Origin of the sequence: Acidipila sp. EB88, from assembly GCF_003858395.1 — a bacterium.
Lineage (GTDB): Bacteria > Acidobacteriota > Terriglobia > Terriglobales > Acidobacteriaceae > EB88.
The window spans coordinates 4,092,281-4,254,206 of the sequence record NZ_QWEV01000005.1 but is presented as its reverse complement, the minus strand read 5'-3'; the positions used below and the strand labels follow the sequence as shown (position 1 = coordinate 4,254,206).

Here is a 161,926-nt window from a genome sequence, read left to right as displayed (position 1 = left end):
TCGAAGAGCGTGATCTTCGCAGTTCCGGAGCGGTCCCGAAGGATGGCGGCCCAGGTCTCTTTCGTACCACTGCCAACGAGACTCATCAGTCCTACACCCGCGACCACCACGCGCCTCTGCTCAGCCAAAACGCACTTGCATCTACAACTCCTTGATTCTGTGGCTGGCTTAGACCTGGGCAACGCCACCATCAACGAAGAGCTCAATGCCGGCGACAAAGCTCGCATCTGTTGACACGAGGAAGACGGCAACTCTCGCCACTTCTTCAGCGCGACCGATACGCCCGAGGGGAACGCCCGATCCCAAATGGTCGTGAAAGCCCTTCAGCTGTTCAGCATCCGTGGCGCCTGCGAGTCCATTGAGGCCAGGCGTTTCGATCGGCCCTGGACTGATGACGTTCACGCGGATACCCCGATCCTTCAGATCGTTTGTCCATCCACGGGCGAAGGACCGCACGGCTGCTTTCGTCGCTGAATAGACGCTGAATGCGGGCTTCCCTTGTTTGGACTCGATGGAGGCGTTGAGAAGGATGGCGCCACCATCCGGCATCAGAGGCAATGCTTTCTGCACGGTAAAGAGCAGGCCTTTCACATTTGTGCCGAAGTGCTGGTCAAAGTGCTCTTCCGTAATCGAGCCCAGCGGCGAGAAGCTTGCTACACCTGCATTCACGAACAGGATATCGATCCGACCCTTTTCCACCTCGATTTGCTTGAAGAGTGCGTCCAGTTCCGACAGTTTGCTGACGTCGGTCCTGATACTCCTGGAGTTGGCTCCGAGCGTCGCGATGGCTTGATCGAGTTCTGCTTGCCTCCGCGCGGTGACATACACGAAGGCGCCTTCCTTTAGGAACTCCTTTGCCGTCGCGAGGCCGATGCCGGAGTTTCCACCGGTGACGAGTGCAATCCTGCCTTGCAGTTTTCCTGACATGGGCATGTACTCCTTTTTTGGCTTGGTGGTACGGGTGAAATCAGTGCGCTGCGTCTGCAAGCAGCCGCGTCTTGTTCTCTCGCAGAAACGACTCAAAGTCTCTCGGCGGCGTTCCGGTAAGCTGCAGGACTGCATTCGATATGCTTTCGAAGTTGCCGGCACGAGTGTTTGCGTCTGTTGTGACAATCATCGGAGCAAGCTGCGGAAGTACGCCGCTCGAGACCAACTCGCGGCCCAGGGTTTCGTCGTCAACCTCTCGCACCTGGATGGGACGCCCGACCGTGCGAGATAAGCTGGCTGCCAACTCGCCGGCTGACATCGCCGCCGGTCCCGTGATTTCGTAGGTTTGGCTCTCTTCTACGCTGCTCGCCAGAGCGGCGGCGGCGGCGCGTGCGACATCGTAGCGCGTCACATAGGCGATCCTTCCATTCGTCGCCGAGCTCAGCCACGTGCCCGTTTGTAGAGCCGCCGGGATGAGTCCAAGTTCAATGGGGTTTTCTGCGTACCACGCAACACGAAGGATCGTGTAGCGAAGGCCGCTTTCCCGGATTGCTCGCTCCGTCGCCACATGCTCTGCGGAGAATGGAATGGCGGTGCTCGCCTCCGGCTCAGGCATTGAGGTATAGAGGATGCGGCGGACGCCAGCGCGCTTCGCGGCCGCGATCGCATTCTTATGCTGCTGAATGCGCTTGCCGGAGGAGAGGTCATTCGTCGAGATCAGCAAAAGATGGTCAGCATCCTGGAATGCGTTGCTCAGTGTTTGCGGATCGTCGAGGTCTGCATGGCGCACGTCAATGCCAAGACTTGCATATGCGTCCAGCTTTTGTGGTGTGCGCGTCGTAGCGATGATGTCCGGCGCTCCCGCATGTAGCAGTTGGTCCAGCACCATCTGGCCAAGGCGTCCACTGCCGCCCGCGACTAACACTCGTGACTGGCTCATAATTATCCTTCTTTCTGCCGTACTACAGCTCGGTCAGACGTGTAACGGCGGGCGGCGCATCAAGCCGCCCTTCAAGTGCCTTGAAGACTTTCCTCGTGTATTCCTGCTGCATGTGGAAGTCGTGGGCAGCTTCCGAACGAAACACTTCAAAGAAGACGAGCCGGTTCGGATCTTCCTGCCGAACGGTTTGGTAGAAGACCTCGACCCCCGGTTCGGCGGCTGTCAGCGGTAGACTCTCGTTCGCAACCGCCACAATCAGGTGGCGATGCTCCGGCTTTACCGTGGCTTCTACCAACAGGATGACTTTGTTGTCAGGCATGACTTCCCCTCCAGTGACGGTTGCTTAAATGGTCTGGTGAATCTGCTCAATCGATTTGCGAACCTTCGGGAGATGCGCGTGCTCGTCGTCATTGGAGTGAACGCCAACAGCGACCAGCACCGTTGAGCGCAGGCGTTTTGTCTGCAGACCGAGGATCGCGTCGACCTTATTCGGCACGAAGCCTTCCATGGGACTGACGTCGATCCCGGCCTCCGCGGCCGCTGACACAAGCACGCCCAATGCGATATAAGCCTGGCGCTGCGCCCAGATGAGGCGCTGCTCCGGAGCCAAGCTCATGATGAAACCTTTGATCTGGCTTTCGCGACCCTCCAGGGTTGATCGAGCAACGCCCCTCACCTCTGCGGCCAAGTCGATGGAATGTGCGATTGTCTGCTCATCGACATCGGTCTCGGCTGCCAACACGAAGAACAGCGAAGCCTCAGTAACCTGTGGCTGGTTAAAGGCAGCTTCCGTACGAATGTGTTCGCGAACAGCAGGTTCGGTGACTTGTAGAAGATGGAAGGGTTGCAGGTTGAACGACGTGGGGGCAAGCCGCAGCGCTTCCAGAAGTATGTCGAGCTGTGCAGACGAAATTTTCGCAGCGGGGTTGTACTTCTTGACTGCGTAGCGCTTCTTCAGCGCAGGAATGAGGGACATAAGTTCTCCAGGAGAAACGTGGTTTAGAAACGGAAGAGGATTTTGCCGCCGCGCTCTGTGGTTTGTGCATGCTCCAGGGCTTGCTGGTATTGGTCGAGCGAGTAGGTCTGCTCAACTTCGGCGAAGAGCTTGCCTTCTGCGACGAGCGCTGCAAGATGCTGGTAGGTCCACTGCACCTCTGCTCGCGGAGCATTCCGGAGCCACTTGATCAACCAGAAGCCATGGAAGCTGAGTCCGCGGAAGTACATGTCCACGGGATTGATCTTTGGGAAGACACCGGTCTGCAACCCATATCCAACACCGATGCCGCCATCCCGAACGAACTGCAGAAGTGTTCCGATGGGTTCGCCTCCGAGAGTGTCGAAGGCGATGCTGAGGCGATTGGAACCGAGGGCGGCCTCGATCTGTTGCTTGAGATCGTTGCCCTGCAGCACAGCTGCGTCGCCCCCAAAGGCGCGTACGGCATCTGCAGCCTCTTGCCGGCGCACCACGTTCAATGTCTTCAGGCCAGCCAGCTTCGCCAACTGCACGATGTACTGCCCCATGGCTGCGTTTGCGGCGGTTTGGCCAATCCAGTCGCTCGGCATCAGGTGTGTGTACTGCTTCAAAAGGAGGTACGCCGTTGCCGGGTTGATGCCGATCATGGCGAGTTGAAGCGGGTCGGCGGAATTGCTCACCTCCACCACATTGCGGCTGGAAACCACGGTTTGTTCCGCCCACGTCCCTTGCTCGTACGTCGGCAGAATCAGTACCCGCTTTCCGTCCAGAGGACTTGCCGCTCTGCCGGTGCCGATCACGCGGCCAACACCTTCAGAACCAACGTTGTACGGGAACTCGGGCCGTACCCCATACTTGCCTTCCACCAGCATGAAGTCGGACCGATTCATCGGCGCCGCTTCCATCTGCACCAGCAGATCGTCCGCTGCAAGCGACGGTGCCGGTGCGCTGTCCAGCCTGACGACCTTTGCAGCGTCTCCAAAGGCTGTAAGTTGTAAACGACGCATTCAAATTCTCCTTGTGTCGATTGTGGCTGTAATGTTCTAATTAAATTGAACCATTACATCAGCAGCAGATTCGAGCTGGCTCCAAAGAGATTCAGAAAAGATCTGAAACCGTATGGAAAGGACAATCAATGGAGTCGACGGAGAAGTGGAACGAGTCGATCGAGCGCGTCCTGGCTTTCCTGAACTCGCGTGGCGTGGGGTTTGAAAAGGGCGTAGACCGATTGCGCAACGCGGAGGAAGCCTCGCGGTTCTTGGCATCGGCCTTCGGTAAGCAGGCTGTCATCTCGTCTCGTGCCCTGGGAGAGCTAAGGCGCTTGAGGCAAGCCTTGCTGGATCTTGTGGCCACAGGATGGCACGACGAAGCCGCCGCGGGCGCGCTGAATGAGGTCGCGTCCCATTCGCCGTATACCATTGCCTTTCGAGGCGACCAAGAGATTGCACTTCAGCCTGTTCACGAAGGTGCAGCCTTGAGTGTTCTTGTCCGCGACGTTGCCGCTTTGATCGATGCTGGCCAATGGAATCGCGTGAAGCATTGCTCCGATCAAGCTTGCTCCGCAAGCTTCTTCGACCGCAGCAGGAACAAAACGCAGCGCTGGCATTCTTTCGAGATCTGCGGAAACAAGAACAACGTGGCGGCTCACCGGGCCCGCCACGCGTGAAAGGACGCAGATGAAGCTGGGAAATGATCAGGTCGAAGCGCAGCGATTGGCGGATGTGCATGCAGCGCTTATTCAGCAGTTCCTGACCGCGGGCTATTTGCCCGCCATGGATCGCATCGCATCATCCTTACAGATCACCTCCCTTGAGTTGATCAGGAGATTGCAGGCGCTGGCCGATCTGCACGGCCTCGTTTTGCATCCGCACGCAACGGAACCGTGGGTCGTGCACCCTTTCTCAACGACGCCAACGCTCCACTATGTTGAAGGCAGCGCACACGGGTGGTGGGCGCCGTGTATCTGGTGCGCTCTGGGCGTGGCTCAACTCGCAGGCGGTTCGGTGCGCATCCATACGCGCGTTGGTGCGGAAACAGACCCGACTGTCGTGAAAGTTAAAGATGGAGTACCGCTAGATGCCGAAGGCGTCTTCGTTCACTTCTCGATCCCGCCTCGTCGCGCATGGGACAACGTCCATCAGCATTGCTCTCTTGTGTTGCCCTTCCGCAGCTGCAGCGACATTGACCAGTGGTGTGCGCGGCACGGCCAGACCTACGGAGAAGCCGTAAGTCTGGAAAGGACGGCAGCTCTCGCAAGGCGTTGGTATGGACCCTATGCGCGAGCATCCTGGCGCAAATGGACCGTGGAACAGGCACAGCAGATATTCCATGAATCCGGTTTGACGTCGCCGTTCTGGGAACTCTCAGGGAAAGGGACCTACTGATGTCTTCCTACAGAGACGACCTCGCTCAGGAAGTTCAGTTGATTCGCAATGCGGATGATCGCGCTGCGGAGTATCTTCGGCAGATCGGTCAGCGCCGCGTCTTTCCAAGCGACGAGAGCCTCGCCGGGCTGGCGGCTTTCGATGAGGCATTGCCAGAGCACGGGAAAGATCCCGCTGAAGGATTGGCGCTGCTCGACGAAAAGGGCTCGCCCGCGACCGTCGCCACAAACGATCCACGTTACTTTGGCTTCGTCATCGGTGCAGCCTTGCCGGCGGCTGCGGCAGCGGAACGCTTGATGCTCTCCTGGGACCAGAGTGCTTCGTTGTTCCTCGGTTCGCCCGTGGCCGCGAAAATCGAGAAGATCGCCGCTAACTGGCTGTTGGAAATTCTTGATCTGCCACGTGAAAGCGCAGTGGGCTTTGGAACAAGCGCTACTGCCTGCACCCTGGCCTGCATTGCTGCCGCCCGGCGATCTATCCTGGCGCGTCAAGGCTGGGATGTTGATGACAATGGTTTAACTGGGGCTCCTGAAGTCGAAATTGTCATATCCGAAACAGCGCACATCACGGTCAAGAAGGCTCTCCGCGTCCTCGGCTTTGGGCTGAAGCGTATCCATGTCGTTCCATGCGATCCGTTCGGCAGACTCGACCCCTCCCAGTTGCCGCCCCTCAGCGATCGAACTATCCTTGTTCTGCAGGCAGGGGAGGTGAATACCGGGGAGTTCGACGCCTTTAAGGATATCGTGCCCCTTGCGAGAGCAGCTGGCGCCTGGGTTCACGTCGATGGCGCGTTTGGGCTCTGGGCAAGGGCTTCCAGTCACGCTCATTTGACCGAGGGCATCGAGCAGGCGGAGAGCTGGACGACAGACGGGCATAAATGGCTGAACACGCCATATGACTGTGCAATGGCAATCTGCCGAGATGCAGATGCACTCGCCGGGGCCATGAACAGCGACGCTGTTTATTCCTCCGCGTCTCCCGATGCCCAGAAGAACTTGACGCTCGAGTTCTCACGCCGGCCGCGTGGCATCCCCGTGTGGGCAGCGCTTCGCAGTTTGGGAAAAGCTGGCGTGGCTGAGATGGTCGAGCGGCACTGCTCGCTGGCTCGCCAAATAGCCGAAGGCCTGGAAGACGCGGGCTTTACCGTCCTCAATCGCGTCGTCCTCAATCAGGTTCTGGCTTGCGCGACCAATGATGAGGAAACGAAGGCTGTGATCAGGGCCGCTCAGGATTCGGGAGAGATGTGGTTTGGCGCATCAGTCTGGCAAGGTAGAGCGGCATTCCGTATCAGTGTCTCGTCGTGGCGGACCAGTGCGCCTCACGTTGAGAAGTTGATCGCTTTGATGAAGGAGATCCGCAGGCAGCAGTCGCAATAAGACCTAGGCCAGAAGATCAGGTGGGATTGTTCCTGGGAACCCTCTTCTGGGAAGTGGTTGCTCTGCCGAACGTTGACCTGTGCCCTCGGAAGATCGCGCAGCAGCGCCAAGATGAGCAGCATGCTTGCTCAGCCACCGACTCCGCATGGCCCCCACTCGCAGGGACGTCCTCGCACTTAACTCATGTAACCCAAGAGCAAGCTACACCGGCAGGTACAGCCTGGGATACCTACAATGTCGTTATGGGTTTGAACGATGGATCAAACAATCCCACCTGCACGGCGTTTGTCACGGTGAGTTACACGTTTAACATCGTGCTCCCATTTCTACCGAAGCGGGCGTCCACTCTGTCGAGCACCGCGGCAGCTTCGATGGTCATGTGACAGGCTGTGAGGAGATACAGGCCCTTGTTGGTGCGCCGCGGTTCGGCAGCCTATGCGGCGCTCCCGCCCGATTGCGCAGGGGAGGGAAGCATTGCCGAGTAGCCGCACCATCCGCGTTGTCATGAAGAAGGCGTACCATCGCGATGTGCTTGTACCCCAGCTGATCCGCGAGTTTGTTCGCTGCAGAATACAGCGTCCGCTGCTGCGCCAGCTGCGCGGTGGTGTGACACCGCGGCGTCTGGCCTGGAGCCTGGCATTGGGGATTGTCATCGGGATCAACCCCTCTGTAGGGATTACCACGGCGCTGGTCCTCATGCTTGCCTGGACTTTCGGTCTTAATCAGGTTGCCTCGCAGATCGGCGCTCATGCAGTATCGCCTCTTCACTTGCTGCTTTTCATTCCTTTCATTGATTTGGGAGTGCATCTCTTCCACACTGGCCGGCTTCCGCTCAGCCGACGGCAGATTGAGCATTTGAGCCATCATCCATGGCGCCTATTTCGAGAAATCTGGCAGTGGGAGTGGCATGCACTGATTGTCTGGGGCCTTGTGGCCGCAGTCGCCATGCCACTACTCGCCCTGTACATCAGGCGTGCGCTGGTGCTCTTTATGCGACGTCATCGAACGCTGCTGCGTTCGAACTCGACGCTACCCCCATCGAAATAGCTAGGTAGACCCAAGCGTGATCGTTTGTCGCGAGGGCCTGCTCGCGGTCGCGTCGAAGAGCCCCAGCCGGCTAGCAAAGAGTCGGTGCGTTGTTTGATGAGGGCTGCTGTGTATTGCGCCCAATGTGCGTGCCGGTGCACGCAGGGGGACTTGAACACCCGCAACGCAGGCGCCTGCAGAGTCCCAATCCATCTTTAACTTAGATACGGTGTCTAGCCAGATGCGGGCGCAGTGATCGCAGTCACCAGGACCGCTGAAGCAAGCGGAGCAACTGCAGGGAAGGATATTCGCTGCTCGCCCCCTTGGCTTCGGATGTTTTTGGGTGCAACACGGCCCTAGGGGTAGCTCGTTACCTTGGGCGTGACACGTGGCTCCATTCCTGTTGGTCCTCCACGATCGTTAATCACGTTCTTGATCACGCCTTGCTTGCCAAGCGCAACCGTGATCATGTCGCGAAAGTGAATGTCCGAAGAAGCAGGCGTCTCGATCGCACGGCTCAAAGCCACATCCGGATGCGTAAAGACGCTATAGACACCGAGGCCCCACGCAGAGTGCTGTCGCACGTTGTCCGCTACCTTGTAGGAGGCCCAGCCGTCCACGCCAGTCGCGCTGCTGTACGCTCCCTGTATTGGCGGATCGTACGGAATCTCGGACTGGTAAAAGTAGGTGCGGCCTCCCTCACCGTTCCATAGAACCTGAAAATGCTGGTGATGCTCAACGAAAAGCCCATACGCAGTCACGTTGCGGCCGTTTACCACCAACCCGTTCTGGCTCGTGTTGATGTCCCAGCCCACTCCGCGTCCGTGGTCCGCGCGCCATATCCACGTGTGGTCGAGCAATGCATCGTTGCTGTTGATCTCGAGGTTGATATCAGCCCTGCCGACGCCCGCGCCGCCCACTCGGAAGAAAACATCGTGGAGCGTAACAGGGTCGTGCTCGTGTCTCGCGTGGCTTCCCCGCGGCCCTATCTGTACGAGTACCGGTGACAGCATCGCGCCTGCATCGACCAGCAGACCTGACAGGTTGATGCCATCCACATCCGCCGTCGTGAGAGCAGCAGTGCCATGCACAGGGTGCAGAGTCGCGAATCCAAGCCCAAGAACAATGGTTCCCGCCCGCGTGATGCGAAGGGGCGCATCCAGGTCGTAAGTGCCCGGCGTCAGCAGCAGGTGCCGCCCTTGAGCAAGCTGTGCGTTCAGGCTCTTGGCCGTGTCTGCCGCAGCATGCGCGATGTAGAACTTAGCGATCGGGATCGTCGCGCCCGGGGTCGACCCAGAGTGCCAGGTGACTCCGACGCTGTTCTGCTGCAGGGCGGGTACACGCACGGCGAAGTGCCCTGCGGCATCCGCTGTCAGGAAAGGCTTCTCGGCCATCGTTGGCACGGTGTCTACTTTGGTGTAGGGCGGTTCAGGCCACGATCCTTCAGGCATGTGCGTGTCACCGACAAAAACCATGTTCCAGTTGGAACCGGTCCAATCGCCCCATTCACTGTTGCGGCTGATCCACTGCTGCTGTGTGCCTGAGTCGACGTTGCGGTCGACCTTGGTGTCGGCCATCCATCCACCGCTGGCCCAGCCATGTTTCTGATGCAGCACCAGGTTGCCCAGCACGTGCATCCGACGCATAGGCACAGCCTGCGAGACCGCCCACTGCATCGTGCCTCCGGTCGGCAACACCGAAAAGCCTTCGGCTGCGCGCCAGAAGGTTGTGGTCGCATTGTTGTTGGGGGCGCTTGCGTCTGCATGTACATTGCCCTCGATGCGCACCGCATCAGGAGAGTCGCCCAGGCCAAGTACCTGAGTGTAGAAGCCGATTGGCAGATCCAGTTTGTACTGGCCAGGAAGAAACAAAAAAGCGTTGCGTTGGGGGCCAAATTCGTTGTGCTGCTGCGTTGCATAGACGGCGTCAATCTGCCGTTGCATCGCATTTGCTGACATCGAGGGCTTGAAGATCAAAACGTTGGGCCCGAAGTCCGGTTCTGCCGCGTGTGTTGCCGCAAGTGAAGACAGAACGTGGCCTGTCATGAAGAGCAGGACCGCGAAGTGGCGCGCGGTGGGGCGTCGACTAAGGATCTGCATGGGTGTACTTCCTTTCATAGGGACACAGGTCGACCGGACGCTGGCGATGGCTGTTTCTGAAACCGCATGCGGCAAAGCAGTGGAAGAATACTGGGCCCAGCAAAGTTGCCTCATCTCTGCACCTCTGCCGTTTCCCTGATCCCGAGCCTTCCAAGAAACAGGGCAAAAAACATCAGCAGCAGGAGGGACAGTGGGAGCAACAAGCCCACCTCCAGCGAGCCGACGCCTTGCGAGATGAGGCCCGTAGTGAGCGGAACAAACGCTGCACCGAGGCCGGCAACGGCGAAAACCGCGCGTCCTCGCATGAGCGCAAGGGCACGCGCAAGCACGAGCGGATACAACGGCCCGACGCCACACCCGCAGAGCAGCGCAACGAAGATGATCGGTACCGGAGCTGTCGAAACGAGTAGCAGGCAGGCCGCGCCAAACGTAAACGCAATGGCACCGAGCAGAACGCTGATGGCAGACGTGCGGCGTGTCATCAGCAGAGCAAGCAGTGCGCGACTCAACAGCAATCCAAACCAGAAACAGGAAGCGGCCATGGTTGAAACAACGGCTGCAAGCCCCGCGCGCGCAATATAGGCTGTCATCCATCCCCCCAGTCCGGTCTCTACGCCAACCGCGCCAAAAGAAAGAAGGATCAGCAGAAGCGCATATGGGAGGGGCAATGCTGCTGGAGGTAAGCGCGATGTAACGCCGTCGATCATGTGCGGCACCGCTGCCTGTTGCACCACCCACAGGACCGAACCGGCCGCAAGCGCGGCAGGGATCATCATGGCCAGAAGAAAAGTGGTAAGGCTACGATGAATCCCAGTGAGCAGGAGCCAGGGAGCGAGACCGGCTCCGGCTGCCCACACAGCGTTGAGCGAAGCCAGAGCGTTGCCACTTGCACCGCTGGCGATCTGTTCGATCCGCACGCTTGTAGAAGTCATAGCCATGCCCAGCCCGCAGCCGCTCAGAAACAGGACCAGCGGTGCGACGATAGGCGGAGCGACCGCCAGCATGCCTGCACATAGGGCAACGAGGGCGAAGCCCAGAGCAATCATGCGTGGCAGCGACCGCCCCTTGAGAAAAGCCCCGCACATGGACCCCAGAAACTGCGCAAAAAACAACGTACCCGCCTGGCTGTCGCGAAGGTGCCAACGGGTCATAAGCAACGGCAGTGCAGTGCCCAGGAATGTTGTGTATGCGCCGGTTAACATAAAGCCGGCATGCAGCACGATCGACTCCGTGTTCGAGCCTGTTCCGCGGGCGAACCGAAGGTACCTGCGATAAGAGGCAGGCGCTCGCGAGCGGGAGATCGTCGTCACAGCGCGTGCCTTTCTTCCCGCTCAGGAGTAGCTTGTCTTCGCTTTCGCGTGCACAACGGCGGTTCTGGCCGCACAACATTTATGCCTTGATCTACAGCACCGCGCGCTCGATCAAATGGCGCGTAGTTCGTCCGGTCGCAGGGTTCGCGCGGGTCCCGTGGATTCTCGTACGATCAATTCCGGCCGCAGTGTCACCACGTCGGAAAGTGACTCCCCTGCAAGTTTGCGCAGCAGTAAGCGTGCTGCCACAGAGCCCATCTCCTGCAGCGGCTGCCGAATGGTCGTGAGACTTGGTACCTGGTATGCGGCAGACTGGATGTCATCGAAGCCTACGATAGATACATCGCGCGGCACATTCAAGCCAGCCTCATGGAGCGCGCGGATGCTGCCCATGGCAGATACATCGTTAAAGCACAGAATCGCGGTAAAGGTGTGTTTGTGGTGGAGAAGACTGTGGATGCCGGGGTAGCTGACTTCGGGGGAGTTGGAGTGTTTGTCCAGGTAGATCGTCAGCTCTTTCCGTACCTCAAGGCCAAGATCGGCTGCAACCTTCATAGTGGCATTCCATCGCAGGTCCGAATCTGCGCTGAACGGCTGCCCATGCATGTACACAATACTCCGGTGTCCTAAGTCATAAAGATGTTGCAGTGCCTGCACCGCTCCTGCTTCATGATCAAGCCCGATGTTTGGTACACCGGCCAAATTGGTGTGCCCGGCTATCAGCACGGTTGGCATCGGCGCTGCTTCCAGGTGCGTGTCGATGGCGAGAATGCCTTCTACGCCACGGGCCTGCAGCATCGGGGGGTATGAATTGATCAACTGCTGATCGTGCCGATGATGCACCGTGAAGTAGAAGTAGTTGTGTTGCAGCAATTCATCGCCGAGACCGGACAGCACCTGTGAGTGGTATCCTTCGCCAAGCTCCGGTAGCAGGATCGCGATGGTCTGCATGCCTTTGCCCCGGAGAGACTGCGCAATCCTGCTGGGCTGGTAATTGAACTTCTCTGCTGCCTCACGAATCCGCTGGCGCGTTGCTTCCGGAATGGAGCGCCCCGGGGCATCATTGAGAACAAACGAGATAGTTGAAGGGCTGAGCTTAAGATACTCCGCCAGCATCTTGAGGCTGGGGCGCGCCGTCGGCTTGATCCCTGCACCCTTCTTCGTCATAAACCTCGATCCATGGTTCTTTTACACCGCGGGGCTCTGGACTGTGAAGTAAACCAAAGCCTCCTTGCGGCTCGACCTGCAGTCGAACCCGGTTAGGGTCTCAGCGGTAACAGATGGCCGCTCGACAAACGATTGTCTTCAATGGCATCATACCTCGCGTCAGAAAGCGTGTCTCTGAGCGTGCGGCGATCCCGATCGATGCTCGCATTGGCAAGGCTCGCAGAATGGCTCGGTCCAAAGCGGAGCATTGCTGCGCTCACGCAGTTCTGAATATGGAGGAGCATCAGCCCCATGGGCCAGACTCTCGCGAAGCTGTGCACTTTCGCGCAATGCGCGTTTTTGCTTGTCCCCATCCTTTCCGCACGTCCCGCCATCGGCGCAGGCCATGCCAAAATCACGACGTGGCTGACCACTCCGGACCGGGCGGCCCTGCTTGCAAAGCAGCCCGGCACGCTGCCATTCACGACTTCCAGCACGCCGCAGGCGATCACCATCACCGTTGATCCGCAGCAGCGGTTTCAGTCCATCGACGGCTTCGGGTTCGCGCTGACCGGGGGAAGCGCGCAGTTGATGGTGCATATGGAACCGAAGCAACGGGCCATGCTAATCCAGGAGATGTTCGGGCATAAGAAAGACGACATCCACGTCAGCTACCTGCGCGTGAGTGTCGGAGCCTCCGACATGAACGATCATGTGTTCAGCTACGATGATCTGCCGGATGGCGAACAGGATCCGCAGCTCGCCTCCTTCAGCATCGCTCCAGATCGTGCTGATGTTATCCCCGTGCTGAAGCAGATCCTCAAGATCAATCCTTCCATCAAGATCCTGGCCTCTCCCTGGTCGGCGCCTGCCTGGATGAAAAACAATGCTCGCCCCAAAGGCGGCGAGCTAAAGCCGGAAAGCTACGATGTGTACGCGCGGTACTTGGTTCGTTACCTGAAAGCAATGCAGGGTGAAGGCATCCGGATCGATGCGCTCACAATGCAGAATGAGCCCTTGAACCCAAAGAACACGCCAAGTCTGAAGATGGAGGCAGCGGAGCAGGCTACGTTTCTGAAGCAGTCGCTTGGCCCTCTGCTGCGCAGGGAAGGTCTGTCGACCAAGGTCATCCTGTATGACCACAACTGCGATGTACCTGAGTACCCGCTGACCATTCTTGACGATCACGACGCAGCGCAATATGCCGACGGCTCTGGTTTTCACTTGTATGAGGGCGAGACTTCTGCCATGAGCAAGGTGCACGCGGCGCATCCTGAGAAGAATGTCTACTTCACAGAGCAGATGGTGATTGACAAGGACGGCGCCAAGGATCTGGCGATCGCACGGCCTGAGGCCAAGGTTGTTGTCGGCGCGGTGACCAACTGGAGTCGGAATGTTCTGCTTTGGAATCTCGCCGCGGACCCCCACAAAGGGCCGCACACCAGCGATGGTGGCTGCCCGGTGTGTGAAGGAGCCATCACGATCGATGGCAGTGCGGTGACCCGCAACCTGGCTTACTACACGATTGCTCAGGTTTCGAAGTTTGTTCCCCCTGATTCTGTGCATGTTGCTTCCGAAACAGCGGGCGCATCCAGACTGGTCGACGTTGCGTTTGAGACTCCGGAGGGCAGGTTTGTGCTTCTGGTAGTCAATCAGGCAGATAGCAGCCAAAGCTTTGGCATTCGTTTTGGCACCAGGACTGCGCAAGCCTCGCTTGCGGCGGGTGCCGTGGCGACGTATGTGTGGTGATTGGAGAGCGAATCAGTCTTCGCTTGACAACCGCTTCACGAAAATGATCAGATGCGCAACGCTGGCCTTGAAAGCGCCGGCTCCCATAAGACTAACGGTTGTCTCACTACGTAGATAGCCATACACATGTTGTTTTGGGCCGAAAGGCCATTTCTGGAGGTTCCATGAAACGCATCCAGGCTCTTCCGCTTGGGTTTCTCTGCCTGTTCCTGTTGCCGGGTGGTCATGCCTTGGCGCAGAACACAAACTCGGGCGACATTCAGGGTACAGTGACGGACAACACCGGGGCAGTGATCCCTGGGGTGACCATCACGGTTTTCGACGTCGACAAGAGCGAGAGCCGTACCCTCACTTCGAACGACGCGGGCGTCTTCGACACGGGATCGATTGTGCCTGACCACTACAAACTCACTTTTACAAAGCCGGGCTTCACTACCCTGGTACGCGGCCCGATCACCCTCGCGGCCGGTACGTCCGACCTTGATGCGCAGCTCACCGTCGGCTCCGAGAACCAGCAGGTCATCGTCAACACCGATCTGCCTCTTCTAAATACCGAGAGCGGCGCGGTGGAAGCAACGCTCAGCGCCAAGACCATGGTGCAGCTGCCGCAGACGGGTGCTGACTGGCAGAACTTCATCATCCTTCTGCCCGGCGCCTCGGGCGCACCGGAAAACTCCAGCAATGCCGCCAACCCTGGCCAGGTAGCTTCGATCAACGGCAACCTGCCGTTTGCCTCCATGCTGCAGGACGGCGCGACCACCACGCTGCCGATGAGCCAGAACTCCGACGTCACCATCTTCGAGACGACATCGGAAGTGAAGGTCAGCAGTGCCTCGTTTTCAGCGCAGTACGGTGTCGGCGACATCATTTACAACCAGATCACCAAGGGCGGCTCCAACAGCTTCCATGGCGTGGGTTATGAATACTTCCAGAACGATGCCCTGAACGCTGCGCCATATGGTTTCGGCCAGAAAGTCACGGTGCCGAACCTTCGCTATAACAATTTCGGCTTCTCGGTCAGCGGCCCGATCATCCCTCACAAGCTGTTCTTCTATTTCGACTTTGACAAACTTCTGGACCACGGCACCAACGCAGCGAGCTTCGCGACAGTGCCGACCGCCGCGTTGATGGCTGGAGACTTCACAGCGCCCGGTCTGCCGACCCTCTACGATCCAACCAAGCAGACGATCCAGGAGACCGGAACCCACACCTACACCACGGATTCGGGTCAGGCGTTCACGCAGCAGTGTCCGTGCGCGATCCGCCCCACCTTTGCCGCTGAATACGGCAATGGCAACCGCATTCCGACGAACATGCTCAACCCCGTGGCGCAAAATATCCAGAAGTACTTCCCAACGGCGAACACCGCAGGGCAGATCAGTTCGGGTCTGGCGCAGAACAATTTCGTTTACCAGTCGTCGAACAACAATCCCTTTACCCGCTACTTCGGTCGAGCTGACTGGGACATCGCCCAGAACCAGCGCCTGACCATTTCTCAGACAGAAAGCGACAATCCACAGTTCGGCTACAGCCCCGTTTGTCCGATCAACTGCGGTAGCGAAGATGTAAGCCGAGAGAACGCACAGATCTCTCACGTGTGGACGATTAGCCCGACGGCAACGAACGAGGCCCGTTTCGGCTATACCAACCAGCTGAACTTCTTTGTTCCTTCGACGTTGAACCAGGGATTTCCAGACCAGCTGGGTCTTGGTTTCGCCAAGGCGGACAACTTCCCCAATGTCGGTATCAACAGTTTCTATGGTCTTGCATCGGCGACCAATGCTGTGTACAAGATGCACGTGTATGACCCGTCCGACGTGTTTACCCTTGTGCGCGGCAAGCACGTGCTGCACTTCGGTGGTGAGTTTCTCATCAACGAGGCGAACTCGACGGCATGGGGCAACATCAACGCAGCGAGCGTGAACTACAACGGAACCTATACGTCCATCAACGGACTCACCTCCAACACGCTGCCAAACGCGGCTGGAAACTATGCCTCAGGCGGCGCGTACGCTGACTTTCTTCTGGGCCAGACCACGAGCTGGAGTGCGGGCGTCACACCGGAGTATGGTGGCCGCATCAAGCTGCCGCAGGTCTTCGTTCAGGACGACATCAAGCTCCGGCCGAACCTGACCGTGAACCTTGGTCTGCGCTACCAGATCACCACGGGATGGTCGGATGTCAAGGGCAATGAAGCAGCGTTTGATCCGGAAGTCATCAACCCTGCGACCAACACTCCCGGGGCAATCTGGTACGCCACAACGCATGCGCATGATCGCACCAGCCTGCAGGCGCCGAACTACAACATCTGGCTCCCGCGCATCGGCTTCAGCTGGCAGCCAGACTCAAAGACCGTCTTCCGCGGTGGCTTCGGCATCTATGCTTCGACGTGGAGCGAGGACACCTACGGTGGCGGGCTTGGCAATGCCTTCGGTAGCTCCGGCAGCCTCAGTGACAACACGAATGGCGTTTGCCCTGTGGTGCAACTGAACGCAGACGGCAGCACGCCCGACACGGCTGACCCAGGGTGTGGCGTCGGCGCACGCAACTTCGGCAGCATCAACTCCAAGTACCTCACTGCTCCGACCACTCCAGATGCCCGCAACGGCCAGGACGTGACGTACAACCAGTACCACACGCCTATCCCAACCAATTACCAGTACACCTTCGACATGCAGGAACAGCTCGGGGTCGACTTTGTCGCGGATATCGCCTATGTCGGCAACCATGGCAAGAACCTGAACTTCCCGGTCGACATCAACCAGGTACCTCAGAACCTGCTGGGTCCCAACGACAAGCAGTCAGAGCCTTACCCGATCTATAACAACATCTCGGGCAGCCCGAACAACGCCATCTCGAATTACAACTCGCTCGAAGCGCAGCTGACGAAGCGCATGTCGAAGGGGCTCGAGTTCAACGTCAACTACACGTGGTCGCACTTCCTTGACGATCAGGACTCGTCTGGATGGGGTAGCCGCGAGGGCTTCCAAAACTACCAGAATGCGTTCGACACCAATGCGAACTACAGCAACTCAAACTTCGACATCCGCAACATGTTCAAGGGACAGGCGATCTACCAGCTGCCCATTGGTCGCGGACGGATGTTCCTGAACAACAACCTTCTGCTGGATGAAGCACTCGGCGGATGGCAGGCTTCCGGAACCTTCGTGGTGCAGGGTGGCAACCCCATCAGCATCACAACCGGTGGTAACAACTCTTCCAACAATCAGTCGGGAAGCGCTACACAGTTCGCGAACCTTGTTGGGAATGTCACCGCTGTTCCCGGTGGCAGGTTGAATCGTCTGAGCGAGTGGTACAACCTCAGCGCTCTGGCTGTGCCGGCTCCGTACACCTATGGCGATTTCCGCCGGAACACGGTGTATGGTCCGGGGCTCTCCGAGTTCAACTTCTCGCTCGGTAAAACCTTCAACGTCTTCCCGGAGCGGAATGTGCAGGTGCAGGTACGTGCCGATGCAGACAACGTCCTGAACCACGCAAGCTTTGGTCAACCCGGCAACAACGCGATCGGCCCGAACCAGTCGGCCCAGATCACAACAACCACAGTAGGCGGAAGAACAATGCAGCTTTACGGCCGCGTCTCGTTCTAGCCACAAGGCCCGCAGGCGAAGAGGCAGCTGCTAAGCTGCCTCTTTTGCTTTGCCGGACACAGCGCAAAACGTTCAGGGTAGGATGTTCAGGTGAAGCGGTTTCAAGAGCGAACAGCACTCAGGGCGGCGCTACTGCTGTCTCTGACCTGCCCCATGTACTGCACTGCGCAGACGGCCAACCCCACTCCAGCGACTTCATCGTCCACACAGCTTGCGCAGCATCAGCGCCTCGCCCAGCAGTACCTTGCGGCAAAACGGCCTGACCTCGCCATTCCGGAATTGCGCGCAGTTGTGCAACTGGACCCCGCCAACGTGGACGCCCGTGGCAACCTGGGTGTTCTGCTCTACTTCCAGGGAAGCTACGCTGACGCGATCCCGGAGTTGCGCGCTGCCGTGACAGCACAATCCGGGCTCGCCAAGCTGCAGGCATTGCTGGGCATGAGCGAGAAGCGCACCGGCGATCTACATGGAGCACAGAAGGACCTGGAAGCATCGTTCGCTGGCGTAACGGATAAGAAGATACGCCTCGACACTGGCCTGCAACTTGTTGAAGTCGACCAGGCACTTGGCATACTCGACGAAGCCGCTGCGACAGTCGCCCAATTGCAGACCCTTGACCCTGGCAACCCCCAGATCCTGGCCGCTGCCTACCAGATCTATGTGCAGGGTATGAGTGAGGCCCTGCTGAGTCTTGCGGTTGCCGCGCCGAACTCCGCGCAGTTTCCTTTCATCATGGGACAGCAACTTCTGCAGCAAGGGCAGGGGGAGAAGGCGATTGTGCAATTTCGCCGCGCGCTTGCCATCGATCCTAATCTTCCGGGTCTGCACTTCGAGTTAGCCCACACCTTGTACGCCTCCTCTGACCCAGCGGAACATGCAGGCGCCGCAGCGGAGTACAAAGCCGCGATTCAAATCAATCCGTTCGACGAAAAAGCATGGCTTGGGCTTGCGGCTCTCCAGTCGGAAAAAGGCGATGCCGAGGAGGCCGAGGCCTCGTACGAGAAAGCGAAGTCGCTGCAGCCCAACGATGCCGAACCCTATGTGGGGTTAGCCAAGCTCCTGCTCGCCAAGCATGACAGCGCAAAGGCTGCGGAATTGCTGGAGCGCGCGGTCGATCTGGACCCTACAAACATCGCCGCGCACTATCGTCTTAGCACCTTGTACAAGCAGCAAGGCCGAGCGGGCGATGCGAAGACGCAGCTGGAACTCTACGAACACTACAAGGCGCTGCAGTCGGAACTTGAGACCACCTTGCAGAGGATGCGAAGCGACTCGCCCGAGACTGCCGGCCAGGTGAGCCATTCACAATGACAGCATCTCGCGCACGGGTCATGCTGTTTCTCGCTTCATGTTTTGCGGCAACGCTTGCTGGTGCCCAATCCGCGGCAACTGCTGCGCTGCAGCCACTCGCCAGTAAGCTGCAACTTGTCGACATCACCGCATCCACTGGTATCCACTTTGACCATTTGTCCTCGCCGCAGAAGAAGTACATCGTGGAGTCCATGAGCGGTGGAGTGGCAATCATCGACTACGACCGGGATGGATGGCCTGATATTTACCTGAGCAATGCGCCCGACGTGGATATGCAGCTTGCGGGCAAGCGGGCGCGTGGTGCGCTTTACCACAACAACCACGACGGCACCTTTACCGATGTCACCGAGCATGCTGGGGTCGGCTTTCCTGGATGGGCCATGGGTGTCTCTGTTGGAGACTACAACGACGATGGATGGCCCGACCTCCTTGTGACCTGCTTCGGCGGCGTAGTGCTTTATCGCAACAACGGCGATAGCACTTTTACCGACGTGACTTGGGCCTCCGGGCTTTCTGTCGATTCAGGGTGGGCCACCGGAGCAGCGTTCGGTGACTACGACGGCGATGGAAAGCCGGACCTGTTCATCGCGCACTACGTTGATCTCGATCTAAAGGACCTTCCGACCTTTGGCTCGAAGATCACCTGTACCTACCACACTGTGCCCGTGCAGTGCGGTCCGCGTGGTTTGAAGGGCTCCCCTGACGCACTCTACCGCAACAACGGCGACGGCACCTTCAGCTCAGCCGGGCAGCAAGCCGGGGTAGCCGATGCGCACGGATTTTTCGGCCTGACGGCTGTATGGAGTGATTTCGACAGCGATGGCCATCTGGATCTCCTGGTCGCGAATGATGGGGAACAGAACTACCTGTACCACAACAATGGCAACGCCACGTTCACCGATCTCGCGTTTCAAGCCGGAGTTGCGGTAAACCAGGACGGCAGTGAGCAGGCCAACATGGGCGTCGCTCTTGGCGACTACCAGCACTCCGGGCGGTTTGGCATCGCCATCACCCATTTCAGCGAAGAGTATGCCGAGCTATACCAGGGCGATAAGGGCATGAGCTACACCGACGTAGCCTACGCCGCAGGCATCGGCCGCCCGACGCAGCCCTACGTGGGATGGGGTGACGCTTTCGCGGATCTGGATAATGACGGCTGGGCCGACCTGCTTATCGTCAACGGACACGTCTATCCGCAGGTCGATGCAGCGAATATCGGCACGCGATACCGCGAACCAAAGCAGCTGTTCCTGAACCAGCACGACGGCACATTCTTCGATGCAAGCAGGCTAACGGGCGCTGCGCTACAGGTTCCGCAAGTCAGCCGCGGACTGGCCATGGCTGACCTTTTTAATGATGGCCACGTTGAGGCCGTTGTCGAAAACCTTGAAGGCGCACCCATGATTCTAAGACCTGTCTATGAAAACCACCCTCACTGGATCGGCTTCGCACTCACCGGGCAACCGGGAAACCGGCTCGCGCTCAATGCCCGGGTCCGCGTCACTGCAGGGGATTTGGTGCAGGTAGACGAAGTGCGAAGCGGGGGAAGCTATCTGTCACAGAACGACCTGCGCCTTCACTTTGGGCTCGGCTCGCACGCTTCGGTAGACAAGGTCGAAATCTTCTGGCAAGGAGGCAAAGTCCAAACTCTGACCCACCTTTCACCCGACCGCATCTATTCTGTTGCTCAGAGCAGTACCAGCACTGGCCCGTGACCAGGCGCATCAGCGAGACGGGCTTCGTAAGCAGATCGACGGGCGCAGCGTGATCTCCGATAAGTAGCTGCTGCCTGGATCATCTTTTGTTGCTGAAGCCAGAGCGCTGCACCCAGGTTACCGGGCCTCAAGTCCCGGGCACTAAAGGAGGAGGCAGTCGGTACTGCTCCGCCCAAGAGCGCGGAGTTTAGCTCGATCCGTCCTGAAAGAGCAGCGGCGCGAATGCGGCGAGGTTCCCACGCCATACCATCCAGGCGTGCATACCTGGGGTTTGAATGGCCGTAGGGTTCAGACCATTACCCTTCAGCCAGGCGATGAACGTTTGATTCGGCGTGAACAGGCCATCTTCTGTGCCGCAGGCGATCCACAAAATCTTCAGTCGGCCTTGCAGTGCTGCGCCGCTCGCAGGAGTGATCATCGGGAACGGTATCTCAAAATGACTGCTACCCAGCCCACCTGCGCTGAATGCCCCTATGTAAGCAAACTGATCCACATGATTGAGCCCGACCATCAGAGTTTCCGCACCTCCCATTGAGAGGCCTGCGATTGCGTGGTCTTCGCGTTTGGCAGAGATCGAGTATTGTTTCTCTACCATCGGCATGACCTCCTGCTCCAGTGCCTCCGCAAACTTCCTGAAGTTGGCACCGACGAGAACCTCGTCTCGCCACGCGGCCCAGCCATTCGTGATCATTCGCATATCGCCGTAACCCCATGGCATGACCACGATCATCGGCTTGGCTTTGCCAGTGGCGATCAGGTTGTCGAGGATCACATTTGCTTTGCCCATGGAGGTCCAAGCGCTGGGCTCGTCGCTATACCCGTGTAGCAGGTAGAGCACCGGGTATTTCTTATTGCTGTGGGAATCAAACCCGGGGGTGTGTACACGTAGTACTGACTGGGAATACCCACGATCTTAGACGCGTAAAAGTGCTGCGACACCACGCCATGCGGCACGTCAGCAGGCTCCCATGGCATGGCAGGCTGCCCGGGCACGAGGAAGACACTGTCGTTGGTGAAGAAGCTGGTCTTGACAGTGGTGTTGCGGGGATCAAGAACCTCGGTGCCATCCACTGCGTAGGTGTAACTGTAGTATTCGGGCGCGAGCGCGGGCACCACGACGCTCCAGGAGCCATCGGCAGCCTGCGCCATCGGTAGTGGATCTTTTCTTCCTTCCAGGTGCAGCTCGACCGCTTTTGCAGAAGGCATCGCCAGCCGGAACGTCGCGGAACCATCGGGCGCAACTACTGGGGAGGCAGAGGGCGGAGCGACTAGTGGAACCGGTGCGGCATTTTCGGGCCTGGATCCAGCCGCCTGTGCCCACCCGCTCGTTGAGGCGCAGACAAAAAGCACCCCACAAAGAATGGCGGCCAAAGACACTGGCGAGGGCAAGGAGAGTATGGAAGTAGCGCGGCGGCGATGTGTGCTTTTCATGGTTGATGCTTCTCCAGTGAATGGTCCAACCTGCCGTCCTACGATACTCCTCGTCGCGCGGGCTGAGAGTTGTGCGGCAGCTGGCTTGACCAGCGAGAAAACCTCCTGGAACGGGTTCTGCGTTGGCGCTCGGCTGTCGGTGCACTTAGCAAGCCCTAATAGTCCCGACATTTCGATTTTACGAAGTGTTGAACACGAAGTCCGGCCAGATGCCTGCGCACCGGCTTGTCTTGACTTCTAAGGTGTGCCCAATCAATGCGATTGCCCATGCTGATCGCTCTTTCACTCTAAAGTCTTCAGGGGGATTGCGAGGCCGGCATGTTTGTTCCGGCGGCTAAAATCGTAGAGGATGTAGCCAGAAAACGGCGGCAACGAATCCTGTAGCACTTGTACGAGGCGTTCTTCGTTTGAGTAGATCTTTCACGGATCACTCCATGGAAGTGCAAGGGCCAATGCCGTCTAGGGCCCCAACACCGTCCAGGGCCATCTTGATGACGAGATAGGGATTGTCGACGAGGCAGGCTCTCGTAGGCTGACGGCTAGCTCCTTGCGTCCCTTCTCGAACTCTCACCGGTAAAGACCCTTGCTGAACCGGAAGCTGATGCAATCGCGCTCTATCGGTTCTTCCGGGTGATGGGTTTGCCATTTCGAAGGGCGATGTCCGGTGGCTTTCTTCTCAAGTTGCGCCCCAGCGACTGGCTTGGACCTTACCTGCTCAGCGAAGAGCTAGCTTCCACCAAACACATGTCTGCTCGTCACAACGTTCCACAGTCAAATACACGCTGCTCGCTCCCCAAGTAGCCGTGAAATACCTTGAGCATTCCATCCATTCGGGTCATCTTGAAAGACGGATCTTCGAGGGACCGATTTGCGCATCAGGGTTGTGTTCTGTTCACTTGTTCTATCGCCGCTCCTGCACGCGCAGGGATCGCAGAGCTTTATTGCACCTCCACCGGCACCCGCTGAAATCGCCCGCATGGTCTCGCCTTCTATCGACAAGCCTTCCGAGCCATTCTCTTACCCCAGTCAATCCGTCGACGAGATTGGCGCCATGTTCGCGCCATCCGCCGCTGAGCTCACTCCAAGCGGCTCACTTTACACTGGCTTTGGAGAGCTTATGCTCTTCAACGGCATCGACCGCACTGAACTGAACAACCGTGTTCGCACCCTTGAGCAGGGTTACCTGCCAGTGGTCTCGTTCACCTCCCGTAAAGATGGCATCGACTACACCGTCAGCTTCTTCGCCAGCACTCTTGCAGATGGCCAAACCGTAAACTTTGTGCGAGTCCGTGCCTCCAACCCCGGTGCCACACGGCGCACTGCCTTCCTCACTGCCTCCTGGAGTTTCACTGGTCGCCAGACCACCACCTTCCCTACCGGTGACAACCGTTTCCGGCGCCCACTCTCCAGCGCTCTCGCCGGTGATTTCCATCAGCCCGGAGAAGAGTTTCGCCCTGACAGCGCCTACACCATCGAGCACAACGCCGATGGCAACGCTGCCCTGCGTGACAGCCGGGTCATCTTCCTCTTTCCGCAACACCCGCAACCCGCCGTCTCCGCCAGCTACCGCGACTACTACAACCGCAGCGGGGGCAGCGACGATCCAGCCCGCCCGCTCCCGAATACCCCAATGGCTACTGTCGAGTACAGCTCTCCGCTCGCTCCCGGCGCGGATCTCACTCTTGACTTCAAAGTTCCGCTGATCCCCATCAGCGCTCACGACGTGGCCGCCCTGGCCGCCGTTCGCGCCGCTGCCTTCGACATGCAGCACACCGTTGTGATCCAACTCTGGCGGCAGCAGCTCAGCAGCGGCATGCAAATCCAGACCGGCGAATCCAAGGTCGACGACCTTTTCCGTGCCTCACTTACCTACTGTCTTCTTGCCCTCAACCACATCGGCGATACCTGGATCCAGACCATCAACCAGTTCCAGTACCACCGCTTCTACCTTCGCGATTCGGCCGATTTCGTCCGCATGTACGACACTACCGGCCACCCGGATTTGGCCGCCAAGGTGCTCGATTTCTACGGCACCCGCCAAACGAACGACGGCAACTTTGTCTCTCAGCCCGGTCAGTATGACGGCTGGGGACTCGCCGTATGGTCCATCGTTGAGCACTACCGCATTACGCATGACCGTACCTATGCCGAGCGGATGCTGCCCCGCATCCGCTCGGCCGTCAACTGGCTTGACACCGCGACCGCCCGCGACCCGCTCCACCTGCTCCCGGCAACCGACGTCCGCGACAACGAATACATTCCCGGCCACCTTACCGGTTATAACTTTCTCGCACTCGACGGCCTCGACTCCGCCATCCTGATGGCGCGCGCCCTGGGCAGCACGGCGGATGAAAAACACTTTCAGTCCAGTCGCGATAACCTTCACGCGGCCTTCCTGCACCAGCTCGATGCCGTGACCAACAGGAGCGGTGGTTACATCCCTCCCGCTTTAGATGGCGATCCAGGCGGCACCGATTGGGGCAACCTCCTCTCACTTGTTCCCGAGCAGCAGCTTTCCCCGTTTGATCCACGGGTCACCGCTACCCTGCGGCGCACGCAGGGCTCTTACGCTGAAGGCCTCATCACTTACCGACAGCCTGGTCAGGGCACATACCTCCACCACTACCTCACCATCAAAAACACTCTCTCTGAACTCATCCGCGGCGAAGATGAACAGGCCATCCGCGAGCTCGACGCTGTGCTCGTCCACACCACCTCCACGAATGCAGGGTGGGAGTACTCCATCCGTCCCTGGGGCAACCGTGATTTTAGCGGTAATCTAAGCCCCCATGGCTGGTTCGCCGCCGAGTACCGTAATCTGTTACGCAACATGATGGTTCGCGAAGAAGGCAACACCCTGCACCTTCTGTCAGCCGTGTCCCCAGCCTGGGTTGGTGGCGGCAAGACTCTGAGAGTAACCAATGCCGACACGTACTTCGGGCGGATCAGCTTCGATCTGGAAATGCCCAGCGAAGGTCACGCCACCCTGCATCTCGTCACGAAGATGCAGCCGGAATATGGGCCGCGTCAGATTCTTCTGCACATCCCGTTCTTCGAGAAGGCCTCACGCGTGGTAGCCGACGGTAAGCCGATCCGGGTCGTTCATGGCACAGCGGAAATCCCGCTCGGCACAAAGCAGGTCGACATCGACTGGACCCGCCAGCCGCTCTCACCCCAGACTCCGGCCAGCTACCTCGACGCTGTGGATCGCTACAAGGCCGAATATCTTCAACGTTTCCAGCAAGCCACTGGCTGGCAGCCCGACGCCACAAACCCGTAGGGCCCAAAGTGAACGAAGAAGGGTAGCGACAAAGGCGCTCAATGCGCGCCGATATGGACAGCAGGGAACAGCAGGGAGGCGCGCTGCTTCCCCCTGCTGTCCGCAGCGTCTTCACCTCAAGCGCAGATCTAAGGCTCCCCGCGAGGTTAGAACCTCTGACCTTGGTATGCTGCCGCCCATGCTGTGCGCCTTGGCGACCACCTCAAACGATGGGATGTTGCCGGATTACTGCTGAATCGATCGCAGGAATCCACCAGATGCCACACCATTCACCAGATCGCGGCAAACTCGACTTGCCATGCAACGTGGCTTCACGTGAACAGCACTGCAACCGCGTCACAAGCCGCACATGTCACCCATTCCTTCCCCCCTACAGCCCTCTTACCCGGAAGCGGCAGCACCAACACTCCACGGTTATAGCTTCACAATCAGGCTGCGTCGACGCATCCACGCCAGCGGAACAAAGCACACCAGCACAAACAAGCAGGACCATAACAACGAACGCATGGGCTCTGGCCCCAGCACAGACGGCAGCAACATATACGTCCAATGCTGCAGCGAAACGCCACCGTGCACGGTCACAGAGCTGATCCCGATCGCGAGCACCTCTGAAAGCACATAAGCAGTCAGCGCGTTCATCCCGAAAGCATGCAGCGGCCATAGCAGTCGCTCGCCGACCACGCGCGCTTCGTCGATTGCCCATACAAACAATGCCAGCAGTGCCATGGAAAGTCCGGCGGTAAATAACACGTACGAACTTGTCCAAAGCCGCTTATTCAAGGGCAGTGTTTGGCTCCAAACCACCGCGCCGGCAATAAGTAGCACCGCAGCGATTGAAAGGCTGCCCAGCTTTCGTCCCGCGCTCACATCCTTTTGGCGTATCCAGCCACCCACCACAATCCCGGTGCAAGTAGTCGCCACGGCGGCAATCGAGCTCAACAATCCCTCGGGATCATAAAAACTCCTGTGATACCTGTGCACCGTCGGGATCACAAGCCGGTCTACATAACTGGCCAGGTTCCCAACAGGATCAACCACCGGCACCTGCTGTCCGGGCATGCCAAAACCCGGTACCGCTACATGCGCCAGCAGGTACCAGTAGCCAATCACGCCCAGCACAGCCATCCCGGCAACACTCCCCATCCCGCCATATACATAGAGGATTCCAGCAATGGCATAACAAATGCCTATGCGCTGCATAACTCCGCAATACCGCAGATCGTATAAGTGGAAAGACGGAAGTGCATTCAGCACGAGGCCAATCAGCACCATTACGGCGGCACGCTGCAGCACCTGCCAGGCAATTGCGCTCTTGGGCACACCACGCTGTCTGCGCGAAGCAAATGCGATCGCTGTTGAAACACCCATCAAAAACAGGAACAGCGGGAACACCAGGTCGGTGAGGGTACATCCATTCCAGGCAGAATGCCGCAACTGTGCAAAGGAAGCTGCTCCATCGCCGGCATTGTTCACCAGGATCATCAACGCTACTGTCGCCCCTCGCAGCGCGTCCAGCGACAACAGTCGCGCCTTTTGTGCGGCCGGCGGCGCGGTCACGGTGTGGATGGTAGCGGGTGCCAGATGGCCTGCAGCGCCCGCGGAGTTTGCAACATGGTTCCTCGGCACATCACGAGTATCGCAACATGCCGCTTGTCCATCACGTATTTCACAGTTCCCGGCCCCCTTGAGCCTCAGCAACGACCACAGGAACTGTGAAAACACTGTGAAAGCTCTGGCTCATAGCCTCGATCATTAACCAGTGGCAGGCCGTTGGCTACCCTCTGTTCACACCCGAAAACTCTGCCTAGCTCGGCTACGTGGCACACAGCGATACACCCCACCAGACGGATGGCCTCGGGGTTAACTTGTCGCACGAGATGGGCAACCACTCCCTCATTGTCGGCTTTCTGGGCGAGATCGAGCGCCTTTACCCCGCGACTATCTCTACCCCCACCTTCAACTTCAACAGCGGCTTCACGTCTGGACCGGTTGGAGAAACCGATTGCAGCACCTCCGGCAACTCCATCGCTTCGTTGCTTCCTGGCACCGGCTCCTCGGGCTCCGTTCCAATTCAGGCCAAGCTCGATTTCCAGCAGCTCAACTACGGGGTCTATGTGCAGGACACCTAGCGTGCCAACAAGCGCCTGACAATCTCCGGCGATTCATCGGCTGGTCTCGTGGTTACTGTCATGTGCCTAAGGCAGGAAAACCTGCCGTCTTCCGCTCGCCTTAGTTACCGCCATTGTGCAGCTGCCATCACAAGCTGCCGCCGTTGCTCGGCGAGTTCGCGCTGCTCTTGTGAGGACCCAGAGCGACACAGCTACTCTGACCGAACTCGTCCGAATGATCGACGCAGGAGAGATTCTGCCTCTCGTCGGCAAGACTTATACTCTGAACGACACGGCTCGGGCCTGGTAGGAATTCAGCGCGAAGCGGCTAGACGGCAAAATCGTCATCCGCGTCACAGACGACCAAGACTCGCTCGATAGTCTTGATTCACAACTTCTCGGATGGCCAATTTGGGAACGGGGAACGATGCAACATCCTAAGATAGCCGTCGTGGGTGCGGGGCCAGCTGGCCTGACGGCCGCGATCATCTTGAGCCGTCATGGTTGGCCAGTTACGGTGTTTGAAGCGGATGCCGGGGCCCGATCCCGCGATCAGGGTGGAACACTGGATCTGCACCCGGACGATGGACAGCTGGCGCTTTCCAAAGCAGGTCTCCTCGAAGAGTTCTGGAAGATTGCCAGACATGAAGATCAAGGGGAACGAGTTCTCGATGCCCTGACGGGAAAGGTCCTGCACGAGGAAACGCCAGAACCGGGTCAGGGCAACAGGCCAGAGATCGATCGGCTTGCATTGCGTGATCTTCTCCTGAGTGCCCTGAAGGCACAAGATGTGAAGTGGAATGCACAGGTGCTTTCTGTCGTCGCTCATCCTGCGGGCGGTCAAGGGCTGCAACTCGATACCGGGATCGTCGGACCGTTCGACCTGGTGATTGGGGCTGACGGGGCATGGTCTCGGGTCCGAGCCGCCCTGACGGAAGTTCTCCCGGTTTATTCCGGAGTTACGTTTGTAGAGCTCTGGCTGAGCAATGTTGACGCCTTACACCCCGACATTGCCGCACTGGTGGGTCGCGGTACGATGTTCGCTCTCCATAACGGACAAGGAATCATTGCTCAGCGCAACGGCGGGGGCGCAATCCGCGTGTACGCCGCCTTTCACACTACGCCTGAAGAAGGAGACAGGCCGGATCGCACACTCGCACGGATCAATAAAGCGGACCTGCTTCGCCGATTTACTGGCTGGGCTCCTTCGCTTTGCAACCTGATCGAGCGCGCCGAGCGCATCGCGGCAGTGCGTCCAATCGTTGCTTTGCCGCCTGGGTTGGGATGGACACACCAGCCTCATCTCACGCTGGTAGGAGACGCCGCGCACGTGATGCCACCATTGGGTACGGGCGTGAACCTCGCCATGCTTGATGCTGCTGAGTTAGCGGAAGCACTTGTCACCTCCGAGCAGTGGCAGTCGGCCTTAGTAGTTTGGGAGAAGGCGATGCTTCGCCGGGCAGAGATCCTTGCTCAGCAAACACGTGAAGGTTTCGCCGAAATGTTTTCAGAAAGTGGTCAGGCCTCTGTTTTGCAGCACGTCAACGAGAACGTGCAGACCGAAATGGATACACCCTAGTTCTACCTGTCCGTGCGTCAAGGCTGGTCTCATCGGTGGGCGACATGAAAACCGGTCATCCTAGACAGAAGCGCAGAGCTCCACAGGATGACCCAGCCTGAAACAAATCAAGCTGCGGAGCTAAGGGCTACAGAAAAGCGCGCGACATGAAGCGTACGGCTGATTTCGTCGGTCGCCGACAACATCGGGATCAGACGCTGTTCTGATTGATACCGAGGAGCTTGTCATCGCGCGCCGTGTCGCGGTATGCACCTGCATGGGATCGGGCATGCCTTGTGGTAAAACCTCATCGAGAATACCGCCGGTCGGCAGCTCCGCCGGATGCACCTGCTCCTCGCCGGGCCCCGCGAATATCGGTTCGTCTGCTCATCCCTCCATCACGCGGCTCACTCTACGCACAAGCAGGCAAGCCTCAAACCGCCAATACTGGGTTGGTCGAGAACTGCCACGTCGTGAACGTTAGGAAGGCATTGCAGCCGGGGCGTCTAGCAGCCGCCTGCGATGGCGGCGAGGATAATCAGCGGCTCGCGACCTTCAACCACCGCATCCGGGAGCAGCGTTGAAGGTGGTTCGTGTGACAGATCTACCTGGCAGGCGAAGAAGCGCAGGAAGGCACGCCGTCGGTGTGTCCCATGCTCGCGAATCGTACCGCGCAGCACGGGGTAATGGGCTTCAAGCGTATCAAGAAGGTTGCTGAGCGTGAACGGTGGGCATACAGCAAGAAGCAACTCGGGCCCGGAGATCGAGGCAAGGGTGCGGAGATGAGTGGGTAACTCAATGCGAATTCTCCTGTTGAGTTGCATGGAGTTAAGCCAGCGTCTGCGCTTCGACGGAAAGCACAGCCGGGAGGTCATGCACGACCGTGTTCCAGGTGTCGCCCCCATCGGGCGAGCAATACACCTGACCGCCGGTGGTTCCGAAGTAAATGCCGCAGCCGTCAAGCGTATCGACGCTCATCGCATCGCGCAGGATGTTGACATAGCAGTTTTGCTGCGGCAGGCCGCGTGTGAGGGGCTCCCATTCGTACCCGCCCGACTTCGATCGGAAGACACAGAGCCTGCCATCGAGCGGGAAATGTTCGGAGTCTGACTTGATGGGCACCACGTACACAGTTTCAGGCTCATGGCTGTGCACGTCGATTGCGAAGCCGAAGTCAGTGGGAAGGTTTCCACTGATCCTTGTCCATTGATCGCCGGCGTCGTCGGATCGCATGACGTCCCAGTGCTTCTGCATAAAGAGGGTATCGGGCGTTTGCGGGTTCATCGCAATGTGATGGACACAATGCCCGATTTCGGCAGTGGGATCGGGAAGGTACTTCGACCACAGACCCTTATTGATGGGCTTCCAGGTAAGACCGGCGTCGTCGCTGCGAAATGCCCCGGCAGCAGAGATCGCGACGATGATCCGGTCGGGGTTTTGCGGGTGAAGAAGGATGGTATGCAGGCACATGCCGCCCGCTCCGGGCTGCCAGCCGGGAGCGGTAGCATTCGTGCGGAGTCCGCTCAACTCGTGCCAGGTCCTGCCCCCGTCAACAGATTTGAAGAGCGCTGCATCTTCGGCACCAACCAGGACCGTGTCCGGATCGGTGAGCGAGGGTTCCAGGTGCCAGACGCGTTTGAACTCCCATGGGTGGGGTGTGCCGTCGTACCACTGGTGCGTTCCGGGCACGCCATCGTAGAGGAACTGGTTGCCGGCCGGGGCCCAAGTCTCGCCACCGTCATTCGAGACCTGCACCACCTGCCCGAACCAGCTTGAGCTCTGGGAGGCGTACAGTCGCCTGGGGTCGACCGGAGAACCTTTCAGGTGATAAGCCTCCCAGCCAGCGAAGTGCGGACCGGAGACCTTCCATTCCCGGCGGGCTCCGTCCGCATTGAGGATGAATGCGCCCTTATGTGTACCGACCAAAATACGGACCCTTGCCATACCGGTGACCCTCCACGGCGGAGACGCGCGCGCGGCGTCAGTATAGAAGCCTCTCGGGTCGTATGTCCGGCAATGCGGAGCGATCCTCGCACCTGCTGCCACGGCTTGATCGAACATAGCCTCGTGGTCGTCTATGACGCGTATCAGCTGCTTTGTTCCGCGGCCATGTGATCACGGGGAGAAGAAAGAGATGGCTCCTGGTCGCTGGAGCAGGTGGGGTGCTTACACAAGTCATCGGGACGATGAACAGGTGAAATCCGATGCCTCATCAATGCTGCCCGTTCCCTTGTAGCGGGCAATCTCAGGGTAGGGACACAGTGGACGGGTGCGATCAACCTTTCCGGCAGTTTTGTGGCTGGCGATGATCAGCTTCGGCGCTTCGCTTTGCTCTACCCATCGTTCCAGAACAGTAAGCGCGTCGAAAGTGTCTGGCCCTTCTCCGCCCGAACAGTGAGCCATGCCGGGAGCCATAAAGAGACGAACCCAGGCCTGACCAGCCACTGCGCTCACGTCCAGCACGGCTTTGTAAAAATCGACAGTAAAGCCCGGCGCCACCTGCTGATCCGCCCACCCGTGATACAGAAGCAGCTTGCCGCCGTGTCTTGCAAAAGTCGTAAGGTCAGGGTTTAGCTCATCAACGTTCCTGTCGATCGCGTGCGCCCTAGCCGAGTCGCGTGCCAGGTTGAATGTGCGCCAGTCCCACTCCGGATCCTTGTAGACCACGTAGCGGAACTCATCCACAAACAAATCTGCGGGTTCGGGCCCACCGGCGAGCCGACCCCAGCGAAGTTCGGTCCCGGGCTCCACGCGCGGAACAAGGATCTGCCCTGTCGCAGTGGTCACAGGACTCGTAAGAGCCTGGGCTGTGTGAACCTGTCGTGCTGTCAGGCAGTTGGGGCCGTCCGCGTTCTCGCACTGCAACTTCTTGAAGTCGACCTGACAACTCTCCGGATCTTCTATGAGCCCGTCCTTTAATCCATCGTCCGCATCACACGCCTCAAGAACGGCGCGGTGAATCATTGGATATTTTTGTGGGGGGATATAGTCTCCGGGCGTTTTAAGCGTCTCCACCGCCCGTTCCAGCGCCCATGCATTCCGGCGGATGTTTGCCGGGTCGCCAGCGATGATGCCGTCAAATTCCTCAGGATAGCGGGACGCCTGCAGCAGTGCTTCGCGACCGCCGCCAGAACATCCGCTCCAGAACGAGTAGCGCGGGGCGCGTCCGTAGAAGGCGAGGATGAGGCTCTTAGCCTCCGTCGTCATCTCGTGCTCGGCGCGGTACGCGAAATCGATGAACTTCTCGGGATGCCCGACCACGAAGGAAGCGCTTGGGCCGGTATGGCCATCGTCAGTCGCGCTGGTTGCATAGCCCCTGCGCAATGCATCAGCCATCGCTGCATAGGCGAGGGAACCACCCCACCCACCACTCCCCACGGCGAGAAACTTGCCGTTCCAATGTGCAGCAGGGAGCCAGACTTCGATCCGAATGTCAGAGTCTGAACTTGGCTTGAGAGTGGCAGCAACGCGACAGAAGGACGGCAGGTCATGGAGTGTATCCGCTGTTCCAGCGGGGGTGAAGTCACCTTCGCTCACAAGCTTTGCAAGCGTGACGACGCTTGTTGGCGCAGTCGCTCCCAAAAGCTGCTCACAGGGTTCTGCACGTAACGCAGTCGGCACAAGCATCGCGGAGACTAGAACAAGCCTGACGAGCCATGGTCTGATTTTCACACCCAAGACTATATACCCTGACTTGCGACCGACAATCGGAAGCCAGGCTCCGCGCGACAACGCGTTCGCTATGATCCGGTGTGGCCATGGACGTGTCGAGCGCACCCGCCTTCAATCGGCGCAAAGGGTATGAACCAGCTGGTGGGAACAGCCGCCGGTCGCTCGCTCCGTGCGCGAGGCCGAAAAGCAGAAGCGACTGCGCAGCCGTGATTGCGCTGCTATGTCCCGCTGGAAGCTGCGGCAGCGGTGCCTCTGACGCCGAAGGTAACCCACTCCACGAATGCTTTTTGCACGCGATTAAAGCTGCGCCCTCGCAGCGTTGCGAGCACGATGGTGCGGCGCGCGCGCGCGTCGGTCAGTCGCACGTAGCTACAGTCGGCGCCTTGATCGACGGCCATCTCTGGAACCATCGAGATACCTACGCCGGCCCCCACCATCGCAAGCACGCTGCTAAACTGGCCGGTCTCGAAGGCGATGTTGGGCGTGATTCTCGCGCTGCTGCAGGCGGCAATGCTCAGGTCCCGGAAACAATGGCCATCGCGCAGCATCACAAAGGGTTCACCGCGCAGATCTTTGAGGGAGAGTGACTCCGATCCGGCGCGCGGATGATTCTTCGGGAGGGCCGCGAAGACCAGCTCTGTACGCAGTGGAAAGACCTCCAGATCCTTGTGGCGCAGCGGGAGCGCGAGGATGGCAAGATCAAGCGACAGGTCCCGCAGTGCTTCCACCAGCACCGACGTTGTGTCCTCGACGATGCGCAGCTTCGCCTCCGGGAACTTGTCCGTAAACCCCGCCGCGTAGGTCGGCATGAGGTAGGGTGCGACTGTAGGAATCACCCCGACAGATACGCTGCCGCGAACGTCCGCGTGCTGCACCGTGACGCTGGCCCGTGCCGCGTCGAGTTCGTCGAGTATCGAGCGCGCATGGGGCAGAAAAGCACGGCCAGCCTCGGTGAGCCGTATGCTACGGCCCAGTCGATCAAAAAGCCTGGCGCCCAGATCCTCTTCAAGCTTCAGAATCTGCTGCGAAAGGGAAGGCTGCGCGATCTGACAGCGTTCCGCTGCACGGCTGAAGCTGCCGGTATCGGCTACGGCACAGGCATAACGAAGTTGATGGACTTCCATAGATTTAGCCTATACCTGGAAAGCTGCCGTAGCGTTTGAACTATAGATTTCAAGGTGCTAATCTCGAATCTGGCGTCCGGCGACCGCGGCGTACCGTGTGCCCGTTGTGCCGAAACCTCGATCAACCGTGACAACGACCAACCGTAGCAACGCAGGGAGAGACCAGATGGCGATTGAAGATACTGAATACACGTCCGAAGCAAAGACCGAAGTGAATGCGATGGTTCCGGATGCACCGGCAGCGGATGCCAAGTGCCCGTTCAACCCCGCCGCTGCCGCCGCCAGCCCGGTAAGCGCGCCCAGCGGGCCGCGCACTGCTCGTGACTGGTGGCCCAATCACCTGAGGTTGGATCTGCTGCATGCGCACTCCGAGCTTTCCAACCCCATGGGCGAGGAGTTCGACTACGCCACGGAGTTCAAGACGCTCGACTATGAGGGGCTGAAAAAGGATCTTGCCGCAGTCATGACCAACTCGCAGGAGTGGTGGCCGGCGGATTTTGGCAACTACGGTCCGCTCTTTATCCGTATGGCCTGGCATGCAGCCGGCACTTATCGTACCTACGACGGTCGCGGTGGTGGCGGTCGTGGTCAGCAGCGCTTTGCACCGCTGAACAGCTGGCCTGACAACGCGAACCTTGATCGTGCGCGCCGGCTGCTTTGGCCGGTGAAGCAGAAATACGGCAAGAAGATCTCCTGGGCTGACCTGTTGATCCTCTCCGGCAACGTAGCCCTGGAAACGATGGGATTCAAGACGTTCGGCTTTGCCGGCGGTCGCCCGGACACATGGGAGCCTGACCACGACGTCGACTTCGGTGCGGAAGCCACATGGATGGGTACCGACAAGCGTTACTCCGGGGAGCGTGAGCTGCAGACCAACCTTGCCGCAACGACGATGGGTCTGATCTATGTGAACCCGGAAGGGCCAGAAGGCGTGCCTGATCCGTTGAAGTCGGCGCACGACATCCGTGTGACGTTTGGCCGCATGGCGATGAACGATGCTGAGACGGTGGCGTTGATTGCGGGTGGACACACCTTTGGCAAGACCCATGGTGCCGGACCTGGCAGCCATCTGGACAAGGAGCCCGAGGGTGCGCCGATCGAGAACCAGGGCCTTGGCTGGAGCAGCGCCTACAAGACCGGCATCGCTGGTGACGCAATCACCAGCGGCCTGGAGGTCACCTGGACCACAAAGCCCACGCAGTGGACCAACGATTACTTTGAGCACCTCTTCAAGTTTGAGTGGGAGCTGACCAAGAGCCCGGGCGGCGCGCACCAGTGGAAGCCCAAGGGTGATGGCGGCGCCGGTACTGTGCCGGACGCTCACGATGCCAATGTGAAGAAGCAGCCGGCCATGTTGACCAGTGACTTGGCCATGATCGCTGATCCCGTATACGAAAAGATCTCCCGCGATTTCTACGAGAATCCTGACAAGTTTGCCGATGCTTTCGCCCGCGCGTGGTTCAAGCTGACCCACCGCGACATGGGTCCACGTTTCCGCTATCTTGGCCCCGAGGTTCCGGCAGAGGTGCTGATCTGGCAGGATCCGGTACCCGCGGTGGATCACCCGTTGGTCGATGACCAGGATGTTGCCGCACTCAAGGCGAAGGTGCTGGAGGCTGGTCTCTCGGTATCCGAACTGGTGTCTACCGCGTGGGCCTCAGCCTCCTCGTTTCGCGGCTCCGACAAGCGCGGCGGCGCGAACGGCGCACGCATCCGGCTTGCTCCTCAGAAAGACTGGGAGGTCAACCAGCCGGTGCAATTGGCCCGGGTGCTGAAAGCGCTGGAGAAAATCCAGGGCGACTTCAATGCTTCCGCGTCCGGTGGGAAGAAGATCTCGCTGGCTGATCTGATCGTCCTCGCGGGTGCTGCCGGCGTTGAGAAGGCAGCAAAAGATGCCGGTATCGAGACCACGGTACCCTTCTTGGCAGGCCGCACCGACGCTTCCCAGGAGCAGACGGACATCGAGTCATTTGGACCGCTGGAGCCGATCGTCGATGGTTTCCGTTCTTACGGCTACAGGAAGGACGAGCCGGCCGAGGTCGCACTCCTGGACAAGGCACAGCTGCTTCGCCTGACCGCGCCGGAGTTGACCGTGCTGATCGGCGGTTTGCGCATGCTCCACACCAACTTTGGAGGCACGAAGTTTGGTGTCTTCACCGACCGTCCGGAGACGCTGACCAACGACTTCTTCATCAACCTTCTTGATATGAAGTACACCTGGAGGCCCACCACGGACTCGAAGGACACGTTCGAGGGTCGGGATCGGACCACGGGTGAGGTGAAGTGGAAGGCTACCCGCGCAGACCTCATCTTCGGCTCGAACGCCCAGCTTCGTGCTACGTCTGAGGTCTATGCCTGCTCCGATGCGCATACGAAGTTCGTTCAGGACTTCGTTGCTGCCTGGAACAAGGTCATGAACCTGGACCGCTACGACTTGACCGCGTCCGTCGTTTAGTTCTAGTTCTCCTACCCCGAAGCCCGGTCAGCCTGTCTAAAGGCTGGCCGGGCTTCGCAACTTGGAAGGGATTCCATGACACTCGCAGAACGCCTTCTGCCTGAGCTTGAACAGCAACTCGAAAACACGCGCAAGGTACTCAGTGAAGTGCCGGACGGGCGGAACGACTTCGCGCCTCACGAGAAGTCGATGCAGCTCACGCGCCTGGCTGGTCATACCGCAGAACTCGTCGGGTTTGCGTGCCTGCACCTCACCCTACCCAGCATCAACATGGGCACGCCAGAGGATCCGCGCAAGATTCTACGCATGCAGCTCAAGGCGGATCTCGTGGCTGAGTTCGAAGCCATGGCTGCGCGTCTGGTCGAGACACTGAAGGCGACGAACGATGCGACTTTCGACGAGTCATTCACGCTGTTGAAGCAAGGGAATGTAGTGCTCCAGACGACGCGCTACAGCGCCTACCGCACATTGTTTCTCGACCACATGATCCATCACCGAGCTCAACTCGGGGTTTACCTTCGGCTGCTCGGCGAAAAAGTCCCAGCAACATTCGGTCCGACCGCCGACAGCAAGTAGTCCGGCGTCTTGTCAGGTTTGCTCAGAACCGATCCGTGTTCGATCGCGATCGTTCGTCCTGTCCCATTCCGTTCCCGGACTTCTCCATGTCCGTCGAGCTGAAGATGACCTGCTCGCATCTGTTTCTGCGTGCGAGCACCGCTTTCTGGACCTAGTCTGGAGGCGCCGAGACAGCGAGAGTTCGCCACGATTCATGTTTTCGGGCAAAAATGGCGCACGCCTGCCGGCACATGTTCAGGCTGCGGTCCGCACCGAAGCCGCGAGGGCAGAAGAAGCTCCGCCAAGGCGCAGCGGGCAAGCGGGCACCGCAACCCTCTACTTCGGCTGCATCCAAGAGCCTATGAGCAAGCGATCGAAGCAGAGCGCGGGACTCCTGATGTTCCGCAAAACCGGGCAAGGTCACGAGGTGTTTCTCGTGCACCCGGGTGGCCCCTATTGGGCTGGGCGCGACCATGGCGCATGGACGCTGCCTAAAGGCGGGAGCGAGAACGGGGAAGAGCCTCTTGCCGCGGCACGGCGGGAGTTTCAGGAGGAGACCGGCTTCGTAGCCCAGGGACCTTATGCGGAGCTGGGCTGGGTGCAACAGAAGAGTGGCAAGGTGGTGCTGGCCTGGGCGTTTGCGGGAGATTGCGATCCCGCGGACCTGGTAAGCAATACCTGCGAGCTGGAGTGGCCGCCGCGCTCCAAGCGAAGAATCGTCATTCCCGAAGTTGATCGGGGCGCATGGTTTCCTCCGGAAGAAGCTGCTCTGTATCTTCGCGAAGAACAAAGGCCTTTCCTGCTGCGGCTTGCGGAGCAGCTTGGTAATGGGCTCCTCTTCAACACGAACGCCGAGCGTGAAACATAGCTGCCGGCGCACCGCCTGAACCGATCTCCAGCGGCCTTGCCTCCATGCTGTTGGCTTGCGAGTCGCACGTAGCGTTATCTTCCATCCAAAGGCTCAACCCTTCGCCAACGAATCCCTTCAAGGCAGAAGGTGAGTGGCGCTAGAGCTCCCGCCGCTTCCCGAAGTCAGAGCGCACACTATTCAGTATGTGCTCTGACACTCGCACGACCGCGGCAGGCATACTTATTGCGTCTATAAGAATTATCGATGGCAAAGAAAATGAATTGCTAATTCCGGTCTCCCGATTACTCTTGTCGCACATGCAACCGTACAAGTGGCGGTAACGCTAAGAGCGCTTCGATTGGAAGGCCACGCTGCCGCGCGGGTCGCTGCAAGTGCCGTCTGCGTGTGTTACGACCATGACAATGGTCTCGGTAGCGACGATTGCCATAGCTTTACCGCTTCTTACATGCGCATGCGCTTGTGCGATTACTGCAGATGTCTACCCTGTAGCTCGTGACAGTCCCACTCCGCCTTGGGTGGGATGGTCGATGCGCAAAGCTTGCTACCAGTCGCTGTAGTAAACGACAGGAGGCAGATACCGCCAGCCTCAAATCAAAGCGGGAGCGCGCTTTCAGGAAAGTCGGAGTGCTTGCAAAGCTTGTTCCAGATTATGTAACCACAGGAGATCGAATTGCTTAGTAAACGTGGATGCATCGGTGTTTTCTTTCTGCTTGGCGCCTCTTCTCTCAATGCGTGGGCGATCGCTCCGCAGGTTCAGTTTCCACTGGACGCGCTGACTCCCCAGGAATATTGGACGATCTACAAAACGATGCGCGCCGATGGCCACGTGCACGAGAAGACTATCTTCGCGAGCATTCTGCTGCATGAGCCTGCCAAGCAGGTGGTCCTTGCCTGGAGACCGGGCGACCCGATCACGCGCCAGGCCGATGTGGTGTTGCTTGACGAGGGCAAGTCCTACGCGGCAGTTGTGGATGTCGCCGGCAAGAAGGTCGAAGGCTTTCACGAATTAAAAGGCGAGCACGCACCCTTTACCACCGAGGAAGAACACGAGGTCAACGAGGCCATCAAGCACGATCCGCGCATTGTGGAGGCGCTCAAGAAGCGCGACATCACCGATCTGCGCCACACGGTATGCTTCGCCACGCCTGCAGGCTTCGTTGATCTTCCCGAGCAAAAGGACCCCGCACGCCGCATAGGCTGGGGCGGGTGCACCGACGGGGAAGGCGCAATCTCTGGTGAGTGGGACCGCGAGGTTGGCGGCCTCTTCTTCGTGGTGGATATGACGACGAAGAAGGTGCTGCGCGTGACCGATTATGGTGCGGTGCCGATGCCGGAGACCACTGGCATCTATGACGGCATGGGCGGCGAGGCTATGCCGAACACAAAACCCATTCTTGTTACGCAGCCGGCGGGACCAAGCTTCTCGATCGACAAGGGCCTCGTCTCGTGGCAGAACTGGCGCTTCCGCTTCCGGCTTGATCCCCGCCAGGGCCTCGTGCTTAGCACGGTTGGCATCATGGATAAAGGCGCAGTGCGCTCAGTGATGTACCAGGGCGCGCTCTCCGAAATGTATGTGCCCTACCAGGACCCGGAAGAAACCTGGAACTCGCACGTCTTCCTCGATGGCGGCGAATACTTTATGAATACGGGTATCGGCATGCTCAAGCCTCTCGTGGCAGGTGTCGATTGTCCTGAGTACGCTACCTTCTTCTCGGCATTTCTCAGTCGGGAAGATGGCGCACCTTTTGAGCGGCCGCAGACTGCCTGCCTGTTTGAACGCACCAAGGGCGACCCCGCGTGGCGCCACAGTGATGACAACGGCACCTTTGGGCGGCCCTCGCGTGAGTTAGTGCTGCGCAGTGTAGCCACGGTCGGCAACTATGACTACATCCTCGATTGGCGCTTTGCAGAGGACGGCACAATAACCGGCGCAGTCGGTGCAACCGGCATCCTTGAAGTGAAGCCAGTTACGGATACGAATGTAAGCAACGGCATGTCCGCCGGGATTGAAGACAAGAATGCGCCGGGCGGCCCTGTCCAGTTCGGCAACCTGGTTGCGCCTGGCACGGATGCCGTGGACCATGATCATTTCTTCTCTTTTCGCCTGGACATGGATGTGGATGGCCAGAAGAACTCGTTCATGAATGACAAGCTGGTGCAGTACAAGGTGCCCAACAAAGAAACGTATGGCCGCCACGTGATCTGGGCGATGCAGCCGACCATGCCGGCAACCGAGAGCGAAGCCATGATGGACGTCAGCATGGAGCGCCCCACCATGTGGCGCTTTGTGAGCTCGGAGAAGAAGGGGCCGCTCGGACAGGCCACAGGCTATGCGCTGATGCCCGGCCTGACGGCCTCCACCCTGCTGCCTCCGGATGAGTGGCCTTCGCGCCGCGCTGGCTTTGCGAACCATCAGCTCTGGGTGACACCGTATGAACCGGGTGAGCGGTTTGCCGCAGGGACTTACGTAAGCGGGAGCCGCGGCACGGACGGTCTCGCCACCTGGACGAAGAAGAATCGCAACATCATGGATACAGATATCGTGGCCTGGTACACGGTCGGCTTCCATCACACACCGCGCGCAGAAGACTGGCCGCAGATGCCAACCATGTGGCACGAGTTTCAACTCATGCCGTTCAACTTCTTCCCCAAAAACCCGGGTATGGACCTGCCCATGAAGCCCTAAGCGTAGCAAGCCTTACGGGGTGCGGCGACACTCCCTGCTGCCGCACCCTGAAGTTCGTGTTCCACGTTGTCGCTCAACCCGCCGCGCTACACCCTCATCAGTCTGGAATCACAGGAGTGTCCCCGTGTCCAACGATCGTTTGACGACTGCGACCCACCGTCTTTGTTTTCCACGCTTCCTGCTCTGCTTTCTCATGTGCGTGCTGTGTGCATCCGCGACGTATGCGCAATCTACGTTCGGAAACTTTGTCGGCGCGGTGACGGATGGAGCAGGAGCCGCGGTCGCCAATGCGCGTGTCACGCTGGTGAACGTCGGCACGGCCGCACAGCGCGTGCAAGTGACAAATGCTACAGGCGAGTATGCCTTCAACATCATCGATGCCGGCACGTACACCGTTACTGTTGAGGCGAAGGGCTTCTCCAAGGCAGAGTTCACCAACATGGTGCTGCTGGCGCGTGAGAGCAAGCGCGTCGATGCAACGCTTGCGATTGGCTCCGATGTGCAGATAGTTGAAGTCCAGGGGGCGAGCGAGGGTGTCATCACGACAGAGACTTCGAGCCTCGCGACCACTGAAACAGGCGAACAGCTGGTAGACCTGCCAGTTGCGATCTTCGCTCATTCCAATGGTTCGACCAGCCCGATCACCACGCTGACGCAGACCAACCCCGGTATGCAGGTGGATGACTCCGGCGGGCTGGTCATCGCAGGCGCAACCTCGGCTATGACCTCGGTGACGCTCGATGGGATCTCGAGCGTGGACGTGGAGTCCAGCAGTCCGCTGGACGAGCTTTTTCCATCGTTCAACTCCATCTCGGAAATTCGAGTCTCGCAAACGAATAACAATGCCGAGTACTCCGGTGTCGCGGATATTACGACGACTTCCCGCTCGGGCACCAACCAGTACCACGGTGGTCTCTTTGAGAATCACGAGAACACCGCGCTCAACGCCCGCGATCCCTTCACCGGCTCCAAGCCGAAGATCATCATGAATAACTTCGGCGGCTTTGTGGGCGGCCCAGTGCAGGTGCCGCGCTTGTACAACGGGCAGGACAAGAGCTTCTTCTTCGCGAGCTTCGAGTCGCTGCATCTTCCGCGACAGACCCCTGTCGTCACCAGTGTGCCGACCCTTGCCATGCGTGCGGGCAATGTCCAAAGCTATCTTCAACAACAAGCGGCGCAGGGGGTAGGTTCAGGAACGATCGAGAACTATGACGGGACGGCGCTCAATCCGCTTGCTGTGCCTATCTCGCCGGTGGCCGCGAACATCATGAGTACGCTGATGCCACTGCCAAATCGCGGCGGTCCTGACAGCTACCAGAATAATTACGCGGTGAACTTCCCGGCTCCAATTGAAAGCAACCAAGGCGATCTTCGTCTCGACCAGACATTCACGCCGAAGCAGTCTGCCTTTCTGCGCTTCAGCTACAAGGTTCGCAACGTGACCACCGCGCCTGATCCTACGTGTACCGGTTTTTGTACGGTAGCCGGCTCACCGCTGCTGGGTGGCTACTCGCAGCCCGAGGACGACCTGGGGCTGACCTTCGCGCACACCTATGTATTCACCCCTAAACTGATTAATGAGTTTCGGACCGGCTTCAACGCGCGGCGCACAACCACAACGATCAATATCAGCACCACGGGCCTGCTTGGTGCAACCGGTCTCCAGGGGATCGATGACCCGGATGTCTCGCCTGAAGCGCCGAATGTGATGATCAATGGCTTCATGGTGACGGGCGGCGGCAACCCTTCCCGACAGGGATCAGGCACCTTCCAGGTAATCGACAACCTAACGTGGAGCAAGGCCAACCACACGGTCAAGGTAGGTTTCGACTTCAAGCGACTCACAGATCATGACGATAATGTGTTCGGCAATTATCGTTCTGGTCAGTACACCTTCAACGGCACCTCGACGGTGGGCGAAACGATCGGCGATCCCTTTACACAGTTCCTGCTGGGCTACCCCGACTACACCATCCTTGCCACCGTCACGAATCCGAACATGGATGGACTCGGCTATTCGTACGCGTGGTTCGCGCAGGACGACTGGAAGGTGACACCGCGTCTCACTCTCAACTTTGGCCTGCGGTATGAGTTGCATCCTCCTTTGAAAGAGATCAACTACGACACCGCTGCGTTCGATCCTGATTACACGGCCAACGGTGCGAACGGCGCAGTGGTTGTGCCCAATGCCAGGGCGCTTACATACACCGATCCCAACTTTGCGGCTTCGGTCGCTCCTACGCCGATTCTCACGGCTGCGCAGGCAAAGCTACCCGAAAAGCTGCGCTACACGGCGCTCGGCGACTGGGGGCCGCGCATCGGCTTTGCGTGGCGACCGATGAACAATGACAAAACGGTCATCCGTGGGGGCTGGGGTAATTTCATCGAGTCGCCGCTGGGCTTCTCGCTGGTTTCCGGCTGGAGCGTACACGCAAGCTTTGTGCCCTACTACCAGAACGACTATGACCCAACGAGTGGCGCGCCGCTGCTTTCTTTCCCGAGCCCGTTCCCGGCAGTGCGCGCAACTCCGGGCGCAGCCAGCTTTGAGTATGCTTTTCCCATTCACTACAAGGACCCTTCTGTACAGCAGTGGAACCTGACTGTGGAACAGGACCTCGGCTTCGGCATCGGCCTACGCTTCTCGTATGTGGGCTCGCACGGAAAGAATCTGGAGGCGTTTGAAGATCTGAACCAGGTGCGCCCGAATACCGAGGGGTATGCCGCAGCCGCTGCGAATCTGCCGTTCCCTGACTGGCAGATTATTCAGAGTGTCTTCAACGGAACGGAGAGTAATTACAATGCCTTTTCAGCCGTAGTCAACAAGCGCCTGGCTCATGGACTTGAGTTCGAAAGTTCGTACGTGTTCACACGTGATCTTTCCGACGCGGGCGGCGCAAACCCAACCGCCTTCGCGACCGCCGGCGGCAACTATGTTTCCGACCGTTTTCACCCGGGCCTCGATTATGGCAACGTGGTCTTCGACCGTCGCCACCGCTTCCTCACCAGCGGGCTGTACACCCTCCCTTTCGGGCGAGGGCAGATGTTTCTTTCGGGCGCAAACCGCACGATCTCGTCTATCCTCGGCGGCTGGCAGTTAGGCGGCGTGCTCATCTGGCAGAACGGTCCTTTTCTGACTCCGTATGAAGAAACTGATGACCCCGCGGGCACCAACATGGTCACGACTGTAGGCTATACGCGGCCCGATCGTGTGCCTGGAGTCTCACTCTACGTGCATGGACCGGGCAACGGGGATGCCCAGTTTCTGAACCCCGCGGCGTTCACCCTGCCCGGCAATAACATCGGCCGCTTTGGCAATGCGTCGGTTGGGTCTGTGGCGGGTCCTGGCACTGTGAATACTTCGCTCTCGCTGATTAAGGCCGTGTCGCTCACGGAGGGCACCAGGCTTGAGCTCGGTATCTCGTCGGCCAACATCTTTAACCATCGCAACTACGAGCCGCCGAACATGGAGATCGACACCAGCTCGTACGGGCAAAGTTCTGAGCTGCAAACAGCTGAAGGCGCTGGTCCGCGCACGGTGCAGGTCTCGGGGCGCATCAGCTTCTGACGGCTTCTCGCAGCTGACGTGTTGCCGCGCCCGGCTCGCTCCGACGCGCGGCAACACTCTCCACGTACTACGCTGCAATCCTCCTTTGCATGTCCGCCCGGCCACACGCGCCGGCAAATATGCGATCGATCCAGGTTCCGTGACTTGACAAACACCTGAGGTGACCGGCGGCCACGCTACGTTAAGGTGGATGTATGCACACTCGCGACTGCACTCTCTTCCGACGACTGCGCCTGCGACCGTGGACTTCTGCGCTCCTGCTTGCACTCGCGTCCAACAGTTTGCATGCCAGCGGTCAGGCTGTGCCGGCGAGCAACGTGTCGAATGACAGTGCAAAGGACACGGCCAGGGACAGTTCAACGCAAACAGCCAGCGGGGCAGCTGTGGGGCAGCCTACTGCACCGCAAGCGGCAACGGCAGTACACCTCTCCGTTCTGCCCGCGCCACTGCCCGCTTCCGTGACCCAGGGCATCAATGTCGATACCAGGTCAAAAGCGATCCTGACCCACCTGAACGAGGTGATCCGCTACTACCGGATGATGGTGGCCCCCATCCAGAAAACCGGCGAGCCAAGCGACATGCTTTACGCCGAGCAGGCGCAGGCTGAAGCAACGCGAGCGGCCCAGTTAGCGTTTCAAGCTTCGCGGGACGAGGCAGCCCTGCTGGCGCGTATCCAGAACAAGGCGCGGGCTGCGGTCACTCAAGCGCCGCAGACAGAGACCCAGAAGCTAGCCGTTGTACAACTCGGCGTGCGGCAGCAGATGCAGGACCTGCAGTCCCAATTGACCGCGACCGACGCGAAGATGAGCGCTCCTACTCGTCATCCTGATCCTCAACTGCCGCTGGAGAAGCAGGCGCTGGAAGGCAGGTTGAAGCTTGCCCAGGCGACCTTTGATGCCCTGACGAAAGTAGCCGGGGTCTCCACAGCGCAGACCAACAGCGGACTGCAGGGTGACATCAACCGTCTGCAACATGCGGCTCCCGAACTCGTCGACAAGACTGTAAAGCCCGTGGTCGGTACGATCGAGCCGCTCGGTTCGCTGCGTGACGCAGGTGTAGCGACACAGGCTGAAGTGCTCTTCCAACTGCTGGGTGCCGACCGCGCGATTGAGCAACGCATCCGCGAGTCTCAGGTTCTGCACGACCAGGCTGTTGATATGCGCACGCCTCTTTTAAAGATCCTGCATGCAACGGTCGAAGCCGGGCAGACTCTGCAATCCACCACAACCGCGCTGCCCGCGGTAAAAAGCAAGGGAGCTGTCGCTTCCGATGCCGCAGCTTTGGCCAGCACCAAGAAAGCCTATGACGAACTGACCGAAGCCTTCACGACGATCTCGGACGTCTCGGTGCCGATCAGCCAGGAGGTTTTGCTCCTTGAACAGGCGCAGGGAAACCTTGTCTCGTGGCGGAGCGCTGTGGAAGCGGAGCGTGCCACGATCCTTCACTCGCTGCTCGCGCGCGTGTTTTCGATTGCCTTGATCCTGTCTCTGCTCTATGGAGTCGGATCGCTGTGGCAAAGGGCCACGATCCGGTATGTGCAGGATCTCCGCCGTCGTCGACAGCTCCTGCTGGTGCGGCGACTGGTTGTCGGTTTTCTGAGCGGTATCGTGCTGATCGGCGGATTCGTCACGCAGTTCAATTCGCTTGCTACCTTCGCCGGCTTTATCACAGCGGGCATCGCAGTCGGCCTGCAAACCATGCTGCTTTCAGTAGCAGCATACTTCTTCATCGTTGGGCGCTATGGAGTAAGTGTAGGTGATCGGATCACGGTTGCGGGGGTCACCGGCGACGTGGTGGAAGTGGGTCTGGTGCGGTTCTACATGATGGAACTGATCGGCAGCGGAACGGAACTGCACCCGACCGGGCGTGTCGCAGTGTTCGCGAACTCCGTTCTGTTTCAGTCAGGAACGCCGCTCTACAAGCAGCTTCCGGGCACCGATTATGTATGGCACGAAATCACCCTGAAGCTCAAACCTGACAGTGACTATGAGCCAGCCACAAAGCTGATTTATGGAGCAGTGGCAAGTGTCTACGGGGAGTACAAGGCTCGCATCGACGAACAGCATCGCCAGGTCGAGAAGTGGATGGACACAGCAATGGAAAGCCCGGGCATGGCTGCTCGATTGCAACTTTCCGATGGGTTGCAGTACGCAATCCTGTACCCCGTGGAAATTGCCGCAGCGTCTGAAACGGATGAGCGGATCGTCACCAAGATCATGGCTGCCATCTCCAGCAACGCCGTCGCAATGCAGGCAGTGGATGGGCTTCCCACGCTTCGGGCTGTTGTGAAAGGGTAGGCTGTTGGTTTTGGCTCTGCATAGCTTTGCACCGTGCTGCTGAGCTTTGGACTTTGCTGAGTTCGGAACCGCTTGCCAAGCCAGTGGAGAAACAGGCTCCTTTGAAAGAAGCAGCGGCGATGTTCGAGCTCGGATCCTGCGGGAGCCGATGAACCAAGCTGAAGGTCGCGACGGTCGCGCTGCCGGCAAGTATTCGTGGTGCCGATTCTCAGAGCCGCAAGGCTGTTCAGAATGGCGATGTTGCCTAGGTCGCACGTGGAAATTATCCGCGTTGCTGCAATGTTTACGCTGCGCAGCGAGTCCCACGAACAAGCAACTACCCGCGCTCATGAGCGTCCGCTAGTATCAGCTCCCCGCGCGAGAGCGATGCGCTTGCTGTGCTCAACCTGGCATCCCTTGAGCGGAGCTCTCCCAAGGGGCGACGATGGCGATTCACAGCAAAGAAGAGGTGCAGTCCGACCTGGGCGACCAGGCGTTTGGAATTGCGTCTCTTCCTCATCCACTGCCGAAGTACTCCTTCTCTCGCGAAGAGACAGACTCTAGAGCCGCCTATCAACTCGTGCACGTCGAGCTGCTGCTCGACGGTATCTCCCAGCAAGACCTGGCTACCTTCTGCCAGACCTGGGTGGAGCCTGAGGTGCGCACGCTCATGGATGAGTGCATTGGCAAGAACATGATCGACAGGCACGAGTATCCGCAAATGGCGGAGCTTGGATCTCGCTGCGTGCACATGCTGGCCGACCTGTGGAACTCGCCCAACGCCGCTAACACGCTCGGCTGCTCCACCACGGGCTCAAGTGAAGCAGCAATGCTTGGCGGCCTGCGCACTGCGGGGATAAGTGGCGCAAGGCTCGTCGCGATGCAGGCAAGCCCGCAAACAAGCCTGCTCGCGCGGACTCACACGCACGCGGTCTCCGCAGCATGCAGGCATGCGCACTAGCAGGTATCGCGAGCCGTTCACCTCCACGTCGAGGAGCACGTCTTCAGGGTCGTTGCCGGAGCCAGGAGGAGCAGCTTCTTCCGCTTCCTGGCTGTTTTCGACCGTCTCTACGAGTGCGCGAACAGCAGCATGCAAGAGCAGAAGCTAGGGGAATTTGGCGAATCTATGGCAGTACGTTTGGGGCCACTGGGCATCGATCTTTCTCCGGGTGTTCTCGGCATAAAGATGGGACACCACGCAATGGAGGAGTATGCAGTTTCGCACGCTCGCGATGCAACGCGTTCTCGCTTCGGCAAGACCTATACTGTGCGCCCAAGGCACCAGGCGTAAGTTGTGCAAGCATAAGTAGGACCATGCATGGCGCCTAGTCGCACTTTCAAGCGACGCACCATGTCGGAGAACGCGAACACCGTGGCTGCCTCTTCGTGCTGCCGTTCAAAAAAGGGATCGCTCGGTTTGTAGTTCCGGCTCATCTACGTGAGCGCTGGCTGACAACTCGTAGAGGGCGGGATATCTCGCCGTCGTGCATGACCTCTGCTCAGAAGGTGACGATGCGATGCTCTGTACTCAGCAGCAGCTTACTCGCTTCCATCGTGCTTGGCCGAGTTATACCCCGCTGACAAATTGAAAATACACGTAGTTAAACAGTAAGAAATGGACCTGCGCCTTCCGGCCCAACCCAGTCATATCGCTTCTTGGTTTCAGGATTGTTGAATAACCAGGCATTAGGTACGAGCGAGCAAGTTGGATCTTCCGGCTGACCACCGCGTGACTTCTGGACCAGCACAAACGCCTCCTGTATCGCGCGACGCGCGTCGTCCGTCATTGCCGCCGGGTCCGGTGCGACAAACAGGGAAGTGCCGCTGCGTGCTACAGCATCCAGCCATTGCCTTGTTTTCTCCCAAGGGACCTGCGGGGTGACCGCAACAATGTCCGGATCGACATGGTAAAACGTTCGATGCTGTGCAATCCGCTGAGCCAGGCCATTCACGCCGAAGCGACGTGTCCTCTCCCATTCGCGACCGCTTGTGTCATCCGTGATGCGCTGTGATTCAAAGATGCCTGCGGCGATGTGGCTGATGGTGTTGCAGCCCAGGATCAATGTTTGGTCGCCGGCTGCGCCGCGGATTGCACGGTAGAGGTCGCCTACGATCTCGGCATTGGTCCTGGAGCGATCGTGAAAGCTCCATCCAGGTGTAGTCACGAGCGCCCCCATCTGCGAGCCCCAGCGGCCGAAGAGTTCCCAGGTGCTGAAGTCGTGCTTGATCAGTTCAAACCCCCACTGCACGGGTGTTCGGACAGTATCCTCGACGATGGTCAAAGCTTCGGGAAGAGTGGGGTCGAAGGCAGGTCCTTCGTCGTGCTTGCCGAAGCGCGCCGCAGGTAGAAGCAGAGACTGCTTCGCGTCGGAACCTGCTCGCAGCGGGCGGATCCAGATGCCGGGCTTGACGCGGCGCTTGCGGATCTGCTGCGCGAGCGCTGCCATGTCGGGGAAGCGCGTGGCGTCCTGGTAGCCATCGTCTATGACGGTGTAAGGCCGGTAGGTGCTGGAGGCACCTGCAAGAAAGGCTACGAGATCCGCGTCACGAAGAATGCCCTCTGCGGTGTTCTGACCATACGCATAGTTCCAATCGTTGCTCCCAAAGATTGGTTCTTTCGGTAGCTTCGGGCTGGTACACATCAAGCGGCAGAACCGCTCCGCGACTATATGGATTGGCTCGTCGGCAGCGCCCTGCATGGACACGACCGTGCAAGCGTGCAACTGGCGTCCCGAAAGCGCAGCGGCGTCGCCGCCATTCCGCAGATCGAGCGTCAGGGAAATACCTTCAGCATCTCTCTGCCATAGGCAAAACGCAGCGGGTCCTGTGAGCACGCCATACCCGCTTGTTGTCGCTCCGTCAGTAGTCAGGAAGTACCAAGGCATCGGTCGCTCGGGCGCGGTGTAGCGCCATTCCAGGTCGCCGTAACTTCTCTCCCAAGCATCGCCCAGGCACAGGAGTTTCTCGCTGGTCTTCCCCTTCCAGCGCAGATGCAGGAAAGTCAGCCCCGGCTCTGCTTCGACCAAAATAGGTATCTCAATACCGGACGCGGCTCCACGCGGATCCGTCGTCACCAGCGTCTTGCCGAGGCTCCACTGCGAGCCGGTACGATGCAACGAGCGGACATCCGTCATGGCATAGCGGGCCGTGACTAGATCTGGAACACGCAGGATAGGCACCCCTGCTGCTTGCGATGCCAATGGGCCGGACGCTTTGGACGGCTGCTGCAGCAGCACTCCAGACGCCGCTGTACTTGTTCTCAGAAAGTCACGACGGTTCAATGTTGGCACTCCTTCTACCTGCGGCAGGACGCACGCCGTATACTCGCCACCCGCAACTATAAACAAAGTCTACGGCGCGTGCTTTTCAGAAGCTCGCGCGAAAACCGTTGCGGTTGGCTGTTTAACACGCGTTCGCCTTGGAGCACTCGCAATGCGAGCGCCCGCTTCTGGTCGCAGAGAAAAGCTGCACAGTTCTACTTCAACGGCTTTAGGTCCAACCTTGTCCATCGGGACGATCTATGTCTTCTAAGAGCGAAAGGGCAAGCAAATGCGGGCGGCCTATCGAATAAAGTTGCCTTCGACGCATGCAAACAGCCACTCAGTTCGCCGCGGGCACAAGGTCTACATGGTCGACAACGAGAGAGAGGACCGGCACCTTGGAGGAAACAAGTCGCAAGCCGTACTGCTCTTCAAGAGCAGTCATAATCGACGGCTGGTTTGAGTCCGGCTGGTCCGGGCTGCTGAAGTGCAGATCGAAATCGTTTTTTCCCTCAACTCCTGTTGCATCCTGCACAGGCTGCTTCACAGCCGCGGCAACAAGGCCGGCAAACACTTCCATCGTTATGCTGTGAGCCTTGATCTCGTTCTTGAAGATGTAGGCGTACTGCTCCCCCTGGTCCTGCGCCGGAGCAAGGGTCGCTCCTTTCTTGCCGGCAACCAACCTGTAGCCGGAGACCTGGCTCGTCGTGGTATGGACTACCAGGTGAAGGCGCTCAGCCAAAAGCTTCTGCAGTGGAGCGTGCACCTGCTCATAGGTCAGGCCTTGGTTCCCCGCGGCCGAGGCCACCACTTCGTAGCTTGCGCTCTCGAGCTTCCCTGGCACGCCGGTGATATAGGCGCTATCAACGCCATATGCGATGGAAAGCAACACACCCAGAGACACGTTGGCTGCCGTGAACTGATGCGTACCCCACGGCGAGATGGAAGCAGCCCCGGCTTGGCCGGCGGGAGCTAGCTTCAGAGACGCGGTCTCAAAGCTCTGAGGAGCAGCGACCGGTGCCGGAGAATGAGATTGTGCGACCGCGGAGTAGCCGCACGGGAAAGCCGAAACTACTGCTGAAACGAGGAGTACGCGTGAACGTGGACAACGATGGCTCGCGCTTCGTTCTGGCTTGGTCACTGCTTGTTCTCCCAGGTCTCGCTGCGATTCCCAGTCCTCTGCGATGCGACCAACTGTAACACCGAATGTCGACACAGATCGCATCCACGACTTATCTGGCGAAATTGCTGACACAACGTGGTTTGCCTGTGAGTGTTCGACGCGTGCGAAAGCGGACACAAAGCGAAAAGCCGAATGCTGTTCGCGCCATGGAGCCTTCCTCACGGGATCAGGCGAATGCGACGACGACCATCACACGCGCGGTACCGCGGATCATCTCGGCTTCAGCCCTGACAGGATGTCCTCTATGCAGTTCTCAGCTTACTTTTCGCCAATCTGGCGGGTGAGCTCGCGTAGTGAGAGCGCTTCACGCCGACGCTCGTCAACATTTCCTCGCCCGCGGTTGGCAGGGCAGAGTGAAGATCTTCGTGATGGTAGGGTTTGGCAAACATTCCATTTAAGATTTCATCGGTATACAGCGCGGCAAAAGCAGGACTGCACGCCTACACCGGTGCCTGCGCGTCCAGCTGAAAGGCACGTCCGTTCGCGTGATAGAACTCCTTCCCCCAGGAACAGAAACACCCTTGTTTCGCGGACAGTTCGAAAGGGAGATGAAGGGGCAAGAGGCAATGAAGGTTGAGGTCCTCGCCAAACAGGCGATAGCTGGGATGGAAGCGGGTCATGATGAGATTCGACCTGGCCTGACCAAGGTACCGGGCTTGATGAGCCGGCTTGCTCCCGACCTCATGATGGCGCAGTTCGCGAGGATGTCGGTTCCGAAACAGTAGGGTGCAGAGAACGCCCTGCAGCGTTGCGATAACCCGTGTTCGATTCTGCGAGATGAAGCAGCCACAGAAGAGTGGATGTCCTCTCCGAAGTTTGAGAACTAGACCAGCGTCACCTTGATGTCAAGCGCGCGCATTGCTTCTGCCATTTCATCCGGCAGGTTGGTATCCGTAATGACGTGGTGGATGGCAGTCGCGTCCACGATCTTGGAGAAGCTGCGCCGGTTGAACTTGGTTGAATCGCACACTGCGATCACCGTCTTTGATGCCTTCACCATGGCGCGGTTCACCCTCGACTCCATCACGTTCGGGGTCGTGAGCCCGACCTCAAGGTCAAACCCATCCACGCCAAGAAACAGAACGTCCGCGTGCATGTCGCGAAGCACATCCTCCGCAAGTGGACCAACGAGCGAGACAGAGTTCTTTCGTAGCGAACCTCCTGTCAGGATGACATCGAAGTCTGTACCACTCAGCTCCGCTGCAATGTTGAGCGCGTTGGTGAGGATCGTGAGGTTGTGAAACTTCTTCAATGCTGTGGCGATCGCCATGGTGGTTGTGCCGGAGTCCAGCAAAACGCATTGTCCTTCGCGTACAAACGTCACGGCCGCCGCAGCGATCCTCTGCTTCTCCTGCGAGTGGCGTGCTGCTTTCTGCTTGAGCGATGGATCGGCAATGGTGCCATTGGAAGGCAGCAGCGCGCCGCCATGCGTGCGCAGCAAAGCCCCTTTTGCCTGCAAGTGTTCAAGGTCTTTTCGAATGGTGATGCGGGAGATGCCGAGGTCCCGCGAGAGGTCGCTGATAAGCACGCGGCCATGCTCATGGGCAAGCGCAAGAATGTGCTGCCTGCGCTCTTCGATCAGCATCTGGTTGCCAGGGGTTGGCATCTCGGGGGGCGGAGTCGGCTGTGCGCGTTTCGACGTGCTCTTTCGTGCGATCAAGCTGTGCGCCGCCCTCTCAAGTCCGAATCGAAGATACCAAGTCAGCACTCAGGATGCAATGATGCGGAGCACTCATTCGTGCAGCAGATTGCCTCACTCACCTTCAGACTGCAGGTGTCGCTGCCGCATAGACTCGCAGCACATCCTTGATGCGATCCACCACCAGGGAAACAGGGTCGCCTGCGATCTGGCGGGCTCGCAGCCGCACATACTGCGCAGGCAGGTAGCGGCTGAGCATGCTTTCAGGAAGGGCGGTGGACTCAAGGTTTGCCACCAGTGTTTGCACCGCATGTGCGATCGCAGGCCGCGGCCAATAGTAACGAACGCGATCGCTGTAGCTGTACTGGCGGAGCAGCCGCTGCTCCGCCAGGGAGCCGTGGTAATGCGCCTGCCAGTCGGCGGGTTCGCGAAGCATCGTCTCCTCAACCGTATCGCTCAGGTGGGATTGCTGCGCCACCGGCAGGAGCTGCTTCTCCATATCCTCAAGCGCATACAGTGCCTCGCGCATGGCAAACGTGAGTGCCGGCCCGACTTTCAAAATAGCGAAGCCATCCTCCACCAGTGCCTTGTACGCAGCTGGCCGCTGATAGTCAGTGGAGTGCGCTTCAAACACAATGGCTTCCTGCTGTCTCGCCAGCCACCGGGTGAGCGGAGTGGCCTTTGCTCGGTCATAGTGAACCACCGAGTCATGGTCAAACTCGACACCCGGCTGCACCACCAGCGCAATGACGCGCGACCAGGCATCCTCCAACCCCGCGGCGGCGAATGCCTCCCGGTACACGCGCAATGTTTCAGCAACCGCATTTTCGCTCGTGACCTGGAGTCCCTCCAGCGAGTGCGTGGCGCCGCCAGGTGTCGGTACTTCAGTCCCGACCACGTATACCGGGCGCGTACCGGGAGCGGCTGCTGCTTCCGCCGCCTTGCAAAGGATCACAGTACGCTCGGCCACAAGTGCATCTGATGGTTGTTGCCGGTCATCGGCGCACGGCATGCTGGCATCGAGGTGGATCTTGGTGAAGCCAGCGCTTACGTACTCGCTCACCATGATGCTTGCCTGCTGCATCGCCTCGGCTGCTGGTTGCGCTCGCCATGGATTTGGTCCGAGGTGATCGCCGCCAAGAATCAGCCGTTCCTTCGGGAGCCCTGCCGCGCGGACCTGCGCGAACACGAAGTCGCAAAACGCCGCGGGCTGCATCCCGGTGTAGCCGCCGAACTGGTTGACCTGGTTGCTGGTCGCCTCGATCAGCAGCAGGCAGCCATCCGACGCCGCCTGCTCGGCTGCCGCGCGAATGACCCATGGGTGCGCCGAACATACGGAGTAAATGCCGGATGCGATGCCCTGCCTGCGCAGGGAGAGGAGCTGCTGCAACGGATGTTCCAGATGCGCCATGCAAACCTGCCTAGTAGATCCTGAATTCCTGCACAACCCGGTTGATTACGCCTCCCGGACTGGGCGCGTCCGGCTTCATCTTGCGCGCGATCGAGGAGTATAGCCCGAGAAGTTGACCAAACATCACGTCGAGGATTGGGCGATAGCCATCCGCGATGCCATCCGGCACGGCAAGGTACCGGTCGCAGGATGCGGCGAATAGCGCCTTGGCAGCATGCGGCCCGACCACGATGCGGCGCCCGGTGATCTGTTTCGCGCTGATCTCGTACATCAGGTCGGCAGCGTAACGCTGTCTGCGTTCGTCGCTCGAAGCAAAGCAGATGAAGAGCGTCTCTGTGTCGAGCGCTGCCATAGGGCCGTGTCGCAAACCCAGCACCGTCTCTGCCATGGTCTTGACGTCGCCGGCTGTCATCTCCAGCACCTTGAGTGCTGCTTCCTTGGCCACACCGGCCAGGGCCCCGGAGCCGACAAAGCATGCGCGCGGCAGGCCCTGCGCGGAAACACTCTCTGCTTCGTCTGCGGCGGTATGGAGGAAGTCGCGGCCTGCAGCTACGAGATGGCCCATAAGCGAGACATACTCTTCTGTCGCCCAGGCATGCGCCAGACACTGGCCCATGACGATCATGTTGGTGAAGGAACTGGTCATGGCCAGGCTGCGATCGTTGACCGCGTCATCAAGTACGACGACGCATGCCCGCGTTGCTTCGCGGGTGATGGACGCCATGCGCGCGTCGGCATTGCAGGTCACCACGAGGTGCGCGACCTCCGGGTAGCGATCGAGTGCCTGCTCAAGCACCGCGACGCCTTCGGGCGAGTCCCCGGAACGTGAAAACGAGATCCAAAGATACTGCCTGCCCGGCACGATGTACTCATCCATGTTCGTCAGCAGCTCCGTGCTCGGGTATGCCGCTACTTCGCAGCCCCACTTTTCACGAAGCAGCGGAGCAAGCGACTGCCCGATATAGTCCGAGGTGCCCGCACCTACCAGCAGGACCACGGGGCGGCTCTCAATCGGCTGAAGCAAACCAACCTCTTCAAGAAACCGGCAGATGCGCGCCTGCTCTTCCTGAAAGATCCGGACAGTAGTCAGCCACGTGTCGGGCTGCTGCGCGATCTCCCGTGGGGTGAACTGCAATCCACGTGCCTGCTGCTCATCCAAGGGCAGATCAACAAAGCTGGAAAGACTTGTCATACGTTCATCCTAGTCGAATAAGGTGAGCCTTGCGAACAAAGAGAAATATAACGAAAGATACCGGAAGCGTCTATGCAGCGAGCCTCATTCCTGGGAAGTTTGCAGGCCGGCTGGAAATGCCTGTCTACGTCAAAGGCTCACCCCGGGCACCCACGTCCGTGGGAGCGCTTCATCCACGAGGCAGATGCAGGCAGCAGACGTCTACGGAGCAAGGAGCGAGCCGCCGAGCGTACCGTCATCCTTCCGCCGTGGTACGTGTTTGCGCCGGCGCAGCCAGTAGAGACAAAGCCCGGCAGCGATCCAGGCGGTGCCGAGCACCTGCGCATTGCGTCCCAGGTGTATCCAAATGAAAAAGCTCACCAGCAGTCCGCAGAGGGGAAGCAGCGCAGGGAAGCGGACGACGTCGGTTGTTCTCCACTTGTAGTGCACTAACGCCGCTGCGTTCACCCCCATAAATGCTATGAACGCTCCAAAGTTCAGCAGCTCCGCGCCACGCTCGTAGGTAAGCAAGAACACGCCTGCGAGTGACGCCGCTCCCACCAGCAGCACATTGTTTCGGGGGATGGCGGTCGAGTTGCTCAGTGCTCCAAAGAAGCGAATGGGCAGAGCATTGTCTCGCCCCATGCCGTAGAGCAGCCGCGCCGCTCCAAACTGGGCAGCAATCCCAGAGCCAACGTTGGCAATCAGCAGCGTGGCATTGAGTACCTGAAAAAGCACATGGCCGCCGATGCGGAGTGCAATCTGCACGTAGGCGGTGTCCACGGCGCTCTCGCTGAAGGGCCCTCGGTACGGCCATGCGAGCTGCGCGACATACACCTCCGCCGCGGAGAGAACGCCGACCAGCAGGCAGGTGAGCACCGTGGCAAGCATGATGTTGCGTCGCGGGTTCTCGACTTCTTCCGACATGGTCGAGATACCATCGAAGCCTATGTAGGTAAGTACAGCGACCGACGTGCCGTGAAAGACGCGCGGAGCGGCAAACGTGGACGGATCGTAGAACGGAACGAGCCACTGGCCGCCTACGGGCCGGGCGACCAGGGCGAGATAGCGGAGGGCGCACGCAAAAAAAGCCACGACCACAAGGCTCATACCGAGTGCGAGCAGGGCATTCAGGTTGCTGGAGCTTTTGGCTCCGCGCAGGTTAAGCAGCGTGAACAGCAGCACAAAGGAGACAGCCCACGCTGCATACGGGATGCTGGGCAGGATATTCGCTGCCGCCGCGCTGCACCAGATCGCGCAGATGATCGGGTTCAGCAGGTAGTCCATGAGCATGGACCAGCCCACCATATAGCCTGCGACTGGATGCAGCTCACCACCCACGTAGGCATAGGCCGAGCCGGCGCTGGGATACACGCGCGCCATGCGTCCGTAACTCACCGCGGTAAACAGCATGGCAACCATCGCGATCAGAATGGTCGTGACCACGTGTCCGCGGGCGATGTTGCTCACTACACCATAGATCCCCATGGGCGCTGTGGGCTGGATGATGATGATCCCGTAAACGAGCAGGTGCCAGAGCTTTAGGGAGCGCTTCAAGTGAGGCATGGAGGCATCCTGCGCCGTCTTTGTGGTCAAACGATTCTCCCTGGGCGATGCTATGTGTTTCGCCACGATGGACTTGCCCGTCCACCGGCAAACTGAGTATTCCTCAGCTCAGCGAGGCGTGGGAACAAATCTCTCCTTGCGTTCCGGCAGAAAGCGCGTCGCGATGGCGCCAGTCACCGTGATCGACTGGTGCATCTCTGCGGCTGCTCCAGAGAGCCCCTTGGCCTTTACCTGCACTGTGTACGTGCCGGCATGCGTATACGCGTGCGTCACGTCGAATCCTTCGGCGACCACACCGTCGCCAAACTGCCACAGGTAGCGCAGAACCGGCTCATGCTCGTCCAGAGCAGCCGCGCGAAAGGTGAGCGTCGCGCCAGCCTTGCCGGTGGAGTCGATGTGGAGGCTCACCCCGGGAGCCGCTGAAGCAGCATCGCTGCGCATGATCTTCACCATGCGGACGGAGTGTGCCGGCTGCGTAATCACGAGCGAGCTTTGCAGGGGTTGCGGTGTGCTGAATGGATCCAGGATGTCGGCAACTGTGTAGGTGGCTCCGGGGGCGAGTCCAAGCTGTTCACGAGACAACGTATGCGCGCGTGCTGCCTCGGTCCAGTCAAAGACACTCACGATGGTTTGCCGAGAGCTTTCCTTGAGCAGAAAGAGGCTTGGCTGCTTATCCTCCTGTGCATAGCTCATGAGGTCGAGCGGGACGGAAGCCTTCCCCAGCCGGGCCATGTCGAGCAGGTCGGGGTTCTTGACGAGTGCAAGCCGCTCCGCTGCCTCCCCGAGTGTGGGCAGGTCGTCTCCAATCTCGAACATTCCGCCGGAGACTGCCGTGAGCGCGATCGACACCTTCGCCTCGTCGAGGGTGAGTGGCTTTTCACCCCCGTGCCAGCTCTGGTCGTCCACGGTTTGCGTCGACACAGAAAACGCGTCGGGGTCGGCGACGAAGTAGTTGCGGTTCATGTAGTAACGCGCGGCGATGCCTGGAGCAGCGTCGCGGCTCGCGGAAAAGGTGTGGCCCGTGTCCTGCGAGATGCGGCCGATGTCGACGATGCCCACCGGGTTGAGCAACTCGCTGCCATCCTTGTCGAGCAGAACGGCTTCACCCACAGCGTCTCGAACGGTTTGCAGCCCGATGCGTTGCGCCTCGAGCGCCGTGGTGTGGGGCACATGGTAGTAGCCCTCAATGGCGCTGTCTTCCATGAAGTCCATCTTGATGTAGCGCACGCCCCAGTCGTTGACCAGCGTTGTGTAGGTCTTGCGCAGATACGCCTGGGCATCCGGGTTTGTTGTGTCCAGTGCAAACAGGTGGTCCTTGCCTTCGGCGACCAGGCCGATGTGGATCGGCGCACCTTTCGCGTTGTGCACCAGCCACTCCGGATGATGCTCGTAGACCCATGACCGCTCCGCAACTTCAAATGGCGCCGTCCAGACCCCGGGCGTAAGTCCCTTGGCGGCTACCGTGCGCTCGAGGGCCTGCATGCCTTCCGGGAAGAGCGCGGCGTCCGCGGTGGCGTACTCGCCGCGTGCATACTGGTAGCCCTCGTCGAGGTGGAAAAAGGTAAAGCCAAGCGGCTCAAGATTCTGCGCGAGCCATGAGGCATTGGTGAGTGCCGTCCCCTCGTTTAGTCCAAAGTAGTAGGCCGTCCAGCTCCACCAGCCAAGCGGCGTGGGCGCAGAGACGCGCGCGTGGTGCATGTCGCGAATGAGCCGGCCGTACACGTCGAGCTGATGGTGATAGTCGGTGCTGACACCGAACAGCAGGCGCTCCGAGGCAAGCTCCGCACCTGCAGCCAGCGGCAGGCTGAGCTCCACCCGGTCCTCCTCGGAGGAGTCGAGCAGCGAGTTCTCCTTGAGCAGTTCTGTTGTGCCGGTCGCATCCACTTCGTAGGAGTTCGTCGCTGCTCCGTGAGCGGCAGCCATGTGCAGCCGCAACACGCTGAGAAACTTGTCGGAGGTGAGCGCGCCGATGAACCAGCTTTGCCTGGTTTGCTGGTTGTAGATGAGCTGGCTCCCCACTGCGCGATGCACCTGTGCCTCCGGGTCGCCGAGGTCGCGGAGCTGCATGCCCGGGCGATCTTCACTGAAGCTATCGGAGAGTACGCGGTCCGCGGCCGCATCGCCTCCCAGGTGAATGACCTCTGGACCCGCAGCATGGATCAGGCGAAATGCCTGCACGTTGAGCAGGGAACCACCCGCGTTGCGCGCCGTGAGCTGCATATCCCCAAACGGCGCATTGGCATACGTGCGGATGCTCAAGGTGAGATCGGGCGCACCTTGCAGACCGGAGTACACAATGCGCTGTTCCGTGCCTGCGCCCAGTTCCGCGTTAAAGGCGGCGCGGCTTACTTCGTGCTTTGGATAGTCTTGTGCGTTGAACCATTTGCCGTCGACGCGCACAGCCGGATTTGCAGCGAGGACCGAACCCGAGATACCGGGTGCATCGATGCTGTAACTCCCGTCCTTTGGGTGAACCGTGACTGCGAGTTGAGCCCGGGCTTGCAACGAGGATGCCAGCAGGCACGCCGTCGCGGAAAGAGCAAGATACAGCACGCGTTGCATGATGCGAACTCCGATCAGTACGACAGCTTGAGCGAAAACTGGATCTGCCGTGGCGGCTGTGCTGCGGTGACGAAACCGAAACCTGGCGTATCGCGTACCGTGGCACCCACAGTTGCGCTGGCGGCGGCCGGAGCAAACAATGGGTTGTAGTGGTTTGCGATGTTGAAGAACTCGGAACGAAACTCAAGGTTGTAACGCTCTGTCAGGCGGAACAGTTTGAAGAGAGAGAAATCCACTTCCTCGGTGCCCGGGCCAACAATGGTGTTGCGATTGACCGTGCCGAAACTACCCTCCGCCGGATCGGCGAAAGCGCAGGTGTTGAAGTACGTACCAGCCACGCAGGGCTTGCTGTTGGGATTCCCGGCATAGTCAGGGCGCTGCGAACTGCCGACGTTGCCTCCGCCATCCGGCACGTTCGAAAAATTATTTGCCTCTGTCGCGGTAAACCAGTTGCCGGTAGAAAAGGTTGCGATGCCGCCTGCCTGCCAGTGGCCGATGACGGTGTCCAGCGCGTGCCCCGCGTTGGGCAGAAACCGCTTGCCGGTGCCGACCGGGAGATTGTAGAGAGCGCTGAACACAAAGCGGTGCCGCATGTCGGTGTCCGAGTTTCCATACTCGGCTTCCGGGTGGCGGAAGTCACGGAAGTCCCCTCCGTTTTGTGAGCCGAGGTTAGCGCCCGATGCATTGTCGAGACCGTGTGCATAGGTGTACGAAGCGAGCAGGGAAAGACCCGCAGTCGAGGTCCGCTCGACGTGCAGCTCAAGCGCGTTGTAGTTGGACTTGCCTTCGGAGCGGAACCACGAGATAGGTGCATCGATGGAGGGCACGGGCCGACGGGGCGCCACCGGCGCGGTGGGATCGGCGGTTGGCGTCGCCTCGTTGCCATTCAGGAAGGTGTATAGCTTCAATCCATGCGAGCCGGCATACGCAGCTGCCAGCAGGAAGCCATGCGGCAGCTGGTACTCGGTTGAAAGCTGGTACTGCTGAATGTAAGGCGTGACCAGGTGCTGATCGAGTGAGTAGAGCAGCGGCGTATTCGGATCACTGAGCGAGTTTGCGGGGAAGCCCTGCGATAGCACGTTGAGGCCGGGGATGGAGCAGTCCTGCACCGCAGCGTTTGCCGTGGCCTGCGAGCAGTTGGCGGAAAAAGAATTGGTCGCGTAGTACGGCGGGTTATATCCAGGGCTCGGGTTGGAGTATGGCCCGCTCTCGCTGCCTCCGTAAAAGAACCCATAGCCGGAGCGCAGTACCATCTTGTCGGTCAGCCGGTAAGCCATGCCGATGCGCGGGGCGAAATTGTTCAGATCAGGATGGATGAGGCCATCGGAGGCAGTTGCGCTCACAGGCAAATACGAGGCTACGGTGGGCGTCAACGTAACTGGCTGGCCCGTGGGCAGCATCAGCGTTTCGGTGGCGAAGTCATACGTGGCCTGGTGATTGTTGCGCTCCTTCACGGTCTGGTACAGCTCGTACCGCAGACCAAGATTTAGGGTCAGCCGCTGGGTGAGCTTCCAGTCATCCTGCAGGTACAGGCTCCAGCTTGGCCTGAAGTAGTCGATGTTGATCGCGTTGCTGATCCCGCCGCTGCTTGGTATGCCGAGCAGGAAGGAGGCGAAGCCCGATCCGCCTGTGCCGGGAGAGTCGGTGCCGGCATTGTCGGTGAACTGGCTGCTGAAGTCGAGGGTGCCGCGCGGCTCCGCAGGCTGGTAGATCGCGAACTCGTTGCGGTCGATCTCGCCGCCGAAGCGCACACTGTGGCTGCCCACTACCCATGAGAGGTTGTCGGAGATGATGTACGTGTTCTGCAACTCGCGGGTCGGCAGGAACAACGAGCTGCCGATCTGCGACACGTCGCTGAATGTAAGCTGCGGCAGACCGCCGTTTGCGGGAGCCGCTGGCACACCGGGGAATCCGATGGTAGACGCGAGGTCGGAGTCGTAACCCGGCTGCAGTCGTTGCGAGTAGATCCGGTTGTAGCCGAAGCGAAACTCATTGACGAAGTGCTGCGTGAAGATGTGCGTTTCACTCAGCGCCAGGCTGTGGTACTCGGTGTGCGCGATGCCGGAGAAGAAATCGCCGCCATCGGCAACAGGACCGAACACTGCCGGTATGTTGACCGGTTCGGTCTCATAGCTGTAGCGCGCAAACGAGCTGTCATGCGGGGAGAACTCTTCATCCAGGCGCATGTCGAAGTTGTTTCGATCCGTCACCCGCTCGGGGCTTGCGATGTAGTTGTATGCCGGGTTGCTGATGTTGGAGGCTGGATAGAGCGCAGCGATCCGCGACGCGAGTGGGTCAACCACGTTAGCGGGGATGACGTTCAGAGGCGTGCCGCCTGCCGCATACCCGAAGGGCGTTCCGCAAAAGCCGCTGCTGTTCAAAACGGATGCCTGCGCGAGGCGCGAGTTGAAGATCTCTCCGTTGTAGGTGGGGTGCCCGGCGCAATCCTGCACCACCGCGCCGGTGACCGAGTCAAGCACAGGTTGCGTCGTGTCGAGGTTTGCAGAGAAGTCGCCCGCGAGTTGGGCCGCGGTAGGCACGATCGCCGGGATTGGCTCGCTGTCACGAAGCCGCAGTCCTTCGTAGTCCGCAAAGAAGAAGGTCTTGTCCCGGCCGTTGTAAAAATGCGGGATAATCACCGGCCCGCCGATGGTGCCGCCGAACTGGTTCTGCTTGTAGGGCTGACGTGTCAGATCGAAGTAGTTGCGTGCATCGAGCGCATCGTTGCGGAAGAACTCGTACAGCGCGCCATGCAGCTCGTTTGTGCCTGACTTGATCACAGCGTTGATGATCGCGCCGTTGCCTCGGCCGAACTCCGCGCTGTACGAACTCGTCTGCACTTTAAACTCCTGCAGCGATTCCACCGGGGGCTCAATCACGTAACTTGATCCGTTCAGCAGGTCGGGCAGGTTGGAATTGTTATCGATGCCGTCGAGCAGGAAGTTGTTCTGCAGGCTGCGCGCGCCATTGGCGCTGAAGCCGTAGCTGCTCTGATCGCGGGAGCCCGGAGCCGAAGGCGCGGTGCCTGGCGTAAGCAGCGCAAGCTGCGCGAAGTTGCGGCCGTTGAGTGGAAGATTCGCGATGCGGCGGCTGTCGACCACCTGCCCCAGCTCCGAGGTTTCCGTCTCAAGCTGCGCCGAGCTATCGGTAACCGAGACGACTTCACTCACCTGCCCGATGGCAAGCGTGATATCAAAGACGGCGCGCTGCTGCACGGAAAGCACGATGGGAGTGGAGACGACCCGGCTGAAGCCCTGTTTTTCGGCGGTGACGGTGTAGCGCCCAACCTTGAGCGGCTGCAGCACGTACTCGCCGCTCGCGTTCGATGTCACGACGACCACGGTGCCATGGTCCACATCCGTGGCGCGGATGGAGACATTGTCGATCACCGCGCCCGAAGCGTCGTGCACAGTGCCGGCGATTGTGCCTGCGTCCTTCTGCGCCTCAACGGGAGTGGCTGCGGCGCAGAGCACCAGGCCGACGGCAGCGGCCGCGAGATACGAATGAGCTTTGCCCGTTGTGGATGCGCGCGCCGCCAACCAGACAGCGCCTGTGCGTAGCAGGCAACAACGCCCGTGGTGTGTCGATGACGATCGATCGAAGAGTCGCAAAGCCATGGGGACGCTCCCTTGCTGCATTCTCAAAGCCTCGGGAAACAGAGGTGTGAGGCAAAATGCAAGCATGATGCTTTCTTTCGGCTTGTTTCGTTTGCTTATCTTGGTTCGTTGATCAAGGCCAGTCAAGGGAATTCTTAACGCGCATTGCAGAAGCAAACTCGCGCCGTCGAAGAAGCCCGGTTAGCGTGGATCGCGGACAGGAGAGCGCCCGCGCGCCACTGATGAAACAGCGGCGCCACGAGGAACATGCCATGAGGGAATTACTCTTCTAACGCGTGCGTGCGGCGTTGCGAGGCATGGAGAGCAGCTTCAGCGCATTGTCCCGGTAAACCTTACGCAGCACGTCGTCCGGCAAATGCATCCCGTAGATGTTCCATCGCCCCTGACGCGAGGCGTGCGTGGGATATTCAAAGTACTCGTCTTCTGTTTCGAGGAATCGGTAGTAGAGCCGGTACATGGATTCTTCTGGCACAAGGTCTGCGCCGAACACGATGCGGTCTGCGAAGCGGAGAAAGAACCGGCGTGCAGCGTAAGGCTGGCGACCCAGCTCGGACGCGCGTGCGCTGATGTCGACAGACACATTCGGATGCTCATCCAGCATCCGCGTAACCCGCTGCAGGTCTTCTCCATTCTCCGCAACATGTGCCGCAACAAAGCAGGTGCGGGGGTGCCGCTTGAACACGCGATCTCGCTGGTCTAGCAGGGCATGCTTTCCGTACTCCGCACCGTGGAAGCTCCAGTCAGGATGCGCTGCCAGCTCCTCAAAGCGTTCGTTGTTGGCATCGATCGGGAGGAAGAAGGCCTCGGGGTCGCCGATGTGCACCATGACCGGGATGCCCAGCTCGCCTGCCCGCTCAAATACCGGGGCGAGGCGCTCATCGTCCACGCGCAGCAGTTTGCCCGAGGCGTCCCGAACCGTCAGCCCGAGATCCTTCCAGAACTTGAAGCCAACGATGCCGTGCTCGACCAGGCGTTCCAGTCGCTCCACGCTGCGCTCCACAAAACCATCCTCGGCCACATCGCGCCAATCCATCCAGCCGATCGTTGAAAAGCGCTCCGCGTCGGCATCCCGGTACCGCTTGATCTGTGCTATCGCCTCGTCGCCGACCTGCATGGTGATGTTCACGACGTGGTCGATGCCGCAGGCATCCATGATCTCCAGCACCCTGGACGGATCCTGCGCGTCGAGATGATTGTGGTAATCGATGACCGGAAAGCGCGGCACCTGGATGTCGTGAACCGGTGTTGTAAGCATGGAGCGTGGATGGAAGTCACTTACCGGCAAGGTAACGTTTGCCTTGGCCGTGACCATCGCGATGAACTTGTCCTGCTCGTATGGGTCGCCCTGCTGGGGCATAGTGCTCTCCTCGCCTGGCACCGGAGTCGTTCGGCTGCGGCAGCAGGCTGTGAAAAGAAATATAAAGCGAAACCTGCGCTGGCTTCCACTCCTTTCCATTTAGGCTGTCTACAGCTTCGCGATACCCGCACATGGGAGTGAACTCCTTGTCGAACCGTGTCCACCTCCGGCAGTCTTCGTCGCTTCCACTGCAACGCTCGTTCGCATCCCTGCTGGCGCTCGCAGCAACCGGTGGATGCTGGTTGTTGCAGCCATCTCGCGCTGACGCGCAGGCCACGTTCGCCGGAAAAAACATTACGCTCAACATCCGGTCGTCCGCGAAGTCGGGCACAAAGCACTTCGGCGGATGGCAGGTGGTGGACGGCAGTGCCCACAGGACGATTGATATACCCGAAGCATTTGTGATCATTCTCAAGGACGGATCCACGCTGCGTTCCACCGCGATGCAGGCGACGGCGATCCCTCACCCGGGCGCAATGGCGAACCATTGCTGGTCGTTTGTGACGCAACAACCCGCAGCCTCGTTCGAGTGGTGCCCCGTCGTCAAGCCAGGCAATGCATATGCGCGCGTGACACTCTCGATCAAGGCCGGCGCGCAGGAGCTACCCATCCGCGAGGTGCACCTGCTGCAGTTTCAGGATGCGTCCGCCCGGGTCGACGGCAGCGTAAAAGGTTCCCCGGTCGTCAGCAAGGATCTCTTCTACGGCTTCGAGCATCCGCTGTCGAGCAACACCGTACAGCAGGGGGTGGTGGACGCGTCGCTGCATCGGCAGCTTCCTTTGCAGTCCGGGCAGTCGATCACCTATGGTGCCGTGATCGGGACTTCGAAGCCCGGACAGCTAAGGCGCGCTTTCCTCACCTACCTTGAAAACGAGCGACCGCGCCGATACAAGCCATTTTTACATTACAACTCGTGGTTCGACCTGGGCTACACCAACCGCTTTGACGAAGCAGGGGCACTCGACCGGGTGCACGCGTTCGGGACTGAGCTTGTGGAGAAGAGAAAGGTCCAGCTCGACTCCTACCTGTTTGATGATGGTTGGGATGACCCCAACACCCTGTGGGGCTTTGACTCGGGCTTCCCCCACGGGTTCACGCGTGTCGGGGCTGCGGCGTCGACGTACCACGCAGGCATTGGTGTATGGCTTTCTCCCTGGGGCGGCTACGACAGGCAGAAGCAAGAACGGGTCGCCTATGGCAAGTCGCATGGCTACGAAATTCTCAACAACGGCTATGCTCTTTCGGGGCCCAGGTACTACAAGCAGTTCGAGCAGACCTGTCTCGATATGGTGGATCGCTACCATGTAAACCAGTTCAAGTTTGATGGCACCGGCAACGCCGATCGCGTGTTTCCCGGTAGTGCGTTCGACAGCGACTTCGATGCCGCGATCCACCTGATTGATCGACTCCGTGGTGCCAAGCCTGGCCTGTTCATCAATCTCACGACCGGCACAACACCGTCACCTTTCTGGCTCTTCTACGCGGACTCAATCTGGCGTGGAGGTGAAGACCACGACTTCACCGGAGTCGGCTCGCCGCGGCAGCGCTGGATGACTTACCGCGACGGGCAGACGTATCGGAACATCGTGCAGAAGGGGCCGCTGTTCCCGTTGAACTCGCTGATGCTGCACGGCATCATCTATGCCAAGTCCGCGCTCGATCTTACAAGCGATCCGAAGAACGAGTTTGCCGACGAGGTGCACTCGTATTTCGGGAGTGGCACGCAGCTGCAGGAGATGTACATCACGCCCAAACTGCTGACGCAGGCGAACTGGGACACGCTGGCGGAAGGTGCGCGATGGAGCCGTGCGCATGCGGAAACACTCAAGGACGCGCACTGGATCGGTGGAGACCCCAGCCTGCTCCAGGTCTACGGCTGGGCGGCATGGAGTGCCAAAGAAGGCATCGTGACGCTGCGCAACCCGTCGGACCACGCGCAAAGCTTTAGCCTGGAGATCGGCCAGGCATTGGAACTACCGGCCGCTGCGCCCGGCTCCTACATCCTGCAGAGTGTATGGGCCTCACGCCCCGGAGGCATCCGCTCGCTGCACGTGAGCAAGGGGCAGGTCGCAAGGATTACGCTGGCACCCTTCGAGGTTGTCACGCTGGCTGGTCACCCGAGCTAAGCCGGTTTCGTGCAAGGCTCGGCTGGTAAACCGCCGCACAGAAGAAAGGAAGATCGTTGACCGAGGCAGGAGTTCCACCGCAGCAACCCGCCGGTACAAAGCGTTTCGACATTACCATTGCTGGCGAGACCAATCTTGACCTGATCCTCTACGGTCTGCCTGTTCAAATGCCGGTCGAGCGTGAACTGCTGGCTTCCGGCTTCCAGACAACGCTGGGTGGGTCTTCGTCCATCCTCGCGCACAACCTTGCGATGCTCGGCACGCGCGTGGGTTTCCTCTCCCAGGTGGGCCACGATGAACTTGGCGAACTCGCGTACCAGCGTCTGCGCGAGAGTGGTGCCGACCTGAGCCGATTCACTCGGAGGGACGACTTGGGCACAGGTGTAACTGTTCTGCTGCATCATGGAGACACCCGTCACATCCTCACCTATCTCGGAGCGATGGCGAAGCTGACGGTCGCGGACCTCGATCAGCAATACCTTGCGAGCGCCCGGCACTTTCACCTGTCCTCCCTTTTTCTGCAGACCGGTTTGCACGCCGGACTGCCTGGTTTGTTTCGCGAACTGCGCGCGACGGGCATGACGATCTCGCTCGATACCAACGATGACCCCGAGGATAGGTGGTCAGGCGTGCTGGACGAGTTGCTGGACGAGATCGATCTGCTACTGCCCAATGAAGATGAACTGCTGCGCATTGCCCGGCAACCCACACTCGAGGCGGCACTCGACGCGCTGTCTCCGCGTGTGCCATTGATCGTTGTGAAATGCGGCAGGCGCGGCGCGGTGATCCAGCAGGGAGCCCATCGCGAAGTGATTGCCCCGCTGCTTGTCACGCCGGTCGACACCATCGGTGCAGGGGACAGCTTCAACGCGGGTTTCCTCCATCGGTATCTGCAGGGAGAATCCCCGGCGCGCTGCGCTGCCATGGCGAATGTTACCGGGGCACTCTCGACGCAGGCCGTGGGTGGGACGGAAGCATTTCGCGACGCGGCAATGCGCGCGCAGTTCCTGTCCAGGCTCGACTGACAAAACGGTGCGCAAAGAAGGCCGCCTGCGGTTGCAGGCGGCCTTTGTTGTGACTGTAATTACAGGCGTCCAGTCACTCTAGAAGCTGATGGTCGCGGTGATGAGCCCGGCGCGCGGCTGCCCGAACGTGTTGGTTGTGACGCTGGTGATCTGCCCCGCACCGGTGTCCGTGATCGTCATGTTGGGGTCGCCGAAGTTGGTGTGGTTCAGGACATTGGTGAAGCTTCCTCGCAGCTCCAGCTGGCTTTCGCGGAACAGTGGAAAGCTTTTGAACAGTGCGAGATTCACGGTGTTCATGTTGGGGCCTTCCACAATGCCGTAGCCTGCATGTCCAAAGTTGCCAGATTGGGGCGTGGTGTACGCTGCCGGGTTATACCAGGTGGTGATGTTGCGGCCATTGACTGGCACGCTTGAAATACCGGTCTTGTCTACGCTGCCGCTGAATTGGTTCACGTTGGCCTGGTCCGTGCCGCTGTACATCGGGGTAAGAAAGTGGCCGCTCTGCGCGAGGTACGCGCCGCTCACTTTCCATCCGCCGGCAAGCCTTGCCGCGATGTTGTCGCCTTTCAGCAGGTAGCCACCGCGGCCGACTGGAAGCTGGTAAATGAGGTTGGACACAAAGGCAATGCGCGGGTCGTATTGTGCATTGCCTTTTTCTCGCGAGAGGTTGTAGCTGTCTTCCGCAGTGACGCCACCTTCGATGCCGTTGCCACCCTGGTCGTCATCGTCCGTCAGGTTCTTGGCCCAGGTAATCGCACCCTCAAACGAGATGCCATGCGCGAATGGATGGTTAATCTCGGCGGTGAAGGCGTTGTAGTTTTCGTAGCCGCCATTGTCGAACTGGTAGACCGAATAGTAGTCCGGGTAGGGAATCGTCGCCGGGTTATACGGCGCGGTGCCGGCGACCGGCTGATCGATGTTGCGCGTGTACGTCAGCTGTGCTGCACGCGTGCTTACGTAGGAGAGGCGCAGGCCGGTTTTGAAGCCCAGGTTCTGTTCGACGGTGAGATTGAACTGCTGAATGTAAGGGTTGCTGAGGTTGACCTTGGGAGCGGAAACACTCACCGCGCCAAGCCCGATGCCGCCTTCATTGGTGTTGATTGGCTGCTGTAGCGAGACGGAAGGCGCACCGTTCGCGATCGTATTGGTGTAACCAACGCTGATACCGAACGGACCACCATACAGGTACGAGGCAAGTCCTGCCGTGAACTCCTCATTGAAGATCCCATAACCGCCGCGTACAACGGTGTTGCCGTTGTTGAAGGGCTGCCATGAGAAGCCGACACGAGGATAGATCGCCAGCTTCGTCGCCTCGCGGAAAGACCGCGACGGGAAGCCGGCCTGTGCTGCCGTTTCAATCGGTATCTGGCTCGGGAAGGCCGGGTTGATGTAGTTCTGTGCGATGGACGCATTCGGCACGACGATGGCGCCACTCGCGGGATCAAACGAGGCAACGACGTTGTTTTTATCCACGGCGGGGCTGTTGTAGTCGTAGCGCAGACCGTAGAACAGCGTCAGGTTCTTGCGGATACGGTAGTCATCCTGCGCATACCCGCTCAGGTACCACAGTCGCGAGTACTGCGGAGGACGAGTGTAGGTGTACCCCGTGGTCTGTGGCAGGCCAAGCAGGAAGTCGGCATAGTCGAAGCCGGAAAGCCCACCGGTGAAGCTCTCCGTGCCGAAGTTGTAGTTGAAGTACTGCTCGGCTTGCATCGGCCGGTACTCTATGCCGATCTTCATGGTATGGGACGCTTTCTGGTACGTCACTTGATCGATGAACTGGACGGTCTGCTCTGTGGGTTCGCTTTGCGGCAGTTGGTAAGGTGACGTGAAGTTGTTGAGGTAGAAGGAGGGGATGCCCGTCGCTTCCGCTGGCGCAGTCGGCAGCCCCGTGATGCCAAGCGTGTCAATTAATGCCTGGCCGTGAATGTCGCCGCCGAAATCGTTCTCTGTATGTGTCAGGCCCACGGTCGCGACGTTGATCAGGGAAGGGCTGAGCACCCAGGTGTCCGAGATCACGCCCTGCCAAGTATGGCGCTTCTGCACGCGCAGACCGGTAAGTGACGGTGGGAGGCCGCTGTCCAGCACCTCGGGCGAAGACCGCACATAACCCATGCGCGCGTACATGGTGTTGGACGGAGAGAAGTTGTAGTCCCCGCGCAGATAGTACCGGTTGGTATAGGTCTTCTGCGGATAGGTGCCACGAAAGTTGGCGACGTAGTTATCGGCAAGACCGAAGTTGGGGAGCGGATAAAAAGCGTTCTGCCAGGCAAGCGCGCCGGCGTTCAACTGCTGCACCGGAATAATGTTGCCGGCGTAGTTCGCGCCAGTAAGCGGATTCTTCAGCTGGATCGGATTTGCGCCGGTCAGCAGCGAACTGAAGTCACCGCTGCGAAAAGCCGCCGTGGGCACGCTTGGGTTGATCACCGCGGGAGAGGTCTGCCGCAGGAACTCACCCGAGGCAAAGAAGAACAGCTTGTCCTTGAGGATCGCGCCGCCGAGGTCTGCGCCAAAGTCATCCTGGATGTTGCGGCCAACTGTGTTCGCGAAGTAGTTGCGTGCGTTCAGGGCGCTGTTCGCGTAGTTGTCGTAGGCATCCCCGTGGAACTTGTTTGCGCCGGACTTTGTGATCACGCTGACGTTCAGCAATTGTCCAAGCTCGGCCTTGTTGTTCACCGACGAGTACTGCACCTCCTGCACCATCCCGAACGGCGGCAGTGAGGGCCCGACCATGTTCCCGTACAGCACAGAGTTGGAACTGATGCCATCCACGCTGTAGTAAGCCTCCGCACCGCGCGATCCATACACGGACCAGTTGAAGGCGTCGCCAGTCTTTTCACCACCAGGGAGCAGCTCGGTATAGAACAGCAGTCCGCTGTCGCCCGTCGCATCCGAAGTGCTCAGCAGGTTGGACGAAGTATTGGCAAGCGTGAGCGCGCTGACCGTACTCGCGATGGACGGCATCTCCGTCTGGATCACGGGCGCACCTTCGGTGACCTGCACACTCGCATCCACCTGCCCAACTTTGAGCGTGACGTCGATACGCACTGTCTGTTGCGAGGCGAGCACGACATCCAGGTTCTTGAACGATGCATACCCCGGTGCCTCCACCAGTACCGTGTACGTTCCTGGGTTCAGCTCCGAGGCGCCATAGTTGCCGTCCGCATTGCTGTGGAGGCTGCGCGTGGCGTGTGTGCCCTCATTGATCACCGTCACCTGTGCGTCCTGCACCAGCGTGCCGTCCTGTGCCACGATCCTGCCCGTGATGTTGCCTACCGTGCTTTGCGCGAGCACACACGACGAAGGCAGAAACGTGAGCGCTCCACAGGCAGCCAGCGCGAGCGACGTGGCGCGGAGCCCGAATGCCCGCGACGGGGCGAGTTGGTTTCGCGACGAGGCGAGGCGGCTTTCGAGAGGCTCGATCATGCTGGAATTCCTTTCAGGCTGACGGATCATGAGGATCTGACACGTGATGAGCTGGCTTCAAAACCCGACGGGGTGTTTCAGAAGCTTTCGCCTGTCACTTTGTCGCGTGAAAGCGAAAGTATAGGCAAGGTAACGAAACGTCAAGAAATTTATGCTGCAAGCCAATCAGGTCGAAGGCAGTCCGTGGTATATCCCGCAAGTGGCGCGTTTCTGCTGTGCATTGAAGGACACTTGCTCCATCGGGCGGGTGGGATCACGAACCTGGACATTTGCTCAAAGCGCTTGTAAATACGGGATTTCACTTCACGCTTTGTTGTGTTTGCTCGAAGGGTCATTGCGATCATCTCTGAAACAGCGCAGCGCGTGAGCTTTGCAGCCAGTTTGCTTTCCGATTCAGCGCAGCGCGCAGGCCCACGTCGGATCGCAGCTTGAGGTTTCGATTGGCATGCCTGCTCGCTGCCTGCGACCGTGCTGGTGCAGCCAACCCAGACGGCCGCGGCGAACTGCGAGTTTGCCGGCTTTGCCGCAGTCGAGTGGAGGTGCGGATCTCTGAAGTATCCCTAGACCTCACATCACCTGGGCTTTGGTACGCTGAGTCGTATGGAAATGATCATCAACGGGCAGGCGCGTGAGCTTGCCGAGCTAGGAGCGGGAAGCACCGTCGCTGACCTTGTGCACGCACTTGCGATGCAGGCGGACCGCGTGGCACTGGAACGCAATGGCGAGATCGTGTCCCGTGCTACATGGGCGGACACCGCCATTGAGGCAGGCGACCGCATCGAGGTCGTCCACTTTGTCGGTGGAGGCCTGTAAGCCATTCAACCTTTATCTATGGGCGGCACGAAGTTACAGAGTGGGAACCTTGTCAGGACCCAGCGTGCCGCGCCCGGATGTGAGTCAGCGCGTTAAAAGCAGGAGGCTCAACAGGAGCAGCCAGAAGCCGGTCATCGCGTGCCAGAACCAGGCGACGCAGTCTGCCAGGATCTGGCGCAGCTCCACTCGCCGGAGCCGGTACAGGCCTACGGCCGCGACCGCCAGCATGCCCAGTGCCGCCACCATATGCAGTGCGTGGCTGGCGGTAAGCACGAAAAAGAATGCCCCATCCGGGCTGCTCATGAAGTGTGCACCACCCTGCGAAACATGACGCCAGGCGATGCCGATGCAACCCAGGTAGCCCACTCCCAGAAGGCTGGTGGCGAGCAGCCACGGCCACGTGCGCCGCGCCATCGGGCGCCCGAGCCCGAGCCACTCCTCGATCACATCGATCTCGTAAAAAAGGTGGCGCCGAGCCCGTTCCATGCACAGGCTCGAGAGACATAGAAACAAGGTTCCAAGCCAAAGGATCACGGGTACAGGGAAGGGGTGCGCGTCGGCGATGTAGTTGTCGTGCGCGTCGAAATGCCCGCCGGTCTGTCGCACAAAAAAGGCGCTCACCAGTGCCAGGAAGAAGACCAGATCGCAGGTCAGCAGGAACGAGAGCCCCACCCGGTAGTGGTGAAGGCGTTCCCGTGGATGACGCCCGCGCGGACCATCATCTCCGTTGTCACCATCGCCGCCGCCGCCAGTCGGACGGTTTTTAAGCGGCGGCCGGCCGCCAAAGCCGGGATCACGGTTATCCCATCGCTCGTTGCGATCGATCTCGTTCGGTGTATGTCGGGGAGAGTAGGTGGCGGGCATGGCAGGCAACTCCCTGCTAAACAGAGTACTCGTCTGCTCGCATCCTGCCACCTATGATTTTAGGGTGCGCATTACCTGTTTCCACCCGCCACACTTACCGGGCTGGCGTTGCAGTATCGAGCAGGCTGGCGCGCACCTTGTCCAGAAAATACTGGTGCACCCGTGTATCCATCGAGAGCTCCGGATGGAAGGTGGCCGCGAGGAGTTGCGCTTGTTCCACCAGGGTAGGGAAGCCATCGCGCTCGGCCAGGACCCGGACCGCCCCACCTACCCGTGAGAGGCGCGGGGCGCGGATAAACACCATCTCAAGCGGCGGGCCGCCCAGACCGGTAGTCGCGTGAAGGATGGTGCTGTCATTCTGGCGGCCATACGCGTTGCGCTCCACCGTCGCGTCCAGAAGCGCCAGGCTCGGCTGCGCCGGGTGCAGCACCTCGGTCGCCAGCAGGATCGCTCCGGCGCACGTGCCGAAGGTTGGGCGGGACGAGGCAAAGCCTTGCAGGACGTCGAGAAAGCCGTCGCGCTCCAGGAATTTCAGAAACGTGGTGGACTCACCACCGGGCAGGACCAGGCCATCGACATTCGCAAGTTCCGACGGCTTGCGGATGAGTACGAGGGTCAAGGGCTGCCCCTGCGCTGCGGCCGCGCGGCGCAAGGCGGTGGCATGGGCCGCATAGTCCCCCTGGATCGCAAGCACCCCGATGCGGAGCGAACGTGGCGAGGCTGCCGCGGACTCTGGCTGCGCCAAAGCCCCGACCGTCCCGGTGAAGCCCGTGCTAGACGCCACGGGTCTGCAACAATTGCGAGGTTTCGAGCGCGGCGATCGCGAGCCCCTTCATCGAACCGGTGCACTCAGCGCTGCACTCTGCAACCACCGCGGGGTCGTCAAAGTGCGTGGTGGCGCGCACGATTGCCCGCGCGCGGCTTTCAGCTTCGGCCGCCGGGGCGAAGGTGTACGAGTCGCTCATAAAGATCCCGGAACCGACAAAGACTGCCTCCGCGCCGAGCTGACGGACCAGCGCCGCGTCCGCGGGGGTTGCGATGCCGCCCGCCGAAAAGTTCGGGACCGGCAGTTTGCCCGTCTGGGCGACCATGCGCACCAGGTCAAAGGGAGCACGCAGATCGCGGGCTGCAACATAGAGTTCGTCTTCGCCAAGAACTGTAAGGGCGCGAATGTCCTTCACGATCTGGCGCATGTGCTTCACGGCATGCACAACATCGCCCGTGCCGGCTTCGCCCTTGGTGCGGATCATGGCAGCGCCCTCGGTGACGCGGCGGAGCGCCTCACCGAGGTCACGCGCCCCGCACACAAACGGCGTCGTGAACTTGTGCTTGTCGACGTGATGTACTTCGTCCGCGGGGGTAAGTACCTCGGATTCGTCGATGAAGTCCACGCCAAGCTCCTGCAGAACCTGGGCTTCGGCGAAATGGCCGATCCGGCACTTGGCCATCACCGGGATCGAGGAGGCCGCCATGATCTCGCGGATCACCGCGATCGAGGCCATACGGGCAACGCCGCCCTCGGCGCGGATCTGGGCGGGTACGCGTTCCAGCGCCATCACCGCGGTGGCTCCGGCCCTCTCCGCAATCTCTGCCTGGTGCGCGTCGGTCACGTCCATAATCACGCCACCCTTGAGCATCTCCGCAAGCCCGATCTTGAGGCGCAATCCAGTTCCGGTGGCCCCGTTGTAGCCGTTTTGTTCCGCCATAGCGTGTTCCTCTTCCTGATCCCGTTCCCGGCGTTCGTTCAAACCCGTCGAACCACCTTTATGTCTAGTCTAAAGCAGCCCGGCGCTGTTCCCGCGGCGCGTTCCGGTTCAGCGCTGATCCCTGTGTGCCCGGCGAATTGCTGGCCCGGAGCGCCGACTGCCACTCGCTGTCCCGCTGCCTGCCAGCGCGCCTCAGTGCTTGTGCTCTGCCTGCCGCTCGATGGCAATGAACAGGGCGGTCCCGCGTGCCAGGGTCTGGCCTTCCTGGTTGCTCAGCGTGGCGGAGCAGAAATGCTTCCGTCCTTCCACGCGGTCCTGCTGTCCGCGGAGTGTAAGCACCGCGCCAAGCGGGGTCGGCCGCAGGTACTCGGTCTCCATCTTGCGGGTCAGCGCCATGACCTTGGCGCCCTCACGGCTGGCGTGGATCGCCTTGCTCATGGCTTCATCCAGCACCGCCGCGATGATGCCGCCGTGAACAAAGCCGTGGGGGCCTTGGAACCGCCTGGGCATGCGCAGGGTAGACATCGCAGCCCCCTGCTCGTCTACAAAGAAGCGCAGGCGCAGGCCGATGCGGTTGTGCGCGCCGCAGCCGAAGCAGTTGTGCTGATCGTCAAAACTGAGCGGGGTGAAGGTGCTGACGGGAGCCTTCTGCATGTGGTCCAGCATAGCGGAGGCAGCGAGCCGGTGCCTGCGGACACCAGGCCGCGCAAGCGCAGCGTGCGCGGGCAGTTGATATAGTAAGCATATGGCTGCAGCCCCCACAAAGACGTTCTATCTCGAAACATTTGGCTGCCAGATGAATGTCCATGACTCGGAAAAAGTCATCGGCACCCTGGAGCAACAGGGATACAGCCAGGTACAGAGCGAAGAAGCAGCCGACCTGATCCTGTACAACACCTGCTCGATCCGCGACAAGGCAGAGCAGAAGGTGTTCAACCGGCTCAACGACACCAAGAAGCTGCTGAAGCAAGGAAAAAAGTTCGGCGTACTGGGCTGCGTGGCGCAACAGGAAGGCGAAAAGATTTTTGAGCGGGCGCCTTATGTTTCGCTCGTTTCCGGCTCGGCAAGTTACCGCAAGCTGCCGGAGATGCTGGTGCAGCTGGAAGCAGGGGACAGGCGCGTCACCGGACTTGACGACAAGGCCACCGACGAAACCTTTGTGACCGAGTTCACCGCGCGCTCCAACAAGCACCGTGGCTACATCACGATCGTGGAAGGCTGCGACAAGTTCTGCGCCTACTGCGTGGTGCCCTACACACGGGGACGCGAGCGTTCGCGCACCTCCACCAGCGTGCTGCACGAGGCAAGGCAGATGGCCGACGCTGGCTTCACCGAGATCCAGTTGCTGGGTCAGAATGTGAACTCCTACCGCGACCCGGAAGCAAAGCTGAGCTTTGCGGAACTGCTGGCCGCAGTAGGCGAGGTCGCAGGCATTCGCAGGGTACGGTTTACCACCTCGCACCCGCGCGACTTTACCCCGGAGATCGTGCAGGCGATCGATGCGGTGCCAACCCTGTGTGATCACGTGCACCTGCCGGTGCAGAGCGGCTCGAGCCATGTGCTGGGGCTGATGGCGCGGGAGTACACCCGCGAGTGGTACCTAGAGCGTATCTCCTGGATCAAGGCGGCAAAGCGCGACATCAGCATGACGACCGATATCATCGTCGGCTTCCCCGGCGAAACGGCCCAGGACTTTGAAGACACCATCACCATGCTCGCCGAAGTGAAGTACGACGCCGTCTTCGCGTTCAAGTACTCGCAGCGCCCGAACACCCCCGCGATCCACATGGCGGACTCCATTGCCGAGGAAGAGAAGTCTGTTCGCCTGCAGGTGCTGCTGGAACGGCAGCGTGCGCTGCAGAAAGAACATTACGGAAGGCATGTAGGGCAGGTGCTCGAAGTGATGGTGGAAGGACAGTTGAATGCACGCGGACAGATCACCGGACGCACCTCGCAGAACAAGACGCTGAACTTCACCACGACCCAGATGATCAGTCCTGCCCTGGGGTCCTATCAGCAGGTGCGCGTGACCGACAGCTTTCCGAACAGCCTGGTAGGCGAGGCATTGCTGCCGTAACGGCACGGGAGATACACATGGATGTCGAAATGAAAATCCGCGGCCTGATGGTCGATCCCTCCACGCAGCAGCCGATTGTTATCCTCAAGGATCTGACCGGGAACACGGTTTTACCCATATGGGTAGGCCTCTTCGAGGCAAGTGCCATTGCGCTGGAAGTGGAGAAGGCAGCGACACCGCGGCCGATGACGCACGACCTCTTGCGCAACCTGATCCATGGATTGAACGCAACGGTCGACCGCATCGTTGTGTCTGAACTCCGAGACGATACTTTCTTCGCGGTGATCTGGCTGCGGCAAAACGGAGAAGTCGTCACCCTTGATGCACGCCCCTCGGACGCACTCGCCCTGGCTCTTCGATCGGATTGCCCTATCTTTGTGAGTGAGGAAGTGCTGCGCACAGCCAAGGTAATCGCGAGTCCGGCGGACCAGGCGAGTGCTGAAGATTTGAAGAATTGGCTGGAAAACCTCAACGACGAGGACCTTGGTCGCTATAAGATGTAGCCAGCGAGCGCTAGGCTCGGGCGAATCCTGCGTTGCCCAGCGCGCCGCTGTGACGCCCCGCCCGGTCAGCCCCGCTCCTGACAGGACAGAATGAGTCTCCGCCGTATTGCCAAGCTGTTTGCCGCACAGAACGCCAACCAGCTCGTTGTCGTACTTCAGCAGGTACTGTTACCCCCTGCATTTTTGCGCATTATGGGAACCAGCCTGTACGGACAGTGGCTCGCCCTGAGCGCCGCCGTATCGTACCTGGCTACGTTTAACTACGGTCTGCAGACGTACACCAACATGCAGATGACCATCCACTACAACCGTGGTGAGGTGCAGGAGTGCCGCGAGGTCCAGTCTGCTGGCCTGCGTATCGTCTGTGGAGCGTATCTCGCGGTCGCGATCGTGTTTCTGGCTGTCTTTCTGGTCCCGCTCACCTCGATGCTGCACCTGACGGTTCCCCCGATCCAGGCGCAGCTCACGCTGTACATCCTGGCTATGCAGGTCATGGCGAGCATGTTGTTCGGGTTCTTCTCGGGCTCGTACATGGTGTTTGGTGAGGCGCATCGCGGTGCGCATTTCGGCAATCTCAACCAGCTGCTCGGCATGCTGATGATTGTGGCTCTGGTGGTTTTGCACGAACCCTTTCCGGTCATCGCGGCAGGGCAGCTATTTGTCACACTTGCACTTACAGCTTTCCTGGCTTTCTATGACCTGCCCCGCCGTTGCCCCGCGATCAAACCGCAGATGTCCTACTGGAAGGAAGGCTCATTCGCGCTGATCCTGAAGCCGAGCGCGCAGTACATGCTTTTGGCTTCCTCGAGCCTCCTGTCCATCCAGCTGCCGATCCTCCTGATGCAGCGTTTCCTCGGCCCGGACGTGGTGGTCGTGTTCTCGCTGACGCGCACTGTGTACTCGATGAGCCGGCGCTTGCTATATGTCGTCACCAATTCGCTGACCGCTGAAATCACGATCATCTACGGCGCACAGGACTGGCCGCGCCTGCATCGGCTGTATGCGCTGTCCGAGCGCATCATCCTGCTGATGACGCCACCCATCACCTTCGGGTCGATGCTCGCTACCTCGTTGCTGCTGCAGCTCTGGGTGCACAAAGGCTATATCTACAATCCAGGCATCTGTATCTCGCTCGGGCTGCTCATCTCGGTCCTTTCGATCAAGGAACACAAGTACCAGTTCCAGTTTTCGTCGAACCGCGTGGAAGCCTTCGCGTGGCAGACACTTGCCGCGTACGGGGCAACAAGCCTGTTGTCGATCCCGCTGATGATGCACTTCGGCATCCAGGGCTACCTGCTGGTCGCGCTGCTCTCCGAGACATTGCAGTTGTTTTACCTGCTGCACCTCAACGACAACCTTTTCGCCGGGCAGGCCGTGCTGGACCACAAGCCGGTCTACCAGTTGCTGGCGATGCTGACCGTATGCACGGCAGTGTTCTACTGGCCGGTGATGCACATCCGGTCCATCCCGTACTTCTGGCAGGGTTCGGCGGCGGTCGGCACAACGCTGGTTCTGGGCGCCTTCTGCTACTGGCTCTTCCAGGTGGATGAGCTGCGCACGATGTTGTGGAGTAAGTTGACTTCGACCATCCCGGCACTGCGGCGCAACGAAGCAAGCTAGACCATCGCTTTATCAATGCAACGAAGAAGCGGGGCTCTATGAGCCCCGCTTCTTCCATTAGCTCAGCAGCGTGTCTCCGGCCGCATTCAGATCACGGGCGATGGAAACAGCCAGGACCTCGGGGCGCAGGTGGTTGTCCCACCAGGCCAGGGCTTTGGAGCGGTATTCCTCGAGTGCGTCGATGTTACGCGCGTAGCGTTCCAGGACCCCGCGCAACTCGCGCCAGTGATCAATGATCACGAGCGGCGCGCCCGGGTAAAGAAACTCCTCTGTGGGCAGGGGATTGGCCACCACGAGGCAGCCGGCGCGCAGGCCTTCAAACGTCCGGTAGGTGTCGGCCATGGTCCCACGAGGCGCCACGCAGATGCGTGAGTTCAGCATCTTTTCGGAGTAGCTGTTGAACACCGCGGCATGACTTTTACCCTGGTCTCCGGCGACTTCCCCGAGGTCGATCCGCCACTTGCCTTCACGCTTCAGCTCTTCCAGGATCTTCCAGGTCTGCGCGCGGGCTTCTACTTTTGAACTGGAGATCCAGCTCTGGTACGACGAACGCGGCATGGCATTGCGCACCTGCCCGACAAAGAACGTGTCGAGCTGGCGGTCGGCCATGTGCACCTGCGGCAGTTCCTGCTGGCTGTGATAGCCAAGCGGCAGGCGAATGGTGACCGGCTCGCGGCGAACCATCGCAGGCCAGTCTGCGGGCGGGTGCGACTCGGCCTGTGCCAGGGCGCGGCGGGACTTCCAGCTTGTGTAGCAGTCGCGTGCGTATTCAAAAGTGAGGATGGCTTCGAGGCTCGTGAAGCCGAGGTGCGGGCGATAGCCGAGATACGGGTAGGAGAGCAGGTTGCGAATCACGGCGCGTACATGGCGACCGTACACGGGCTCTTTGCAGCGCTCTTCCTGCAGCAGAAGCGGCACTACCTTGGGGCCGTACTCCGGCAGCCTGTACGCTTCCTTGGTGATGTAGAAGCGTAGTCCTTCCGCCTTGATCAGTGGAATTGCCTGCTCCAGCACATCGTAGGGGTAGCGAAACTCCGCCTTAAGCGCAGGTGTCCATGGCGGAGGCGGCAGCTCCTGCACGCCATTTCCCCCGGAGAAAGTGTGATCAATAAAGAAGCGGTGCGTGTGGGTTGTCATCGGGGGCATGCGAGCAACGAAGTCCTTTTCTAAAGAGAAGCGGCCTGCGGCAGCAACGGTACGATCGGGCAGCGACCAAGTACTTGGTCCGCGCTCGCTGCGATTTACGCGACGGCCGCAGGCTGCTTCAACGTGAGCAACTGACACAGTGCATCTTCATACAGGTGAGCTTCAGAGATGCGTTCGACCGTGGCCTGGCCAGCGATGGCAATCGCCTGGCGCCGCTCCTCATCTTCGTACAGCGAAAGTATCGCCGAGGCGAGCTGGTCCACACTGCCCGCATCGATCACCAGGCCATCCTCGCCGTCGGTCAGCAGTTCAGAAGCGCCGCAGTTGCGCGTGGCGATGCTTGGTACTCCATTGGCCATCGCCTCAAACAAGGCCATGCCGAATCCGTCATCCATGCTTGGCAGAACGAACAGGTCACACTTCTGGTAGAACTCCGCAATGTTGGGAACGTACTCGATCAGTTCAACGTTGGGAGTGGCCCTGAGGAGCTCGGCCAGAAGAGGGTACCCGGAGAAGTCACCGGAAGACCGGATCAGCAGCTTGCTGTTGGGTAGGTTGAGTGTGGCCCAGGCCTGTAGCAGGTAGAGGTAGCCCTTGCGGAGCGGGTTACCGCCCAGAACGCCCACCGTGAACGGAGTGTTGCGCGCCAGCTTGATGGCGCCCTTGGACTTGGCGCGGCCAAGCAGCGGAGCCAGCAACAGCTTGGATTGCAGGTGCACCGGGAAGGTCTGCGCGGTATAGCGTGAGGGGACCAGGATCACATCGGCCTCTTCGTACTCGGCCAGCTGGCGCTCGCGGAACCAGTCTGCTTCCGGCGTGAAGCTGGCGCCGGTTTTTTCCGCCTCGTCGCGTACGAGCTGCTGCTGAAAGTCCACAAAGGGGCAGGCACGGTCGAGCACGAAAGCAGCGCCGCGCTTGCGGGCTGCCTTGCCCGTAGAGAGGGCCTGCGTCGCAAAGCCGATCACGAGGTCAGACTTGCCCATCATGGCGCCGACAGCCCGATCCCACCAGACGATGTTGCGCTGGTAGACCGAGGGGCTGAACTGCAGCTTAAGAATGCGGGTTGCGATCTCTACAGGGGCCGGGACGATGTGGGTACGAATGGAATCGTCCAGATGTCCGAAGTAGCGCCGCGGAGCCGTAGACCAGATAGAGATGCTGTCCACGTGCTTCCGAAGAGCATTGGCCATCTTGGAAACGTGGAATGGTCGAACGACAGAGATCGCGACGTTCATGGAGTGATCCTACCATGTAGGGATCAGCCGCAAGTGACGGTGGTAACAGGAGATGGCAAGGCTTTACAGGTGAAAAGCGAGCCTGTCACGGAGAACCACAAAAGGACATGCCTGGTTCCGAAAACGGTATCTGCGTATGCTGCAGTACATGTCGCAACGCTCACAGAGATCGCGGTCTCATGCCGCGACGCACTTCCTTGCCGCGGTTGGAGCCGGCGCAATTCTGGTGCAGGGCTCACGCGTCCTGTTGAACTTCTTCGGACCGGCGCTGCCGTACTCCATGCCAGAGCAGAACAAGTTTGCGCTGGACTCGCCGGAGTTCTTGCAGTTTTTAAGCCTGGTCACCGACGGCACCTTGCGCAGGTCACGCATGACGCGCCTCCGCAATGGCGCGGAGTTCTATCCCGCCATTCTTGAAGCGATCGGACGGGCAAAGCACGCGATCAACCTCGAGTTCTACGAGTTCGGACGTGGAGCAATCGGCGACCGTGTGCTTGCCGCGTTGTGTGAGCGGGCACGCGCAGGCGTCCACGTCAGGGTGATTGTGGATGCGCTCGGCAGCTTCGGCACGCCGGGCTCGTACTTCGAGCCTTTGCGTGCAGCCGGTGGGCAGATGCAGTGGTACCACCCCCTGCGCTGGGATACCTGGCAGAACGCGAACAACAGAACGCACCGCAAGCTGCTGGTGATCGATGGGGAAACCGGCTTTATCGGCGGGGCAGGTATTGCCGATCGATGGCTCACGGGCCAACCGGGCCAACCCGCATGGCGCGACACGATGTTCTGCGTGGAGGGCGAAGCGGTTGCGGGGCTGATCTCCACGTTCTGCGAAAACTGGTTGGAGTGCTCCGGCGAGATCCTGTCTGGGGAGGAACAGTTCCGGTTTCGCGCGCTTCCCCAGGGAGAGCAGAGCCTGGTGGTCTCAAGCACGCCGCACGGTGGCGCCACGCAGGCACGCATCCTGTTCCAGGCCCTGATCAAGAGTGCCCGCCGCGTGATCAGAATCACTACTCCGTACTTCCTCCCGGATCGCAGCGCCAGGCTGGCCCTGGCCGAGGCAGTGCAGAAACGAGGCGTGCGCGTCCAGATCCTCACCGCCGGGCCAAAGATCGATCACCCGATCGTGCGGCGGCTCAGCCGGCGGCCCAGCCGTCATTTGCTGCGGGCCGGCGCCGAGATCTACGAGTACCAGCCGGCGATGATCCATGCCAAGCTGATGACGGTCGACGAACAGTGGAACGTGGTGGGTTCAACCAACTTCGATCACCGTTCGTTCGCACTCAACGACGAGGTGAACCTTGCGATTCGCGACCCCGGGCTGGCGCAGGTGCTTGACCGGGACTTCGCCGAAGACTTGGCATCGAGCCGCCGGGTGTGCGAAGACATGCTGCAGGAGCGCTCCATGCTGGCCCCGGAGGAAAAGCTCGTCGACCGGGTACTGGAACTGGAAAGCTGAACAGCCGCCGCGCCCGGCGCTTGCCTGTAGCCTCGCAGTCGCGGAAAGCCTAGCTGTCTTTGCGGTACAGCAGGTCGCGCATCGCGGTGCGTCGGGCTTCATTTGCTTCTGCAAGCGATTTCCGCTCGATGGCGTCCATGGGTTGACTGCCGGCGGCGGCGGCCGAGGCTGCCTCGCTCTCACTGCACTCGGGGCAGCGGTTGGCGAAGCCTGGTTTGTCGGGCCGCAGTTCAAACTCTTCAGAGCAGATGATGCAGGTTTTGATCGGAAAAGACATACGCTATCCAGTGGGTTGAAGTCCGGCCACAGTTGGGCTGTTGCCGCCTCCTATTCTAGTCGGCTTCGGACCCGCGCACGCTCGCGATCCTGCCACTGTGCAACGCTGTTTCCTGCGCATCCACCCGGACGCCACGGCGGCGAACCACCGCTGCCCAGCCAAGTGTCGCAAGGCAGAGCGCGCCCGCGTAGAACTGCGCGCGCACCAGGGAGTAGTCGCCGACATCCATGGCGATGATGTCCGTAGCGATCGGCTGGTAGTTGAGCGCCACTGTGCCGAGCGTGCCCAGCAGCGTCGCCCATTTAAAGCGGCTGCGTAGCTCGCCCATGAGCACCATCACCGGCGCGACCAGCACGATGGAGTAGTGCGTCCAGGCGATGGGGGCAAACAGCGTCACGGCAACCAGGGCCATCATGGCGCCAAGCGGTGCCGCGGCCTTCGCCTCACCAGCTCTGGTCCCGCTGCTCCGCACGTCCAACATGGCACCGCTGGCGATCGTGAGCAGCATCAGTGCGAGTGAGCCGAGCCGTACCGCGCCCGGCAACGGGTATATGTTCAGGTCGAACACTTCGTCCGCCGGGAAGAAGCGGCCCATGCACCAGGCCGCAAACGACTGGTTGTTCTGCGAGACGAGCAGCACGCGCGAGACGCGATGCAGATCGGCAAAGTAGGCGGCTGTCAGGTGCGGGCCGGCCAGCACAACCGTAAGCAGCAACAGCACCGCGGAGCAGATGATCATGCTGGCGGCCGCCTGCCAGCGACGGCGCAGGAGCCAGTAGAGCAGCAGCATGGCCGGCGTAACCTTGACGGCGCTCGCCAGTGCGAGCAGCAGTCCCGCCGACCTGGGGCGCCCCCGCTCGGCCAGGACGAGACTGATCACCATCAACGCGAAAAACAGCGCATGCGTCTGCATCAGGTACATGGCGTATTGGAACGGCTGCGCGAACCAGAGTCCAAGCAGCACCACAGCTATCAGCCAGGAGCGGTCCCGCATCGGCAGCCACGCACGGGCCGTGACCCAGATTGCGGCAATCAAGGCAGCTAGGATCAACACCAGGAAGACACGATTAAACACGGGAAATTGCGTGTGGTCACAAAGCGGCTGGAGCGAGTACGCCCAGAGTGGCGTTTGCACATACGGGTGCAGGTAGCCGGAGTACTGGCCGGCCAGGGCAAGGCGCTTCCATATCGGGGCATCACCAATGTCGGCGAAGTCCTCAGGGTCGTGGCTGTAGAGCACCGCGGTGTTGCCGGTAGCTACGAGGCGGCAGCCCACGTACGACGAGGACAGGTCTGCACCGGGCTGGTTCCAGTAGGTGACGAGGCCGGCGAGCAAGAACGTGAGGCAGCAGGCCGCAGTCACCCACGGGCGGTGCTTGGTTACAAAGCTGAGCATTGCCTTCCCTGTATGGAGTGGTCCATGAGTCATCATCCCGTGCCGCAGGGCCCTGGCATCGGCGGGACTGCTCCGCAGTAGTCTTGCATGTTCACCCGTGGGATAGCGACCGGGTTTCGCAGGCCGCCCCTCGGTCATCCACCGGGAGACCACAGATCGCGTTGATTGATTCAGAATGATGACAAGTCTGTTAGGCTTGCATTCCAATCAGGCTTCTCGCCTTGAACCGCTTCCAAAGCAGCTCTGAGCCGGACGTGTTTGATGTGCGTCTGTTACCGGTCCGAAGTCCCTGCAGAGAAGAGCGGTCAACGGCTGGATAGCAGCGGCACACTCAGGAGTGATCGAATGCGTCTTGTTTTTTCTAGAACGGCACAGGCAGCTGCTGTAACGACGCTGCTTGCGGCATCTTGCTCTCTCGCCCAGACAGTGACCGGGTCCGTTACCGGAACGGTGACGGACCCCAGCGGGGCCGTCATCCCCAACGCCACAGTGGTTGCGGTTAACGTGGGTACCGGCGTGCGGACACCGGCAACGACAGACAGCGCCGGTTCGTACACGATCCGCTTCCTGCCGATCGGGCCCTACCAGATCGAGGTAACCGCCGACGGATTTGGCAAGCTCACGGTGCCGCAATTCACGCTGGAGATCAACCAGACGGCCAAGGTGAACGCCCAAGTCAAGGTGGGCGCGAGCACCACGGTGGAAGTGCAGGGCAATCTTGCACCGATCATCGACACCTCGGACGGCACGGTGGGGCTCACGCTCGACGCCAACCAGATCGCGACAATCCCGCTCAACGGCCGAAACTTTTCTTCCGTAACGCTGTTTGTTCCCGGTGCGGTGAACACAGATCCGACCGGTCTGACAGGCGCCAATGCCACCGAGCGCAATACCTACAACAACGGCATTGTTGCCGTAAACGGTAACCGCGCGCAGGCCAACAACTACACGCTCGATGGCATTGACATGAACGAAGGCCAGAACAATCTGATTGCCTACAATCCCGCGCCGGATGCCATTGCAGAGATGCGTGTGATCACGGCCGACGCACCGGCGACCTACGGCAACGTCAACGGCGGCGACGTAGTGTCAATCCTGAAAAGTGGCACCAATGAGTTTCATGGATCGGCATACGGGTATCTAGAGAACCAGAACATGAACGCGAATAGTTGGTCGAACAAGCACGGTGGCACTGTGATCCCGATCAACCCGTATACGCAGACTCAGTTCGGCGGTACCCTGGGCGGTCCCATCGTGAAGAAGAAGTTGTTCTTCTTCGTTGATTACGAGGGTACGCGCGAGCATACCGGCGGCATTGGAACAGCGAGCGTGCTGACGGCAGCCATGCGCCAGGGCGACTTCTCGGCGGTAACGGGCAGTGACGGAAAGCAGAAGCAGCTCTACAACACGCAGGCAGGCTTCACCCCCTACGTCAATAACCAAGTGCCGGTGGTAAACCCTGTGGCGCAGTACCTGTTCGCGCACCCGGAACTATACCCACTGCCCAACACCGCGCCCACCGACAAGTTAATTCTGAACGATTACCAGGGACAGACAAGAAGCTTCCGCACCAACGATCAGGGTGACGTTAAGATCGAGTGGGACCCGCGCATAGCTGATAAGGTGACTGCTTTTTACGCTCAGTCCAATGCCGGGGATGGATCTGTGGCTGTTTTGCCGATCACCTTCCCGGCCCAGAACGTCTTCCCCACCAAGCTCTTTGGCGCGACCTGGGTACACACCCTCTCTTCCGCAATCGTGAACGAAGCCCGCGTTGGCTTCACGCGCGTACGCTGGGACCAGGGTGTGCCCACTGACCCAACCGGGCTCTTCGGATTGACTGGCGACCAGGTGGTGGGCATACCGTTTGGTACGCAACAGTATGTAGGGTTCTCGGGTCAGTCCATTGGAGACAACGCGAGTTACCTGGGTACACCAGCGGCGCCGCAGATCTTGCGTGATAACACTTTCTACTACGGCGACAACCTGACGGTCCAACGGGGCAATCACTTGTTCAGCCTTGGGGCGCAGGCGATTCGTTACCAGCAGAATTACGCACTGTCGGGCGCGCAAGGCTCTTTGGGGCAGTTCAACTACAACGGAACCTTTACTGGGGACGGTACAGATACCGGCTACTCTGCTGCCGACTTCGTACTCGACCAGTCCAATGGGGAATCGATTGCTATCCCTGGTGGCAGCGGGCTCGTGGGCAACCGTCAGTGGCGCACGGCTGAATTTATCCAGGATGACTGGAAGGTGACACCCAAGCTGACGCTGACACTCGGCCTTCGTTACGAGTACGACCAGCGCTGGAACGAGGTCAACAACAAGACCGCCAATGTGCTGCTAAACACGGGCGTAGTGGAATACGCTGGAGCCGTGCCGGCAGGCGCGCCTGCAGGGTCGATCGTGTGCGATAACAAGTCCTGCTACCAGCCGACCTACGACCAGGTTCAGCCGAGGTTCGGCTTCGCCTACTCGATCTCACCGCGCTGGGTGCTGCGTGGCGGCTATGGTGCGACGAGCTTCTTCGAGGGCGACGCCAATAACCAGCGCCTTACCTACCAGAGCCCGTTCCTGGCTTTCGCCCAGCCGCAGGCCGCACCTCCAACAAAAGCACTAGGTACTACCCCTTACAGCCCCGGCACGCCGTTTGCCGCGGCGAATGGCTTCACCATCAGCTCGATCAGCACGCAGGGAGCGGGTTTCGGAGCGTGGCCACAGAACATCCAGCCCGCGTACATCCACGAGTTCAACCTGACGACTGAAGTGGAACTATCAAACAAGACGTCCATGACGCTCGCCTATGTGGGCGAAACCGGCCAGCACCTAGCCGATTACAGAAACGGCAATCAGTTGACGCTGGCGCAGTCCCAGGCACTCAGCGCAAATGGCAGCGTCGTGACTGCGGCTACTACCGCGCCATATGCCAATCTGGTTGGCCAGAATGGTAACTTGTTGATCACCGAGTCCAATGCGTCGATGAACTTCAACGCGGGCGAAGTGTCGGTCAGGCACCGTCAGGACAAAGGTTTTGAGTGGACCGTGAACTACACCTATGGCCGAGCCATGACCAACAGCGCCGGCAACTACACGGCGTCGGGAATCACTGGGCAGAATGGCGCATTCCAGGATGGCTACAACGGACATGCCGATTACGGCCCAGCAGGGCAGGACATACGGCATAATCTGTCGGCGCTGGGTGTGTACGCTATTCCGTTCGGGCATGGACAGCTCTATGGAGCGCACACCAACAAACTGCTGGATCTGGCGTTGGGCGGCTGGTCGGTCTCGGGTACAGCAATCGCGTACTCGGGCTTTCCGCTGACAATCAATGGACCGGGGGGAGAGAGTGGCACGAACAGCTTCGGCCAGGAGCGGGCCAATCAATACCGTCATATCACGGTTCATAACCGCGGTACTGGCAACTGGTTCGGGACCGATCCCTCTGCTCAGCCCTGCTTAACCGCTGGTGATAACGGGGTTTGTGCATACGGGGCGCCTACAGCACTCACATTCGGCACCGCTTCGGTTGGATCCGAACGGGCACCGGGCTACGAGCAGATCGACTTCTCGGCGTTCAAGGACTTCCACATCACGGAACGCCAGGCACTCGGTTTCCGCGCTGACGGCTTTAACGCGTTAAACATCGCGAGCTACGGCAATCCCGATAGTGGTGTGACCGATCCGTCTTTTGGGCAGATCACAACCACGCGCAGCGGTTCGCGCGTGCTGCAGGTGTCGGCACACTATACGTTCTAGAACAGCTGCATCGTTCCGGGACGTTGCATCAAGACTGGGCTGCCTTCGGGCAGCCCAGTTGCGCGTTGTGAGCAGGTTTCGCGTCGCCGAGGTGGCAACCTGGGTTCCAGCCGCAGAACCACGAATCGCCCTTGCCGCTTAGCCTGATACTCTCCGCGCATCTGCTCAACCCCGGGGTGTGGGTGCTTCCTGAAAAATTGAATCGTCTTCACGGTCTCGACACGCTGCGCGCGCTTGCGATCGTCAGCGTGATGATCTTCCATCTGCAGGCGTCGCTGCCCGGAGCGCTCGACCCTATTGGCCGTGTAGGGTGGATGGGTGTAGACCTGTTCTTTGTGCTGAGCGGGTTTTTGATTGGCACACAGCTCCTGCAGCCACTTGCTGCTGCCCGGCCTCTGCTGCTGCTCGACTTCTATGTGCGACGCGGGTTCCGGGTGCTGCCGGCGTCGTTTGCCGTGCTGCTGTTGTATATGTGCGTACCTGCGTGGCGGGAGCAACCCAACCTGCCGGCAGTGTGGAAGTTCCTGACCTTCACGCAGAACCTCTGTATGCACTTTCCACATGAACGAGCGTTCTCGCATGCCTGGTCGTTGTGCGTGGAAGAGCAGTTCTACCTGCTGCTGCCACCGCTGGTGCTGCTGTGTCGGCGATGGCTGTGCGGCATACGGAAGACGATTCTCTTGCTGGGCGCCGTGCTCTTGCTGGGCGTATTGGTGCGGGGCTGGGAGTTGTTTCACGTGGTGCGCTCGGCGGGACTATCCGACAATCAGGCGGGCGCACTGTTCATGAAACGGATCTACTATCCCACCTACAGCCGCCTGGACGGACTGTGGATGGGCGTTGCGGTCGCGCTGGTTCGCTGCTTTCGCCCTGGCTGGTGGGCCCATGCAGCTAGGTCGCACAGCCTGGCAAACGTCCTGGGCGCTGCGGGGTTGTGCATCGCGGGCGTTGCCACGTGGTCGTTTGGTGCCGAGTATCCATCCGCCGACCAGGCCGCAGGCGTGCTGTTCGGCTTCCCGCTGTTGTCCTTGGGGCTGGCTTTGCTGGTTTCGTCCGCCGCCAGCGGAAAGGGCCTGCTGTGCAAGCGACTGCCAGGAATGCAGATGGTGGCGACGCTCGCGTTCAGCCTGTACCTGACGCACAAGGAAGTGGCGCATCTCGACCAGTGGATGTGGCCATGGCTGCGCACTCAGAATGGCTGGGGCGCAGCCGCTGTCTACGCGGTCACTTGCGCTGGGTGTGCCACGGCGCTTTACTGGTTGGTGGAGCGTCCCTTTCTGCTGCTGCGGGTGCGTCTTACGTCCGGTCCGGCGTCGCCGGCAGGGTTGCGTCAAACGCGCCGGTCGATTGAGACGGAAGCACGCCTCGACCCGGCGCTGTAGCTGGAGCTCCAAGGAGGATTTGGAATTGTTGCGATATCTGCTGGTGGCTGTGGGTGGCGGCTGTGGCTCGATGCTTCGCTACTTTATCGGAGCACGTGCCGCGGAACACTTTGGACCGGCATTTCCGGTAGGCACGCTATCGATAAATCTCATGGCCTGCTTCGTGATCGGGCTGGTGCTGCAGTTTTTGAGCCTGCATGCGGAGATAAACCCGGAGTGGCGTTTCCTGATTGCAACCGGCTTCATCGGGGGGTTCTCCACCTTCTCCACCTTCGAATGGGAAGCATGGTCCGACCTTGCGAGCGGCAGGTACTGGGTGGGTCTCGTGTATATCGCGGTGAGCCTGGTGGGTGGGCTTGTGGCCGTTTCCATTGGCGTGTCCGCGGCAAAAACCTTGTCACGAACCTAGCGTTTGAGACCGCAACAAAGGCAGTGACTTGGCACAGACCACGCCGTAGTCGCAGTGTGGTCTATGCCCGACCCAGTGATTGCGACGCAAGCTCAAGGAACTAAGGCACGTTCGTGCTGGCAAGCGTGAGCGCTGCCTTGAGCGGCAGCGAGGCCACCGAATCGCCCACCGAGATGGTGAAGTTTTTCGACCCGATCACCCAGCGCTTCTGCGCCACGTCGTAGTAAGAGAAGGCACGCGCATCAAGCGGGATCGTGACATGTCGGGTGGCGCCGGGCGCGAGGTCCACGCGCTCGAAACCCTTGAGCTCATGTGCGGGACGCTCCACCTTGGCATGGTCTTCGGTTACGTACAGTTGTGCCACGTCCGCACCCTGGCGGGTGCCGGTGTTGGTGATGTCGAAGCTCGCCGAGGCACCTGCACCCTGCGCCGGCTGCACCGACAGGTTGGCAAAGCGGAACGTGGTGTACGAGAGTCCATAGCCAAACGGAAACAATGGCTCAACATGGTTTTTCTCATACCCGCGATACCCAACGAAGATGCCCTCCTTGTAGTGGACGACCCGGGTGCCTTCCTCGGGGTAGTAGTCACCGAAAGTTGGGTTGTCTTCCGCGCGCCGCTCAAATGTCGCGGGCAGATGCCCGGACGGGTTGACAGCGCCGAAGAGAATGTCGGCCAGCGCGTGGCCGCCTTCCTGCCCGGCGTACCAGGTTTCCAGCACCGCCGGCACTTTCTCGATCCAGTTGCTGGAGTCAACATTGCCGCCAGAGGTGATCGCGACGACCAGCTTCGGGTTCGCGGCGGAGAGTTCCCGGATCAGCTCGGCCTGCCCGAAGGGAAGGCTAAAGGTGCGATCGCCGCCCTCGCTTTCACTCTCCTGCTGAAAGCCTGCTTCCATCACGACCACGTCTGCCTTGGCTGCAAGCTCCAGTGCGCGCTTGTTCACAACTTTGTCTTCCGCCACGATGGCAAAGCCGAGATGCCCACCCAGGATGCTGGTCTGGGATTCTTCAACCACTACTTTGTGTGGCCCGGCCGCGAGGTCAAGCGAGATGTGCGGCTGGTACGCACGCACGAGCTTCCAGTTATCGATCACCTGCTTGCCGTCAACAAAGACGCGGTTACCTGAACCTTCCCCCGAGTCCTCAAGGATGACGATGTATTTGCCCGCGCTCGCCGCGGTGTAGTAGCCAGTGAAACGATGCGAGATCGCCTTCGGTGGCGAGGAGAAGATCGTGGCAAGCGCGCTGTCGAGATTGCCGATGAGGCTGGCGAGGCTAAGTCCCTCCAGTCCGATCCCGGGCACGATCGTTGAAGACGCAGGCGCGCCCTGCAGATCAACGTTGGACCAGGTCTCGAGCGTCGCCCCCGGCTTGCCCCCGCCTGCTTCCGTCATTAGGATCATATGGCCCGATAGATTCTTCATCGTGGGCAGACCCGCGTCATACAGCACGGTCGTGTTGTGATCAACAGCATCGCTGATGCCCTCGAGTCCACTGACCAGGTGAAACGGCACCACACCCGCGCTGCCCCCGCCGACCGGCACGCCCGGGTACGCATTGGGGCCCACCACGAGGATGCTCTTGAGCGACTGTTTCTGCAGTGGGAGCAGCTTGCCCTCATTCTTGAGGAGAACCGCTCCCTCCTGCGCGGCTTTGCGTGCGACAGCCTGGTTCTGCTTGTCAAGAAACCCTATGGACGGGTCACGCTGGTCGCGCTCAAGCCAACCGTAGCTCACGGCTGTCGACAGGAGATGGCGCACTTTCTCGTCGATGGTGGCCTGTGTGACCGTGCCGGCTTTGATCGCGGGCATCAGGTTGGCTTGGTTCATAAACTTGCCGGTCGGCATCTCTATGTCGAGGCCGGCATCCGCCGCGCCCACAGCGTCATAGGTGGCGTCCCAGTCCGACATCAGCACACCCTGGAAGCCCCAGTCCTTGCGAAGTATGTCGATGTTGAAGTAAGGGTTCTCCGTCGCGTGCTTCCCATCAATCAGGTTGTAGGAGTCCATCACGGCGCTGACATGGCCTTGCTTGACTGCTGCCTCGAACGCTGGGAGGTAGATCTCACGCGCGGTGCGCTCGTCCATCTCTGTGTCGGAGTCGTGGCGGAGAAACTCCGAGTTATTGCCAAGGAAGTGCTTGACGGTGGCGCTGACACCCTGCTGCTGCATCCCCTGGATGTAGCCTGCGGCAATCTGCCCGGACAGGTACGGGTCTTCGCCAAAATATTCGAAGTTACGCCCATTGCGTGGCGATCGATAGATGTTGACGCCCGGACCAAGCATGAAGTGCACACCGCGTGCGCGGGCATCCCGTCCAATCCCCGCACCCAGTTCGGAGGCGAGTGCGCGATCCCACGAAGCAGCAAGCCCGATGCCCGCAGCATATGTCGTAGACGGAAAACCGGAGTTGGACCGCGTGCCGTAAGGGCCGTCGGACATTTCAAGCGCCGGGATCTTGAGCGATGGAACAGCGCGCGCTGCAAAGCCAGTGCCGCCAATGTATGCGAGTTTCTGCTCGAGGCTCATCTGCGAGACCAGCGTGTCCACCTGGTGCTGCTCGGCAGCCGTTAGCGCATGCGGTGCCTGGGCTGTGCCCACAAGCGGCCAGAGCAACAGAGCGGCGGCGACGGCCAGCGGCGTGGCATGGCACCAAGGCAGGGAGCGCTTCTTGGACGATGCCGCGATCGGCTGTGCGGAGCTGACTGTGAGCTCTCGGGGTGCATCACCCGCGCAAAGCTGCGCCTTTTCACGAGTGCTTCTATGGGTGGAGAGTGGGAACGAAGGGGTGGGACGTGCAGCGACATGGCTTCGCAAGGAGGTCTCCTATCGACGTCGTGGGCCAGCGCTGGCGCTCGACCACGCGAGTATAGGTCTGGGTCTTGACGGATGTACAGGCAGCGCAGTGAGGCGTTGAAGCATTACGTGCGCCAAGTGACTCGTTGCCACATTGCCACGGCGCGCGCCTCGGCATCGACAGCGGTTTCGGGTGTGAACAGGGAAGTGCCTGCTAGGCAATCAGCAGTCGCCAGCCAGAACCTCTGCAAGGTGCACCGCGGAGCGGGGACTGTTTTGCCGGATCTGCTCGCGGCACGAGAAGCCGTTGGTGACAAGCAGGTCCGATGGGCCCGCGGTGCGGACTGCGGGAAGCAGCACGCGCTCCGCGAGCGATTGCGAGACGGCAAACGCATGCGCTTCAAAACCGAAAGGACCGGCCATGCCGCAGCATCCTGCATCGAGCAGCTCCACCCGGGCGCCGGTGGCGCGCAGCAGCGCCATGTCGGGCTCCATGGACATCAGCGCTTTCTGGTGGCAATGCCCATGCACGACGATGCGGCGCTCAGGCAGGTGCGGCGGTCGCCAGTCGCCCGGGTTCTGCGCGAGTATTTCACTCAGCAGCAGCGTCTGCCGGCTCAGCTTCCGCGCGCGCTCATCGTGGGGGAAAAACTTCAGCAGTTCGTCGCGGAAGACACTGGCGCAGCTCGGCTCGAGCATGACCACGGGAATGCCTGCCTCGATCTGCGGCGCAAACGTGTCAAGGATGGTGCGCAGGTAGCTGCGCGCCTGGTCGAGGAAGCCGAAGTCGTAAAGCGGACGGCCGCAGCAGACGTGCTTCGCAGGAACCTCAACGGAGTAGCCGGCCGTTGCAAGCACCCGCGCAGCGGAGTCAAGAGCCTGCGGGTGAAAGTAGTTATTCCAGGTGTCGGCCCACAGCAGCGCCGGGCGCTTGGCGACCTGAGGCGGAGCCGGCTGCCTGTTGCGATGCCACCGCTGTCGGAAGTTGTGAGAGCTGAAGGCAGGCAGCTCACGCTGCGGCGCTATGCCGAGCAACTGCTTGACCAGCGGCGCCACGCCCGGCACTCGCAAGGGCAGGTTGGCCAGCGCGGGCGCGTACGAGGCCAGCTGCGCCCATCGATCCATGAAGCCGAACGCGTAGTGTGCGAGCGGATGCCGCTCGTCATCGTAATAATGCGCAAGAAACTCCGACTTCCAGCTGGCCATGTCGACGTTCACCGGGCACTCGGTCTTGCAGGCTTTGCACGAGAGGCAAAGGTCCAGCGCTTCCTTGACGGCTTCGTTCTTCCATCCGCCTTGAATGACGTCCCCCTGCATCATCTCCCAGAGAAGGTGTGCGCGGCCGCGCGTGGAGTGCTTCTCCTCGAGCGTCGCCATGTAGCTGGGACACATCGTGCCGTTATCCTGCTTGCGGCACGCGCCCACGCCAACGCAGCGCGAAGTGGCCTCGGCAAAGGAGTCACCATCGCCCGCGTAGGAGAACCACGTGGCGGGCTGCACCCGTTTGTAGTCGGGCCCCATGCGCAGATTCTCGGTGGGTTGATACACGGCTACAGGGTCCACGAGCTTGCCGGGATTCATACGGTTCGTCGGATCCCACAGCGCTTTGAAGTCGGCAAAAGCCTGCATGAGCTCAGGGCCAAACATCTTGGGCAGCAGCGCGGCGCGGGCCTGGCCGTCACCATGCTCGCCGGAGAACGAGCCACCGTACTTGAGCACGATGTCCGAGGCTTCGTCCAGAAAGCTGCGGTACTTCGCGACACCGTCATGCGTGGTGAGGTTGAACGAGATGCGCAGGTGCACGCACCCCTGGCCGAAGTGGCCGTACATGGGAGAACGATAGCCGTACTGATCAATCAACCGGAACAGCTCGCGCAGGTAAGCACCCAGCGCGGCAGGCGGCACAGCTGAGTCCTCCCAGCCTTCCCAGCCGCTGGGTTCGCCGGGCACGAAGACCGACGCGCCCAGCGCAGCCTCGCGCACTTTCCACACGCGTGCTGCCTCCTCCTGCGAGTAGCGGGCAAGCGTAGGCTGCGCGGCGAACCCGCGCGCGGCCACAATAAACGCATCGGCCATGCGGTCCACGTCGTCGGCGGTGTCGGCACCAAACTCGCAGAGCAGAAAGCCGCGGCCCGCGGGCAACAGTTGCACATCGTTGACGACGAGCTGCTTGAGGCGCATAAAGTCGACAAGCATGCCGTCGAAGCCTTCAAGCCCGATGGGTGAGAAGGCAAGCACGGAAGGCACGTGGTCGGCAGCGATGAACGCATCCGCAAACCCAAGTGCGACAAGCCTGCGATGCTGCGGGCTGGGCTTGAGTTCGCAGGTGGCCTCAAGGATCGTGACGCAGGTTCCCTCGCTGCCGACCAGTGCGCGCGCCACGTGAAAGCCGTTCTCCGGCAGGAGCTGATCGAGGTTGTAGCCGGAGACGCGGCGCGGGATATCGGGGAATCGTTCCTGCACCAGCACGCCGTACACGTCGCGCAGCCGCTTGAGACCCTCGTAGATCTCGCCCTTGCGGCCACCCGCGGCGATGATCGCGTCGAGCTCGCCTTCCGTGGTGCGGCCGACCTGCATGCGTGTGCCGTCGTAGAGCAGGATGTCGAGCGACTCGATGTTGTCGACGGTTTTGCCGCCCATCAGCGCGTGCACGCCGCAGGAGTTGTTGCCGATCATGCCGCCAAGTGTGCAGCGGCTGTGCGTGGCAGGGTCCGGCGCGAAGGTGAGCGCATGCTGTTCCGCGGCATCGCGCAGGGCGTCAAGTACGATGCCGGGTTCCACGCGGGCGAGCCGGGTGGTGGCATCAAGTGCCGTGATCCCGTGCATGTACTTTGAAAAATCCAACACCACGGCAACGTTGCAACACTGCCCGGCAAGCGAAGTGCCGCCGCCGCGCGACAGCACGGCAGCCCCGAGGGCACGGCACGCAGCAACCGCGGCGATCACGTCCTGCTGATCACGTGGCAAGACGACGCCCACCGGGACCTGCCGGTAGTTCGAAGCGTCGGTCGCATACAGCGCGCGGGAGGACGCGTCGAAACGCACCTCGCCGCGCACCGTGGCACGCAGGCGCGCTTCCAGCTGCGATGCCTCGGCAAACGCCTCGTGCGGATGTTGCTGCGGTTGCGTGGCCGAGTTGCCGAGGATGGGGAATGGGGAAGCGCTGCTCATCGAAGTAAACCTGCTGGGAAATGCGCGGCTGGCGGCTGACGCGTGTGTCGGAGCCTGTGCTCACGGGCAGGCGCGCACCACCAGACGAGTATAGGGCCCGAGCACGGGTCGCGAGTACCGGTCGAGGGTATAGGTCGCGGGTCTATCGCCCCGTACCGGGCTCAACCTGGGCTGCCTGGGCTGTTCCAGCTTGCCTGGAGATCGTCCATGATTGCCCCGGCCTGCTTGACTCCGCACACGGATGACCAGAGCATGCCCCGCCACTCCGTTCCCAGCCATGCGGCTGCACGGCTACAATGGCAGCGCTTCTGCGAGCATGCTGTACAGCCCCGCGAATGCTCGACGTTCGGAGACGCAATGGTTCTTCGCATCCATCGCTTGATCGCGCAAAAGCCCCTGGATGCCGTCGCCGCTGCTGCTTCTTTTCGGGGTGGAACGCGTTTCTGCTTCGCGACGGGGGATGTGCCCGCGAGTCGCCGCAGCAGGCTACATCTGTGCTGCTGGGCAGCACAGATCTTTCCGGGCCTGCATACGTGCGCATGATTCCTTATCGACATAATGAACAGGACACAAGTCAGCCCTGCAAGTGAAAACTGAACTACAAGTGAGAAGCTGAACCACACGATGGAAGGGGAACCAACTTGAACCGTAGAGGATTTATGCAGGCTGCGAGCCTGTTGTCTGCAAACGCACTGATCGCGCCGCACCTGCCGCTACTTGCGCAAAGCGCGGGTAAAAAAATGGGCCGCAACGAAACGATCCAAGTGGCGCTGATCGGCGCCGGTGGACAGGGCATGTCGGACACACGCTCTGCACTGCAGGTACCTGGCGTCAAGCTGGTCGCAGTGGCGGACTGCTACCAGGGGCGGCTCGATCGGAGCCGCGAGTTGTGGGGGCAGGACGTGGCAACCACGCGTGATTATCGCGAGGTGCTGGCCCGCAAGGATGTCGATGCGGTGATCATCGCGACCCCTGATCACTGGCACAAGGATGCCGCGATCGACGCCATGAAGGCCGGCAAGGATGTGTACTGCGAAAAGCCGATGATTCACCTGTACGAGGATGGCCCGGCGATGATCGAGGCGGCTCACAGCACCGGCCGCATCATGCAGGTAGGAAGCCAGCGGGTGAGCTCCATTGTGTATGCCAAGGCCAAGGAGCTGCTTGCCTCGGGCGCGATCGGCCAGTTGAACATGGTGACTGCGCGCTGGGATCGCAACTCGTCGATCGGCGCCTGGAACTACACGGTGCCGTCGGATGCGAGTCCTGAAACCTGCGACTGGCCGCGTTTCCTTGGGTCGGCGCCCAGGATCGCATGGAACCCGGAGCGTTTCTTCCAGTGGAGGAAATGGAAGGACTACAGCAGCGGCGTGGCCGGTGACCTGTTTGTGCATCTCTTCAGCGGAACGCACTTTGTGACAGGAAGCCACGGGCCCACGCGCGGCATGGCAACCGGCGGCTTGCGCTTCTGGAAAGACGGGCGCGACGTGCCGGACGTGATGCTGGCGCTCTTCGACTACAAGGAAGGTTTTAACCTGAGTCTCCGCGTGAACTTCGTCGATGGCGGCGAAGAAAGCGAAGGCCTCGTATTTACCGGGTCCGAGGGCACGATGGAGATCGCCGGAAGCACTGTCACAGTGAGCCGGACCCCCGCGAAAAAGCGCCGGGGTACACAGTCGACACCTTTACGGAGGCGGTGCAGAAGCAGACGCTTGAGGCTTACGACAAGCGCTACCCCACCATGCGTGAGGACACAACCTCGCTGGGGTCAGAGCGGTACACCGCGCCGCCCCATTACAGTGACAGCTACGATCACTTCCGCGTGTTCTTTGACGCTGTACGCACGCGCCGCCCGGTGACCGAGGATGCAGTTTTCGGCTACCGAGCAGCAGGCGCGGCGCTGCTGGCAAACCAGAGCTTCGAACGCAACGCGATCATCGAATGGGATCCGGAAGCCATGCGCCTGCTCTAAAACTCGCGCGTCTCCAGCGGCCACGCCGTTTCTTGCCAAAGCGGCGCGCTGGAGGCGCAAAGGGCGCCAAGGCGCCCAAGCATGGAAGCGTAGAATAAGGCTATGGCACAGAACGGCTCTCTGGGTTCGTCGGGCAATGCGTACGGTGTGTTGAATGGTGGTCGGGCATACGACCAGGCCGAGAGTTCGTCGCGTCTGCTCGGCAAGGTCCTGGGCATGGTCAGCGTGGCGTTTGCGCTGACCGCAGCCGGCAGCTATGTTTCGCTCTCCATCCCACCCGGCCTCGCACTGCTGATCATGCTGCTGAACTTGGGCATGCTTTTTGCAATCCGCGCGACTCGCGACAATGCGCCTCGGCAGATGACCCTGTTCTATGCTTTCGCCTTTCTGGAAGGCGTGGGACTTGGCCCTACCATCCACCACTATCTCGGCCATGGTGGCTCGCACCTTGTAGGGACCGCCGCCATGACCACCGGCATTGGCATGGCTATGCTTGGCACCGTGGCCTACGCCGTCTCGGTGGACTATCGCAAGGTCCAGGCAATCGGCCAGTTCTTTCTGATCGGCCTGTTCGTGCTGCTGCTTGCGACCATGTTCTTTCACTTCGTACAGCCCACTACAATTGATTACCTGGTGCTTGCCGTATTCTCCGTCCTGACCATCGGAGACTTTGCCCGGGTGCGCGCCGGCGGCGGCGGAGCCACGGCAGCGGAGTTGTCGCTTTCCATCTTCCTTGATGGTTTGAATATCTTCCTGGCTGTGCTGAACCTGTTCGGCAATCGCGGGAACGACTAGACCCTGCTGCGTTGAAGCCGAGGGCCATGCGAGTCCGCATGGCCCTTTCTCGTGTGAGCAGACGACCCACGGCAAGCGCTCACTGCGAGCGCCTGCTGTTGCTCGTCACACGAAACGCTAAACGCGCGGTGAGCCTTTGCGAGTCTTGCGGATCAACTGCAGAAATGCCTGGTGCAGGGGTCCTTCCCGGCGAGTGCTCCAGGCGATCACCAGATCGATTGACGCGTCGCGGCTCGCGATCGGCGCGGCAACTACGTCCGATGAGGCAAGCTTCAGCGTGTTCTTCGGCAGGATCGCCACGCCTTCGCCAGCGGCCACAAGGGTCAGCACGCTGCTCGCCACCGCTGCGGTTGCAGCGATCTTTGGAGAGAAACCGGCTGCACGGCAAAGTGCGATGACCTTGTCGAACAGCGCGGGCGAAGTCTCCCGGTGCGTGATCACAAACGGCTCCGCTGCCAGGCTGCTTATGTCCACGGGCGAGCCGGCAAGTGCGTGGCCTTTGGGAAGCGCGACCACCAGAGGCTCCACGTAGAGGCGCTCCCAACTGAGCTCGCCACTGGCTGGCGATTGCACGATCCGTGTAAACCCGATATCGATGGTGCCCGCCAGTAAGGCTTCCTGTTGCTGCACCGGCCCCATCTCGAGCAGTGACACCCGCACACCCGGAGACTGCGCGCGAAAGCGCCGGATGAGGGCGGGAAAGAGCGCATCGGTACCGCCCACGAAAAACCCGATCTTGAGGGTGCCCACTTCGCCGGAAGCCGAGCGGCGCACGGCCGCGACGGCCTCTGCCGCGGCAGCCAGTGTTCGCTTCACCTCGACCAGGAACACCTCTCCATGAGCATTCAAACGGGCGCGATGTTCTCGCCGGTCGAACAGGGGCAAACCTAGCTCCTGCTCAAGGTCTCGCATCTGTTCGCTGATGGCCGACTGCGAGACATTGAGCAGTGCCGCTGCACGGGCGAAGCCATTCTCCTCGGCTACCGCCTTGAAATATCGCATGTGCCGCAGTTCCATGGGTGCAGTCTATCGGTAATACCGATGGATTCGCTCGGAATAAACTGTTTGGCAAGAGTAAAGGCGAAGGAGCAAACTTAAAGTCGTACCCGCGACCCCCGGGAGCGGTGCAGAAAGAGTTGTGCGCTCATGTGGATCGTCAAGGTCGCGCTGGATCGGCCGTACACGTTTATCATCCTCGCGCTGCTGATCCTGATCCTGAGCCCTGTGATCATTCTGCGGACGCCGACCGACATCTTCCCGTCGATCAACATCCCGGTCGTTGCGGTGAATTTTACGTACACAGGTCTGGCGGCTGAAGATTTCGAAGGCCGCATCACCAGCCCGTATGAGAAGGCACTTACCACCCTCGTCGACAACATCGAGCATATCGAGTCCACGACCTACAACGGACAGGTTGTTGTGAAAGTATTTCTGCAGCCGGGGGCGAGCCTGGACACGGCAAACGCGCAGGTCACCGCAGCTTCGCAGTACCTGCTGAAGCAGCTTCCTCCCGGAACGCTGCCCCCTGAGATCATCAACTTTTCAGCATCGAGCGTGCCCATTCTGCAGCTTGGTATCTCGGGCGAAGGACTCTCAGAGTCCCAGTTGAACGACTACGCGACGAACTACATCCGGCCCCAGCTCACGACCGTGCCCGGAGCGGTGATCCCGCTCACCTACGGCGGCAAGCAGCGGCAGATGACCGTGAGCATGCAGCCGCAGCTCATGCAGGCCAAGGGCGTTTCGCCAAACGACCTGCTGAATGCGCTGCTCTCTGGGGATTTGGTGCTGCCCTCCGGTACGACCAAGATCGGTGCGCGCGAGTATGACGTCACCACCAATGCCTCGCCCGAAACAGTCGGAGAGATTTCGGATATTCCGATCAAGCAGGTGAGTGGCAGCACCGTGTACGTGCGCGATGTGTCTACCGTTAGCAACGGCGACGCATTCCAGACCAACGTGGTGCGCAAGGACGGGCGGCGCGGTGTGTTGATCAGCGTGTTGAAGAACGGGGATTCATCGACACTCTCCGTTGTATCCGGCGTGCGCAACCTGCTTCCGCGAGTTGCGACCCTGGTGCCTCCGGAGTTAAAGATCTCCCCTCTGGCTGACCAGTCAGTGTTTGTGCGCGCTGCCGTGCAGGGAGTGATTCGCGAAGCAATCATCGCCGCGGCGCTTACCGGCCTGATGATCCTGCTCTTCCTGGGTTCGTGGCGCTCCACGCTCATCATCGCAGTCTCGATCCCGCTGTCGATTCTTTCGTCGATCATCGTGCTCAGCCTGATCGGGCAGACCATCAACACTATGACCCTGGGGGGTCTCGCTCTTGCGGTCGGCATCCTGGTGGACGATGCGACCGTAACGATCGAGAACATCGAGCGCTTTATGGAAGAGGGTTATCCTCTGCGTGAGGCGATTCTGGATGGTGCCGGTCAGATCGCGGTGCCTGCTCTCGTGTCTACGCTCTGTATCTGCATCGTGTTTCTGCCGATGTTTTTTCTCAGCGGCGTCTCCAAGTACCTGTTCGTTCCCCTGGCCGAAGCAGTCGTGTTCGCAATGCTTGCTTCGTACATCCTCTCGCGTACGCTCGTGCCAACCCTCGCCATGTACCTGTTGCACGTACATGAGAAGGGCAGGCCTTCGCGTAACCCGCTGGTGCAGTTTCAGCAGGGCTTCGAGCGCGGCTTCGAGTGGGTCCGGGCCCGCTACCAGTCACTGCTCACGTCGCTGGTGCATCACCGCAAGGTCTTCATTCCTTCGTTCCTGCTCGCAGCACTGTGCGTGTTTCTGCTGGTGCCGTTCCTGGGGCGCGACTTCTTCCCGAGCACCGACGCGGGTGAGTTCATCCTGCATGTGCGCGGCAAGACCGGGCTGCGCATCGAGGAAACGGCCAAGCTCTGCGACCTGGTGGAGGCGCAGATCCGCCGTACCATCCCGGCGAGCGAACTCGACAACATTCTTGACAACATTGGCCTGCCGTACAGCGGTTTCAACACGATGCATGCAACCTCAGGCTTGGTGGGCGCGAGCGACGCGGACATCATTGTGAGTCTCAAGGAAGACCACCACCCCACTGCGGAGTACATCCGCCAGCTGCGCGCTACGTTGCCGCAGCAGTTTGCGGGCGATATCTTCTACTTCCTGCCGGCTGACATCACGACCCAGATCCTGAACTTCGGCCTGCCTGCGCCGATTGACGTGCAGATCCAGGGAAGCGACGTGTACAAGAGCAAGGAAATCGCAGACACCATGCTGAAGGAGCTTCGACAGGTCCCGGGCCTCACCGATGTGCGGGTGCAGCAGCCGCTTAATTACCCGGTGCTGCACGTGGCGATCGATCGCACCAAGGCCTCGCAGGGTGGCTTCACCGCGCGCGACGTTGCGCAGAGCCTGACCAACAGCCTCAGCGGATCCTTCCAGATCAACCCGATGTTCTATCTCGACCCCAAGAACGGTGTGAACTACAGCCTGGTGGCACAGACGCCGCAGTACTCGGAGGAGTCGCTGCAGGATCTGCAGAACCTGCCTATTCATTCCACAGTGACGGGCGCCAACGCGATCCTGGGAAATGTGACATCAATCCATCGCGAGACAGAGATGGCGATCGTTTCGCACTACAACATTCGTCGCACGATCGACATTTACGGAGCAGTGCAGGGTCGCGACCTGGGTGCGGTCGGCGCGGACGTGCAGAAGATCGTGGATCATAACAGCCAGCATCTGCCGCGCGGCACTTTTATCTCTCTGCTGGGCCAGCTCAAGACCATGCAGAGCGCATACGTCGCGTTGCTGGCTGGCCTGGTGTTCGCAATTCTGCTCGTGTACATGCTCATCGTGGTGAACTTCCAAAGCTGGCTTGATCCATTCATCATCGTGACAGCACTGCCTGCGGCGTTGGCCGGCATCGTGTTCTTCCTGTTTTTGACGCGCACGACGCTCAGCGTTCCCGCGCTGATGGGCGCGATCATGTGCATGGGTGTGGCCACGGCGAACTCGATCCTGGTGGTGTCGTTTGCCAAGATCCGACTGGCGGAGCACGGAGAGCCGATTCGTGCCGCAGTCGAAGCCGGAGCCACCCGCTTCCGTCCCGTCTGCATGACGGCGCTGGCGATGATCATCGGCATGATCCCCATGGCGCTTGGCCTGGGAGACGGCGGCGAGCAGAATGCGCCGCTTGGCCGCGCAGTGATCGGCGGCTTGTCCTTTGCCACCATCGCCACCCTTACTTTTGTTCCTTCTGTGTTTGGACTGCTGCATAGCCGCGCGCACGCAAGGCGCGATGCTAAAGCAGCAATGCACGCCTGAAAAGAGGAAGCTTGATGCAGGATCGCCCCACCCATCGCAACATCACTGCGGAAGAAGGCATGCGCGATATCGGGACCGAGCAGCTGCCGGCCATATCGGATGATCGTGATCCCCGCCCGACGCATGCGCACGCGAGCGGGCATGCAGAAGGCCCCCTGGGCGCGATCAGGGAAGATGACTCGCCCGTTCCCCCGGTGAGTCGTGGCCGTGGAGGTCTATGGCTCGGGCTCATCGTCGTCGCAATAGTGGCCGTGCTCATCTACGCGGGAATCCACAGCCGGCATAAAAACGAAGACGCTCTCAAGACCAGCACCGACGCTGGAGCCACCCCCGTGGTGATGGTGACGCATCCCTCCGCCGGCGCCACGGACGCAGCCGAGGTTGTGCTGCCTGCTAACGTCACGGCTTTTGTGGATACGCCGATCTACGCGCGCACAAGCGGCTACCTGCGTCACTGGTACTTCGATATCGGGACGCGGGTGCAGAAGGGTGCATTGCTCGCAGTCATCGAAACGCCTGAACTCGATCAGCAGGTGAGCCAGGCGGAAGCCGATGTGAAGACGGCCGAGTCGAACCTGCAGATCGCGCAGACAACGTCTGCCCGCTGGCAGAAGCTGCTGCAAAAGAACGCGGTTTCGCGGCAGGAAGCAGACCAGAACGAAAGCAACGTCACCGCGGCACAGTCGGCGCTCTCGGCACAACAGGCCAACCTCAAACGGACACAGCAACTGCAGAACTTCGAGCGGGTATATGCACCGTTCTCCGGCGTGATCACGGCGCGCAATGTAGACACCGGCTCGCTGATTGAAGCCGGGCAGAACACGACCCAAAAGGAATTGTTCCATCTCGCCGCGAGCGATCGCCTGCGCGTGTTTGTGCCGGTGCCCGAGGTATACCAGAGCGCCGTGCATGATGGAGCGCGCGTACCGATCACGCTCGATGCGTTCCCCAACGAGCATTTCTATGGCACACTCGCCCGGACCTCGCGCGCTGTGGATCCCCTGTCGCGCACGCTCAATGTTGAAGTGGATGTCGACAACACCACGGGCAAGCTGTTGCCGGGTGCGTACGCGTTTGTGCACTTTGCGCTGCCTGCGGAACTGCAGGCGCTGCGCGTGCCGGCCAACACACTGCTGTTCCGAAGCAAGGGTATGCAGGTAGGCGTGGTGGAGAATGGTCGCGTGAGTCTTCGCAGTGTGAAGATTGGGCATGATTTCGGAGCCACGGTCGAGATCACCGAAGGACTCAAGGCCACCGACGAAATCGTTGTGGATCCGAGCGACTCGCTGGAAAGCGGGGACATGGTTCGGGTGGACAGCCCGCGCGTAACCGGGAGCACAGCAGAAAGCTCGAACGCGGGAGACAAGAAGGCTGCGCAGTGAAGACTTCTTCCACACAACCATTGCGGTTGAAACTTCTTGCGGCTGCTGCCGCGACGTGCGTGGCTGGCAGCCTTTCCGGCTGCATGGTCGGCCCGAACTATAAGACGCCCGGCACGCCCATTGCACCAGCTTTCAAGGAGCAGCCCCATGCAGAACCGGTGCCGGGCGATGGCTGGACTACCGGCCAGCCGCAGGATGCAGCTCTCAAGGGAAACTGGTGGACCTTGTATCGCGACCCACAACTGGACGCGCTTGAGGTGCAGATCGATACTGCCAACCAGACGCTGAAAGCCTCCGAGGCAAACTTTCGCGCGGCACGGTTCCAGGTTGCTTACAATCGCGCCAACTATGCGCCGACTATCGGCGTGGCTCCTGCAGCCGGCGCCGTGCGCGACTCCGCAAACCAGCCGTACTTCAACAACACGCTTGCGAATAACGGCGAAGGCAGCTTTCAACTTCCATTCGACCTGAGCTACGAAGTGGACCTCTGGGGCCGCATCCGGCGGGGTGTAGCCAGCGCGCGCGAGCAGGGACAGGCGGCTGCGGCGGATCTCGAAAACGCCCGCCTGAGCCTCCATGCCGAGCTAGCGATCGACTACTTCGATCTGCGTTCGACTGATGCGCAGCTCAAATTGGTGCGCGACACGATCAGCGCCTACCAGCAGGCATACGACCTCACCAAGGAGCGCTTCGATGGCGGAGCCGCACCCATGTCCGACGTAACGCAGGCACGCACCCAGTTGGACTCGGCGCGCGTGCTTTCGACAGACCTGGGTGTGGAGCGCACGGCGGATGAACACGCCATTGCGGTGTTAACCGGGCAGCCGCCTGCCGCGCTCACTATCCCTCCTTTGCCGATCAATCTGCAGCCCCCCACCATGCCGGCGATCCCCGGGCTGCTGCCCGCGCAACTGCTGCAGCGCCGACCCGACATTGCAGCAAGCGAGCGCCGCATGGCTTCCGCAAACGAGCAGATCGGCATCGCGCAGGCTGCTTTTTACCCGACGCTCTCGATCAGTGCGCAGGGCGGCTTCCTTGGTAACTCCATCGTGAACTGGTTCACCTGGCCCAGTCGCTTCTTCGCGGTGGGTTCAACCCTGTCTGAAACGCTCTACGATGCCGGGCGCCGCAGGGCCACGATCAACACGGCCTCCGCAGACTACGATGTGCAGGTCGCGAACTACCGGCAGACGACCCTGTCTGCATTTCAGCAGGTCGAAGATAATCTCGCCGCCTTGCGCATCCTGGAAGTGGAAGCGAAACAGCAGCATGAAACCACGGCGAGCGCTGAGCAGTCGCTCGATCTCTTCAACATCCGCTACGAGGGCGGTGTCGATACCTTCCTGCAGGTGGTGACCTCGCAAACAGCCGCGTTGAACAATGAGCGCAACGACATCGACATCATGCGCAGAAGACTCGAGGCAAGCGTGCTGCTGGTCAAGGCAGTCGGCGGCGGCTGGGATACTACGCAGCTGCCGAAGCTGTAGAGCGGCCAGCACGAGGGTGCGCCAAACGCGTGCGCGGCTATCTCAGCCGCGCTCGCGGCGCAGGCTGGAGGCTCGCGCAATCAGGCGAGGCTGGAGCAGTACCTGCCGTGCGGGCGCCTGTGCATCGACCGCAAGCGCGAGCGCCATCGTGCCGGCAATGCGACCAAGCTCAGCCACGTTCTGATCGATCGAGGAAAGCGGCCTCCGGAGGTACTCGGCAAAGCGGAAGTTGCCGCAGCCCACGACGGCGACATCTTCGGGGACGCGAAGACCGGCACGGAGCACGGCCTCCATTGCTCCAACGGCAGTCATGTCGTTGTAGCAGAAGACTGCATCGGGCGGCACCGGCAGCGCGAGCAGCGCCTGCATGGCTTCGAAGCCCGTGTCGAAGCCGCCTTCCTCCACGTGGCCGCAGCTGTGTACGTACGCCGCGGGAAGAACGAGGCCATGCTGTCGGACCGCCTGGCAATAGCCCTCGAGCCGACCCACCGCCGGGCTGGTAGCCTTGCCGCCGATGTGGGCGACGCGTGTGCAGCCCTGCTCCAACAGGTGGTTCGTCGCGAGCCGGCCAACTTCAACCTCATCGAGCCCTACAAAGGCAGCATCGACGCCGCGGAAGCTGCGATCGAAGAGCACGCAGGGTGTCGGAGCTACGCCCAGGGCTGGCAGATCCAGGAGGCTCTCCCGGCAGGAAGCGAGCAGCAGCACGTCGACTCCGCGATGCACCAGGGCGCGGATCTCACGCTCTTCAATTGCGGGATCTTCTTCAGAGGAAGCAAGAATCAAGGCCAGGTCATGCTCGCGCAGCAGGGAACTGAGCGCCTTAGCGAACTCGGCAAAAAACGGCTGCACGAGATCGGGAACCAGCAGGCCCATCGTGCCGGTGGGCCCCCCGGCCAGCCCGCGCGCCAGCATGTTGGGCCGGTAGTTCAGCTCCTGCACGCGCCGCAGCACACGCTCCCGCGTCGCCTCGCTGATGTCGGTGCCGCCGCGCAGCACCTTGGAGACGGTGATGGTCGAGACGCCGAGATCCTGCGCTATGTCTTTGAGTCGGACTGCCATGGAGAGAGGCTACCTTCGCAAAGGCCCGGAGTGAAAGCACGCACTCCGTGACTCCAGAGGAAGCGCGCAAAGGAAACCTAAACGAAGCGTGTGACCCGCCAGAGCCGCCACCCTCCGAATAGCACGCTCCCGGCAAGCACCGAGCACAGAGCTGTCATCCAGCCGAGGTGCAGCACCAGCAAGGGGGCTGCGGCATGCAAGCCAAGGTAAACGAAGACGGAACACGCCAGCAGCACGATCACGTAGTCCCACCAGCGGCGCCGCTGCGTAGAGGGCGCTCCCGCGGCAACGGGTGAATGCGCACTGTGCTGCGTTCCGGCAAGGCTGAGCCCGTACCGATCGCACTCCCGCTCGATGGCGCGGTCGCGCGCTTCCGCCTCGAGTTCCTGCGATGGTGCGGTTCCAATAAGGATGGCGCCCGCGATCATGACGCCGGAGCCCGCGAGCACCAAGGCCTTCTGCGCGGGCGTGGCGTGGTGCAGTTCGCCGAACACAAGCGCACCCCAGGCAAGCCCCCATAGCTGGTTGGTGTTGGACAGGGGAATGCCGCGGCCAATGCCAAGGTACTTGGCGGCGAACTGCTGAAACAGGTCACCCACAACCCACACAAAGCCGCCCAGGCACAACCAGAAGAGCACGCCCTGGCTGTGACGCAGCTGGGTTGCTATCGCATGCATTCCGCCGCCCAGGGTAGCCGCGAGGGCGAACGCGGTAGCCAGTTCGCCAAAGGTAAACACCGTGACAAAGGAAAGCGGGTTCATGCCGCTCAGGTAAGCCTTGCGGTAGGGCACATACATGGTGCCCCACAGCAGGCTTGCCCCCAGCGCAGCCGCGATGCCACCCACCGCGTGATGGGTGGCGAGCAGGCTGCCGTGGCCAAGGTCGGGCATGGTGCTGAAGCCGAGGAGCACCGCCGCAACCACGATCAGGCATGCGCCCAGCAGCACGCGCGTGCGGATCGAGGCCGACGCGCCCTCGAGTTCATGAAAGAGCACACGCCCCCACAGCAGGCCGATGAGCGAGTTCGCATTCCATAAGGGGAATGCGATCACCAGCCCCACGTCCCGAATCGCAAACACCGTCAGTGTGTTAGCCACCGCCCACAGCGCGCCCGCAAGTACGGCCCACACCACGAGATGCTTGTGCGAGGCAAGATCATTCGCAACAAACGAAGTGCCTTTGATTAACGTAGGAAGGGTCCAGCGAGCCAGGAAGACACCGGCCACCATGCACAGTGAGACCGCGTAGGGGGAGAGACCGACCTCGACCAGCTTGGTCGGTGCCTCGGCGGCTCCCAGCCAGACACCGGCGGTCAGTCCGACGACGACGCCCAGCCGGTGCAATGTTTGATTTCGTTCCAAGAAGTTTCGGAGCTTTCTACGGAGAGTGGGGGCGGTTCAGGAGCTTGCGCCGATTTTGGCCATCGGCGTAGAACGCTTAGTGCAGGATCGCCAGCAGGGCAATCCCGGCCAGAAGCACAAGGAACGGAACCAGAAAATGCACATCCGTCAGGATGAGCCGCAGCGTGGTGAGTGATCCTGAGCGGGGCTTCGTGGTCAAAGGGTGGTTGCTCCGGTGTGCGCGACTCGTTCGACGATGACCCGTAGCGGGCGAAGTGCGCTGTCGCTACCGTTTCCCGGCCGTAGGCTCCGTAGGTCCATAGCCTCGCAGGATCGCGCTCTGCTTATTTTAGTAGATCGCGTTTGACGCGGCTACTGCCCGGCGCCCAGGCTCCGCAAGCTAAGACGGGTGACCACAAAGTTCTGGGAACGCAATTGCTCATTACCGGAGCTCACCGCTTGGAATGCCGTTGGTGCTGGCGCGCCGATGACCTGCGGGGGATTTGCAGCCGGCATCCTGCCACGAGACAGTTCAGGCGCAGGACGCAATGTCCGGGCCTGCCTGCGCCCGCGATACTGAGGAGTAGACGAGCTTGCCCGGGGCGCGGGGTGCGTCGTACGGAGCCACCGCGAGCATGGCCTGCCCGCCCAGGGCACGCAGTTGGCAGGCTTCTTCCTCACACACGATCTCGTAGCGTTCCACCTGGCAGCCACACATGGAGCATGTCTGTCTGGAATGCTGCCATCGCGTCCACCGGAGCCGAAGGCGCCGTAAAAAAAGCATGGTGTGCATCATTGACTCCCCTGGGTGCGCGCAGTGCAAGCGTCGTCTGCCTGGTTCTTCTGCTACGCCCTGCTAGTAAGAGCGCTCCAGGCAGGGCGATGCACGCAGTATCGGCAAAACAGGGAGCCGCATGAGAAGGGAAGCAAATGCAAGCGAGATCACTGATGGACACGAGCCTGGTTACCGCCGCCGGGGTGGGCCGGCGGCTTGGTCAGTGCTGCCGGGTCGTCCGCGCGGCGAGTGCTTCCCGCTCCTGCTCCAGAAGTGTGCGCTTGCGTTCGACACCCCAGCGATACCCGGAGAGTGCGCCGTCGTTGCGAACGACGCGGTGGCAGGGAATCAGCACCGCCAGCGAATTGGCCGCGCATGCCCGGGCCACAGCCCGCACTGCGGTCGGTCGGCCGATGCGCTCGGCGATCTCGGTGTAGGTCGCGGTTGAACCCGCGGGGATCTGCTGCAGAGCTTTCCATACGCACTGCTGAAAAGCGGTGCCGCGCACATCGAGCGGCAGCTCCACGGAGGCATGTGGTTGCTCGATCAACCCGACGACCCGGGCGACCAACGCTTCGAACCCCGCGTCGCCCCCGACCAGAGTGGCCCCGGCAAACCGGTCCTCGAGGTTCCCAAGGAGCACAGAAGGGTCATCTCCGATCAGGATGGCGCAGACGCCGATCTCGCTGCTGGCAACAAGGATGGACCCCAGCGAACACTGGCCGACCGCGAAGCGGATCGTCGCCCCTGCGCCGCCGGCTCGAAACGCAGAGGGCGTCATGCCCAGTGCAGATGAGGAGTGCGCATAGAAGCGGCTGCTCGCGTTGAACCCCGCTTCGTAAATGGCATCGGTCACAGTGTCGCTCTGCTGGAGGCTCTCGCGAACCCGCTGCATTCGCCGCGCGGTCGCATATTGGTGCGGGGTGAGGCCTGTCGCGGCTTTGAACAGTCGGTGCAGATGGAAACTGCTCATGCCTGCATGCACCGCAAGCTGCTTCAGGCTGGGCGTGCTCTCGCAAGCTTCGATATGCCGGCAGACCCTTTCAAGCACAGCCGCCTGCTGCTCGCGCGAGGACGGCTGGTCTGGCTTGCACCGCTTGCATGGGCGGAAACCCGCCCGTTCGGCGTCCGCCCGGGTACGGTGAAACAGCACATTCTCCGGGTTGGCCCGGCGCGCAGCGCAGCTGGGGCGGCAGTAGACGCCAGTGCTTTTCACCGAGTACAGGAAGTCTGCCCCGGCATCGCGAGCCGCGAGTTGGGCCCAGCGTGGGTCGCTTGTTGCTTGGTCCTGCAGCAGCATATCTTTCTCGATGGTTTGGCGCATGGCTACCTTCCTTCTGGTAATAACCTACCGAGCGCGCAGCGCGCCAGCATCCCGTTTCTTGCTCTCAAATTCGCTTGAAGGGGCGCTCCTGTGCTGCGTGGGTCAAAGCACGATCGCCCTCAATCAACCCGCATGCGCACGGCGCGTGCCGACGGCTGTTTTCTGCGGACGAACCTGCCCGCCGCGCCTGAAGCATCCACCGTCTCTGGGCCGCGGCGGCTCCTCGCCGTACAGCACACGCCTGCTAGGATCGCTGCATGGTGCCCGCGCCATCCCCCGCTGCCCAGGCGACAACCCCTGCTCCCGAAAAGAGAAGCCCCGGTCGCTGGGATTTGTGGCTTTCGCTGGGACGATACCTCGCGCAGTCCGAGGTGCACACCTACGCCTTCTCGGTGGCCGCCAACTCCATCCTCTCGTTGTTTCCCTTCATCGTGATGATGTTCACCGTGGCGCGCCGCGTCTTTCACTCGCAGTCCATGGTGGCCGTGATCGGCGACATGATCCACTACTTTTTGCCTGCCAACCAGGACTTCGTCGTACGCAACATGAGCCTGCTGGTTCATCCGCATGGCGGCGTGCAGGTGTTCTCCGTAATCACCTTGTTGATCTCCTCATCCGGCGTTTTTCTACCTCTCGAGGTAGCTCTCAACCGCGTGTGGGACGTCGCGCAGAATCGCTCGTACCTGCTCAACCAGCTCATTTCTTTGGGCCTGGCATTCGGCGTAGGGCTGCTGGCGTTGTTCTCCGTCGGCCTTACCGCGCTGCAAACGCGGGTGCTCACCTTTCTGTTCTTCGGGCATACGCAGAACGTGGTGTTCACAGCACTGGCGGGCTCTTTCCTCCAGGTGTCGGCGGCGATCCTTTCCGTCAGTATCTTCCTGGCCATCTACTGGATTCTTCCCAACCGCAGGTTGCCGATCCGGGCGGTGCTGCCCACGGCCATCGTGATCGGTCTTCTCTGGGAGGTGGCGAAGGTGTTGTACGTGCACGCACTTCGCTGGATGGACCTTGCGGACGTCTATGGTCCCTTTGCGGTTTCAGTGACCCTGATGATGTGGGCTTTTCTGACCGGGCTCCTGCTGCTTGCCGGCGCGCACTTTTCAGCCACACGGTACGCCCGGCGCCTGTTGCGTGAGGCGGAGCGAGAAGAAGCAGCCCTGGCTGCGCGCGAAGCGGCAGCCGTCGATCACTAGTGGGAGAGCCGGAAGGCCTTGTCTGCGATGGCGGAAGGGTTCTTGCCAGCGGGCAACAGCGTGAACAGTGTCCCGTACACCGGCTCGCGACGGAAATTGCGGCTGAAGGTGCGCAGCACGGAGACATCGCCGGAGCGGGTATTCGCGGCCAGAAGAAGATGTCCATCCGCGGAGAAGGCGACCGGTCCCGGACCTGCGCCCACGTGCACGGTGTTGATCAGCTTGCCGTCGTCCACCGAGTAGATCGCGACCGTGTCGGCTGTCTGGTTCGCTACCCACAACAAGGCATTGTCCGCGCTGACCACTCCATCCACCGGATGATCGCCAATGAGTGTGGCGCCTCCCACTTCGTTGGTGCCGGTCGCTATCTCGGAAATGGTGTCTGCATCCTGGTTGGCGACGAAGATCTCGCCTCCATCGGGTTTGGGGATCAGGCGCACCGGTCCGAGGCCGACATCGAGCATGGCCAGCAGGCTGTCGTGCTCGACCGGCAGCATCCCTGGATGATGCAGCTCCGCCGGGGTGCGCAGCGCGATAGCCATGACCTGGTGCCCGCCCGCGCAAGCCACAAAGGCCTTTGACGAATCGTTCAACACGAGGATGCTTGCCGCGCCAGGGCAGCCCGCAAAGGACGCTCGCAGAACGGGAGTTCCCGGTGCGCGAAGATCCATCAGTGTGACGCTTCCACTCTGGCCGTTCGCCACAACCAGCGTGCTGCCATCCGGAGAGGTGGCGATGGCGTCCGGCATCTCTCCCGCGCCCACGACCGAGGTCTGGCGGCGTGTATCGAGATCGATCGTTGAAATGCTGTTGGCTGCGGTGTTTGCCACGTACAGACGTGTGCCGGCTGCATTCACGGCGAGCGCGCTGGGCGTGCGACCCAGCCGGATCTGCGCGACGACCTGGTTGCTCTGGCTGTCCACAATGGCAAGCGAGCCTGTGCTCGCAGGCGCAGCGCCCTGGCTCAACACGTACACCTCGTTGCGTACCGGGTTGACCGCAAGTGCGATGGGGCGCGGGGCCACGGACAGAACCGCCTGCTGGCGTATGTGCACCAGGTCCAGCACCGAAACAGTATCGCTGCCGGTGTCCGCGACGTAGGCGTACTCGCGATAGTCCGTGGGGTACTCGGGGAACGCGCCGGTGCGGCAGCCACCCAGGAAGGAGACGGCACAAAGGCAGATGCCGGCGAGAACGAAGCGAGGGGAGCGGAGCAGAAGGGTGACGTGCTGCGAAAGATCGAAGGGCATAGCGACTCTTTGCCAATGTACGCTAGGCGTCCGCGTTCGCACGAAACGAGCGGTCCGCAGGCTGTTCGTCGCGGTGAGCCGGGAGCGCGGGCAGACACCGCGAACGCAGTGGCCCAGAGCAGAAAGAAGCCGCGTTCCCATGGCTCTCTGGAACGCGGCTTCTTTTGTTGCAGTGACGGGATGGAGCAGTGACAGCAGGCGGGGCTACAGCGCTCCGACGGTGTCGGCCGGCTGTACAAAAGCGTTGCGCGGCACGCTGCGGCCGACGATGCCCGCAATCTTGGAAGCTTCGTCCATCAGCTGGATGAACTGGTCCGGATAGAGCGACTGGGCTCCATCGGAGAGCGCACGGTCCGGCTGATTGTGTACCTCGACGATCAGTCCATCCGCGCCGCAGGCGACAGCAGCGCGCGCCATCGACAGCACCTTGTCGCGCTTGCCGGTACCGTGGCTTGGGTCCACCACGATGGGCAGATGCGACAACTGCTGGGCAGCCGGAACGATGCTGAGGTCCAGCGTGTTGCGGGTGTGATCAGCAAAGGTGCGGATACCCCGCTCGCACAGGATCACGTCGTAGTTTCCTTCGCTCATGACGTACTCCGCCGCCATGAGAAGCTCTTCCAGTGTGGCCGACATGCCGCGCTTCAACAGCACCGGCTTGCGCTTGCGGCCAGCGGCACGCAGCAGCGAGTAATTCTGCATGTTGCGCGCGCCGATCTGGATCACGTCGGCGTAGTCCGCCACGAGGTCCAGGGCATCCTGGTCGATTGCTTCGGTCACGATGCGCATGCCGGTGCGCTCGCGGATCTCGGCCATGATGGTCAATGCTTCTTCGCCCAGACCCTGGAACGCGTAAGGAGAAGTACGGGGCTTATACGCGCCACCGCGGAAGAACTGGGCGCCGGCTGCGGCGACCTGGTCTGCCGTGCTGAACGCCTGCTCTCGGCTCTCAATCGAGCATGGGCCGGCGATCATCATCAAGTCGCGTCCGCCGACCGTGATGTCGGTGCCTGGGAAGCGGATCACCGTGTCCTCTTCCTTGACGTCGCGCGACACCAGCTTGTATGGCTTCGAAACGCGGATCACCTCGGCTACGCCGGAAAGCTCAGAGAGGTTGCCATGGTCCACACCGCTCTTGTTGCCGGTGATGCCGATGGCGGTGCGGGTGGCGCCTGGCAGCGCATGCGGGCGAAAGCCCATCCGTTCAATCTCGTCGCAAACCGCGGCAATCTGCTCGGGGGTCGCGTGCGACTTCATCACTACAAGCATGGCAAAAATCCTCGTCTTTCAGTGTACCCCGGCTTCCCGGACTGCCGGGCTAGATGAACCGGGGCGAGCTCTATAGCCATGCCCTAGCTGCGGGGACGCCGCAGCACAAAACCCAGGTAGCCAAGCTGGATCAACCACGTAAAGGCATAGCCGATCAGCACGTGGCGATGTGCCATGTCATGGGTATACGTAGCCCAGAAACTGCTCATGCGCGGTCCCCCTCGAGCACCGTGGCGACGTGGCGTGGAGCGCGCGGCGCCAGCAGTGCCTCGGTGCGCTGGTCGTGGCTTCGCTGCGCGCGCCGCATGCTCTGGTAGCGCAGTGCCGCAACAAACAAGCCCCACATGAGCCAGCCGGTGATGTTCCAGCGGAGCGCCGGCAGCATGCTTGCGTCCATGCCGGTGCCGGGGCCGCCGAAGAAGACTGGACCAGGGTGTTGCGTGCGCCACCAGCGCGTGCTCATGTACACAAGCGGCACATCGAGATAGCCAAAGATCGCCATCACCGCGGCCAGTGTCCGCATCGAGGCTCCCTCGGCGAACGAGCGCAGCAGCAGGTACGCGATGTAGATAAGCCAGAGAATCAGCGTGGAAGTGAGGCGCTCGTCCCATGTCCACCAGATGCCCCAGGCGGCACGCCCCCACAGCGATCCGGTGACCAGGCCGACCGTGCAGAACACCACGCCCAGTTCCGCCGCGGCGACCGCAACCGCGTCAGCATGCAGCGCCCAGGCCGGCTTGCGGTTGCGCAACACGAGGTAGCTGATCGAGGCAGCCAGGTTCAGTGCGAAGAAGACAGAGGTGCCGATCCATGCCGGCAAATGGTAGTAGAAGATACGGCTGAGGTCGCCCTGGGCTGCATCCGCAGGCACCACGAACAGGGCGACGCGCAGCCCATTCGCCAGAATGAGCAGCGTCGCGCACAGCCAGAGAGTTCGCAGGAGCTTCACAAGCGCTGCCTCCTGTGCTCCAGTGTAAATCTGGCGGGGGCGGCTACCCGCTCCTGCACTGCATCTCATTGCAGGCAAAGCTACTTGCTTTTGGGAGAGACGCGGGATATGACCACTGTTCTGGCAATCATTGTGTTCATTGTTGGAGTCGCCTTGTTCGGCATCGGGATCGTGGGACAGATCGGCCTGGGTCGTCGCAAGTCCCGGGGACCGAGCCCGACGGGAGATCGCGCCGGTGCGCGCCTGGTATTGACACTGGCCGCGATCATCGTCGGCGCATGGATGGTGATCGCCTCGGCTTCTGCAATCCTGCATGCCCACGCGCACAGTACCCGCACAACGCAGACCACGTCCTAGCGCTCGCCGCTCAGCCTTCGCTGTTCAGGACCAGTCCAAACAACAGAACAGCAGCCGTGGTGAAGATCACATCGTAGCCGGCGAGCAGCCGGATCCAGAGTACCGGGTCGCTCTCGCCGGTGAACACCGCCCCGGCGGCTGACGTCATCGCAAGCAGGGCAGGGATAAAGATCGGGAACAACAGCAGAGGTAGCAGGAGTTCGCGAGAGCGAGCGCGCATCGAGAGTGCTGCAAAGAAGACGCCGTTGCCCACCAGTGCCCAGGTGCCGAGCGGCAACACCGCCAGCAGCAGCCACGCATTGCCTTTGGGGTCCAGGTTGTAAAAGATCGTGAACAGTGGCGCCAGCACCAGTTCAACACTGGAAACTACGAGAAAGTTCGCGACCACCTTGCCAAGCAGGAGCGCGGATGGCGGAGAGGGACTCATCCGCTGGGCATCGAGCACGCCACCCCGCAGCTCGCGCGACCATGCCTGGTTTAGGGCGCTGGTAGCCGCAAACAGGATCGCGACGCAGAGCACCCCGCCCGCAATCTGTCGCGCCTCGGCCCGCGTCGGGTCGAAAGCAAGCGAAAACAGCACCACGACCAGGAGCGCCAGAAATAGCATGGCATTGATGGCGTCCTTGGACCGCCACTCAAGCCGCAGGTCTTTGCCGATCTGCACAGCCACTGCCTCGATGTATCGCTTCACGTTGCGACCACGGCAGCCCTGGCCACAAGACCCGCGCATGTGGCGCGTGCAGCGCGCAGGTAGTCCTCTGGACGCACCAGCAGTTGCAGGCCACGCTGCCCGGCGGATACGGTGATCCTGTCGTGGAGAAGGATCGTTTCATCGGCAAACACCGGGAACGCTTTCTTCGCTTCAAACACCGTGACGCCTCCGCGAATGTAGCCGGTGAGTGCCTGCACATCCCGGAGTGGCGCCAAAGCGGCGGAGCGTGCACCTGCCGCGTGGGCCAGCTTTCTAAGGTCCAGTTCGTCCGCACCGGAAAGCACGGCAAACACATGGCTCCCATCCGGTGACAGGGTGCAGACTAGCGTCTTCCAAACCTGTTCCGCCGGCAGCCCGAGCTTGGCCGCGACACTGGTCGCGGCAAGATCGTCCGGGTCCACCTCGTACGACAGCAGCTCGTACGCGATGCCAAGTCGATCCAGCATGCGCGCAGCATTGGTTTTCGCAGCGGGCTTCATGCAATACCAGGCAGCGCGGTCTGGAGCTCGCCGTCCGCAAGCAACAGCAGCTGGTCGGCGATGGGTTCGGCCAGGGCGCGCTGATGCGTCGTCAGGACGATGGTTCTGCCCTGGTTCCGCTCTCGCGCCAGCAGCGACAGCATGGCCGCGGCGCTGTTGGCGTCCATGTTGGAGAATGGCTCGTCGAGCAGCAGGAGCTCCGGCCTGGGCAACAATACCCGGGCGAGCGAAAGCCTCTGCCGCATTCCCTGGGAGTAAGCCTGCACTGGTTGCGGTAAAGAGGAGTCGAGCCCGACCGCAGCAAACGCCTCAGCAACGGAAAGGCAGGGTCGCCCGGCGTACAACGCTGCGAAGTAGCGGAGGTTTTCCGCCCCGGTGAACTCGTCATAGAGCATGGGGGCATGGCTCATATAGCCGATGCGCTCGCGGGCATCCGCGGGTGCGACGCCCCAGGTCGAAACGGATCCGAACGACGGCTGCAGCAAGCCCGCCAGAATCCGCAGCAGGGTCGACTTGCCGGCTCCGTTCGCCCCGAGCATGAGGTAACAGGCGCCGGGAAGCAAGGCCGCCTGCACATGCCGCAGCACCGGCACGCCGCCGTAGATATGCGAGATGTCCTGCATGGCGGCAGTGACAGGAGAGATTTTGTGTAGAAAGGTTTCCGTCGCCATGGATGCAGTGAGTATATTCGCTGCACTCCGGAGCGCCCTTTTACGCGCGTCGAGCATCTGCTCCAGCAATGACATTCCTCGCCAGGGCGCAGCGAATCGGTAAGCGCTACCAAAATCCGGTTCCCACCATGATTGGCGGCCTGTCCATGCTGCCGAAGGTTTTCTACCAGTACCTGCGCAACCAGGAGGAGCGCGTGCCCCGGCAGACGCCGGGTCCGTTCCGCACCGACCCGCGCATCTTTGAGCAGCCGCCATCGAGTGGGCTGCGAATTAGCTGGTTCGGGCATTCCTCGACGCTGGTGGAGATCGACGGGGTACGGGTGCTGATCGACCCGGTGTGGGACGAGCGCGCCGCACCGGTGCAGTGGGCTGGCCCCCGGCGGTTTTTTCCTCCAACCCTTCCCCTAGCCGAACTGCCGCGAATCGACGTGGTGCTGATCTCGCACGACCACTACGATCACCTGGGGGCCGGCACCGTGCGATTGCTGGCAAAGCAGGATGCGACCGCCCACGCCTGGTGGGTCACCCCGCTCGGCGTGGGAGCGTTCCTGCAATCCCTCGGGGTACCGGCAGCCCGGTTGCAAGAGTTGGATTGGACGGGCTCTGTATCAATCCGCGGATTGAAGATCACTGCACTGCCCTCGCGCCACTTCTCAGGCCGCAGTCTTTGGAACCGTTTTCACACACTATGGGCTTCGTTTGTGCTTGAAGGGCCGAGCCACCGCGTCTTCTACGGCGCCGACTCAGGGGAGTGGCCAGGGTTTGCGGAGATCGGGCAGCAGTTCGGACCATTCGATCTCACCATGCTCGAGATTGGGGCGTTTCATCCGCTCTGGTCCGATATTCACATGGGCCCAGAGGGTGCTGTTCGCAGCTTCCAGGGTCTGGGTGGCGGGGGTCTGTTGATGCCGATCCACTGGGGCTTGTTCGACCTGGCGCTGCATGGCTGGCGGCAACCGATCGACCGGATCTCGAGCCATGGTGCGCTCAAGCTGTGGTCGCCCACGCCCGGGGAACCCACCGAAGTACAGGCTGGCGTCGAGCTTCGCAGCACATGGTGGCGACAATCCTGAGTCGGGGCGGCGCTACTCCGAGTCGCGCCCTGCGCCTTTTTTGCTGCGGGGCGGCGCCAGTTCCAGGCATCGATCGGATACCCGCACTGGGTTCGCCATCTTGCCAACGGCCGCGCGCGTAAAGGCGCGATAGAGCCGGTTCACATCGACCCGTGCGCCGGTGCGGATCTCCCGCTCCGCCGCTGCATGCATCGCAGACAGAAGCTCGTCGCGCAGTTCGTTGAACAGCTTGTCGATGTAGAGATAAGGCATCGCTGGGACCAGCCTAGCAGGCTTGCTACCGAAGGGTGGCAACAGCCGCCGGAACGGTGGTCCCGGTGTTCGCTGCCGCCCGCGTTGCCGGGGTGGCAGGACTGGCCTGCTTGGGCGCGTACTTTGAAGCACACTTGGCTTGCAACTCGGTTGCATGAAACACGCCGTCGCGCCCGTACATGCCGATGGCCAGGGCCTGCGAGTTGTCCTTGAAGGTGTCGGGTGGTGGCTCGGTCCCTGCGTACTCGACCGACAGGTGCTTGTCGTTCTCGACCAGCACAAAGTTGGCCCCGGCCCCGCGATGCGCGATGGAGCCCGGCTGCACATTGCCCGCCACGCGCAGGTGGCGCGTGTAGGCCTTCTGTCCCATCCCCTGCAACTCGTTGATGGTGACGTAGTAGCTCTTGTTGGCCTGCACGCCTGTCACGGCAAGGTACGCGATCACCGCGAGAACAATGGCGACTGCAACGGAGATGCGGATGGATTGTGGTCGCCCGGATGCCATGACTGGTTCAAGCCTAGGGGGGTGGCCGGGCTGCGTCAAGCCAGGGCACAATCTCGATCGCGGCCCACACACACGCGGAGCCTGCCTCGCGAAGTGCGGCGCTCTGCATCCAGTTCGCTTCCTGAACCATCCGGATCGAAACACTTCGCGCACGAGGCCATCCGCGTATCATGGGGGAAACCAGCCGCCTGACCAGAGTGACCCCCTCTGGCGACGTGCTCCTGAGAGGGTATTGATGAGCAATCCAGGCACCCCAGGCACCATCGAGACGCCCGCCCACGCGACCGAAATACTTGAGCCACGCGCCCAGTGGCTTCCGGCGCGCCGCGCCGAAGCTGCGCGCACAGGCGATACCAACATGAGCCAGATGCACTTTGCCCGGCTTGGACGCATCACCGAGGAGATGGAGTTCGTGGCCCGGCGTGAGAACATCTCCGCCGAACTGATCCGGTCCGAGATCGCCAAGGGCACAATGATCATCCCGGCCAACATCAATCACCCCGAGCTGGAGCCGATGGCCATCGGCATCGAGACACGCTGCAAGGTCAACGCCAACATCGGCAACTCCGCCGTGACCTCCAACATTGATGAAGAGCTGCGCAAGCTCCACATGGCTGTGCAGCATGGCGCCGATACGGTAATGGATCTGTCCACCGGCGGCGCCATCCCAGAGATCCGCGACCGCATTCTTCGCCACTCGCCAGTGCCGATCGGCACGGTGCCGCTGTACGAGGCACTCACGCGCGTCAAGCGTGTGGAAGATCTCAACATCGACATGTATCTCGAGGTCATCGAGGAGCAGGCACAGCAGGGGGTGGACTACTTCACCATCCATGCCGGCGTGCTGATCCAGTACGTCCCCATGGTTGCCAAGCGCATCACCGGTATCGTGAGCCGCGGCGGCGCCATCATGGCGCAGTGGATGACCGCGCATCACAAGCAGAACTTCCTGTACGAGCACTTCGACCGCATCACCAAGGTCATGGCCAAGTACGACGTCAGCTACTCGCTCGGCGACGGGCTGCGACCCGGCTCGGTTGCCGATGCTTCGGACGAAGCCCAGTTTGCCGAGTTGAAGACGCTGGGCGAGCTGACGCGCAAGGCCTGGGAGTCGGATGTGCAGGTCATGATCGAAGGCCCGGGCCACGTGCCCATGGACAAGATCAAGGAACAGGTCGAGAAGGAGATGGAGCTGTGTGACGGTGCGCCGTTCTACGTGCTCGGCCCACTCGTCACCGATATCGCTCCCGGCTATGACCACATCACCTCGGCGATTGGCGCCGCGATGATCGGCTGGCATGGTGCTTCCATGCTTTGCTACGTCACGCCCAAGGAACATCTCGGGCTGCCCAATGAGAAGGATGTCAAGGACGGCATGATCGCCTACAAGATCGCCGCCCATGCAGCCGACATTGCCCGGCATCGCCCCGGCGCGCAGGATCGCGACGATGCGATCTCCTACGCGCGCTACACCTTCGACTGGGACAAGCAGTTCGCCCTGTCGCTCGACCCGGAAACCGCGCGGGCGATGCATGACGAAACCCTCCCCGACGACTACTACAAGGAAGCAGCGTTCTGCTCGATGTGCGGGCCGAAGTTCTGCTCCATGAACTGGTCCAGCAAGGTCGATGAGTTTAACAAGGAAGTGCACGGGCTCGAAAAGAAGGACCTGTCGCAGCTGGTCGTGTTGCAGGCCGCGCAGCTCAGCACCAGAAACTAGAACCGTTACAGATAAGGTCGGGCGCTTCGTCCTGGTGACGAGGCGCCCGATTTTATTTTGCCCTGTGTGTACTCGATAGCTGGCCGCCGGTGGAAGCCGTTGCCGCGGGCAGGGTTCGCAGCAGCATGCGCATGGCGCCGTCGCCGGCCAGCACCGCGTTGAACACGACGCGACCCTCGCGTACCACGATGCCGCCCGGGTATGCGTCGGCATGGAACGACTGAAACTCGACGTCCGGCACGACCAGTACCTTGACTTTGGCAGGCAGCGCGGCCTGCAGTGCTTCCAGCGAATTGAGCATCTCTCGCGACGGTGTGTCCGCGCCTCCGGTGTTGGCTCTCCAGCTGGTGATGGCATACACCGTTTGCTGCGGGGCAGAGGCGACCAGGGTCTGCAGAACCGAGATAGTGCTGGGTGCCCACAGCGTGAACGGCACAAGCGTCACCGTGCGCTGCCCTAATGGCAACGGACGAGGGGGCGCCAACCCGGTGGCCGAGACAGCTTGCGCCTGCAATGTGGGGAGCGGCACGGCGGTCATCACGAAGCGCGCGAATGCTTCTTCCATCGGCGACAACTCCGCCGAGTGTTGCCAGGCGGGCACTTCGAGTATTGCGTGAAGTGTTCTCAATTGTTGCGGGCCGTTTGCGGCAAGATCGCCCGATGCCTGGTCCAGTGCCGCACAACGCAGGGCGTCCGCATACAGCATGCTGGCAGAGGCACTGCCTGTTGCTGCGGAGAGTGCTTTCCCCTGCAGCAGCAAGGGCAGGGTGTTCTTGCCCTGCTGCGCGCACAGCTGCAGGGCTGTGCGGTTGAGTTCGTCGTTCACCTCTTCACTCGCGTCGATCACCGAATCGATCGCATAGTGAATCTGTGCGTCGTAGGGGTAGTCCCGCAGCAGCGACTGCGCCTGCGCGTTCGCCGCACCCGGATCTTTCATGCCGAGCAGGCTGCGCACCAGCAGCAGCAATGCCACTTCGCGCTCGGGCGGCTCCGGCAGAGCCAGGTAGCGGACCAGTGTTGCCCGTGCCGGCTCAAACTGCTGTCCCAGGATGCAGAGCCTGCCGAGTGCCAGGAGTTCTACGGGGTTCCCGGCAAATGCCTGCGGATCGACCGTGGTTGCGACACAATCGTGAGCCGCGTGCGCAACGCCCACACCGAGCGCGAGCGTGTCGGCGTCGGTCAGGTCATTGGGCTGCGCACGCGCCGCGTTGTAGGGCGCCATTGCCGCGGTGAACGCCTCCGATGGAGGCAGCGGCGCGGGTTGTTGCGCATCCAAGGCCCCGCTTACACCAACGAGCAGGACCAGCAGAATGGCCGCGGGCTTACTCCAGCACGCTCGGGGCCACCCCCAGTTCACGCAGCAGGAACGCATAATCAAAGGCAATCTCCTTCAGATAGTCGTACCGGCCGCTTGCGCCGCCATGTCCTGCCGTCATGTTGGTATGCAGCAACACCGGGTGCTCGCCGGTGTGCAGGGTGCGCATCTTCGCTACGTACTTGGCCGGCTCCCAGTACATTACCTGGGAGTCATGGAGCGAGGTTTTCACCAGCATCGCGGGGTACGCGGCCTCGCGCAGATTGTCATACGGAGAGTAGCTCAGCATCGTCTCGAATGCTTCTTGCTCGTTCGGGTTACCCCACTCTTCGTACTCCGGCACGGTGAGCGGCAGGGAAGCGTCGAGCATGGTGTTCATGACGTCGACGAAAGGAACCTGCGAAACAACCGCGCGAAACAAATCGGGCCGCATGTTTGTGACGGCACCCATCAGCAGCCCACCCGCGGATCCACCCTGAATAGCAACGCGACCCCGCTCGCCGTATCCCTCGGCCAGCAGGTGTTCTGTCACCGTGACAAAGTCAGTGAAGGTGTTGCGCTTGTGCGCCAGGCGGCCTGCGTCGTGCCAGGGTTTGCCCAGGTCTCCACCGCCGCGAATGTGTGCGTACGCCAGCACAAACCCGCGATCCAGCAGGCTTAGCCGGTTCGGGTTAAAGCCAAGCGGCAGCGCATAGCCGTACGACCCGTAGCCGTAAACGTGCAATGGCCCATGGTGGGGCACGCGCATGTCCTTGCGGTACACGATGGAAACTGGAATGCTCGTTCCGTCGGCTGCTTTCGCCAGGATGCGCTCTGAAGCGTACAACGACCGGTCAAAGCCGCCGGGAACCTCCTGCTCTTTGAGCAGCACACTCTCGCCGGTGCGCACGTTGTAATCAAACACAGACGCGGGCGTGACGAGTGACTGGTAGCTGTAGCGCAGGAAGTCGGTGGCAAACTCGCGATTGCCGCTGAGGTGCACACTGTAGGCCGGCTCGGGAAACCGGATCTCGGCCTGCTTCGCAGTAGCCGTGCCGGTCCCGCTGAAATGTAAGACTTTGAGATGTTCCAGGCCGTTGTGGCGCTCGGACGCAACGGCAAAGTGCTCGAAGAGGCTGACATCTTCAAGCATGACGTCTTCCCGATGCGCGATTTGCTCGGTCCACTCCGCAGGCGCATCAAGGCTCGCCGTCACCAGTCGAAAGTTGCGACCCTGGTCATTGGCGCGAATGTAGAGCAAGCCATTCCGGTGATCAGCGTAGTACTCGATGTTGTCGCGTCGCGGTACGATCAGTTGCAGCCCGGAAGTTGGATCGTCGGCACGCAGAAAGCGTCCTTCGCTCGTGGTATGGCTTCCTGACTCCACGATGATCAGGACGCCATCGCGCGTGCGTCCCGCGCCCAGGTTGAATCGCTCATCGGGCTCTTCAAGCACCAGCACGTCATCCGCGTGCGGGGTGCCGAGCACGTGCCGAAACAACTGGTGCTGCCGCTTCTGCTCCTCGTCTTCCACGGTGTAGAACAGTGTCCGGTTATCGGCAGCCCATACGAGAGACCCGACGCGCTCTACCTGCTCCGTCAACAGCTCCCCGGTGCGCAGGTCCTTGACATGCAGCGTGTACTGCCGGAAGCCCGTGGTGTCGGCGGAGTAGGCAACGAGGTTGCCATCATCGGAGATCACCATGCCGCCGATCGACATAAAGCTCTGGTCTTTGGCGAGGGCCTCCACGTCCAGCACCACCTGCTCGGCTGCCTGCTCGAAGGTCGCCCGCGTTCCAGGCTTGCGGCAGTAGACGGGGTACTGTGAGCCCTGCGTGGTGCGCGCGTAGTAAAAGTAAGCGCCCTCCCGCGTGGGCACGCTGACGTCCGTCTCCTTGATGTGGGTGAGCATCTCGCGGTATAGCAGTGCCTGCAGTTCAGCCGTGGGCGCCATCACTGACTCGGCGTAGCTGTTCTCCGCGTGCAGGTAGTTCTGCACTTCTTCGCTTTCCTTGTTGCGCAGCCACCCATAGTTGTCGACCAGCGTGTGTCCATGGAGCGTGGTGTGTTGGGGGTCTTGGCGGGCGATTGGTGGCTTGGTGGAAGGCTGGCTCATGGCTCCAGAATACTGCGGCCCGCGCGCTGTCGTCCCTCGGCAGGCCAGCCGCAGAGGCCCGGGTACGGAGCGCACCCAAAACAGGAACCGGCCCGCCGGGCAACGCAATCGGGTGAATCCGCGCCTTACTTGGTATGGCTGCGCGTACCAGGGCGGCCGAACAAGGTTCACGGAGAATCGAAATGAAGAACCAGACACGACGCTGTATCACGCCGTCTGCTGTTGCACTGGCACTGGCTCTGAGCGCAGGCATTGCCGCAGCGCAGACCGGCGGTACTTCCCAGCCAGCCGGAGCAGCCTCGCAGCCCAATGCTCCCGGCCAGGCGAACGGTGCGAACACGATGAACTCGATGCCGAACAACATGAACATGGGCTCGTCCACCATGGCATCCAGCCAGGACAAGATGTTCCTGAAAGAAGCCAGCGAAGGCGACATGTTCGAGATCAAGGCCAGTCAGCTGGCTTTGCAGAAGAGCAGCAGCGACGACGTGAAGCAGTACGCGCAGATGATGATCGACGACCATACCAAGCTCGACAACGCCATGAAGCCGATCGCCTCAGAGGCAGGTGTTTCGCCGGCGACTGACCTTGGGGGGAAGCAAAAGAAGGAGTATGCCAAGCTGGACGGTCTGAGCGGCGACGCCTTCGACAAGGAATACATCAAGGTCATGGTGATGGACCACAGCAAGGTGTCCAAGGCATTCGGCATGGAAGCGAGCAATGGACAACTCGCCGATGAAAAGAATGCCGCTGCCCAGAACAAGCCCACTGTGGACATGCACCTGCAGAAAGCGCAACAACTGGCCCAGACGCACAACGTGCCAGCAGGCGGTATGTAGACACCTCCTGAGGATCCTGACAGGTCAAACCAGCGCCCTTCCGGACGGGAGGCGCTGGTTTTTATTTCGCAGGCGGCAGGCTTCCGTACAATGAAGATCGCATGCTCCGTTTGCTCGATCTTCTCAGAACTTCCTTTAAGTCCACCTTCGGCCTGCTCCTGCTATTGCTGGCCTTTGCCGCGCCTTCCTTGCAGGCGCAGGCGGTCAAAGACCTCCCGCGGCCAACCGACTACATCAACGACGACGCGCACGTACTCTCGCCCGAGGTAACACGTCATCTTGGCTTGTTGTGCGGCGCCCTGGAGCGCCAGGCTCACGCGCAGCTTTTTGTCGTGACCGTACAAAGCACGGGTGACCAGCTCATCAGCGATTACGCGGTGCAGCTTGAAGAGGCCTGGAAGGTCGGGGCGAAGGGTACCGATCGCGGCGCGATCCTGCTGGTCTCGATCGGTGATCGCAAGTGGTTCATCTCCACTGGGTACGGTCTTGAAGGTGTGATCACGGACGAGAAGGCCGGGATCATCGGCCGCCAGATGCAGCAGTACCTGCGCCTGAGCGAGAACGATGAGGGTGTCACCCTGGGTACGCAGGAGCTTGCCAGGCTGATTGCGCAGGATGCCGGGGTCCAGCTCACCGTCAACCGCCAACAGGTAGTCGCACCCCAAGGCCATGGCCAGCTCGGACCCGGCCAACTGGCGATCCTTGCCGGCGTGCTGGTGCTGTTGTTTGTGCTCGCGGCGCGCACGGGGATGCTGCCTTTTCTCCTGGGCATGTTTCTTGGCGGAGGCTTCGGGGGCGGCGGCGGTGGTGGCCGCAATGATGACGGAGACGGTTTCTCCGGCGGTGGTGGCGGCAGCGGCGGTGGCGGCGGGGCCGGCGGAAGCTTTTAAGCACAACAAGCACGAGGGAGCAGTTTATGAAGCGTGGAACATTGGGAATCCTGGCACTGGTCGCGATCGTAGTGATCGCGTTTATGAGCTACATCGGCTCGAAAAATACCATGGTCGCGAAGCATAACGACGTACAAACCCAGTTCTCCAACATCGATACGCAGTTGCAGCGCCGCGCCGACCTGATTCCCAACCTGGTGAGCACCGTAAAAGGCTACGCCAAGCACGAGGAAACGGTGTTTGGTGATATCGCCAATGCACGGGCCGGCCTGTTGAATGCCCGGGACCCGCAGAGCAAGATTGCTGCCAACAACCAGCTCGATGGTGCAATCGGCCGCTTGCTGGCATTGAGCGAGAGCTACCCGGACCTCAAGTCCAACCAGAACTTCCTGGCTCTCCAGGATCAGCTGGAAGGCACGGAGAATCGGATCGCGGTCGAAAGGCGTCGCTACAACGACACGCTGCGCGACTACAACACCTACATCCAGCAGTTTCCGGCGAGTCTCTGGGCCGGGTTTGCGGGTTTCCACACCGACAACGACTACTTCCAGGCGGATCAGGGTTCGCGTACCGCGCCCAAGGTCACCTTTTAGCCACTGTCTTCGGCAAGAAAGCGGAGCGCCTGGCGCTCCGCTTTTTGCTGCTCGCTGTATGGCGGGAGCGTTTAGCCAGCGAGTCCCGCCGTTTGCGCCGCAAGCGCCAGGTCCTGGCGGATGTAGTTGTACAGCACCTGCTTGGTTTCTCCCTCAGCGCGCAGCACCGCAGATGGATGAATGGTCGCCACTACGCGAGGAGCATAGGGCGATTCCACGATCTTGCCGCGATCCTTCATCAGGGCAAACTTGGCTCCCAGCAACGACTTGGCCGCCGATGCGCCCAGGCAAACGACCACCTGTGGCTGCACAGCATCCAGCTCCGCCAGCAGCCACGGCCTGCACGCACCGATCTCCTTGAGGTTCGGCGACTCGTGGATGCGCCGCTTGCCGCGCTGCACAAACTTGAAGTGCTTCACCGCGTTCGTGACATACATCGTGTCGCGATCGAAGCCAAGCTCCGCGATGATCTGGTCCAGCACCTTGCCGGCTGGGCCGACGAAGGGCTTGCCTTCCACGTCCTCCATATCGCCCGGCTGCTCACCCACCAGCATGATCGGAGCATGCGCCAGCCCCACTCCAAACACCGCCTGCGTGGCTGGCTTGTACAGCTCGCAACCCTCGCAGCGGGGAATGGCGTCCCGCAGCACTGGCAGCGTGTGATCGTTCGGAACGTAGGTATTTGCCGATAGTGAGCTTTGCTGTTGCATCATGACTCCGACGCGGCTTTCTGCCCCGGCCAGCAGCTGGGGCAGGATGTTGAGCTCCGGAAGGTTTGCCCAGTAGCGCACAGGCATTTCGGCCTTCATCGCGCGCGTGTTCAACCGTGCAGGGTTAAAGATTGAGGAATAGTAAGACCGCCACATGCCCTCGAGTTCGTCCTCCGGTGGCGCCTCGGACCGCGGCACGCCGGGTCCCCAGGTCACGGCACGCGACTGCGGGTCCCAGCTTGCCGAGGCGTAGTCGGTCAGGATCGTCCACTGCATCACTGCGAACCGTTCCGCGAAGAAGGGAACTGCCAGCTCCAGGATCCTGTGATCGGGCCGGTACCAGCTGATGTAATGCTCCTCCGGATCTTCGGGCGTGCTCACCATACGAAATCGCAGAAACGCATGCATCTTGTGCAGGTCGCGACGCACCTGTTGATCCATCCGGCGCATTCGGGCGACATCCTCGTCCAGCTCATTAAGCAGCAGGGAGCGCTCATGCTGTACCCGCCAAAGCACGCGATACAGGAGCTGCCAGCGGTCTGGATCCTTGTGGCAGCACACGATCTCAGCCAGCTCAAAAAAAGCTTTCGGCACGGACGGCTTCTGGATTGCGAGAGCAGGGTCCGGGGCAGGTGCAGGCGCGAAGCCGAACGTCATCGCGTGGTCCTGCTCGGTGCTGACGAGCTCCACTTGGTCGGGCGCGATGCCTTGCCGCAGCAAGAGCCGCGCTTCTTCCCGCCACGCGCTGAACGAGGGCTCGATCCGCACGCGGTACGCCAGCCCGAGGCTCATATCTGCCCCGTGCTTGCACCCACGGCGGCGTCGAACAGCTGCATCTGGGCCGGGATCACCACGGCCTCCGGCAGGTGCATGGCATCGAGCGTCGTTGCGGCCGTGTGGTCCGTGGTCGTCACAAAAGGCGTCACCGTTTTCAGCCGTACGTTGAGCTTGCGCAGATCCTCGAGCGAGAGCGGATGATAGGCGCGAATGCGCAGAATGCGCTCCACGTTGCGATAGCCAATACCCGGTACTCGCAGCATCACCTCACGCGTGGCCTTGTTGACGTCCACCGGGAAGAACTCGCGGTGCGCCAGAGCCCACGTGAGCTTGGGGTCCTGCGTCAGGTCCAGGTTGGGCTGCTCCGGCGTGGTCAGCTCCTCGCCTTTGAACCCGTAGTACCGCATCAGCCAGTCTGCCTGGTAGAGGCGGTGCTCGCGTACCAGCGGAGCAGGACGCAGCGGCAGGCGCGCGTCCCCTTGCGGAAAAGGGCTGAAGCCGGAGTAGTAAATGCGTCGCAGGTCGTAGTTGCCGTACAGGTGAGAGGCGGTTGCCAGGATCTCCTGGTCGGTCGAAGGCGTGGCCCCGACCACCAGCTGCGTGCTTTGCCCGGCAGGCGCGAAGCGCTTCACCGTTGCGCGCGAAGAAGCGGTTTTGCGATCTTCGTCCGCTTCCGCCTTGTGCTCGAAGATCTGCGACATCGTCTCTTCGATCACGTCAATCTTCTTGTCAGGAGCCAGCTGCACCAGATCCTGCTGTGTGGGTAGCTCCATGTTGGCACTAAGCCGGTCGGCCACCCGACCCGCCTGCTCGATCAGCAGGTCGCTTGCCCCGGGGATTGCCTTGAGATGGATGTACCCGCCAAACGAGTGCACTTCGCGCAAGGTGCGCGCAACGGTGATCAACTGCTCCATGGTGTAGTCCGGCGTCTGGATAATGCCGGAGCTCAGGAACAAACCCTCGATGTAGTTGCGCTTGTAGAAGCTGAGGGTGAGGTCCACAACTTCCTGCGGCGTGAACCGTGCCCGTTTCACATCGCTCGAAACGCGATTCACGCAGAACACGCAATCATAGGTGCAGTAGTTGGTGAGCAGGATCTTGAGCAGGGAAACACAGCGCCCGTCCGGCGTGTAGCTATGGCAGATCCCCATGCCATCCGAGTGGCCGACCCCGGTGCCGTTGCCGCTCCGCTTCGCACCGGAACTGGCGCAGGAAGCGTCATACTTGGCGGCATCCGCAAGAATTTCGAGCTTTTGTTGAACCTGCATCTCGGTAGGATGACCCGTCCGGGCTTGCGGTTCCTCTGCCGGGCAATGCTTTGTTGCCCGGCTGGAAGATCAAGTCCTTCGCTTTTCATTGTAGCGAACAAAGAGCGAAGGGGCGCAAAATGCTCAAACCTCGTTCGTCCCGAGCTGTTTCTGCAGCTGCTCCAGCGAGACGCCTTTTGTCTCCGGGTACACAAACAGGACAACAAAGAACTGCAGCACCATCATTGCGCTGAAGAAGATAAAAGGGGCTCCAGCGGAGTGGCGCGCGATCACCGGGAAGGCGAACGAGATGATCGCGTTGGCGACCCAGTGCGAGCCGCTGCCGAGGCTTTGTCCCTTGGAGCGTACCCGGGTCGGGAAGACCTCGCTGATGTACACCCAGATCACCGCGCCCTGCGAGAAGGCGAAAAAGAAGATGAAGCTGACCAGAAGCCAGAGCAGCAGGGACAGATGCTGGTGCGTGGTGAAGACGTACGCCACTCCACCCAAGGAAAGGGCGGTGCCGACGGACCCGACAAGCAGCAGCGTCTTGCGGCCAATTCGATCGATGACGCTCAGCGCCAGCAATGTCGAAACGAGGTTCACGGCGCCAATGATCACGGCCTGCTCATCACTTGAGACCGAAGAGAATCCGCCTGCGCGGAAGATGTCGTTGAGGTAGTACAAGATCGCGTTGATGCCGGCCAGCTGGTTGAAGAGACCGATCGAAATCGCGAGAAAGATCGGCAGGCGCAGGCTGCGGGTAAACAAAGGTGCGCTGCGCTGATCCGCGTCAGCGCGAATAGCCGAGCGCAGCTCGTCGATCTCTGCCTGCGGGTCCTCGGCGCCTAAGAGTCCAAGGGCTGCGCGCGCTTCGTCGACGCGGTTCTGCGACAGCAGCCAGCGAGCCGAACGTGGCACCTGGAACAGCAATGCGAGGAACAACAGGGCAGGAAAAGATGCGACGCCCAACTCCCAGCGCCACAGCTTCGCGCCCAGGTTTGCGTTTTCAAGCAGGTAGTTCGAGCCATAGGCGAGCAGGATGCCAATGACGATGTTGGTCTGGAACAGGCCGACCAGCCTGCCGCGGATGCGGGCAGGCGCCATTTCCGCAATGTAGACCGGACCCAGCACAGAAGAGCCACCGATGCCAAGACCGCCGATGAAGCGAAATACCAGCAGGGAAGGCCAGTTCCAGGAGAGTGCGGTGCCGATTGCAGAGATGACGTAGAGCACAGCCATCAATCGCAGGGCTTCGCGCGAGCCGATACGCTGGCCAAGGTTGCCGGATGTGAGCGCGCCCAGAACCGTGCCAAACAGCGCAATCGACACAGTGAGGCCAAGCTGGCTTGCGCTCAACGTAAAGATCTGCGTCAGTTGATGGGTGGTGCCCGAGATGACAGCAGTGTCGAAGCCGAAGAGGAGGCCGCCAAGCGCACCCACGAGGGCGCTTTTCAGCAAGAGTGAGGTTAGGCGCATGCGCTCCATTTCCAGGTGCTCAGCAGCGGCTGGGAGCCACCGAAAAGTAGTCTGGTGAAGCATACAGGATGAAGACACGGCTTGCCATTGGGTGGCCATTCACCATTGATCCGCTGAGAGGCTGGTTTGTGCTGTTGCAGGCGTAGCTGCTTGCTAGTCCCTTGTCTCAGGTTTGTCGAGGATCCTGGTTATACCCTCCTCCAGCAGCAGCATGCGGTCGGCAATCCCTGCTGCGCGCGCCGCGTCCATTAAGCGCCGGGGAGGCTCATCCATGGGCTCACGCGACAGCCGAAAGGTTCCGTAGTGCATGGGAATGAAGAGCGAGCTGCCCAAGTCGCGAAAGGCTGCCAGGGCGTCCTCCGGGCTTGTGTGCACGCTGCGAAAACTCTCCGGCGAGTAGGCGCCGATAGGGAGCAGCGCGACGTCGGGTCGCAGGCGCTGCCCGATCTCGGCGAAGCCCGGAAAGTAGGCACTGTCGCCGCAGTGATAGATGGTGTGGGTGTCCGAGGCGATGACATAACCACCGTAGCCACGCCACGTGTCGTTGAACAGGCGTGCGCCCCAGTGGCGTGCCGGGGTCATCGTGACGGTGCAATGGGGGGTGCGCACCATGGTTGCGCCCCAGGTGTCCAGCACTCGGACCTCGCGGAAACCAAGTCCCTCCACCAGATCTGCTACCCCAGTCGGCACAATTACGATCGGCGCAGCCGCGCCGAGGCGTCGGTTGTTGCGCACGATGCCGCGCAGGGAAGGAAGGTTGAGGTGATCCATGTGCGCATGTGTAAGCAGCACCAGGTCGATTGGCGGCAGGTCCCGCTGTCGAATGCCCGGCTTGCGCCTGCGCTTGAGCACGAACAGAAAGGTCGCGAATACCGGGTCAATGAGCACCCTGCCGCCACCCATCTCAAGCAGAAACGACGAATGCCCGATCCAGGTGATGCCGATCGCACCGGGACCTGGTGACACAGGCCGATGGTACTTGCCGCTGGTGCGCGTAAAGAGCGATTCACGCACAAGCTCCGCGATAAAGCGGAGCTTGTTGAGTTTGAATTGTCGGTCTGGCGCAGGCTTCATCGTGGGGGTGACTGCAGGTTGCAGATTCAGCCTTAGGAGTTCTGCGGAGTTTTGGGTGCGTTGTCGCCCTGAACGGCAGCAGCGCTCGCGGGATCCTGCGCGATCACCGCGGCCTCGGCAGCCTGGAAGCCGATCTTGGTGTGCATGCCATCGCAGAACGGCTTCTTTGTGGAAGCACCGCAGCGGCAAAGCGAGACTGCCGGCTTACCGGTAAGGTCCCACTCCGCGCCCTGGGCATCGACCAGCTTGATAGGCCCTTCTACGCGAAAGGGACCGTTGGGGCGCACTGTGATCGTGACATCAGCCATAACTCGAGCTCCTTGGTGCAATGGGTGCAACTGGTTCGAGTGTAGCAGCGCCCTGCGTCGGCTCCATGCGCCGCGGTCGCGCCCGTAGGCGCCGGGGCCGCGCTTGCTCCGGGTGGCGACCGAAGCCCTTTGTGTTGCCGCCTTCTCGGGCCTCTTCCCATGCACAGCTGTCGCTTTCCGGGCGGGCTTCGACGCCGTGCTCTCTCTCGAAACGGGTCGCCGTGTTCGTGTTTTCGCTCTTTGCCGGCAGCCGCGCTCTTTGCCGTGATCTGCCTGCCGTGTGGAGTCGTAGGCTATGCCAATGTTGGAGCGGCAGTCTTTCTCGCTGTGGGCATTCGCTTTTCCTTCCGCTGCTTCTATCCGGGCCTTCTTTGCCGAAGCTTCTTGGGCCGGGGAACTACCAAAGGGTTGCGACGGAACGCGTGCGCACCGGTGTCGGCGCCCGGTGCATGGCGTTCGAGCTTCGCCACTTGCCATCGGCGTGCAGAAATTCTGCTATATTCATTTCAACGGGTTGTGCCACAGCGCAGACGGTTCCTTGCTCAACCAGGAACTGGCTCACAGGTGGAACACCATCCGGGGACGTAGCTCAGTTGGTTAGAGCGCTGCCCTGTCACGGCAGAGGTCGCGGGTTCGAGCCCCGTCGTCCCCGCCACTCAACCTCAGAAACAGCGACGGTTGATGGCAAGTGACACAATCATCGTAAATCTGGGGCAACGCACTCTCCATCTCAGAGTTATGGGCTGTCTGTGCCATGGTCGGAGCTTGAGCAATGAAAACCCAGTCACGTCAACGATGGAATCGCTGTCTCCGGGATGGCGACCTGGTGCTTCCTCAGCCCCCTGGTTCTGACCTGTCCCATCCAGTCGCGTCATCCCTCAGATTCATGTAAACAGATAGTCGGTTCGACGTCGCTTCTCCAGCACTCGTCTTTAGGTGTGGTGTAAGCCTCTTTGAGTAGGCCCAGGGTGTGCAGCCCCGGCGCGGTCATGCTCAATGGACGGGCCGTAGGTTTCTCGGTATAGCCTCTGCAGCGCGCATCACTGTATGCAGTGGAATAAACCGCCTGGCTTAAGTGAAAAGCCTGCACGGCGCGTTTATTTGAGGTCTTACACCGGAGAAGCCGTATTGTCTCGGCTGACAAAATGGGTGTCTTAATCAGCCGCGCATCTACCGATCGTCTGTAAACGGCACGCGGGTCATACAAGCACATCGGTGCTACCAGGAACCTCGCGCTTACACGAACAGTCTTTCGGTTGCTATTCGTCGGCCTCTGTACGAAAGGGAACGCACAGCCATCACCGGTTGGCTATGCTTAAGCCGTGACGCGATCACCGCGAATTTGATCTGCGAGTGCGCAGGGAATGCTGAGAGTGCCTGCTGCACCAAAGGATGCTGGCCGAAGTATTCATCGATGAGATGACTTACGGCCGCAACCAGGATTCGAACCTTACGCTGAAACTCAGTTCTTAGGGAGCACGCTTTGTCCGCTGGTCCAGCGCTACATTTCCCGGAGAACAAGTCCATTCCCAAATATGGGTCCACTTCTGGGCCCGCAGCAAGCCGGTTTTACCGGCCCGAGTTGGATGTGCTTCGTTTCTGTGCCTTCGTCGCGGTTTTTCTGGATCATGGCACGCAAATCGACCTGAAGCATGGGCATTTGCAGAACCACCCGGCACTCGCGCAGGCGATCGTATTTATTCACCTGATCGGCTCCTTCGGTCTCAGCCTCTTTTTTCTACTGAGCGCTTTCCTGATCACCACCCTACTGGTCATAGAACAGGATCGTTCCGGACATATTGATCTGCGCAAGTTCTATGTGCGCCGGGCGCTTCGCATCTGGCCGCTTTACTTCTGCTATGTCACGGCTTCGTTTGTGCTTGGCCAGTTCTGGTCTCCTGCACATATCAGCACGCCTGCATTCATTTCTTTCTTCCTCTTATCGACAAACTGGTACGTCATGTCGGCCGGCATGATGAGTAAGATCGTTGCTTTCCTGTGGAGTATTTCGATCGAAGAGCAGTTCTACCTGTTCTGGCCGGCTGTCGTGGGCAGGCTTTCTCGTACCCATCTCAGGAACATCTGCATTGCCATACCGGTTATCAGCATGTCGCTCTTAGGTATCTTCGCCACGCGCGGTGCGAGCTATCTGCAACTATGGGCTGACAGTGGCATCCAGATGATGTTCTTTGCCGCCGGTGGACTGCTCGCACTTCAACTCGGGCGTAAGAAGCAGGACACATCCGCCCTGAAATCACTCGGCGGTATCGTTTGCGGGCTTTCAATCTGGGTTGGGGCCGATCTCCTGATTGGCATGCCAACGGGAGACTACCCAGCCTCAGCGTGGCGGATCACTGCTGCCTATTTCTTCATACTTCTTGGTTCCGCAGCGCTGCTTTGGGCTTTCCTACGTCTGCCAAAGATCTGCATACGCCCAAGCTTTGTCTACCTCGGGCGCATCTCCTATGGTCTGTATGTATTTCACGGATTCGCAGTGCTGCTGGGTGCGCATGTACTTGGTCCCGTTCTGCACCTCCGCTCATGGCCGTTGATCTCGCTTCTCATCACGATTGGACTCGCCGCTTTGTCCTACGAGTTCCTCGAGAAGCCGTTCCTTAAGCTCAAGCACCGTTTCGAGATTGTGCATTCGCGTGTCGCTTGAGGGTTAGCCGCTTGTGTTGCTGGAATTGGAAGCGAGCCAGCCGGCACTGCCGGAGCAGGGTCCATGCGCACGCATGTTTCTGCGCACGGATGAAGTGCTTAGCTTTCCTGTGCTGACAGGTTGGCCGCCGCGCTGTCTGCCCGCCGCTTGTTGCGGTACATCGCCCGGTCCGCATGTCGCTTCAAGTCCTCGCGCGTGGACGCGTGATCGGGCACGCACGCCAATCCGAAGCTTGCACTTCCTTCAATGCAGTGGCCTTCGAGCATGAACGGATCTACAAAGCAACGCTCCAGGCGATGCAGAAACGCCTGGGCTTCCGCAACACCCGTATGCGGCAGGATTACCACAAACTCATCGCCGCCCAGACGGGCAACGGTGTCGCCTGTGCGCAGCGCATACAGCAGCCGCAGGCTGATCGCCTGGAGGTACAGATCGCCGATGTGATGTCCGAACTGGTCATTGACTAACTTGAATGCGTCCACATCGACATAAATGATGGCGAGGGGTGTTGCGGAGGCGAGAGCCTTCGTGAGGCTGTCCCCGAGGTGATCTTCAAAGAAGCGCCGGTTCGGTAGTTTGGTGAGCGAATCATGGGTGGAATGGTGCAGCAGATTCTCATGCAGCGAGTGATGCTGCAGGGCAAGGTCAAGCACCTCATGCAACATCAAAAGCACGTCGTTCCGTTGGGCGGGTGTGTGCGACGAGGACCCGAAGGCCGCAAACTCTCCCGCTGTCTTATCCGCATGCACGAGCGGGATGCGAACAGCCTTCGTGGTGCTGGTGTAGCGTTGTGTGGATTCAATTCCATGCCACCGATAGGTGCAGAGCACGCCAGGCAGCAGAGACTCGATCGCAGCGGCCATGGCCTTGAGGATGGTTTCCATCCCTTCATTGCCGCTGATCAGCCGCAGTATCTCGCTGCGGCTGGCCACGATCCGCATCGAGTGATCGATGATCTTGGCCTGTCGCGTAACCCGCTGCTTCAATATCAAGGCCCAGATCGCCACGATCGTCACTACACCAAGCAGAACACTGAGCAGCAGGGCGAGATGCCGGACCGTCCACCAGGATGGTGCATGCACAATCACAACGTCGTTGCCCGAGCGCATAGTCAGAGAGAAAACAACCGGCTCCCGCCACGGACCTCCGGCGAGGATCCTGCAGATTCCGCTTACCTGAATCTCGCTTCCGGGTGCCACCTCCGGCAGCTTCTCTCCAGTGAGCATGAGAGCTCGAATGACGTGTCCCTGCACGTCCAGCGAGAGTGACTGCGATTCCTCCGTGTGGATCTCGGAAAGAAGCTTGCCTTGAATGGAGACGAGCTGGTCACTGTAGACGCCGCTCATGGCTGAGGCGTAGTCGATCAGGTGAGCGGCAGACTGCTGGTGACTTCCGGCTGGCACAAGCACCGTATCCACCAGGCTGGGACTGTATTGATGATTGTCCACAAACCCGTAGGCATCGACCACATCGCCGATCGCCAGGTTCTTGGTCTCCCGAGTCTGCACCAGCAGGCTTTTGCCGCCATTCTCCAGTACAGCCGTATCGCCACTGGCATAGTAGGTGAGGGTCCCGCGCACATGCACCCGCGGAGAATGGTCCTCAACCTGCATTGTGGCGAACAGGTCGCCGATCCTGGTGAGCGGCAAAGCCGCCAGCGCACTGGCCGGCCTGGAAAGCACGTGCAGGTTCCTGCCATCGGCCGCGTACAGAACCACCCCGTCCATCTGCTCCTTAGCGTCGAAGGCACCCCCTGCCACGCCGTTCAGCTGGATCGTCGCCCCTGAAAGGGAGAGTGGATCGATTCCCTCGTAGTTCTTTACGTAGACCTCGGCCCGACCGCCAGGCAGGGAAAGATCCATATGGAGCGATTTCGAGTGAGACACGGCATGCTCCTCGATCACCGCATCCCGCACCAAGCCCTGCACGGAAACAAGCCTGCTGTCCATTGCTCCGGAAGCGAGCGCGGCGTACGTGGCAGGTATGCTGTCGGGGCTTGCTCCCTCGCCAAGCACACGCATCTTCGCGTTCGGCGCCACCCCTACACGGAAGCCGCCCTTGGCTATTCCTTCCACAGAGAGCCGTTCGCCCGCATGGAAGGGATAGACGCGATCGACATTGATGAAGACACCGCCAGTTGCGTCCTGCAGAAAGAGGATCAGCTCGGGTCCGTCATAGTAGGTGATTGTCCCCTCGAGCTTCACACGCGACCTGGCCGCCTGCGAGATGGGGAGGTCGTGGACCGCACGAGCCGTGGTCAGCACCTGGGTGTGACCGGGCTGCGCATGCGCAGACGCAGAGATGCGCAGAGCGGCGAACGCGATCAAAGCAAGCATCTCGCGCTGTGCCAGCCTCATGGGAGAGGGCTTGTTCGCAAGGCTGGATTCCCGGCAATATCGGTCCTGGTCATGCCCGCGATCTCCCCTCACGATTTGCGTCCACGATTGCTATCAGGAATATTAGCCGATCACGTACGTGGCCTCCCACTCGCGCGACGCGGGCAAACGCCATCCCTGCGCACGAAGGTACTCCCCTTCGCGCATGCCGCGCGGGGGCGAGCAACCTGCCGGAAACGTCTAGCACAGGAGCGTTTCACGGACCGATCCGTCGCCCATCGATCGACCGATGTCCAGGTACAGGACAGATCCGCGTATCTACTCGTTGAGCCATCGAGTCGGTCATGGAGCAGCATTGTTGAGGTTTCCTGCCACATGCTCTGTTCGTTTGCGCTACTACCGAGGCGTCGAGGAGGTCACGAAGCGTGCGTCACAGGCCTCGATCATCTTCGCCAGTTCGGATCTGTCACAAGCGCGCCTGCTTCGGGAAGCCTGCGAAGCACAGACCTGCAGCATTGCACAGCCTGGATCCAACTATTGCTGCGGAACAGAGCATCCACTTGGAAGAAGAGAATGGGGGAGACGAATACAGATATGGAGATGAGCAGACTCGCGGAGACCTGGGAGAAGTACGGTGCTGCATGGTCGGCAATCCCTGACTCAGAACGCAGGCAGTTACTGGATGCGAGCGTACAGGACAGCCTCACCCTGGCTACTCCGCAGGCGCTTGGAGCGGGTCGGCAGCAGCTGGAGTCCAACATAAAGGAGTTCCAGAAGAGCTTTCCCGGGGCCAGTTTTCAAACCCTGAAGATTCGTCAGCACCACGAGTTCCTGCTTGTGGATTGGATAGCGAGGAGCGAGGACGGCAGGGAACTGCTACCGGGTACAACGTATGCGCAGTTCGGCGCAGATGGGCGCATTATGCATCTCACCGGATTTTGGGAGGTGTAAGTGCAACATTGCCACATGTATGTGTAAGTGCGCCCTCTTAAGAGCGCATTCAACAAACTGGGAACAAAACGGGTCGACAAAAATCATGGTCGCTCGCAAATGCGCTGCTTGATCGAGTGACGTGCATGAAAAAGGGTCTCCTTCGTAGCAGCGCCAACGAAGGAGACCCTTTTGCAGCGTATAGGTTATTGAGCGGTAAGGATAAGCTGGCCGAAGCTCAGCTTCCAATCCGAGGCTTGTGCGTTCTTGTTGACCACGGTGAAGGTAAAGGTATGCGCGCCTGCGTTAAGGGCCAGGCTTCCCAGATCGAAGGTCCCGAAGGAGCCGTCCGCTGTGTTGCCCAGGTACTCATCGGTTGCCGCGCCGGTGTCAATGCCGTCCACAGTGAGCTGGAAGACAGCTCGGTTGTTGTAGCGTTTGCTGTTCACCTTAATGTCATAGGTGCCGCTTTCTGGCACATCCACGGTGAAGCTCACCTTGTCCCCCACCTTGGTCGAATCCAGGACCGTTCCTACCCCATCTGGATAACCGCTCCAGGCAAAGCTGCGGAAGGTAGGGCCAGAACTCGAGGACGTCAATGCTTCCGTGGGATACACCAGCTGGGGCTTGGTGCTGGTGCCGGCCAGGTAGCTCCAGCTTTGTATATCGGCTGTGGCAACCTGCTGGCCGGTTCCGCCCGTGAACCCGACATAGCCCGTGGTGGCGCCAAGGGTGCCGGCGATATCAACCTTGTACGCCTGGGTCGCCGACGCCTTGGTCACTGTATCCGTGAGTGTGACCGTCAGCGTGGTGCCATCGTAGTTGAGTACAGCTGCGATGGGGTCGGTGCTGTGCAGGTTGACGCCTGTCGGGGTGAGGTCGGTGGATGGGGTGGTGGGTGCGGCACCGTTCAGGTACAGGCCGGTGGAGTCGATCCCCTCACCACTGTTGTTGAAGAGGTCGAACTTGATGGCGACGCTCTTTGCGATGCCGCCGCTGGTCGAACCCTGGGCAGGTCCGACCCCGAGGGAACCGCCCGAACCACCGACTGCGGTGGTGCCGGTGTTCTGCAGCACAAAGGCGATGCCATCTGCCGCTGCGTTAGTGAGTTGGAAGGTGAACGCGGAGCTGAACTGCTTCACGTTGACCGGTGTCGTGAAGAAGGCGCTGTGCGCTTCCCATGCGCTGCCGTCGAGGATGCGAAGCTTGTTGCCGTTCAGTGCCGCCCCGCCGTTGAGCGAGAGCTGCGCAGCAGAGAATCCGGAGGTGAAATCAGGCGAGGGGGTATAGCTCCAGGTGAGGATCTCCTGGGTCGATACCAGCGAGCCTGTGCCCGCGGAAAAGCCGAGGTAAGCGGAGGTAGCGCCGAGAGTGCCCGGGATATCGACAGCATAGGACTGGGTGCTGGCGACGCCGGTGGCGGTGTTGGTGATGGTGACGTTGAGCAGGGCACCGTCATAGACCGAGTGCACGGCAAAGATAGCGCCGCTCTTGAGCGTGACACCCGTGCCGGACAGGTCTAGCGAGGGAATCGTGGGCAGCTGACCATTTAGATACAGGCCGGTCGAGTCGGTGCTCTCCCCGCTGTTCGAGTAAAGGTCGAACTTAACCGCGACGCTCTTCTTGATGCCAGGTGCGAGGCCCAGTCCGCCGCCGCTGGCGCCAAGCGCCGTTGGCCCATCCGCCTGGATCAGCATGGTGATGCCGTCGGCAGCGGGGTTGGTGAGCTGGAAGGTGAAGTCGTTGGTGAAGCTCTGCACGTTCACAGCGGTGGGGAAGAAGGCCGTGGCCGCCTCGTTGAGTTTGCCATCGGTCAGGCGCAAGCGCGAGCCGTTGAGCGTGGCCGAGCCATTGAGCTGGAGTTTGCTGCCAGCAAAGCCGCCCGGATACGAGATAGGCCCGGAGCCACCAGTGACTGGCGGTGGTGGCGTGTTTGCCGTCACGGTGAGCGTGCCGGCGTTGAGGCTGATGCGGTAATTGTTCACCGAGCTGCCGGAAACTGTCGCCGTGATGGGATAGGTGCCGGCTGGAGAGCTGCTGGTCGCCGTGGTGCTATAGGTCACGTCGATGGTCGAGCCCAGCGCGTCGCCGCTCTTGAGCCCTGTGACCGATCCGGTCAGCGTGGGCACGGCGCCGCCGGCGATCATGCTGGCATTCGCAGCAGTCACCACGAGCTGCGGCAGCAGGCCATACGCGATCAGCTGGCCGTTGCCGGTAGCCGTGCTGATGCTGGCGCCAAAGGTGGGCACAAACATGCGGCCGTTGGCGACGATCGGTGGGCAGTACTTTGCGAAGACGCCGACTTCGTCGCGGGCATCCTGTGTCTTGTCTGACCAGAGCAGCTTCAGGGTTTCTGCGTCGAAGGCGTAGAGTACGCCCTGCACCACGTGGTGCACCGCGTCGTCGTTGTACGGGGTGGATGCCCAGACGATCCCGTTGGCCGTTCCGTTGGCCGTAAGAGAGGTAAAACCACCAGGCATCGCCCCATCGTTGTTGGTCACGGGCGCGGTCATCGTGCTGGTCGCCAGGGGCGTGGCGTTCAGCAGGCCGGTTTCGGCGTTGAAGGGGTAAGCGCGCAGCATGTCGTTCTCGCCCCACACAAAGATCGTCGGCCCATTGGCATCCGTCTTCAGGTAAGTCGGGCCACCGTGAAGATGGCTCGTTCCTTTGCCGAAGATTCCCTGGAACTCCTGCCGCACCTGGTCCATGGAGGAGTTGAATTTGCCCATGTTGGTGATGTCGGTGAGGTAGAGGACGCCCTGTTTGCCGCCGCCCACCACGTAGTTGGTGCCAGGGATCAGCAGAAGTCCGCTGGCGCCAAGATCCTGGTCGCCGGAGTTGAGGCTGGCACTGTTGTACGGGGTGAAGTAATCCAGCAACTGGAGCGTAGGGGAGAGCTTGATGAAGCTGTTGCCGGTCTGCACGAGGTTGTTCGTGGTAGGTCCGAAGCTGCCGTTACCGGTCGAGATAAGAACGTTGCCGTACGTATCAATGGTGGGCGCACCGCCGGCGTTCCAGATGCCGCCCTCGATGCCGACCGTGGTGTCAGAGTACACGGCGGTCTGCTGCAGCGTGGACGTGTTGTAAGCCAGGACCCAGCCATGATAGGGCTGCTGATCTTCGTGCGAGGCAAAGGCGATGTAGACGTTTCCATTAGCTAAGGCAAGGCCCGGGCGCTGGTTTGCCCGCATGGCATTGAACACAAGGGGGCTGGCCAGGTCAGCGGTGGAATAGGTCGCGTTGATGGTCATGGGACTGCCGTGCACCGGCGCGCCCGTGGTGATGTCAATGGCGTTGAGGCGGAACGTATACACAGGAGCACCGTTTACCTGTGCCTCGTTGCCCGAGACGAAGTACATGTAATTTGTCTCGGGATCGATCACAGGCGTGCCGAGGATGCCGATGCCGGTGTTCCAGCTGATGTTCTGATCGCTCTCGACTTCCTGGGCCTTAATCGGCGTGCCGAAGTTCTGCTGCCACAGAATATTGCCGGTGGGCGCGTCGATGGCGTAGACAGAGTTCAGCATGGACGCTACCAGCACGATGTCGTGCGTGCTGCCGTCGATGTTGACGTTGGACACAAACAGCGGCTGCGCATAGACCTGCCCGTCGATCGGCACTGTGTAGAGCTTGCCAAAGTTGGTGGCGTTGACGTTTGCCGGCGTCAGCGTTGTTTCTGCCGTGTTGGCCCCTGTGCGGTTCGCATCATAGCTACGGGTGTAGACGTTGACCTGTGCCTGCGCCACGCCGATGCCAGGGAGAACCAGCAGGGTCAGAAAGCCATAGCGCCAGGGGAAAGCAGTGCGACGAATTGTTGAGAAGGCGCGGTTCAGTGCGCGGCCAGGACTCGCGGTCACGGCGGAAAGGCATAGCAGCTTTGTCATAAGGCTTCGCTCCAGAAAAATGCCGTACATTCAAAGTCAGAAAACTTAGGACGTCAATAAAAAGACAAGCTTTTAGGCGAGGAGGGCCGTCCGCTCGGCCGGTGGTATGGCGGCCGTCGTGCGAGTTCATCACCGATGAGCAGAGAAGCGATACGCCGTGCTGGTCCGTGAGGCCGGACGCATTCGAGACTGGACGTGGTTCGATGAATCAGTACAGCAGTGGATCAGCGAGTTAGGGTCGCAGAAGGTTCGAGAACGAAAGCATGGATGGCACCGTGATACATGCCGCGACCGGCGATCTCCCCGCGGTCGTTAATGCGAGAGGCCACTAGGAGAAGCCAGCCGGAATGTCGATCGATCAGAGTGTTCAGGTCGATCAGCCGACCGGACTGCCAGAGCACAGCGCGCAGTTTGCCATCAACGACCTCGGAGGAGCCCACGATCTGCCCTTCACGGTTGATATCAAGAGCCGTGCTGGGTGCATCTTCGTCGCCAAGCGTGCCCAGGTCCTTGATCGTGCCGTTCTTCCATAGCACCGCGTGAGCGGAGCCTTCGGGAAGGTCACAGGAGCCCACCGTTTCGCCGGCATTGTTGATCGCCTGTCCACTGCAGAACGTGCCTCCGGGAAGTAGCGGAAGCTGCTGCATGGTGTGCCCGCTCCATAAAAATGCGCGGGGCTTGCCGTTCGGGATGACGTTGGCCTCGCCGACGACCTGGCCCTGGTCATTGATGTCGCGGGCGCTGCTGTAATCCCCTCGAGCAAGCAAGCCAAGATCGCGCGGCGCCGCGCCCTGCCACAGCACGGCGTGCCTTGCACTGGTGCTGGTCTGGGCGCTCCCGACCACTGTGCCTGCCGCGTTGATCGCAGCAGCCGAGGCGTAGGGGCCTTGAAGATTGGGAAGTACTTCCAACCCATTGTGCGACCACTTGAATGCGCGGGTGAAGCGCAGGTCTTGTGGGCGCTGCAGCAGGCCAACAACCGTGGAGTCCCCGTTGATGTCTGCCGGGTAGACAAACGGGAACTCGTCGGTGCCGACAATAGTTTGGGTGAGTTCGGGTGTGATCACGAGGCCCTTGATCACGCCGGTCGGCGCAGCCTTCCAGATGGCAAGAACTCCCTGCGCATTGAGGCCAGGCGTATTGACCAGCGTTCGTACCAGGGATTGCCCACGATCTCCGACCGTGTAGCGCGGCAGAGGCGCCGCTGTAGGCGTTACTGCGAGCAGGGCGACCGGCAGGCAAAGAAAGGTCGCGTACCAAACTATCGCGGCGCGTCTTACGCTGCTGAACATGCAGCGCTGAGGCGCCTTCGGGGGAGGGCGTTCATATGGTGGCCAAGTGTAATACACAAATCCTGGCCGACTAAAGTAAAGTTTGTACCAATACTCTCCACCCCTTTTCTCGCCAAATATCCGAAAAAACTGACCCGCCAGTAACATACTTAGCGTGAGAATAGTAATAGCACATAGAGGAAAGAGTGTGACCTGCAGGAAGTTACCTCCGCAATGATAACTGGTGACGTTCTGGCGCGAACGATGCGTCGGCACTTACTTGTGGCGACTGCTGCGCACCCCGAAAGACCCATTCACCTGTTTCACGAGGCTCCCGTTTGATGTACCGATACATCCCGGCTCTTCTCGTCTGCATGGCGGTCCCGGTTATGGCGCAGGCGACCCGGGGTGAACTGCGCATGACGATCGTGGATGCCCACGGCGCCGCCATGAGCGGCACTGTGGAGGTGCGCAGCCTGGCCAGCCAGGTCGACCTGGAGCTGAAAACGGACAGCAAGGGGCTGGTGGAGGCGCATGACCTGCCGTTCGGGACGTACCTTGTCCAGGTAAAGCAGGTGCAGGGTTACGCGTTGCCGCAGTCCGTTGAAGTGCGCACGGCCAGTCCGCAGGAACTCACGATCCGAATCGACACCCTGCAACTCACGGCAAACGTGACCGTACAGGACACAACATTGGTCGACCCGCACCGGGCCTCTTCCGTTGCTGAGGTAGGAGCGCAGGCGATTGCCACGCGGCTCACCGCCTTGCCCGGGCGTTCTGTGCAAGACCTTGTCAATATCGAGCCGGGCTGGCTGTACGAGGGCAACGCCGTGCTGCACCCGCGCGGGTCGGAGTACCAGACGCAGTTCGTGGTGGATGGACTGCCGCTTACCGACAACCGGTCGCCGAGCTTCGGCCCGGAGATCGAGGCGGATGACGCTGACTCATTGCGTATCTACACGGCCGGCTTCCCGGCGGAGTATGGACGAAAGATGGGCGGCGTGATCGAGGTGAATACCACCCGCGATACCAAACCCGGACTGCATGGCAGTGTTGTGTTGTCGGGTGGGAGCTATGACACGGGGGCTGCATTCGGGCGTCTGCAGGCTGTCTGGGGGCGCAACACGCTGACCACGACCTCGTCCGGCAGCATGACCAGTCACTACCTCAATCCCGTGGTCCCGCAGAACTATACGAACCAGGGAACCGTGGGGGACTTCTCAGGGCGTTACGAGCGGGAGGTGGCTACCGAGGACCGGTTCGCCGTGAGCCTGCGCCACGAGTTTTCCCGTTTCCAGATTCCCAATGAACTGCTGCAGCAGGAGGCAGGGCAGCGACAGTACGGCGACAACGAGGAGACCACCGGGTCGGCCAGCTACCAGCATGTGTTTTCCGCAAATGCGGTGGCAGCGCTGGTGGGGATGGTGCGCGACCACGGCGACGGGCTGAACTCCAAGGCGGCGTCGACCCCGATCATCGCGGCGCAGCGGAACGCGTTTCGCGAGGGCTACCTCAAAGGGTCGCTTTCGGTGCACCGCGCCAACCAGGAATGGAAAGCGGGCTTTGAGGCAGATACGACCTTTCTGCATGAGCGTTTCAGCGACCTGATCACGGACCCCACACAATTCGACGATGACACGCCGGAAACCTTCGCATTTGCAGCGTCGCGCCCGGATCTGGAGCAAGCCGTCTTTGTGGAAGACCTCATCCGGCTGGGGAACTGGACGGTCAGCGCGGGTCTTCGGTGGGATCACTACCAGCTATTGCTCAACAAGCAGGCTTTCAGCCCGCGGCTGTCGATCGGTCGCTTCATTCCTGCATGGAACATGGTCCTGCATGCATCGTACGACCGTGTTTTTCAGACGCCATCGTCGGAAAACATCCTGCTCTCGAGTTCCTCCGCGATCACGTCACTCAGCCCGGAGGTGCTGCGGCTGCCGGTTCAACCCTCCAGCGGCAACTACTTCGAGGGTGGCCTGACCAAGGGCTTTTGCCAGACCGTGCGGCTGGACGCGAATGTGTACCGTCGCGACGTGCGCAACTACGCCGATGACGACCAGTTATTGAATACGGGGGTAAGCTACCCGATCTCCTTCGACAAGGCCGTGATCTATGGCGCGGAAGGCAAGCTGTCGCTGGTGGATGCGCACGGCATGTCCGGGTTCGTCAGCTACTCCTACATGGTCGGCAACAGCTGGTTGCCGGTCACCGGGGGCTTGTTCCTGGGCGATGATGTCGCCGCTGCAACCTCGCAGCTTAACGGGCATTTTCCAGACTCCCAGGATCAGCGGAACACCTTGCGCTTGCGCGCTCGCTACCAGGTGGTGCCCCGCGTAGCCATCGCTGGCGGACTGCTGTACGGCTCCGGCCTGCCATTTGAATACACGGGTACGGCGCAGGAAGCCCTTGCTCAGTACGGGGCCGAGGTCGTGGACCGGGTGAACTTCGACCGTGGGCGCGTGCGTCCCAATCTTTCAGCGAATGCGTCCGTGATTGCCGCGCTGTACCAGAATGAAAGCCGCGAGGTCACCCTGCAGGTCGACGGCGAGAACCTGAACAACCGGTTGAACGTGATCGATTTTGGAGGATTGTTCTCAGGCAATGCCATCGGCCCGGCGCGCAGCGTGGGCCTTCGACTCTCGACCCGCTTCTAGGTAATCCTCAGGAGCCTACGGTCGACATGCCATCGGCTCCTCCCTTGGCGAACGTGGCGCACCCGGCTTCGCGGCAGGCCAAAGCCAGAACACAGCAGCAGAATGCAACAGTGGCCCGGGCACTTTATGCGCACCTATACCGTCTGCGCCAGCGCGAGCAGGGCACGGTTCCCGAAAGTTCAGACCTGCTCTAGAACAACGCGGCCCCTTTAGGCAAAGGGACCGCCCGGGCTGGTAAGATTTCGATCACACCGAGAGGGACCGGGAATTGTGACCCTGCCTTCATGTGAAAAGGATCCGGACATGGCAAAGCGACCAAGTGAGAAAGCGTTTACAGCAGAGCAGGCAGCGTGCAAGAGCGAGCACCCCGTAAATCGACGCGAATTCTTGGCGACACTGGCGGGTGGTGCCGTGGTGGCCGGCGTTGCCGGGGCAGGTGGGCGCAAGGCGCTCGCGCAGGTAGCTGGGGATACGGCGTTGAACCTGGCCAGGGTGGCCGTGCCGTCGAGCTTTGTGACCACCAGCGAAAACAAGATCAGCTCACTGAATGACGGGGTGGTCCCCGCCAACTCCTTCGATCGCAAGAGCGGCTGTTATGCGGTGCGGCAGGATCGTGAGGAGGCCGGCGAGACGATGCCCTGGGTGCAGTACGCCTGGAGCAAGCCGGTCGCGATTGACAAGGTGGAGGTGTACTGGGGTGTGGATGCGCCGCGCCCCCATGGGTTTCCGGGCAGTGAAGGTGTCAGGATCGCGACCCCAGCTTCCTACCGCATCCTGTACTGGAACGGCACGGACTTCACCCCGGTCGCGAACTCGCGCGGGCTCGGCATCGCGGGAGACACGTTCAACGCGACAAGCTTCGACGCGGTCACGACGGACAAGCTGCGGCTGGAGATTACGCCGAATGGCGCGCATGCCGCAGGGGTGTTGGAGTGGGTGGTGTACAACGCGGGTCCAGCGCCTTCGCTTGCGCCGATTGTGAATGCCGGGATCGATCGTTCGGTGATCCTGGGCGGACAGACTTTTCTGGCCGGCAAAACAGTATGGCTGCAGGATCGGCCACAGAACACGGCGCGTTGGAGCAAGGCCTCCGGCCCGGGCCAGGTGTTGTTCGCGCAGGACACAGCCCCTGTCACTACCGCACGATTTTCGGTGCCGGGCGAGTACGAACTCAAGCTCACCGGCGCCGGCCGCGCTGAGCAGAGTGCGTCCATGCTCAAGGTGCATGTGGAAGCAGCGCCCCCGAAGGACCGGCTGGACGTGGTGTACACGACGAAATATTCGGTGGACAGCCCGCTATGGAGCAGCCGCGCGAAAACATTGATCGTGGAGTGGATTCCGCACTGCATCCGCTACTGCGAGCGGACCGATATTGCGGCTAATAAAGGCGATGGCGGCATCGACAACTTCGTCGAAGCAGCCAAGGCCAACCGCGGCGAACCGCATGCGGCGCACAAGGGTTACGTGTTCTCGAACGCGTGGGTGCACCAGACGGTGGAGTCGATGTGCATCGCGCTGATGGTCGATGCGCAAGGCGACCCGGAGATCCTGCAGGCGCAGCAGCAAATGCGCGGCACCCTCGATCGGTGGATCCCGATCATCCTGGCCGCGCAGATGGAAGATGGCTACCTGCAGACCGCCTATATCCTGGCGGATCGCAGTGTGTGGCCGGAGCGCTGGTCGCCTGACCATCGCGGCAACCATGAAGGCTACGTGTCGGGGTACTTTATCGAGTCGGCGATCAACCATTACACGCTGACCGATGGGCAGGACCTGCGGCTCTACAACGCGGCGAAGAAGCTGGCGGACTGCTGGGTGGCCAACCTTGGCGCGGGCAAGAAGGCCTGGTTTGATGGGCACCAGGAGATGGAACAGGCGCTGGTGCGCTTTGGCCGCTTCGTCAACGACCAGGAAGGGAACCATCGTGGGGACGCGTACATCGTGCTGGCAAAGTTCCTGCTCGATTCGCGACGGGGCGGCTCGGAGTACGACCAGAGCCACCTTCCGCCGGAGCAGCAGTACGAAGCGGTCGGCCACGCGGTACGTGCCACCTACTTCTACTCCGGTATGGCAGACATCGCAGCCGAGACACAGGACCCCGGGTACCAGAGCGCGGTGCTCTCGCTTTGGGACAACATGGTCAACAAGAAGTACTACCTGACCGGCGGTATCGGCAGCGGCGAAACGTCGGAAGGCTTCGGTCCGAACTACTCGCTGCGCAACAACGCGTACTGCGAATCGTGTTCGAGCTGCGGACTCGTGTTCTTCCAGTACAAGCTCAACCTTGCGTATCACGATGCGAAGTACGCGGACCTGTACGAGCAGACCATGTACAACGCTCTGCTGGGCGGTGTGTCGCTTGAAGGCACGAGCTTCTGCTACACCAATCCGCTGCTGAACACGGAGCGTGCCTCGTGGCACACCTGCCCGTGCTGTGTGGGCAACATCCCGCGCACCCTGCTGATGATGCCAACCTGGACATACGTGAAGAGCAAGACCGGTGTGTACGTGAACATGTTCGTGGGCAGCCGCATCCAGGTAGGCAAGGTTGCCGGCACGCACGTGGAGATGGTGCAGAAGACCGACTACCCGTGGAAGGGCGCGGTAGCAATCACGGTGAACCCGGCGGAGAAGCGAACGTTCTCCGTGTATGTGCGCATCCCCAACCGCAACACGAGCAAGCTGTATACCGAGACGCCGTTGATTCATGGAGTGCAGAGTTTCTCGGTGAATGGAACGCGCATGACGCCGAGGATCGAGAAGGGCTATGCCGTGGTCACGCGGGAGTGGCAAGCAGGCGACCGGATCGAACTTGACCTGCCGATGGAGCCGCAGCGGGTGGTTGCCGACGACCGTATCAAGGCAGACCTTGGTACGGTCGCGCTGAAGTACGGTCCGCTCGTCTACAACGTGGAGACCGCCGACCAGCACAACATCGAGCAGTCGCTCAGTGACGGACCGATCCGTGCCGAGTGGAAGCCGGAGATGCTGGGCGGCATGATGGTGCTGACCGGCACATGGAAGGATGGCTCGCCGATGCTGGCGGTGCCGAACTACGCCCGCATGAACCGCGTCGGCTCGCCGCATGAGTATCCTGGGGAGGATGACGTGAACTACGCGCCCGGCGCAACCACCAGCACTGGCGCCAAAGCCCCCAGCAAGGCGCCCACCGTGGCCGCACCCGCGGCGCCGGCGATCCTGACAGCCAGCACTGGAGCCGGCAACACGGCGCCTGCCGATAACCGGCGCTATGGACGCAAGACTGAGGTGGACTCCAAGGTCTGGATCTAGCGCAGCAACCTACAGCCGCGCGGGCTCTGCTGTCGCGAAGGGGGCATCCCCTTTTGCGCATAGAGTGCCCGCGCGTATTTTGCCTGTTCTTCGCGAGTGCGTGGTCTCTGGCTGCGTCCGCGGCAAGGGTTCTGAGGGCCATCCGTGGAGAATCCTTGCACCGGCCGGCACCTGGCCTGTGCGTCTGCTCGGCCCGTCCTGAAGAGCTTCCCCGGTGTTCATTTCCGAACAAGAGCGGTCGATGCTGGACACCCGGATGACGCGCCGCCAAACCTTGTTGTGCTTAATTGCAGGCGTTTGGCCCACATCGCAGGGTTTTGACTTTGGCCGTGCAAATGCATTGTCGAGTCATGTATGGATATTTCGCGCCCCGACCTGAAACGACAGAAGCGTCGCCGCTTTTGGATCTACGCAACCCTTGCGCTGGCAATCATCCTGGTGGGTGCGGCCTATATACACCGCCTCAAGCCGGCGATCCCGACCGTTGACAGCCCCGTGTTCACGGAAGCGGTCAAGCGAGGCGAACTGCTCCGCCAGGTGCGCGGTCCCGGCACCCTGGTGCCGCGCGAAGATCGCATCCGGCTGATCCCCGCTGAAACGGAGGCAACCGTGTTGCGCATCCGTGTCTTGCCGGGTGCTCCAGTCACGCCGGACACGGTCGTGATGGACCTTGTGGATCCCGAGGTTCAGCAGCAGTTGCTCGATGCGCAACTGCAGTTGAAAGCGGCGCTGGCCGACCTGCAGAACACACGCGCTCATCTGCAAAGCGAGCTCATGACCCAGCGGGCGGGCGCGGCGACTGTATCGGCCGATCAGAAGCAGGCCGCGTTGCAGTCGCAGACAGACAAGAGCCTGTACGATCTCGGCGTGATCTCGGGCCTCAGCTACTCCGCTTCCAGGGGCAAGGCCGACGAACTCGCGCAGCGTGACGACTTGGAGAAGCAGCGGCTCACGTTAAACGCCGCGACCATCTCCACCGAGATGGCGGTGCAACAGGCAAAAGTCGACCAGGCGCGGGCGATTCTGTCGCTGAAAGAGAAGCAGGCCTCGGCACTCAGCGTGCGCGCTGGCATCGCGGGCGTGCTGGTTGACCTGCCCCACCAGGTCGGCGAGCACGTCAGCATCGGCGCCACGCTCGCCAAGGTCGTGCAGCCCGACCAGTTGAAGGCACAACTCAAAATTCCGGAAACGCAGGCCCGCGATATTCAGATTGGCCAGGCATCGAGCATTGACACGCACAATGGATTGATCGACGGCAAGGTACGGCGTATCGACCCTGCAGTGATCGCAGGCACCGTCACCGTCGATGTAGAACTTGCGGGTGCGCTGCCGCAGGGTGCCCGCCCGGATCTCTCCGTCGATGGAACCATCGATCTGGATCACCTGGAGAACACGCTGTACATAGGCCGACCCGCGGTCGGAAACGAGAACTCGATGCTCTCGTTGTTCCGTGTCGATCCGGATGGCAAGACTGCCACGCGCGTCTCTGTGCGCGTTGGCCGTGCCTCTGTGAACTCCATGGAAGTTCTCTCCGGGCTCAACATCGGCGACGTCGTCATTCTCTCGGACATGTCGCGCTGGGATGCCGCAGACAGGGTCAGGCTACAGCAGTAATCAAGCAATCCACTTCTTCAAGGAGCTCCACATGTCCGCGCCTCTCATCCAGATCGACTCGTTGACAAAGATTTTCTACACCGACGAGATCGAGACACATGCGCTCTCCGGCATTCACCTCACGATTGATCGAGGAGAATACATCGCGATGTCCGGCCCTTCGGGCTGCGGCAAGTCCACGCTGCTGTCCATCCTGGGTCTCCTGGACGTGCCCTCTGGCGGAACGTACACGCTCAATGGCAAGCCCGTCGTCAACCTGAGCTTCGCCGAGCGAGGCCGCATCCGCAACCAGGAGATCGGCTTCATCTTTCAAAGCTTCAATCTCATCGGCGATCTTACGGTGGCGGAGAACGTCGAGCTGCCGCTGACCTACCGCCCAGGTATGGCCTCAAGCGAGCGCAAGGGGCGCGTCGAGCAGGCGCTCGAGCGGGTTGGCATGGCGCACCGGATGCGTCATTATCCTGCGCAGCTTTCCGGAGGACAACAGCAGCGTGTCGCCGTGGCCCGCGCCCTATCGGGGTCGCCTTCAATCCTGCTGGCCGACGAGCCCACGGGCAATCTCGATTCAAAGAATGGTGAGGCCGTGATGCAACTGCTCGCCGAGCTGCATGCCGAGGGTTCCACCGTTTGCATGGTTACTCACGATAACCGCTTTGCCGGTCACGCAAAACGCCAGGTACACCTGTTCGACGGCAAGGTCGTTGCTGAAGGCGAGCTCGCGCGTCTGCAGACTGACCCGCTGCACAATCCCTCCACCGTCGTCACCAGCTCCACACTGCTCGGCTGAAAGGCGAACCTATGCAGAATGCCTGGAACAATTTGAAGTTCGCTCTCCGCCAGCTGCGTCGTTCGCCCGCGTTCGCGATCACCGCAGTGCTTACACTGGCGCTTGGCATCGGGGCCAACACCGCCATCTTCTCGCTGCTCGACCAGGCTTTGCTGCGCGCGTTGCCGGTCGAGGACCCTGAAAGTCTCGTGGTGTTGCGCGATTCAGGCTCTGCCTGGAATGGCTCGATCAGCATGAGTGGCGGCGGGGACAGAAATGACGTTTTCTCTTATCCTCAGTACCTTGGACTTCGTGATGGTGCGCATGTCTTCTCGCATCTGCTCGCGACCGTCAGTGACACGACCGCTTTTTCTCGTGGCGACACGTCGCAGTTCGCCTCCACCGAAATTGTCAGCGGCAATTACTTTCAGACACTCGGCCTTGTGCCTGCGGCAGGCCGCCTGCTGCAACCGTCGGATGACGGGCAGCCTGGCACCAATTCCGTTGCTGTTCTCTCCTACGATTTCTGGCGCGAGAAACTGGGCGCTGATCCTTCCGTCGTAAACTCCACGGTGTCCATCAGCGGTCATCCTTTCCAGATCGTCGGCGTGGCTGCACCGCATTTCACCAGCGCTATCTGGGGACAAGCGACCGCAGTGTTCGTGCCGATGTCGATGCTGCAACAGGTGATGCCAAGGGCCGGCGATCGCTATAACGATCACCAGTACAAATGGCTGAGCATCCTGGGTCGTCTCCAGCCAGGTGTCACTGCTGAGAGTGCACAGGCACAGATCGCACCTTTGTGGCACGCGCTACGCGCCAACGACCTGAGTCTGCTCGGCAGATCCAAATCCGCGACGTTCACTAAAAACTTCATGAACTCGAGCATGTCGGTGCTGCCTGGTGCGCGCGGCTTCAACTTCAACAGGACTACGCTGCAGAAGCCGTTTCTCGCCGTGATGGCGATGGCAGCGCTGGTTCTCCTCATCGCTTCGGTAAATGTCGCCAGCCTGTTGATGGTGCGCTCTGCGGGACGCCTGCGTGAGTTCGCCCTGCGCACGGCGCTTGGGGCAAGCAGCGTCCAGGTGCTGTCGCAGTTGCTGCTGGAAGGCGTGCTGATTGGTGTCTTTGGCGGGATCGTTGGCGTTCTCATCGCGCCTTTTGCGATTCGCGTGCTCATCAGCCATCTTGCAGATAGCACCGGAAAGACACCTTTTTCAGCCTCGATCGATCATCGACTCCTGTTTTTCAACTTTACCGTCGCGGTCGCGGTGAGCCTGTTGTTTTCACTCCTGCCTGCTATCCAGCTACGCCGCCTTGACCTTACCTCCACGCTGCGTGAGTCAAGTGGCACTGGCGGGGGCACTCTTTTGTTGTTGCGCCGCGTTGTTGTCTGCCTGCAGATCGGCCTGTCCGTCGTGCTTCTGGTGGGGGCTGGACTTTTTATCCGCACCATGCAGCAGCTTCGCGCTGTGAACCTTGGCTTTAACGCCACGCACCTTGTCACTTTCAGCATCGACCCCCGTCTGGCTGGCTATTCCGCCGCCAGCACACCTGCTATTCACCAGCGGGTACTTGATGCCTTGGCGGTGCTTCCTGGCATCCAGTCGGTTGCTGCATCCGACGATGCAGCATTGCAGATCAATGGAAGTTTTTATGGCATAACCGTGAGTGGCTATCAGTCTTCGCCCGATGACAGCTTCCAGGTGCAGAACAGCGCGACCACACCCGATTATCTCGCCACCATGCAGATCCCCCTTCTAATGGGTCGATTGTTCACCGATGCCGATACGCTCGGTCACCCGGATGTGGCGTTGGTGAATGAGGTGTTCGTCAGGCACTACTGCAACGGCAACAATGCTGCATGCCTCGGTCGCCATATCAGCTACGGCATCGGGATCAATGACAAGACCAACATCGAAGTCGTTGGCGTGTTTCGCGACTACCGGAACCGAAGCATCCGCGATGCCATTCCTGCCACCATGTATCGCCCGCTGAAGCAATCGCCGGACTCGACACAGATCTACGTTGTGCTGCGCACGGCGCTGGAACCAACACAAGCCTTCGGCGACATCCGAGCGGCCATGCACCGCGTGGATCCCTCACTTGCAGTCGGTGACCTGATCACCATGGATCAGCAGATTGATGCAGACCTGCAGAACGAGCGCATGATTACGTTGCTCGCTGTCTCCTTCGGCATTCTGGCGACACTGCTGGCCGGGGTAGGGCTGTATGGTGTGCTGGCTTACTCAACGGCGCAGCGGACCCGGGAGATCGGTATCCGCATGGCGCTCGGAAGCACGCGACTCGCGGTCTCATCACTCATCCTGAAAGATGTGCTCACGCTTGCGGCGATCGGCATTGTGGTCGCGCTGCCCACAGCGTACGGGCTCAGCGAGCTTGTTCGCTCGCAATTGTTCGGTGTGTCTGCGGCAGACCCTGCAATCCTGTGCATCGTGGTAGCGATGATTGCCTCCGTGGCCCTGCTTTCTGCATTGATCCCGGCACGTCGCGCCGCGAGTGTCAGCCCCACGGTGGCGCTGAGAACTGAGTAAGCGGGCAATGTCCTCTTCCTTGGTTGCAAGCGAAGAAGTCCCTGACGTACCGCTGCGCGCCAGGCTCTTTCGGCATGACAGGAGCGGTACCACCCGCATGGAACCACAAAGAAAGCGTATCGCTATGACTCGTAGTAAAGCTGGCATTATGGCCGCCATGATCGGCGCGGTCACTCTTCTGCTCACACCAACGCGGCAGTTCGCGCAGCAGGCAGACACCGCGATTCCACCAGCGCCGCAGCCGCGTGCCGAATCGCTGAATTTCACACGAGCTACCAGGGACAGCGCAGCCACGGGTGCCGTACCTTCGATCTCGCTTGATCTCCCACACTCTAGGAATCCACTGGATGCGTATCGCGGAGTCGCAATTCCTGTGCCGTCGCTCGCGAACTCTCCGCGTCTCGACAGCCTCATCCGCAACGGTGTCCTGGAACTTTCGCTGAAGGATGCGATCGCGCTCGCGCTTGAAAACAACCTGGACCTCGCCATCGCCCGCTATAACATTCCCATTGCCAAGGCGGATGTGCTGCGAACGCAGGCAGGCGGCAGCTTTCTCGGCGTAAATACAGGCGTGGTACAGAACACGCCTGGCGGCGGTGTGGGTGGGTTCGGCTCGGCATCGAGCGGTGCCGGTGCAGGGGGCACGTCAAGCGGTGCCGGCGGTGCGGGAGCAGGTGCCTCCGGTCTCGTGCAGTCAACGCTGGGCAATGGATCTGCAGTGTCTTCTTACGACCCCGACATCACCGGGACGATAGGCTACGCGAATAGCACCACCCCGCTTTCGAGCGAGGCTATCTATGGCGTTCCGACCCTCCTGAGTGGCAACTTTCAGGGGCAACTGAACTACGCGCAGGCTTTCGCCACGGGCACGAGTATCAGCATCACTTTCGAGTCCGACCGCGTCACATCCAACAGTCCTTTCAGCTTTCTCACTCCGGAGCTCGACAGTTCCTTTCAGGCAGAACTGCGTCAGCATCTGCTTTCCGGCTTCGGCGTGGGCCCAAATCTTCGTTACCTGCGCATCGCGCGCAACAATCAGAAAATCTCTGACCAGGCATTTGAGTTGCAGGTGGTCTCCACCGTCGCGCAGATCGCCAACATCTACTGGGACCTCGTTGCTGCCTATGAAGACGAGCAGGTGAAGACGCGTTCCATCGAGTTTGCGCAGCAGACACTCGCCTCAGCGCGCAGGCAGTTAGAGCTGCAAGCCATTCCCGCGCTCGATGTGGTGAAGGATGAAGCCGAGGTGGCGAACCGGGAACAGGACCTGACGATCGCTCGTTCGCAATTGCAGTTCCAGTCGTTGTTGATCAAGAATGCTCTCACCAGGAATCTGGACGACCCCACCTTAGAGGCCATGCCTGTGCGTCCCACGGATCTGGCGACCGTAGAAAGTACCGATGTGCCTAGCGGCTCCGCCAACGATGACATGGTGGTGCGAGCGCTCGGCCGACGAATTGAACTCACAGAGTCAGACATCGATCTGCAGAATAGAAAGATCAGCCGGGATGCTGTGAAGAACGCCCTGCTGCCGCAGGTGGACCTGGTGGGCTACTACGGCGGCACGGGACTTGCCGGCATGAACAATCCGCTTTCGACGACAACCTCGACTGCGCCCAGCACGTACGGCGGAGCGTTCGTCAACTCCTTCAACAATTCGGCGCCCAACTACTACGTAGGGGTCAACGTGAACGTGCCGATCCGCAACCGGGTCGCCAAGTCGGACCAGGTGCGTTCGGAGTTGGAGGCGCGGCAGGCCGAGATCCGGCTGCAGGAATTGCGCAAACAGATTCGCATCGAAGTACGCAATGCGCAGTATGCCCTTGACCAGTCGCTGGCGCGCGTGACTGCAGCCATGAAGGCACGGGACCTGCAACAGCGCTCGTTCACCATCACAGAGAAGGAGCAGGCGCTGGGAGCTGGGTCGGCACTGCAAACGCTTGCCGCGCGCCACGATCTGGCCACGGCAGAGTCCGCGCTCGTGGCTGCTCGCACGGACTATCAAAAGGCTAAGGTCGAACTCGATCGCGCAACCGGCAGAACGCTTGACGCCAACGCTATCTCGATTACATCCGCGCGAGTCGGGACGCAGCAGTAGCGGTTCATCGCTTGCTGCCGTCAGAGCACCACGCACGGCTGCGCTCGATCGCTCAGTTCCAGCGAGTGAGCCAGCCCTGCATCCCCTATCATGAGGATCAAGCATGGCGAACGCAGCAAACCCGAAAGGTCGCCTTCTTGTCGCGGACGACCAGCACCACATCCTGGAAGCCCTGCGCCTGTTGCTGAAGCCGCAGGGCTACCTGGTGGAGTACGCGTCGAGCCCGGCAGAGATCCTCGACAGGCTGGCCTCGGCGGAGTTCGATGGTTTGCTTGCAGACCTCAACTACACGCGGGACACGACGTCTGGCCGCGAGGGGCTTGACCTGGTTGCGGCCGTTCGTCTTCGCGAGGCTTACCTGCCGATCATCGTGATGACTGCATGGGCGAATGTTGACCTCGCCGTGCAGGCCATGCAGCGCGGAGCGAACGACTTTGTTCAAAAGCCCTGGGAGAATGAGCGCCTGCTGACGATCCTGCGTACCCAGATGGAGCTTTCGCAGGCACGCCGCCGCACCCAGCGTCTCGAAACAGAGAACCAGCTACTGCGGGCAGAAGGTGCACCGGATTTCATCGCTGAAGCGCCTGCGATGCAACCGGTGGTGGACCTGATGACGCGCATCGGGCCGTCCGACGCAAACATCCTCATCACCGGCGAGCATGGCACCGGCAAAGAGGTTGTGGCGCAAACGCTGCACCGGCTCTCGCATCGTGCGGAGCGATCATTGATCGCGGTGAACACCGGCGCGCTCCCTGAAGGAACGTTTGAGTCGGAGCTGTTCGGCCACGTGAAGGGCGCATATACCGATGCACGTGCGGACCGGATCGGCCGCTTCGAACTTGCTTCTGGCGGCACGCTTTTCCTGGACGAAATCGCTAACATTCCACTGCGGCAACAGGCCAAGCTGCTGCGCGTTCTTGAGACAGGAGAGCTGGAACGCGTCGGCTCATCGCAGACACGTAACGTGGATGTGCGCGTGCTCTCCGCTACCAACGCCGACCTGCGAGCAGACGCGGCACAGGGCAGTTTTCGCGAGGACCTGCTCTTTCGGCTCAATACCGTGGAGATCCACCTGCCCACCCTGCGGGACCGCCGCGAAGATATACCCCTGCTGGCAGCCCACTTCCTGGCTCGATATGCGAGCCGCTACCGCAAGCAGGTTTCCGGCTTTGAGCCCGCGACCCTGGCTCTCATGCTGGCCCATCCCTGGCCCGGGAACGTACGCGAACTCGACCACACGATGGAGCGCGCGGTCTTAATGACGCGCACGCCCAGCGTGCAACCGGCAGATCTTGGCCTGGTCTCTCGCGCCGCAGACCTCGGATCGGGTATCTCGCTCGACGAGCTTTCGCTTGAAGCTGTGGAAGCACTTCTGATTCGTAAAGCCCTTGCGAGGAGTAGTGGCAACGTCTCGCACACAGCTGAGGCGCTTGGATTGTCGCGCGGCGCGCTCTACCGGCGCATGGAAAAGTATGGTCTTTGATCCGCATCGAAGCCGGAAGAGGAACCCTTTACCGCACGAGCTGATCGACAACTCGTCAGGCGTTAAGGACCGCTCCTTCAGCTTTGAACATCGCATACTTGCTTGGCTGCTCGCGGCCGGCATTGCGGTCTGTTGCCCGTGTCTGTTGCTTCTGCACCGACTCGGACTTACACGATTGGAGATTGCGGCGTTTACATGCCTTCTGGTGGGTGCTTATACCCAGCTCGCCAGGCTCTTTTTCAAGCAACTCTTGCGACCGCTGCAAACACTCGCCAATATCATTGCAGCCATTCGTGAAGAGGATTACAGCTTTCGCGCCCGGCGTGGTCGTCGTGGCGATACAGTCGGCGATCTGACATTGGAAGTGAACGCACTGAGCAGCACGCTGCAGCGACAACGCGCAGAGGTCCAGGACGCGCTCAGCCTGCTTGAGCGTGTCTTGACATCGATGCATTCCCCGGTCGTTGCGTTCGATAATGCTACGCGGCTGCGTGTGATTAATAGTGCGGCGCGGGAAACATTCGCGCTTGGCGCGTCGGACCCGATCGGGCGCACAGCAGCAGAGCTGCAGCTGGATCAACTGCTCGCGCTGCCTGATCAGGGGCTCTACCCCGGGGCAGCTACGCTTGAGTCTCCTGTCTTCAAGACAAGTGCAGCGATCCGCTGGTCGGTGCGGCGCACGACGTTCCGCCTGCATGGCTTACCACATACGTTGCTGGTCCTGTCTGACGTCGCTGCAGTGCTTCGCGAGGAGGAGCGGCTTGCGTGGCAGCGACTCATTCGGGTGCTATCGCATGAAATCAACAACTCGCTTACGCCAATCAGTTCCATCGCGGGCAGCTTGGCGCGCCTGACCGAAAGGCTTCCTCTAGACGCGCGCGAGGACTTTGAGCGCGGACTGTTTGTGATAGAAGATCGCGCTGCTTCGCTCAACCGTTTTCTGCAGGCGTATCAACGTCTCGCGCATTTGCCTGCTCCGACTCTCCAAGCTGTCTCCGCCGAGAGAATTGTAACGAGCACGGCGCAGATGGAAACACGCATGCCCCTCAACCTTGTTGTGGGTGAAACCGTTATCATGCTCTGCGATCCTGACCAGGTACAGCAAGCACTCATCAATCTTTTGCAGAATGCAGTGGACGCGGCACTAGCTCATGAAGCGGAATCAAACACGAGGGCTCTCGTGACATTCACCTGGACTGTGACCGCAGCCGAAATCACTTTCGTGATAGAAGACAGCGGGCTCGGCATTGAAGATGCGAGCAACTTATTCGTGCCGTTCTACACCACAAAGCCGAAGGGCTCCGGCATCGGGCTGGTGCTGGCGCAACAGATTGCTAGCGCGCATCACGGACGCGTCGCGATCTTGTCAAGCAAAACAAAGCCCGGCTGTACGGCAACCCTGAGCCTGCCGCTTTCTCGCACAATCGGTGGACGATAGCCATTCATCAAGGCTGGCACAGCGGCAGAATAATGGATCCATGTTTGCCCCTCGCGAACGCCGAGCTTGGATAAAAACGCGGACCATCCGACCCAATCACGTTGGATCTTCATTTCAAAAAACAAGCGCATAGCTGGCAGTGTGGCGAGAAGCGCTGCTTCGTGCGTACACGTCGGCGGTGCGCTTACTTGCTTTATCTCGACCGGTAGAGGGTGCGCACAAAGCCCAATCACGGCGAGTCGTTCCTGCACGTCTCCGCCAGTTTTGTACTTTCATTACCCATTCGACGATAAAGCTGTTACTTGAACGCGGATTAGTCACCATGCTTGCAGGTTAGGCAGTAAAAGATGCAGCCAAATGGGATCTCCCTTCAGAATGCGCAGGAATTTACTAGAGCGTTTGCCATGAACCAGTTAGGCTGGTGGGAGTCGGAGTTACGAGGCATTTCCCACCGGCGCCAGTATCTGCTACAGGTTCGCCAGCAGCATGACTCTGCAGCACGTGGCGTGGAGAGTCGGAGTCACCGCGGAGGAATGGTGACTGCCTTCGCTGCTTCCGTTATCGTACGACTCTGAAGTACGCACCACTGCTTAGGCCGAAAAAGGGATGATCATGCCGCACGCGTCCGCCACTACCTTGCCCTCCGCACCTGCTGTTCCGCCGCGCACAGCGCCAAAGCGGACCTTGGCGCGCGCGGGTCAATGTCTGCTCTATCTGCTCGTGGCCCTGTTCATCTTGGAGGTAGGGTTGCGGCTGATTCTGGGCCTTGGGGACAGGCCGCTCATGCAGGCAGACCATGCGGCAGGGTACGTGCTCAAGCCGAATCAGCATCTGTTTCGCTTCTTTGCCCACACGGATGTCAACAGCTTCAGCATGCGGTCTCCAGAGGTGATGGTGATGAAACCGGCCGGCACCTACCGTGTCCTGCTGGTTGGCGATTCGATGACATACGGGGGCACGCAGGTAGACCAGAAAAAGATCTTCGCGTCGCTGCTGGCGACAGAGCTTCCCGCGCAGCTCCATCGGCCGGTCGAGGTCCTCAATGCTTCGGACTCAGCTTATGGAATCGGCAACGAACTGGGCTACTTGCAATCGCGCGGAACGTTCAATGCCGACCTGGTTCTGCTGGTCTTGAACTCTGGCGATATGGGCCAATCCACGTCTACCCTGGCCGATGTTGGTGGCGAGTCATCCACCACGAAGTCGCCCTGTGCGCTCTGTGAGCTTTGGACGCGGTATGTCGGTCCGCGCCTGTTTCACATCAAGCGAAAGCTGGACGCAGGCTCGCAGTTTGGTTCGGACTCCCCTGCGAACGTAGGTCCGAATCTCGAGAGGCTGAACGAGTTTCAGCAGGCTGTTGCAGGCAATCATGCACGGATGGGCGTCGTGTTTCTAGCTGCGCGTTCCTGGATCCACAACAGCGCGGAAGCCGCCGCTACGCCGTCGCTGGTGCAATGGGCCGCTCAGCACCAGGTCCCTCTGCTTGATGTCACGGGTGCCGAGATGCCTTACAGTTCGAAAGAGATCACGCTGGATGGTATCCACTTCAACGCCAAGGGACACCGCATCGCCGCCACGGCGATAGAGCAACACTGGGCTGAACTCACCACGCCTTTACCCTAGAGCGGGAGTGCAGGTGGTCGTTGGTGTGCCTATTCGCGCACGAAAACGAACTGTAGACACTCGAATCCCGCATCACTTGGACACTTGTGTCGTTGTGGCACCGCAGTCTAGAACCAAAATCTATGCAGCATGGGCGTTTGATGGAGACACACATGACAGACCGCACGCAGACTGTCAGGGCACAATTTGTGCTGCCGCGGCATCTGCCTTCCCTCGACTATTTGCGCGGAACGGCGATCTTGTTGGTGCTGCTCTTTCATGGGTACGGAAGCGTCGACTGGGTTCGCATGCTTGGCACGGTGCCCGGATCTCTGCTCGATGCGCTGGTCGGGGAATGCAACTACGGCGTTCATTTGTTCTTTCTGCTTTCCGGCTTCCTGATCACCACTATTCTCCTGCGGGGCCGGAGCAAACCGAGCTACTACCGCGAGTTCTACATAAAGCGCGCTCTGCGGATCCTGCCAGTATTCGTGGTGGTGCTGATCACGCTCAAGATCTTCCTGCCGATCAGTTGGCGATTCTTCTTCGCCAGCTGCCTTTTCCTGTCCAACTTCGCGCCTCTCTTTGGTGCCCCCTCAGGAGAGTACGGTCCGCTCTGGTCGCTCTGCGTAGAAGAGCACTTCTATCTTCTATGGCCCAGTTGTGTGCGACACCTGAAAGAGGTAAAGCTGCTGCCACTGCTGGCTAGTGTTATCGTGCTTGAACCGGTGCTGCGTGTCTTGGCGATTCGCCACAATGCACACATTGACATTCGATTCAAGACACCCTTCCTGCTCGACTACATAGCCTACGGAGCCCTGCTGGCGACTCTGCTCCATCGCGGCAGGATTCACCAGGCAAATATTCGCCGGGTGGCAGTCAGTCTCCTCGCGATGAGCGCGCCACTGGTGCTGTTGACGTTGTACCTTGCAGCCTTTCACAACAGCAATAGTCTGGTGGCGCTTCGAGCCTTGCCGTGGATGTGGCTGTGCGCCGGCATGCTCCTCTTCGGGCTCTACCGTGACGCTGCAAGAACTGGACGGGTAGGCGCAACAGAAAGAACCCCGGGCTTCCTCGGCTTCCTTGCGTATATAAGCTACGGCCTGTACCTGTTCCAATTGTTCGTGAGCGAAAAGCTTTGGCGGTTGGTGAATGAACTGCTCCATCACCTTGGCTTATCGAACCTGACACTGCAGAGTGGAGCCTTTCTTGTCTGCGCGAGTGTTTCGGTCCTGGTAGCGTATCTATCCCGCAGGTTCTTCGAGCAGCCTTTCTTGAATTTGAAGAGTCGCCTGTTAGGCCAGCCAGTGAGAGAAGAGGTTGTGCTCGCTCGAACAAAGGTCGAAGTGGTCTAGCCGCTTTCTCCTGAGCAGCCGGTGCTGCCGGCGGACGTGCATCCTAGTCGCGCGATCTCCGCCGCGGCTGAGATTGCATCACAACCTGCCGCAGATGGACTGAGCGCGCATGGTACTGCACAACGCGGTCCTGCGACGTGGAGCTATACCTCATCGAGCCATAGTCTTCGACCTGGTTGCACGCTTCGCCGACCGGGGGGAACTGGCAGGAAGCGTTGAACGTATGAGTGCGTCCGGCCTCGTGCCTAGTTGTTGGCGAAGATGAGATAGTTCCACTGTAATCTCCTTGGATTTACTTGCCAGTCGGTCAACCTCCAGAATGAGCTCTGACGAACTTGCCGCGGCGGTGAGGGATTCGCCTTTGTCTGTAGCGCGTGAGCTACCCCGAAGCCATACCTCCAGCTCCTCCGCGAAGGCCATCACAGCTGTGCGCGGACGGTTTGCAGGTCTGTGTACAGGCAGGCCAAAGTGAAGTTCCCAGCGCTGCACGGTGCGCGTGCCTCGCTGAAGGTAGGCGCTGATTTCTTTCCACCCGTTGAGTCTCTGCTGTTCCATGCGTTCCGTTCCCCCTGGCGAGGAAAGAGCTACGCCGATACACGCGGCAGATTAAAGGTAGGCGCTGACCATTGCTTCGGTCAGAGCGCCAACGGCAAGTCAGAAACGGTACGGGAAAGTAGTGGGGATCG

The 161,926-nt window shown here is 60.6% G+C and carries 115 protein-coding genes and 1 tRNA gene; 56 read left to right on the top strand and 60 right to left on the bottom strand.

Annotated elements, in window-relative coordinates:
- Positions 1 to 168: 168 nt before the first annotated feature.
- Genes D1Y84_RS17715 through D1Y84_RS17695 form a run of 5 tightly spaced genes read right to left on the bottom strand, consistent with a single transcriptional unit; the run spans position 169 to position 3,847 of the window.
- Entirely contained in the window at positions 169 to 927 is a 759-nt protein-coding gene (locus D1Y84_RS17715; RefSeq protein ID WP_124849859.1) for an SDR family oxidoreductase, read from the bottom strand.
- Between the two features lie 40 nt (positions 928 to 967).
- Positions 968 to 1,867: an SDR family oxidoreductase gene (locus tag D1Y84_RS17710; protein WP_124849858.1), complete on the bottom strand. Its 900-nt coding sequence runs from the start codon at positions 1,865 to 1,867 to the stop codon at positions 968 to 970.
- A 22-nt stretch (positions 1,868 to 1,889) separates the two neighbouring features.
- Entirely contained in the window at positions 1,890 to 2,186 is a 297-nt protein-coding gene (locus tag D1Y84_RS17705) for a putative quinol monooxygenase (protein WP_124849857.1), read from the bottom strand.
- Between the two features lie 24 nt (positions 2,187 to 2,210).
- Positions 2,211 to 2,843 carry an NAD(P)H-dependent oxidoreductase gene (locus tag D1Y84_RS17700; protein WP_124849856.1) on the bottom strand — a complete coding sequence of 211 codons (633 nt, stop codon included), beginning with the start codon at positions 2,841 to 2,843 and terminating at the stop codon, positions 2,211 to 2,213.
- Positions 2,844 to 2,866: 23 nt separating this feature from the next.
- On the bottom strand, positions 2,867 to 3,847 hold the full coding sequence (locus D1Y84_RS17695; protein WP_124849855.1) for a zinc-dependent alcohol dehydrogenase family protein: 981 nt from the start codon (positions 3,845 to 3,847) through the stop codon (positions 2,867 to 2,869).
- A gap of 128 nt (positions 3,848 to 3,975) precedes the next feature.
- Between D1Y84_RS17695 and D1Y84_RS17690 the strand changes: the two genes are divergently transcribed.
- The 5 genes from D1Y84_RS17690 to D1Y84_RS17675 all read left to right on the top strand — a co-directional run bounded on the left by D1Y84_RS17690 (position 3,976) and on the right by D1Y84_RS17675 (position 7,647).
- Positions 3,976 to 4,506: a CGNR zinc finger domain-containing protein gene (locus D1Y84_RS17690; protein ID WP_124849854.1), complete on the top strand. Its 531-nt coding sequence runs from the start codon at positions 3,976 to 3,978 to the stop codon at positions 4,504 to 4,506.
- Between the two features lie 10 nt (positions 4,507 to 4,516).
- Positions 4,517 to 5,224 carry an alkylmercury lyase family protein gene (locus D1Y84_RS17685; protein ID WP_124849853.1) on the top strand — a complete coding sequence of 236 codons (708 nt, stop codon included), beginning with the start codon at positions 4,517 to 4,519 and terminating at the stop codon, positions 5,222 to 5,224.
- Positions 5,224 to 6,600, top strand: coding sequence for an aminotransferase class V-fold PLP-dependent enzyme (locus D1Y84_RS17680; protein WP_124849852.1), 1,377 nt, complete (start codon positions 5,224 to 5,226; stop codon positions 6,598 to 6,600). Before D1Y84_RS17685 ends, D1Y84_RS17680 begins: the two co-directional genes overlap by 1 nt.
- A gap of 242 nt (positions 6,601 to 6,842) precedes the next feature.
- Positions 6,843 to 6,983, top strand: coding sequence for a hypothetical protein (locus tag D1Y84_RS18030; RefSeq protein WP_158615564.1), 141 nt, complete (start codon positions 6,843 to 6,845; stop codon positions 6,981 to 6,983).
- A 91-nt stretch (positions 6,984 to 7,074) separates the two neighbouring features.
- Positions 7,075 to 7,647, top strand: a complete 573-nt coding sequence (locus tag D1Y84_RS17675; protein WP_233581532.1) for a DUF2062 domain-containing protein — start codon at positions 7,075 to 7,077, stop codon at positions 7,645 to 7,647.
- Positions 7,648 to 7,982: 335 nt separating this feature from the next.
- Here the strand turns inward: D1Y84_RS17675 and D1Y84_RS17670 are convergent, their stop codons facing one another.
- From D1Y84_RS17670 to D1Y84_RS17660, 3 genes are all read right to left on the bottom strand, one after another.
- Positions 7,983 to 9,725, bottom strand: coding sequence for a coagulation factor 5/8 type domain-containing protein (locus D1Y84_RS17670; protein ID WP_233581531.1), 1,743 nt, complete (start codon positions 9,723 to 9,725; stop codon positions 7,983 to 7,985).
- A gap of 110 nt (positions 9,726 to 9,835) precedes the next feature.
- Positions 9,836 to 10,876 (bottom strand): sugar MFS transporter, encoded by a 1,041-nt coding sequence (locus D1Y84_RS17665; RefSeq protein WP_124849851.1) that lies wholly within the window; start codon positions 10,874 to 10,876, stop codon positions 9,836 to 9,838.
- A gap of 270 nt (positions 10,877 to 11,146) precedes the next feature.
- Positions 11,147 to 12,202, bottom strand: coding sequence for a LacI family DNA-binding transcriptional regulator (locus D1Y84_RS17660; RefSeq protein WP_233581530.1), 1,056 nt, complete (start codon positions 12,200 to 12,202; stop codon positions 11,147 to 11,149).
- A gap of 291 nt (positions 12,203 to 12,493) precedes the next feature.
- On the opposite strand from D1Y84_RS17660, the gene D1Y84_RS17655 reads away from it, so the two are divergent.
- From D1Y84_RS17655 to D1Y84_RS17640, 4 genes are all read left to right on the top strand, one after another.
- Positions 12,494 to 13,930: a glycoside hydrolase family 30 beta sandwich domain-containing protein gene (locus tag D1Y84_RS17655; protein ID WP_124849850.1), complete on the top strand. Its 1,437-nt coding sequence runs from the start codon at positions 12,494 to 12,496 to the stop codon at positions 13,928 to 13,930.
- Positions 13,931 to 14,094: 164 nt separating this feature from the next.
- Entirely contained in the window at positions 14,095 to 17,538 is a 3,444-nt protein-coding gene (locus D1Y84_RS17650; protein ID WP_124849849.1) for a TonB-dependent receptor, read from the top strand.
- Between the two features lie 90 nt (positions 17,539 to 17,628).
- Positions 17,629 to 18,849, top strand: coding sequence for a tetratricopeptide repeat protein (locus D1Y84_RS17645; RefSeq protein WP_124849848.1), 1,221 nt, complete (start codon positions 17,629 to 17,631; stop codon positions 18,847 to 18,849).
- Entirely contained in the window at positions 18,846 to 20,564 is a 1,719-nt protein-coding gene (locus D1Y84_RS17640; protein ID WP_233581529.1) for a CRTAC1 family protein, read from the top strand. Before D1Y84_RS17645 ends, D1Y84_RS17640 begins: the two co-directional genes overlap by 4 nt.
- A gap of 187 nt (positions 20,565 to 20,751) precedes the next feature.
- On the opposite strand, the gene D1Y84_RS17635 is transcribed toward D1Y84_RS17640, so the two are convergent.
- Positions 20,752 to 21,402 carry an esterase family protein gene (locus D1Y84_RS17635; RefSeq protein ID WP_124849847.1) on the bottom strand — a complete coding sequence of 217 codons (651 nt, stop codon included), beginning with the start codon at positions 21,400 to 21,402 and terminating at the stop codon, positions 20,752 to 20,754.
- Positions 21,333 to 21,770, bottom strand: a complete 438-nt coding sequence (locus D1Y84_RS17630; protein ID WP_124849846.1) for a hypothetical protein — start codon at positions 21,768 to 21,770, stop codon at positions 21,333 to 21,335. The genes D1Y84_RS17635 and D1Y84_RS17630 overlap by 70 nt, the downstream gene beginning before the upstream one ends.
- Positions 21,771 to 22,971: 1,201 nt before the next feature.
- Here D1Y84_RS17630 and D1Y84_RS17625 point away from each other — a divergent pair.
- On the top strand, positions 22,972 to 25,275 hold the full coding sequence (locus D1Y84_RS17625) for a hypothetical protein (RefSeq protein ID WP_124849845.1): 2,304 nt from the start codon (positions 22,972 to 22,974) through the stop codon (positions 25,273 to 25,275).
- 414 nt (positions 25,276 to 25,689) lie between these two features.
- On the opposite strand, the gene D1Y84_RS17620 is transcribed toward D1Y84_RS17625, so the two are convergent.
- Entirely contained in the window at positions 25,690 to 26,997 is a 1,308-nt protein-coding gene (locus D1Y84_RS17620) for an acyltransferase family protein (RefSeq protein ID WP_124849844.1), read from the bottom strand.
- Positions 26,998 to 27,092: 95 nt separating this feature from the next.
- Here D1Y84_RS17620 and D1Y84_RS17615 point away from each other — a divergent pair, with 95 nt between their 5' ends.
- From D1Y84_RS17615 to D1Y84_RS17605, 3 genes are all read left to right on the top strand, one after another.
- Positions 27,093 to 27,404 carry a hypothetical protein gene (locus tag D1Y84_RS17615; protein WP_124849843.1) on the top strand — a complete coding sequence of 104 codons (312 nt, stop codon included), beginning with the start codon at positions 27,093 to 27,095 and terminating at the stop codon, positions 27,402 to 27,404.
- Between the two features lie 115 nt (positions 27,405 to 27,519).
- Positions 27,520 to 27,693 carry a zinc-binding dehydrogenase gene (locus D1Y84_RS19040; RefSeq protein WP_370245796.1) on the top strand — a complete coding sequence of 58 codons (174 nt, stop codon included), beginning with the start codon at positions 27,520 to 27,522 and terminating at the stop codon, positions 27,691 to 27,693.
- A gap of 117 nt (positions 27,694 to 27,810) precedes the next feature.
- Positions 27,811 to 28,962 carry an NAD(P)/FAD-dependent oxidoreductase gene (locus D1Y84_RS17605; RefSeq protein WP_124849842.1) on the top strand — a complete coding sequence of 384 codons (1,152 nt, stop codon included), beginning with the start codon at positions 27,811 to 27,813 and terminating at the stop codon, positions 28,960 to 28,962.
- A 485-nt stretch (positions 28,963 to 29,447) separates the two neighbouring features.
- Here D1Y84_RS17605 and D1Y84_RS17600 read toward each other — a convergent pair whose 3' ends face one another.
- The 4 genes from D1Y84_RS17600 to D1Y84_RS17585 form a co-directional block, all read right to left on the bottom strand.
- Positions 29,448 to 29,765, bottom strand: coding sequence for a MoaD/ThiS family protein (locus D1Y84_RS17600; RefSeq protein ID WP_124849841.1), 318 nt, complete (start codon positions 29,763 to 29,765; stop codon positions 29,448 to 29,450).
- A 4-nt stretch (positions 29,766 to 29,769) separates the two neighbouring features.
- Entirely contained in the window at positions 29,770 to 30,885 is a 1,116-nt protein-coding gene (locus D1Y84_RS17595; protein ID WP_124849840.1) for a sialidase family protein, read from the bottom strand.
- A 231-nt stretch (positions 30,886 to 31,116) separates the two neighbouring features.
- Positions 31,117 to 32,613, bottom strand: coding sequence for a tannase/feruloyl esterase family alpha/beta hydrolase (locus tag D1Y84_RS17590; RefSeq protein WP_233581599.1), 1,497 nt, complete (start codon positions 32,611 to 32,613; stop codon positions 31,117 to 31,119).
- A gap of 218 nt (positions 32,614 to 32,831) precedes the next feature.
- Entirely contained in the window at positions 32,832 to 33,737 is a 906-nt protein-coding gene (locus tag D1Y84_RS17585; RefSeq protein ID WP_124849839.1) for a LysR family transcriptional regulator, read from the bottom strand.
- 220 nt (positions 33,738 to 33,957) lie between these two features.
- On the opposite strand from D1Y84_RS17585, the gene katG reads away from it, so the two are divergent.
- The 7 genes from katG to D1Y84_RS18210 all read left to right on the top strand — a co-directional run bounded on the left by katG (position 33,958) and on the right by D1Y84_RS18210 (position 47,106).
- Complete coding sequence (gene katG, locus D1Y84_RS17580; protein ID WP_124850256.1) at positions 33,958 to 36,192, top strand: catalase/peroxidase HPI; 2,235 nt, start codon at positions 33,958 to 33,960, stop codon at positions 36,190 to 36,192.
- Positions 36,193 to 36,267: 75 nt separating this feature from the next.
- Positions 36,268 to 36,768 (top strand): DinB family protein, encoded by a 501-nt coding sequence (locus D1Y84_RS17575; RefSeq protein WP_124849838.1) that lies wholly within the window; start codon positions 36,268 to 36,270, stop codon positions 36,766 to 36,768.
- Between the two features lie 340 nt (positions 36,769 to 37,108).
- The gene (locus D1Y84_RS17570) at positions 37,109 to 37,615 is read left to right on the top strand and encodes an NUDIX domain-containing protein (RefSeq protein WP_124849837.1); all 507 of its coding nucleotides are present in this window, start codon (positions 37,109 to 37,111) and stop codon (positions 37,613 to 37,615) included.
- A 673-nt stretch (positions 37,616 to 38,288) separates the two neighbouring features.
- Positions 38,289 to 40,304, top strand: coding sequence for a hypothetical protein (locus D1Y84_RS17565; RefSeq protein WP_124849836.1), 2,016 nt, complete (start codon positions 38,289 to 38,291; stop codon positions 40,302 to 40,304).
- 124 nt (positions 40,305 to 40,428) lie between these two features.
- Entirely contained in the window at positions 40,429 to 43,869 is a 3,441-nt protein-coding gene (locus D1Y84_RS17560; protein WP_124849835.1) for a carboxypeptidase-like regulatory domain-containing protein, read from the top strand.
- Positions 43,870 to 44,063: 194 nt separating this feature from the next.
- Positions 44,064 to 46,166: a mechanosensitive ion channel family protein gene (locus tag D1Y84_RS17555; protein WP_124849834.1), complete on the top strand. Its 2,103-nt coding sequence runs from the start codon at positions 44,064 to 44,066 to the stop codon at positions 46,164 to 46,166.
- A gap of 424 nt (positions 46,167 to 46,590) precedes the next feature.
- Positions 46,591 to 47,106, top strand: a complete 516-nt coding sequence (locus tag D1Y84_RS18210; RefSeq protein WP_199726440.1) for a pyridoxal-dependent decarboxylase — start codon at positions 46,591 to 46,593, stop codon at positions 47,104 to 47,106.
- 640 nt (positions 47,107 to 47,746) lie between these two features.
- On the opposite strand, the gene D1Y84_RS17545 is transcribed toward D1Y84_RS18210, so the two are convergent.
- Together D1Y84_RS17545 and D1Y84_RS17540 are read right to left on the bottom strand one after the other, a co-directional pair.
- Entirely contained in the window at positions 47,747 to 49,324 is a 1,578-nt protein-coding gene (locus tag D1Y84_RS17545; RefSeq protein WP_124849833.1) for a hypothetical protein, read from the bottom strand.
- A 421-nt stretch (positions 49,325 to 49,745) separates the two neighbouring features.
- The gene (locus tag D1Y84_RS17540) at positions 49,746 to 50,630 is read right to left on the bottom strand and encodes a TIGR03435 family protein (RefSeq protein ID WP_124849832.1); all 885 of its coding nucleotides are present in this window, start codon (positions 50,628 to 50,630) and stop codon (positions 49,746 to 49,748) included.
- 479 nt (positions 50,631 to 51,109) lie between these two features.
- Here D1Y84_RS17540 and D1Y84_RS17535 point away from each other — a divergent pair, with 479 nt between their 5' ends.
- On the top strand, positions 51,110 to 51,313 hold the full coding sequence (locus tag D1Y84_RS17535; RefSeq protein WP_124849831.1) for a hypothetical protein: 204 nt from the start codon (positions 51,110 to 51,112) through the stop codon (positions 51,311 to 51,313).
- 98 nt (positions 51,314 to 51,411) lie between these two features.
- Here D1Y84_RS17535 and agaR read toward each other — a convergent pair whose 3' ends face one another.
- The 7 genes from agaR to D1Y84_RS17500 all read right to left on the bottom strand — a co-directional run bounded on the left by agaR (position 51,412) and on the right by D1Y84_RS17500 (position 63,911).
- On the bottom strand, positions 51,412 to 52,173 hold the full coding sequence (gene agaR / locus D1Y84_RS17530; RefSeq protein WP_124849830.1) for a transcriptional repressor AgaR: 762 nt from the start codon (positions 52,171 to 52,173) through the stop codon (positions 51,412 to 51,414).
- A gap of 178 nt (positions 52,174 to 52,351) precedes the next feature.
- Entirely contained in the window at positions 52,352 to 53,638 is a 1,287-nt protein-coding gene (locus tag D1Y84_RS17525) for a D-tagatose-bisphosphate aldolase, class II, non-catalytic subunit (RefSeq protein WP_124849829.1), read from the bottom strand.
- Positions 53,639 to 53,648: 10 nt separating this feature from the next.
- On the bottom strand, positions 53,649 to 54,830 hold the full coding sequence (locus tag D1Y84_RS17520) for an SIS domain-containing protein (protein ID WP_124849828.1): 1,182 nt from the start codon (positions 54,828 to 54,830) through the stop codon (positions 53,649 to 53,651).
- A gap of 201 nt (positions 54,831 to 55,031) precedes the next feature.
- On the bottom strand, positions 55,032 to 56,405 hold the full coding sequence (locus D1Y84_RS17515; RefSeq protein WP_233581527.1) for an APC family permease: 1,374 nt from the start codon (positions 56,403 to 56,405) through the stop codon (positions 55,032 to 55,034).
- Positions 56,406 to 56,483: 78 nt separating this feature from the next.
- Positions 56,484 to 58,937 (bottom strand): alpha-galactosidase, encoded by a 2,454-nt coding sequence (locus D1Y84_RS17510; protein ID WP_124849827.1) that lies wholly within the window; start codon positions 58,935 to 58,937, stop codon positions 56,484 to 56,486.
- A 14-nt stretch (positions 58,938 to 58,951) separates the two neighbouring features.
- Positions 58,952 to 62,476, bottom strand: coding sequence for a TonB-dependent receptor (locus D1Y84_RS17505; RefSeq protein ID WP_233581526.1), 3,525 nt, complete (start codon positions 62,474 to 62,476; stop codon positions 58,952 to 58,954).
- Between the two features lie 346 nt (positions 62,477 to 62,822).
- Positions 62,823 to 63,911, bottom strand: coding sequence for an amidohydrolase family protein (locus D1Y84_RS17500; RefSeq protein WP_124849825.1), 1,089 nt, complete (start codon positions 63,909 to 63,911; stop codon positions 62,823 to 62,825).
- Between the two features lie 245 nt (positions 63,912 to 64,156).
- Between D1Y84_RS17500 and D1Y84_RS17495 the strand changes: the two genes are divergently transcribed.
- Entirely contained in the window at positions 64,157 to 66,037 is a 1,881-nt protein-coding gene (locus D1Y84_RS17495; protein ID WP_124849824.1) for an enterotoxin, read from the top strand.
- A 56-nt stretch (positions 66,038 to 66,093) separates the two neighbouring features.
- Positions 66,094 to 67,062, top strand: a complete 969-nt coding sequence (locus D1Y84_RS17490; RefSeq protein WP_124849823.1) for a carbohydrate kinase family protein — start codon at positions 66,094 to 66,096, stop codon at positions 67,060 to 67,062.
- Positions 67,063 to 67,140: 78 nt separating this feature from the next.
- On the opposite strand, the gene D1Y84_RS17485 is transcribed toward D1Y84_RS17490, so the two are convergent.
- On the bottom strand, positions 67,141 to 70,488 hold the full coding sequence (locus tag D1Y84_RS17485) for a TonB-dependent receptor (RefSeq protein ID WP_158615561.1): 3,348 nt from the start codon (positions 70,486 to 70,488) through the stop codon (positions 67,141 to 67,143).
- Positions 70,489 to 71,088: 600 nt separating this feature from the next.
- Here D1Y84_RS17485 and thiS point away from each other — a divergent pair.
- Positions 71,089 to 71,301: a sulfur carrier protein ThiS gene (thiS, locus tag D1Y84_RS17480; protein ID WP_124849821.1), complete on the top strand. Its 213-nt coding sequence runs from the start codon at positions 71,089 to 71,091 to the stop codon at positions 71,299 to 71,301.
- Between the two features lie 84 nt (positions 71,302 to 71,385).
- Here the strand turns inward: thiS and D1Y84_RS17475 are convergent, their stop codons facing one another.
- The 4 genes from D1Y84_RS17475 to D1Y84_RS17460 form a co-directional block, all read right to left on the bottom strand.
- Entirely contained in the window at positions 71,386 to 72,165 is a 780-nt protein-coding gene (locus tag D1Y84_RS17475) for a cytochrome c oxidase subunit 3 (RefSeq protein WP_124849820.1), read from the bottom strand.
- A 94-nt stretch (positions 72,166 to 72,259) separates the two neighbouring features.
- Positions 72,260 to 72,949 carry a pyridoxal 5'-phosphate synthase glutaminase subunit PdxT gene (pdxT, locus tag D1Y84_RS17470; RefSeq protein WP_370245795.1) on the bottom strand — a complete coding sequence of 230 codons (690 nt, stop codon included), beginning with the start codon at positions 72,947 to 72,949 and terminating at the stop codon, positions 72,260 to 72,262.
- Positions 72,939 to 73,871 carry a pyridoxal 5'-phosphate synthase lyase subunit PdxS gene (gene pdxS, locus D1Y84_RS17465; RefSeq protein ID WP_124849819.1) on the bottom strand — a complete coding sequence of 311 codons (933 nt, stop codon included), beginning with the start codon at positions 73,869 to 73,871 and terminating at the stop codon, positions 72,939 to 72,941. Before pdxS ends, pdxT begins: the two co-directional genes overlap by 11 nt.
- Before the next feature lie 192 nt (positions 73,872 to 74,063).
- A complete protein-coding gene (locus tag D1Y84_RS17460; protein ID WP_158615560.1) occupies positions 74,064 to 74,525 on the bottom strand; it encodes a PaaI family thioesterase in 462 nt (153 codons plus the stop codon).
- A gap of 91 nt (positions 74,526 to 74,616) precedes the next feature.
- Here D1Y84_RS17460 and miaB point away from each other — a divergent pair, with 91 nt between their 5' ends.
- The 3 genes from miaB to D1Y84_RS17445 all read left to right on the top strand — a co-directional run bounded on the left by miaB (position 74,617) and on the right by D1Y84_RS17445 (position 78,071).
- Entirely contained in the window at positions 74,617 to 75,948 is a 1,332-nt protein-coding gene (miaB, locus tag D1Y84_RS17455; protein ID WP_124849817.1) for a tRNA (N6-isopentenyl adenosine(37)-C2)-methylthiotransferase MiaB, read from the top strand.
- Between the two features lie 17 nt (positions 75,949 to 75,965).
- Positions 75,966 to 76,451, top strand: a complete 486-nt coding sequence (locus D1Y84_RS17450; protein ID WP_124849816.1) for a bifunctional nuclease family protein — start codon at positions 75,966 to 75,968, stop codon at positions 76,449 to 76,451.
- A 90-nt stretch (positions 76,452 to 76,541) separates the two neighbouring features.
- Positions 76,542 to 78,071: a lipopolysaccharide biosynthesis protein gene (locus D1Y84_RS17445; RefSeq protein ID WP_124849815.1), complete on the top strand. Its 1,530-nt coding sequence runs from the start codon at positions 76,542 to 76,544 to the stop codon at positions 78,069 to 78,071.
- A 57-nt stretch (positions 78,072 to 78,128) separates the two neighbouring features.
- On the opposite strand, the gene D1Y84_RS17440 is transcribed toward D1Y84_RS17445, so the two are convergent.
- On the bottom strand, positions 78,129 to 79,217 hold the full coding sequence (locus D1Y84_RS17440; protein ID WP_124849814.1) for a glycosyltransferase: 1,089 nt from the start codon (positions 79,215 to 79,217) through the stop codon (positions 78,129 to 78,131).
- Between the two features lie 95 nt (positions 79,218 to 79,312).
- A complete protein-coding gene (locus D1Y84_RS17435; RefSeq protein ID WP_124849813.1) occupies positions 79,313 to 80,452 on the bottom strand; it encodes a glycosyltransferase family 4 protein in 1,140 nt (379 codons plus the stop codon).
- 148 nt (positions 80,453 to 80,600) lie between these two features.
- Here D1Y84_RS17435 and D1Y84_RS17430 point away from each other — a divergent pair, with 148 nt between their 5' ends.
- Entirely contained in the window at positions 80,601 to 81,908 is a 1,308-nt protein-coding gene (locus D1Y84_RS17430) for a phosphatidylserine/phosphatidylglycerophosphate/cardiolipin synthase family protein (RefSeq protein ID WP_158615559.1), read from the top strand.
- Positions 81,909 to 81,957: 49 nt separating this feature from the next.
- Here the strand turns inward: D1Y84_RS17430 and D1Y84_RS17425 are convergent, their stop codons facing one another.
- Positions 81,958 to 82,185: a hypothetical protein gene (locus tag D1Y84_RS17425; protein ID WP_124849811.1), complete on the bottom strand. Its 228-nt coding sequence runs from the start codon at positions 82,183 to 82,185 to the stop codon at positions 81,958 to 81,960.
- A 55-nt stretch (positions 82,186 to 82,240) separates the two neighbouring features.
- Positions 82,241 to 83,581, bottom strand: coding sequence for a glycosyltransferase 87 family protein (locus tag D1Y84_RS17420; protein WP_158615558.1), 1,341 nt, complete (start codon positions 83,579 to 83,581; stop codon positions 82,241 to 82,243).
- Between the two features lie 345 nt (positions 83,582 to 83,926).
- Here D1Y84_RS17420 and D1Y84_RS17415 point away from each other — a divergent pair, with 345 nt between their 5' ends.
- From D1Y84_RS17415 to crcB, 3 genes are all read left to right on the top strand, one after another.
- Positions 83,927 to 87,343: a TonB-dependent receptor gene (locus tag D1Y84_RS17415; RefSeq protein WP_124849809.1), complete on the top strand. Its 3,417-nt coding sequence runs from the start codon at positions 83,927 to 83,929 to the stop codon at positions 87,341 to 87,343.
- 131 nt (positions 87,344 to 87,474) lie between these two features.
- On the top strand, positions 87,475 to 88,725 hold the full coding sequence (locus D1Y84_RS17410; RefSeq protein WP_233581525.1) for an acyltransferase: 1,251 nt from the start codon (positions 87,475 to 87,477) through the stop codon (positions 88,723 to 88,725).
- 19 nt (positions 88,726 to 88,744) lie between these two features.
- Complete coding sequence (gene crcB, locus D1Y84_RS17405) at positions 88,745 to 89,134, top strand: fluoride efflux transporter CrcB (RefSeq protein WP_158615557.1); 390 nt, start codon at positions 88,745 to 88,747, stop codon at positions 89,132 to 89,134.
- 100 nt (positions 89,135 to 89,234) lie between these two features.
- Here crcB and D1Y84_RS17400 read toward each other — a convergent pair whose 3' ends face one another.
- Complete coding sequence (locus D1Y84_RS17400; RefSeq protein ID WP_233581524.1) at positions 89,235 to 91,952, bottom strand: glycoside hydrolase family 3 protein; 2,718 nt, start codon at positions 91,950 to 91,952, stop codon at positions 89,235 to 89,237.
- Between the two features lie 201 nt (positions 91,953 to 92,153).
- Positions 92,154 to 95,102: an FAD-binding and (Fe-S)-binding domain-containing protein gene (locus D1Y84_RS17395; RefSeq protein ID WP_124849807.1), complete on the bottom strand. Its 2,949-nt coding sequence runs from the start codon at positions 95,100 to 95,102 to the stop codon at positions 92,154 to 92,156.
- A 641-nt stretch (positions 95,103 to 95,743) separates the two neighbouring features.
- On the opposite strand from D1Y84_RS17395, the gene D1Y84_RS17390 reads away from it, so the two are divergent.
- Both D1Y84_RS17390 and D1Y84_RS17385 read left to right on the top strand, forming a co-directional pair.
- Complete coding sequence (locus tag D1Y84_RS17390) at positions 95,744 to 96,961, top strand: Gfo/Idh/MocA family protein (RefSeq protein WP_233581523.1); 1,218 nt, start codon at positions 95,744 to 95,746, stop codon at positions 96,959 to 96,961.
- Positions 96,962 to 97,176: 215 nt separating this feature from the next.
- The gene (locus D1Y84_RS17385) at positions 97,177 to 97,869 is read left to right on the top strand and encodes a Bax inhibitor-1 family protein (protein WP_124849806.1); all 693 of its coding nucleotides are present in this window, start codon (positions 97,177 to 97,179) and stop codon (positions 97,867 to 97,869) included.
- Positions 97,870 to 97,986: 117 nt separating this feature from the next.
- Here the strand turns inward: D1Y84_RS17385 and D1Y84_RS17380 are convergent, their stop codons facing one another.
- Positions 97,987 to 98,871, bottom strand: coding sequence for a LysR family transcriptional regulator (locus D1Y84_RS17380; RefSeq protein ID WP_158615556.1), 885 nt, complete (start codon positions 98,869 to 98,871; stop codon positions 97,987 to 97,989).
- Between the two features lie 144 nt (positions 98,872 to 99,015).
- Here D1Y84_RS17380 and D1Y84_RS17375 point away from each other — a divergent pair, with 144 nt between their 5' ends.
- From D1Y84_RS17375 to D1Y84_RS17365, 3 genes are read left to right on the top strand one after another with little or no spacing between them, the layout of a single operon-like run.
- Complete coding sequence (locus D1Y84_RS17375; RefSeq protein ID WP_124849804.1) at positions 99,016 to 102,174, top strand: efflux RND transporter permease subunit; 3,159 nt, start codon at positions 99,016 to 99,018, stop codon at positions 102,172 to 102,174.
- Between the two features lie 14 nt (positions 102,175 to 102,188).
- Complete coding sequence (locus tag D1Y84_RS17370) at positions 102,189 to 103,556, top strand: efflux RND transporter periplasmic adaptor subunit (protein WP_233581522.1); 1,368 nt, start codon at positions 102,189 to 102,191, stop codon at positions 103,554 to 103,556.
- Positions 103,553 to 105,043 (top strand): efflux transporter outer membrane subunit, encoded by a 1,491-nt coding sequence (locus tag D1Y84_RS17365; RefSeq protein WP_233581521.1) that lies wholly within the window; start codon positions 103,553 to 103,555, stop codon positions 105,041 to 105,043. The genes D1Y84_RS17370 and D1Y84_RS17365 overlap by 4 nt, the downstream gene beginning before the upstream one ends.
- A gap of 42 nt (positions 105,044 to 105,085) precedes the next feature.
- Here D1Y84_RS17365 and D1Y84_RS17360 read toward each other — a convergent pair whose 3' ends face one another.
- The 5 genes from D1Y84_RS17360 to ada form a co-directional block, all read right to left on the bottom strand.
- Positions 105,086 to 106,105 (bottom strand): LacI family DNA-binding transcriptional regulator, encoded by a 1,020-nt coding sequence (locus D1Y84_RS17360; RefSeq protein WP_124849803.1) that lies wholly within the window; start codon positions 106,103 to 106,105, stop codon positions 105,086 to 105,088.
- A 77-nt stretch (positions 106,106 to 106,182) separates the two neighbouring features.
- Positions 106,183 to 107,466, bottom strand: coding sequence for a GRP family sugar transporter (locus D1Y84_RS17355; RefSeq protein WP_124849802.1), 1,284 nt, complete (start codon positions 107,464 to 107,466; stop codon positions 106,183 to 106,185).
- A 76-nt stretch (positions 107,467 to 107,542) separates the two neighbouring features.
- Positions 107,543 to 107,665, bottom strand: coding sequence for a translocated intimin receptor Tir (locus tag D1Y84_RS18205; protein ID WP_199726439.1), 123 nt, complete (start codon positions 107,663 to 107,665; stop codon positions 107,543 to 107,545).
- A 312-nt stretch (positions 107,666 to 107,977) separates the two neighbouring features.
- Entirely contained in the window at positions 107,978 to 108,163 is a 186-nt protein-coding gene (locus D1Y84_RS17350; protein WP_124849801.1) for a hypothetical protein, read from the bottom strand.
- 277 nt (positions 108,164 to 108,440) lie between these two features.
- A complete protein-coding gene (gene ada / locus D1Y84_RS17345) occupies positions 108,441 to 109,544 on the bottom strand; it encodes a bifunctional DNA-binding transcriptional regulator/O6-methylguanine-DNA methyltransferase Ada (RefSeq protein ID WP_233581520.1) in 1,104 nt (367 codons plus the stop codon).
- Between the two features lie 257 nt (positions 109,545 to 109,801).
- Between ada and D1Y84_RS17340 the strand changes: the two genes are divergently transcribed.
- Positions 109,802 to 110,737 carry a YihY/virulence factor BrkB family protein gene (locus tag D1Y84_RS17340; RefSeq protein WP_124849800.1) on the top strand — a complete coding sequence of 312 codons (936 nt, stop codon included), beginning with the start codon at positions 109,802 to 109,804 and terminating at the stop codon, positions 110,735 to 110,737.
- Here D1Y84_RS17340 and D1Y84_RS17335 read toward each other — a convergent pair.
- The 4 genes from D1Y84_RS17335 to ccsA all read right to left on the bottom strand — a co-directional run bounded on the left by D1Y84_RS17335 (position 110,734) and on the right by ccsA (position 114,205).
- Positions 110,734 to 111,987, bottom strand: a complete 1,254-nt coding sequence (locus tag D1Y84_RS17335; protein WP_124849799.1) for a YncE family protein — start codon at positions 111,985 to 111,987, stop codon at positions 110,734 to 110,736. The genes D1Y84_RS17340 and D1Y84_RS17335 overlap by 4 nt on opposite strands.
- Before the next feature lie 204 nt (positions 111,988 to 112,191).
- Positions 112,192 to 113,256, bottom strand: a complete 1,065-nt coding sequence (gene aroF / locus D1Y84_RS17330; RefSeq protein ID WP_124849798.1) for a 3-deoxy-7-phosphoheptulonate synthase — start codon at positions 113,254 to 113,256, stop codon at positions 112,192 to 112,194.
- Between the two features lie 83 nt (positions 113,257 to 113,339).
- On the bottom strand, positions 113,340 to 113,465 hold the full coding sequence (locus D1Y84_RS18700) for a hypothetical protein (protein ID WP_255424369.1): 126 nt from the start codon (positions 113,463 to 113,465) through the stop codon (positions 113,340 to 113,342).
- Entirely contained in the window at positions 113,462 to 114,205 is a 744-nt protein-coding gene (ccsA, locus tag D1Y84_RS17325; protein ID WP_233581519.1) for a cytochrome c biogenesis protein CcsA, read from the bottom strand. Before ccsA ends, D1Y84_RS18700 begins: the two co-directional genes overlap by 4 nt.
- Positions 114,206 to 114,313: 108 nt before the next feature.
- Here ccsA and D1Y84_RS17320 point away from each other — a divergent pair, with 108 nt between their 5' ends.
- Positions 114,314 to 114,562 carry a hypothetical protein gene (locus D1Y84_RS17320; protein ID WP_124849797.1) on the top strand — a complete coding sequence of 83 codons (249 nt, stop codon included), beginning with the start codon at positions 114,314 to 114,316 and terminating at the stop codon, positions 114,560 to 114,562.
- Between the two features lie 10 nt (positions 114,563 to 114,572).
- Here the strand turns inward: D1Y84_RS17320 and D1Y84_RS17315 are convergent, their stop codons facing one another.
- Genes D1Y84_RS17315 through D1Y84_RS17305 form a run of 3 tightly spaced genes read right to left on the bottom strand, consistent with a single transcriptional unit; the run spans position 114,573 to position 116,424 of the window.
- Positions 114,573 to 115,253 carry a heme exporter protein CcmB gene (locus tag D1Y84_RS17315; protein WP_233581518.1) on the bottom strand — a complete coding sequence of 227 codons (681 nt, stop codon included), beginning with the start codon at positions 115,251 to 115,253 and terminating at the stop codon, positions 114,573 to 114,575.
- Entirely contained in the window at positions 115,250 to 115,753 is a 504-nt protein-coding gene (locus D1Y84_RS17310) for an aminoacyl-tRNA deacylase (RefSeq protein ID WP_124849795.1), read from the bottom strand. Before D1Y84_RS17310 ends, D1Y84_RS17315 begins: the two co-directional genes overlap by 4 nt.
- On the bottom strand, positions 115,750 to 116,424 hold the full coding sequence (locus D1Y84_RS17305) for an ATP-binding cassette domain-containing protein (RefSeq protein ID WP_199726438.1): 675 nt from the start codon (positions 116,422 to 116,424) through the stop codon (positions 115,750 to 115,752). The genes D1Y84_RS17310 and D1Y84_RS17305 overlap by 4 nt, the downstream gene beginning before the upstream one ends.
- 146 nt (positions 116,425 to 116,570) lie before the next feature.
- Between D1Y84_RS17305 and D1Y84_RS17300 the strand changes: the two genes are divergently transcribed.
- Complete coding sequence (locus tag D1Y84_RS17300; RefSeq protein ID WP_233581517.1) at positions 116,571 to 117,497, top strand: MBL fold metallo-hydrolase; 927 nt, start codon at positions 116,571 to 116,573, stop codon at positions 117,495 to 117,497.
- A gap of 12 nt (positions 117,498 to 117,509) precedes the next feature.
- On the opposite strand, the gene D1Y84_RS17295 is transcribed toward D1Y84_RS17300, so the two are convergent.
- Complete coding sequence (locus D1Y84_RS17295; protein WP_124849793.1) at positions 117,510 to 117,749, bottom strand: hypothetical protein; 240 nt, start codon at positions 117,747 to 117,749, stop codon at positions 117,510 to 117,512.
- A gap of 25 nt (positions 117,750 to 117,774) precedes the next feature.
- The gene (locus D1Y84_RS17290) at positions 117,775 to 118,254 is read right to left on the bottom strand and encodes a cytochrome c maturation protein CcmE (protein ID WP_124849792.1); all 480 of its coding nucleotides are present in this window, start codon (positions 118,252 to 118,254) and stop codon (positions 117,775 to 117,777) included.
- A 235-nt stretch (positions 118,255 to 118,489) separates the two neighbouring features.
- Here D1Y84_RS17290 and thiC point away from each other — a divergent pair, with 235 nt between their 5' ends.
- Entirely contained in the window at positions 118,490 to 119,974 is a 1,485-nt protein-coding gene (gene thiC / locus D1Y84_RS17285) for a phosphomethylpyrimidine synthase ThiC (protein ID WP_124849791.1), read from the top strand.
- 52 nt (positions 119,975 to 120,026) lie between these two features.
- Here the strand turns inward: thiC and D1Y84_RS17280 are convergent, their stop codons facing one another.
- Both D1Y84_RS17280 and D1Y84_RS17275 read right to left on the bottom strand, forming a co-directional pair.
- Positions 120,027 to 121,250, bottom strand: coding sequence for a hypothetical protein (locus tag D1Y84_RS17280; protein ID WP_124849790.1), 1,224 nt, complete (start codon positions 121,248 to 121,250; stop codon positions 120,027 to 120,029).
- A gap of 46 nt (positions 121,251 to 121,296) precedes the next feature.
- Positions 121,297 to 123,384, bottom strand: coding sequence for a S9 family peptidase (locus D1Y84_RS17275; RefSeq protein WP_124849789.1), 2,088 nt, complete (start codon positions 123,382 to 123,384; stop codon positions 121,297 to 121,299).
- A gap of 182 nt (positions 123,385 to 123,566) precedes the next feature.
- Here D1Y84_RS17275 and D1Y84_RS17270 point away from each other — a divergent pair, with 182 nt between their 5' ends.
- The 3 genes from D1Y84_RS17270 to D1Y84_RS17260 all read left to right on the top strand — a co-directional run bounded on the left by D1Y84_RS17270 (position 123,567) and on the right by D1Y84_RS17260 (position 125,706).
- Complete coding sequence (locus D1Y84_RS17270) at positions 123,567 to 124,223, top strand: DUF4142 domain-containing protein (RefSeq protein ID WP_158615555.1); 657 nt, start codon at positions 123,567 to 123,569, stop codon at positions 124,221 to 124,223.
- 101 nt (positions 124,224 to 124,324) lie between these two features.
- Entirely contained in the window at positions 124,325 to 125,113 is a 789-nt protein-coding gene (locus D1Y84_RS17265; protein ID WP_124849787.1) for a YgcG family protein, read from the top strand.
- A gap of 26 nt (positions 125,114 to 125,139) precedes the next feature.
- Complete coding sequence (locus D1Y84_RS17260) at positions 125,140 to 125,706, top strand: LemA family protein (protein ID WP_124849786.1); 567 nt, start codon at positions 125,140 to 125,142, stop codon at positions 125,704 to 125,706.
- A 71-nt stretch (positions 125,707 to 125,777) separates the two neighbouring features.
- On the opposite strand, the gene D1Y84_RS17255 is transcribed toward D1Y84_RS17260, so the two are convergent.
- The 5 genes from D1Y84_RS17255 to D1Y84_RS17235 form a co-directional block, all read right to left on the bottom strand.
- Positions 125,778 to 127,208 carry a UdgX family uracil-DNA binding protein gene (locus D1Y84_RS17255; RefSeq protein ID WP_124849785.1) on the bottom strand — a complete coding sequence of 477 codons (1,431 nt, stop codon included), beginning with the start codon at positions 127,206 to 127,208 and terminating at the stop codon, positions 125,778 to 125,780.
- The gene (locus tag D1Y84_RS17250; protein ID WP_124849784.1) at positions 127,205 to 128,461 is read right to left on the bottom strand and encodes a putative DNA modification/repair radical SAM protein; all 1,257 of its coding nucleotides are present in this window, start codon (positions 128,459 to 128,461) and stop codon (positions 127,205 to 127,207) included. Before D1Y84_RS17250 ends, D1Y84_RS17255 begins: the two co-directional genes overlap by 4 nt.
- Positions 128,462 to 128,584: 123 nt before the next feature.
- Positions 128,585 to 129,919, bottom strand: a complete 1,335-nt coding sequence (locus D1Y84_RS17245; protein WP_124849783.1) for a sugar porter family MFS transporter — start codon at positions 129,917 to 129,919, stop codon at positions 128,585 to 128,587.
- Positions 129,920 to 130,072: 153 nt separating this feature from the next.
- Complete coding sequence (locus D1Y84_RS17240) at positions 130,073 to 130,993, bottom strand: MBL fold metallo-hydrolase (protein WP_124849782.1); 921 nt, start codon at positions 130,991 to 130,993, stop codon at positions 130,073 to 130,075.
- A gap of 32 nt (positions 130,994 to 131,025) precedes the next feature.
- Positions 131,026 to 131,301, bottom strand: coding sequence for a CDGSH iron-sulfur domain-containing protein (locus D1Y84_RS17235; protein ID WP_124849781.1), 276 nt, complete (start codon positions 131,299 to 131,301; stop codon positions 131,026 to 131,028).
- Positions 131,302 to 131,879: 578 nt separating this feature from the next.
- On the opposite strand from D1Y84_RS17235, the gene D1Y84_RS17230 reads away from it, so the two are divergent.
- Together D1Y84_RS17230 and D1Y84_RS17225 are read left to right on the top strand one after the other, a co-directional pair.
- Positions 131,880 to 131,956 (top strand) — tRNA-Asp (locus tag D1Y84_RS17230).
- A gap of 828 nt (positions 131,957 to 132,784) precedes the next feature.
- Positions 132,785 to 133,963 (top strand): acyltransferase, encoded by a 1,179-nt coding sequence (locus D1Y84_RS17225; RefSeq protein ID WP_124849780.1) that lies wholly within the window; start codon positions 132,785 to 132,787, stop codon positions 133,961 to 133,963.
- A 98-nt stretch (positions 133,964 to 134,061) separates the two neighbouring features.
- Here the strand turns inward: D1Y84_RS17225 and D1Y84_RS17220 are convergent, their stop codons facing one another.
- Positions 134,062 to 136,320, bottom strand: coding sequence for a diguanylate cyclase (locus D1Y84_RS17220; RefSeq protein ID WP_124849779.1), 2,259 nt, complete (start codon positions 136,318 to 136,320; stop codon positions 134,062 to 134,064).
- A gap of 579 nt (positions 136,321 to 136,899) precedes the next feature.
- On the opposite strand from D1Y84_RS17220, the gene D1Y84_RS17215 reads away from it, so the two are divergent.
- Complete coding sequence (locus tag D1Y84_RS17215) at positions 136,900 to 137,250, top strand: nuclear transport factor 2 family protein (protein ID WP_124849778.1); 351 nt, start codon at positions 136,900 to 136,902, stop codon at positions 137,248 to 137,250.
- A gap of 185 nt (positions 137,251 to 137,435) precedes the next feature.
- Here the strand turns inward: D1Y84_RS17215 and D1Y84_RS17210 are convergent, their stop codons facing one another.
- Together D1Y84_RS17210 and D1Y84_RS17205 are read right to left on the bottom strand one after the other, a co-directional pair.
- Positions 137,436 to 141,113 (bottom strand): MBG domain-containing protein, encoded by a 3,678-nt coding sequence (locus tag D1Y84_RS17210; protein ID WP_158615554.1) that lies wholly within the window; start codon positions 141,111 to 141,113, stop codon positions 137,436 to 137,438.
- A gap of 224 nt (positions 141,114 to 141,337) precedes the next feature.
- Positions 141,338 to 142,405: a hypothetical protein gene (locus tag D1Y84_RS17205; protein ID WP_158615553.1), complete on the bottom strand. Its 1,068-nt coding sequence runs from the start codon at positions 142,403 to 142,405 to the stop codon at positions 141,338 to 141,340.
- Positions 142,406 to 142,773: 368 nt separating this feature from the next.
- Here D1Y84_RS17205 and D1Y84_RS17200 point away from each other — a divergent pair, with 368 nt between their 5' ends.
- From D1Y84_RS17200 to D1Y84_RS17155, 10 genes are all read left to right on the top strand, one after another.
- Entirely contained in the window at positions 142,774 to 145,038 is a 2,265-nt protein-coding gene (locus D1Y84_RS17200; RefSeq protein WP_233581516.1) for a TonB-dependent receptor, read from the top strand.
- A 303-nt stretch (positions 145,039 to 145,341) separates the two neighbouring features.
- Positions 145,342 to 148,329 (top strand): glycoside hydrolase family 127 protein, encoded by a 2,988-nt coding sequence (locus tag D1Y84_RS17195; protein WP_124849774.1) that lies wholly within the window; start codon positions 145,342 to 145,344, stop codon positions 148,327 to 148,329.
- A 354-nt stretch (positions 148,330 to 148,683) separates the two neighbouring features.
- Positions 148,684 to 149,943 (top strand): efflux RND transporter periplasmic adaptor subunit, encoded by a 1,260-nt coding sequence (locus D1Y84_RS17190; RefSeq protein WP_124849773.1) that lies wholly within the window; start codon positions 148,684 to 148,686, stop codon positions 149,941 to 149,943.
- Positions 149,944 to 149,974: 31 nt separating this feature from the next.
- The gene (locus D1Y84_RS17185; RefSeq protein WP_124849772.1) at positions 149,975 to 150,730 is read left to right on the top strand and encodes an ABC transporter ATP-binding protein; all 756 of its coding nucleotides are present in this window, start codon (positions 149,975 to 149,977) and stop codon (positions 150,728 to 150,730) included.
- Between the two features lie 11 nt (positions 150,731 to 150,741).
- Positions 150,742 to 153,264, top strand: coding sequence for an ABC transporter permease (locus D1Y84_RS17180; protein ID WP_124849771.1), 2,523 nt, complete (start codon positions 150,742 to 150,744; stop codon positions 153,262 to 153,264).
- 124 nt (positions 153,265 to 153,388) lie between these two features.
- On the top strand, positions 153,389 to 155,362 hold the full coding sequence (locus D1Y84_RS17175) for a TolC family protein (RefSeq protein WP_233581515.1): 1,974 nt from the start codon (positions 153,389 to 153,391) through the stop codon (positions 155,360 to 155,362).
- A gap of 103 nt (positions 155,363 to 155,465) precedes the next feature.
- On the top strand, positions 155,466 to 156,845 hold the full coding sequence (locus D1Y84_RS17170; protein ID WP_124849770.1) for a sigma-54 dependent transcriptional regulator: 1,380 nt from the start codon (positions 155,466 to 155,468) through the stop codon (positions 156,843 to 156,845).
- On the top strand, positions 156,835 to 158,283 hold the full coding sequence (locus D1Y84_RS17165) for a PAS domain-containing sensor histidine kinase (RefSeq protein ID WP_124849769.1): 1,449 nt from the start codon (positions 156,835 to 156,837) through the stop codon (positions 158,281 to 158,283). Before D1Y84_RS17170 ends, D1Y84_RS17165 begins: the two co-directional genes overlap by 11 nt.
- A 747-nt stretch (positions 158,284 to 159,030) precedes the next feature.
- Positions 159,031 to 159,906: an SGNH/GDSL hydrolase family protein gene (locus tag D1Y84_RS17160; protein WP_158615552.1), complete on the top strand. Its 876-nt coding sequence runs from the start codon at positions 159,031 to 159,033 to the stop codon at positions 159,904 to 159,906.
- A 152-nt stretch (positions 159,907 to 160,058) separates the two neighbouring features.
- Positions 160,059 to 161,240 carry an acyltransferase gene (locus tag D1Y84_RS17155; RefSeq protein ID WP_158615551.1) on the top strand — a complete coding sequence of 394 codons (1,182 nt, stop codon included), beginning with the start codon at positions 160,059 to 160,061 and terminating at the stop codon, positions 161,238 to 161,240.
- Positions 161,241 to 161,926: the final 686 nt, after the last annotated feature.

What these genes read in the sequence shown, in the direction of transcription:
- D1Y84_RS17360 (WP_124849803.1), bottom strand. Translation starts at nt 106,105, where the DNA reads ATGGCAGTCCGACTCAAAGACATAGCGCAGGATCTCGGCGTCTCGACC.
- D1Y84_RS17370 (WP_233581522.1), top strand. Translation starts at nt 102,189, where the DNA reads ATGCAGGATCGCCCCACCCATCGCAACATCACTGCGGAAGAAGGCATG.
- D1Y84_RS17320 (WP_124849797.1), top strand. Translation starts at nt 114,314, where the DNA reads ATGACCACTGTTCTGGCAATCATTGTGTTCATTGTTGGAGTCGCCTTG.
- D1Y84_RS17445 (WP_124849815.1), top strand. Translation starts at nt 76,542, where the DNA reads ATGAGTCTCCGCCGTATTGCCAAGCTGTTTGCCGCACAGAACGCCAAC.
- D1Y84_RS18700 (WP_255424369.1), bottom strand. Translation starts at nt 113,465, where the DNA reads ATGAGCAGTTTCTGGGCTACGTATACCCATGACATGGCACATCGCCAC.
- D1Y84_RS17290 (WP_124849792.1), bottom strand. Translation starts at nt 118,254, where the DNA reads ATGGCATCCGGGCGACCACAATCCATCCGCATCTCCGTTGCAGTCGCC.
- D1Y84_RS17650 (WP_124849849.1), top strand. Translation starts at nt 14,095, where the DNA reads ATGAAACGCATCCAGGCTCTTCCGCTTGGGTTTCTCTGCCTGTTCCTG.
- aroF (WP_124849798.1), bottom strand. Translation starts at nt 113,256, where the DNA reads ATGCTTGTAGTGATGAAGTCGCACGCGACCCCCGAGCAGATTGCCGCG.
- D1Y84_RS17690 (WP_124849854.1), top strand. Translation starts at nt 3,976, where the DNA reads ATGGAGTCGACGGAGAAGTGGAACGAGTCGATCGAGCGCGTCCTGGCT.
- D1Y84_RS17250 (WP_124849784.1), bottom strand. Translation starts at nt 128,461, where the DNA reads ATGCAGGTTCAACAAAAGCTCGAAATTCTTGCGGATGCCGCCAAGTAT.
- D1Y84_RS17240 (WP_124849782.1), bottom strand. Translation starts at nt 130,993, where the DNA reads ATGAAGCCTGCGCCAGACCGACAATTCAAACTCAACAAGCTCCGCTTT.
- D1Y84_RS17395 (WP_124849807.1), bottom strand. Translation starts at nt 95,102, where the DNA reads ATGAGCAGCGCTTCCCCATTCCCCATCCTCGGCAACTCGGCCACGCAA.
- D1Y84_RS17600 (WP_124849841.1), bottom strand. Translation starts at nt 29,765, where the DNA reads ATGCAACTCAACAGGAGAATTCGCATTGAGTTACCCACTCATCTCCGC.
- D1Y84_RS17235 (WP_124849781.1), bottom strand. Translation starts at nt 131,301, where the DNA reads ATGGCTGATGTCACGATCACAGTGCGCCCCAACGGTCCCTTTCGCGTA.
- D1Y84_RS17460 (WP_158615560.1), bottom strand. Translation starts at nt 74,525, where the DNA reads ATGCAGAAGGCTCCCGTCAGCACCTTCACCCCGCTCAGTTTTGACGAT.
- D1Y84_RS17415 (WP_124849809.1), top strand. Translation starts at nt 83,927, where the DNA reads ATGCGTCTTGTTTTTTCTAGAACGGCACAGGCAGCTGCTGTAACGACG.
- miaB (WP_124849817.1), top strand. Translation starts at nt 74,617, where the DNA reads ATGGCTGCAGCCCCCACAAAGACGTTCTATCTCGAAACATTTGGCTGC.
- D1Y84_RS17275 (WP_124849789.1), bottom strand. Translation starts at nt 123,384, where the DNA reads ATGAGCCAGCCTTCCACCAAGCCACCAATCGCCCGCCAAGACCCCCAA.
- D1Y84_RS17705 (WP_124849857.1), bottom strand. Translation starts at nt 2,186, where the DNA reads ATGCCTGACAACAAAGTCATCCTGTTGGTAGAAGCCACGGTAAAGCCG.
- D1Y84_RS17700 (WP_124849856.1), bottom strand. Translation starts at nt 2,843, where the DNA reads ATGTCCCTCATTCCTGCGCTGAAGAAGCGCTACGCAGTCAAGAAGTAC.
- D1Y84_RS17595 (WP_124849840.1), bottom strand. Translation starts at nt 30,885, where the DNA reads ATGGCAAGGGTCCGTATTTTGGTCGGTACACATAAGGGCGCATTCATC.
- D1Y84_RS17175 (WP_233581515.1), top strand. Translation starts at nt 153,389, where the DNA reads ATGACTCGTAGTAAAGCTGGCATTATGGCCGCCATGATCGGCGCGGTC.
- D1Y84_RS17630 (WP_124849846.1), bottom strand. Translation starts at nt 21,770, where the DNA reads ATGCCTTCTGCAAAAGCGGTCGAGCTGCACCTGGAAGGAAGAAAAGAT.
- D1Y84_RS17270 (WP_158615555.1), top strand. Translation starts at nt 123,567, where the DNA reads ATGAAGAACCAGACACGACGCTGTATCACGCCGTCTGCTGTTGCACTG.
- D1Y84_RS17310 (WP_124849795.1), bottom strand. Translation starts at nt 115,753, where the DNA reads ATGAAGCCCGCTGCGAAAACCAATGCTGCGCGCATGCTGGATCGACTT.
- D1Y84_RS17215 (WP_124849778.1), top strand. Translation starts at nt 136,900, where the DNA reads ATGAGCAGACTCGCGGAGACCTGGGAGAAGTACGGTGCTGCATGGTCG.
- D1Y84_RS17380 (WP_158615556.1), bottom strand. Translation starts at nt 98,871, where the DNA reads ATGCGATATTTCAAGGCGGTAGCCGAGGAGAATGGCTTCGCCCGTGCA.
- D1Y84_RS17710 (WP_124849858.1), bottom strand. Translation starts at nt 1,867, where the DNA reads ATGAGCCAGTCACGAGTGTTAGTCGCGGGCGGCAGTGGACGCCTTGGC.
- D1Y84_RS17525 (WP_124849829.1), bottom strand. Translation starts at nt 53,638, where the DNA reads ATGGCGCATCTGGAACATCCGTTGCAGCAGCTCCTCTCCCTGCGCAGG.
- D1Y84_RS17170 (WP_124849770.1), top strand. Translation starts at nt 155,466, where the DNA reads ATGGCGAACGCAGCAAACCCGAAAGGTCGCCTTCTTGTCGCGGACGAC.
- D1Y84_RS17715 (WP_124849859.1), bottom strand. Translation starts at nt 927, where the DNA reads ATGTCAGGAAAACTGCAAGGCAGGATTGCACTCGTCACCGGTGGAAAC.
- D1Y84_RS17165 (WP_124849769.1), top strand. Translation starts at nt 156,835, where the DNA reads ATGGTCTTTGATCCGCATCGAAGCCGGAAGAGGAACCCTTTACCGCAC.
- D1Y84_RS17260 (WP_124849786.1), top strand. Translation starts at nt 125,140, where the DNA reads ATGAAGCGTGGAACATTGGGAATCCTGGCACTGGTCGCGATCGTAGTG.
- D1Y84_RS17625 (WP_124849845.1), top strand. Translation starts at nt 22,972, where the DNA reads ATGGTCTCGCCTTCTATCGACAAGCCTTCCGAGCCATTCTCTTACCCC.
- D1Y84_RS17430 (WP_158615559.1), top strand. Translation starts at nt 80,601, where the DNA reads ATGTCGCAACGCTCACAGAGATCGCGGTCTCATGCCGCGACGCACTTC.
- D1Y84_RS17575 (WP_124849838.1), top strand. Translation starts at nt 36,268, where the DNA reads ATGACACTCGCAGAACGCCTTCTGCCTGAGCTTGAACAGCAACTCGAA.
- D1Y84_RS17585 (WP_124849839.1), bottom strand. Translation starts at nt 33,737, where the DNA reads ATGGAAGTCCATCAACTTCGTTATGCCTGTGCCGTAGCCGATACCGGC.
- D1Y84_RS17180 (WP_124849771.1), top strand. Translation starts at nt 150,742, where the DNA reads ATGCAGAATGCCTGGAACAATTTGAAGTTCGCTCTCCGCCAGCTGCGT.
- D1Y84_RS17245 (WP_124849783.1), bottom strand. Translation starts at nt 129,919, where the DNA reads ATGCGCCTAACCTCACTCTTGCTGAAAAGCGCCCTCGTGGGTGCGCTT.
- D1Y84_RS17500 (WP_124849825.1), bottom strand. Translation starts at nt 63,911, where the DNA reads ATGCCCCAGCAGGGCGACCCATACGAGCAGGACAAGTTCATCGCGATG.
- D1Y84_RS17540 (WP_124849832.1), bottom strand. Translation starts at nt 50,630, where the DNA reads ATGCGATCTGTGTCGACATTCGGTGTTACAGTTGGTCGCATCGCAGAG.
- D1Y84_RS17155 (WP_158615551.1), top strand. Translation starts at nt 160,059, where the DNA reads ATGACAGACCGCACGCAGACTGTCAGGGCACAATTTGTGCTGCCGCGG.
- D1Y84_RS17695 (WP_124849855.1), bottom strand. Translation starts at nt 3,847, where the DNA reads ATGCGTCGTTTACAACTTACAGCCTTTGGAGACGCTGCAAAGGTCGTC.
- D1Y84_RS17435 (WP_124849813.1), bottom strand. Translation starts at nt 80,452, where the DNA reads ATGAACGTCGCGATCTCTGTCGTTCGACCATTCCACGTTTCCAAGATG.
- ada (WP_233581520.1), bottom strand. Translation starts at nt 109,544, where the DNA reads ATGCGCCAAACCATCGAGAAAGATATGCTGCTGCAGGACCAAGCAACA.
- D1Y84_RS17680 (WP_124849852.1), top strand. Translation starts at nt 5,224, where the DNA reads ATGTCTTCCTACAGAGACGACCTCGCTCAGGAAGTTCAGTTGATTCGC.
- D1Y84_RS17665 (WP_124849851.1), bottom strand. Translation starts at nt 10,876, where the DNA reads ATGACCCGTTGGCACCTTCGCGACAGCCAGGCGGGTACGTTGTTTTTT.
- D1Y84_RS17200 (WP_233581516.1), top strand. Translation starts at nt 142,774, where the DNA reads ATGGCGCAGGCGACCCGGGGTGAACTGCGCATGACGATCGTGGATGCC.
- D1Y84_RS17670 (WP_233581531.1), bottom strand. Translation starts at nt 9,725, where the DNA reads ATGCAGATCCTTAGTCGACGCCCCACCGCGCGCCACTTCGCGGTCCTG.
- D1Y84_RS17185 (WP_124849772.1), top strand. Translation starts at nt 149,975, where the DNA reads ATGTCCGCGCCTCTCATCCAGATCGACTCGTTGACAAAGATTTTCTAC.
- D1Y84_RS17520 (WP_124849828.1), bottom strand. Translation starts at nt 54,830, where the DNA reads ATGACAAGTCTTTCCAGCTTTGTTGATCTGCCCTTGGATGAGCAGCAG.
- D1Y84_RS17385 (WP_124849806.1), top strand. Translation starts at nt 97,177, where the DNA reads ATGGCACAGAACGGCTCTCTGGGTTCGTCGGGCAATGCGTACGGTGTG.
- D1Y84_RS17305 (WP_199726438.1), bottom strand. Translation starts at nt 116,424, where the DNA reads ATGGCGACGGAAACCTTTCTACACAAAATCTCTCCTGTCACTGCCGCC.
- katG (WP_124850256.1), top strand. Translation starts at nt 33,958, where the DNA reads ATGGTTCCGGATGCACCGGCAGCGGATGCCAAGTGCCCGTTCAACCCC.
- pdxS (WP_124849819.1), bottom strand. Translation starts at nt 73,871, where the DNA reads ATGGCGGAACAAAACGGCTACAACGGGGCCACCGGAACTGGATTGCGC.
- D1Y84_RS17685 (WP_124849853.1), top strand. Translation starts at nt 4,517, where the DNA reads ATGAAGCTGGGAAATGATCAGGTCGAAGCGCAGCGATTGGCGGATGTG.
- D1Y84_RS17485 (WP_158615561.1), bottom strand. Translation starts at nt 70,488, where the DNA reads ATGATCGAGCCTCTCGAAAGCCGCCTCGCCTCGTCGCGAAACCAACTC.
- D1Y84_RS17205 (WP_158615553.1), bottom strand. Translation starts at nt 142,405, where the DNA reads ATGTTCAGCAGCGTAAGACGCGCCGCGATAGTTTGGTACGCGACCTTT.
- D1Y84_RS17660 (WP_233581530.1), bottom strand. Translation starts at nt 12,202, where the DNA reads ATGACGAAGAAGGGTGCAGGGATCAAGCCGACGGCGCGCCCCAGCCTC.
- thiS (WP_124849821.1), top strand. Translation starts at nt 71,089, where the DNA reads ATGGAAATGATCATCAACGGGCAGGCGCGTGAGCTTGCCGAGCTAGGA.
- D1Y84_RS17375 (WP_124849804.1), top strand. Translation starts at nt 99,016, where the DNA reads ATGTGGATCGTCAAGGTCGCGCTGGATCGGCCGTACACGTTTATCATC.
- D1Y84_RS17210 (WP_158615554.1), bottom strand. Translation starts at nt 141,113, where the DNA reads ATGACAAAGCTGCTATGCCTTTCCGCCGTGACCGCGAGTCCTGGCCGC.
- D1Y84_RS17510 (WP_124849827.1), bottom strand. Translation starts at nt 58,937, where the DNA reads ATGCAACGCGTGCTGTATCTTGCTCTTTCCGCGACGGCGTGCCTGCTG.
- D1Y84_RS17265 (WP_124849787.1), top strand. Translation starts at nt 124,325, where the DNA reads ATGCTCCGTTTGCTCGATCTTCTCAGAACTTCCTTTAAGTCCACCTTC.
- D1Y84_RS17255 (WP_124849785.1), bottom strand. Translation starts at nt 127,208, where the DNA reads ATGAGCCTCGGGCTGGCGTACCGCGTGCGGATCGAGCCCTCGTTCAGC.
- D1Y84_RS17655 (WP_124849850.1), top strand. Translation starts at nt 12,494, where the DNA reads ATGGGCCAGACTCTCGCGAAGCTGTGCACTTTCGCGCAATGCGCGTTT.
- D1Y84_RS18210 (WP_199726440.1), top strand. Translation starts at nt 46,591, where the DNA reads ATGGCGATTCACAGCAAAGAAGAGGTGCAGTCCGACCTGGGCGACCAG.
- D1Y84_RS17295 (WP_124849793.1), bottom strand. Translation starts at nt 117,749, where the DNA reads ATGCCTTATCTCTACATCGACAAGCTGTTCAACGAACTGCGCGACGAG.
- D1Y84_RS17570 (WP_124849837.1), top strand. Translation starts at nt 37,109, where the DNA reads ATGAGCAAGCGATCGAAGCAGAGCGCGGGACTCCTGATGTTCCGCAAA.
- D1Y84_RS17350 (WP_124849801.1), bottom strand. Translation starts at nt 108,163, where the DNA reads ATGTGTGGCTGCCAGGTGGAACGCTACGAGATCGTGTGTGAGGAAGAA.
- D1Y84_RS17450 (WP_124849816.1), top strand. Translation starts at nt 75,966, where the DNA reads ATGGATGTCGAAATGAAAATCCGCGGCCTGATGGTCGATCCCTCCACG.
- D1Y84_RS17425 (WP_124849811.1), bottom strand. Translation starts at nt 82,185, where the DNA reads ATGTCTTTTCCGATCAAAACCTGCATCATCTGCTCTGAAGAGTTTGAA.
- D1Y84_RS18030 (WP_158615564.1), top strand. Translation starts at nt 6,843, where the DNA reads ATGGGTTTGAACGATGGATCAAACAATCCCACCTGCACGGCGTTTGTC.
- D1Y84_RS17420 (WP_158615558.1), bottom strand. Translation starts at nt 83,581, where the DNA reads ATGCTCAGCTTTGTAACCAAGCACCGCCCGTGGGTGACTGCGGCCTGC.
- D1Y84_RS17605 (WP_124849842.1), top strand. Translation starts at nt 27,811, where the DNA reads ATGCAACATCCTAAGATAGCCGTCGTGGGTGCGGGGCCAGCTGGCCTG.
- D1Y84_RS17640 (WP_233581529.1), top strand. Translation starts at nt 18,846, where the DNA reads ATGACAGCATCTCGCGCACGGGTCATGCTGTTTCTCGCTTCATGTTTT.
- D1Y84_RS17300 (WP_233581517.1), top strand. Translation starts at nt 116,571, where the DNA reads ATGCTGCCGAAGGTTTTCTACCAGTACCTGCGCAACCAGGAGGAGCGC.
- D1Y84_RS17220 (WP_124849779.1), bottom strand. Translation starts at nt 136,320, where the DNA reads ATGAGGCTGGCACAGCGCGAGATGCTTGCTTTGATCGCGTTCGCCGCT.
- D1Y84_RS17555 (WP_124849834.1), top strand. Translation starts at nt 44,064, where the DNA reads ATGCACACTCGCGACTGCACTCTCTTCCGACGACTGCGCCTGCGACCG.
- D1Y84_RS17195 (WP_124849774.1), top strand. Translation starts at nt 145,342, where the DNA reads ATGGCAAAGCGACCAAGTGAGAAAGCGTTTACAGCAGAGCAGGCAGCG.
- D1Y84_RS17340 (WP_124849800.1), top strand. Translation starts at nt 109,802, where the DNA reads ATGGTGCCCGCGCCATCCCCCGCTGCCCAGGCGACAACCCCTGCTCCC.
- D1Y84_RS17475 (WP_124849820.1), bottom strand. Translation starts at nt 72,165, where the DNA reads ATGCCCGCCACCTACTCTCCCCGACATACACCGAACGAGATCGATCGC.
- agaR (WP_124849830.1), bottom strand. Translation starts at nt 52,173, where the DNA reads ATGCTGATCGAAGAGCGCAGGCAGCACATTCTTGCGCTTGCCCATGAG.
- D1Y84_RS17335 (WP_124849799.1), bottom strand. Translation starts at nt 111,987, where the DNA reads ATGCCCTTCGATCTTTCGCAGCACGTCACCCTTCTGCTCCGCTCCCCT.
- D1Y84_RS17190 (WP_124849773.1), top strand. Translation starts at nt 148,684, where the DNA reads ATGGATATTTCGCGCCCCGACCTGAAACGACAGAAGCGTCGCCGCTTT.
- D1Y84_RS17440 (WP_124849814.1), bottom strand. Translation starts at nt 79,217, where the DNA reads ATGCCCCCGATGACAACCCACACGCACCGCTTCTTTATTGATCACACT.
- thiC (WP_124849791.1), top strand. Translation starts at nt 118,490, where the DNA reads ATGAGCAATCCAGGCACCCCAGGCACCATCGAGACGCCCGCCCACGCG.